The 218,816-nt window shown below is 68.2% G+C and carries 221 protein-coding genes, 1 tRNA gene, 1 other RNA gene, 11 pseudogenes and 1 riboswitch (2 of these 235 only partly in view); of the genes and pseudogenes, 117 read left to right on the plus strand and 117 right to left on the minus strand.

Annotated features, from left to right (window positions below; translation table 11 throughout):
• The 3 genes from ATI37_RS00980 to ATI37_RS00990 all read right to left on the minus strand — a co-directional run.
• On the minus strand, nt 1-578 hold the 5' portion of the coding sequence (locus ATI37_RS00980; protein WP_117236712.1) for a PIN/TRAM domain-containing protein. The gene continues 424 nt to the left of window position 1, outside the view; only the first 578 of its 1,002 coding nucleotides appear in the window; it begins with the start codon at nt 576-578; the stop codon falls past the left edge of the window.
• On the minus strand, nt 575-1,846 hold the full coding sequence (gene radA / locus ATI37_RS00985; protein ID WP_117236713.1) for a DNA repair protein RadA: 1,272 nt from the start codon (nt 1,844-1,846) through the stop codon (nt 575-577). Before radA ends, ATI37_RS00980 begins: the two co-directional genes overlap by 4 nt.
• A 96-nt stretch (nt 1,847-1,942) precedes the next feature.
• On the minus strand, nt 1,943-4,147 hold the full coding sequence (locus ATI37_RS00990) for an ATP-dependent Clp protease ATP-binding subunit (protein ID WP_117236714.1): 2,205 nt from the start codon (nt 4,145-4,147) through the stop codon (nt 1,943-1,945).
• A 117-nt stretch (nt 4,148-4,264) separates the two neighbouring features.
• Between ATI37_RS00990 and ATI37_RS00995 the strand changes: the two genes are divergently transcribed.
• The gene (locus ATI37_RS00995; protein ID WP_117236715.1) at nt 4,265-5,785 is read left to right on the plus strand and encodes a glycine--tRNA ligase; all 1,521 of its coding nucleotides are present in this window, start codon (nt 4,265-4,267) and stop codon (nt 5,783-5,785) included.
• 13 nt (nt 5,786-5,798) lie between these two features.
• Nucleotides 5,799-6,803 carry an aspartate-semialdehyde dehydrogenase gene (locus ATI37_RS01000; RefSeq protein WP_117236716.1) on the plus strand — a complete coding sequence of 335 codons (1,005 nt, stop codon included), beginning with the start codon at nt 5,799-5,801 and terminating at the stop codon, nt 6,801-6,803.
• On the opposite strand, the gene ATI37_RS01005 is transcribed toward ATI37_RS01000, so the two are convergent.
• Nucleotides 6,790-7,497, minus strand: coding sequence for a TlyA family RNA methyltransferase (locus tag ATI37_RS01005; protein WP_117236717.1), 708 nt, complete (start codon nt 7,495-7,497; stop codon nt 6,790-6,792). The genes ATI37_RS01000 and ATI37_RS01005 overlap by 14 nt on opposite strands.
• Before the next feature lie 17 nt (nt 7,498-7,514).
• Here ATI37_RS01005 and ATI37_RS01010 point away from each other — a divergent pair, with 17 nt between their 5' ends.
• Both ATI37_RS01010 and ATI37_RS01015 read left to right on the plus strand, forming a co-directional pair.
• Nucleotides 7,515-7,826, plus strand: coding sequence for a DUF3234 domain-containing protein (locus ATI37_RS01010; protein ID WP_117236718.1), 312 nt, complete (start codon nt 7,515-7,517; stop codon nt 7,824-7,826).
• A 31-nt stretch (nt 7,827-7,857) separates the two neighbouring features.
• Nucleotides 7,858-8,247 (plus strand): hypothetical protein, encoded by a 390-nt coding sequence (locus ATI37_RS01015; RefSeq protein WP_117238461.1) that lies wholly within the window; start codon nt 7,858-7,860, stop codon nt 8,245-8,247.
• Between the two features lie 83 nt (nt 8,248-8,330).
• On the opposite strand, the gene ATI37_RS01020 is transcribed toward ATI37_RS01015, so the two are convergent.
• Together ATI37_RS01020 and ATI37_RS01025 are read right to left on the minus strand one after the other, a co-directional pair.
• Nucleotides 8,331-9,995, minus strand: coding sequence for a glutamine--tRNA ligase/YqeY domain fusion protein (locus ATI37_RS01020; protein WP_117236719.1), 1,665 nt, complete (start codon nt 9,993-9,995; stop codon nt 8,331-8,333).
• Nucleotides 9,996-10,004: 9 nt separating this feature from the next.
• Complete coding sequence (locus tag ATI37_RS01025; RefSeq protein WP_117236720.1) at nt 10,005-10,766, minus strand: enoyl-CoA hydratase/isomerase family protein; 762 nt, start codon at nt 10,764-10,766, stop codon at nt 10,005-10,007.
• A 91-nt stretch (nt 10,767-10,857) separates the two neighbouring features.
• Here ATI37_RS01025 and infC point away from each other — a divergent pair, with 91 nt between their 5' ends.
• The 6 genes from infC (at nt 10,858) to mqnB (ending at nt 14,868) form a co-directional block, all read left to right on the plus strand.
• Nucleotides 10,858-11,373, plus strand: coding sequence for a translation initiation factor IF-3 (gene infC / locus ATI37_RS01030; RefSeq protein WP_117236721.1), 516 nt, complete (start codon nt 10,858-10,860; stop codon nt 11,371-11,373).
• Nucleotides 11,374-11,462: 89 nt separating this feature from the next.
• Complete coding sequence (rpmI, locus tag ATI37_RS01035; RefSeq protein ID WP_117238462.1) at nt 11,463-11,660, plus strand: 50S ribosomal protein L35; 198 nt, start codon at nt 11,463-11,465, stop codon at nt 11,658-11,660.
• 11 nt (nt 11,661-11,671) lie between these two features.
• Nucleotides 11,672-12,028 (plus strand): 50S ribosomal protein L20, encoded by a 357-nt coding sequence (rplT, locus tag ATI37_RS01040; protein ID WP_117236722.1) that lies wholly within the window; start codon nt 11,672-11,674, stop codon nt 12,026-12,028.
• A 52-nt stretch (nt 12,029-12,080) separates the two neighbouring features.
• Nucleotides 12,081-12,545, plus strand: a complete 465-nt coding sequence (locus tag ATI37_RS01045) for a COG2426 family protein (RefSeq protein ID WP_117238463.1) — start codon at nt 12,081-12,083, stop codon at nt 12,543-12,545.
• Nucleotides 12,542-14,203: a glycerol-3-phosphate acyltransferase gene (locus ATI37_RS01050; RefSeq protein WP_117236723.1), complete on the plus strand. Its 1,662-nt coding sequence runs from the start codon at nt 12,542-12,544 to the stop codon at nt 14,201-14,203. Before ATI37_RS01045 ends, ATI37_RS01050 begins: the two co-directional genes overlap by 4 nt.
• On the plus strand, nt 14,203-14,868 hold the full coding sequence (mqnB, locus tag ATI37_RS01055; protein ID WP_117236724.1) for a futalosine hydrolase: 666 nt from the start codon (nt 14,203-14,205) through the stop codon (nt 14,866-14,868). The genes ATI37_RS01050 and mqnB overlap by 1 nt, the downstream gene beginning before the upstream one ends.
• A gap of 24 nt (nt 14,869-14,892) precedes the next feature.
• Here the strand turns inward: mqnB and ATI37_RS01060 are convergent, their stop codons facing one another.
• From ATI37_RS01060 to ATI37_RS01070, 3 genes are all read right to left on the minus strand, one after another.
• Nucleotides 14,893-15,507 (minus strand): superoxide dismutase, encoded by a 615-nt coding sequence (locus ATI37_RS01060; protein ID WP_117236725.1) that lies wholly within the window; start codon nt 15,505-15,507, stop codon nt 14,893-14,895.
• Nucleotides 15,508-15,568: 61 nt separating this feature from the next.
• The gene (fumC, locus tag ATI37_RS01065; RefSeq protein WP_117236726.1) at nt 15,569-16,969 is read right to left on the minus strand and encodes a class II fumarate hydratase; all 1,401 of its coding nucleotides are present in this window, start codon (nt 16,967-16,969) and stop codon (nt 15,569-15,571) included.
• Nucleotides 16,970-16,990: 21 nt separating this feature from the next.
• Complete coding sequence (locus tag ATI37_RS01070; RefSeq protein ID WP_117236727.1) at nt 16,991-17,734, minus strand: TerC family protein; 744 nt, start codon at nt 17,732-17,734, stop codon at nt 16,991-16,993.
• Nucleotides 17,735-17,770: 36 nt separating this feature from the next.
• Here ATI37_RS01070 and ATI37_RS01075 point away from each other — a divergent pair, with 36 nt between their 5' ends.
• The 7 genes and pseudogenes from ATI37_RS01075 (at nt 17,771) to cimA (ending at nt 25,894) form a co-directional block, all read left to right on the plus strand.
• Nucleotides 17,771-18,742 (plus strand): YpdA family putative bacillithiol disulfide reductase, encoded by a 972-nt coding sequence (locus tag ATI37_RS01075; RefSeq protein ID WP_117236728.1) that lies wholly within the window; start codon nt 17,771-17,773, stop codon nt 18,740-18,742.
• 168 nt (nt 18,743-18,910) lie between these two features.
• A pseudogene (ilvB, locus tag ATI37_RS01085) lies at nt 18,911-20,598 on the plus strand (biosynthetic-type acetolactate synthase large subunit).
• Nucleotides 20,595-21,107 (plus strand): acetolactate synthase small subunit, encoded by a 513-nt coding sequence (gene ilvN, locus ATI37_RS01090; protein WP_117236729.1) that lies wholly within the window; start codon nt 20,595-20,597, stop codon nt 21,105-21,107. Before ilvB ends, ilvN begins: the two are co-directional and overlap by 4 nt.
• Nucleotides 21,104-22,117: a ketol-acid reductoisomerase gene (ilvC, locus tag ATI37_RS01095; RefSeq protein ID WP_117236730.1), complete on the plus strand. Its 1,014-nt coding sequence runs from the start codon at nt 21,104-21,106 to the stop codon at nt 22,115-22,117. The genes ilvN and ilvC overlap by 4 nt, the downstream gene beginning before the upstream one ends.
• A gap of 51 nt (nt 22,118-22,168) precedes the next feature.
• Complete coding sequence (locus tag ATI37_RS01100) at nt 22,169-23,731, plus strand: 2-isopropylmalate synthase (RefSeq protein WP_117238465.1); 1,563 nt, start codon at nt 22,169-22,171, stop codon at nt 23,729-23,731.
• A gap of 55 nt (nt 23,732-23,786) precedes the next feature.
• On the plus strand, nt 23,787-24,320 hold the full coding sequence (locus ATI37_RS01105; protein WP_232822408.1) for a GNAT family N-acetyltransferase: 534 nt from the start codon (nt 23,787-23,789) through the stop codon (nt 24,318-24,320).
• Nucleotides 24,314-25,894, plus strand: coding sequence for a citramalate synthase (gene cimA / locus ATI37_RS01110; RefSeq protein ID WP_117236731.1), 1,581 nt, complete (start codon nt 24,314-24,316; stop codon nt 25,892-25,894). Before ATI37_RS01105 ends, cimA begins: the two co-directional genes overlap by 7 nt.
• Here cimA and ATI37_RS01115 read toward each other — a convergent pair.
• From ATI37_RS01115 to ATI37_RS01125, 3 genes are read right to left on the minus strand one after another with little or no spacing between them, the layout of a single operon-like run.
• Nucleotides 25,875-26,399, minus strand: coding sequence for a Uma2 family endonuclease (locus tag ATI37_RS01115; RefSeq protein ID WP_117236732.1), 525 nt, complete (start codon nt 26,397-26,399; stop codon nt 25,875-25,877). The genes cimA and ATI37_RS01115 overlap by 20 nt on opposite strands.
• A 7-nt stretch (nt 26,400-26,406) precedes the next feature.
• A complete protein-coding gene (locus tag ATI37_RS01120; RefSeq protein WP_117236733.1) occupies nt 26,407-27,183 on the minus strand; it encodes an ABC transporter permease in 777 nt (258 codons plus the stop codon).
• Complete coding sequence (locus ATI37_RS01125; RefSeq protein ID WP_117236734.1) at nt 27,180-28,178, minus strand: ABC transporter ATP-binding protein; 999 nt, start codon at nt 28,176-28,178, stop codon at nt 27,180-27,182. The genes ATI37_RS01120 and ATI37_RS01125 overlap by 4 nt, the downstream gene beginning before the upstream one ends.
• A gap of 23 nt (nt 28,179-28,201) precedes the next feature.
• Here ATI37_RS01125 and ATI37_RS01130 point away from each other — a divergent pair, with 23 nt between their 5' ends.
• Nucleotides 28,202-28,975, plus strand: coding sequence for an ABC transporter permease (locus ATI37_RS01130; protein ID WP_117236735.1), 774 nt, complete (start codon nt 28,202-28,204; stop codon nt 28,973-28,975).
• A gap of 68 nt (nt 28,976-29,043) precedes the next feature.
• On the opposite strand, the gene ATI37_RS12665 is transcribed toward ATI37_RS01130, so the two are convergent.
• The 4 genes from ATI37_RS12665 to ATI37_RS01150 are packed head-to-tail and all read right to left on the minus strand — an operon-like array spanning nt 29,044 to nt 32,655.
• Nucleotides 29,044-30,903 (minus strand): pilus assembly PilX family protein, encoded by a 1,860-nt coding sequence (locus ATI37_RS12665; RefSeq protein WP_117236736.1) that lies wholly within the window; start codon nt 30,901-30,903, stop codon nt 29,044-29,046.
• A gap of 13 nt (nt 30,904-30,916) precedes the next feature.
• Complete coding sequence (locus tag ATI37_RS01140) at nt 30,917-31,813, minus strand: PilW family protein (protein ID WP_117236737.1); 897 nt, start codon at nt 31,811-31,813, stop codon at nt 30,917-30,919.
• A gap of 12 nt (nt 31,814-31,825) precedes the next feature.
• Nucleotides 31,826-32,197: a prepilin-type N-terminal cleavage/methylation domain-containing protein gene (locus ATI37_RS01145; protein WP_117236738.1), complete on the minus strand. Its 372-nt coding sequence runs from the start codon at nt 32,195-32,197 to the stop codon at nt 31,826-31,828.
• On the minus strand, nt 32,194-32,655 hold the full coding sequence (locus ATI37_RS01150; RefSeq protein ID WP_117238467.1) for a pilus assembly FimT family protein: 462 nt from the start codon (nt 32,653-32,655) through the stop codon (nt 32,194-32,196). Before ATI37_RS01150 ends, ATI37_RS01145 begins: the two co-directional genes overlap by 4 nt.
• Nucleotides 32,656-32,725: 70 nt before the next feature.
• Between ATI37_RS01150 and plsY the strand changes: the two genes are divergently transcribed.
• From plsY to ATI37_RS01200, 10 genes are all read left to right on the plus strand, one after another.
• Nucleotides 32,726-33,322 carry a glycerol-3-phosphate 1-O-acyltransferase PlsY gene (gene plsY, locus ATI37_RS01155; RefSeq protein WP_117238468.1) on the plus strand — a complete coding sequence of 199 codons (597 nt, stop codon included), beginning with the start codon at nt 32,726-32,728 and terminating at the stop codon, nt 33,320-33,322.
• Nucleotides 33,323-33,561: 239 nt separating this feature from the next.
• Nucleotides 33,562-34,245: a bacillithiol biosynthesis deacetylase BshB1 gene (gene bshB1, locus ATI37_RS01160; protein WP_117236739.1), complete on the plus strand. Its 684-nt coding sequence runs from the start codon at nt 33,562-33,564 to the stop codon at nt 34,243-34,245.
• A 43-nt stretch (nt 34,246-34,288) separates the two neighbouring features.
• Complete coding sequence (argF, locus tag ATI37_RS01165; RefSeq protein WP_117236740.1) at nt 34,289-35,194, plus strand: ornithine carbamoyltransferase; 906 nt, start codon at nt 34,289-34,291, stop codon at nt 35,192-35,194.
• A 4-nt stretch (nt 35,195-35,198) separates the two neighbouring features.
• Nucleotides 35,199-35,717 (plus strand): Uma2 family endonuclease, encoded by a 519-nt coding sequence (locus ATI37_RS01170; protein ID WP_117236741.1) that lies wholly within the window; start codon nt 35,199-35,201, stop codon nt 35,715-35,717.
• Between the two features lie 2 nt (nt 35,718-35,719).
• The gene (gene argC, locus ATI37_RS01175) at nt 35,720-36,757 is read left to right on the plus strand and encodes an N-acetyl-gamma-glutamyl-phosphate reductase (RefSeq protein WP_117238469.1); all 1,038 of its coding nucleotides are present in this window, start codon (nt 35,720-35,722) and stop codon (nt 36,755-36,757) included.
• Entirely contained in the window at nt 36,748-37,893 is a 1,146-nt protein-coding gene (argJ, locus tag ATI37_RS01180) for a bifunctional glutamate N-acetyltransferase/amino-acid acetyltransferase ArgJ (RefSeq protein ID WP_117236742.1), read from the plus strand. Before argC ends, argJ begins: the two co-directional genes overlap by 10 nt.
• A gap of 94 nt (nt 37,894-37,987) precedes the next feature.
• The gene (locus ATI37_RS01185) at nt 37,988-38,632 is read left to right on the plus strand and encodes a hypothetical protein (RefSeq protein ID WP_232822409.1); all 645 of its coding nucleotides are present in this window, start codon (nt 37,988-37,990) and stop codon (nt 38,630-38,632) included.
• A 63-nt stretch (nt 38,633-38,695) separates the two neighbouring features.
• Nucleotides 38,696-39,265 (plus strand): hypothetical protein, encoded by a 570-nt coding sequence (locus ATI37_RS01190; protein WP_117236743.1) that lies wholly within the window; start codon nt 38,696-38,698, stop codon nt 39,263-39,265.
• A gap of 86 nt (nt 39,266-39,351) precedes the next feature.
• Complete coding sequence (locus ATI37_RS01195) at nt 39,352-39,627, plus strand: hypothetical protein (RefSeq protein ID WP_117236744.1); 276 nt, start codon at nt 39,352-39,354, stop codon at nt 39,625-39,627.
• Complete coding sequence (locus tag ATI37_RS01200; protein ID WP_117236745.1) at nt 39,624-40,061, plus strand: DUF420 domain-containing protein; 438 nt, start codon at nt 39,624-39,626, stop codon at nt 40,059-40,061. Before ATI37_RS01195 ends, ATI37_RS01200 begins: the two co-directional genes overlap by 4 nt.
• Here the strand turns inward: ATI37_RS01200 and ATI37_RS01205 are convergent.
• Genes ATI37_RS01205 through deoC form a run of 7 tightly spaced genes read right to left on the minus strand, consistent with a single transcriptional unit; the run spans nt 40,051 to nt 45,876 of the window.
• Nucleotides 40,051-40,578 (minus strand): septum site-determining protein MinC, encoded by a 528-nt coding sequence (locus ATI37_RS01205; protein ID WP_117236746.1) that lies wholly within the window; start codon nt 40,576-40,578, stop codon nt 40,051-40,053. The two genes, ATI37_RS01200 and ATI37_RS01205, sit on opposite strands and share 11 nt — an antisense overlap.
• A 9-nt stretch (nt 40,579-40,587) precedes the next feature.
• The gene (locus tag ATI37_RS01210; protein WP_117236747.1) at nt 40,588-42,318 is read right to left on the minus strand and encodes a penicillin-binding transpeptidase domain-containing protein; all 1,731 of its coding nucleotides are present in this window, start codon (nt 42,316-42,318) and stop codon (nt 40,588-40,590) included.
• Entirely contained in the window at nt 42,315-42,761 is a 447-nt protein-coding gene (gene mreD / locus ATI37_RS01215) for a rod shape-determining protein MreD (protein ID WP_117236748.1), read from the minus strand. Before mreD ends, ATI37_RS01210 begins: the two co-directional genes overlap by 4 nt.
• A complete protein-coding gene (gene mreC / locus ATI37_RS01220; RefSeq protein WP_117236749.1) occupies nt 42,758-43,546 on the minus strand; it encodes a rod shape-determining protein MreC in 789 nt (262 codons plus the stop codon). Before mreC ends, mreD begins: the two co-directional genes overlap by 4 nt.
• The gene (locus ATI37_RS01225) at nt 43,543-44,106 is read right to left on the minus strand and encodes a Maf family protein (protein WP_117236750.1); all 564 of its coding nucleotides are present in this window, start codon (nt 44,104-44,106) and stop codon (nt 43,543-43,545) included. Before ATI37_RS01225 ends, mreC begins: the two co-directional genes overlap by 4 nt.
• Nucleotides 44,082-45,227, minus strand: coding sequence for a phospholipase D-like domain-containing protein (locus ATI37_RS01230; protein ID WP_117236751.1), 1,146 nt, complete (start codon nt 45,225-45,227; stop codon nt 44,082-44,084). The genes ATI37_RS01225 and ATI37_RS01230 overlap by 25 nt, the downstream gene beginning before the upstream one ends.
• Entirely contained in the window at nt 45,217-45,876 is a 660-nt protein-coding gene (gene deoC, locus ATI37_RS01235) for a deoxyribose-phosphate aldolase (protein ID WP_117236752.1), read from the minus strand. The genes ATI37_RS01230 and deoC overlap by 11 nt, the downstream gene beginning before the upstream one ends.
• A 96-nt stretch (nt 45,877-45,972) precedes the next feature.
• Here deoC and ychF point away from each other — a divergent pair, with 96 nt between their 5' ends.
• The 21 genes and pseudogenes from ychF to ATI37_RS01340 all read left to right on the plus strand — a co-directional run bounded on the left by ychF (nt 45,973) and on the right by ATI37_RS01340 (nt 68,645).
• On the plus strand, nt 45,973-47,079 hold the full coding sequence (gene ychF, locus ATI37_RS01240) for a redox-regulated ATPase YchF (protein ID WP_117238471.1): 1,107 nt from the start codon (nt 45,973-45,975) through the stop codon (nt 47,077-47,079).
• Nucleotides 47,080-47,117: 38 nt separating this feature from the next.
• Nucleotides 47,118-47,191 (plus strand) — tRNA-Gln (locus ATI37_RS01245).
• Between the two features lie 44 nt (nt 47,192-47,235).
• Nucleotides 47,236-47,610, plus strand: coding sequence for a response regulator (locus tag ATI37_RS01250; protein WP_117236753.1), 375 nt, complete (start codon nt 47,236-47,238; stop codon nt 47,608-47,610).
• A gap of 27 nt (nt 47,611-47,637) precedes the next feature.
• Nucleotides 47,638-49,802 (plus strand): annotated as a pseudogene (locus ATI37_RS01255) (transglycosylase domain-containing protein).
• An 8-nt stretch (nt 49,803-49,810) separates the two neighbouring features.
• On the plus strand, nt 49,811-50,536 hold the full coding sequence (locus tag ATI37_RS01260) for an RNA methyltransferase (RefSeq protein ID WP_117238472.1): 726 nt from the start codon (nt 49,811-49,813) through the stop codon (nt 50,534-50,536).
• Complete coding sequence (locus tag ATI37_RS01265; protein WP_117236754.1) at nt 50,529-52,076, plus strand: sensor histidine kinase; 1,548 nt, start codon at nt 50,529-50,531, stop codon at nt 52,074-52,076. Before ATI37_RS01260 ends, ATI37_RS01265 begins: the two co-directional genes overlap by 8 nt.
• A 17-nt stretch (nt 52,077-52,093) precedes the next feature.
• Nucleotides 52,094-52,579: a low molecular weight protein-tyrosine-phosphatase gene (locus tag ATI37_RS01270; protein WP_117236755.1), complete on the plus strand. Its 486-nt coding sequence runs from the start codon at nt 52,094-52,096 to the stop codon at nt 52,577-52,579.
• Nucleotides 52,542-53,330: a fructosamine kinase family protein gene (locus tag ATI37_RS01275; RefSeq protein WP_117236756.1), complete on the plus strand. Its 789-nt coding sequence runs from the start codon at nt 52,542-52,544 to the stop codon at nt 53,328-53,330. The genes ATI37_RS01270 and ATI37_RS01275 overlap by 38 nt, the downstream gene beginning before the upstream one ends.
• On the plus strand, nt 53,306-54,049 hold the full coding sequence (locus tag ATI37_RS01280; protein ID WP_117236757.1) for a DUF4388 domain-containing protein: 744 nt from the start codon (nt 53,306-53,308) through the stop codon (nt 54,047-54,049). Before ATI37_RS01275 ends, ATI37_RS01280 begins: the two co-directional genes overlap by 25 nt.
• 118 nt (nt 54,050-54,167) lie before the next feature.
• A complete protein-coding gene (locus ATI37_RS01285) occupies nt 54,168-55,013 on the plus strand; it encodes a pseudouridine-5'-phosphate glycosidase (RefSeq protein ID WP_117236758.1) in 846 nt (281 codons plus the stop codon).
• 4 nt (nt 55,014-55,017) lie between these two features.
• Nucleotides 55,018-55,893 carry a RodZ domain-containing protein gene (locus ATI37_RS01290; RefSeq protein ID WP_117236759.1) on the plus strand — a complete coding sequence of 292 codons (876 nt, stop codon included), beginning with the start codon at nt 55,018-55,020 and terminating at the stop codon, nt 55,891-55,893.
• 44 nt (nt 55,894-55,937) lie between these two features.
• Entirely contained in the window at nt 55,938-57,242 is a 1,305-nt protein-coding gene (gene rimO, locus ATI37_RS01295) for a 30S ribosomal protein S12 methylthiotransferase RimO (protein ID WP_117236760.1), read from the plus strand.
• Nucleotides 57,243-57,254: 12 nt separating this feature from the next.
• Nucleotides 57,255-58,592 (plus strand): Trk system potassium transporter TrkA, encoded by a 1,338-nt coding sequence (gene trkA / locus ATI37_RS01300; protein WP_117236761.1) that lies wholly within the window; start codon nt 57,255-57,257, stop codon nt 58,590-58,592.
• Complete coding sequence (locus tag ATI37_RS01305; RefSeq protein ID WP_117236762.1) at nt 58,564-60,036, plus strand: TrkH family potassium uptake protein; 1,473 nt, start codon at nt 58,564-58,566, stop codon at nt 60,034-60,036. The genes trkA and ATI37_RS01305 overlap by 29 nt, the downstream gene beginning before the upstream one ends.
• 234 nt (nt 60,037-60,270) lie before the next feature.
• A complete protein-coding gene (gene glgP / locus ATI37_RS01310; RefSeq protein WP_117236763.1) occupies nt 60,271-62,727 on the plus strand; it encodes an alpha-glucan family phosphorylase in 2,457 nt (818 codons plus the stop codon).
• Between the two features lie 134 nt (nt 62,728-62,861).
• The gene (locus ATI37_RS01315) at nt 62,862-63,626 is read left to right on the plus strand and encodes an ABC transporter substrate-binding protein (RefSeq protein WP_117236764.1); all 765 of its coding nucleotides are present in this window, start codon (nt 62,862-62,864) and stop codon (nt 63,624-63,626) included.
• A 51-nt stretch (nt 63,627-63,677) separates the two neighbouring features.
• The gene (locus ATI37_RS01320; RefSeq protein ID WP_117238473.1) at nt 63,678-64,466 is read left to right on the plus strand and encodes an amino acid ABC transporter permease; all 789 of its coding nucleotides are present in this window, start codon (nt 63,678-63,680) and stop codon (nt 64,464-64,466) included.
• Between the two features lie 64 nt (nt 64,467-64,530).
• Nucleotides 64,531-65,475 carry a TAXI family TRAP transporter solute-binding subunit gene (locus tag ATI37_RS01325; RefSeq protein ID WP_117238474.1) on the plus strand — a complete coding sequence of 315 codons (945 nt, stop codon included), beginning with the start codon at nt 64,531-64,533 and terminating at the stop codon, nt 65,473-65,475.
• Nucleotides 65,476-65,529: 54 nt separating this feature from the next.
• Nucleotides 65,530-67,503 (plus strand): TRAP transporter permease, encoded by a 1,974-nt coding sequence (locus tag ATI37_RS01330; protein ID WP_117236765.1) that lies wholly within the window; start codon nt 65,530-65,532, stop codon nt 67,501-67,503.
• Nucleotides 67,504-67,509: 6 nt separating this feature from the next.
• Nucleotides 67,510-68,244 (plus strand): amino acid ABC transporter ATP-binding protein, encoded by a 735-nt coding sequence (locus ATI37_RS01335; protein ID WP_117236766.1) that lies wholly within the window; start codon nt 67,510-67,512, stop codon nt 68,242-68,244.
• 2 nt (nt 68,245-68,246) lie between these two features.
• A complete protein-coding gene (locus tag ATI37_RS01340; protein ID WP_117236767.1) occupies nt 68,247-68,645 on the plus strand; it encodes a hypothetical protein in 399 nt (132 codons plus the stop codon).
• A 7-nt stretch (nt 68,646-68,652) separates the two neighbouring features.
• Here the strand turns inward: ATI37_RS01340 and ATI37_RS01345 are convergent, their stop codons facing one another.
• The 3 genes from ATI37_RS01345 to ATI37_RS11895 form a co-directional block, all read right to left on the minus strand.
• Nucleotides 68,653-69,492, minus strand: a complete 840-nt coding sequence (locus ATI37_RS01345; RefSeq protein ID WP_117236768.1) for a patatin-like phospholipase family protein — start codon at nt 69,490-69,492, stop codon at nt 68,653-68,655.
• On the minus strand, nt 69,489-69,902 hold the full coding sequence (locus tag ATI37_RS01350; protein WP_117236769.1) for a helix-turn-helix domain-containing protein: 414 nt from the start codon (nt 69,900-69,902) through the stop codon (nt 69,489-69,491). The genes ATI37_RS01345 and ATI37_RS01350 overlap by 4 nt, the downstream gene beginning before the upstream one ends.
• 77 nt (nt 69,903-69,979) lie before the next feature.
• Nucleotides 69,980-70,378, minus strand: a complete 399-nt coding sequence (locus ATI37_RS11895; RefSeq protein ID WP_232822410.1) for a hypothetical protein — start codon at nt 70,376-70,378, stop codon at nt 69,980-69,982.
• A 242-nt stretch (nt 70,379-70,620) separates the two neighbouring features.
• Here ATI37_RS11895 and trpC point away from each other — a divergent pair, with 242 nt between their 5' ends.
• The 5 genes from trpC to ATI37_RS01380 are packed head-to-tail and all read left to right on the plus strand — an operon-like array spanning nt 70,621 to nt 74,937.
• Entirely contained in the window at nt 70,621-71,385 is a 765-nt protein-coding gene (gene trpC, locus ATI37_RS01360; RefSeq protein WP_117236770.1) for an indole-3-glycerol phosphate synthase TrpC, read from the plus strand.
• Nucleotides 71,386-71,389: 4 nt separating this feature from the next.
• Entirely contained in the window at nt 71,390-72,097 is a 708-nt protein-coding gene (locus ATI37_RS01365; protein WP_117236771.1) for a 1-(5-phosphoribosyl)-5-[(5-phosphoribosylamino)methylideneamino] imidazole-4-carboxamide isomerase, read from the plus strand.
• Nucleotides 72,094-72,408: a lipopolysaccharide assembly protein LapA domain-containing protein gene (locus ATI37_RS01370; RefSeq protein ID WP_117236772.1), complete on the plus strand. Its 315-nt coding sequence runs from the start codon at nt 72,094-72,096 to the stop codon at nt 72,406-72,408. Before ATI37_RS01365 ends, ATI37_RS01370 begins: the two co-directional genes overlap by 4 nt.
• A complete protein-coding gene (locus ATI37_RS01375; protein ID WP_117236773.1) occupies nt 72,405-74,402 on the plus strand; it encodes a single-stranded-DNA-specific exonuclease RecJ in 1,998 nt (665 codons plus the stop codon). Before ATI37_RS01370 ends, ATI37_RS01375 begins: the two co-directional genes overlap by 4 nt.
• A complete protein-coding gene (locus ATI37_RS01380) occupies nt 74,374-74,937 on the plus strand; it encodes a DUF6812 domain-containing protein (protein ID WP_117236774.1) in 564 nt (187 codons plus the stop codon). Before ATI37_RS01375 ends, ATI37_RS01380 begins: the two co-directional genes overlap by 29 nt.
• Here ATI37_RS01380 and ATI37_RS01385 read toward each other — a convergent pair.
• Nucleotides 74,921-77,509 carry a valine--tRNA ligase gene (locus ATI37_RS01385; protein ID WP_117236775.1) on the minus strand — a complete coding sequence of 863 codons (2,589 nt, stop codon included), beginning with the start codon at nt 77,507-77,509 and terminating at the stop codon, nt 74,921-74,923. The genes ATI37_RS01380 and ATI37_RS01385 overlap by 17 nt on opposite strands.
• Before the next feature lie 39 nt (nt 77,510-77,548).
• Between ATI37_RS01385 and ATI37_RS01390 the strand changes: the two genes are divergently transcribed.
• Nucleotides 77,549-78,109 (plus strand): Uma2 family endonuclease, encoded by a 561-nt coding sequence (locus ATI37_RS01390; RefSeq protein WP_117236776.1) that lies wholly within the window; start codon nt 77,549-77,551, stop codon nt 78,107-78,109.
• Here ATI37_RS01390 and ATI37_RS01395 read toward each other — a convergent pair.
• The gene (locus ATI37_RS01395; RefSeq protein WP_117236777.1) at nt 78,079-78,681 is read right to left on the minus strand and encodes a hypothetical protein; all 603 of its coding nucleotides are present in this window, start codon (nt 78,679-78,681) and stop codon (nt 78,079-78,081) included. The genes ATI37_RS01390 and ATI37_RS01395 overlap by 31 nt on opposite strands.
• A gap of 72 nt (nt 78,682-78,753) precedes the next feature.
• On the opposite strand from ATI37_RS01395, the gene ATI37_RS01400 reads away from it, so the two are divergent.
• Genes ATI37_RS01400 through ATI37_RS01420 form a run of 5 tightly spaced genes read left to right on the plus strand, consistent with a single transcriptional unit; the run spans nt 78,754 to nt 82,243 of the window.
• Complete coding sequence (locus tag ATI37_RS01400; protein WP_117236778.1) at nt 78,754-79,806, plus strand: Mrp/NBP35 family ATP-binding protein; 1,053 nt, start codon at nt 78,754-78,756, stop codon at nt 79,804-79,806.
• A 1-nt stretch (nt 79,807) separates the two neighbouring features.
• Complete coding sequence (locus ATI37_RS01405; protein ID WP_117236779.1) at nt 79,808-80,404, plus strand: helix-turn-helix transcriptional regulator; 597 nt, start codon at nt 79,808-79,810, stop codon at nt 80,402-80,404.
• A 4-nt stretch (nt 80,405-80,408) separates the two neighbouring features.
• Nucleotides 80,409-81,167, plus strand: coding sequence for a 50S ribosomal protein L11 methyltransferase (locus ATI37_RS01410; protein WP_117236780.1), 759 nt, complete (start codon nt 80,409-80,411; stop codon nt 81,165-81,167).
• Nucleotides 81,168-81,170: 3 nt separating this feature from the next.
• Nucleotides 81,171-81,857 carry a 16S rRNA (uracil(1498)-N(3))-methyltransferase gene (locus tag ATI37_RS01415; RefSeq protein WP_117236781.1) on the plus strand — a complete coding sequence of 229 codons (687 nt, stop codon included), beginning with the start codon at nt 81,171-81,173 and terminating at the stop codon, nt 81,855-81,857.
• Nucleotides 81,854-82,243 carry a hypothetical protein gene (locus ATI37_RS01420; RefSeq protein WP_117236782.1) on the plus strand — a complete coding sequence of 130 codons (390 nt, stop codon included), beginning with the start codon at nt 81,854-81,856 and terminating at the stop codon, nt 82,241-82,243. Before ATI37_RS01415 ends, ATI37_RS01420 begins: the two co-directional genes overlap by 4 nt.
• On the opposite strand, the gene ATI37_RS01425 is transcribed toward ATI37_RS01420, so the two are convergent.
• On the minus strand, nt 82,202-83,104 hold the full coding sequence (locus ATI37_RS01425; protein ID WP_117236783.1) for an AEC family transporter: 903 nt from the start codon (nt 83,102-83,104) through the stop codon (nt 82,202-82,204). The genes ATI37_RS01420 and ATI37_RS01425 overlap by 42 nt on opposite strands.
• Before the next feature lie 9 nt (nt 83,105-83,113).
• Here ATI37_RS01425 and ATI37_RS01430 point away from each other — a divergent pair, with 9 nt between their 5' ends.
• Complete coding sequence (locus tag ATI37_RS01430) at nt 83,114-83,938, plus strand: Rossmann-fold NAD(P)-binding domain-containing protein (protein WP_117236784.1); 825 nt, start codon at nt 83,114-83,116, stop codon at nt 83,936-83,938.
• Here the strand turns inward: ATI37_RS01430 and ATI37_RS01435 are convergent.
• Nucleotides 83,935-84,843 carry a zinc-binding dehydrogenase gene (locus ATI37_RS01435; protein ID WP_117236785.1) on the minus strand — a complete coding sequence of 303 codons (909 nt, stop codon included), beginning with the start codon at nt 84,841-84,843 and terminating at the stop codon, nt 83,935-83,937. The two genes, ATI37_RS01430 and ATI37_RS01435, sit on opposite strands and share 4 nt — an antisense overlap.
• 74 nt (nt 84,844-84,917) lie before the next feature.
• Nucleotides 84,918-85,076: riboswitch (cobalamin riboswitch) on the plus strand.
• Between the two features lie 133 nt (nt 85,077-85,209).
• Between ATI37_RS01435 and ATI37_RS01440 the strand changes: the two genes are divergently transcribed.
• The 6 genes and pseudogenes from ATI37_RS01440 to ATI37_RS01465 all read left to right on the plus strand — a co-directional run bounded on the left by ATI37_RS01440 (nt 85,210) and on the right by ATI37_RS01465 (nt 89,370).
• Nucleotides 85,210-86,064, plus strand: a complete 855-nt coding sequence (locus ATI37_RS01440) for an ABC transporter substrate-binding protein (RefSeq protein ID WP_117238475.1) — start codon at nt 85,210-85,212, stop codon at nt 86,062-86,064.
• Nucleotides 86,061-87,089 carry a FecCD family ABC transporter permease gene (locus ATI37_RS01445; protein ID WP_117236786.1) on the plus strand — a complete coding sequence of 343 codons (1,029 nt, stop codon included), beginning with the start codon at nt 86,061-86,063 and terminating at the stop codon, nt 87,087-87,089. The genes ATI37_RS01440 and ATI37_RS01445 overlap by 4 nt, the downstream gene beginning before the upstream one ends.
• Nucleotides 87,076-87,828, plus strand: a complete 753-nt coding sequence (locus ATI37_RS01450; RefSeq protein WP_117236787.1) for an ABC transporter ATP-binding protein — start codon at nt 87,076-87,078, stop codon at nt 87,826-87,828. The genes ATI37_RS01445 and ATI37_RS01450 overlap by 14 nt, the downstream gene beginning before the upstream one ends.
• Nucleotides 87,809-88,141, plus strand: coding sequence for a hypothetical protein (locus tag ATI37_RS01455; RefSeq protein ID WP_117236788.1), 333 nt, complete (start codon nt 87,809-87,811; stop codon nt 88,139-88,141). The genes ATI37_RS01450 and ATI37_RS01455 overlap by 20 nt, the downstream gene beginning before the upstream one ends.
• 53 nt (nt 88,142-88,194) lie before the next feature.
• Nucleotides 88,195-88,932 carry an SDR family oxidoreductase gene (locus ATI37_RS01460; RefSeq protein WP_117236789.1) on the plus strand — a complete coding sequence of 246 codons (738 nt, stop codon included), beginning with the start codon at nt 88,195-88,197 and terminating at the stop codon, nt 88,930-88,932.
• Between the two features lie 100 nt (nt 88,933-89,032).
• Nucleotides 89,033-89,370: pseudogene (locus ATI37_RS01465) on the plus strand (hypothetical protein).
• Nucleotides 89,371-89,377: 7 nt separating this feature from the next.
• On the opposite strand, the gene ATI37_RS11555 reads toward ATI37_RS01465, so the two are convergent.
• Nucleotides 89,378-89,515: a hypothetical protein gene (locus ATI37_RS11555; protein ID WP_198665482.1), complete on the minus strand. Its 138-nt coding sequence runs from the start codon at nt 89,513-89,515 to the stop codon at nt 89,378-89,380.
• Between the two features lie 56 nt (nt 89,516-89,571).
• Between ATI37_RS11555 and ATI37_RS01470 the strand changes: the two genes are divergently transcribed.
• A complete protein-coding gene (locus tag ATI37_RS01470) occupies nt 89,572-90,738 on the plus strand; it encodes a serine hydrolase domain-containing protein (RefSeq protein ID WP_117236790.1) in 1,167 nt (388 codons plus the stop codon).
• Here ATI37_RS01470 and ATI37_RS01475 read toward each other — a convergent pair.
• Together ATI37_RS01475 and mntR are read right to left on the minus strand one after the other, a co-directional pair.
• Entirely contained in the window at nt 90,720-91,733 is a 1,014-nt protein-coding gene (locus ATI37_RS01475; RefSeq protein ID WP_117236791.1) for a threonine aldolase family protein, read from the minus strand. The two genes, ATI37_RS01470 and ATI37_RS01475, sit on opposite strands and share 19 nt — an antisense overlap.
• 4 nt (nt 91,734-91,737) lie before the next feature.
• Nucleotides 91,738-92,396, minus strand: a pseudogene (gene mntR / locus ATI37_RS01480) (manganese-dependent transcriptional regulator MntR).
• Between the two features lie 24 nt (nt 92,397-92,420).
• Here mntR and ATI37_RS01485 point away from each other — a divergent pair.
• The gene (locus ATI37_RS01485; RefSeq protein WP_117236792.1) at nt 92,421-93,998 is read left to right on the plus strand and encodes a gamma-glutamyltransferase family protein; all 1,578 of its coding nucleotides are present in this window, start codon (nt 92,421-92,423) and stop codon (nt 93,996-93,998) included.
• Here ATI37_RS01485 and ATI37_RS01490 read toward each other — a convergent pair.
• The 14 genes and pseudogenes from ATI37_RS01490 to ATI37_RS01550 all read right to left on the minus strand — a co-directional run bounded on the left by ATI37_RS01490 (nt 93,995) and on the right by ATI37_RS01550 (nt 108,382).
• Nucleotides 93,995-94,876 (minus strand): DUF72 domain-containing protein, encoded by an 882-nt coding sequence (locus ATI37_RS01490; protein WP_117236793.1) that lies wholly within the window; start codon nt 94,874-94,876, stop codon nt 93,995-93,997. The genes ATI37_RS01485 and ATI37_RS01490 overlap by 4 nt on opposite strands.
• Nucleotides 94,877-94,885: 9 nt before the next feature.
• Nucleotides 94,886-97,303 carry a hypothetical protein gene (locus ATI37_RS01495; RefSeq protein WP_117236794.1) on the minus strand — a complete coding sequence of 806 codons (2,418 nt, stop codon included), beginning with the start codon at nt 97,301-97,303 and terminating at the stop codon, nt 94,886-94,888.
• A gap of 4 nt (nt 97,304-97,307) precedes the next feature.
• On the minus strand, nt 97,308-97,892 hold the full coding sequence (locus tag ATI37_RS01500; protein WP_117236795.1) for a hypothetical protein: 585 nt from the start codon (nt 97,890-97,892) through the stop codon (nt 97,308-97,310).
• On the minus strand, nt 97,877-98,497 hold the full coding sequence (locus ATI37_RS01505) for a hypothetical protein (RefSeq protein WP_232822411.1): 621 nt from the start codon (nt 98,495-98,497) through the stop codon (nt 97,877-97,879). The genes ATI37_RS01500 and ATI37_RS01505 overlap by 16 nt, the downstream gene beginning before the upstream one ends.
• On the minus strand, nt 98,485-98,616 hold the full coding sequence (locus ATI37_RS12390) for a hypothetical protein (protein WP_269801863.1): 132 nt from the start codon (nt 98,614-98,616) through the stop codon (nt 98,485-98,487). The genes ATI37_RS01505 and ATI37_RS12390 overlap by 13 nt, the downstream gene beginning before the upstream one ends.
• A gap of 72 nt (nt 98,617-98,688) precedes the next feature.
• The gene (locus ATI37_RS01510; RefSeq protein ID WP_117236796.1) at nt 98,689-99,303 is read right to left on the minus strand and encodes a hypothetical protein; all 615 of its coding nucleotides are present in this window, start codon (nt 99,301-99,303) and stop codon (nt 98,689-98,691) included.
• Between the two features lie 491 nt (nt 99,304-99,794).
• A pseudogene (gene fni / locus ATI37_RS01515) lies at nt 99,795-100,793 on the minus strand (type 2 isopentenyl-diphosphate Delta-isomerase).
• Entirely contained in the window at nt 100,790-102,358 is a 1,569-nt protein-coding gene (gene crtI, locus ATI37_RS01520; RefSeq protein ID WP_117236797.1) for a phytoene desaturase family protein, read from the minus strand. Before crtI ends, fni begins: the two are co-directional and overlap by 4 nt.
• 173 nt (nt 102,359-102,531) lie before the next feature.
• Nucleotides 102,532-103,554: a glycosyltransferase gene (locus ATI37_RS01525; RefSeq protein ID WP_117236798.1), complete on the minus strand. Its 1,023-nt coding sequence runs from the start codon at nt 103,552-103,554 to the stop codon at nt 102,532-102,534.
• On the minus strand, nt 103,551-104,228 hold the full coding sequence (locus ATI37_RS01530) for a lysophospholipid acyltransferase family protein (protein WP_117236799.1): 678 nt from the start codon (nt 104,226-104,228) through the stop codon (nt 103,551-103,553). The genes ATI37_RS01525 and ATI37_RS01530 overlap by 4 nt, the downstream gene beginning before the upstream one ends.
• Before the next feature lie 5 nt (nt 104,229-104,233).
• Nucleotides 104,234-104,935 carry a lycopene cyclase domain-containing protein gene (locus ATI37_RS01535; protein WP_117236800.1) on the minus strand — a complete coding sequence of 234 codons (702 nt, stop codon included), beginning with the start codon at nt 104,933-104,935 and terminating at the stop codon, nt 104,234-104,236.
• Nucleotides 104,932-106,104: a cytochrome P450 gene (locus ATI37_RS01540; RefSeq protein WP_117236801.1), complete on the minus strand. Its 1,173-nt coding sequence runs from the start codon at nt 106,102-106,104 to the stop codon at nt 104,932-104,934. The genes ATI37_RS01535 and ATI37_RS01540 overlap by 4 nt, the downstream gene beginning before the upstream one ends.
• 200 nt (nt 106,105-106,304) lie before the next feature.
• Nucleotides 106,305-107,558 carry a deoxyribodipyrimidine photo-lyase gene (phr, locus tag ATI37_RS01545; RefSeq protein ID WP_117236802.1) on the minus strand — a complete coding sequence of 418 codons (1,254 nt, stop codon included), beginning with the start codon at nt 107,556-107,558 and terminating at the stop codon, nt 106,305-106,307.
• On the minus strand, nt 107,555-108,382 hold the full coding sequence (locus ATI37_RS01550) for a phytoene/squalene synthase family protein (protein WP_117236803.1): 828 nt from the start codon (nt 108,380-108,382) through the stop codon (nt 107,555-107,557). Before ATI37_RS01550 ends, phr begins: the two co-directional genes overlap by 4 nt.
• Nucleotides 108,383-108,495: 113 nt before the next feature.
• Here ATI37_RS01550 and carH point away from each other — a divergent pair, with 113 nt between their 5' ends.
• From carH to ATI37_RS01565, 3 genes are read left to right on the plus strand one after another with little or no spacing between them, the layout of a single operon-like run.
• Nucleotides 108,496-109,353 carry an HTH-type transcriptional repressor CarH gene (carH, locus tag ATI37_RS01555; protein WP_117236804.1) on the plus strand — a complete coding sequence of 286 codons (858 nt, stop codon included), beginning with the start codon at nt 108,496-108,498 and terminating at the stop codon, nt 109,351-109,353.
• Complete coding sequence (gene ldrP / locus ATI37_RS01560) at nt 109,350-109,937, plus strand: transcriptional regulator LdrP (protein WP_117236805.1); 588 nt, start codon at nt 109,350-109,352, stop codon at nt 109,935-109,937. Before carH ends, ldrP begins: the two co-directional genes overlap by 4 nt.
• 1 nt (nt 109,938) lies before the next feature.
• Entirely contained in the window at nt 109,939-110,802 is an 864-nt protein-coding gene (locus ATI37_RS01565; protein WP_117236806.1) for a complex I NDUFA9 subunit family protein, read from the plus strand.
• On the opposite strand, the gene ATI37_RS01570 is transcribed toward ATI37_RS01565, so the two are convergent.
• Complete coding sequence (locus ATI37_RS01570; protein ID WP_117236807.1) at nt 110,737-111,978, minus strand: YeeE/YedE family protein; 1,242 nt, start codon at nt 111,976-111,978, stop codon at nt 110,737-110,739. The two genes, ATI37_RS01565 and ATI37_RS01570, sit on opposite strands and share 66 nt — an antisense overlap.
• Before the next feature lie 185 nt (nt 111,979-112,163).
• Between ATI37_RS01570 and ATI37_RS01575 the strand changes: the two are divergent.
• A pseudogene (locus ATI37_RS01575) lies at nt 112,164-112,268 on the plus strand (LuxR C-terminal-related transcriptional regulator); the annotation flags it as partial.
• A gap of 20 nt (nt 112,269-112,288) precedes the next feature.
• Here ATI37_RS01575 and ATI37_RS01580 read toward each other — a convergent pair.
• The 17 genes from ATI37_RS01580 to rnpB all read right to left on the minus strand — a co-directional run bounded on the left by ATI37_RS01580 (nt 112,289) and on the right by rnpB (nt 127,387).
• Nucleotides 112,289-112,798: a crossover junction endodeoxyribonuclease RuvC gene (locus ATI37_RS01580; protein ID WP_117236808.1), complete on the minus strand. Its 510-nt coding sequence runs from the start codon at nt 112,796-112,798 to the stop codon at nt 112,289-112,291.
• A 14-nt stretch (nt 112,799-112,812) separates the two neighbouring features.
• Entirely contained in the window at nt 112,813-113,868 is a 1,056-nt protein-coding gene (gene ftsZ, locus ATI37_RS01585; protein WP_117236809.1) for a cell division protein FtsZ, read from the minus strand.
• A gap of 10 nt (nt 113,869-113,878) precedes the next feature.
• Nucleotides 113,879-115,123, minus strand: coding sequence for a cell division protein FtsA (ftsA, locus tag ATI37_RS01590; RefSeq protein ID WP_117236810.1), 1,245 nt, complete (start codon nt 115,121-115,123; stop codon nt 113,879-113,881).
• Nucleotides 115,120-115,707, minus strand: a complete 588-nt coding sequence (locus ATI37_RS01595) for a cell division protein FtsQ/DivIB (protein ID WP_117236811.1) — start codon at nt 115,705-115,707, stop codon at nt 115,120-115,122. Before ATI37_RS01595 ends, ftsA begins: the two co-directional genes overlap by 4 nt.
• A gap of 31 nt (nt 115,708-115,738) precedes the next feature.
• On the minus strand, nt 115,739-116,536 hold the full coding sequence (locus ATI37_RS01600) for a UDP-N-acetylmuramate dehydrogenase (protein ID WP_117236813.1): 798 nt from the start codon (nt 116,534-116,536) through the stop codon (nt 115,739-115,741).
• Entirely contained in the window at nt 116,526-117,866 is a 1,341-nt protein-coding gene (gene murC / locus ATI37_RS01605; protein WP_117236814.1) for a UDP-N-acetylmuramate--L-alanine ligase, read from the minus strand. The genes ATI37_RS01600 and murC overlap by 11 nt, the downstream gene beginning before the upstream one ends.
• A complete protein-coding gene (locus ATI37_RS01610; protein WP_117236815.1) occupies nt 117,863-118,882 on the minus strand; it encodes a UDP-N-acetylglucosamine--N-acetylmuramyl-(pentapeptide) pyrophosphoryl-undecaprenol N-acetylglucosamine transferase in 1,020 nt (339 codons plus the stop codon). The genes murC and ATI37_RS01610 overlap by 4 nt, the downstream gene beginning before the upstream one ends.
• On the minus strand, nt 118,870-119,928 hold the full coding sequence (locus ATI37_RS01615) for an FtsW/RodA/SpoVE family cell cycle protein (RefSeq protein WP_117236816.1): 1,059 nt from the start codon (nt 119,926-119,928) through the stop codon (nt 118,870-118,872). Before ATI37_RS01615 ends, ATI37_RS01610 begins: the two co-directional genes overlap by 13 nt.
• The gene (locus ATI37_RS01620; RefSeq protein WP_117236817.1) at nt 119,907-121,160 is read right to left on the minus strand and encodes a Mur ligase family protein; all 1,254 of its coding nucleotides are present in this window, start codon (nt 121,158-121,160) and stop codon (nt 119,907-119,909) included. The genes ATI37_RS01615 and ATI37_RS01620 overlap by 22 nt, the downstream gene beginning before the upstream one ends.
• Nucleotides 121,157-122,008, minus strand: coding sequence for a phospho-N-acetylmuramoyl-pentapeptide-transferase (locus tag ATI37_RS01625; RefSeq protein WP_117236818.1), 852 nt, complete (start codon nt 122,006-122,008; stop codon nt 121,157-121,159). The genes ATI37_RS01620 and ATI37_RS01625 overlap by 4 nt, the downstream gene beginning before the upstream one ends.
• Nucleotides 121,999-122,700, minus strand: a complete 702-nt coding sequence (locus ATI37_RS01630; protein ID WP_117236819.1) for a hypothetical protein — start codon at nt 122,698-122,700, stop codon at nt 121,999-122,001. The genes ATI37_RS01625 and ATI37_RS01630 overlap by 10 nt, the downstream gene beginning before the upstream one ends.
• Nucleotides 122,688-123,998, minus strand: coding sequence for a UDP-N-acetylmuramoyl-tripeptide--D-alanyl-D-alanine ligase (locus tag ATI37_RS01635; protein ID WP_198665483.1), 1,311 nt, complete (start codon nt 123,996-123,998; stop codon nt 122,688-122,690). The genes ATI37_RS01630 and ATI37_RS01635 overlap by 13 nt, the downstream gene beginning before the upstream one ends.
• On the minus strand, nt 123,982-125,298 hold the full coding sequence (locus ATI37_RS01640; protein WP_117236821.1) for a peptidoglycan D,D-transpeptidase FtsI family protein: 1,317 nt from the start codon (nt 125,296-125,298) through the stop codon (nt 123,982-123,984). The genes ATI37_RS01635 and ATI37_RS01640 overlap by 17 nt, the downstream gene beginning before the upstream one ends.
• Nucleotides 125,295-125,540 carry a hypothetical protein gene (locus tag ATI37_RS01645; protein ID WP_117236822.1) on the minus strand — a complete coding sequence of 82 codons (246 nt, stop codon included), beginning with the start codon at nt 125,538-125,540 and terminating at the stop codon, nt 125,295-125,297. The genes ATI37_RS01640 and ATI37_RS01645 overlap by 4 nt, the downstream gene beginning before the upstream one ends.
• Nucleotides 125,537-126,397: a 16S rRNA (cytosine(1402)-N(4))-methyltransferase RsmH gene (rsmH, locus tag ATI37_RS01650; protein ID WP_117236823.1), complete on the minus strand. Its 861-nt coding sequence runs from the start codon at nt 126,395-126,397 to the stop codon at nt 125,537-125,539. Before rsmH ends, ATI37_RS01645 begins: the two co-directional genes overlap by 4 nt.
• A gap of 6 nt (nt 126,398-126,403) precedes the next feature.
• Nucleotides 126,404-126,838 (minus strand): division/cell wall cluster transcriptional repressor MraZ, encoded by a 435-nt coding sequence (gene mraZ, locus ATI37_RS01655; protein ID WP_117236825.1) that lies wholly within the window; start codon nt 126,836-126,838, stop codon nt 126,404-126,406.
• 183 nt (nt 126,839-127,021) lie between these two features.
• An RNA gene (rnpB, locus tag ATI37_RS01660) (RNase P RNA component class A) lies at nt 127,022-127,387 on the minus strand.
• Between the two features lie 43 nt (nt 127,388-127,430).
• Here rnpB and ATI37_RS01665 point away from each other — a divergent pair.
• The 3 genes from ATI37_RS01665 (at nt 127,431) to ATI37_RS01675 (ending at nt 128,560) form a co-directional block, all read left to right on the plus strand.
• Nucleotides 127,431-127,616 (plus strand): hypothetical protein, encoded by a 186-nt coding sequence (locus ATI37_RS01665; protein WP_117236826.1) that lies wholly within the window; start codon nt 127,431-127,433, stop codon nt 127,614-127,616.
• A gap of 80 nt (nt 127,617-127,696) precedes the next feature.
• A complete protein-coding gene (rpmE, locus tag ATI37_RS01670; RefSeq protein ID WP_117238477.1) occupies nt 127,697-127,912 on the plus strand; it encodes a 50S ribosomal protein L31 in 216 nt (71 codons plus the stop codon).
• Between the two features lie 69 nt (nt 127,913-127,981).
• On the plus strand, nt 127,982-128,560 hold the full coding sequence (locus ATI37_RS01675) for a thymidine kinase (protein ID WP_117236827.1): 579 nt from the start codon (nt 127,982-127,984) through the stop codon (nt 128,558-128,560).
• Here the strand turns inward: ATI37_RS01675 and ATI37_RS01680 are convergent.
• On the minus strand, nt 128,557-128,958 hold the full coding sequence (locus ATI37_RS01680; RefSeq protein ID WP_117236829.1) for an Hsp20/alpha crystallin family protein: 402 nt from the start codon (nt 128,956-128,958) through the stop codon (nt 128,557-128,559). The two genes, ATI37_RS01675 and ATI37_RS01680, sit on opposite strands and share 4 nt — an antisense overlap.
• 18 nt (nt 128,959-128,976) lie before the next feature.
• Between ATI37_RS01680 and miaA the strand changes: the two genes are divergently transcribed.
• From miaA to ATI37_RS01700, 4 genes are read left to right on the plus strand one after another with little or no spacing between them, the layout of a single operon-like run.
• The gene (gene miaA / locus ATI37_RS01685; RefSeq protein WP_117236830.1) at nt 128,977-129,885 is read left to right on the plus strand and encodes a tRNA (adenosine(37)-N6)-dimethylallyltransferase MiaA; all 909 of its coding nucleotides are present in this window, start codon (nt 128,977-128,979) and stop codon (nt 129,883-129,885) included.
• A gap of 7 nt (nt 129,886-129,892) precedes the next feature.
• Entirely contained in the window at nt 129,893-131,308 is a 1,416-nt protein-coding gene (gatA, locus tag ATI37_RS01690) for an Asp-tRNA(Asn)/Glu-tRNA(Gln) amidotransferase subunit GatA (RefSeq protein WP_117236832.1), read from the plus strand.
• Nucleotides 131,309-131,365: 57 nt separating this feature from the next.
• Nucleotides 131,366-132,109, plus strand: a complete 744-nt coding sequence (locus tag ATI37_RS01695) for a 3'-5' exonuclease (protein ID WP_117238478.1) — start codon at nt 131,366-131,368, stop codon at nt 132,107-132,109.
• A gap of 1 nt (nt 132,110) precedes the next feature.
• On the plus strand, nt 132,111-133,172 hold the full coding sequence (locus tag ATI37_RS01700) for a hypothetical protein (protein WP_117236833.1): 1,062 nt from the start codon (nt 132,111-132,113) through the stop codon (nt 133,170-133,172).
• On the opposite strand, the gene csaB is transcribed toward ATI37_RS01700, so the two are convergent.
• The 4 genes from csaB to ATI37_RS01720 all read right to left on the minus strand — a co-directional run bounded on the left by csaB (nt 133,147) and on the right by ATI37_RS01720 (nt 137,424).
• Nucleotides 133,147-134,139 carry a polysaccharide pyruvyl transferase CsaB gene (gene csaB, locus ATI37_RS01705; protein WP_117236835.1) on the minus strand — a complete coding sequence of 331 codons (993 nt, stop codon included), beginning with the start codon at nt 134,137-134,139 and terminating at the stop codon, nt 133,147-133,149. The genes ATI37_RS01700 and csaB overlap by 26 nt on opposite strands.
• Nucleotides 134,124-135,830 (minus strand): DUF5693 family protein, encoded by a 1,707-nt coding sequence (locus ATI37_RS01710; RefSeq protein ID WP_117236836.1) that lies wholly within the window; start codon nt 135,828-135,830, stop codon nt 134,124-134,126. The genes csaB and ATI37_RS01710 overlap by 16 nt, the downstream gene beginning before the upstream one ends.
• Nucleotides 135,827-136,192 carry a hypothetical protein gene (locus ATI37_RS01715; protein ID WP_117236838.1) on the minus strand — a complete coding sequence of 122 codons (366 nt, stop codon included), beginning with the start codon at nt 136,190-136,192 and terminating at the stop codon, nt 135,827-135,829. The genes ATI37_RS01710 and ATI37_RS01715 overlap by 4 nt, the downstream gene beginning before the upstream one ends.
• A 101-nt stretch (nt 136,193-136,293) precedes the next feature.
• Nucleotides 136,294-137,424, minus strand: a complete 1,131-nt coding sequence (locus tag ATI37_RS01720; RefSeq protein WP_117236839.1) for an ABC transporter ATP-binding protein — start codon at nt 137,422-137,424, stop codon at nt 136,294-136,296.
• Nucleotides 137,425-137,574: 150 nt separating this feature from the next.
• Between ATI37_RS01720 and mscL the strand changes: the two genes are divergently transcribed.
• Nucleotides 137,575-137,949 carry a large conductance mechanosensitive channel protein MscL gene (gene mscL, locus ATI37_RS01725; protein WP_117236840.1) on the plus strand — a complete coding sequence of 125 codons (375 nt, stop codon included), beginning with the start codon at nt 137,575-137,577 and terminating at the stop codon, nt 137,947-137,949.
• Here mscL and ATI37_RS01730 read toward each other — a convergent pair.
• Nucleotides 137,903-138,754 (minus strand): hypothetical protein, encoded by an 852-nt coding sequence (locus ATI37_RS01730; RefSeq protein WP_117238479.1) that lies wholly within the window; start codon nt 138,752-138,754, stop codon nt 137,903-137,905. The two genes, mscL and ATI37_RS01730, sit on opposite strands and share 47 nt — an antisense overlap.
• Before the next feature lie 23 nt (nt 138,755-138,777).
• Here ATI37_RS01730 and ATI37_RS01735 point away from each other — a divergent pair, with 23 nt between their 5' ends.
• The gene (locus ATI37_RS01735) at nt 138,778-139,836 is read left to right on the plus strand and encodes a pyridoxal-phosphate-dependent aminotransferase family protein (protein WP_117236841.1); all 1,059 of its coding nucleotides are present in this window, start codon (nt 138,778-138,780) and stop codon (nt 139,834-139,836) included.
• Here the strand turns inward: ATI37_RS01735 and ATI37_RS01740 are convergent.
• The 8 genes from ATI37_RS01740 to ATI37_RS01780 form a co-directional block, all read right to left on the minus strand.
• Nucleotides 139,811-140,356, minus strand: coding sequence for a TIGR01440 family protein (locus tag ATI37_RS01740; protein WP_408646674.1), 546 nt, complete (start codon nt 140,354-140,356; stop codon nt 139,811-139,813). The genes ATI37_RS01735 and ATI37_RS01740 overlap by 26 nt on opposite strands.
• A gap of 48 nt (nt 140,357-140,404) precedes the next feature.
• Entirely contained in the window at nt 140,405-141,253 is an 849-nt protein-coding gene (gene mqnP / locus ATI37_RS01745; protein ID WP_117236843.1) for a menaquinone biosynthesis prenyltransferase MqnP, read from the minus strand.
• Nucleotides 141,250-141,600 (minus strand): aspartate 1-decarboxylase, encoded by a 351-nt coding sequence (panD, locus tag ATI37_RS01750; protein ID WP_117236844.1) that lies wholly within the window; start codon nt 141,598-141,600, stop codon nt 141,250-141,252. The genes mqnP and panD overlap by 4 nt, the downstream gene beginning before the upstream one ends.
• Nucleotides 141,601-141,623: 23 nt before the next feature.
• Nucleotides 141,624-143,174, minus strand: a complete 1,551-nt coding sequence (locus ATI37_RS01755) for an Rqc2 family fibronectin-binding protein (protein ID WP_117236845.1) — start codon at nt 143,172-143,174, stop codon at nt 141,624-141,626.
• Entirely contained in the window at nt 143,159-143,932 is a 774-nt protein-coding gene (locus tag ATI37_RS01760) for a tRNA (adenine-N1)-methyltransferase (RefSeq protein ID WP_117236846.1), read from the minus strand. The genes ATI37_RS01755 and ATI37_RS01760 overlap by 16 nt, the downstream gene beginning before the upstream one ends.
• Before the next feature lie 507 nt (nt 143,933-144,439).
• Nucleotides 144,440-145,738 carry an acetyl ornithine aminotransferase family protein gene (locus ATI37_RS01770; protein ID WP_117236848.1) on the minus strand — a complete coding sequence of 433 codons (1,299 nt, stop codon included), beginning with the start codon at nt 145,736-145,738 and terminating at the stop codon, nt 144,440-144,442.
• 67 nt (nt 145,739-145,805) lie between these two features.
• A complete protein-coding gene (locus tag ATI37_RS01775) occupies nt 145,806-146,354 on the minus strand; it encodes an NUDIX hydrolase (RefSeq protein WP_117236849.1) in 549 nt (182 codons plus the stop codon).
• The gene (locus tag ATI37_RS01780; RefSeq protein ID WP_117236850.1) at nt 146,351-146,737 is read right to left on the minus strand and encodes a GatB/YqeY domain-containing protein; all 387 of its coding nucleotides are present in this window, start codon (nt 146,735-146,737) and stop codon (nt 146,351-146,353) included. Before ATI37_RS01780 ends, ATI37_RS01775 begins: the two co-directional genes overlap by 4 nt.
• Before the next feature lie 31 nt (nt 146,738-146,768).
• Between ATI37_RS01780 and purH the strand changes: the two genes are divergently transcribed.
• Nucleotides 146,769-148,259 carry a bifunctional phosphoribosylaminoimidazolecarboxamide formyltransferase/IMP cyclohydrolase gene (purH, locus tag ATI37_RS01785; RefSeq protein ID WP_117236851.1) on the plus strand — a complete coding sequence of 497 codons (1,491 nt, stop codon included), beginning with the start codon at nt 146,769-146,771 and terminating at the stop codon, nt 148,257-148,259.
• On the opposite strand, the gene ATI37_RS01790 is transcribed toward purH, so the two are convergent.
• From ATI37_RS01790 to ATI37_RS01805, 3 genes and pseudogenes are all read right to left on the minus strand, one after another.
• Nucleotides 148,231-149,280 carry a fatty acid desaturase gene (locus ATI37_RS01790; RefSeq protein WP_117236852.1) on the minus strand — a complete coding sequence of 350 codons (1,050 nt, stop codon included), beginning with the start codon at nt 149,278-149,280 and terminating at the stop codon, nt 148,231-148,233. The genes purH and ATI37_RS01790 overlap by 29 nt on opposite strands.
• 221 nt (nt 149,281-149,501) lie before the next feature.
• Nucleotides 149,502-150,806 (minus strand): annotated as a pseudogene (locus ATI37_RS01800) (IS256 family transposase).
• A 396-nt stretch (nt 150,807-151,202) separates the two neighbouring features.
• The gene (locus ATI37_RS01805) at nt 151,203-151,853 is read right to left on the minus strand and encodes a hypothetical protein (RefSeq protein WP_117236853.1); all 651 of its coding nucleotides are present in this window, start codon (nt 151,851-151,853) and stop codon (nt 151,203-151,205) included.
• Nucleotides 151,854-152,032: 179 nt separating this feature from the next.
• On the opposite strand from ATI37_RS01805, the gene ATI37_RS01810 reads away from it, so the two are divergent.
• From ATI37_RS01810 to dtd, 3 genes are read left to right on the plus strand one after another with little or no spacing between them, the layout of a single operon-like run.
• Nucleotides 152,033-152,875: a DegV family protein gene (locus tag ATI37_RS01810; protein WP_117236854.1), complete on the plus strand. Its 843-nt coding sequence runs from the start codon at nt 152,033-152,035 to the stop codon at nt 152,873-152,875.
• A 7-nt stretch (nt 152,876-152,882) separates the two neighbouring features.
• Entirely contained in the window at nt 152,883-153,047 is a 165-nt protein-coding gene (locus ATI37_RS01815; RefSeq protein WP_198665484.1) for a hypothetical protein, read from the plus strand.
• 3 nt (nt 153,048-153,050) lie between these two features.
• Nucleotides 153,051-153,506, plus strand: a complete 456-nt coding sequence (gene dtd, locus ATI37_RS01820) for a D-aminoacyl-tRNA deacylase (RefSeq protein ID WP_117236855.1) — start codon at nt 153,051-153,053, stop codon at nt 153,504-153,506.
• A gap of 146 nt (nt 153,507-153,652) precedes the next feature.
• Here the strand turns inward: dtd and cas6 are convergent, their stop codons facing one another.
• Nucleotides 153,653-154,117, minus strand: coding sequence for a CRISPR system precrRNA processing endoribonuclease RAMP protein Cas6 (cas6, locus tag ATI37_RS12395; RefSeq protein WP_117236856.1), 465 nt, complete (start codon nt 154,115-154,117; stop codon nt 153,653-153,655).
• Between cas6 and ATI37_RS01830 the strand changes: the two are divergent.
• The 13 genes and pseudogenes from ATI37_RS01830 (at nt 154,100) to ATI37_RS01880 (ending at nt 165,213) form a co-directional block, all read left to right on the plus strand.
• Nucleotides 154,100-155,036 (plus strand): annotated as a pseudogene (locus ATI37_RS01830) (transposase). The gene cas6 and the pseudogene ATI37_RS01830 overlap by 18 nt on opposite strands.
• Before the next feature lie 259 nt (nt 155,037-155,295).
• Nucleotides 155,296-156,318 carry an alcohol dehydrogenase AdhP gene (gene adhP / locus ATI37_RS01835; RefSeq protein WP_117236857.1) on the plus strand — a complete coding sequence of 341 codons (1,023 nt, stop codon included), beginning with the start codon at nt 155,296-155,298 and terminating at the stop codon, nt 156,316-156,318.
• Between the two features lie 370 nt (nt 156,319-156,688).
• A pseudogene (locus ATI37_RS01840) lies at nt 156,689-157,993 on the plus strand (IS256 family transposase).
• A gap of 17 nt (nt 157,994-158,010) precedes the next feature.
• Nucleotides 158,011-158,622, plus strand: coding sequence for a hypothetical protein (locus ATI37_RS12400; RefSeq protein WP_269801864.1), 612 nt, complete (start codon nt 158,011-158,013; stop codon nt 158,620-158,622).
• The gene (locus ATI37_RS12405) at nt 158,579-158,872 is read left to right on the plus strand and encodes an IS4 family transposase (protein WP_332871148.1); all 294 of its coding nucleotides are present in this window, start codon (nt 158,579-158,581) and stop codon (nt 158,870-158,872) included. The genes ATI37_RS12400 and ATI37_RS12405 overlap by 44 nt, the downstream gene beginning before the upstream one ends.
• A 59-nt stretch (nt 158,873-158,931) precedes the next feature.
• Nucleotides 158,932-160,497: a phosphoglycerate dehydrogenase gene (gene serA, locus ATI37_RS01850; RefSeq protein ID WP_117236858.1), complete on the plus strand. Its 1,566-nt coding sequence runs from the start codon at nt 158,932-158,934 to the stop codon at nt 160,495-160,497.
• Nucleotides 160,498-161,003: 506 nt separating this feature from the next.
• A complete protein-coding gene (locus ATI37_RS01860; protein ID WP_117236860.1) occupies nt 161,004-161,447 on the plus strand; it encodes a GbsR/MarR family transcriptional regulator in 444 nt (147 codons plus the stop codon).
• Complete coding sequence (locus ATI37_RS01865; protein WP_117236861.1) at nt 161,444-162,628, plus strand: ABC transporter permease; 1,185 nt, start codon at nt 161,444-161,446, stop codon at nt 162,626-162,628. Before ATI37_RS01860 ends, ATI37_RS01865 begins: the two co-directional genes overlap by 4 nt.
• Before the next feature lie 2 nt (nt 162,629-162,630).
• Entirely contained in the window at nt 162,631-162,954 is a 324-nt protein-coding gene (locus ATI37_RS11905; protein WP_232822414.1) for a LolA-like protein, read from the plus strand.
• A 26-nt stretch (nt 162,955-162,980) separates the two neighbouring features.
• Nucleotides 162,981-163,211, plus strand: coding sequence for a hypothetical protein (locus ATI37_RS11910; protein WP_232822415.1), 231 nt, complete (start codon nt 162,981-162,983; stop codon nt 163,209-163,211).
• 120 nt (nt 163,212-163,331) lie between these two features.
• Nucleotides 163,332-164,036 (plus strand): ABC transporter permease, encoded by a 705-nt coding sequence (locus tag ATI37_RS11915; protein ID WP_232822507.1) that lies wholly within the window; start codon nt 163,332-163,334, stop codon nt 164,034-164,036.
• Between the two features lie 51 nt (nt 164,037-164,087).
• Nucleotides 164,088-164,519: an FtsX-like permease family protein gene (locus ATI37_RS11920; RefSeq protein ID WP_232822416.1), complete on the plus strand. Its 432-nt coding sequence runs from the start codon at nt 164,088-164,090 to the stop codon at nt 164,517-164,519.
• Between the two features lie 10 nt (nt 164,520-164,529).
• The gene (locus tag ATI37_RS01880; RefSeq protein ID WP_117236862.1) at nt 164,530-165,213 is read left to right on the plus strand and encodes an ABC transporter ATP-binding protein; all 684 of its coding nucleotides are present in this window, start codon (nt 164,530-164,532) and stop codon (nt 165,211-165,213) included.
• 357 nt (nt 165,214-165,570) lie between these two features.
• Here the strand turns inward: ATI37_RS01880 and ATI37_RS01885 are convergent, their stop codons facing one another.
• The gene (locus tag ATI37_RS01885; protein WP_117236863.1) at nt 165,571-165,999 is read right to left on the minus strand and encodes a hypothetical protein; all 429 of its coding nucleotides are present in this window, start codon (nt 165,997-165,999) and stop codon (nt 165,571-165,573) included.
• A 76-nt stretch (nt 166,000-166,075) separates the two neighbouring features.
• Here ATI37_RS01885 and ATI37_RS01890 point away from each other — a divergent pair, with 76 nt between their 5' ends.
• The 8 genes from ATI37_RS01890 (at nt 166,076) to bfr (ending at nt 173,841) form a co-directional block, all read left to right on the plus strand.
• Nucleotides 166,076-167,260: an ABC transporter substrate-binding protein gene (locus ATI37_RS01890; protein ID WP_117238480.1), complete on the plus strand. Its 1,185-nt coding sequence runs from the start codon at nt 166,076-166,078 to the stop codon at nt 167,258-167,260.
• A gap of 39 nt (nt 167,261-167,299) precedes the next feature.
• A complete protein-coding gene (locus ATI37_RS01895) occupies nt 167,300-168,175 on the plus strand; it encodes a branched-chain amino acid ABC transporter permease (RefSeq protein ID WP_117236864.1) in 876 nt (291 codons plus the stop codon).
• A complete protein-coding gene (locus ATI37_RS01900) occupies nt 168,175-168,951 on the plus strand; it encodes an ABC transporter ATP-binding protein (protein WP_117236865.1) in 777 nt (258 codons plus the stop codon). Before ATI37_RS01895 ends, ATI37_RS01900 begins: the two co-directional genes overlap by 1 nt.
• Entirely contained in the window at nt 168,948-169,718 is a 771-nt protein-coding gene (locus ATI37_RS01905) for an ABC transporter ATP-binding protein (protein ID WP_117236866.1), read from the plus strand. Before ATI37_RS01900 ends, ATI37_RS01905 begins: the two co-directional genes overlap by 4 nt.
• Nucleotides 169,719-169,724: 6 nt before the next feature.
• A complete protein-coding gene (locus ATI37_RS01910) occupies nt 169,725-171,578 on the plus strand; it encodes an AMP-binding protein (protein WP_117236868.1) in 1,854 nt (617 codons plus the stop codon).
• Between the two features lies 1 nt (nt 171,579).
• Nucleotides 171,580-172,647 (plus strand): branched-chain amino acid ABC transporter permease, encoded by a 1,068-nt coding sequence (locus tag ATI37_RS01915; protein WP_117236870.1) that lies wholly within the window; start codon nt 171,580-171,582, stop codon nt 172,645-172,647.
• An 80-nt stretch (nt 172,648-172,727) separates the two neighbouring features.
• Complete coding sequence (locus ATI37_RS01920) at nt 172,728-173,318, plus strand: TetR/AcrR family transcriptional regulator (protein ID WP_117236871.1); 591 nt, start codon at nt 172,728-172,730, stop codon at nt 173,316-173,318.
• Between the two features lie 46 nt (nt 173,319-173,364).
• Nucleotides 173,365-173,841: a bacterioferritin gene (bfr, locus tag ATI37_RS01925; RefSeq protein WP_117236872.1), complete on the plus strand. Its 477-nt coding sequence runs from the start codon at nt 173,365-173,367 to the stop codon at nt 173,839-173,841.
• Between the two features lie 3 nt (nt 173,842-173,844).
• Here the strand turns inward: bfr and ATI37_RS01930 are convergent, their stop codons facing one another.
• Genes ATI37_RS01930 through ATI37_RS01950 form a run of 5 tightly spaced genes read right to left on the minus strand, consistent with a single transcriptional unit; the run spans nt 173,845 to nt 177,832 of the window.
• Entirely contained in the window at nt 173,845-174,171 is a 327-nt protein-coding gene (locus ATI37_RS01930; protein ID WP_117236873.1) for a winged helix-turn-helix transcriptional regulator, read from the minus strand.
• A gap of 17 nt (nt 174,172-174,188) precedes the next feature.
• Nucleotides 174,189-175,127, minus strand: coding sequence for a tyrosine-type recombinase/integrase (locus ATI37_RS01935; protein WP_117236874.1), 939 nt, complete (start codon nt 175,125-175,127; stop codon nt 174,189-174,191).
• A gap of 50 nt (nt 175,128-175,177) precedes the next feature.
• On the minus strand, nt 175,178-175,927 hold the full coding sequence (locus ATI37_RS01940) for a heme ABC transporter ATP-binding protein (protein WP_117236875.1): 750 nt from the start codon (nt 175,925-175,927) through the stop codon (nt 175,178-175,180).
• Nucleotides 175,920-176,909: a FecCD family ABC transporter permease gene (locus ATI37_RS01945; RefSeq protein ID WP_232822417.1), complete on the minus strand. Its 990-nt coding sequence runs from the start codon at nt 176,907-176,909 to the stop codon at nt 175,920-175,922. The genes ATI37_RS01940 and ATI37_RS01945 overlap by 8 nt, the downstream gene beginning before the upstream one ends.
• Nucleotides 176,906-177,832, minus strand: a complete 927-nt coding sequence (locus ATI37_RS01950) for a heme/hemin ABC transporter substrate-binding protein (protein ID WP_117238482.1) — start codon at nt 177,830-177,832, stop codon at nt 176,906-176,908. Before ATI37_RS01950 ends, ATI37_RS01945 begins: the two co-directional genes overlap by 4 nt.
• A gap of 322 nt (nt 177,833-178,154) precedes the next feature.
• Here ATI37_RS01950 and ATI37_RS01955 point away from each other — a divergent pair, with 322 nt between their 5' ends.
• The 6 genes and pseudogenes from ATI37_RS01955 to paaZ all read left to right on the plus strand — a co-directional run bounded on the left by ATI37_RS01955 (nt 178,155) and on the right by paaZ (nt 183,442).
• Nucleotides 178,155-178,739, plus strand: a complete 585-nt coding sequence (locus ATI37_RS01955) for a TetR/AcrR family transcriptional regulator (RefSeq protein ID WP_117236876.1) — start codon at nt 178,155-178,157, stop codon at nt 178,737-178,739.
• Nucleotides 178,726-179,697, plus strand: a complete 972-nt coding sequence (gene paaA / locus ATI37_RS01960) for a 1,2-phenylacetyl-CoA epoxidase subunit PaaA (protein WP_117236877.1) — start codon at nt 178,726-178,728, stop codon at nt 179,695-179,697. The genes ATI37_RS01955 and paaA overlap by 14 nt, the downstream gene beginning before the upstream one ends.
• 9 nt (nt 179,698-179,706) lie before the next feature.
• On the plus strand, nt 179,707-180,228 hold the full coding sequence (locus ATI37_RS01965; RefSeq protein WP_117236878.1) for a phenylacetic acid degradation protein: 522 nt from the start codon (nt 179,707-179,709) through the stop codon (nt 180,226-180,228).
• On the plus strand, nt 180,221-180,979 hold the full coding sequence (gene paaC / locus ATI37_RS01970; RefSeq protein ID WP_117236879.1) for a 1,2-phenylacetyl-CoA epoxidase subunit PaaC: 759 nt from the start codon (nt 180,221-180,223) through the stop codon (nt 180,977-180,979). The genes ATI37_RS01965 and paaC overlap by 8 nt, the downstream gene beginning before the upstream one ends.
• Nucleotides 180,973-181,428, plus strand: a complete 456-nt coding sequence (paaD, locus tag ATI37_RS01975) for a 1,2-phenylacetyl-CoA epoxidase subunit PaaD (RefSeq protein ID WP_198665485.1) — start codon at nt 180,973-180,975, stop codon at nt 181,426-181,428. Before paaC ends, paaD begins: the two co-directional genes overlap by 7 nt.
• Before the next feature lie 27 nt (nt 181,429-181,455).
• Nucleotides 181,456-183,442: pseudogene (gene paaZ, locus ATI37_RS01980) on the plus strand (phenylacetic acid degradation bifunctional protein PaaZ).
• Between the two features lie 64 nt (nt 183,443-183,506).
• Here paaZ and ATI37_RS01985 read toward each other — a convergent pair.
• From ATI37_RS01985 to hpaI, 14 genes and pseudogenes are all read right to left on the minus strand, one after another.
• Nucleotides 183,507-185,144: a cation:proton antiporter gene (locus tag ATI37_RS01985; RefSeq protein ID WP_117236881.1), complete on the minus strand. Its 1,638-nt coding sequence runs from the start codon at nt 185,142-185,144 to the stop codon at nt 183,507-183,509.
• Nucleotides 185,145-185,516: 372 nt separating this feature from the next.
• Nucleotides 185,517-185,939 (minus strand): thioesterase family protein, encoded by a 423-nt coding sequence (locus ATI37_RS01990; RefSeq protein ID WP_117236882.1) that lies wholly within the window; start codon nt 185,937-185,939, stop codon nt 185,517-185,519.
• A gap of 3 nt (nt 185,940-185,942) precedes the next feature.
• Nucleotides 185,943-187,277 (minus strand): phenylacetate--CoA ligase family protein, encoded by a 1,335-nt coding sequence (locus tag ATI37_RS01995; RefSeq protein WP_198665565.1) that lies wholly within the window; start codon nt 187,275-187,277, stop codon nt 185,943-185,945.
• Nucleotides 187,264-187,572, minus strand: a complete 309-nt coding sequence (locus ATI37_RS02000; RefSeq protein WP_408646635.1) for a hotdog domain-containing protein — start codon at nt 187,570-187,572, stop codon at nt 187,264-187,266. The genes ATI37_RS01995 and ATI37_RS02000 overlap by 14 nt, the downstream gene beginning before the upstream one ends.
• Nucleotides 187,569-188,300, minus strand: a complete 732-nt coding sequence (locus tag ATI37_RS02005) for an ABC transporter ATP-binding protein (protein WP_117236884.1) — start codon at nt 188,298-188,300, stop codon at nt 187,569-187,571. Before ATI37_RS02005 ends, ATI37_RS02000 begins: the two co-directional genes overlap by 4 nt.
• A complete protein-coding gene (locus ATI37_RS02010) occupies nt 188,297-190,057 on the minus strand; it encodes a branched-chain amino acid ABC transporter ATP-binding protein/permease (RefSeq protein ID WP_117236885.1) in 1,761 nt (586 codons plus the stop codon). Before ATI37_RS02010 ends, ATI37_RS02005 begins: the two co-directional genes overlap by 4 nt.
• A pseudogene (locus ATI37_RS02015) lies at nt 190,057-191,033 on the minus strand (branched-chain amino acid ABC transporter permease). The gene ATI37_RS02010 and the pseudogene ATI37_RS02015 overlap by 1 nt, the downstream one beginning before the upstream one ends.
• Before the next feature lie 3 nt (nt 191,034-191,036).
• The gene (locus ATI37_RS02020) at nt 191,037-192,209 is read right to left on the minus strand and encodes an ABC transporter substrate-binding protein (RefSeq protein ID WP_117236886.1); all 1,173 of its coding nucleotides are present in this window, start codon (nt 192,207-192,209) and stop codon (nt 191,037-191,039) included.
• A 93-nt stretch (nt 192,210-192,302) separates the two neighbouring features.
• On the minus strand, nt 192,303-193,259 hold the full coding sequence (gene hpaD / locus ATI37_RS02025) for a 3,4-dihydroxyphenylacetate 2,3-dioxygenase (protein ID WP_117236887.1): 957 nt from the start codon (nt 193,257-193,259) through the stop codon (nt 192,303-192,305).
• Nucleotides 193,247-193,696, minus strand: coding sequence for a 4-hydroxyphenylacetate 3-monooxygenase reductase subunit (gene hpaC / locus ATI37_RS02030; protein ID WP_117236888.1), 450 nt, complete (start codon nt 193,694-193,696; stop codon nt 193,247-193,249). Before hpaC ends, hpaD begins: the two co-directional genes overlap by 13 nt.
• A complete protein-coding gene (hpaB, locus tag ATI37_RS02035) occupies nt 193,693-195,138 on the minus strand; it encodes a 4-hydroxyphenylacetate 3-monooxygenase, oxygenase component (RefSeq protein WP_117236889.1) in 1,446 nt (481 codons plus the stop codon). Before hpaB ends, hpaC begins: the two co-directional genes overlap by 4 nt.
• Before the next feature lies 1 nt (nt 195,139).
• Nucleotides 195,140-196,693 carry a 5-carboxymethyl-2-hydroxymuconate semialdehyde dehydrogenase gene (gene hpaE, locus ATI37_RS02040; protein WP_117236890.1) on the minus strand — a complete coding sequence of 518 codons (1,554 nt, stop codon included), beginning with the start codon at nt 196,691-196,693 and terminating at the stop codon, nt 195,140-195,142.
• Nucleotides 196,690-197,430 carry a fumarylacetoacetate hydrolase family protein gene (locus tag ATI37_RS02045; protein WP_117236891.1) on the minus strand — a complete coding sequence of 247 codons (741 nt, stop codon included), beginning with the start codon at nt 197,428-197,430 and terminating at the stop codon, nt 196,690-196,692. Before ATI37_RS02045 ends, hpaE begins: the two co-directional genes overlap by 4 nt.
• Nucleotides 197,427-198,317 carry a 2,4-dihydroxyhept-2-ene-1,7-dioic acid aldolase gene (gene hpaI, locus ATI37_RS02050; protein WP_117238483.1) on the minus strand — a complete coding sequence of 297 codons (891 nt, stop codon included), beginning with the start codon at nt 198,315-198,317 and terminating at the stop codon, nt 197,427-197,429. The genes ATI37_RS02045 and hpaI overlap by 4 nt, the downstream gene beginning before the upstream one ends.
• A 145-nt stretch (nt 198,318-198,462) precedes the next feature.
• Between hpaI and ATI37_RS02055 the strand changes: the two genes are divergently transcribed.
• The gene (locus ATI37_RS02055) at nt 198,463-199,836 is read left to right on the plus strand and encodes a PucR family transcriptional regulator (protein WP_117236892.1); all 1,374 of its coding nucleotides are present in this window, start codon (nt 198,463-198,465) and stop codon (nt 199,834-199,836) included.
• A 61-nt stretch (nt 199,837-199,897) separates the two neighbouring features.
• Entirely contained in the window at nt 199,898-201,100 is a 1,203-nt protein-coding gene (locus ATI37_RS02060) for a thiolase family protein (protein ID WP_117236893.1), read from the plus strand.
• On the opposite strand, the gene nadB is transcribed toward ATI37_RS02060, so the two are convergent.
• The 5 genes from nadB to nadC are packed head-to-tail and all read right to left on the minus strand — an operon-like array spanning nt 201,097 to nt 205,058.
• Complete coding sequence (gene nadB / locus ATI37_RS02065; RefSeq protein ID WP_117236894.1) at nt 201,097-202,629, minus strand: L-aspartate oxidase; 1,533 nt, start codon at nt 202,627-202,629, stop codon at nt 201,097-201,099. The genes ATI37_RS02060 and nadB overlap by 4 nt on opposite strands.
• On the minus strand, nt 202,629-203,552 hold the full coding sequence (gene nadA, locus ATI37_RS02070; protein WP_117236895.1) for a quinolinate synthase NadA: 924 nt from the start codon (nt 203,550-203,552) through the stop codon (nt 202,629-202,631). Before nadA ends, nadB begins: the two co-directional genes overlap by 1 nt.
• The gene (locus tag ATI37_RS02075; protein ID WP_117236896.1) at nt 203,545-203,964 is read right to left on the minus strand and encodes a type II toxin-antitoxin system VapC family toxin; all 420 of its coding nucleotides are present in this window, start codon (nt 203,962-203,964) and stop codon (nt 203,545-203,547) included. Before ATI37_RS02075 ends, nadA begins: the two co-directional genes overlap by 8 nt.
• On the minus strand, nt 203,939-204,193 hold the full coding sequence (locus tag ATI37_RS02080) for a ribbon-helix-helix domain-containing protein (RefSeq protein WP_117238484.1): 255 nt from the start codon (nt 204,191-204,193) through the stop codon (nt 203,939-203,941). The genes ATI37_RS02075 and ATI37_RS02080 overlap by 26 nt, the downstream gene beginning before the upstream one ends.
• Nucleotides 204,194-204,218: 25 nt before the next feature.
• Complete coding sequence (gene nadC, locus ATI37_RS02085; RefSeq protein WP_198665486.1) at nt 204,219-205,058, minus strand: carboxylating nicotinate-nucleotide diphosphorylase; 840 nt, start codon at nt 205,056-205,058, stop codon at nt 204,219-204,221.
• A 67-nt stretch (nt 205,059-205,125) separates the two neighbouring features.
• Between nadC and ATI37_RS02090 the strand changes: the two genes are divergently transcribed.
• Nucleotides 205,126-207,048 carry a thioredoxin domain-containing protein gene (locus tag ATI37_RS02090; protein WP_117236898.1) on the plus strand — a complete coding sequence of 641 codons (1,923 nt, stop codon included), beginning with the start codon at nt 205,126-205,128 and terminating at the stop codon, nt 207,046-207,048.
• Here the strand turns inward: ATI37_RS02090 and pxpB are convergent.
• Entirely contained in the window at nt 207,035-208,519 is a 1,485-nt protein-coding gene (gene pxpB / locus ATI37_RS02095) for a 5-oxoprolinase subunit PxpB (protein ID WP_117236899.1), read from the minus strand. The genes ATI37_RS02090 and pxpB overlap by 14 nt on opposite strands.
• Nucleotides 208,520-208,590: 71 nt before the next feature.
• Here pxpB and ATI37_RS02100 point away from each other — a divergent pair, with 71 nt between their 5' ends.
• A complete protein-coding gene (locus ATI37_RS02100) occupies nt 208,591-210,135 on the plus strand; it encodes an acyl-CoA dehydrogenase family protein (RefSeq protein WP_117236900.1) in 1,545 nt (514 codons plus the stop codon).
• Here the strand turns inward: ATI37_RS02100 and ATI37_RS02105 are convergent.
• The 8 genes in view from ATI37_RS02105 to ATI37_RS02140 are tightly spaced (at most 59 nt apart) and all read right to left on the minus strand, a layout consistent with a single transcriptional unit that may run on beyond the window.
• A complete protein-coding gene (locus ATI37_RS02105) occupies nt 210,108-211,820 on the minus strand; it encodes an aldehyde ferredoxin oxidoreductase C-terminal domain-containing protein (protein ID WP_117236901.1) in 1,713 nt (570 codons plus the stop codon). The genes ATI37_RS02100 and ATI37_RS02105 overlap by 28 nt on opposite strands.
• The gene (locus ATI37_RS02110; protein WP_117236902.1) at nt 211,798-213,264 is read right to left on the minus strand and encodes an amidohydrolase; all 1,467 of its coding nucleotides are present in this window, start codon (nt 213,262-213,264) and stop codon (nt 211,798-211,800) included. Before ATI37_RS02110 ends, ATI37_RS02105 begins: the two co-directional genes overlap by 23 nt.
• Entirely contained in the window at nt 213,261-213,920 is a 660-nt protein-coding gene (locus tag ATI37_RS02115) for a GNAT family N-acetyltransferase (RefSeq protein WP_117236903.1), read from the minus strand. The genes ATI37_RS02110 and ATI37_RS02115 overlap by 4 nt, the downstream gene beginning before the upstream one ends.
• Entirely contained in the window at nt 213,904-215,247 is a 1,344-nt protein-coding gene (locus ATI37_RS02120; protein WP_117236904.1) for an aspartate aminotransferase family protein, read from the minus strand. Before ATI37_RS02120 ends, ATI37_RS02115 begins: the two co-directional genes overlap by 17 nt.
• 2 nt (nt 215,248-215,249) lie before the next feature.
• Entirely contained in the window at nt 215,250-216,272 is a 1,023-nt protein-coding gene (locus ATI37_RS02125) for a polyamine ABC transporter substrate-binding protein (RefSeq protein ID WP_117236905.1), read from the minus strand.
• Nucleotides 216,269-216,997, minus strand: a complete 729-nt coding sequence (locus ATI37_RS02130; RefSeq protein ID WP_408646675.1) for an ABC transporter permease — start codon at nt 216,995-216,997, stop codon at nt 216,269-216,271. The genes ATI37_RS02125 and ATI37_RS02130 overlap by 4 nt, the downstream gene beginning before the upstream one ends.
• 59 nt (nt 216,998-217,056) lie before the next feature.
• On the minus strand, nt 217,057-217,962 hold the full coding sequence (locus ATI37_RS02135) for an ABC transporter permease (protein WP_117236907.1): 906 nt from the start codon (nt 217,960-217,962) through the stop codon (nt 217,057-217,059).
• Nucleotides 217,955-218,816 carry the 3' portion of an ABC transporter ATP-binding protein gene (locus tag ATI37_RS02140; protein WP_117236908.1) on the minus strand. It continues 173 nt past the right edge of the window, so only the last 862 of its 1,035 coding nucleotides appear in the window; the start codon falls outside the window, past its right edge — the gene reads right to left on this strand; the stop codon is at nt 217,955-217,957. Before ATI37_RS02140 ends, ATI37_RS02135 begins: the two co-directional genes overlap by 8 nt.

Genomic DNA, 218,816 nt, shown 5'->3' on the forward strand with positions numbered 1-218,816 from the left:
CCCTTGGCCCGCTTCAGGGGGTCTTGGCTGTCGGCGAAGTGCTGGAGCTCCTTCAGGACGAAGTGGGGCACATAGAGGGGGCCCTCCAGGAAGCCCGTGGCCGCCACCTCGGGGATCCTGCCGTCCACCAGGACGCTGGTGTCCAGGACCTTGCCCCCGGGCTTCTCCGGTTTGGGGGGAGGAAGGCGCAGGTACTCCCTGTACCCCAGGGCCAGGTAGGCGAAGAGGCCCACGAGGAAAAGGGCCAGAAGGAGACTGTGGTAAGGGGAAAAGCCGGGCACATCCGAGAGGAGGGTGGTGAGCAGGACGGTGAGGAGGAGGCCCAGGGTGGCCCCCAGGGTGAGGGCCACGGGGACCTCTGGGGGGAGTTCCCTAAGCCTCCTAAGCCGCTTTTCCAGGTATGCCTCCAGCCGAGGGGCCAGGAGGACCCCGGTGAGGAAGCCCGCCAAGGTAAGATAGATTCGGTTTAGAGGTAGGAGGCCTGCAGCCTCAGGCAGCAGGCCCAGGCCCTCCAGGGCCACCGCCAGTTGGTAGCCCAAGAAGGCGAAGAGGAGGTAGAAAAAAAGCTTGCCGCTCATCCCAGATAGGCCTCCACCGCCTGGGCTAGCCCCCGGGTGTTCCCGGGGTGGAGGAAGCGCCTAAAGCCAGCCCGCTCCCCCTCCTTGAGCCTTCTTTCCAGGCCCACCACGCTCCGGACCTCGCCCAGGAGGCCCACCTCCCCCACCACCGCCAGGTCCTCGGGCAAGGGGTGGCCCATCACCGCAGAATACACCGCCAGGGCCACCCCCAGGTCCAGCCCCGGGTCCGCCACCCTAAGCCCTCCGGCGAGGTTCACGTAGACGTCCAGGCTGGCGAGGGGCAGGCCAAGCCGCCTCTCCAGCACCGCCAGGACCATGTCCACCCGCCTAGGGTCCAACCCCTGGACCACCCGCCGGGGGGCGGGGAAGGGGGTCTTGGCGGCCAGGGCCTGGACCTCGAGGGCCAGGGCCCGCTCCCCGGCCAGGGCCAGGGCGACGGCGCTCCCCGGCACCCCCAAAGGCCTCTCCAGGAGGAAGGCCTCCGAGGGGTTTTTCACCTCCAAAAGCCCCTCCTCCTCCATGCGGAACACCCCGAGCTCCCCCACGGGGCCGAAGCGGTTCTTGGCGCTCCTCAAGACCCGGTAGACCCCGGCGGTCTCCAGGTAAAGGGTGGCGTCCACGGCGTGCTCTACGCTCTTGGGCCCCGCTACCATCCCCTCCTTGGTCACGTGGCCCACCAGGACCACGGCCGTCCCCTGTTCCTTGGCGAAGCGCACAAAGGCCGAGGTGGCCTCCCGCACCGCCACCAGGCTTCCCGGGCTCCCGCCCGCCGCAATGGTCTGTACGGAGTCCACAAAGAGGGCCTCGGGGGGCGCCCGTTCCAGGAGGGCGAGGAGGGGCTCGAGGCGGGTCTCCCGCACCAGGAGGAGCTCCCTCACCCCAAGCCGCCTCGCCCGGAGCTTGATCTGGGCGGGGGACTCCTCCCCTGCCACGTAGTAGACCCTCTGGGGCATGCGCCGGGCCATCTCGAGGAGGAGGGTGCTCTTGCCCACCCCCGGCTCCCCGCCCAGGAGGACCACCTCCCCCGGGACGAACCCCCCGCCCAAGACCCGGTCCACCTCGCCGAGCCCGGAGGAGAAGCGCCTTTCCCCCGTCTCCTCCACCTGGGAGAGGGGGAGGAGGTCCGCTAAGCGGCCTGGGGCCTCCTTCCCAGGGGGCTTTTGGGCCACCTCCTGGAAGCTGCCCCAGGCCCCGCACCCCGGGCACCGCCCCAGGGGCTTGGGGGTCCTGTGGCCGCACTCCACGCAGGCGTAGCCGGTCCTAGCCATGAAGCTCTGGGCCCTTCAGCTTTGGCATGTGCTGGCCTAGGCGGTGGCCACGCGTCCGCTAGGACCCCCGTCCTGGCCTTCGCCAGAACGGAGCGCTCAGACCAGGAACTCCTCCACCTCGTGGAAGCCCAGGCGCCCATCCTCCACGTTCACGTAGAGGCGGCCCGTGGGCTTCTTCAGCAGGGCGAGGGAGAGGGGGTCTTCAATGCGCTCCCGGATAACCCCGCGGATGGCCCGGGCGCTCCCCGTCTTGGGGGCTTGGTCCACCACGAAGCGGGCCACCTCGGGGGCGAAGGTGACCTCTATGTCCCGGCTCCTGAGTTCCTTGCGGATCTCCTCCAGCATGAGCTCGGCCACCCGCACCAGCTCCTCCTCGGTGAGGGGGCGGAAGCGGATGACCTCGTCCAGGCGGTCCAGGAACTCGGGGGTGAAAAGGGCCTTGAGGGGGGACTCCGTGTCCACCTCCCGCGAGGTGAAGCCGACGGCCGGGCCCACGTTGTAGCCGGTGTTGGAGGTCATGATGAGGATCACCCGGCGGAAGTCCACGGTCCGCCCCATGCCGTCCGTGAGGCGGCCCTCGTCCAAAACCTGGAGGAAGGTGTTGTAGATGTCGGGATGGGCCTTCTCAATCTCGTCCAGGAGGACCACGCTAAAGGGTTGGCGGCGCACGGCCTCGGTGAGGCGGCCCCCCTGCTCGTAGCCCACGTAGCCTGGCGGGGCCCCAATTAGCTTGGAGATGGAGTGGGGCTCCTGGAACTCCGACATGTCAAAGCGGACGAGGGCCCTTTCCGAGCCAAAGAGGACCTCGGCCAGGGCCTTGGCCAGCTGGGTCTTGCCCACGCCGCTTTGCCCCACGAAGAGGAAGCTAGCGGCCACCCGGGTCCTCCCCCCGAGGCCCACCCGGGCCCGCCTTAGGGCGCTCGCCAGGGCCCGGATGGCCTCCTCCTGGCCCACCACCCGCTTCCTGAGCTCCTCCTCCAGGTGCATGAGCTTGGCGTCGTCCTTGTCGTCCGTGTAGATGCCTCCCCAGGAGTCTACCACCGCCTCGAGGTCCTCCCGGGTGACCATGGGGGTGCCGTCCTCTTCCTCGGCCACGGGCAGGCCCAGAGAGGCGTTGAGGCGCACGCGGCTCGCCGCCTCGTCGATGAGGTCGATGGCCTTATCGGGGAAGTTGCGCCCGGGGAGGGAGCGGATGCCGATCTTGACGGAAAGCTCCAGGACCTCATCGGGGATGACGACCCCGTGGTGGGCCTCGTAGCGGGGGCGGAGGCCCTTCAGGATCTCCAGGGTCTCCTCCGGGGAGGGCTCGAGGACGATCACCGGCTGGAAGCGCCTCTCTAGGGCGGCGTCCTTTTCTATGTAGCGGTGGTACTCCCCGGTGGTGGTGGCCCCGATCACCTGGATCTCTCCCCGGGCCAGGGCTGGCTTCATGATGTTGGCCGCGTCCAGGGTGCCCTCGGCCCCCCCGGCCCCGATCAGGGTGTGGAGCTCGTCGATGAAGGCGATGACCCTGGCGTTCTTGAGCTCCTCGATGATCTGGCGGAGGCGCTCCTCAAACTCGCCCCGGTACTTGGTGCCCGCCACCACCCCAGCGAGGTCGATGGCCACCACCCGGGCCCCCCGGAGAATGGGGGGGACCCGGCCCTCCACGATGGCCTGGGCCAGCCCTTCCACGATGGCCGTCTTGCCCACCCCAGGGTCCCCGATGAGCACGGGGTTGTTCTTGGTGCGCCGGGCCAGGATCTGGATCACCCGGTTGATCTCCTCCTGGCGGCCGATCACCGGGTCCAGCTTCCCCTCCCGGGCCTCCTTGGTGAGGTCGCGGCCGTACTCGTCCAGAAAGGGGGTGTTCACGGGCTTCTCCCGCTCGCGGCTATCGGCCATGGCCAGGATGCGCCAGCGGATGGCGTCCACGTCTTTGGCGAAGTGGGAGAGGATGCGGTAGGCGATCCCGTCCCCCTCGCGGATGATGCCCAGGAGGATGTGCTCGGTGCCGATCACCTGGGCCCCCATGTTGCGGGCCTCGGCGCTGGCCAGCTCCATGACCCGCCGGGCCCGGGGCGTGATGGCGGGGGGTTCCCCGGTGCGGCTCCCCTCGCCCCGGCCCACCAGCTCCTCTACCATGCGGCGCATGGCCTCGAGGCTCGCCCCGTACTCCTGGAGGATGCGGGCCGCCGTACCCCCCTCGCGCATCAGGCCCAGGAGGAGGTGCTCCGGGCCGATCATGGAGTGGCCTAAGCGGCTCCCCTCCTCCCTTGCGTAGTGGAAGACCAGCCTGGCGCGATCGTCGTACCGGTTCATGCTCCCCTCTACCCCACATTCTAGCGTAAAGCCTCCCTCCCGTGTGTTTGCGCCCTCGCTTACCTTGGCCTTAAGATGCCTGCTATCGGGCCTTTGGGCCCCTAAGGAGGAGAGGGCATGCCGGCCAGCACCTTGGACGAACTGGTGGCGCTTTGCAAAAGGCGGGGGTTCATCTTCCAGAGCGCGGAGATCTACGGCGGCCTGCAAGGGGTCTACGACTACGGGCCCCTGGGGGTGGAGCTCAAGAACAACCTGAAGCAGGCCTGGTGGCGCAAAAACGTCTATGAGCGGGACGACATGGAGGGCTTGGACGCAAGCCTCCTCACCCACCGCCTGATCCTTCGCTACTCGGGGCATGAGGCCACCTTCGCCGATCCCATGTTGGACAACCGCGAAAGCAAAAAGCGCTACCGCCTGGACCACCTCCTAAAGGAGCAGCCCGAGGAGGTCCTGAAGCGCCTCTACCGGGCCATGGAGGTGGAGGAGGGGAACCTCCACGCCTTGGTCCAGGCCATGATGGCCTTCCCCGAGCGGGCCGGGGGGGCCATGACCGCGGCTGGGGTGGTGGACCCGGCCACGGGGGAGGCTGGGGATTGGACTCCGCCCCGGTACTTCAACATGATGTTCAAGACCTACGTGGGCCCGGTGGAGGAGGAGGCGGGCCTCGCCTACCTGCGCCCGGAGACGGCCCAGGGGATCTTCACCAACTTCAAGAACGTCCTGGACACCACGAGCCGCAAGCTCCCCTTCGGCATCGCCCAGATCGGCAAGGCCTTCCGCAACGAGATCACCCCCAGGAACTTCATCTTCCGGGTGCGGGAGTTTGAGCAGATGGAGATCGAGTACTTCGTGCGCCCGGGGGAGGACGAGGGCTGGCACCGCTACTGGGTGGAGGAGCGGCTTAAGTGGTGGCAGGAGATGGGCCTAAGCCGGGAAAACCTGGTGCCCTACGAGCAGCCTCCTGAGGAACTCGCCCACTACGCCAAGGCCACGGTGGACCTCCTCTACCGCTTCCCCCACGGGCTGGAGGAGCTTGAGGGCATCGCCAACCGCACGGACTTTGACCTGGGAAGCCACACCAAGGACCAGGAGGAGCTTTCCATCACCGCCAAGGTCCTCAGGAACGAGCACGCCACCCAGCGCCTGGCCTACCGCGACCCCGACACGGGGAAGTGGTTCGTCCCCTACGTGATCGAGCCCTCCGCCGGGGTGGACCGGGGGGTTCTGGCCCTCCTCGCCGAGGCCTTCACCCGGGAGGAGCTCTCCGATGGGGAGGAGCGCATCGTCCTGAGGCTAAAGCCCCAGCTTGCCCCCATCAAGGCGGCCGTCATCCCCCTGGCCAAGAACCGTCCGGAGATCACCGGCTACGCCAAGGCCCTGAAGGCCAGGCTCCAGGCCCTGGGCCTGGGGCGCATCCTCTACGAGGACACGGGCAACATCGGCAAGGCCTACCGCCGCCACGACGAGGTGGGCACCCCCTTCGCCATCACCGTGGACTACGACACTATCGGCCAGAGCAAGGACGGCACCACCCGGCTCAAGGACACGGTCACCGTGCGGGACCGGGACACCATGGAGCAGATCCGCCTCCACGTGGACGAGCTGGAGGGCTTCCTTAGGGAAAAGCTCAGGTGGTAGATTGGGAGGAAGCATGAGGGAGCTAAGGGTAGCCGTGGTGGGGGCCACGGGGGCCGTGGGGCGGGAGATCCTGAAGGTCCTCGAGGCCCGCCGCTTCCCCCTGAAGGAGCTTAGGCTCTACGCCTCCCCCCGCTCGGCGGGGGTGCGCCTCCCCTTCATGGGGGAGGAGATCCCCGTGGAGCCCCTTCCCGAGGGGCCTTTAGGGGTGGACCTGGTCCTGGCCAGCGCCGGGGGTGCCCTCTCCAAGGCCAAGGCCCCTATCTGGGCGGAGGGGGGGGCCTTGGTGGTGGACAACTCCAGCGCCTTCCGCTACGAGCCCTGGGTGCCCCTAGTGGTCCCCGAGGTGAACCGGGAAAAGATCTTCACCCACCGGGGCCTCATCGCCAACCCCAACTGCACCACGGCCATCCTGGCCATGGCCCTCTGGCCCCTCCACCGGGCCTTCCGGGCCAGGCGGGTCATTGTGGCCACCTACCAGGCGGCCTCGGGGGCGGGGGCCAAGGGGATGGAGGAGCTCCGCCACGAGGCCCACCGCTTCCTCCACGGGGAGGCCCCGAAGGCTGAGGTCTTCCCCCATCCCCTGCCCTTCAACGTCATCCCCCAGATCGACGCCTTCCAGGAAAACGGCTACACCCGGGAGGAGATGAAGGTGGTGTGGGAGACCCACAAGATCTTCGGGGACAGCTCCATAAGGATCAGCGCCACGGCGGTGCGGGTCCCCACCCTCCGCGCCCACGCCGAGGCGGTGAGCGTGGAGTTCGCCGAGCCCGTGACCCCGGAGGCGGCCCGGGAGGTCCTGAAAAGCGCCCCGGGCGTGGAGCTGGTGGACGAGCCCGAGGAGAGGCGCTACCCCATGCCCCTCACCGCCAGCGGCAAGTGGGAGGTGGAGGTGGGCAGGGTCCGGAAGAGCCTGGCCTTTGAGAACGGCCTGGACTTCTTCGTGGTGGGGGACCAGCTCCTCAAAGGGGCCGCCCTCAACGCCGTCCAGATCGCCGAGGAGTGGCTCAGGGGGCCTTGAGCCAGAGCCAGTACTCCCGGTTCCCCTCCTTGCCCGGGAGGGGGCTTTCCGCCTCCCCCAGGACCCCGAAGCCCAGCGCCTCCGCCTTCCCCCTCACCCGCCTCAGGGCCTCCCGCCGCAAGGCCTCCTCCCGCACGACTCCCCGGTGGGCCCCCGGCCAGAGCTCGTACTGGGGCTTCACCAGGACCAGGGCCTCGCCCCCTTCTTTGAGGAGCTCCAGGGCCTTGGGCAGGACCCGGGTGGCGGAGATGAAGGCCAGGTCCATGACCAGGAGGTCCACCCTCTCTGGGAGCTCCACGGTGCGGGCGTCCTCTTCCTCCAAGGCCACCACCCTGGGGTCCTCCCTTAGGCTAGGGTGGAGCTGGCCTCTCCCCACGTCCACCGCGTAGACCCGCCTGGCCCCTCTCTCTAGGAGGACCTGGGTGAAGCCCCCGGTGCCCGCCCCCAGGTCGGCGGCCACCTTCCCCGCCACCGCCAAGGAGAAGGCCTCCAGGGCCCCCAGGAGCTTGTAGGCTCCCCGGCCCACATAGCGGGGCTCCTCCCAAAGCTCCACCTCCGCCCCCTCGGGCACAGGGTGGGCGGGCTTCCGCACCACCTTGCCGGAGACCTTGACCAGGCCCTCCTCTATGAGGCGCTTGGCCTTCTCCCGGCTTTCCACCAAGCCCTTCTCCACCAGGTAGCGGTCCAGGCGCACGGGGGTATTATCCCCTTGTGGAAGGGGATCTGTCTGGGGTCTGGTACGTGCTGGAAGGGGAGCCTGGGGAGCACCTGGTGGTGGAGGCCTTGGGGAGGCGGCTTTCCGGGGTGTGGACGGATAGGGCCCTGGCGGAGGGGTTTTTGGCCTTCCACCCGGAGCTCTCTATGCGGGTAAGCCCCCTGGAGACCCGGGCCCTAAAGGAGGCCTTTTTAAGGGCTTTGGGTATGCTCCAGGTGGAGGCGGTCCTGGTGGACTACCAGCCCGGGGCCCACCGGGCCCGCCTGGTGGGGTTGGAAGACCTTTTAGAGGAGGTGCGGCGTGCGTAGGACCTGGCTTTTGCTCTTGGCGCTTCTGGGTATGGCCTGGGCCCAGCGGGCCGAGGTGAGCGTGGGAAGCCCCTTTGGCCTCCAGGGGGGCCTTCGCTTTCCCCTGGTTCCCCTCCTTTTGGAGGGGCGGGCCTACGGGGGGGTGGGCCTTCAGGCCCTGGGCGGGGGCGTGGACCTCCTCCTCAAGGTGCCCTTGACCGACCTCTACCTGGGCCTTGGGGGCTTTTACGGCACGGGGAAGGCCTTCTCCCTGCCCCAGGACGAGGCGGGGCAGGGGGGAGTGAGGGGGGTCTTCGGCACCTGGCTCAACCTGCCCTTGCCCTTCGTAGGGGTTTACCTGGAACTCCATCCCATCTACTACCTGGTCCCTAGCCAGGACTTTGGCCTGGGGATAGCTCTGGGGGTGAGCCTGGGGTTTTAAGTGCCCCACCGCGGCTTCCGCCAGGGTAGGGACTCCAGAAAACCCACGGCCCTAGTCTAGGTTCAATCCAGCATGTTGCCCCATCAAGGCGCGGACACCAAGTCGGCCCGGTACCCCTCCTTGAGGGGGACGATGCGGTTCAGGACTAGGGCCTCCGGGCTAGAGTCCAGGGGGTCCTGCCAGAAGTAGCCCAGGCGCTCCAACTGGTAGCGGGTGTCCTTGGGGTCCTTGGCCACGCTGGGCTCTATGAAGCCCCGCCTGACCTCGAGGGCCTTGGGGTTCAGGTTCTTGAGGAAGTCCCCGCCCTCCTCGGGGTCCTCCGTGAGGAAGAGGCGGCCGTAGAGGCGGAACTCCGTGGGGAGGGCGTGGTTGGCGGAGACCCAGTGGATCACCCCTTTGGGCTTCCCCCCGTCCTCGGGGTTGGCCCCCAGGGTCCCGGGGACCACCCGGGCCTTCAAGAGCCTCACCTCCCCCCCCTCCTCCACCACCTCCTCCAGCTCGATGACGTAGGCGTGCCTTAGGCGCACCCTCTGCCCAGGGGCGAAGCGCTTCCAGCCCTTGGGGGGGTTGAGGCTAAAGTCCGAGCGCTCTATGTAAATCCTCCCCGAGAAGGGGAGGGGGCGGCTTCCTTCCTTGGGGATGTCCCGGGGCCAGTAGGGGGCCTCTATCCACTCCTCCCCCTGGTAGTTGGTGAGGACCACCTCCAGGGGGTCCAGGACCCCCAGGACCCTGGGGGCCACGGGGTTCAGGTCGTCCCGGACCACCTCTTCCAGGAGCTCCATCTCAATCCGGGCCTCGTTCCGGGAGATCCCCGTCCGGCGCACGAACTCGAGGATGGCCTCGGGCCTAATCCCGCGCCTTCTCAGGGCCCTCAGGGTGGGGAGGCGGGGGTCATCCCAGCCGGAGACGTACCCCCCTTCCACCAGCCGGATGAGCTTCCGCTTGGAGAGGACGGTGTGGGTGAGGTCCAGCCTGGCGAACTCGTACTGGTAGGGCCTGGGGGCGAGGGGAAAGCCGCACTTCCCCTTCACGTTCTCCATGACCCAGTCGTAGATGGCCCGGTTGTTCTCAAACTCCAGGGTGCAGAGGGAGTGGGTGATGCCCTCTATGAAGTCCTCCAGGGGGTGGGCGTAGTCGTACATGGGGTAGACCACCCAGCGGTCGCCCACGTGGTAGTGGGGGGCGTGGACGATGCGGTAGAGGACGGGGTCCCGGAGCTTGAAGTTGGGGTGGGTGGGGTCAATCTTGGCCCTTAAGACCCGGCTTCCCGTGGGGAACTCCCCTTGGGTCATGCGGAGGAAGAGCTCCAGGTTCTCCTCCACGCTCCTCTCGCGGTAAGGGCTCGGCTTCCCCTCGGCCCTTAGGGCGCTCATCTCCTCCTCGGGCAGGTCGTCCACGTAGGCCTTGCCCTCCTCTATGAGGGCCAGGGCGCAGGCGTACATCCTCTCAAAGTAGTCGGAGGCGTAATAGATCCCGTCCGGCTCAAAGCCTAGCCACTTCACGTCCTCCAGGATGGCCCGGGCGTACTCCTCCTTCTCCGTCTCCGGGTTGGTGTCGTCCATGCGCAGGTAGCACTCCCCGCCGAAGTCCCTGGCCAGGCCGAAGTTGAGGACGATGCTCCGGGCGTGGCCGATGTGGAGGTAGCCGTTGGGCTCAGGGGGGAAGCGGGTCTTGAGCCTCTCGTACTTCCCCTCCCGGAGGTCCCTCTCCACGATCTCGGTGATGAAGCACTCGGGAACGAGGCCCATAGGGAGAGTTTAGAACCTGGGCTTGCGCTTCTCAAAGAAGGCCCTTATCCCCTCCTTGAGGTCCCCTGTCTCCCGCACCCAGGCGTTGGCCAGGGCGGCCAGGCGGAAGCCCTCCTCGAGGCCCATGCCCGGCAGGGCCGAAAGGAGTTCCTTGGTGAGGCGCAAGGAGGTGGGGGCGTTCCCCGCCACCTCCGCCGCCAAGGCTTGGGCCTCCTCCAGAGCGCGCCCCTTGGGGGCGATGCGGTTGACGAGGCCCAGGGCCTTGGCCTCTTCGGCCCCTATGAGCCTTCCCGTGAGGAGGAGGTCCTTGGCCACCTTCTCCCCTGCGGCCCGGGTGAGGAGGACGGAGACCAAAGCAGCCACGAAGCCGATCCTCACCTCGGTGAAGCCCAGCCTGGCCTCCTCGTCCATCACCACCAGGTCGCAGGCCAAGGCGAGCCCCGCCCCTCCGGCCACCGCCGGGCCGCTCACCGCGGCCACCGTGGGCTTGGGGAAGGTGTAGAGGCGGCGGAATAGGCCCATGAGGGAGAGGGAGTGGCGGTAGTTCTCCTCCGCCCCCTGTTCCGTGACCCTCTCCAAAAAGGCCAGGTCCGCCCCGGCGCTGAAGGCCGGGCCCCGGCCGGCGAGGACTAGGGCCCTTACCTCCGGGTCGGCCTCCAGCCCCTCTAGGGCGGTCAGAATCCCTTCCACCATTTCTGGGGACAGGGGGTTGCGCCTTTCGGGGTCGTTCATAAAGAGCGTGGCTACCCGGCCTCCTTCTACCTGGACCATATCCCCATTGTAGCCCGGGGGCTTTTCCTGCTACACTCCCCTTAGCCCGCAAAGCCGGCGAAGGCCCTTTGCGGGCTGGGAGGTGGTGTAGATAAAGGAGTACCTGACCAACGAACGCATCCGCGCGAAGCAGGTGAGGGTGATCGGTGCCGATGGGCAGCAGCTGGGCATCATGGACACCCGGGAGGCCCTGCAACTGGCCTGGGAGCAGGATTTAGACCTGGTTCTGGTAGGCCCCACCGCCGACCCGCCGGTGGCCCGCATCATGAACTACTCCAAGTGGCGCTACGAGCAACAGGTGGCGGAGAAGGAGGCCCGGAAGAAGGCCAAGCGCACCGAGGTCAAGTCCATCAAGTTCCGGGTCAAGATCGACGACCACGACTATCAGACCAAGCTGAACCATATCCGGCGCTTCTTGGATGAGGGCCACAAGGTCAAGGTCACCATCATGTTCCGGGGGCGGGAGGTGAGCCACCCCGAGCTGGGCCAGCGCCTCTTGGAAAGGGTGGCCGAGGACCTCGAGGGGATGGCCGTGGTGGAGATGAAACCCGAGCTCTTGGGCCGGGACATGAACATGCTCCTGGCCCCGGCCAAGGTCTCGGCGTAGATCTCCTCTTGGCCTTTTGGTATAGTGGGAGGGCTTTGGGGAGCACCCAAGACCCCCAGCGGGGGCGCTTCCCAGGGCGGAGGAAAACCATGGGCAAGATGAAGACCCACAAGGGCGCCAAGGGGCGGGTGAAGGTGACCGCTTCGGGCAAGGTGGTGGCCATGAGGACGGGCAAGCGCCACCTGAACTGGCAGAAGTCGGGGAAGGAGATCCGGCAGAAGGGGCGGAAGTTCACCCTGGCGAAGCCGGAGGCGGAGCGCATCAAGCGCCTCATGCCTTACGAGTGAGGGGGTAGGGGATGCCGCGCGCCAAGACCGGGGTTGTCCGCCGCCGCAGGCACAAGAAGATCCTCAAGCTGGCCAAGGGGTACTGGGGCCTCCGCTCCAAGAGCTTCCGCAAGGCCCGGGAGACCCTCTTCGCCGCCGGGAACTACGCCTACCGGGACCGTAAGGCGAGGAAGCGGGAGTTCCGCAAGCTCTGGATCGTGCGCATCAACGCTGCCTGCCGCCAGCACGGCCTCAACTACTCCAGCTTCATGCATGGCCTCAAGAAGGCGGGGATTGAGCTGGACCGCAAGGCCCTGGCCGACCTGGCGGTGCGGGAGCCAAAGGCCTTCGCCGAGCTCGTGGAGAAGGCCAGGGCCGCCCAGGCCTAAGGCCCCCAAGGTGGGCGCCAGGCGCCGGGCCCTGGCGCCCCTTTCCGTGAGGATGGTGGCCGAGATCTACGTTCTCCTGGTGGCGGCCCTGCCCGTGGTGGAGCTCCGGGGGGCGATTCCCCTGGGGGTAGCCCTGGGCCTCTCCCCTTGGGAGGCCTTTCTGTTGGCCCTCTTGGGGAACCTCCTGGTGGCCCCGGTGGCCCTTATCCTCCTCCCCTGGGCCCTTGGGGTGGCCACCCGGGTGCCCCTGCTCCTCCGGATCTGGCGGGCCCTCGAGGCCCGGGTCCGCTTGAGGGGCGAGGAGCGGGTCCAGCGCCTGGGGGCCTTGGGCCTTTTCCTCTTCGTGGCCGTGCCCCTTCCCGGCAGCGGGGCCTGGAGCGGGAGCCTCCTCGCCGTGGTCCTGGGCCTCAGACGCCGCTACGCCCTCCTCGCCATCTCCCTTGGGGTGGTGGCCGCAGGCCTCCTGATCCTCCTCCTCACCGGCGGGGCCGTGGCCGGGCTAAACTACCTGGGATGACCGCCCTCCTCCTTCCCCTGGCCTACCTGGTGGGGGCCCTCCCCTTGGGCTACTGGCTGGCCAGGAGGCGGGGGGTGGACCTGCGCACGGCGAGCCCCTACGCCCTGGGCCTGGAGAGCGCCCTGAAGCGGCTAGGTTTCGGTACCCTTGTCCTTTCCTTCCTCCTGGACCTCCTCAAGGGCTACCTGCCCCTCCTCTTGGGTCGGGCCTTGGGCTTGGGGCTTGGGGAGCTCCTGCTCCTGGGGGTGGCCATCTACCTGGGCCACCTCTACCCCCTCCTCCTCCGGGACCCCTGGCCCCTGAGGGCCAAGGGGGCGGGGGTGCTCCTCGGGGTCCTGGCGGGCCTCCCCCTCGCGCCCGCCTTGGGGATGGTGCCCCTGGCCCTGGCCCTCGTCCTCTACGCCCTCACCGGCTACGCCTCCTTGGCCGCCTTGGCCCTGCCCCTGGGCCTCTTCCTGGTCCTCCTCTTCGGGGGGTTTGCCCTGGGCGAGGCGCTCCTAGGCCTCCTCCTCTTCCTCCTCGCCCTCTGGCGGTACAAGGAGAACCTGGGGCGGATCCTCGAGGGCACCGAGCCCAAGCTGGGGGAGCCTCTGCCCCTCCCCTCGGAGAGGCAGGTGGTCTGCGCCTTCCTTATCCACCCCCTCACCGTGGAGGACTTCTGGCAAAGCCCCCGCTTCCGCTGGCTTAGGCCCCTCGTGCGCCTGGGCCTCCTCAGGCAGGCCACCATGGAGCGCCTGGCCGAGCGCTTCCGCCCCATGAAGGTGGGGGAGGTGCGGGGGGTGAGGACGGCGGACGGCCGGGAGGTCCTCTGCCACCTCATCTCCGCCCCCCTCCTGCCCCACCAGATCAAGGGAAAGCCCGATCTGGCGGTGAAGCGGGCCATCCAGGGGGCGAGGCTCGCCAGGGAGCTTGGGGCCACGGTGGTGGGCCTCGGGGCCTTTTGGAGCGTGGTGGGGGAGAAGGGCCTAAGGGTGCAGGAGGCCGTCCCCGGGATAGAGGTCACCAACGGCGGGGCCTACACCGCGGGCACGGTGAGGGCGGCCATCCCCAGGATCCTCGCCCACTTCGCCCAAAGCGGCAAGGACCCCAAGGCGGCCACGGCGGCGGTGGTGGGGGCGAATGGGGTGGTGGCCTTCGGCATCGCCCGGCAGATCGCCCCCTACGTGGGGCGGCTCATCCTGGTGGGACGGGACCGGGAGAGGCTTTCCCGGGCAGCGGAGACCCTGAAGAAGAACCTGGAAAGGAAGGGGGAGGCCCCGGAGATTCTGGTCACCACCGAGATCGGGGCCATCCGGGAGGCGGACCTGGTCTTCACCGCCACCAGCGACCCCAACCCCGTCATCTACCCGGAGCACGTGAAGCCCGGAGCCTGGATCTACGACGAGGGCGTCCCCCCGGACGTGCACGGGAGCGTGCGGCAGGTGCCGGGGGTCAGGGTCATCCCCGGGGGGGTGGTGCGGCTTCCCGGGGAGGCCCGGGCCACCCTGGACCTCCACTTCGGGGCCCCGGACCAGGTCCCCGCCTGCCTGGCGGAGACCATGATCCTGGCGGCGGAAGGGGCCTTTGAGCGGAAGAGCCTGGGGGGCGAGGTGAAGGCGGAGAACATCCAGTTCTTCGTGGACCGGGCCGAGGCCCTGGGCTTTAAGGTGGTGGAGTAGTGTGGCTCCTCCTTTCCCCCACCCGCCTCGAGGCCCCCTTCCTAAGGGGGGAGCCCTTCGCCTTCCTGGTCTGGAGAGGGCTTAGGGGTGAGGGCTTCGTCTACCTGGAGACCGGGGTGGGCAAGGTGAACGCCGCCATGGCCCTCACCGCCTACGCCCTCAGGCACCCGGTGGAGAGGGCCCTCCTCTTCGGCCTCGCCGGGGCCTACCCGGGCTCGGGCCTCGCCCCGGGCCAGCTGGTCCTCATCGGGGAGGAGGTGGAGGCGGACCTGGGCCTCCGGGAAGGCCTGGAACCCCTGGGCTTTCCCGCCCTCAGGAAGGGAGGGAAGCGCTACTACAACCGCTTTCCCCTAGACTCAGCCCTCACCGCTTCCCTGGCGGAGGCCCTGGGCCTAACGGTGGTCACCGGCCTCACCCGGGACCTGGTCTCGGAGAGCCCGGGGGAGGCCGCCGCCTTGGCCGAGGGGTGGGGGGCCCAGGTGGAGAGCATGGAGGGGGCGGCCTTCGCCCGGGCCTGCCTGGCCCTGGGGCTCAGGGGGGCGGAGCTCAGGGCCATCTCCAATCCCGCCGGGGTGCGGGACAAGGGGGCCTGGCGGGTGGAGAAGGCGGTGAAGAGCCTGGGGGAGGCCCTTCTCCGCATCCTGGAAGGAAGGGGAGGGCCTTAGGCCCTCCCCAAAGGGCACTGCGCCTCAAGCGCTCTTGTAGACCTCCTCGGCCACCTCCCAGTTGAGGACGTTCCAGATGGCCTGGAGGTAATCCGCCCGGCGGTTTTGGTACTTGAGGTAGTAGGCGTGCTCCCAGACGTCAATCCCCACGATGGGGGCCAAGCCCTCCATCAGGGGGTTGTCCTGGTTGGCCGTGGAGAGGACGTGGAGCTTGCCGAAGGGGTCCTTGACCAGCCAGGCCCAGCCGGAGCCGAAGCGGCCCATGGCCGCCTGGGTGAGCTTCTCCTTGAGGGCGGCGAAGCCGCCAAACTGCTCGTCAATGGCCTTCTTAAGCTCCCCCACGGGCTCCTGGGACCCACCCGGGGTGAGGAGGCGCCAGAAGAGGCTATGGTTCAGGTGCCCGCCCCCGTTGTTGCGCACGGCGGTCTGGATGTCGGCGGGGAGGGCGGCGAGGTGCCGAAGGAGGGTCTCCACCTCGGCCCCCTGGAGGTAGGGGTACTTCTCCAGGGCGGCGTTGAGGTTGGTGACATAGGCCCCGTGGTGCTTCTGGTGGTGGATCTCCATGGTCTTGGCGTCGATGTGGGGCTCGAGGGCCTCGTAGGGGTAGCCTAGGTCGGGAAGCTTGAACGGGTAGGGCATAACACACCTCCGCCTTCCACTATAAGGGGCCCTTTTCCTTGGGCCGTGGCGGCCCTCACCTTCAGGCGCCCTCGTGGGGCTTGGCCAGCCTGATGGGCACCACGATCCGGTCAAACTCCTCCGCGGTGAGGTAGCCCAGCTCCAGGGCCGCCTGCTTCAGGGACTTCCTCTCCTTGAGGGCCTTCTTGACGATCTCCGCCGCCTTGTCGTAGCCGATGGCCTGGTTGAGGGCGGTGGCCAGCATGGGGTTCTTCTCCAGGTGCTCCCCGATGCGCTCCAGGTTGGGCGCAATCCCCCGGGCCAGGTGCTCGTCCAAGGAGGCCACGGCCTCCCCCAGGAGCTTGATGGACTCCAGGGCGGCATCCGCCATGACGGGCTTGTAGACGTTGAGCTGGAAGTTCCCCTGGCTCCCCGCGAAGGCCACGGCCAGGTCGTTGCCCAAGACCCGGGCCACGGCCATGGTGAGGGCCTCCACCTGGGTGGGGTTCACCTTGCCGGGCATGATGGAGCTTCCCGGTTCGTTGGCGGGGATGAAGATCTCCCCGATGCCGGCGTAGGGCCCGGAGGCCAGCCAGCGGATGTCGTTGCCCACCTTCATCAAGGCCCCGGCCAGGGCGCGGAGGGCCCCCATGAGGTGGACCAGCTCATCGTGGGCGGCCAGGGCGGCGAAGCGGTTCTCCGCTACCCGGAAGGGGAGGCCGGTCTCCTCGCTTAGGTAATGGGCCACCCGCTCCCCGAAGCGGGGGTGGGCGTTGAGGCCCGTACCCACGGCGGTGCCCCCGATGGCGAGGTTATAGAGGCCCTTTTCCGCCTCCTTGACCATGGCCAGGGTGTTCCTGAGCTGGGCCGCCCAGCTCCCCACCTCCTGGCCCAGGGTGATGGGCACGGCGTCCATGAGGTGGGTGCGGCCCACCTTGACGATGCCGTCAAAGGCCCTGGCCTTCTCCTCCAGGGTGGCGATGAGGCCCTCTACTGCGGGGTAGAGGTGCCGGTGAAGGGCCAAGGCGGTGGCCACGTACATGGCCGTGGGAAAGGTGTCGTTGGAGCTCTGGCCCCGGTTCACGTGGTCGTTGGGGTGGACGTGCTTGCTCCCCAGGGGCTTTCCCAGGAGCTCTGAGGCCCGGTTGGCGATCACCTCGTTGGCGTTCATGTTGGTCTGGGTGCCCGACCCCGTCTGGAAGACCACCAGGGGGAAGTGGTCGTCCAGCTTCCCGGCGATGACCTCCTCCGCCGCCTGGATGATGGCCCGGGCGATCTCCTCCGGGAGCTCCCCCAGCTCCAGGTTGGCTCTGGCGGCGGCCTTCTTCACCATCCCGTAGGCGCGGATGACCTCGAGGGGCATGCGGAAGCGCCAGGCCCCGATCCGGAAGTGCTCCAAAGAGCGCTGGGTCTGGGCCCCCCAGTAGCGGTCCGCCGGAACCCTAACCTCTCCCATGGTGTCCCGTTCCATCCGGTATTCCATAAGCTACCTCCAAGCCCGATTTTACGCCTCCTCCTCGTAGGGGTCGCGGAGCTCCACGGGCCTGCCCCTAAGCCCCGCCCTCAAGTTCAGCCACTCCACGAAGACGGCGAAGCCCATGGCGAAGTAGACGTACCCCTTGGGGATCTTCACCCCCGTGCCCTCGGCCACCAGGGTGAAACCGATGAGGAGGAGAAAGCTTAGAGCCAGCATCTTCACCGTAGGGTGGCGGTTGACGAAGGCGTAGATGCCCTTGGAGGCCAGGAGCATGAGGCTCACGGAGGTCAGGATGGCCGCCACCATCACCGGCACATGGGGGGTGAGGCCCACGGCGGTGATCACGGAGTCAACGGAGAAGACAATGTCCAGGAGGAGCACCTGGGCGATGACGCTCCTGAAGCTTGGGGCCACCCGCTTCACGGCGTGGCCCGGTTCCCCCTCCAGCTTTTCGTGGATCTCCTTGACGGACTTGTAGAGGAGGAAAAGCCCCCCGGCGATGAGGACCAGGTCCTTCCCCGTGACCTCCTGGCCCAGGAGGGCGAAGAGGGGCTTTTTTAGGGCCAGGATCCAGGCGATGGAGAGGAGGAAAAGGATGCGGGTGACGGCCGCCAAGGAAATCCCGATGACCCGGGCCCGCTCCTGCTCCTTCTTGGGGAGCTTGGAGGCCAGGATGCTGATGAAGATCACGTTGTCCACGCCCAGGACCACCTCGAGGGCCGTGAGGGTCAGGAAGGCCAGCCAGATCTCGGGGTTAGTGAGCCACTCCACGGGCAGGAGTCTACCCCTTCGCTGTAGACTTTTCCCATGGTGGACGTCCTGGTGGTGGGGGCGGGGCCGGTGGGGCTTGCGGCGGCCCTTTGGGCCAAGCGCTTGGGGCTTTCTCATCTGGTTCTGGAAAAGGGCACCGTAGCCGAGACCATCCGCCGCTTTCCCCGCGACCTGGTCTTCTTCTCCGAGGCCAAAAACATTGAGATCGGCGGGCACCCTCTGGTGGCCCATGGCCCCAAGCCCACCCGCAAGGAGGCCCTCCTCTACTACCAGAAGGTGGCGGAGCGGGAGGGGCTTCGGCTTGAGACCTACACCGAGGCCCTTTCCGTGGAGGGGAGGGAAGGGGGGTTTCGGGTGCGGGCCAGGGACCTCCTGAAGGGGGAGGAAAGGGTCTACGCCGCCCGGTACGTGGCGGTGGCCACGGGCTACTTTGACCGTCCCAACCGCCTTGGGGTCCCGGGGGAGGAGCACCCCCACGTCCTCCACCGCTACGAGGAGGCGGCCCCCTTTTGGGGCCGGAAGGTGGCCGTGGTGGGGGGGAGCAACTCCGCCGTGGAGGCGGCCTTGGACCTCTACCGGGGTGGGGCCCAGGTGACCCTGGTCCACCGGGGCCCATGGGTGCGGCCCAGCGTGAAGTACTGGCTCCTCCCCGACTTTGAGAACCGGGTCAAGGAGGGGAGTATCCGGGCGGTGATGGAGGCCAGGGTGGAGGCCATCGCCCCCGAGGGCCTTTGGCTCTTGCGCCCTTCGGGGAGGGAGTTTTTGGAGGCGGACTTCGTCCTGGTCCAGATCGGCTACCGGGCCGAGGACCGCCTCCTGAGGGAGGCGGGGGCGGCCTACGAGGGGGAGAGGCCTCTCCTTACCCCAGAAGGGGAGGCCTCCATCCCCGGGCTCTTCGCCATCGGCTCCTGCGCCTACGGGCCCGACACCCGCTCGGTCTTCATTGAAAACGGCCGGGAGGAGGCGGAAAGGGCCCTAAAGACCATAGCCCGGCGGCTCGCCCCTTGACACCTTTCAAGGGCCCGGCTACCATAGGGGCCAAGATGCGCTCCGTCCTCGCCCTATCCCTAGGCCTGGTCCTAATCGTAGGGCCGGCGGGGGGTAGGGCGTAGCCTTTTAGCGGCGCATCCTCAAACCCCCCGGAGAACCCGGGGGGTTTCGGTTTGGGAGGGGGAGATGAAGGGAGCGGAAGCACTCTTAAAGGCGTTGGAGCGGGAAGGGGTGGAGGTGATCTTTGGCCACCCGGGCGGGGCCATCATGCCCACTTACGATGCCCTCTACGATAGCCCCATCCGCCATATCCTGGTGCGCCACGAGCAAGGGGGTATCCATGCGGCCACCGCCTACGCCCGGGCCCTGGGCAGGGTGGGGGTGGTCATGGCCACCTCGGGCCCCGGGGCCTTGAACCTGGTGACGGGCCTAGCGGACGCCATGATGGACTCCACCCCGGTGGTGGCCATCACCGGGAACGTGCCCCGGGCCCTGATCGGTACCGACGCCTTCCAGGAGGCGGATGTGACCGGGGTCACCATGCCCATCACCAAGCACAACTACCTGGTCCAGGACGTGAACGAGATCCCCCGAATCGTCAAGGAGGCCTTTCACATCGCTTCAACCGGCCGCCCTGGCCCCGTGCTCATCGACATCCCCAAGGACGTGCAGCTGGCGGAGTTCACCGGGGAGTTTGACGTAGAGCTGGACCTCCCCGGCTACAAGCCCACCCTGAAGGGCCACCCCAAGCAGATAGAAAGGGCCCTGGATGCCCTGGAGAAGGCGGAGCGCCCCATCCTCATGGTGGGGGGCGGGGCCCAGCACGCCCACGCGGAGCTCCTGGCCTTCGCCGAGAGGACGGGCCTTCCCGTGATCACCACCCTGATGGGCCTCGGGCCTTCCCCGGGAACCATCCCCTTTGGCTCGGCATGCCGGGGATGCACGGCACCGTGACCGCCAACCGGGCCATCCACCACGCAGACGTGATCCTGGCCATCGGCCTCCGCTTTGACGACCGGGTCACGGGGAAGGTCTCCCGCTTCGCCCCCCACGCCCACACCATCGTCCACGTGGACATAGACCCGGCGGAGATCGGCAAGGTGGTGCGCACCCACATCCCCATCGTGGGGGACTCGAGGCTGGTCCTCAAGGAGATGCTCAAGGGGGCCAAGGCCCTTCGCCTTGCCAGCTGGTGGCGGGAACTAGAGGAGTGGCGCACCCGCCACCCCCTCCGCTGGAAGCCCAAGCCCCACCTGCAGAGCCAGGAGGTCATCCGGGCCTTCCACGAGGCCACGGGGGGGAACGCCATCGTCACCACCGGGGTGGGGCAGCACCAGATGTTCGCCGCCCAGTACTTCCCCGTGACCCGTCCCCGGAGCTTCCTCACCTCCGGGGGCCTCGGCACCATGGGCGTGGGCCTGCCCTTCGCCATCGGGGCCCAGATCGCCAGGCCCGAGGAGCTGGTCATAGACTTTGACGGGGATGGCTCCTTCCAGATGACCCTGCAGGAGCTGGCTACGGTGGTGAAGTACCGGCTCCCCGTCAAGGTGGTCGTCCTCAATAACGGCTACCTGGGCATGGTCCGCCAGTGGCAGGACCTCTTCCACGCCAGGCGCTACTCCGAGGTCTACCTGGCCGATTCCAACCCCGACTTCGCCAGGCTCGCCGAGGCCTACGGCATCCGGGGGGTGCGGGTGGAGCGGAAGGAGGACCTGAGGCGGGGCGTGGAGGCGGTCTTAAACGCCGATGGCCCCGTGGTGGCGGAGTTCAAGGTGTACCACGAGGAGGGGGTCTTCCCCATGATCCCCGCCGGGGGGGCGGCGGAGGACATGATCGTGGAAGACCCGCGGGAGAAGGAGGAGGTGGGGGCGTGAGGCACATCATCTCGGTCCTGGTCCAGGACCGTCCCCGGGTGTTGAACCGCATCACGAGCCTGTTTGCCCGGAGGGGCTTCAACCTGGAGAGCTTAGCCGTGGGCACCACCCACCAGCCGGGGCTTTCCCGCATCAGCCTGGTGGTCTCCGGGGACGACCGCACCTTGGAGCAGGTGGAGAAGCAGCTCAACCGGCTCATAGAGGTCCTGAAGGTGACGGACCACACCGAGCCCCACGTGGAGCGGGAGCTTTGCCTGGTCAAGGTCCACGTGGCGGGGTTGGAGGAGCGCCTGGCGGTCAAGGACATCCAGGAGGCCTTCCGGGCCCGGGTGGTGGACGTGGCCCAGAGGAGCCTGATCCTGGAGCTCACCGGCGACTCCGGCAAGGTGGACTCCTTCGTTGAGGCCCTGAGGCCTTACGGGATCCTCGAGGTCATGCGCACCGGCGCCGTGGCCATGAGCCGGGGCGAGAGGGTCCTGAAGGTCAGGGAGAAACGGGAGGCGGTATGAAGATCTACTACGAGCACGACGCGGACCTAGGTTTCCTTTCCGGCAAAAAGGTGGCGGTCCTGGGCTTCGGCTCCCAGGGGCACGCCCACGCCCTGAACCTCAAGGACTCAGGGGTGGACGTCAGGGTGGGCCTCCGCCCAGGCTCCAAGAGCTTTGCCAAGGCGGAAGGGGCGGGGCTTCGGGTCCTCCCCACCCGGGAGGCGGTGGCCGAGGCGGACCTGGTCATGGTCCTCCTCCCCGACGAGGTCCAAGGACGGGTCTACCGGGAGGAGGTGGAACCCCAACTGAGGGAGGGAGCCGCCCTAGCCTTCGCCCACGGCTTCAACATCCACTTCGGCCAGATCAAGCCCCGGCGGGACCTGGACGTCTTCATGGTGGCCCCTAAGGGCCCGGGCCACCTGGTGCGCTCGGAGTACCTGAAGGGAAGCGGGGTGCCCGCCTTGGTGGCGGTGCACCAGGACGCCTCAGGGAGCGCCTTCCCCACCGCCCTCGCCTACGCCAAGGCCATCGGCGCCGCCCGGGCCGGGGTCATCCCCACCACCTTCAAGGACGAGACGGAGACCGACCTCTTCGGGGAACAGGCGGTCTTGTGTGGGGGGCTCACCCGGCTCATCCAGGCGGGGTTTGAGACCCTGGTGGAGGCGGGCTACCCTCCGGAGATGGCCTACTTCGAGACGGTCCACGAGGTGAAGCTCATCGTGGACCTCATCTACGAGGCGGGGCTTTCCGGCATGCGCTACTCCATCTCCAACACCGCCGAGTACGGGGACTACACCCGGGGGGACCTGAGCGTGCCCGTGGAGGAAACCAAAAGGCGCATGCGGGAGATCCTGCGCCAGGTCCAGACCGGGGAGTTTGCCCGGGAGTGGATGCTAGAAAACCAAGCGGGCCAGCCCGTCCTGGAGGCGGGGCGCAAGCGCTGGAAGGCCCACCCCATTGAGGAGGTGGGGGCTAGCCTTCGGGCCATGATGCCCTTCCTGAAGGCCCGGGTCTTGGAGGAGGTAGGCTAAAGGGTGCTTTAGGGGCCCCTTCGGGGGCCCCTTGTGTTTAGGGGAGGGAAGATGGAGAAAGAAAGGCACATCCGGATCTTTGACACCACGCTCAGGGACGGTGAGCAGAGCCCAGGGGTGGCCCTTTCCCTGGACCAGAAGCTGGAGATCGCCCAGGCCCTGGCCCGGCTCAACGTGGACATCATCGAGGCGGGCTTCCCCGTATCGGGGCCCCTGGAGTTTGAGGCGGTAAGGCGCATCGCCGCCGAGGTCAAGGGACCCGTCATCGCCGCCCTCGCCCGCACCCACGCCCTGGACATCGACCAGGCGGCGAGGGCTTTGGAGAAGGCGGAAAAACCCCGGATCCACGTCTTCACCTCCGCCTCCAAGATCCACCTGGAGCACATGCTCAGGAAGACGGAGGAGGAGGTCCTGGAGATGGCGGAGGAGATGGTCCGCTACGCCAGGAGGTACGTGGACGACGTGGAGTTCTCCGCTCAGGACGTGATGCGGGCGGACTGGGACTTCGTCAAGCGGCTCTACGAAGTGGCCATTGAGGCCGGGGCCACCACGGTGAACATCCCCGACACCACGGGCTACGGCACGCCGGAGGAGTATGGGGCCCTCATCCGCCGCATCCGGGACGAGGTGGTCCGGGGCCGGGACGTGGTCATCTCCACCCATACCCACGACGACCTGGGCCTGGCCACGGCCAACGCCCTGGCCGGGGTCCTGAACGGGGCCGGGCAGGTGGAGTGCACGGTGAACGGCATCGGGGAAAGGGCGGGGAACACCTCCTTGGAGGAAGTGGTCATGGCCCTTTACGTGCGCCGCGACTTCTACAGGACCTACACGAGGATCAACACCCGGGAGATCTACCGGGTTTCCCGGCTGGTGGAGCGCTACACCGGGATGCCCGTCCCCCCCAACAAGGCCATCGTGGGGGACAACGCCTTCGCCCACGAGTCCGGCATCCACCAGGACGGGGTCTTGAAGCACCGGGGGACCTACGAGATCATGGACGCCGAGCTCATCGGCAGGAAGCCTGCGGTCATCGTTCTCGGCAAGCACTCGGGCCGGGCCGCCTTCAAGAAGGCCCTCGAGGACCTGGGCTACAAGAACCTTTCCGAGGATCAGCTCAAGCTCCTCTTCAGCCGCTTCAAGGAGATCGCCGAGAAGAAGGGGCCCCTCTCCGCCGAGGAGCTCCAGGCCCTGGCGGAAAGCCAGCTGGAGTCCGCCTCTAGCTTCTTTGAGCTCAGGCACGTCCAGTTCTTCTCCGGCTCTGGCCTCCTGCCCACGGCCACGGTGCGGGTGAAGACCCCAGACGGGGAAAGGGTGGCCACCCACACCGGGGACGGGCCCGTGGACGCGGTCTATAAGGCCATAGAGGAGGCCATCGGCCTCAAGCCCGAGCTTGAGCTCTACCGGGTGGAGGCCGTCACGGGGAGCACCGAGGCCCTGGGCCAGGTGACCGTGCGCCTCCGGCTTGGGGAGCTCCAGGCGGTGGGGGTGGGGGTCTCCCCGGACATCGTGGAGGCCAGCGCCCTGGCCTTCCTGGACGCCGCCGGCAAGCTGGCCAGCGGCCGGGCCACCCGCCACCCGCCCTCCATTGAGGAGGTCCAGCGGGGGATGTGATGCCACCCTACCCTGGCTTGCATCAAGAAGGAGGCCCTGTAAGGTTCCTAGAGGGGTGCACGTGGTGGAGGTGAGGCCAGCCCGCCCCGAGGACCTCCCGGGGGTGGCCCGGGTCCAGGTGGACACGTGGCGGGCCACCTACCGGGGTGTGGTTCCGGAGGCCTTTTTGGAGGCGATGTCCTACGAGGAGCGAGAGACCAGGTGGGCGCGGACGCTTGCCGACCCCGGGTGGCCCGGGCGGCTTCTCGTGGCCGAGGTGGAAGAGGTGGGGGTGGTGGGTTTTGCCGCCCTTGGTCCTGACCGAAACTCGGGCTTTCCTAGCTACACCGGGGAGCTTTGGGCTCTTTACGTACTTCCTGCCTGGCAGGGCCAGGGGGTGGGGCGGGCCCTTTTTGCCGAGACAGTCCGGACGCTGTTGGCGCAGGGCCACGGGCGGATGCTCGTCTGGGTTCTCAAGGAGAACCCCAGGGGACGGGGCTTTTACGAGCGCCTGGGTGGGGTGCTCTTAGGGGAAAGGGAGTTGGAACTCTCCGGGTCCAGGCTCCTGGCAGTGGCCTACGGGTTTGATCTGGGGGAGGGAAGATGGTAGAGATTCTAGACACCACCCTGCGGGACGGCACCCAAGGGGAGGGGGTGAGCCTCTCCGTGGAGGACAAGGTGGCCATCTGTAGGCGCCTCGCCGCCTTCGGCCTCCACCTCATCGAGGGGGGCTGGCCCGGCTCCAACCCCAAGGACGCGGAGTTCTTCGCCCGCATGAGGGGGGTGGACCTGGGGGCGTCTAAGCTCGCCGCCTTTGGGGCCACAAGGCGGAAAGGGCTCCTCCCCGAGGAGGACCCCTCGGTCCTGGCCCTTCTGGAGGCCGGGACCCCGGTGGTGGTCCTCTTCGGGAAGAGCTGGACCCTGCACGTGCTGGAGGCCTTGGAGACCTCCTTGGAGGAGAACCTCCGCATGATCCGGGACACCGTGGCCTTCTTCGCCGGGCGGGGGAGGCGGGTGGTCTACGATGCCGAGCACTTCTTTGACGGGTACAAGGAGGACCCGGGCTACGCCCTGGCCACCCTCGAGGCCGCCCTAGCGGGCGGGGCCGACACCCTGGTGCTTTGCGACACCAACGGGGGCACCCTCCCCGAGGAGGTCTACGCCATCACCAAAGGGGTGGTGGAGCGCTTCCCCGGGGTGAGGGTGGGGATCCACCCCCACAACGACGCCGATCTGGCCGTGGCCAACGCCCTCTCTGCTGTCAGGGCCGGGGCTACCCACGTGCAGGGCACCATCAACGGCTACGGGGAAAGGTGCGGCAACCTGAACCTCACGAGCTTCCTCCCCACCCTGGTTTTCAAGTACAGGATCCCCGCCATCCCCCCGGAAAGGCTAAAGGGCCTCAAGGAGCTTTCCCACTTCGTGGACGAGCGGGCCAACCTCACCCCCAACCGCCGCGCCCCCTATGTGGGGGAGGCGGCCTTCGCCCACAAGGCGGGGGTCCACGTCTCCGCCGTCTTGAAAAACCCCCGCACCTACGAGCACATTCCCCCGGAGTGGGTGGGAAACGGCCGCCGCTTCCTGGTCTCGGACGTCTCCGGCCGCTCCAACCTTCTCGCCAAGCTCCAGGAGCTGGGGGTGGACCTCTCCAAGGAGGAGGTCAAGCGCCTTCTGGACGAGGTGAAGGCCCTGGAGTACGAGGGCTACGCCTTTGAGGGGGCGGAGGCCAGCTTCTACCTCCTGGCCCACCGCCTGAAGGGGGGAGGCCTCCCTTTCCAGGTGGAGGGCTTCTCCGTCTTCGTCCACGGCACCGGCCTCGCCACCGCCTGGGCCGAGGCCACGGTGCGGGTGCGGGTAGGGGAGAGCCTGCAGCACACCGCCGCCGAGAGCCCCCATGGCCCCGTCTCCGCCCTGGACCGGGCCTTCCGCAAGGCGGTCTTGGGGTTTTACCCGGAGCTCGCCGATGTGGAGCTTGTGGACTACAAGGTGCGCATCCTCTCCGGCCAGGAGGCGGGGACCAACAGCGGCGTGCGGGTGATGGTGGAGCTGAGGCGGGGAGGGGAGCGCTTCAGCACCGTGGGGGCCAGCGAGAACATCCTCGAGGCCTCCCTCAAGGCCCTCACCGACGGCTACGCCTACGCCCTCCTCTACCCCGTGCGGGAGGCTACGCCCAGCGCAGGCTGATCTCGGGGAGGAGGGCGGGGCTCACCTCTTCCTCGGGGGAGAGGAGCCGGATCTCCCGGTAGCGGCCCCCCCGCGGGTCCCGGTGGACCTCCAGGAGATTTTCCTGGAGGTTGACCAGCCATACCTCGGGGATCCCCGCCTCGGCGTAGAGGGGAAGCTTGACCTCCCGGTCAAAGGGGAGGGAGGTGTCCGCCACCTCTAGGAGGAGGAGGACGTCCTCGGGGGTGGGGAGCCTTTCGGCGTAGCGGTCCAGAGGGGGCTTCAGCACCATCAGGTCCGGCTCGGGCTCGGAGTCCTCGGAGAGGCGCAAGGGGGACTGGACCAAGACCGCCGCCTCGCCCTTTAGGGCCTCCTGGAGCCTGGCGTCCAACTGGGCCACCTTGTGCACGTGCTTGGGTCCGATGGGGCTCATCTGGTACACCTCCCCCCGGAGGAGCTCCACGTGGGGCACCCCTTGGAAGGCCCGCTCAAACTCCTCTACCCGGAAGCGGTAGCGGGTGGCCATGCCTCCATTATGCCCCGTGGCCCGAGTAGCGCCTAAGGCCGAGCCAAAAGAGGAGGCGGGCAAGGAGGAGGAAGGCCACACCCCAGAAGAGCATGATCCAAAGCCCCGGGAAGAGGGCCACTTCCTGCCCTGCCAATAGGGCCGCAGGTAGGTAGACCAGGTAGGGGAAGGGGGTGAGGAGGGCGAGCTCCCTTAGGGGCTCGGGGAAGACCTCGAGGGGGGCGATGGTCCCGGAGAGGAAGAGGTAGAGGAGGAAGAAGACCTCCTCAACGCTGGTGGCCCGCTCCGTCCAGAAGGTGAGCATGGCCGTGGCGTACTGCATGGTGTAGCGGAGCAGGAAGGCCAGGAGGGTGAGGAGAAGGCCGAGGAGGAAGGGCCCGGGCTCCGGCAGAAAGCGGGCCTCGGGGAAAAGCCCAAAGAAGAGGAGGGTGAGGAGGAGGACGAAGGGAAGCCGGGCCAGCCTTTCGGCCACGTGGGCCGCCAGGTGCTCAAAGAAGGGGTCCAGAGGCCTCAGGAGCCGGAAGGAGAGGCGGCCCTCCACCACGTCCCTTTCAAACTCCCACACCACCCAGACCACCGTGGCCTGGCGCACCAGGAAGACCATGAGGAAGTAGCGGGCGAACTCCCCTGGGGAGAGGGGGAAGTCCCCGCCCCGGGCGGCCTCGGTCCAGACCCCCATGAGGATGAGGGGGAGAAGCCCGGCCAGGGCCCAAAGGAGGAGCTCCGCCCGGTACTCCAGCATGTAGGCCAGGTAGACGGAAAGGAGGGTCTTGGCCTTTCTCACAGGGCCTCCTGGGGGCTTTTGAACACCCGGGCGATGACCTCCTCCAAAGGGGGGTCGCGAACCTCGAGGTCCTCCACGGGAAGCCTTCTCAGGATCTCCGCCACCCTTTCCGTGAGCCTCTCCCGGGGGACCAGAAGCCTCGCCTCCCGCCCCTCTAGCTCCCGCACCTCCCCCAAGGGGAGGAGGGCCTCCCTGGGCAGAGGGGCCTTCAGGACGAGGCCCACCTCCCGGTAGGGGGCGAAGCGGTCCAGGAGGCCTTCTAGGGCCCCGTCGTAGAGGAGCCTCCCCTGGTGAATGACCAAGACCCTCTCGGAGAGGGCAGCGATGTCCGCCATGTAGTGGCTGGTGAGGAGGACCGTGGCCCCATAGCGGCGGTTATATTCCCGGATGAACTCCCGCACGGCTACTTGGGCGTTCACGTCCAGGCCCAGGGTGGGCTCGTCCAGGAAGAGCACCTCTGGGCGGTGGAGGAGGGCGGCTAGGAGCTCCGCCTTCATCCTCTCCCCCAAGGAGAGCTTGCGCACAGGCTGGTGGAGCTTCTTCTCAAGCCCTAGCATCTCTGCGAGCTCCCCCACCCGCCTTTTGAACTCGCCTTCGGGCACCTCGTAGATGGCGGCGTTGAGGCGGAGGGAGTCCATGGCGGGGAGGTCCCAGAGGAGCTGCTGCTTGTTGCCCATGACCAGGGTGATCCTTTTCAGGAAGGCCTTCTCCCGCCTTTTGGGCACGTGCCCCGCCACCAGAGCCTTCCCCCTCGTGGGGTGGACCAGGCCGGTGAGCATCTTCAGGGTGGTGGTCTTGCCCGCCCCGTTGGGCCCCAAGAAGCCCACTACCTCGCCCGGGTAAATCCGGAAGGAAACCCCCTCCACCGCCCGGATGGTCTGGTACTGACGGCGGAAAAAGTGGCGCAAGGTACCGAGGAGGGAGGCCTCCTTCAGGGCCACCCGGTAGTGCCGGGTGAGGTCCTCGGCCAAGACGATGGGACTTGCGTCCTCCATGCCTCCAAGTCTACCTTGGAGGGGTGCGCTACCTGAGGGTCCTCCGCCTCTTCCTCCTCACCAGCCTGGCGGCGGAGATGGAGTACCGGGGGAACTTCCTCCTGGGCCTCCTTTCCTCCCTCCTCACCCTCTTTGGGGCCCTCTTCGGCCTCCTCCTCCTCTACCAGGGGGGGTACCGGCCTGGAGGGTGGGCCCTCGAGGAGGCCCTCTTGGTCCTCGCCGCCTTCACCCTCCTCCAGGGCCTCGCCTCCACCCTCCTAGCCCCCAACCTCAACCGGATCGTGGAGCACGTGCAGCAGGGTACCCTGGACTTCGTTCTCCTCAAGCCCCTGGACCCCCAGTTCTGGCTCTCCTCGCGCACCTTCTCCCCTTGGGGCCTAGGGGACTTCCTCCTGGGGGCGGGCCTTCTCCTCTATGCGGGGGCCCGCCTGGAGCTTTCTCCCGGGGACTACGCCCGCTTCGCCCTCTACTTCGCCTTCGGGGCCCTGACCCTCTATAGCCTGTGGTTCCTCCTGGCCACCACCAGCATCTGGTTCGTGAAGATCTACAACGTCACCGAGGTCCTGAGGGGGCTTCTGGAGGCGGGGCGGTTCCCCGTGGGGGCCTACCCCGCCCTTTACCGGGTCTTCTTCACCTTCGTGGTGCCCGTGGCCTTCCTCACCACCGTGCCCGCGGAGGCCGCCTTGGGAAGGGGAGAGGCCCCCTTCCTGGCCGGGGGGCTCGCCCTCCTCCTCTTCCTCCTGGCGCGGGGCTTCTTCCGCCTGGCCTTGAGGAGCTACACCTCGGCTAGTAGCTAGGCTTCATCCCCTCTCTGAGGGCACCCTGGCCCCCTTAGGACCATCCTCCTCTTAGGGGCTTCCCCAGCCTAGGGACGTTCAAACTCCCTGAGGAAGCGCTCCTGTCTTAGGTAGACGAATCGTGGGGAGAGGGGCGGCAACTGGCCCTGAGAGAAGCGCACCTCGTAGGACCAATTTCTCCGTGGGGCCTCATAGGTCCCGTAGAAGGTGGAATACCTGTTGCAGTTGTCATTCCTGTAGCACCACCTGCCCGCCGCTTTCCTTGAGTTACCTAGGCTGACGAAGGATCCCCTATAGGTGAAGGTGGCGTACTCGCGATTATTTCCACTACTCCATTGCCAGGCTTCGTGGAAACGGGGGTAGTTTTCCAGACCGCCGTTGTACTGGCCCCGGTCCTGGCCTCCACTCCCCTCCTGCCCCCCCGTGGTGTCCGTGCCCCCAAGGAAGGCCGCGTTGACCTCTGTGTCGCTGGCCCGTCTGTTGGTGAGAGGTTGCCGGCTTCGGTTGTCATCGTTCCAGGCGTTGGATAGGATATTTATAGCATCCGTCAGAAAGGCCGCGGGAATCCAGTCGTCGGGTACGTCTGGGTCGTCCCGGTTGAAGTCCCCCTGGATGTAGACAGGCTGGTCGCTAACGATGGTGAGGCCCCGGGGACGGGGAGCTCCTGGTATGGTAGAGGCAATGCGGGCTCCGTTCCGGATGCGCACCCCATAGCCGTTCCCCCGGGTGCCGCTCTCTGGTCCGTGCACGGTCAAGTGGAAGACCAGGCCCCCGTTGGTCTCGTCGTCAAGCCTCACCCCCGCCCCGAGGAGGTTGTGAAGGTGAACACAATCTAAGAGCCCCCGGAGGTCCACCTCCAGCATCTGGATGGGCTTGCCTTCCCGGTTGTCAAAGAAGGTATTGCTGTTGCCTACGGCCCTACCTGTTATGGTCCCAGGGCATAGGTTTAGCGTTTGGCTAGCCAAAGGATCCACGGTCCCATCTGGGCGGACGACCTCCGCGCTTTGGTTGAAGAGGTTGAGCCTGAGCCGGAGCTGGGCCCTGGAGAAGTAGAGCCGGCTGGGATCCGGATCCAGCTCTTCAGGGGAAGGCACGGTCACCCGGTTCACCCCTACCTGGATGCGCCCCTCCCAAGGGGCCACGTCCTCCTGGCGGTACTCCCGCCGCACCCCCCCGGCGCAGTCCAGCGCACGGTAGCTACGGGGATCGTTGGGGTCGTTGTTCGGGGCGTTGGGAAGCTTGACTTTGACGGTGCCGCTGCAATGGTTCTCCTCCTTTCGTCCGCGGTAAAGCCTGCCTGCCGTGCTCACCTGACCCTCTATGGTCAAGGTATTTCCCGCGTTTAGGTACAGATCCCCGTTGGTGTGCACCCGGCCGTTCAGGGTCATGGGTGGCCCGGGGAGGATCTCCAGGTCTTTGTCGTAGAAGGCGGCGAACTGGAACATGGGCACCAGACGGCTCTTGAAGACCAGTTCCAAAACAGCCTCCGTCCGGCCGTCGGGGCCGATGGCTTCGGAGAAAAGGGAGTAGCGGTACTCCTGGGCCTCCAGGTTCTCAAAGAGCTCCCCGGGGGGGATTTGCACGGTCTCAGGGTTACCTGGGGGTTCCACCATGTAGGTGCGCACCGTCCGCCCAGAGATGGAGTAGGTTTTGCAGGCGAAGTCCCCCGAACCCAGGTTGCTCCCCTGGCAGGGGTTGTTGCTTGAGGGGCTGGTTCCCGAAGGCCTCCCGTAGCCCAGAAACTTGGCCCGGACTTCCTCGGCCCTCAGGTTCAGCCCGGCCTCGGCGGCGTAAAACCCCGTGGTCTGCCGCACGCTGGCCTGGGTGGCCCCTAGCTCAATCTGCGTCAGGGTGAAGTAGGCGGTGAGCAGGGACATGAGTACCGCCAGCATGATGAGCACGCTCACCAAGGCGAAACCCTTCCTCATCCCAGCCTCCTCTCTAGCGGGAGAAAACGTTCCGCGGGACCGCCTGGGTGGAAAGCGCCCGCTCCACGTTGCCCAGCCGGCTCCTTATGGCCACCTCCACGTGCTCCAAAGAGGTCCAGCTCAGGCCCGCGGGGGGGAAGTTGGTGTACGTCCGGTTCCCAGCCCGGGCCCTAACCTGGAAGTGGACCACGTCCCCGACCAAGCCCTTGCCCGTTCCCCCGTTCTCGGCCAGCATCAGGACGTTTCCCGAAAGGTAGTAGCGCCTTTCCTCCAGCAGGTAGAGCCTGGACAGGGGGCCGTAGCTGTTCTGCCAGCGGCTTGCGTTATCCTTGTGGATGTGCTCCCCATCTTCATGATCGTAATCAAACCACTCCCCCAAGCCCGTATTCGGGTCGTGTATGTAGGCCCGGACCACCTCCCTGCGGTTACCCGTCTGGCAGGTGGGGTCCCCGTCCGAGCCGCAACGGTAGTTCCTCCAGGCGTCTATTCGGTCGTCAAAACCGTTGTTGTCCTCGTCGCGGAAGCGGCAGGCTTCAATGTAGTCGGTGGGGGCGTTGGGCGGAAAGTTCCTTTGGGCCACCGGGATAATGTCCTGATTACCGCTTATGCCGTTCCTGTCGCAGAGGTTCAACACAACGTCAAAGAGGTTTCTCCGCAAGACCAGTTCCGTTCCGTCATTCCGCACCTCTACGGCTGGGAAGTCCAAGGGAAGCCTCTCCCCTGCCTGGCGCAGGTCGGCCACCAGGATGTCCAGCGAAGCCCGCAAGTTTTGGTTGGCGGCGGTGCGGTTCGTGTCCAGCACATAGAGCTGCCTGTGCCCCAGGGTGGTGCTGAGGACGACCCCCAGCAGGAGGCCCGCGATGCCCAGGGCCACCAGGATCTCCACCAGCGTAAAGCCCCTTCCCCTCATCCCTACACCTCCCTACCGCAACTGGGTGAAGACCGTCTCCACCCGGTAGACCAGCTGGTCCTCGTTGCCCAAAAAGACCTGGACCATGATATGACGGGCCCCCTGGCCGCAAAGCTGGGGATTTGCGCAGTAGCAGGTTTGCACCCTGAAATTGCGGCCAGCTCGCGATATGGTACTTTCGCTACAGCCCCGGGAGGGAAGGCTTTGTGGGTTGAGGAGCCTCAAGCTTTCCAGGGTTTCTTGGGCCAGGGTGACGGCCGCGCCACGGACCTCGGAGCGGGTGTTTACCTGGAGGTAAGTGATGAAGCCCGCCAGAACAGGTCCCAGCAAGGCGAGGACGGCCAAAGCTACCAGAACCTCTACCAGGGTCAGACCCTTCCTCATTGCCGTACCACCCCCCCTCCCAAGAAGAGCCTTAGGGTCCCTTGCCTCCCTTGGGGGTCCGTGAAGCGGTAATAGGGCTCCCCAGAGTAGTTGCCGGCGTTCTGCAGGATTAGAAGACCCCGGCTGTTGAAGCAGGGTACCCCCCCTTGGGGTGTGAAGGTCACGATAACCTCAGCCGGAATTTCCGCCTGAAGAGAGCGATCCTCGGTGAAAGAGGCGCTCCGGCAGGTAGGGGCATAGGCAGCTTTTAGCCGATTCCCCTCGAGGGTGATGCGATATGCCGAGGTGGTGGCCATGGCTTTGGAGCGCACCTGCTTCACGAATCCCTCGGTTCGGGAAAGCGCATCCTGCACGGGGTTATAGAAGGGACGGACATTCAAGGCCATAATGCTGGAGGCAATGGCCAGAACGGCCAAGACCACCACCAGCTCTATCAAGGTTAGGCCCTTGGGTATCATCACCACATAGGCTAGCACGGGGCATGAGACCCAGACATCCCCCAAATGGGGGGTAGAATGGTACCCCGTGATTGGGGCGCTACTTGTTCTCCTGGTGGCCTACCTCTTTGGCTCCATCCCCGCCGGGGTTCTGGTGGCCCGGACCTATGGGGTGGACATCCGCAAGGTGGGCTCCGGCAACATCGGGGCCACCAACGTCCTCAGAACCCTGGGCTGGGGGCCGGCCTTGGTGGTGGCCTTCTTTGATGTGTTCAAGGGAGGCATCGCCGTCCTCGTCGCCCGGGCCTTGGGGCTGGAGGGCTGGCTTTTGGGAGGGGTGGCGGTGGCGGCGGTTTTGGGCCACAACTACTCCCTCTTCCTGGGGTTCAAGGGGGGGAAGGGGGTGGCCACCAGCTTCGGCGCCCTCCTCTTCCTGGACCCGATCCTGGCCCTTTGGACCTTTCCCATCGGGGTCAGCGTGACCCTCCTCACCCGCTACGTGTCCGCGGGGAGCATGACGGGGGGTGTGGCGGCCCTGGTCCTCTCCCTGGCCTTGGGAAGGCCCCTTTGGGAGGTGGCCACGGTCTTCCTCATGGCGGCCCTCATCTTCTTTACCCACTGGGAAAACCTCAAGCGTCTTCGGGAGGGAACGGAGAGGCGGTTTGGGGAGCGGGTGGAGGTGCGCTAGACTGGAAGCGTGCGGAAGGAGGAGGTCCTAGCCCCCCTTCGCTCCTATGGCCCGGGGCGAGGCCACATCTGGGAGCGGCGCGGACCTCTGGACCTGGTGATGAGGGGAGCTTTGAAGCCTTGGGCGGCTCCTGAGGTTTTGAGGTAGGCCGTTGGTGTGGCGTAGCTATCGGCTGGACGTCGTGGTCCACGGGGTACCGTTGCTCTCGGAGGTGCTTCGGCGGATCTTGGAGGAGGAGGATGCTTGACCTTTTGGTGGTAGCCCCCCACCCCGACGACGGGGAGCTGGGGTGCGGCGGCACCCTGGCCCGGGCCAAGGCGGAGGGGCTTTCCACGGGGATTCTGGACCTCACCCGGGGGGAGATGGGCACCAAGGGCACGCCGGAAGAGCGGGAAAGGGAGGTGGCGGAGGCAAGCCGCATCCTGGGCCTGGACTTCCGGGGCAACCTGGGCCTTCCCGATGGGGGTTTGGCCGACGTGGCCGAACAGCGCCTGAAGGTGGCCGAGGCCCTGCGCCGGCTTAGGCCCAGGATTCTCCTCGCTCCCCTAGAGGCCGACCGCCACCCCGACCACACCGCCGCAGGCCGCCTTGCTGTGGCCGCGATCCACTTGGCCGCTCTCCCCAAGGCTCCCCTGGAGGGGAGGCCCCACCGGGTGGAAAGGCTCTTCTTTTACCCGGGGAACTACCCCTTCACCCCGAGCTTCCTGGTGAAGATCTCCGCCTTCATAGACCAGTGGGAAGGGGCGGTTCTGGCCTACCGGAGCCAGTTCTCCGGGGAGGCGGTGAGCGAGACCGTGGGGCCCAAAGGGGTGGAGGCCCGCAAGGCCATGCGGCGCTACTTCGGGAACTACCTGGGGGTGGACTACGCCGAGCCCTTTGTGAGTCCTCTTCCTATCCTCCACGTGCCCTGGGCCCGGTCCTAGGGGGTTGCATAAGTTTACAGGCCCGCGGTATCCTGTAGGCCTCATGGGGGGAGAGGCCCTGACCCTGCCCAAGGATCTTTTGGACTTCTCCGGCTTCGGCAAGGAGGCCCTGAAGCGCCTCCTGGACCTGGCGGAGCGCCTGAAGCGGGAGCGCTACCGGGGGGAGGACCTAAGGGGCAAGACCCTGGCCCTCCTTTTTGAGAAGCCCTCCCTGCGTACCCGGACCACCCTCGAGGTGGCCATGCTCCACCTGGGGGGGCATGCCATTTACCTGGACCAGAAGCAGGTGGGCATCGGGGAAAGGGAGCCCGTCAGGGACATCGCCAAGAACCTGGAGCGCTTCGTGGAGGGGATCGCTGCCCGGGTTTTCCGCCACGGGACCGTGGAGGAGCTTGCCCGCTACGCCTGCGTTCCCGTGATCAACGCCCTCTCCGATCGGGCCCACCCCCTGCAGGCCCTGGCCGACCTCCTCACCCTGAAGGAGGCCTTCGGGGGGCTGGAGGGCCTCGAGGTGGCCTGGGTGGGGGACGGGAACAACGTCCTGGCCTCCCTCCTGGAGGTGGCCCCCCTGGTGGGCCTAAGGGTGCGGGTGGCCACCCCCAGGGGTTACGAGCCCCAGGCCTGGCTTTTGGAAAGAGCCGGGGCCCTCCTCACCCACGACCCCAAGGAGGCCGCCTTCGGGGCCCACGCCCTCTACACCGATGTCTGGACCAGCATGGGCCAGGAGAGGGAGCGGGCAAGGCGCCTTCGGGACTTCCAGGGCTTCCAGGTGAACGGCTCTCTCCTGGACCTCCTCCACCCCGGTGGGGTCTTCCTCCACTGCCTCCCCGCCCACTACGGGGAGGAGACCACGGAGGAAGTGGTCCACGGGGAGAGGAGCCGGGTCTTTGACCAGGCGGAAAACCGCCTCCACACCGCCAAGGCCGTCCTCCTCACCCTGCTAAGCTAGGGGTATGGTCCGGCCCTACCGCTTCCGCTTGGAAGAGTTCCTGAAGCTTCCCCTGCCGGAGAGGGGGGTGGAGCTTCTGAAGGGGGAGATCTACCAGATGGCCCCGATAGGTCCTCGTCACGCTTATACCGTGAACCGCTGGAACCGGGTTTTGCAGGAGGCGTTTCCCCACCTTCTCGTCCAGGTGCAAGGCCCCTTGGTTTTGCCCTCCGAAACCTACCTGGAGCCCGATCTTCTCCTCCTCAGGCCGGGAGATTACAGTCACCGCCTCCCCGAGCCTATGGACGTTCACCTGGTCCTAGAGGTGGCCGAGTCCAGCCTGGACTACGACCTGGGCAAGAAGCTTCCCCTTTACGCCGAAGGGGGTGTGCCGGAGGTCTGGGTCCAGGACCTTTTGGGCGGGCGGCTTCTTCTCTTCCGCACCCCCGAGGGAGACCACTACCGGGAGCAGATCTGGGTCAGGCCCGGGGAGAGGGTGGCCCCCCTGGCCTTTCCCGAGGCCTCCTTGGAGGTGCCGTGGTAAGGGTGGGGATCCTGGGGGCTTCGGGCTACGGGGGGGCGGAGCTCATCCGCCTCCTCAAGGGGCACCCGGAGGTGGAGCTCGTGGGCTTCGCAAGCCGCAAGCACGTGGGAAAGCCCCTAGGGGAGGCCTGGCCCCAGCTTTGGGACGAGGCTCCCTTCGCCTCCCAGGAAGAGGTCCTGGAGAGGGCAGAGGTGGTCTTCCTGGCCCTGCCCAATGGCCTTTCCATGGGGATCGCCCCCCAGGCCCTAAGGGAGGGGAAGCGGGTCATTGACCTCTCCGGGGACTTCCGCCTCCCCCCCGGGGTCTACGAGGCCTGGTACGGCATCCCCCACAAAAGCCCAGAGCTCTACCAGGAGGCGGTCTACGGCCTTCCCGAGCTCCACCGGGAGGAGCTTGGGGGGGCGAGGCTCGTGGCCAACCCGGGGTGCTACGTGACCGGGGCCACCCTGGCCCTCGCCCCTCTGGCGGCGGCGGGGGTCCTGAGGGGGGGCTTTCTGGTGGGCTTAAGCGGGGTTTCTGGGGCGGGGAGGGAAGGGGAGGGCACCTTATTCGCCGAGGTGAACGAGAACCTGAGACCCTACAAGGCGGGGGGCACCCACCGGCACATCCCCGAGATGGAAGAGAACCTGGGAAGGGTCCTGGCCCAGGGGCGCCATCCCCGCACCCATGGGGCTAGGGCGGAGGTCCGCCTGAGCTTCACCCCCCATCTGGTCCCCATGACCCGGGGGATCCTCCTCACAGCGGAGGCGGTGGTGGAGGGGGACTGGAACCAGGCGAGGCTGGATGCCCTCTACCGGGAGTTTTACCAGGGGGAGCCCTTCGTGCGCCTCCTTTCGGACCTTCCCCAGACCAAGGCCACCTACGCCTCCAACCGGGTGGACCTGAGGCCCCTCCTCGAGGCCCGCACCGGGCGGGTCTTGGTCTTCGCCGCCTTGGACAACCTAGTGAAGGGCATGGCAGGCCACGCGGTGCAGAACCTGAACCTCATGCTGGGCCTCCCCGAGGACCTGGCCCTGCCCAAGGAGGGAATATGGCCGTGAGGCTTCCCAGGGGGTTCCGCGCGGGAGCGGTGCGGGCGGGGATCAAGCCCTCGGGCAGGCCCGATCTGGCCCTGCTTGTCTCCGGCCTTCCCGCCCATTGGGCCTATGCGGCCACGCAGAACCGGGCCGCCGCCCCCTCCATCCACCGGGGCAGGGCCCTTTACGCCCAAGGGGGCCCCTTGCGGGCGGTGGTGGTCAATGCGGGCAACGCCAACTGCGCCACAGGGGAGCGGGGCTTTAGGGACGATGCCCGGATGGCGGAACTGGCCGCCCAGAGGCTTGGGATTTCTCCGGAGGAGGTCCTCACCGCCTCCACGGGGGTCATCGGGGTTCCCCTGCCCGTGGAAAGGATAGAGAGGGGCCTGCCCCAGATAGACCTCACCCCCTTCGCCCAGGCCTTCGCCGAGGCCATCCTCACCACGGACCTGGTGGTCAAGGTGGCCGAGGCTGAGGTGGCTGGAGCTAGGATCGTGGGCGTGGCCAAGGGAAGCGGGATGATCCACCCCAACCTGGCCACCATGCTGGCCTTTCTGGTCACGGACGCCTGGGTGCCCCAGGAGGTCCTCAGGGAGGCCTGGAGGGGCATCGTGGACCGCACCTTCAACCAGGTGACCGTGGACGGGGACACCTCCACCAACGACCTGGCCCTCCTCATGGCCAACGGGGCCTACGGCGAGGTGCCCCTGGAGCCCCTCCTCGAGGCCGTGGAGGGGGTGGCCCGGGAGCTTTCCCGGAAGATCGCCCGGGACGGGGAAGGGGCCACCAAGCTCATGACCGTACGGGTCCAAGGGGCGGCCACGGAGGAGGAGGCCCGGCGGGCGGCCAGGGCGGTAGCGGCTAGCCTCCTTTGGAAGAGCGCCCTCTACGGCAATGACCCCAACTGGGGCCGGATCCTGGCCGCCTTGGGCAACTCCGGGGCCCGGTTTGACCCCCTAAGAGTGGAGATCCGCCTCCAGGGGGTTCCCCTCTACCGGGGCGGGGCCCTGCCCTTTGACCGGGAAAGGGCCAGCCAGGCCATGCGGGCCGAGGAGGTGGAGGTCTTCGTGGATCTGGGGGAGGGCCCCTTCAGGGCGGAGGCCTGGGGCTGCGACCTCACCGAAGGGTATGTGCGCATCAATGCGCTTTACACAACTTGATTTTATTCCGCTTGACAGGAAACGCATTGCACGCTAATCTACTGGCGTGAGCCCGTAAAGGCTCGCGAAGGAGGCTAAAATGAAAAGGACGCTTATGGGCATCGTGGCGCTTCTAGGTGCGCTCGCTATGGCGCAGAAGTTCAGCGTGGAGGTTAGTGCTGGCTACATCTACAGTGGCCTTGGCGGCCAGCTGGCGGTGGTGACCGAGGACCTGGCCCCCGGCCTTCCCCTGGCGGTGCGCCTGGGGTTAGGGTTTGCTACCAGTGATGCGCTCGATGACAATTTCATCGATCCGGTATCGGGAATTACTTGGGGACAATTCAAGCAAGCTAACAACCTTACTGAGTGGGGCCAGAACATTACCCTGAGCCTGGACGCTCTCTACAAGCTTCCCGTCCAGGGTCTGCCTGTATCCCTGGCTCCCTACCTAGGGGTTCGCTACAACATGTTTGAGGGCGGTTTCTATGACAACAGCGGCAATTGGGGCAGAGTGTCTTCCAACGCCTTTGGCTTCGGTGGGGGGGTTAGGGCGGCTTACGCCGTGATCCCCAATCTGGATGTGGTGGCCGATCTTGGGGCCGACTACTACCTGCAGTCCTGCATCAGCGGCTCTAACTCTTCGGGTTTTTCCGGTACTACCTGCCCCGGTGACAGCGGTTACACGAACGATAACGCCCTTGTTACCCAGCCTGACGGCTTCGTTTTCAGGGTTCGCCTGGGTGCCGCCTACCGGTTCTAGGGTCTAGCTGATGGGCTGGGAGGGGGTGCCCTCCCAGCCTCGCTTTTGGGTTATCCTCGGGACATGCGATGGATTTGGCCCATAACCCTTCTCCTGACCGCCTGTGCTCGGCCAGACGCTTCGCCGCCCCTGGTGGGCCTGGTGGAGCCCCTGGGGGGTGGGGTGGCCCCGGGGAGGGAGGTGGTGGCCCAGGGCTACGCCTTTGACCCCTCGGGGGTGGTGAGCGTCCAGGTCAACGGACAAGAGGTGCTTCCCGAGGCGGAGCGGGGCAAGCAACTTGTCCACTTTCGCTTCCGCATCCAGGCCCCCACCTCGGGCCAGGTGGAGGTGCGCCTGCAGGCCGAGGACGGGGTGGGCAACCGGGGGGAGAGAAGGGTTTCCTTGACCCTGGACGCCACTCCGCCCCGCATCCGGGTAGACCGCATGGAGCGGGAGGGAAACCTCCTGCGGGTCTATGGGGTGGTGGAGGACAACGTGGGAGTGGAGCGGGTCTCCCTCCGGGTGGGGGATCGGTACACCCCGCTTTCCCTCCCCAAGGGGACCTCGGTGGCCTTCGTGGTAGAGGCCCCCCCTGGGGCCTCCCTGGTGGCGGTGGACGCCGCGGGCAACCGCACCGTCCGCCCCCTGCCCTAGCGGAGGCGGGGACAGAAAACCCTGGCCCGGGGCCATCGTTGCCGGGGCGCCAATGGGCGGCCCCTGGGCGTGGTAAACTCCTCCCCGTGCGGGGTTTAGGGAGTACTTTGGTCGATCTGACCCGTGCCCTGCGGGAGACTCCCCTCGAGGCCCAGGGGGAAGGCCGCCTGCGGGAGATCGCCAAGCTGCTCCACCGCCTGCCCCCAGGCCGGGAACGGGACGGGCTTTTGGCGCTGGTCTACCTGAGGCTTTACCGGCTCACACGGAAGGAAGAGCATTACCTGAGGGGGTATAGCTACGCCCGCACCGCTCGGCTGGAGCCCGTGCGGCTTCTGGCGGAAAGGCTTTCGGAGGAAGGATGAAGGAGCTTCTCAGTAACCTTGCGGTTTGGTCCATCGTGCTATCGGGGGCGGCCCTGTTGGCGGGTTTGGTCCTCATCCGCAGGGGGGACCGGGTGAACCACCCCCGGGCCATGCTGGCGGCCACGGCCCTGGCAGCCCTCTTCCTGGTCTTCTACCTGACCCGCTGGGCCCTCTACGGCACCACCGCCTACGGGGGGCCGGAGGCGTGGAGGGGGGCCTACTACGCCCTCCTCCTCACCCACACCGTCTTGGCGGCGGTGAACGGTCCCCTCGCCCTCTATGTCATCTGGAGGGCCTTCAAGGGGCAGTTCTCCCACCACAGGCGCTGGGCCCGGGTGCTGGTACCCATCTGGCTTTACGTGGCCCTTTCGGGCTGGGCCATCTACCTGGTCCTGAAGCGCCACGGGGTGGAAACGGGGACCTTCACCTTTTAGCCCAAGCCTCCACCACGATCCGCCCCTCCTCTACCCGGGCCAGCTCCGCTCCCCGCCCCCTCTCTCCCTCGGGGGCCTGGGCCAGATGGGGGCCGATGCGCACCTGCTTGGCAGAAAGCTCCAGAGCGAAGATAAAGCGCCCCTCGTCCCCGAGGGCTCCGGCGTGGGCGAGGCCCCGGAGCTTCCCCACCACGATCACATCCCCCCCCGCCGCTACCTCGGCCCCGGGGTTCACGTCCCCTAGGACCACCACGGTTCCCGGATGCTCCACCCGCTCCCCCGCCCGGAGGGTCTTGGGGATCACCAGGGTGCCCGTGGGCCGCTTTCCCCTGGGGGGCAGGAGGGTGAGGGGTCGCCCCAGGGAGAGGAGGGCCCGCAGCACCTCCTCCCCCACGGGGCCCGCCACCTCCACCTCGAGGGGCGGCCCCTCGGGGAGGTTTAGGGCCAGGAGGTCCTCTGGGGTCTCGTTCCCGTCCAGGCGGAGGGCCAAGGCCTTGGGGGTGGCGCGAAGCCGCATGGCCTCATTCTAGGGGGAGGCCACCCCCCAGTAGGCGGCCATGACCCTCTTCACCGCGGGGAGGGCCACCCGGCTCCCCTCACCCCCGTTTTCAAAGAAGGCCACCACTACCAAAGGGGGGTAAGGGGTTCCGGGTTCGGCCGGGCCGTAGCCCATGTACCAGGCGTGCTCCAGACCCCGGCGCTTGCCCGGGGTTTCCGCGGTCCCCGTCTTGCCCCCGGTGGGTACGGGGAAGTTGCCCAGGACGTGCCGGGCCGTGCCCTGGGTCACGGTCTCCCGCATCCCCGCTTTCAGGGTCCGCCAGTGCCGACCGGGCACAGGGTCCAGGCGGGGAGCCGTGGGGGTGTCCCCTATGCGCTTCACCAGGCGGAGCCTAGGCTTTTTTCCCTCGTTGGCGATGGTGGCCAGCATCCGGGCGATCTGGGCCGGGGTGGTGAGGACGGGTCCTTGGCCGATGGCCACGGAGAGGGTCTCCCCCGGGTACCAGGGTTCCCCCAGGGCCTCCCGCTTCCAGGCCCGGGTGGGGAGGAGGCCCCTCCTTTCCGCTACCTCCAGGCCTGTGGCCTCCCCCAGGCCCAGGAGCCTGGCTCTTGCGGCCAAGCGGTCCACGAGGCCCAGGGGGTCCCGGGCCGCCACCTGGTAGTACCAGGTGTTGCAGCTATGGGCGATGGCCTCCCCGGCGGTCATGGGGCCCATGTCCCAGCTGGCCCAGTTCCGGCGCACCTGCCCCCCGTGGACGATGTAAGGGCTGCACCGGTAGGCGGTGGTGGGGTTCACGTACCCCTCCTCCAGGAGGGCGTAGCTCGTGGCCAGCTTGAAGACGGAGCCTGGGGTGTAGGCCTGGAGCGCCCGGTTCAGCAGGGGGAGGTCCGGGTCCCGGAGGAGGTTCTGGACCTCCTGGGGCACGGGCCTTCGGGAGAAGAGGTGGGGATCAAAGGAGGGGGCGGAGGCCATAGCCAGTACCTCCCCCGTGGTGGGGTCCAGGGCTACGATGGCCCCCCGGACCCGGTCCGTAGGGGGAAGCCCATGGCGGCGGCGTCCGGCGTTGATGTCCGAGAGGGCTTCCTCCAGGGCCCTTTCCGCCGCCCTTTGCAGGTCCAGGTCCAGGGTGAGGACCACGTCCCGTCCCGGGGTGGGCTCCTCCAGGACCGTCTCCCTGAGGCGTTCGCTCCGGACGTTCACCTCCACCGCCCTCGCCCCCGCCTTGCCCCTCAGGTGGGGTTCCAGGGCGGCCTCGAGGCCGGCCTGGCCCACCTGCTCCTCGGGGTGGTAGCCCCTTTGCACCTGCTCGGCGTTGGCCAGGAGGACGTAGCCCAGGACGGGGCCGGAGATGGGGTTGGGGTAGGTGCGCTCAATGCGTTCCAAAAGCCTCAGATTTCCCTGGCCCGCCGTGAGCTCGGCCAGGGTGGGGAGCAGGTGCTCGGGAATCCCCGCCTTGAGGACGGCAGGACCCTGGGGCAGCTCCTCTAGACCCAAGAGGGGGAGGAGCCTTTCCCTGAAGGCCACCTCCCCCCCCTCGTAGACCAGGTCCACCACCAGGCGGTCCTGGGCGATGACCCGGCCCTTGCGGTCCAGGATGCGGCCCCGGGGGGCGGGGATCCTCTCCGTCTTCAGGTAGTTTCCCTGGCTCCTCAGGGCGTACTTCTCGTGCTCCAGGATCTGAAGCTGCCAAGCCCTTAGGCCCAGGAGGCCAAGGCTGAGGAGGAAGAAGGCCATGAGGGCGTAGAGGCGGCTCTTCATGGTCTAAGGCGCCAGGCCAGGAAGAAGAAGGGTAGGGTGAAGAGGCCCTCGAGGAGGAGGTCCAGGGGGACGAAGGGAGGGATTTCCAGCCTGAGCCAGTAGGCCACCAGGAAGTAGCCCAGCCACTTGGCGAGGAAGGCCCACGTGAAGACCAAGAGGGCGGGAAGACCTTCCCCAAAGGCCAGCCTCCGGCTCGCCGCGTAGTAGGCGTAGCTCGCCAAGAGGAGACCCACCCCGTGGAGGCCCAGAAGGCCAAAGCCCAGCAGGTCCTGGAAGAGGCCAAAGAGGAAGGCCACGGGAAGGCCCAGGTAGTAGGGCCTTTCCGCAGCGTACCACAAGGCCAGGACCAGGAAGAGGTCCGGGGCCATGACCCCTTGGGGCCAGAGGGCCGAGAGGAGCCCGGAGAGAAAGAGGGTGAGGAGAAGGGCCAGCAGGGCCTTCATAGCGGCCTCAGGACCATAACCTCTTCCAGAAGGGAAAGGTCCACCAGGGGGCGAACCCAGGCTCGTTGCTTGAGGCCCCCCTGGACCCTTTCCACCCGCTCCACCCGGCCCACGGGGATGCCGTCGGGGAAGAGGCCCAAGGGGGCTCCGGTGAGGAGGAGGTCCCCGGGGGAGAGCCTCACCGAGGGGGGGAACTCCGCCAGGAGCCTATCGGGAGGGGCCCCCCGGGCCACCCCCCGCCCCGGGCCCTTTTCCGGCCGCACCCCTACCTGGCTTTCCGGGTCCACCAGGGTGCGCACCAAAGCCCGCCTCTCCTCCACCTCCACGATGAGGCCCACCAGGCCCTCGGGGGCGGTGACGGGCATGCCCACCCTGAGGCCCTCCCGTTCCCCCATCCCGAGGAGGAGGCGGCGGTAGAGGCCAGAGAGGTCCTCCCCGATCACCGGGGCCACGGCGAGGAGGCCGGGCGCCTGGGTCTGGCGCACGGCTAGGGCCCGCTCCAGCCGGGCCACTTCCAGGGCCAGGCGGCGGTTTTCCCCTTCCAAAAGGGCCACCCTGGCCCTCAGGGCCCGGTTTTCCGCGTAGAGGTCCTGGCGGTTACGGAGGGCGTCCCAGGCAGCCCTCAGGTTCTGCCCTAGGCGGAAGCCCAGGGCGGGGAGGGGGGCGGTGAGGGGGGAGAGGGTGAGGGAGAGATGGGGGGCCAGGGGCCGGGTGAGGGCGGCGAGCCCAAACCCCAAGAGGAGCAGCAAGAGGAAGAGCCCCCGGCGGAGGGCCACCTCCCTCACGGGCGGAACCCCCTTTCCCAGAGGAGGGCGAAGACCCGGGAGACGGGGAGGCCCACCACGGTGTAGAAGTCCCCTTCCACCCTCTCTACAAGGGCCATGCCCAGGCCCTGGGCCCCATACCCCCCCGCCTTGTCCAGGCCCTCGCCGCTATGGACGTACCAGAGGATCTCCTCTTCGCTTAGGGGGCGGAAGCGCACCTTGGCGGTGTGTACCTCCTCCACCAGGTCTAAGGGGGTGCGCAGGTAGAGGGCGGTGTGGACCAGGTGGTCCCGCCCCGAGAGGAGGCGCAGGAAATGGCGGTTTTCCTCCCGGTCCTTGGGCTTGCCCAGGACCTTCCCGTCCAGGTCCACCACGGTGTCGGCGGCCAGGACCCACAAGCCCTTTACCCCCTCCCCCTTCCTCCTGGCCAGGGCCTGGGCCAGGGCCTTGGGGGGGAGGTCCAGGCCCTCCTCCCCTACCCCAGGGGGTTGGAGGCGCAAGGGGTAGCCCAGGGCCTCGAGGAGGGCCTTCCGCCTCGGGCTTCCCGAGGCCAGGATCAGAGGGGTTCTCCTTCCTCCCATAGCCTTAGGACCTCCTCCCGGTAGCGCTCGGCCAGGATGGGGCTACGCAGGATCAGGAGGTTTTCGTTGTTGACCTGCCAGGCCCGCAGGGAGAAGTTGTAGCTTCCCGTCACCACCCACTCCCCATCCAAGACCATCACCTTGTGGTGCATGGTAAAGGGGTTCCCGTCTCGGCGCACGGGGATGCCCGCCTGGACCAGGGCCTCCCAGCGGCTATCCCTCAGGTTCCGGGTCTCCAGGAGGACCTTGAGGGAAACCCCCTGACGGTGGGCCTCCTTGAGGGCCTCCACCAGGGCCTGATCCGTGAGGACGAAGGCGGCCACGAGGATCTCCCGCCTTGCCCGGCGCACGGCCTCCAGGAGGGCCCGCCTCCCCTCCCTGCCCCCCCTGGGGCTGAAGTGGGCGGTGCCCTCCAGGGGAGGGTCCTCCAGGCGGAAGGCCACGGGCCTCCCCAGGCCTTCCTTCTCCCCCCGGAACAGGGCCTGGAACTCGGCCCCGAACCCTGCGGCCAGGGTGGGGGAGGCGAGAAGGAGGCCGTTTTCGTTGTTGCGGGCGAAGGCGTTCCAGGTCATGTTGGCGCTCCCCGTCCAGACCACCCTTCCGTCCACCACCAGGAACTTGTGGTGCATGAACCCTTCCCGCTCGTCAAAACAGACGGGGATGCCCACGATCTCCTCGCAGTCTATGGAGGTGGGCCGGACCCTTTCCCGCAAAAGGGCTTGGGCCACCCTGGGGGGCTCCCGGGTCTGGCCGAGGCTAGCGGCCACCAGGTAGCGGCGGAAGTCCTGCCGGAAGTCGCTTTCCCCGTAGATCTCCACCCTCACCCCCCGCTCCCTGGCCCTCAGTAACCCCCGGGCGATCTCCAGGCTGCGAAACTCGTAGAAGGCCCCCTTTAGGCTCTCCTCGGCCTCCTCCATGAGGGAGAGGATCCTGGCCTTGGCCCGCTCCCCGTCTTGGGGCATGAAGTAGACCTCCGCCTGCCCCGCCTCCGCTGGGGCCTGGAGGGGGGAGGGGCCGGGGCGTAGCTCTTGGAAAAGCCAAAGGAGGAGGACGGCGAGGAGGACCACGTACCCCGGGAGTCCGGCGATCCGCCTTGGCCTCCGCCGCCTCCTAGTACCCATGGGCCTCCCCTTGCCCCACCAGGGCCACCCCGCTGGAGGTGCCAAGCCGGGTGGCCCCAGCCCGGAGGAGCCCTAGGGCGGCTTCCCGGTCGCGGATGCCCCCCGCCGCCTTCACCTGGGCCCGGCCCTGGGCCACCTGGACCAGGAGCTCCACATCCTCCAGGCTGGCCCCCCGGGGCCCGAAGCCGGTGGAGGTCTTGAGGAAGTCCGCCCCGCCCCGGATGGCTGCCTCGGCCATGGCCCGAATCTCCTCCGGGGAAAAGAGGCCTGTCTCCAGGATGACCTTGAGGACCGCCCTGGGCACCGCCTGGCGCACGGCGCGGACCTCGGCCTCCAGGTAGGCCAGGTCTCCCGCCTTGGCCCGGCCCAGGTGGGGGACCATGTCCACCTCGTCCGCTCCCCGGGCGAAGGCCAGGGCGGCCTCGAGGGCCTTTACCTCCTTCTCCTGGTAGCCCAGGGGGAACCCCACCACGGTCACCAGGCGGAAGGGGGCATGAGGGTAGGCGCGCCGCACCCACCCCACGTAGGAGGGAGGGATGCAGAGGCCAAAGAAGCCGTGTTCCAGGGTTTCTTCCGCCGCCTTTAGGACCTCTTCCGGGGTGGCGGTGGGCTTCAGGAGGGTGTGGTCAATGTGGGCGGCCAGGTCCATACCCTGACCATCATAGGGGGGTTTTCCTTGAGAAGGTGAGGAGGCCTTGTGCTAGGATGGGGCGAGCCCCCGAACGGGGCTTTTTTTGAGGTCAGGATGCTTGCCGTAGGCATCGTCGGTCTGCCCAATGTGGGCAAGTCTACCCTGTTCAACGCCCTCACCCGGGCGGGGGCCTTGGCCGCCAACTACCCCTTCGCCACCATCGACAAGAACGTGGGGGTGGTGGCCCTGGAGGACCCGCGCCTTTTCGCCCTGCAGAAGGTCTTCGCCAAGGGGGGGCGCCTTCCCCCCGTAGTTCCCACCCACGTGGAGTTCGTGGACATCGCCGGCCTGGTGAAGGGGGCCCACCGGGGGGAGGGGCTTGGCAACCAGTTCCTGGCCCACATCCGCGAGGTGGCGGCCATCGCCCACGTGGTGCGCTGCTTCCCTGACCCCGGGGTGGTCCACGTGATGGGGAGGGTGGATCCCATGGGAGACGTGGAGGTGGTGGAGACGGAGCTCCTCCTGGCGGACTTGGCCTCCTTGGAGCGTCGGGTCGAGCGCCTCAGGAAGGAGGCCCGGGCCAACCGGGAGATGGCCCCCCTTCTGGAGGCCGCCGAGGCCCTCCGCGCCCACCTGGCCGAGGGCAGGCCCGCCCGCACCTTTCCTCTTCCTGAGGAGGGGCGCCGCCTCCTCAAGGAAACCCCCCTCCTCACCGCCAAGCCGGTGATCTATGTGGCCAACGTGGCCGAGGAGGATCTGCCCGAGGGGGCAGCAAACCCCCACGTAGCCGCCCTGAGGGCCAAGGCGGAAGGGGAAGGGGCGGAGGTGGTGGTGGTCTCTGCCAGGCTGGAGGCCGAGCTTTCTGAGATTGCCCAGGAGGAGGCCAGGGAACTTCTTGCCGCGTACGGACTGGAGGAGAGCGGCCTTCAGCGCCTAGCCCGGGCGGGTTACAAGGCCTTAGACCTATTTACCTTCTTCACCGCCGGGGAAAAGGAGGTGCGGGCCTGGACCGTGCGCCGGGGCACGAAGGCCCCGGAGGCTGCTGGGGAGATCCACTCCGACATGGAGCGAGGCTTCATCCGAGCCGAGGTCATCCCCTGGGACAAGCTGGTGGAGGCCGGGGGATGGGCCAAGGCCAAGGAACGGGGCTGGGTGCGCCTCGAGGGCAAGGACTACGGGGTCCAGGACGGGGACGTCCTCCACATCCTTTTTAGCGTTTGACGGGAAAGGCGCTTTGCCCTAAAATCACCCTTGGCCGCTGGGGCGTCGTCTAACGGTAGGACAGCGGACTTTGGATCCGCCGGTCGTGGTTCGAGTCCACGCGCCCCAGCCAAACCCTTTCACACGGCTTTCGCATGGCTTCCGTAAACTTTCCCCGTGGCGGCGGAATATCCGGGCCTCCTCCTATTAAGCCGCAGCGAGGCCCTGAGGGCCTACGTGGAACTCCTCCTTTCCGAACGAGGGGTTCCCGTTCGCTACTTTGATGCCGCCCGGGAGGGACTTTTCTGGCTAGTGGACAACACCCCGAGCTTTATCCTCGTGGACGAGGACTTGGACGTGGATCCCTTTGCTGTGGCCTCCCGCATCCGCCATGTCAAGCGCCTGAAGTTGGTGCCCTTGGCGGTCCTCATCTCCCCCAAGGAAAACCTCCGCACCACCGCCGAGGTGGTGCGGGTGACGCCCATAGAGAAGCCCCTCACGCGGGAAAGGCTATTCCGCTTCTTGGGCGCTGCCCCAGAAGGCTCCCCATGAAGGCCCGCCTCGGGTAAACTGAGGATCGTGCGCTGGCTTCGCCTTCTAGCCCTTGTGCTTCTGGCGTTGCTCTTCGGGGTGGGGCTGGCCTTGGGTTACATCCTCTACGCCTACACCCGGGACCTCCCCGACCTCTCCCAACTGGATCGCCTGCGCCTCACCGCCACCTCCACCCTCTTGGCCCGGGACGGATCCCTTTTGGCCCAGATCGCCAGCGTGGAGGACGGACGGGCCATCCACCGGGGCCTGGTGCGGCTTTCCCAGGTCTCCCCGGCCGCTTTGGCCGCCATCGTCTTTTCCGAGGACCGCCGCTACTACGGGCACTACGGGTTGGACCCCATCCGCCTCTTGGGAGCCCTTTACGCCGTCCTACGGGGGGACCTCCAGGGGGGGAGTACCATTAGCACCCAGGTTATCAAGAACACCCTCCTCAAGGACCTGGCCCAGGAGAGGACCCTGGAGAGGAAGGTGAAGGAATGGGTTTTGGCCCTGGAGCTGGAGCGCCGCTACACCAAGGAGGAAATCCTGGAGATGTACCTCAACGTAATTCCCTGGGGGGGTAACGCGGTGGGCATCGGGGGGGCGGCGGAGGCCTATTTCGGCAAGGACCCCGCTGCCCTGACCTTGGCCGAGGGCCTCTACCTGGCCTCCTTGGTGCCCGCCCCCAACGCCCGCTATGGGGACCTTAGGGGGGTGCGGGAGCGCATGCGCCGCCTCCTTGCGGAGATGGTGGCCGAGGGCTGGGTGAGCCAGGAGGTGGCCGAGGCCGCCTGGCGGGAGCCCCTCTCCCCCAGGGGCTGGCGGGTGCGGTACGACGAGGAGGGCGAACTCCTGGAGGCGGAGCTCGTAGACCCCGAGGCCCGGCTGGTGCGCCCCGTGGACTCCCGCATGGCCCCCCACTTTGTCCTCGAGGTGCGGCGCTTCCTGGAGACCCGCTTTGGCAAGGAGAAGGTCTACGGGAAGGGGGGCTTAAGGGTCTACACCACCCTGGACCCCGCTATGCAGCGGGCAGCGGAGTCCGTGGCCCGGAGGGCGCGGCTACCCGAGGGGGCGGAACTGGCCCTGGTGGCCTTGGACCCGGAGACTGGAGAGGTCTTGGCCCTGGTGGGGGGGATAAGGCGGGAAGGGGACGAGTACAACCGGGCTACCCGGGCCCTCAGGAACCCCGGAAGCGCAGTGAAGCCCTTCGTCTACGCCACAGCCTTTGAGGCGGGCTGGACCCAGGCCACTCTGGTGCCCGACCGCCCCCTGGAGTTCCCCGACCCCAGCCAGCCCGGAGGGATCTGGCGGCCCAGGAATTTCTCCAGAACCTTTCTAAATAAGAGCGTCACCGTCCGCTACGCCTTCAACCTTTCCCTAAACCTGCCCGCCATCTACACCGCCCAGCAGGTGGGGGTGGAGAGGGTGGCGGAGAAGCTTTCCCAGGCGGGGTTTGCCGTACGCTACCCCACCCTGGCCATCGCCATCGGGGGGCCTCCATTACCCCTATAGACCTAGCTGCCGCCTACGCCGCCTTTGTGAACGGGGGGTACCGGGTGGCCCCCATCTTGGTGGAACGGGTAGAGGACGCCCGCGGGGAGGTCCTCTACCGGGCCACCCCGGAGCGCCGCCGCCTCTTTGATCCCTTGGCGGCCTACCAGGGCTGGGATCTCCTCAAGGGGTACGTGTACGACCTGGGGGAGAGGGGGCTGGCCAGGACGGCCCGCATCCCGGGCAGGGTGGTGGGGGGTAAGACGGGCACCACCAACGAGGCCCGGGACCTCTGGTTCGCCGGAGTGACCAGGGGGCTTTCCGCGGTGGTCTGGGTGGGTCGGGACGACAACCGCCCCCTGCGCATGGGGGGGCGGGAGCCCTCCAGCTCGGTGGTCAACCCCCCCATCTGGCGGGACTTCGCCGCCGAGGCCCTAAGGGGCCGGCCCGGGGGGGAGGTGCCCGCACCCCAGGGCCTGGCGCGGGCGCGGGTGGACCTGCTTTCGGGCCAGCCTTCGGGGAGCGGGATAGAGATGCTCTTCCCCACCGACAGGGTGCCCAGACCCCCTCCGCCCGCGCCTGGGCCCCAGGCCGGTGCCCCGCCCTTCCCTGCGGGAGCTGCCCCCGAGCTGGGGTCCTCCGAGCTACTGAGGCTTCCGGATCTCGCTTTGCCCCAGGCCCCCGAGGCCGCACCCGATGGCGGCCAGGAGGAAGCTCCTTGAGGGAGGCCCTGGACTGGGTGCGGATCGTCCTAGTGGGGCCCCAGGAGCCCATGAACCTTGGGGCGGTGGCCCGGGCCATGCGCAACTTCGGCCTTTCCCGCCTCTACGTGGTGAACCCTTCGCCCCGAGTGGGACCGCCTTGGGCCAAGGAGGCCTACTGGCTGGCCGTGCACGCGGAGGAGGTCCTGGACCGGGCGGTGGTGGTGGGAAGCCTAGGGGAAGCCCTTGCGGATGTGCAGCTGGTGGTGGCCACCACGGGGAGGCCAAGGGAGGTCTATCCGGCTCCCGTGGTCCCCGCCTCCGAGGTGCCTGGGCACGTCCTTCGGGCGGAGGGAGAGGCGGCCTTGGTCTTCGGCCGGGAGACCTTTGGCCTCACCAATGAGGAGCTGGAGCTGGCCCACGTGATCGGCACCGTCCTCACCGCCCCGGAGCAGCCTTCCTTGAACCTGGCCCAGGCGGTGGCGATCTTCGCCTACGAGCTTTTCAAGGCCGTCCAGGGGGGTGCTCGGCCCGCCCGGGAGGAGCTTGCGGAGGTGGCGGCCCTCGAGGCCTTCTTCCAGGACCTGGGGCGCTACCTCCTGGAGATCGGCTTCACCGATAGGAACCGCTTTCCCTACGCCATGCGCCGCCTGAGGCGCATCTTCCACAAGGCCCGGCTCACCCCGGGGGAGGTGCAGATGTTAAGGGGCCTCCTTCACCAGAGCCGGTACCAGATGGGGAAGAGGGATGGCTAGCGAGAACCTGGTCCGCTTGGTGCGCTTAGCCCAAGGCCTCCTGCCCCCGGTCATCGCCTTGGTGGTGGTGGTCTACGAGTTGGCCTTCCTGCCCTACCGCCACCAGGACCTCACCCTTTGGTTCCGCCTGGGCTTTTACGGCCTGGTGGGCCCCTTGGTCACCTACGCCGTCCTGGAGTGGATCGCCCAGGAGGTGGTGGAGAGGGCCCGGGCGGAAAAGGCCCTGGAGGAGGCGAACCGGAGGCTCCTTGCGGCGGGTAGGGTCTTCCGCGAGGCCCTGGAGAGCGAGAACCTGGAGGAGGCTGTTCACCGGGTAGCCCGGGTCCTGGAGGAGAGCCTGGGCTTCCCCCTGGCCCTGGAGGTGGAGGGGGTGCGGGCGGGAAGCCCGTGCGAGGGCCTCAGGGTGGATCTTCCCGGGCTTAGGGGCTACCTGGAGGCCTGCGCGCCCCACCCGGACCGGGGCTCCCTGGAGGTGCTGGCCCACGAGGTGGCGGGGGCCCTCCAGGCGGTGGTGGCCCGGAGCCGGGACCTCCTCACCCTCTACGAGGTGGACCAGGCCCTGAAGGCGGAGGCCAACCTGGACCGGCTTTTGGAGGGGCTTTTGGAGCGCATCCGCGCCTGGGCCGAGGCGGAGGGGGTGGGGGTCCTCCTCTTGGACGAGGAGGGCTTCCTGGCGCCTCGGGTGGTGCGGGAGCTTCCCCTTCCCGGCCACCCCTTCTTACCGGAGGGGCCCTGGAAGATTGCCCTTGAGGAACCCATCTTCGTGGCCCCTGAGACCCTGGCCCTGCCCTTGAAGGCCCGCGAGACGGTGGGGGTCTTGGCGGTGAAGGGAGGGGAGCTTTCCCACCGCACCCCCTTTCTCTCCTTCCTGGCCTCCCAGGTGGCCCTGGCGGTGCGGAACGCCCAGGCCTACCTGCGGGCAGAGGAGCTCGCCATCAACGAGGAGCGCACCCGCATCGCCCGGGAGATCCACGACGGGCTGGCCCAGAGCCTGGCCTTCATGGCCCTGAAGCTGGACCTGGTGGAGCGCCTTTTGGACAAGGACCAGGAGACCGCCTTAAGGGCCCTTCGGGAGGTGAAGGACACCCTAAGGTCCCAGATCCGGGAGGTGCGGCGGAGCATCTTTGCCCTGAGGCCCATCGACCTGGAGCGCTACGGCTTCCTGGAGTCCTTGCGCCGCTACACCCAGGCCTTCGCCGAGCAGGCGGGGTTTCGGGTGCATCTGGTCCTGCCCAAGGGGGTGGGCCTTTCCCAGGCCAGCGAGCTCGTTCTCTTCCGGGTCCTTCAGGAGGCCCTCACCAACGCTGCCAAGCACGGCAAGCCCACCCGGGTGGAGGTGGTCTTGGAGCCCATGGGGGAGCGGGGGGCAAGGCTTTCGGTGCGGGATAACGGCCGGGGGTTCGTCCACCCCGAGGCCGGGGGCCTAGGAGGTTTCGGCCTCACCCAGATGCGGGAAAGGGTGGAGGCCCGGGGCGGGCGCTTCCTAGTGCGCTCGGAGCCGGGGAAGGGCACGGAGGTGGTGGCGGAACTGCCCTACTAGGCGGGTATCATGGGGGCATGGAGCGCCCGATGCGCGTGCTTTTCGTCTGCTTGGGCAACATCTGCCGAAGCCCCCTGGCGGAAGGGGCCTTCCGCAAGCTGCTGAGGGAGAGGGGCCTCGAGGCCCACTTTGAGGTGGACTCCGCGGGCACCGGGGCCTGGCACGCCGGGGAGCCCATGGACGGGAGGGCCAGGCGGGTCCTGGAGGAGGAGGGGGCCTATTTCCCCCACGTGGCCCGGTCCATGACCCGGGAGGATGCCCGCCACTACGACCACATCCTGGTCATGGACCGGGAAAACCTTAGGGAGGTCCTCCGCCGCTTCCCCGAGGCCCAGGGGAAGGCCCGCCTCCTCCTGGACTACCTGGGAGGGGGGGAGGTGCCCGACCCCTACTACGGGGACCTCCAGGACTGCCGGGAGGTCTACTGGACCGTGGAGGCCGCCTGTAGGGCCTTCTTGGAAAGGCATGGACCCCCTGTCCCTCTTGAGGAAGGCAGGGCTTGAGGCCAAGGGGTTTCCTGCGCCCCTCCACGGGGGAGATATCTCCCGGGTCTTTCGGGTGGGGCCTTATGTGGTGAAGGTTGCGGACCACCCCCCTCCCGGCCTCTTCCTGGCGGAGGCCAAAGGGCTTAGGGCCCTGGAGGAGAGGGGGGTGCGGGTGCCCCGGGTCCACTGGTGGGGGGAGGAGGGGATCGTCCTGGAATACCTGCCCCCCGGGCGGGAGGACTGGGAGGGCCTGGCCCTGATGCTGGCCTGTCTACACCGGAGGCAGGAGGAGACGTATTGGGCCGAGGCAGGCTTCTTGGGCACCTTTCCCCTGCCGGGGCGGAAAGGGGGGGAGTGGACCGAGTTCTTCTTCTCAAGGTGCGTGGAGCCCCTGCTCAGGGCCACCTGGAGCCAGCTGGGGGAGCTTGGCCCCCGGGTGGAGGCCCTTTACCGGAGGCCCCTCCCGGCAGAAGGCCCCACCCCCCTTCATGGGGACCTGTGGCGCGGGAACGTGCACTTCGCCCAAGGGGGCCCCGCCCTCCTGGACCCCTCCTTCTTTGCAGGGGAGCGGGGGGTGGACCTGGCCATGATGCGCCTCTTTGGGGGCTTCCCCGGGGCCTTCTGGGGGGCCTACCAGGAGCTTTACCCCGTTCCCGAGGAGGTGGAAAGGGCCCTTTCCCGCTACCAGGTCTACTACCTCCTGGCCCATGTACACCTCTTTGGGCAAGGGTATCTGGGAGCCCTATGGAGGGCGATTTCCGCCTCTTAGGACCCATTGACCTCCTGCAGCTTCTGGCCCAGGGGAGGAGGACGGGGGTCTTCCTGGTGGAAGGGGGCGAGGTGTTTCTGGAGGGGGGAAGGCCGGTCCACGCCTCCTACCGGGGAAAGGTGGGCAAGGAAGCCCTCTTAGAGGTGCTGGCGCTCAAGGAAGGGCGTTTTCGCTTCGTCCTGGGGGAAAGGGCGCCCCTCACCTCCCTCCAAGGGGTGTTGGAGGCCTACCTCCTCGAGGCCCTCCGCCTCCTGGACGAGGGGGTGGCGGTGGGGCCCTTTGACCTGGTGCGCCCCGCGCCCAAGGCCAGAGGGGCCACCCTGGAACCCCAGGACCACGCCCTCCTCTTGGCCCTGGGGGAGGGAAGAAGCCCCCTGGACCTCCTGCCGGCCAAAGGCCTTTCCCTAAAGGAGGTCCTGAAGCGGTTGGGGCACCTGGCCCGCCTGCGCTTGGTGGAGGTCCATCCCCGCATTCCCCACGCCGCCCGCCTGCGGGTGGCCTTGGGGGGGCGGGGAGCCCAGGTGGAGGCCCTTCTCCTCTCCGCCTGGCGGGCCCACTACGGGAGGTTCGCCCGGGTAAAGGTCCGGGGGAAGGGGGAGGCCGCCTTGAGCGTGGAGGGGGTGGAGGGGCTAGGGGTGGAGCTTCGCCTGGCCCCGGAGCACCTCCTCTTCCTGGGCCTGAGGGTGGGGGAGGAGGTGCTAGTCTGGCCCGAGGTCTGAATACCCCACCGTGGCGGCAGCCACGGTGGGGGCCCCAGGGAAAACCCCACCTCCCGCTAAGCCGAACCCTTCCGGCCACAAGGTCCTCGTGCGAGGGCGTGGGTGTATACTTGGGCCGATGCCGGAAGCCTCCGTGGCCCTGGAGTCCGCGGTCCTCACCCACGGTCTGCCCTACCCCTTGAGCCTGCGCACCGCCTTGGCCCTGGAGGAGGTGGTGCGGGCCGAGGGGGCCGTGCCCAAGACCATCGCCTTGGTCCGGGGGGAGGTGCGGGTGGGCCTCACCCCGGAGGAGATGGAGGCCCTGGCCCAAGGTGGGGCGGACAAGGCCAGCCTCTGGAACCTGGCGGCCCTCCTGGCCCAGGGGAGGAGCGCCGGGACCACGGTGGCGGCCACCGCCCACCTGGCCCACCTTCATGGGATCAGGGTCTTCGCCACCGGGGGCATCGGCGGGGTCCACCCCGAGCCCTATGACGAGAGCGCCGACCTCCTCGCCCTCGCCCGCACCCCCATCCTGGTGGTCTCCTCGGGCCCCAAGGCCATCCTGGACCTGGGCGCCACCCTGGAAAGGCTGGAGACCCTGGGGGTGGCCCTGGTGGGCTACCGCACGGACCGCCTCCCCGCCTTCTATGCCCCTTCCTCCCCCTACCCCGTGCCCGCCCGGGTGGAGACCCCCCTCGAGGCCGCCCAGGTCCTCCGGAGGGCCCGGGAACTGGGCCTGGGGGCGGTCCTCCTGGTGAACCCCGTCTCCCAGGGCCTTCCCTACGAAGAGGTGGCCCGCATGGTGGAGGAGGCGAACCGCCAGGCGGCCCGGGAGGGCGTCCACGGCAAGGCCCTCACCCCCTATCTCCTCCGGAGGCTTTCGGAGCTCTCAGAGGGGGAGACGGACCGGGTGAACGGGAGGCTCCTCCTGGAAAACGCCCGCCTGGCGGCCCAGGTGGCCTTGGCCCTGGCCGGGCTAGAATAGCCTTGTGTGCGAGCTAGGGGAGAGGCTTAGGCGGGCCAGGGAGGAGAAGGGGCTCTCCCTGAAGGAGGCTGCCTCCCGGCTAGCCCTAAAGGTCGGTATCCTCGAGGCCCTGGAGGCCTGCCGCTTTGAGGACCTCCCCGAGCCCCCCCTGGCCCGGGGCTACCTGCGCCGCTACGCCCTCCTCCTGGGTTTGGACCCCGAGCCCCTCCTGGCCCTTTACCCCGGTGCGCCCACCCCGCCCCCTGTCCCCTCTCCCGAAAGGCCCCGGCGGGGCCGCCTTCCCTTGGGGTTTCTCCTCGCCTTCCTGCTCCTTCCCTTCCTGGGTTATGGGGGCTACCTCCTCTTGAGGCCAAGCCCTGGCCAGGTAGTGGAGGTGGCCCCAGAACCCCCCCCCAAGCCCCCCGAGCGCCACCCCTTGCGGGTGGTCTCCGAGCCGCCGGGAGCCCGGATCTACCTGGACGGCTTCTACCTGGGCCAGACCCCCTTGCAGAGCCCGCCTTTGGAAGGGGGGAGGCGCCTGTTACGCCTGGAACTCTCGGGCTATGAGCCCCTGGAGGAGGAGGTCCTCCTGGACAAACCCCTCGCCCTCACCTACCGGCTGAGGCCCCTTCCCCAGCCCTCCCCCGCGTCCGAGGCCCCTTCTCCCGCTGGGCAGACGGGCAAGCTGGTCCTCAGGCTCGAGGGCCGGAGCTGGCTCAGGGTGATCCAGGGGGAAAGGCGCCTTTACGAGGGGATCCCTGAGGTGGGGGCGGAGCTCGCCTTTGACCTGCCCGTGGAGGTGCGGGCCGGGAACCCCGGGGCGGTGCGGGTCATCCTCGAGGGGAGGGACCAAGGCCTCTTCGGCGAGCCCGGCAGGCCCCTCACCCGAAGCTTCCCCTAAGGGGTATACTCTTTCCCCGTTGGGACTCCGGTCCCGGGAGGCCTATGGCGAAGATCGGCTTTGTCAGCCTGGGATGTCCCAAGGCCCTGGTGGATTCCGAGCAGATCCTCTCCCGCCTCAGGGCCCTGGGCTACGAGACCGTCCCCACTTACGGGGAGGCGGAGCTCGTGATCGTCAACACCTGCGGCTTCATCACCCCGGCGGTGGAGGAGAGCCTAAGCGCCATCGGGGAGGCCTTGAGGGAGAACGGGAAGGTGGTGGTTACCGGGTGCCTGGGGGCCAGGCCCGAGGTCATCAAGGAAAACCATCCCGCCGTGCTGGCGGTGACGGGACCCGGGGAGGTGGAGCGGGTGCTGGAGGCGGTCCAGAGGGTTCTCCCCGCCCCCCGGGACCCCTTCTTGGACCTCGTCCCGCCCCAGGTGAAGCTCACCCCCCGCCACTACGCCTACATAAAGCTCTCGGAGGGGTGCGACCACCGTTGTAGCTTCTGCATCATCCCCAAGCTCCGCGGAGGCTTGCGTTCCCGGGACGCCGCCCAGGTCCTCGCCGAGGCCAGGAGGCTCGTGGCCACGGGCACCCAGGAGCTCCTCCTCATCGCCCAGGACCTCTCCGCCTACGGGGTGGACCTGGGCCACCGGGAGAGCCTCTACGGGGACCGGCGGGTCCGGGCCCACCTCAAGGACCTCCTGGAGAACCTGGCGGAGCTTGGGGTCTGGATCCGCCTCCACTACGTCTACCCCTACCCCCACGTGGCCCAGCTCCTCCCCCTGATGGCCCAGGGGAAGGTCCTCCCCTACCTGGACGTCCCCCTGCAACACGCCTCGGAGAGGATCCTCCGCCTCATGCGCCGCCCCGGAGGGTACGAGAGCCACCTCAAGACCCTGAGGGCCTGGCGGGAGGTGGTGCCGGAGCTCGCCCTCCGTTCCACCTTCATCGTGGGCTTTCCTGGGGAGACGGAGGAGGACTTCCGGCTCCTTCTGGGGTTTTTGGAGGAGGCGCGGCTGGACCGGGTGGGGGCCTTCGCCTACTCCCCGGTGGAGGGGGCGGAGGCCAACCTCCTCCCCGACCCCATCCCCGAGGAGGTCAAGGCGGAGCGCCTGGCGAGGCTGATGGAGGTCCAGTCCAGGGTGAGCCTTGAGAAAAACCGGGGCTTCGTGGGCCGCACCCTCGAGGTCCTGGTGGACGACCTCCCCGAGCCGGGCTTGGCGGTGGGCCGGTCCTACCGGGACTCCCCCGGGATAGACGGGGTGGTCTACGTGAGGACCGACGGCACCGTGCGGGTGGGGGAGAGGATACGGGCGCGCATCACCCGGGCGGACACCCACGACCTCTTCGGAGTCCAGGTTTAGGATAGGGGCGGTATGTACATCGTCATCGCCGGGGGCGGAGAGGTGGGCGGGGAGCTGGCCCGAACCCTGGAAAGAGCCCACGAGGTGGTGGTCATTGACCGCAACCCCCAGGCCCGGGAGCGCTTGGCCTCCTTGGACGTGAAGGTGGTGGTGGGGGGGGCCACGGACCCCGATGCCCTTAGGGAGGCGGGGGTGGACCGGGCGGACCTCTTCATCGCTAGCACCAACTCCGACGAGGTCAACCTCCTGGCCTCCCTTCTGGCCAAGGGCCTGGGGGCCAGGCAGGTCCTCTGCTTTGTGGGCAAGGGGGGGTACGTGGACGTCCTGGCCGACCCCAGGACGGCGGAGATCCTGGGCACCCGCATTGACAAGGTCCTCTGGCCGCAACGGGCCATGGCCCGGGAGATCGTGGAGGTGATCCTGGTGCCCGAAGCCGTGGACGTGGAGATTCTGGCCGAAGGGCGCCTTCGCTTCGCGGAGTACCGGGTGAAGGAAGGGGGGCCTTACGCCCGCCGCCTCCTCGCCGAGCTCACCTGGCCGGAGGGGGTTTTGGTGGTGGGGGTGGTGCGGGACGGGATCTTTTTGGGCTTTGCCCACCCCGATTTCCCCGAGCTGGTCCTGGAGCCTGGGGACAAGCTCCTCTTCACCACCACGGCCAGAGCCTTCGCCGAGTTGGAGGCCTGCTTCACCGTGGGGCGGGGGGTGCGCCGGGTGATGATCCTGGGAGGGGGTAACGTGGGCCTTATGGTGGCCCAGGAGCTCCTTAGGCGGCGGGTGGAAGTGGTGGTCGTTGAGTCCAACCGTGTGCGCTGCGAGTGGCTTTCCCAGGAGCTCCCCCAGGCCCTGGTCATCCATGGGGACGGCACGGACATAGAGCTGTTGGAGGCGGAGGGTGTAAGGGAAACGGACGTGGTGGTGGCCGTCACCGACAACGATGAGAAGAACCTTCTCGCCTCCCTCCTGGCCAAAAGGCTGGGGGTGAGCAAGGTCATCACCCGGGTCTCCCGTTCGGAGACCCGCAGGCTCTTTGAGCAGGTGGGCATAGACCTGGCCCTGGCCCCGAGGCAGGCGGCGGTGCGCTCGGTCTTGGACTTCCTGGGCCCGGAGAACGTGGAGCACGTGTCCACTATGGAAGAGAACATCGAGCTCTTGGAGGTTGAGCTTCCCCAGGAGTTCCGGGCCAGGCCCCTCAAGGCCCTGGCCCTGCCCGAGATCGTGCCCATCGCCTTGGAGCGGGACCACCGGGTCATGCTCTACCGGGAGCCCCTCGAGGCCCTCCCCGGGGACCGGCTCTTCCTGGTGGCGGCCCGGGAGGTGGCGGATGAAGCCCTGGCCAAGGTCCTCGGCTAGACGGGGCTTCCGGGCGAGCCTCCACCTCCTGGGCATCACCTACCAGGGGATAGGCCTCCTTTTGGGCCTCTTCGCCCTACTGGCCCTGGCCCTGGGAGAGGATACCCGGGGCTTCGCGGTGGCCGCCCTCCTGGGGTTAGGAGTGGGGCGGCTTTTCCGGGTCCTTGGCCATCCTGAAACCCAGCCCCGGCGGGCCGAGGTCTTCGCCAGCGTGGCCCTCTTGTGGTTCTCCGTTCCCGCCCTGGGGGCTGTGCCCTACTGGCTTTCCGGGGGGATGAGCTACTTGGACGCCCTCTTTGAGGCCATGTCCGGTTTCACCACCACTGGGGCCACGGTCCTCAAGGACTTCAGCCAGTTTGGGCAGAGCCTCTTCCTCTGGCGAGCCCTCTCCCAGTGGATGGGGGGGATCGGCATCGTGGTCCTCTTTTTGGCCGTCTTTCCCCAGCTCCAGGTGGCGGGCCGCCAGGCCTTCTTCGCCGAGACCACTGGGGTGGAGAAGGAAAAGCTCACCCCCAGGCTCCGGGAAACGGCCCAGGCGGTGCTCCGCGTCTACGCCCTCCTTACGCTGCTGGCCTTTTCGGCTTACGTGGCGGCGGGCGTGCCCCTGTTTGAGGCCCTGGCCAACGCCTTCACCACCACCCCCGCTGGGGGGTTCAGCCCCAACCCCCAAAGCTTCGCCGCCTACGCGCCCCTGGCCCAGTGGGCGGGCGCCTTCTTCATGTTCTGGGCCGGGGTGAACCTCCTCCTGCAGTACCGCCTCATCTTCCAACGGGAGGCCCGGCCCCTCCTCCGGGATGCGGAGTTTCGCGCCTATGTGGGCATCGTCCTTCTGGTGGGGTTGGGCCTCGCCTTTCTCCTGCGCTACCACCACGGGTACGGCCTCGAGGCCAGCCTGCGCCACGCCTTTTTCCAAACCCTGACCATTCTCACCGGAACCGGCTACGCCAGCGCCGACTTTGCGGCGTGGGCCGTGCCTGCCCAGGCCATCCTCGTGGCCCTCATGTTCATCGGGGGGAGCGCGGGTTCCGCGGCCGGAAGCGTAAAGCTCGTGCGTTGGCTCCTGCTTTTTGGGCTTCTGCGCCGGGAGGTCATCCGCACCCTTCACCCCCAGGCGGTCCTGCCCCTTAGGCTCGGGGGGCGGGTGGTGGGGGAGGAGGCCTTGAGGCAGGTTTCCGTCTTCGTCTTCCTCTACACCCTCTTCTTCGCCTTTGGGGCGGTGGTCCTGGGCGTTTTGGAGGGGGACTTCGTGGTGGCCTTTTCCGCCAGCGCCCAGGCCATCGGGAACATCGGCCCTGGGCTCGGAGAGGTGGGGCCCTTTGGGTCATATGGGGACCTTCACCCCCTATCCAAAGCGGTCCTGATCCTGCAGATGTGGGCGGGCCGGATAGAGATCCTCCCCGTGGCCCTCCTTCTCAGCCCCGAGCTCTGGCGCAGGCTGCGGTGAGCCAAGGGGTGGGCGCGGTGCCCCTTTCCCCAGAATCCCTCGCCCTTCCCGACCGAGGAGGGCCTTGTTTAGGGGGCCGGCCGGCTTGGTCGGGGACCCCGGTGTACCTTTCCGGGGTACGCCTTGTGAGTTGGGCGGTGGGCAGGGCTCGAGGAACAGGGTGTGATCCTTGCCTGTGAGGGCGCTAGGGTGGCCTAGGCCCGCATGCCCCCATGTGACGTATAATCCTTACCTGTGAGGACGCTAGGGCACATCACGGCCATGCCCCAGCTACCGGAAACCCTAGAGGGGCTCAGGGTACTGGCCCTCAACCTCTGGTGGAGCTGGAATCCGGAGGCGGCGGGGCTTTTCCAGGAGGTAGACCCTTCGCTTTGGAAGCGCTTCCGGGGGAACCCGGTGAAGCTCCTCCTCGAGGCCGACCCCGACCGGCTGGAGGCCCTGGCCGCCACCAGCTACCCCGCCCGGGTCCAGGCGGTGGTCCAGGCCCTTCGCGACTACCTGAGGGCGCGGCAGACCAAGAGGGGACCCCTCACCGCCTACTTCTCGGCGGAGTACGGCTTCCACAGCTCCTTGCCCATCTACTCCGGGGGGCTTGGCGTCCTGGCGGGGGATCATGTGAAGGCAGCCAGCGATCTGGGGCTGAACCTGGTGGGGGTGGGGATCTTCTACCACGAGGGCTACTTCCACCAGCGCCTTTCCCCCGAGGGGGCTCAGGTGGAGGTCTACGAGGCCCTGCGTCCCGAGGAGTTGCCCCTCATCCCGATGAGGGACAAGGAGGGCAGGCCCCTCACCGTGGCGGTGGAGTTCCCAGGGCGGTCTGTGCGGCTTGCTGCCTACCGGGTGCAGGTGGGGGCGGTGCCCGTTTACCTTCTTACCGCCAACCTTCCCGAGAACGCCCCGGAAGACCAGGCCATCACCGCCAGGCTCTACGCCCCAGGCCTGGAGATGCGCATCCAGCAGGAGCTGGTCCTGGGGATTGGGGGGGTGCGCCTCCTCCGGGCCTTGGGGCTGGCCCCCGAGGTCTTCCACATGAACGAGGGGCACTCGGCCTTTTTGGGCCTGGAGCGGGTGCGGGAGTTGGTGGCCGAGGGGCACCCCTTCCCTGTGGCCCTGGAGATAGCCAAAAGCGGAGCCCTCTTCACCACCCATACCCCCGTACCCGCCGGGCACGACACCTTTCCCCTGGAGATTGTGGACCGCTACCTGGAAGGTTTCTGGGAGAAGTTGGGCACGGACCGGGATGGGCTCCTGGGGCTGGGCCTCGAGGAGAAACCCTGGGGCAAGGTCTTTTCCATGTCCCACCTCGCGCTTAACACCAGTGCCCAGGCGGGCGGGGTGAGCCGCCTGCACGGGGAGGTCTCCCGGGAAATGTTCCGGCACCTTTGGCCTGGGCTCCTCCCCGAGGAGGTGCCCATCGGCCACGTGACCAACGGGGTCCATACCTGGACCTTCCTCCACCCGCGGCTGCGCCAGCATTATGCGGAGGTCTTCGGCCCCGAGTGGCTGAGGCGCCCCGAGGATCCCAGCACCTGGAAGGTGGAGGACCTGGGGGAGGTGTTTTGGCGCATCCACAAGGACCTTAGGGCCGATCTGGTCCGGGAGGTGCGGCGGCGGATCTACGAGCAGCGCCGCCGCAACGGGGAAAGCCCAAGCCGCCTGAGGGCTGCGGAGCGCCTCTTGGACCCCGAGGCCCTGACCATTGGCTTTGCCCGCCGTTTCGCTACCTACAAGCGGGCCATCCTCCTCTTCAAGGACCCGGAGCGCCTCCTGAAGATTCTCCAAGGGCCCCATCCGGTGCAGTTCGTCTTTGCTGGCAAGGCCCACCCCAAGGACGAGCCGGGTAAAGCCTACCTGCAGGAGCTTTTCTCCAAGATCCGGGAGTACGGCCTCGAGGACCGCATGGTCTTCCTGGAGGACTACGACATGTACCTGGCCCGGGTCCTGGTCCAGGGCTCGGACGTCTGGCTCAACACCCCCCGCCGCCCCATGGAGGCCAGCGGCACCAGCGGGATGAAGGCGGCCTTGAACGGCGTCCTGAACCTGAGCGTCCTGGACGGGTGGTGGGCCGAGGCCTTCAACGGTAAGAACGGCTTCGCCATCGGGGACGAGCGGGTTTACGAGAACGAGGAGGCCCAGGACATGGCGGACGCCCAGGCCCTGTACGACGTGCTGGAGGCGGAGGTCCTCCCCCTCTTCTACGCCAAGGGGCCTGAGGGCTACTCCTCGGGGTGGCTTTCCATGGTCCACGAGAGCCTGCGCACCGTGGGCCCCCGCTTTAGCGCCGCCCGGATGGTGGGGGAGTACCTGGCCCTTTACGAAAGGGGGGCGGAGATGGCCAAAAGGGCCCGGGAGGAGAAGGACCTCCTCCTCGCCTTCCACCAAGCCCTTCCTGCCTTCCACGCCCTGAGCCTCCGGGTGGAGGCCCCCGGCCACCTCACCCTGAACGGGGAGGCCCTAAGGGTGCGGGCCTTCCTGGAGGGGGATGTGCCCGAGGCCCTGGGGCCCTTCCTCGAGGTGCAGCTGGTGGCCAGGCGGAGCACCGGGGAGGTGGAGGTGGTGCCCCTTTCCCTGGGGAAGGAGGGGTACGAGGTCGACTACCGGCCTTCCCGCCCGGGAAGCTACAGCTATGGGGTGCGCCTGGCCCTACGGCACCCCGTCACGGGGCGGGTGAACTGGGTGCGCTGGGCCTAGGCCCTCCGCCAAGGCTTTCGCCTCGGCGGGGGGCGGGGGGAAACCTGGGCAAAGCCCTGGAGCCTTCTCTCCCAGGGCTGGGCCCACCCCTCCTCGGGTGTATAATCTTCCCGTGCGCCCTAAGGAGGTGAACCGTGCGCAAGGCCTTGCTTTTCCTCGGCGTGCTGGCCCTTGGCTTGGGCCTGGCCCAGGTGCGGACCCTGGACCAGATCCGGAGGGGTGGGGAGATCCGCATCGGCACTGAGGGGGAGTTTCCCCCGTTCAACTACTTTGACGAGCGGAACCAGCTGGTGGGCTTTGAGATAGACCTGGGCAACGCCATCGCCCGCAAACTCCAGCTAAGGCCCCGCTGGATCGCCCAGCCCTTTGACACCCTCCTCATCCAGCTGGGCCAGGGGCGGTTTGACTTCGTCATCGCCTCCCACGGCATCACCGAAGAGCGGGCCCGGGCGGTGGACTTCGCCAACCCCCATTACTGCACGGGGGGCATCCTGGTGAGCCGGAAAGGGGGTCCGAAGACCCTCGGGGATCTCAGGGGCAGGGTAGTGGGGGTCCAGATCGGCACCACCTACATGGAGGCAGCCCAGAGGATCCCCGGGATTCGGCAGGTGCGCACCTACCAGAGGGACCCCGACGCCCTGCAGGACCTCCTGGCGGGCCGGATAGACACCTGGATCACCGACCGCTTCGTGGCCAAGGAGGCCATTCGGGAAAGGAGGCTGGAGGGAACCTTGGAGGTAGGGGAGTTGGTTTTCCAGGAGAGGGTGGCCATGGCCGTGGCCAAAGGGAATAGGAGCCTCCTGGAGGCCTTGAACAGGGCCCTGGCCGACCTGATGCGGGACGGGACCTACGCCGAGATCTCCAAGAAGTGGTTCGGGGAGGACGTGCGCTGCAAGTAGGCGCTTGGGGCCCGGGGGAGGTCGGCTCCCGGGCCCCCCCTTTGGCCCATGATGAACCCCTGGCATCGCTGGCTTCTCCTTCTCGTCCTGCTGGTTCTCGGCTATTTGGCCTTCTTCGCCCTCCTGGGGCTGGCCCTGGAGCGGTACTTCCTCCTTGTGGGCTTCGGCCCGGAGCGGGCGGCCTCGGCGGGGCAGGCCATGGCCCTGGGGGCGGAGATCACCCTGAAGCTCACCCTGATCTCCGGCCTCGCCGGGCTTTTCATCGGCATCCTCGCCGGGGTTTGCCGGCTTTCCTCCCGGGCCTGGGTAAGGCTTCCCGCCGCCTTCTACATCTGGGTGACCCGGGGCACGCCCCTCCTGGTGCAGATCCTCTTTGCCTACAACGCCCTGCCCCTCCTCCTCCAACCCCTTTGGCCGGGGGCGCAGGAAGCCCTTACCCCCTACTGGGCGGCCTTCATCGCCCTCGCCTTCAACGTGGGGGCCTACAACGCCGAGGTGGTGCGGGCGGGCATCCAGGCCATCCCCAAGGGGCAATGGGAGGCCGCCTGGTCCTTGGGCCTCTCCCCGCTGGACACCCTGCGCTTCGTCATCCTGCCCCAGGCCTTGCGCATCGTGGTGCCCCCCCTGGTCAACAACGTGGTGGCCCTTCTCAAGGACTCCTCTCTGGCCAGCGCCATCGCCCTGACCGAGCTTGCCCTCTCCGGCCAGCGGATCATCTCCGCCACCTTCCGCCCCGTGGAGGTCTACCTGGCCGTGGCCGCCATCTACCTCCTCCTCACCACGGTGCTCACCCAGTTCACCAACCGCCTGGAGCGCCAGCTCAGGGAGGAGGGCCGCTAGAGCTTGAAGGGGGCGGATGCATGGGGTATACTTCTGGCGGCCAGAAGGAGGTGGGTTTATGCGGATGAGGCGCGCGATCTTGGTCGGTTTGGCCTTTCTAGGGCTAGGTTCCGCCCAGGAGTTCCTCACCATCGGCTCCGGGGCGACCACGGGGGTCTACTTTCCCGTGGCCACGGGCATGGCCAGGCTGGTGAACGAGGCGGGCGTGGGTATCCGGGCCAACGCCCGCTCCACGGGGGGGAGCGTGGCCAACATCAACGCCATCGCCGCCGGGGAGTTTGAGATGGCCCTGGCCCAGAACGACATCAGCCACTACGCCTTTCAGGGGTGCTGCATCCCCGCCTTTGACGGCCGGCCGGTGAGGGGCATCCGGGCCCTGGCCGCCCTCTACCCCGAGGTGGTCCACATCGTGGCCCGGGCGGACGCGGGCATCCGCACCGTGGCCGACCTCAGGGGCAAGCGGGTGGTGGTGGGCGATGTGGGCTCGGGCACGGAGCAGAACGCCCGGCAGATCCTCGAGGCCTACGGCCTGCGCTTTGAGGACCTGGGCCAGACGATCCGGGTGGGTCCCGTGCAGGGCATCCAACTGGTGCAGGACCGGCGGGCGGATGCCCTCTTCTACACCGTGGGCCTGGGGGCCTCCGCCCTCCAGCAGCTGGCCCTCACCACCCCCATCGCCCTGGTGGCGGTGGACCTGGACCGCGTCCAGGCCCTTGCCCAGAGGTACCCCTTCTACGTCCGCTTCAACATCCCAGGGGGAACCTACAGGGGTGTGGAGGTCGTCACCCCCACGGTGGCGGTGCAGGCCATGCTCATCGCCTCGGAGAGGCTTGCTCCCGACACGGTGTACCGGTTCATGAGGGCGGTCTTCGGCGACCAGGAGGCCTTCAAGAGGATCCACCCCAACCTGGAGCGCTTCTTCGCCCTGGAAAGGGCAGTGAGGGGCCTGCCCATCCCCTTGCACCCCGGGGCGGAGCGCTTCTACAGGGAACTGGGGGTCTTGAGGTAGGCTCCCCCTGGCCCCCAGGGGCCCCCCTGGGGGCCCCTTTTGCCTGGAGGCGATATGGAAAGGGACGCTTTGCGCTTGGCCGAAAAGGGCGAGCTGGGGGGAAGGAGGCCTAAGGGCGGGACCCGCTTCCTCCTCCTTGCCCTGGGGGTGGCGTGGAGCCTCTTCCAGATCTGGGCCACCCAGGCGGGGACGCTGGACCCCGTGCGCCTCAGGGCCATCCACCTGGCCTTCGCCCTAGCCCTGGCCTTCCTGGCCTACTCCGGCAGGCGGGGTCCTGTGGACCGCATCCCCCTTTTGGACTGGATCCTCGCCCTCCTGGGGGCGGCGGGGGCCCTTTACGTGGTGGCGGACTACTACGGCATCACCCAGCTCCGGGGCGGGATTCCCAGCGAGCGGGACGTCTTCTTCGGCACCCTGACCCTTGCCGTCCTCTTCTTAGCCGCCTGGCGGGTGGTGGGGCCCGCCCTGCCCCTCATCGCCTCGGTCTTCATCCTCTACGCCCTCACGGGGCCTAGGGGCCTCATCCCCTTTACCCTTCCCCCCTGGCTCCAGCTCCACGCCGGCAGCGGGTGGGGCTCGCTCATGGGCCAGCTCTACACCACCGCCGAGGGCATCTTTGGGGTGCCCTTGGGGGTCTCCGCCACCTTCGTCTTCCTCTTCGTCCTCTTCGGGGCCCTCCTGGAGAGGGCAGGGGCGGGCTACTTTTTCATCCAGGCGGCCTACGCCCTCCTGGGCCACTTCCGGGGGGGGCCGGCCAAGGCGGCGGTGGTGGCCAGCGCCCTCACCGGGGTGGTCTCGGGGAGCTCGGTCTCCAACGTGGTCACCACGGGGACCTTCACCATCCCCCTGATGCGGCGGGTGGGCTACCCCCCGGAGAAGGCGGGGGCGGTGGAGGTGGCCAGCTCCTCCAACGGCCAGCTCATGCCCCCGGTCATGGGGGCGGCGGCCTTCATCATGGCGGAGTTCCTGGGCATCCCCTACGCCAACCTGATCCTGATCGCCGTGGTGCCGGCCCTCCTGGCCTACGCCACCCTCTTCATCACCGTGCACCTCGAGGCCCTGCGCCTGGGCCTCAAGGGGGTGCCCCGCTCCGAGCTTCCCCCCCTGGCCCCGGTCCTCCGCTCTGGGCTCCACTACCTCCTGCCCCTGGTCTACCTGATCTACGCCCTGGTGGTCCTCCGCCTGACCCCGGAGCGGGCCGCTCTGAACACGGTCTTCCTCATGGCCCTCCTCATCCTCCTGCAGGAGGCTTGGCGCGCCTGGCGGGGTGGGGCGGGGCTAGGCTTCGGGGTCCTCAGGGGTGTCCGGCTTCTCGTGGAGGGCCTCGAGGCGGGCGCCCGGAGCATGGTGGGCATCGCCCTGGCCACGGGGAGCGCTGGGATCATCGTGGGCATCGTCACTATGACCGGGATCGGCTTCGGCCTCGCGGACATCGTGGAGAGGCTTTCCGGAGGGAACCTGGTCCTGGTCCTCCTCCTGGCCCAGCTCACGAGCCTCCTCCTGGGCATGGGGCTTCCCACCACGGCCAACTACATCGTCATGGCCTCCTTGGTGGTGCCGGTGGTGCTAGGGCTTTCCGAGAAGGCGGGCTACCCCGTCCCCCCTGTGGCCGCGCACATGTTTGTCTTCTACTTTGGCATCATGGCTGACTCCACGCCCCCTGTGGCCCTGGCCGCCTACGCCGCTAGCGCCATCGCCCGCTCCAACTTCTGGAAGACGGCGGTGCAGGGCTTCGTCTACGAGCTGAGGACTGCCCTTTTGGCCTACATGTTCTTCTTCAACCCCAAGCTCCTCCTCCTGGGGGTGGACTCCTGGGGGGAGGGCCTCGGGATCTTCCTCACCGCCCTCCTGGGCTTGACCGCCTTCAGCGCCAGCCTGGTGGGCTTTCTTCACAAGCCCACGAACCTCCTGGATCGGGCCCTCCTCCTCCTTGCGGCCCTCGCCCTGGTGGTGCCGGGGCTGGCCACGGACCTCGTTGGCCTCTCGCTCCTCGGCCTTGTCTACATAGCCCAGCGGGTGCGAAAATAGCGGGAAGTGGAGCCCATCATCCAGATCCGCAACCTCCACAAGTGGTTTGGCCCTTTGCACGTCCTGAAGGGGATCAACCTGGAGGTGGCCCCGGGGGAGAAGTTGGTCATCATCGGCCCTTCGGGTTCGGGGAAGAGCACCCTGATCCGCACCATAAACCGCCTGGAGGACTTCCAGGAGGGGGAGGTGGTCGTGGACGGGCATAACGTGAAGGACGAGCGGGCCCTGCGGGCGGTGCGGCGGGAGGTGGGGATGGTCTTCCAGCAGTTCAACCTCTTCCCCCACATGACGGTCCTGGAGAACATCGCCCTGGCCCCCATGCGGGTTAGGGGCTGGTCCCGGGAGCGGGCGGAGCGGAAGGCCTTGGAGCTTTTGGAGCGGGTGGGGATCCTGGACCAGGCGGGGAAGCGCCCGGGGCAGCTCTCCGGAGGGCAGCAGCAGCGGGTGGCCATCGCCCGGGCCCTGGCCATGGAGCCCAAGGTGATGCTCTTTGACGAGCCCACGAGCGCCTTGGACCCGGAGATGGTGGGGGAGGTGTTGGACGCGATGCGGGACCTGGCCCGGGGCGGGATGACCATGGTGGTGGTGACCCACGAGATGGGCTTCGCCCGGGAGGTGGCGGACCGGGTGGTCTTCATGGACGGGGGGCAGATCGTGGAGGAGGGGAGGCCGGAGGAGATCTTCACTCATCCCAAGGGGGAGCGCACCCGGAGTTTCCTCCAACGGGTGCTCCACCACTAGGCATGGAGGGGCTTTTCCGGGCCCTCCTGAACCCCAAGGCGGACCCCGCCCAAAGGCGGAGGGGTCTTAGGCTTTACGCCCTGGCCCTTTTGGCGATCCAGGGGATGGTCCTCCTTCCCCTGGCCTTCCTCCTTCCCCCCGCACCCCACCCCGCCCTGTTCCTCCTGGCCCTTCTGGGGGCGGCCGGGCTTTACCTCCACGCCCGAGGGGCCTTGGGGGGCAAGGGGGAGGGCCTCCTGGCCCCCCTTGTGGCCGTGGGCCTGGGGGCTGGGGCCTTCCTCTTCCTGGGGGTGATAGGCCTTCTCTTAAGGCCCTGGGGATTGGGGCTCTTCCCCCTGGGCCTGGGGCTCTTCCTCCTCCTCCTCCGCCAAGGGGAGGCCCATCTGGGGAGGGGGTCCTGAGGCGGGCTCAGAGGGCCAGGCGGCGGGGAAGGAGGTCCCTAAGGCGCACCTGGGCCAGAGCCTGGACCTCCCTGAGCCATTCCCGGGCCCGCCTTTGCCCAAGCCCGTAGACCAGGGAAAGCTTCTCCTGGTCAAAGGTGGCTATGGGAAAAGGGGGGTCCAGGGGGATGACCAGGTCCGCCCCCTTGAGGGCCAGGGCCTTGAGGCGGGAGCGGCTGGCCTCCCCCGCCAGGAGAGCGGCCTCGAGGGCCGTCTTGGGCGGCTCCTTGGGCGGGGGGTTGGACACGTCCACGGCCACCACCTTGGGGAAGAGGGCCTTGGCCGCCCGCACGGGCACCTTCTCCGCCACGTCCCCATCCACCAAGAGCCTCCCCTCCCAGAGGACCGGGGGGAAGAGGCCGGGGATGGCCATGCTGGCGAGGACGGCCTTCCAGACCGGGCCTTGCCTTAGGACCACCGCCTCTCCCATGAGGAGGTCGGCGGCCTGGATGGCTAGGGGTATGGGGCTTTCCTTCAGCAGGGCTTCGCCGAAGAGGGTTTTCAAACCCTCTTCCAACCGCCTGGTCTCGGCCAGGTAGGGGCGGCGGAGGGCCCTGAAGAGGCGGGCCAGGGCCCCGAGGCCGCCGCCTTGGGCCAGGCGGGCGATCTCCGGATCAAAGACGGCCTCGTGCACCTTGTAGGGATCCCGGTGGCCGAAGGCAAAACCCGCGGCGGCCAGGGCCCCGGCGGAGCTTCCCGAGAGGCCTTGGATGGGAATCCCGGCCCCTTCCAGGACCTCGAGGACCCCCAGGTGGGCGTACCCCCTGACACCCCCACCCCCCAAGGCCAAGGCCACGCCCCGTTTCAATATCCGAGCCCCAACTCCTGAGCTTCCGCCGTCAGCTGGTTCACGAGGTCCTTACCTTGCCGGCGGGAGCGCTCCAAGTACTCCAAAAGATCCTTGCCCCGAATGCGCCGATGCGTTCCCACCTTGTGGTAGGGGATGGCCCCTTCCTCCAAAAGCCGGACTAGGTAAGGCCGGGACACCCCGAGGATCGCCGCCGCTTCCCCCGTGGTGAGCTCGGCTTCCAAAGGTACCACCCTTACGGGGGTCCCGTGGGCAAGGGACTCCAGGATCTGCCGGAGAAGGTGTTCCAGTTCGGGCGTCACCCTCAGGGAAACTTCTCCCAAGTGAATCCGCTTGCCTGGGGCCAGGTTTTTGAGGAAGAGAAGGATCTCCTCCTTCGCTTCCGGTGGGGCGAAGACCAGGCCTGCCATATCAAGAACAGGGTAGCACGCAAACGAAATAAACGCAACAGGGCCTCCGGATGCCCGGAGGTGAAAGCGGGTGGGGGCTAGAGGAAGTTCTTATAGGCCTGTAGGAGGCTAACAAACCGCTCTAGCCCTATACGGGCAAGTCTATCTAGGAAGGCATCCCTATCCAGGGGAGGGTTCTTGAGCGCCTCCCTTTGCTCCCTCAAGATCCGAAGGAGGGGTTCGGGCAAGCTGCTCCTTCGGATCAAGCTTTCCGCTAGCTCCAAGAGGTACGCATCGGGGTGGAAGGCCACCAGCTCCCAAGGCTCCAGGGCCTCTTCTGGGAAGTCCTGGAGGTTGAAGGTGAGGATGGCCTCGGCCCCACCCCAGAAAGCGGCGGCCACCACGTGGCGGTCTTGCTTATCGGGCAGGTGGACCTCCGGGACTAGGTGTTCGTACCCCTCCACAAGGGGTTCTTGAAAGGCCAGAGCCTGGAGCATGCGGGCTGGGGTCTGCCGCAGGCGGCTCCGCTGGTCCTCGTTTAGATCCGCCCGGTCTTATAGGAGGCGGGAAAGCCACTCCTCTTGCACCCTCTGGCTCCACTTGAGGCGAATCCCCAGTCTTTCGTCCAGGGCCAGGCGCATGAAGAGGTCCCGTGTGGGGGCTGGATACAGGACGCATGCATCTAAAAAGAGTACGCCAGGAAGGGGGAATGGGCCCATTGGGATTTAGAATAACCCTCATGCGGCCGGACCTTTCCCGTGTGCCCGGGGTCTTAGGGGAGATCGCCAGGAGGAGGGCCCTGGAGGTGGTCCCCTACCCCCTTCCCGAGCCTCCCTCCGTTCCCTCCTTCGCCCAGGCCCTGGCCCTTCCCGGGCTTTCCCTCATCGCCGAGGTGAAGCGGCAAAGCCCCTCCGAGGGGCTCATCCGGGAGGTGGACCCCGTGGAGGCCGCCTTGGCCTACGAGCGGGGCGGGGCCCGGGCCATCAGCGTCCTCACCGAACCCCACCGCTTTGGGGGAAGCCTTTTGCACCTGAAGCGGGTGCGCCAGGCGGTGGGCCTCCCCCTTCTGCGCAAGGACTTCGTGGTGGACCCCTTCATGCTGGAGGAGGCCCGGGCCTATGGGGCTAGCGCCATCCTCCTCATCGTGGCCCTTTTGGGAGAGCTGACCGGGGCCTACTTGGAGCGGGCCCGGGCCCTGGGCCTGGATGCCCTAGTGGAGGTGCACACGGCAAGGGAGCTGGAGCTGGCCCTGGAGAGCGGGGCGGAGGTCCTGGGCATCAACAACCGGGACCTGGTGAGCCTAGGGGTGGACCTCGCCACCGCTCCAAGACTGGGCAGGCTGGCCCGGGAGCGGGGCTTTGGGGGTCTCTTGGTGGCGGAGTCCGGGTACGCCAGGAAGGAGGACCTAAAGCCCCTCGAGGGCCTTTTTGATGCGGTGCTGGTGGGCACAAGCCTCATGAGGCGGCCCGATTTGGCCGAGGCCGTGCGGGAGCTTGTAGGATAGGGCCATGCTCCTCATCCCCGCCTTAGACCTGAAAGGAGGCCAGGCGGTGCGCCTCCTGGAGGGGGACCCTGCCCGGGAAACCCCCTACGGGGACCCCCTTTTGGCTGCCCTGCGCTTCCAGGAGGAGGGGGCCCGCTACCTCCACCTGGTGGACCTGGACCGGGCCCTGGGGACTGGGAACAACCGGGAGGCCCTCCTGAGGCTTCGGGAAGTCCTTAGGGTCCCCTTTGAGCTCGCCGGGGGAATCCGGACCCTCGAGGCCCTCCAGGAGGCCCTGGCCCTGGGGGCGGACCGGGCGGTGGTGGGCACGGTGGCGGTCAAGGACCTGGCCCTCCTGGAGAGGATGCTTTCTGTGGCGGGCCCCGGGCGCCTGGCCGTGGCCCTGGACGCCCGGGGGTTAGAGGTGGTGGTCGCGGGCTGGCGGGAGAGGGCCCCGGTTTCCGCCTTGGACCTCCTCAAGACCTGGGCGGCCATGGGGGTGCGTACCCTCATCTACACCGACGTGCGCCGGGACGGGACCCTCTTGGGCCTGGACCTCGAGGCCGTGGCCCGGGTGCGGGAGGCCTGGCCCCACGCCCTCATCGCCGGGGGGGGGATCGCCGGCCTTGGGGACCTCCTCGCCCTAGGGCGCCTGGGGGTGGAGGGGGCCATTTTGGGCAAGGCCCTGTACGAGGGGCGGATCCTCCTCCGGGAAGCCTTGGAGGTGGTATGAAGCTCCTGCAGTGGGTCTTCCTCCTGGCGAGCCTGGGGGCGGCAGGGGCGGGGGTCTACCTCTACTACGCCTACCCCTTTCTGGAGGTGCCCTCCCCCTCGGGGCCTTTGCCCCTCTACTACCTCCTTCCCGGGGCCTACCTCCTGGGCCTCTTGGTGGGGGGGCTTTTCGCCCTGGCCTTCTGGCTTAGGGGGGTGGGGGAGAGGGGGCGGCTCCTGCGGGAGATCCGGCGGCTTCAGGGGGAAGTGGACGCTCTGAAGCGGGAGCGCATAGAGGAGATCCCCAGGATCCCCGACCGGGACGAGGCATGAGCCGCCTCCGCTGGCGCCTCCTTTCCCTGCCCCCCCTCGAGGAGTGGCGGGAGGTGATGGCGGCCTTCGGGGTGGGGCCGGAGGCGGCCTTGGCCCTCTGGCACCGGGGGGTGCGGCGCAGGGAGGACCTGGACCCCCCCCTCCGCCTCTTGCCCCTCAAGGGGTTGGGGGAGGCGGTGGACCTTCTCCAGAGGGCCCTAAGGGAGGGCAAGCGGATCCGCATCCACGGGGACTACGACGCCGACGGCCTCACGGGCACGGCCATCCTGGTCCGGGGCCTTTCCGCCTTGGGGGCAGAGGTCCACCCCTTCATCCCCCACCGCCTCGAGGAGGGCTACGGGGTCCTCATGGAGCGGGTCCCGGAGCACCTCCTGGCCGCCGACGTCTTCCTCACCGTGGACTGCGGCATCGCCAACCACGCTGAGCTTGGGGAACTTTTGGAAAATGGGGTGGAGGTCCTGGTCACCGACCACCACACCCCCAAGGAGGCCCCACCCCCCGGGGTGGTCCTCCACCCCGCCTACACCCCGGGCCTGGGGGAGCGCCCCACGGGGGCCGGGGTGGCCTTCCTCCTCCTTTGGGCCCTCCACGAGCGGCTTGGGCTTCCCCCTCCCCTGGAGTACGCCGATCTGGCCGCGGTGGGCACCATCGCCGACGTGGCCCCCCTCCTGGGCTGGAACCGGGCCCTGGTCAAGGAGGGCCTGGGCCGGATTCCCACCTCCCCCTGGGTGGGCCTTAGGCTCCTGGCCCAGGCCGTGGGCTACACGGGTAGGGCGGACGAGGTGGCCTTCCGCATCGCCCCCCGCATCAACGCCGCAAGCCGGCTGGGAGAGGCGGAGAAGGCCTTGAGGCTCCTCCTTGCGGAAAGCGAAGAGGAGGCTAGGGCCTTGGTGGAGGAGCTAAACCGCCTGAACGCCCACCGCCAGGCCATAGAGGAGAGGATGCTCCAGCGCCTCCTGCCCCGGGTGGACCCGGAGGAGAAGGCCATCGTCCTCCGGGACGAGGAGGGGCACCCCGGGGTCATGGGCATCGTGGCGAGCCGGATCCTGGAGGCCACCCATAGGCCCGTCTTCCTGGTGGCCCAGGGGAAGGGCACGGTGCGGAGCCTTCCCCCCATTAGCGCCCTCGAGGCCCTAAGGAGCGTGGAGGACCTCCTCCAGCGCTTTGGGGGGCATAGGGAGGCCGCGGGCTTCGCCCTGGACGAGGCCCGCTTTCCCGAGCTCAGAAGGAGGCTTCTGGAATACGCCGCCCGCTTCCCCGAGCCCGAGCCCGAGGTCCCCATCCTCGCCCCCTTGCCCTCGCCTGGCCTCCTGCCCCAGGTCCACCGGGAGCTTGGGGCCCTGGAGCCCCACGGGCCGGGCAACCCCGAGCCCCTTTTCCTCCTCCAGGGCTCCCCGGAGGAGGTCCGCACCCTGGGGGAGGGGAGGCACCTGGCCTTCCGCCTCCATGGGGTGCGGGTGGTGGCCTGGCGCAGGGGGGGAGTGGAACTGCCGGGAGAGGTGGAGGTGGCGGGCCTCCTCACGGAGAACGCCTGGAATGGGAGCGTGGGCTACGAGGTCCAGGCGGTCCACCTGCGGAAGCCCGGGGAGCTCTTGGGGGGTGTGGAGCCCTTCGCCCATCCCCTCCCCCTGCCCGAGGCCCTGGCCCGGGCCCGGATGGGGGAGGGGGTCTACATCCCTGAGGACAACCCCGAGGGCCTGGAGTACGCCAGGAGGGCGGGCTTCCGCCTCCTTCCCCCCGAGGAGGCCCCCATCTGGCTGGGCCTGCCTCCGGGGAGGGTGGCCGTGGCCCGGGTGGAGGTGGCCCTGGGCCGGGAGGCCCGGGCCAGGCTTTCCCTGCCCCCCCCTCTTCCCACGCCGGAGGCGAGGCTGAAGGCCCTGATCGCCCGCCGCCTCCTCCTGGCCTACGAGCGGGGGCACGCCCCCCTTTTCAGCGAGGCCCTTGTGGCCTACTGGGAGGTAAGCCGTGTACAAGCAGCCGCGGGAAGCCCATGAGGCCCGGATCCACACCGGGGCCTACCGGGTCTACGGCCTCATCTACCTGGTGCCGGGCTCCGGCACCGCGGACCTCCTCAATGCGGACAAGGTTTACCTGCCCGTGACCGGGGCCCTCGTCTACGTCCCCGGCTTCCGCCACCCCCCCAACGCGAAGGAACTCAAGGCCAGCACGGGGTTCCTGGCCCTGAGGAAGGAAAGGATCCAGTGGGTGGCGGGGGGGAGGCCCGCCGAGCCCCGCACCAGCCCTGGCCTTCTGGAGAGGAAGCGCCTAGCCTTCCTCTTTGGGGACTACCTCTTGGCGGGAGAGCTCCACGTACCCAAGGGGGTGCGCCTTTCCGACTTCCTCTCCCAGGCCAAGCCCTTCCAGACCCTCCTCGAGGCCGGCCTCTACCCCCTTTACCCGGAGAAGCCCGTCGTGGAGCTGGAACCTTTGGAGCGCTTCCCCTTTCTCACCGTGAACCTACGCCTGGCAGAGGGGATCGCCGAGGCTCCAGGTGAGGGGCAGGACCCCCGGCTCACCCTATTTGGCTGAGGGCCTCCCGGATCCTCTCCGCCTGGGCCAGGTTCTCCTTAAGCCTCGCCTCCTCGGCCTCCACCACCTCCTTGGGGGCCTTCTCCCTAAAGCCTGAGGCGGAAAGCTTCCTCTGGCTCCTTTCCGCAAGCTCCAGGAGCTCCTTGAGGCGTTTCTCCTGGCGGCGCTTCCACGCCTCCACGTCCAGAAGCCCCTCCAGGGGCATCCTCACCGTCACCTTGGGCATGGCCTTGACCAAGGCCTTCTCGGGGCGCTCCGGGAGAAGCTCCGCCCGGGCCAGGAAGCGGAAGACGGGGAGGTTTTCCCTGGCTGGGTGGGTATCCCCTTCCAAATGGACCCTGACCTCCTCCCCCTGGGGAAGCCCCGCCTCCGCCTTCAGGGCCCTCACCGCCGTCACCGCCTGCCTCAGGGCCTCAAAATGGGCCTCGGCCTCCGGGTCCTGGGGGCCGGGCTCGGGCCAGGCCTCGAGGGCGAGCTCCTCCTTCCCCGTGAGGGCCCCGTAGAGCTCGCTGGTGAGGAAGGGCATGATGGGGTGGAGGAGCTTGAGGAGGGCCGAAAGGGTTTCCTCCAGGGTCCTTAGGGTGTGGGCGTTTCCGGCCCTTAGAGCGGGTTTGCTGGCTTCCAGGTACCAGTCGCAGAACTCGCTCCAGATGAGCTCGTAGGCCTCTCGGGCCGCCTGGGCCAGGTCCAGGGCCTCGTAGAGGGCGGTGATCTCCTCTATGCCCCGGCTGAGGCGGCTTCTCATGAACCGGTCCGCCAAGGTGGGGGTGTCCTCCCTGGGGGTGAAGCCCTCCCGGGCGAGGAGGACGAAGCGGGCGGCGTTGAAGAGCTTGTTAGCGAAGTTCCTGGCCATCTCCAGCCAGCGGAGGTCCAGCCTCACGTCCTGCCCTCCCGTGGCCAGGTAGGCGAGGGCGAAGCGCAGGGCGTCGGCCCCGTAGCGCTCCACCATCTCCAGGGGGTCTATCACGTTCCCCTTGGACTTGGACATCTTCTGGCCCTTCTCGTCCAGGACCAGGCCGTGGAGGAGGACGGTCTTGAAGGGCCTTTCCCCGAGGAAGTGGTAGCCCGACACTTCCATGCGGGAAACCCAGAGGAAGAGGATGTCGTAGCCCGAGACCAGGACATCGCTGGGGTAGAAGGCCTTCAGGTCCTCGGTCGCCTCGGGCCAGCCCAGGGTGGAAAGGGGCCAAAGGGCCGAGGAGAACCAGGTGTCAAAGACGTCCTCGTCCCGCCTGAGGTTTGGGCTTCCGCAGGCCTCGCAGGCCTGGGGGTCTTCCAGGTAGCTTTCGGGCTTAGGAACGTTCACCGCCCCGCAGTCCCCGCAGTACCAGGCGGGGATCTGGTGCCCCCACCAGAGCTGCCGGGAGATGTTCCAGTCCCGGACGTTCCTCAGCCAGTCTATGTTGACCCTTTTCCACCTTTCGGGGACGAAGGCGATCTCGCCCCGCTCCAGGCCCCTCAAGACCTCCTCCGCCAGGGGCCTCATCCGGAGCCACCACTGGGGGAAGATGGCGTATTCGATGGGGGTGCCGCAACGGGAGCAGGTGGCGAGGGCGATGGTGTAGTCCTCCTCCTTCACCAGGTGGCCCGCCTCCCGGAAGAGCTCCACCGCCTTCCTCCGGGCCGCAAAGCGGTCCAAGCCCCTTAGGGCCTCGGGGACCCTTTCCCCCTCCATCCGGCCCTCGAGGTTGATGACGGAGACGGGCAAAAGGCCGTGCCTTTCCCCGATCTCGTAGTCCAGGGGGTCGTGGGCGGGGGTGACCTTGAGGGCCCCGGTGCCGAACTCCCGCTCCACGGCGGGGTCGGCCAGGATGGGGATCCAGATCTCCGTAAGGGGGATGCGGGCCTTTTTGCCCAGGGACCCCTGGTAGCGCTCGTCCTCGGGGTGGACGGCGAGGGCCTGGTCGGCGAAGACGGTCTCGGGGCGCACCGTGGCGATCTCTATCTGCCCGCCCCCCTCCACCTCGTAGCGCAGGGTGTAGAGCCTGCCCGGGGTGGGCTCGGTCTCCACCTCCAGGTCCGAGAGGGTGGTCTCGCACCGGGGGCACCAGTTGACGAGGCGGGGGGCCCGGTAGGCCAGGCCCTCGTGGTAGTAGCGGCAGAAGGCGTAGCGCACCGCCCGGGAGCGAGCCTCGTCCATGGTGAAGGCCTCCCGGCTCCAGTCGGCGCTGGCCCCCAGGCGCTTGAGCTGCCTCAGGATGGTCCCCCCGGACTCCTCCTTCCACTGCCAGACCCGCTTCAAGAACTCTTCCCGCCCCAGGTCGTGCCGGGTCTTGCCCTCCTTGAGGAGGAGCCTTTCCACCACCACCTGGGTGGCGATCCCGGCGTGGTCGGTGCCGGGGAGCCACACCGCCTCAAACCCCCGCATGCGCTTGTAGCGGATGAGGGCGTCCTGCAAGGTGTTGTCTAGGGCGTGGCCCATGTGCAGACTGCCGGTGACGTTGGGAGGGGGCATGAAGATGACAAACGGGGGCTTGCCCCTTTTGGGGTCCGCCACAAAGGGGTTCTGCGCCCACTTTTCCGCCCACTTGGGTTCCACGGACTTGGGATCGTAGGCCTTGGGCAGGTCCATGCTACCCTCTACTTTACCCGTAGGCGCTAGGATGGAGCCATGGGCGAGGCGGTCCGGGCGTTGCCCTTAAGCCTTGCGGCCTACCTGGAGATGGAGGCCCAAAGCCCCGTGCGCCATGAGCTTGTGGAGGGCGTTCCCTATGCCATGGCCGGGGCCAGCAAGGCCCACAATCTCCTCGTGCAGAACCTGGCTTTCCTCCTCAGGGAGGCGGCCCGGAGAAGGGGGTGCCGCCTCTACACGGAGACCGTGAAGCTAAAGATTTCGGACCGCACCGTCTATTACCCGGACCTCATGGTGGTTTGTGGAAGCCCCTCGCCTCATCCCCTTTACGAGGAGGCCCCTTGTCTGGTGGCGGAGGTGGTTTCCCCCTCCACGGAGCGCCTGGACCGGGGAGAGAAACGCTGGAACTACCTCTCCCTGCCTTCCCTCGAGGTCTACCTCCTGGTGGGCGCGGCTGAGCCAAGGGTAGAGGTGTACCGCAAGGTAGGGGAGGGTGTGGTCCACGAGGTCCGCACCGAGGGGCGAGTGCTACTGCCCTGCGTGGACATCGCCTTGGACCTGGCCGCCCTTTACGAGGGGGTAGAGCTGGAGAGGGCGTAGAGGTAGTACCGCCCCTCCCCCAGGTGGAAGAAGGCCTCCTCGTAGGCTAGGCCCTCAATGGGGGTGTCTGGCGGGATCCGGAGGTGGGCATCCCCCACCCGGATCCCCTCGGGCAGGACCTCCAGGCTCCCCCTGGCCACCTCCTGGCTTTCCCCCTCGGGGTCGTTCAGGGGGGTGTAGAGGAGGCGGACGGGGAGGCCCTTTAGGCTATGGAGGACGTTGCTCCCTTCCCGGAAGGGGGCCTTGTGGAGGAGACGCTCCTCCACCTCGGCCACCTCGCCCAAAAGGGCGTAGCGGTCCAAGGGCAGGAGGGCCTTCCCGCTTTCCAAAAGGGCGAGGAAGCAGGCGCGGTCCTCCTGGGAAAGGAGGATGGGGGCCCTGCCCCGGCCCACCCGGGGGTCCTGGTCCAGCCTCCCTTGGAGGAGGGCCCTAGCCGCCTCCAAGGCCTCCTCCCGGGTTTCGTAGAGGGCGTAGGGGTTCACCTTGAAGAGGAGCTCTAGGCCCCTTGGCCCCTGGACCAGCCAGGCCAGGTGGAGCTCGTAAAGGCGCTGCTTCTGCCACTTGGGGTACACCCACGAGTATAGATGAAAACTGTGAGGACGTTCCTTGCCCAAAGCTTTCCCCTGGTATAGCCTAGCCCAGGTATGGCGCTATCCGAAGAGCGGGTCCTCGAGGCCCTCCGGGGCGTCCTGGACCCCGAGCTGGGGAAGGACCTGGTCTCCCTGGGCATGGTGGGGGAGATCCACCTGGAGGGAGGGAGAGTGGACCTCCTCATCCACCTCACCACCCCGGCCTGCCCCCTGAAGGGGCAGATCGAGGCGGACATCCGGCGGGCCCTCACGCCCTTGGGCCTCGAGGAGGTGCGGGTGCGCTTTGGGGGCGGGGTGCGCCCCCCGGAGCAGTACCCCATCCCCGGGGTCAAGCACGTGGTGGCCGTGGCCTCGGGCAAGGGGGGGGTGGGGAAGAGCACCGTGGCCGCCAACCTGGCCCTGGCCTTAAGCCGGGAAGGGGCCCAGGTGGGCCTCCTGGACGCCGACCTCTACGGCCCCAGCCAGGCCAAGATGTTCGGCCTGGAAGGGGAGCGGCTCAAGGTGGACCAGAGCCGTCGCATCCTGCCCCTCCTGGCCCACGGCATCAAGGTCCTCTCCATGGCCAACATCGTTCCCCCGGGCCAGGCCATGATCTGGCGGGGCCCCATCCTCCACGGGACCATCAAGCAGTTCTTGGAGGACGTGAACTGGGGGGAGCTGGACTACCTGGTGGTGGACCTCCCCCCGGGGACCGGGGACGTGCAGCTCTCCCTGGCCCAGCTCACCCGGGTCTCCGGCGGGGTCATCGTCACCACCCCCCAGGAGGTGGCCCTCCTGGACGCCGAGCGGGCCGCGGACATGTTCAAGAAGGTCCAGGTGCCCGTCCTCGGGGTCTTGGAGAACATGGGCGCCTTCCTCTGCCCCCACTGCGGCAAGCCCACGCTCATCTTCGGGGAGGGGGGTGGGAGGAGGCTTGCCGAGAAGCTAAAGGCCCGCTTCCTGGGCGGAATCCCCCTCACCCTCCCTCTGAGGGAAAGCGGGGACCGGGGGGTCCCCATCGTGGCCGCTGACCCCGAGGGCCCGGAGGCCCAGGCCTTCATGGGGGCGGCCCGGGAACTGGCCGCCGCCCTCAGCGTCCAGACCTTTATCGCCCTGCCCATGGCCTAGCATGGCCCTCCTCTTGGAAGGCACCAAGGAAAAGGTCCTGGAGCTCCTTAGGGCCCGCCCCCTCACGGCCAAGGAGGTGGCCGAGGCCCTGGGGGTGAGCCGGGCCGCCATCGGCAAGCACCTCCAGGACCTGGAGGCCCGGGGCCTGGTGCGCTCCGAGGTGAAGCGGTGCCAAAGCCGGGGGCGCCCCTACCGCCTCTACCGGGCCCAGGACGGGGAAAGCCCCTACGCCCTCCTCTGCGGGGACATGCTTAGGGGCATGGAGGCGGCCCTGGGGCAGGAGGGCGTGGTGGCCTTTCTCCTGGAGCGGAACCGGAGCCGCCTGGCCTCCTTGGGCCTCGAGGCCCTTCCCCTGAGGGAAAGGCTCCACCGCCTGGCCCAGCACCTCAAGGAGGAGGGGTACGAGGCCGAGGTGGTGGAGGAGGGGGGTCGGCTCTACCTCTGCCAGCGGCGCTGCCCCAGGCTCGCCCTCTCCCGGGAGCACGAGGCCCTCTGCCAGAGCGAGCTTCTGGCCTACCAGGAGCTTTTGGGCCTGCCCCTTTCCCGGGAGGAGCGCATCGTTGAGGGGGGAAGCTGCTGCCGCTACCGGGTAGAATAGCGGGGTGTGGGTCTACCGCCTGAAGGGCACCCCCTGGGAGCTGGACTCCCTCATCCCCGAGCTCTTCCACCGGGGGGCCCGGGGCCTCTTGGAGGGGGAGGGGGAGGTCCTGGCCTACTTCCCCGCCCCAAGGGACCTCCCCTATGGGGGCGAGTGGCAGGAGCTTCCCGATGAGGACTGGTTAGAGGCTTGGCGGCGGGATCTGAAGCCCGCCTGGGCCCCTCCTTTCGTGGTCCTGGCCCCCTGGCACCCCTGGGAAGGGGAAGGGATTCCCTTGGTCCTGGAGCCCGGCATGGCCTTCGGCACCGGGCACCACGAGACCACCCGCCTGGCCCTAGAGGCCTTGGCCCGTCACCTCTCCCCTGGGGAGAAGGTCCTGGACGTGGGCACGGGAAGCGGCATCTTGAGCATCGCCGCAGAGAAGCTTGGGGGGAAGGCCCTGGGCGTGGACATAGACCCCGCCGTCCTCCCCCAGGCGGAGGCCAACGCCCGGGCCAACGGGGTTTCCCCCCGGTTTTTGCTGGGAAGCCTCGAGGCCGCCCTCCCCTTCGCCCCCTTCGGCCTCATCGTGGCCAACCTCTTCGCCGAGCTCCACGCCGAGCTTGCCCCCCTCTACAAGGAGGCCTTGGCCCCCGGGGGGAGGCTCCTCCTCACGGGGATCCTCAAGGAGAAGGTCCACCTGGTAAGGGCCGCCCTGGAGGACCTTCCCCTTGTGGAGGAGGAGGCCGAAGGGGAGTGGGTCCTCCTGGTCTACAGGAGGTGAGGGATGCGCCCCCACCGCGCCTATAGCCCGGGTCTCACTGGCCTCCTCCCCCTGGAGGAGGGCCACCACCTGGTGGCGGTCCTCCGGGCCAAGGTGGGCGACCGGTTCACCGTCTTTGATGCCCAAAGGGAAGCCTTGGCCGAGGTGGTGGACCTGGGTCCCCCGGTGCGTTACCGAATCCTGGAGGAAAGGAGGCCCGAGCGGGAGGTAGGGGTGGAGGTGGTCCTCTACGTGGCCCTCCTCAAGGGGGATAAGCTCGCCGAGGTGGTGCGGGCGGCCACGGAGCTAGGGGTTACGCGGGTCCGGCCCCTCGTCACCCGCCACAGCGTCCCCAAGGAGATGGGGGAGGGTAAACGGAGGCGGCTTCAGGCCATCGCCAAGGAGGCGGCCAAGCAGTCGGGGAGGCTTTTTGTCCCCGAGGTCCTCCCCCCCGTCCCCCTGGAGGCGGTGCCGCAGGTGGTCCAGGGCCTCGTGGCCCACGTGGGGGCCAGGGCCTTGGTGCGGGAGGTCCTGGACCTGAACCAGCCCCTGGCCCTGGCCGTAGGGCCCGAGGGGGGGTTTGCCGAGGAGGAGGTGGCCCTCCTCCAGGGGCGGGGGTTCACCCCGGTCACCCTGGGGCCCAGGATCCTCCGGGCGGAAACCGCGGCCCTCGCCCTCCTGGCCCTGGCCACCGCCGGGGAGGGGCGATGAGGGGGGTTCTTCTCTCCCTCTTGCTCCTTCTTTCCGCCTGCCGCTACACCTTTTTGCCCCTGGATCCGGGAAGGCCGGAGGACCCCAAAAGGCCCTTCGTGGTGGCCAGGCTCCACCCGGAAGGGGAGGAAGCCCGGCTGGTCCTTAGGGTGGAAAGGCTTCCCCAGCCGGGCTACCTCCACCTCCTTTGGTACCGGGAGTCGGAGCTCCTCTTGGAAAAGGCCCTCTTCCTGGAGGGCCCAGGGGTCCAGGAGGCCCGCTTTTCCCTCAAGGAGGGGTACCACCGCCTGGTGGGCCTTTGGGAGGAGCGGGTCCTTTTCCAGCTGGACCTGGGCACCCCTCTTCTACCGGACCCCGATGAGGAAGAGGACCAGGGGAACCGTTAGGAAGGCTAGGAAGGTGGAGGCCACCACGCCCCGCGCCATGCGGGGGGCGTCCTTGCCGAACTCCTGGGAGAGCAAAAAGGCGTTGACGGCGATGGGGGTGGCGGACTGGAGGACCAGGACCTGGTGCTCCAGCCTGGGCAGGTTCAGGAGAAGCCCCACCAGGTAAGCCAACAGGGGGGCGAGGAGGAGCCTTAGGCCGCTCGCCGTGAGCTCAAAGGCCCCGAGCCGGAAGGAGGTCTTGGCCATCTGCATCCCCAGGGTGAGGAGGAGGACGGGGATGGCCGCCTGGCCCATGAGGCGCACCCCCTCGTCTAGACGGAAGGGGAAGCTGACCCCCAGGGCCCGGAGGAGGAGGCCCAGGAGGAGGGCGTAGAAGAGGGGAAGGCGCAGGGTGAAGCGGAGGCCCTCGAGGACCCCTCCCCCCCGGATGAAGGCGGGCCCCAGGCCGAATATGAGGAGGCTGGAGAGGATGAAGTAGACCACGGCCAGCCTCAGCCCCGCCTCCCCCAAGGCGAAGTAGGTGAGGGAAAGCCCCATGTTGCCGGAGTTGGGAAAGAGGGCCGAGACGGCAAGGCCCTTCCCCGCCTCCTGGCTCAGGCGGAGGAGGCGGGCGAGGAGGGCCACGAAGAGGTAAAGGCCCCCGTAGGTGAGGAGGAAGCCCAAAGTGAGGCCCAAAAGCCCCTCCCGGGTAAACTCCGCCCGGTACATGGCGTCAAAGATGAGGGCGGGCACCAGGAGGTAGACGGTGAGGCGGGAGAGGGTGGGGAGGTCCATGGCCACCCGCCTGCCCAAGAGGTACCCGGAGAGGACCACCAGGGCCACGGGAAAGACGGTGTTGAGGAGGGCTTCCATGTGGGGCATTCTAGGGGCATGGTGGAGTACCGGGCTTTAGCCGAGGCCATCCGGGGGGTCCTCCTCCGGGGCGGGGTGGCCCCCAGGCGGCAGGTCCTCCCCATCCCCGGGGGGGAGTTCCTGGTCATGCCCGCGGCGGACGGGGAGGTGGCGGTGTGCAAGCTGGTCACGGTGGAGGCCCACCGGGAGCCCAGGGTGCAGGCCGAGGTCTGGGCCAGGCGCCTGGCCACAGGGGAGGTTTTCCACCTCCCCGGGGAGGAGATCACCAGGAGGCGCACCGCTGCCCTCTCCCTCCTCGCTGCCCTGGTCCTCGCGCCGAAGCGGGAGGGAGCCCTCCTCCTCGTGGGCCCCGGGGCCCAGGGGGAGGCCCACCTCGAGGCCTTCCACGAGGCCTTTCCCCTGAGCCGGGTCTACGTGCGGGGAAGGGGGAGGGAAAGGGTGGAGGCCCTCCTGGGAAAGGCCCAAGGGATGGGCCTAGAGGCGGTGGAGTGGACGGGGGAGGAGGTCCCCGAGGACGTGGCCTTCCTCGTCACCGCCACGAATAGCCCCACCCCGGTCCTCCCCGAGAGGGTTCCCCCTGGGGTCTTCCTGGCGGCGGTGGGCTCCTACCTTCCCCATATGCGGGAGGTGCCGGAGGCCCTCTTGGCGCGGGCCGCCCTCTACTGCGACACCGAGGACGCCCTCCTGGAGGCTGGGGAGCTCCAGGGGGTGGGTAGGCCGGTGGTCCCCCTAAAGGAGGCCCTCCTGGGCCGGCGGGCCGAGGGGGAGTTCGTCCTCTTCAAGAGCGTGGGCCACGCCCTCTTTGACCTGGCGGCGGCCCGGGCCTACCTGGGCCTGGGCTAGAGGCGGACCACGATCTTCCCCATGTGGCCCCGGTCCAGGAGGGCCTGGAAGGCGGCCTCGGCCTCGGCGAAGGGGAAGACCGCCCCCACCACGGGCCTTATCCCCTTTCCCACCCGGGGGAGGAGGAAGGCCAGGGCCTCCTCCAGGAGGGGCCTTTCCCGGAGGAGAGGGGCGAGCCAGAAGCCCAGGACGGCCAGGTTCTTGCGCATGAGGCCCAGGGGGTGGATGGGGGCCACCTCCCCCTCCGCGGCCCCGATGTAGACCAGGCGCCCCTTGGGCCTGAGGAAGCCCAGGCTCTCCTCCACCACCTTGCCCCGCACCTCCAAGACGAGGTCCACGCCCCCCACTTCCCGCACCCTTTCCGGAAGGGCCTCGTAGGTGGCTACCCCATCCGCCCCCAGGGCCTGGACCAGGGGGAGCTTTTCCGCCCTCGAGACCGCCCCCAGCACCCGAAGCCCCAGGGCCTTGGCCACCTGGACCGCCGCCGTGCCCAAGGCCCCCGCCGCCGCTTGGACCAAGACCCACTCCCCGGGCCTCGCCCCCGCCCCCTTTAGGGCCAGGTAGGCGGTGAGGTAGGAGACGGGGAAGGCGGCGGCCTCCTCTGGGGAAAGGCCCTCAGGGAGCGGAAGGAGGGCCTCCTCCGGCACGGCCATCCGCTCCGCCAGGGCCCCATGGGGCACGAGGGCGGCGTACCGCCCATCCCCCACCCTCCCCACGGCCTCCATCCCGGGGATGAAGGGGGGGCGGACCCGGGTTAGGTACCCCCCCAGGCGCACCAGGTGGTCGGCGAAGTTGAGCCCCACCGCCTCCACCTCCATTACCGCCTCTCCTGGGCCCGGAACGGGTTCGGGGACCTCCTTCAGGACCATGGCCCCCCCCAAAGCCTCCTGCACCCAAGCGCGCATGGGGCCAGTCTACCCCTTGTCAAGGGGTGGGGGGAGGGCCTAGCCTTAGGGCAAGGCCCGCTAGGGCCCCAAAGCCAGGTCCCGTTTGCCCTGGTGCCTGGGCGCGTAGTCCAGGCTTAAAGTGGGGAAGTCCGGTGCAAGTCCGGCGCTGTCCCGCAACGGTAACCGGTCCCGCTTCGCGCCTCCCACCGTAGACCGGAAGCCCGAATGCCTGCCAGGGCCGCCCGCCCTTCCCCAAGGCGGGCACCTCACGCGGATGGGGGAGAAGTGGGGGTGAAGCGCCTTTTGGCCCTAGCCCCTGCCTCCCGGCAGGGGTTTTGCCCTACCTCCCCCGGGCCTGGCCCTAGCGGCTTTAGGGAGGTGGGCATGAGGCGAATCCTGGCGTTTCTCTCGGTTCTCCTGGCTTTAGCCCTGGCGTTTCCCCTCACGGTCACCGACGACCTGGGGCGCACCGTTACCCTGAAGGCCCCCCCGAAGCGCATCGTCACCATGCTCCCCTCGGTGACGGAGACCGTTTGCGCCCTGGGAGCCTGCGACCGGATCGTGGCCACCGACGACTACTCCGACTGGCCCGAAAGGGTCAAGGGGCTCCCCAAGGCTGGGGGGTTGTACAACCCCAACCCGGAGCTCATCGTCGCCCTGCGTCCAGACCTGGTCTTGGTCTCCAAGTACGGCCGTCTTTACGAAACCCTGGAGCGGGCGGGGCTTACGGTCTATGCCGTGAGGACGGAGACCTACGAGGACATCTTCAGGACGACGCGCACCCTGGGAAGGCTTTTGGGCCTCCCGGGGGAGGCCGAGCGCCTGGTGGCCCAGATCCAGAGGGAGGTTTACGCTGAGGAAGCCCGGGCTGCCCGCGCCAGGAACCGTCCCCGGGTGTACTACGAGATCGACCCCACCCCCTACACCGTGGGTCCGGAGAGCTTCATCGGGGTCCTCATTCAGAAGGCCCGGGGGGTGAACATCATTCCCAGGGAGCTCGGCCTCTTCCCCAAGATCAGCCCGGAGCTGGTCTTGGAGAGGAACCCCGAGGTGATCGTGGCCACCTACCCTGGGGCCTTGGAGAGCATCCGTAGGCGTCCGGGCTGGGACCGGGTCGCCGCCGTGCGCCAGGGGCGGATCTGCGTCTACACAGGGGGGGAGGATAACCTCCTCTCCCGTCCCGGCCCCCGGGTGGCCCAGGGCCTCAGGCTCCTGGTGGACTGCTTCCACAGGCCGTGACCCTAGCCCTGCCCCTGGCCCTTAAGCGGAGCCTGGTCTTCTCCTGGCTCCTCCTCCTCCTCCTCCTGGCCTTGGTCCTAGGGGTGGCCCTGGGGGCGGTGGCCCTCTCCCCGGGGGAGGTGGTCCGGGCCCTTTTGGGACAGGAGGAGAACCCCATTGTCACCGAGCTCCGCCTCCCCCGGGTCCTGGGGGGGATGCTGGTGGGGGCTGCCTTGGGGGTGGCGGGGGCGGCCTTCCAGGGGCTTTTCCGCAACCCCCTGGCCGATCCCTACCTCATGGGCGCGGCTTCCGGGGCTGCCTTCGCCGTCACCCTTTTGGCCGTCCTCCTGGGGGGGCTTTCCCCGGCCTTCGCCCAGCACGCCGTCTTCCAGCATCTGCCCCTTTCCGCTACCTTTTTCGGTTTCGTGGGGGCCCTCTTCGCCACCTTCCTCGCCCTGGTCCTGGCTGGGGGGGTAGCCCGTACCCTGGACTTGGTCCTGGCGGGGGTGGTGGTGGGGAGCGTCTTCACCGGGGCCACCACCTACCTGATGATGCAGGACGCGGACCGGGTGCGGGCGGTCTTCGCCTACACCCTAGGGAACCTGGCCTTTTTGGGCTGGCCTTCCGTGAAGGCCCTCCTCCTCTTCCTCCTCCTCGCCCTGCCCCCCCTCCTCCTCCTGGGTCGGGTGCTGAATGCCCTCCAGCTGGGGGAGGAGACGGCGCGGAGCCTGGGCCTTCCCCTGGGTGCCCTCAAGCTCCTCCTCCTCCTCGCCGCCAGCCTCCTCACCGCCAGCGCCGTGGCCCAGGCGGGGATCATCGGCTTCGTGGGCCTGGTGGCCCCCCACGCCCTGAGGCGGCTTTTGGGGGAGGACTACCGCCTTCTCCTCCCCGCGAGCGCCTTGGGGGGTGCGGTCCTCCTCAGCTTCGCCGACCTCCTGGCCCGCACCCTCACCCGGCCGGCAGAGCTTCCCGTAGGGGTGGTGACCACCCTCCTCGGGGGGCCTTTCTTCCTCTACCTAATGTGGAGGCGGCGTGGCCGGGCTTGAGGCTAGGGGGATCGTGGGGCCCTATGCCCTGAAGGGGGTGGACCTCTCCCTGAGGCCCGGGGAGTGGCTGGCCCTTCTCGGCCCCAACGGCTCGGGGAAGTCTACCCTTCTCAAGGTGATGGCGGGGCTTCTCCGCCCCAAGGGGGGGGAGGTGCTTTTGGAGGGGCGGCCCCTCTTGCGCCACAGCAGCTACGGGCGGGGACGGCTCCTGGCCTACCTGCCCCAGGGGGGCCCCTACCCTGAGGGGCTTTTGGTGGAGGAGGTGGTGCGCCTGGGACGGCTTCCCCACCTGGGGCTTTGGGGAAGGGAAGGAAAAGGGGATTGGGAGGCGGTGGAGTGGGCCCTCGAGGCCGCTGGGGCCTCCGCCTTCCGGGGAAGGCTTCTGGGCACCTTGTCGGGCGGGGAGCGGCAGCGGGTCCTCCTGGCCCGGGCCCTGGCGGCGAGGCCCAGGTACCTCCTCCTGGACGAGCCCACCACCTTTTTGGACCTGGAGCACCAGGGGGGGGTGGTGGCCCTGCTGAGGCGCCTTTCCGGGATGGGCCTAGGGGTGCTCTCCGTCCTCCACGACCCCAACCAGGCGGCCCTGGCCCACCGGGTGGCGGTGCTGCGGGAGGGGAGGATTTTGGCCGAAGGGAGGCCGAGGGATGTGCTCGTAGAGCCCCTTCTGCAAGGCCTCTACGGCCCGGGGGTGCGGGTGGCCTCCTTGGGGGGTAGGCCCCATGTCTACCTGGACGGATAGGGCGAGGCTTTTCGTGAAGGGGCGGGCCCTTCTCCTGGACCTGGGGGGGGAGGTGGCCCTCTACACCGAGCGGGGCCCGAGGCGGGCCCGCTACCTCCTGGTGGGGCGGGTCTCGGCCCTGGAGGCTTTGGGGCTGGGCCTTCCCCAGGCGGGGGTCCTCCACTACCCCCTCCCCGTGGACCCCCTGGACTTCGCCTGGGAGGGGGAGACCCTGGTCCTCCCGGGGCTCAGGGTCTACTTGGGCGGCCCTCCCCCCTTTGTGGAGACCCCCTACTACGTTTGGCGCTTGACAGGGGAGGGAAGGGAGGGGTAGGCTGCTTTTACCGACCGTTCGGTTGTAGCCGCAGTCTTGGGGGGAGGTGGCGGATGCGGCTTGGGGACAAGGTGGTCCTCATCACCGGGGCGGCCCACGGCATCGGCCGGGCCACCCTGGAGCTCTTTGCGGGGGAGGGGGCGAGGCTTTTGGCCTGCGACCTGGACCGGGAGGCCCTCGAGGCCGCCTGCCGGGCTACGGGGGCCCTGCCCGTGGTCATGGATGTGGCCGACCCCCTTTCGGTGGAGCGGGGTTTCCAAGAGGCCCTAAGGGCCTTTGGCCGCCTGGACGGGGTGGTGCACTACGCGGGGATCACCCGGGACAACTTCCACTGGAAGATGCCCCTGGAGGACTGGGAGCTGGTCCTCAAGGTGAACCTCACGGGAAGCTTCCTGGTGGCCAAGGCGGCGAGTGAGGCCATGCGGGAGAGGAACGCGGGGAGCATCGTTCTCACGTCTTCCAGGGTCTACCTGGGCAACCTGGGCCAGGCTAACTACGCCGCTTCCAAGGCGGGGGTGGTGGGCCTTACCCGTACCCTGGCCCTGGAGCTTGGGCGGTACGGGATTCGGGTCAACGCCCTGGCCCCGGGGTTCATTGAGACCCGCATGACGGAGAAGGTGCCGGAGAAGGTGCGGGAGAAGGCCATCGCTGCCACGCCCTTGGGCCGCACGGGGAAGCCCCTGGAGGTGGCCTACGCCGCGCTTTTCCTCGTTTCTGACGAGTCCAGCTTCATCACTGGCCAGGTCCTGTTTGTGGATGGGGGGAGGACCGTGGGGGCGGCTTTGGCCTAGGGAGTAGGCCTGATGCGGTAGGGGTGGCCCGGGGCGGTCCTCACCAAGCCCTTCTCCCAGGGCTTCTGCCGCCCAGGGACCCGGGCCCTTTCCCTGGAGGATGGGCCCCACGTCTATCTGGACGGATAGGGCGAGGCTTTTCGTGAAGGGGCGGGCCCTTCTCCTGGACCTGGGGGGGAGGTGGCCCTCTACACCGAGCGGGGCCCGAGGCGGGCCCGCTACCTCCTGGTGGGGCGGGTCTCGGCCCTGGAGGCTTTGGGGCTGGGCCTTCCCCAGGCAGGGGTCCTCCACTACCCCCTCCCCGTGGATCCCCTGGACTTCGCCTGGGAGGGGGGAACCCTGGCCTTTCCCGGGCTGCGGGTCTACCCGGAGAGCCCGCCCGCGTTCGTGGAGACCCCCTACTGCGCCGGGGTGGTAGGATGGCCCCCGTGGACCTAAAGGGGTTTTACGCCCACCTCCTCTGGTCCAGAGAGGCCCTGTGGCAAAGGCCCTGCTTCTCCACGCGGCGGTGGAGGAGGAGGCCTGGCTCCACGAGGACATCCTCCGGGCCCCGGTGCTCCTCCTCCTGCGCCTCCTTGGCCATGAGCCTCCGGCCCTGGGCCCGCACTTTTCTCTCAAGGGGGCCAAAAGGAGGGGAGAATGGGGTTTTCTAAGCTGGACGCCTACCTGAGGCGGGCGGTGGAGGAGGGGTGGCTCCCTGGGGCCCTGGCCCTGGTGGCCCGGGAGGGGGAGGTGGCCTTCCTGGAGGTGTACGGCCATTTGGACCCTGAGAAGGGCCTTCCCATGCGGGAGGACGCCCTCTTCCGCCTCTACTCCATGACCAAGCCCTGGGTTTCCGCCCTGGCCCTTACCTTCGTGGAGGAGGGGGCGCTTTCCCTCCAGGACCCCCTGGAGAAGTACCTTCCCGCCTTCTCCCGCCTCCAGGTGGGGCGGGAGGTGGGGGAAGAGGTCGTCCGGGAGCCCCTTAGGCGGCCCGTCCTGGTGTACGACCTCCTCCGCCACACCGCGGGCTTCACCTACGGGGTCTTCTTCCCTTCGCCCCTGAAGCGCCTCTACCTGGAGGCGGGGGTGGACCGCTACGACCTGGACCGGGAGGCGTTCCTGGAGCGGCTCTCGGGTCTTCCCCTCCGCTTTGGGCCGGGGGAGGCCTTTGAGTATGGGCTCTCTACCGATGTCCTGGGGCATCTCCTCGAGGCCCTTACCGGGAAGAGCCTGGCCGCCCTCCTGGAGGAGCGGGTCTTCGGGCCCCTAGGGATGCGGGACTCGGGCTTTGTGGCCAAGGACCCCGCCCGCCTGGCCCAGGCCTTCCCCAAGGACCCCGAGACGGGGCGGAGCCTCCGCCTCCTCCCCGTGGAGGAGGAGCCCCCCAGGTATGCGGGAGGCATGGGGGGCGTGGGGACGGCGGGGGACTACCTCCGCTTCCTCGAGGCCCTGCGCACGGGGCGGGGCCTCCTCTCCCCGGCCCTTTCCCGCCTCATGACGGAGGACCACCTGGGCCTCTTGGCCCTCGAGGGGATGCGCCGGGGCCCGGAGTACACGCCGGGGCCGGGGTACGGCTTCGGCCTGGGGGTGGCGGTGAGGCTCTCCGGCATGGGCCTCTCCCCGGGAAACCCGGGGGAGTGGAACTGGGCGGGGTTTGGCGGCACCTACTTCTTCGTGGACCCAAGGCTTGGGCTCACGGCCATCTTCCTCTCCCAGGCCCCAAACCTCCTTTCCGTCCTGGAGCCGGAGAGGGCCCTCCACTCCCGCTACGGGAGCCGCCTCTGGCTCGCCTTCCGCACCCTGGTCTACCAGGGCCTGGGCTGAAGGGCGCGTTCCACGGCCTCCAGGGCCTGGGGGATGTCCTCATCCCGGAGGTCCCGGTGGGTGACGAAGCGCACCCGCCCCCCCACCGCCCCCGCCAGGACCCCCTGGGCCTTGAGCCGCTCCAGGAAGGCCTGGGGTTCCTGGATCTCCGCGTAGACCATGTTGGTCTCCACGGGCCCCACCTCTAGTCCCAGGCGGGCCAGGCCCTCCCCCAGGGCCCGGGCCATCTCGTGGTCCCGCTTCAGGTGCTGGGGGCCCTCGGTGAGGGCCAGGATCCCCGCCGCCGCCAAGACCCCTGCCTGCCTCAGGCCGCCCCCCAGGAGCTTGCGGTAGCGCCGGGCCTCGGGCTCCAGGTCCTTGGGCAGGAGGAGGAGGCTTCCCGCCGGGGCCCCCAGACCCTTGGAGAGGGAGACCATGAGGGTGGTGAAGCCTTGGGCCACCCTCCTGGCCTCCACCCCCAAAAAGGTGGCGGCGTTGAAGAGGCGGGCCCCATCCAGGTGGGTGGGAAGGCCGTGGGCCTGGGCCAGGGCCTGGACCCCCCTTTGCACCTCCAGGGGCACCACCCGTCCCCCCGCCAGGTTGTGGGTGTTCTCCAGGACGATGAGGCCTGTGGGGGCCTGGAAGGGGCCCCGGCGGACTGCTCCTTTCAGGGCCTTTAGGTCCGGAACCCCACCCGGGGCGGGCACGGGCCGGACCAAGGCCCCAGCGAGGAGGGCCGGGGCCGAGAGTTCGTACTCGTAGATGTGGGCCCCCTCGGGAGCCAGGACCTCGCTCCCCCGGGGCAGGTGGAGGAGGAGGGCCACCTGATTGGCCATAGTGCCCGAAGGCAGGAAGAGGGCGCCCTCAAAGCCCAAAAGCTCGGCGGCCAGGGCCTGAAGGCGGTTCACCGTGGGGTCTTCCCCGTAGACGTCATCCCCCACCTCGGCCTCGGCCACGGCCCGGCGCATGGCCGGGGTGGGCCGGGTCACGGTGTCGCTCCTGAGGTCTATGGGCATGCCCCTAGCCTAAGGGCTCCACCGCCACCGCCAGGGCCAGCTCCTGGGGCAGGAGATAGACCTCCCCCCCCACCCGCACCCGCACCCCTCCCTCCCTTCCCAACACCTCCAGGGCTTGCCCCGGCACCAGGCCCAACCGGAAGAGGAGGTTCAGGGTGCCCCGGTCCTGGGCCAGGGCCCGCACCACCCGGCCCCCCCCAGGGGGGCCTCGGCCAGGGGGAGGCCCCGGCCCTGGGGCAGGGCCAGCTCCCGGGTGGGGATGGGGTCCCCGTGGGGGTCAAAGGGGGGGTGGCCCAGGGCCTCGGCGATGCGCTCTTCCAGGTCCTCGCTGATGACGTGTTCCAGCCTCTCCGCCTCCTGGTGGACCTCCTCCCAGCCGTAGCCCAGGGCCTGGTGGAGGTAGGTCTCCAGGAGGCGGTGGTGGCGCAGGACCTCCAGGGCCACCCTCCGCCCCGCCTCCGTGAGCCTCGCTCCCCGGTAGGGGGCGTGGGCCACCAGGCCCAAGGCCGAGAGCTTCTTCAGCATCCCCGTTACCGAGGGGGGTTTTACCCCAAGCCTCTCCGCCAGGGCCTGGGTGGACACCGGGCTTCCCAGGGCTTCTTCCAGGAGCAAAAGCTGTTTGAGGTAGTCCTCCTGGGCCTCGGAGAGGGGGGGACGAGCCATCTCCCCTAAGGGTAGCATGGGGGCGTGGACCTGACCCACTACCCCTACCCCTCCCGCCGCCCCGTGGTCCTGGGGAGGCGGGGGGCGGTGGCCACGAGCCAACCCCTGGCGGCCCTGGCGGGGATGGAGATGCTCCTCAAAGGGGGCACGGCCGTGGACGCCGCCATCGCCATGGCCGCCTGCCTCACCGTGGTGGAGCCCACCTCCAACGGGATGGGCGGCGACCTCTTCGCCCTGGTCTGGGACGGGAGCCTCCACGGCCTGAACGCCTCCGGCAAAAGCCCTCTGGCCCTTTCCCCAGAGAGGCTTCCCGAGGGGCGGATGCCCGAGCGGGGCTGGCTTCCCGTGACCGTGCCCGGGGCGGTTTCCGGCTGGCGGGCCCTGCACGAGCGGTGGGGGCGGCTTCCCTTCCCCGAGGTCCTCGCCCCCGCCATCCGCCACGCCGAGGAGGGCTTTCCCGTGGGCCCGGAGACGGCCCGGGCCTGGCGGCGGGCGGAGGGCGTATACCTCCCTCTCCAGGGCCCCGAGTTCCAGGCCTTCCAGGAGGTCTTCTTCCCCGGGGGCAGGGCCCCGAGGGCGGGGGAGGTGTGGCGGAGCCCCCTCCACGCCAAGACCCTGAGGGAGATCGGGGAGACCTACGGGGAAAGCCTCTACCTCGGCCCCTTGGCCCAGGCCCTGGCCCGCTTCAGCGAGGCCACCGGGGGGCTCCTTGCCCTGGAGGACCTGAAGGCCCACGCCCCGGAGTGGGTGAGGCCCCTTTCCACGGAGTACAAGGGCCTCGCGGTCCACGAGCTCCCCCCCAACGGCCAGGGGGTGGCCGTCCTCCTGGCCCTGAACCTCCTGGAGGGTCTGGACCTCCGCCCTGAGGACCCCGTGGGCTACCACCTGCAGATCGAGGCCATGCGCCTGGCCCTAGCGGACACCTACCGCCACGTGGCCGACCCCCGGTTCATGGAGCTTCCCCCCGAGGCCTTCCTCTCCAAGGCCTACGCCGAGGAGAGGCGGAGGCTCATCGGGGAGAGGGCCCTTCCCATCGCCCTCCCGGGCCTCAAGCCCGAGGGCACCGTCTACCTGGCGGCGGCGGACGGGGAGGTCATGGTCTCCCTCATCCAGTCCAACTACCAGGGGTTTGGCTCCGGGGTCCTGGTGCCGGGGACGGGGATTGCCCTGCAGAACCGGGGCCTGGGCTTCGCCCTGGAGGAGGGGCACCCCAACCGGGTGGGCCCAGGGAAAAGGCCCTTCCACACCATCATCCCCGGTTTCCTCATGCGGGAGGGGAAGCCTTTGGGCCCCTTTGGGGTCATGGGGGGGTTCATGCAGCCCCAGGGGCACGTGCAGGTGGTCCTGGGCCTGGCGGACCTCGGCCTCAACCCCCAGGCCGCCCTGGACCGGCCCCGGTGGCAGGTGCTCCCCGGGGGGGAGGTCCTCCTGGAGCCCGGCATCTCCCAGGCCACGGCGCTTTTCCTCAAGGACCTGGGGCATAGGGTGCGCCTTGAGGCGGAGTACGCCCTCTTCGGGCGGGGCCAGGCGATCCTGAGGCTAGAGGAGGCCCTCTGCGCCGCCTCCGACCCCCGGGCGGAGGGGCTCGCTCTGGCCCTCTAGGGAAGGCCCAGGAGGCGCTTGAGGCCTAAGGCGGCCTCCACCCCCTGGGTGCCGTAGTTGTTGTTGAAGGTGACGAAGACCCTCTCCGCCTGGCCCACCAGGGTGCGGGTAGCCTGGGCCAGGTCCTCTAGCTCCTCCTCGCTGTAGCGCCAGTTGAAGCGCTCGTAGGGTTTGGCGTGGGGGCCCTTCCAGGTTTCGGCGTTGCGGCCGTGGCAGCGGAGGACGGCCACGGGGTGGGTGGCCTCCAGGACCCGGGGCGGGGCCTCAGGGTGGGGAGGTGCGTCCACGCTCACGTGGATGAGGCCCAGCCGGGAAAGCTCCCGCTTCACGAAGCCCCAGGCCACGTACCACCTAGGGTTGCGGAACTCCACCGCCACCCAGTAGCCCTGGGTCCTTGCCGCCAGGTGTTCCAGGTACTGGAAGGTCCTGGGCCTGGGCTCGGTCCAGGGGGGGAGGCCGAAGTGAAGGTAGCCCAGTTTCCCCGAGGCCTTTAGGGGTTCCAGGGCGGCGAAGAAGCGCCTCCAGGCCTCCTCCACCACCTCCCTGGGCACCTCCCGCTGGGCCAGGTGGCCCTCGGGCCTGGGGAGGAGGGCCCGGAGGTCCTTGGGGAGGGCGCCCGCCTCGAGGCCGTGCCCGGTGAAGGCGGAGTAGGCCTTCACGTGGAAGAGGAAGCCTTCCGGGGTCCTCTCCGCCCACTTGGCCGCCACCTCGGGGCGGGGCAGGGCGTAGAAGGTGCTGTCCACCTCTACGGTGTCAAAGAACTGGGCGTAGTGGCGGAGCCGTTTTTCCGGGTCCCGCCTAACCTCGGGCGGGTACCATCCCGATTGGAGGAGGGTCTCGTCCGTCCAGCTGGCCGTGCCCACCCGGACTTCCGCCACGCCCCCAGTTTAGAGCCCGATGAGGAGGCGGAAGGCCCTCCTCACCTCCCTTTCCCCCTGCCAGGCCCGCACCTCCAGCCCCAAGGCCCTCAGGTTTCCCAAGGGCGTGGCCCTAGCGGCCACTTCCTCGGTCACGGGGAGCTTCCCCACAAAGGTCCAAGGAGGCCCCTCGCCTGAGGGGCTCAGGGGGAGAAGCCTTTCCCCTTCCAGGTAGACCCCCGCCCCCTCAGCGGGGAAGCGGGCGAAGAGGCGCACCTCCACCTCGCCCCCCACGGGGGCCCTTGGGGGCGAAACCTCCACCCTGAGGAGGGGCCTGGTGGGGTCCAGGGGGACGAGGCGCCTCGCCTCCTTGCCATCGGCCCTCACCAGGAGGGCCAGGGAACCCTGGGCCTCCCAGGGCACCTGGAACAGGAGGCGGACCCCCTCCTCTCCCTTCTCCCGCCTCAGGAGGGGAAGGCCTTGGAGCTCCGCCTCGGCCACGTCCCGCACCAGGACCTCCCCCACCTCCCCCGGGGCCAGGCCCGGGGGCCAGTCCACCCGGAGGGGCCTCGCCTCCAAAAGCCTCTCCTCGGGGATGGGGGCGAAGGTGAGGGTGAGCTTCTCCTCGGCCAGGGGGGGGAGCTCCAGGGAAACCCCCTCCGCCCGGTACCCCTTCGGGGCCACGGGCTCCACCCGGTAGGTTCCGGGGGGGACCACCGCCCGGTTCCCGCAGGCTAGGAAGAGGCCCACAGGGCCCAGGAGGTAGGCCCCTCGCCCCGGCCCCTCGCAGAGGAGGCGCGCCGCCCCCGCCGGGGTGAGCGCTACCCGGTAGGGGCCTTCGCCGGGGCGGACCCGCACCTCTCCCGGCAGGGCCAGGAGGCCGGGCGGGGGGTCTATCCGCAGGACCTCCCCCTCCCGAGCCACGTGGAGGCGGAAGCGCCCCTCCCCGTCCGTGGTCCCCCAGCCCTCCTTCCCCACCACCCGGGCCCCCGCCACGGGCCTCCCCAGGACCTCCACCCACCCCTCCACGGGAGCGGTTTCGTACCCTCCCAGGGCCAGGGTAACGGGTTCGGGCACGGGGAGGCGGAAGGCGTAGCTCCCGGCCAGGGCCAGGCGAAGGGCCCCGTCGTACCGCCCCTCCAGCCTCAGAGCGTAGGGGGCTTCCCGCCACTCCAGGAGGGCGGAAAGTCTCCCCGGGCCCAGGGAGAGCGCCCCCTGGAAGGGGCCTTCCCGGTACCCGAGGCCCAGGGCGAGGGAGGCCTGGGGCAGGAGGGCCCCCCTCAGGGAGAGGAGGAAGGGGGAGAGGGGGTAGCCCAGGGCGAGGCCCAGCCCGGGCCCGCCCCAGTACCTCCCCTCGAGGGCGTAGGTGAGGCCGTGGAGGGCGCCCGTGTGCCCCAGGCGGAGGGAGGGGCCCTGTGGGCCGTACCCCACCTCCCCCCGCCACCCTCCCCAGGCGAAGCCCCCGTAGAGCCCCCCCTCGTACCGGGCGTGGAGGTAGGGGTCCCCGTAGCGCTCCAGGCGGAGGGAGAGGCCCTCTGGGCGGTTCCAGGGAAGGGTGAGCCCGAGGGCGAGGGTCCCGTCCCCGTACCCCAGGGCGAGGGCCTCGGGCGAGAGGCGGAGGCGGTAGACCTCCCGGGGGGCGTAGGTCCACTCCAGGGCCCAGGGGTAGGCCAGGGAGAGGGCGTGGGGCCCCTCCCTGTAGCCCACCTCCCCCTCGAGGCCCGGGAGGAGGCTTAGCCTCCCCCTCCAGGGCCCCGTCCTCAGGGCGAGGCGCAGGGCGTCCGTCCCCCCCAGGAAGGCCACCCCCACCTCCCGGGAAAGGGGGCCCTCCAGGGAGAGGCGGAGGCCGGGGGCGCCCTCCCCGTAGGTTCCCTCCACCCGCCCCTGGAGGGTGTAGGGGAGGGGTCCCCCCCCTTGGGGAAGGACCCGGACCCGGTAGAGGGCCCTCCCCTTCCCGTGGGAGAGGGCGAGCCTCAGGAGGCCGTAGCCGGAGAGGGGAAGCTCCACCTCCCGCTCCTCCCCCGGGGCCAGGGTGAGGCCCGTGGGGCTCACCCCCACCTCGCTCCCCTCGGCCTGGGCCAGGTGGACCCTCTCGGGGACGTTCCCCCGGTTCCTGAGGAGGAGGCGGAGGCTTCCCCCGTGGACCTCCCGGGGGAGGCGGACCTCGAGGTCCCCCACGGCCTCCACCTCCACCCCCTGGCAGACCTCCTTCCCCCCCTTGGGCCGGAGGCACACCCGGTAGGTCCCGGGCGAGGCTTCCCTTGGGACCTCCACCACCACGAGGAGGGGTCCCTCCCCCGAGGGGCCCGGTGGGAGGAGGAGGGGAAGCTCGGAGGCCACCTCCACCTCCCCGGGGGGAAGCCCCACGAAGGGGAGGACCACCACCTCCCCTGGCCTGGCTGCCAGGGCGAGGGGGAGGAAGGCCACCCCAAGGAAGGCGGGGCGCATAGGGCTAGTTCCTCTCCAGCTCGTAGGTCAGGGTGAGGGTTCCCCCTGCGGGAAGGGCGGGGAAGGTGTCCCCGGGCCAGAGCTCCAGCCAGTAGTAGAGGTGGAGCGTGGCCGTGGCGTTCCGGTCCACGCTGGCCAGCCCCCGCCCGTCCGGCACCGCGTCCAGGAGGGTCGGGGAGGTCACGTGACTGGTGGCCCTTCCCGAGGCCACCTGGACGAGCACGTAGAGCCTTGCCCTCCAGTCCACGGGTAGCGAGCCGGACACCCCCGTCACCCGGAGGCACCAGTCGTCCCTCGCCCCGCAGACCCCGCCCCGCCTCCCCCTTCGGTTGGGCGTGGTGACGGTGCAGGCCAGCCGATGCCCGCTTCCCCCCACCGCCTCGGTGGGCAGGAAGCGCATGGGGCCGTTCCCTCCCAGGAGCAGGAGGTAGGAGGCCAGGTTGGCCACGTAGTAGGGCTGGCCCCCCACGGTGAGGGTAAGGGGAGGCCCCGGGGCGGAGAAGTCGTAGCGGAGGTCCACCGCATCGCAGTTCACGGTCTGCCCCCAGGCCAAGGGGAGGAAAAGGAAAAGGGCTAGGGCACGGCCCATAGGCCCTCCGCCGCATAGCGCCCGTAGGCACTCTCCAAGATCAGGACCACCCGGTACCGGCCCGGGGGAAGGGGCTCTTCCGGTTCCAGGGAGAGCTCCCGGTATCCCCCGGGGAAGACGGGGAGCTCGGCCAGGGGGAGGCGGGCCACCTCCCTCCCCTCCCCGTCAAAGACCCGGGCCTCCCCCGTGAGGCGCTCTAGGACGTTCCCCGGGTTCTCCAGGAGGAGGGGGAGGGCCTTTCCCTCTCCCCCCACCCGGGCCCGGAGGGCGGGGCGCTCCGTTCCCCTTAGGGTGAGGTAGACGGTGAGGCCCAGGGAAGGGCTGGCGCTCAGCCGAAGGCCTCCTAAGGTGGTGGGCCTAGGCCCCGCAGTAAAGACCACCAGGCAGGCCAGGGTGCCCTCGGCCCCCGGCGGGGCCTTCAGGCTGAGGCGCACCTCGGCGGTCCCCCTGGGGGGCAGGGTGAAGGCGGTGGGGACCACGGTGAGGTGGGGGCAGAGGTTCCGCTCAGGGCTTTCCACCACGTCCCCCCTGGGGGTGAGGGTGAAGGACCTTAGGCTCACGCTCAGGGGCTCCTCCCGGTCCAGGCCGTTCGTCACCCGGACCACCTGGGTCGTTTCCCCTCCGGGGGGCAGGCTGAGCTCCAGCCGAGGGGGGAGAGGGCGAGGTCCGCCTGGGCCAGGGCCAGGGCCAGAAGGGGACCTACGAGGGCGAAGGGGCGCTTCATGGTTCCTCCCTTTTCAAGGGTAGGGGCCGCTTCCAACTCTTTTTGGAAGCGGCCTTAGGGGATCCCGGCGATCTAGGGCGAGGTGAGGAGAAGGTTGATGGTGATCCTCTCGTTGATGTCGCTAAGTGGGATGTCGTCGCTGATGTCCATGGTGAAGAGGTAGTAGAGCCTGTAGACGCTCCTGCCCTGGCCGCCAGAGTTGGCGTTGATGAGGGTTATACCGCTGGAGAGGGCGGTGGGCACCCCGGTCCACGAGCCCCCCTTGCCGCTCACCTTCTCGGCGAAGACCAGGACCCGGCTGTTCCCCAGGGTGAGGTTGCCCGTAATGGAGTCGATCTTCACCGTCCATTGGGCCCGGTTGGAGCGGATGGTGAGGGTGCCGTAGTCGGCCCCGCCCGTGCCCTCCACCAAGGTGGGGGCGAAGATTTGGGTGCCGGTTCCAGCGTCCAGGAAGGCGTCGTAGGCGGCCTGGGAAGCCTTGGTGTGGCTAGTGCCATTCACCGTCACCGTTTCGCTTCCCGTGAGGCCGGTGTCGCTGAAGTCAAACTTGTAGTTCCTGGCATCCAGGCTGAGCTGGAGAACGGAAGGGATGATCACGGTGACGGTGTGGTCGTCCGTGGTCTGCGTGGTCTGCGCCAGGCTCAGACCTGCCAAAAGGACTGTGAGGCCAACTAGCTTCCTCTTCATATCTGCACCTCCTGAGGGGCCGGCTTGCCACTCGGCCTGTGGCGCCCATCTTGGGCCCGAGGGTTCCTCGCCTCCCCAAGTGCCCATACTTCCCGGGTCCTGTGAAAGCTGTGTGAAAAGCCCCAAGGAGCGTTGGTCCCCAAGGGGGGCGTTTGCTGCGGAAGGCCTGGACCCTCTGAACGCAGGCCCTTTGGGGCTAGCCTGGCCCAGGCCCTGCCTCAGGGCGAGCGGCGGGCTTCTGAGGAGGGCTTCCTCGGGGCCGCGGGAGGGCCTTACCGCCTGGGCCCATGGCCGATGCCTTACTCTAGGCCTTCGGCCGCTTCAGGGGGGGCCTGGGCGCCCGGGAAAGGGCCCACTCTATGGACCGACCTCCTGCTGGACTTCTGGGAGAAACGGCTTGCTGGTTCTCCTCCACACCTGGGCCTTGCGTTTCGGGGAGGGCTAGAGAGGCTTGGGCCCTCCTGTAGCCTTGCTCCCGGCCAAAAGGTTTCTCAGACGGGCTCAATCCGCCCCCGGGCCTCCTTGGGCGTTCTCGCCCCGATGGCGAAGAGGGCGGTGCGAAGCTCCTGGAGGTAGCCTTTGATCCAGGCCGCAGCCGCTTCCGGGCCCTCGAGGGCAGGCTTCAGGAGGGGCCTGGCCACGGCCACCAGGTCCGCCCCCAGGGCCAGGGCCTTGGCCGCCGCCGTGCCCGTGTACACCCCCCCGGAGGCGATGAGGGGGGTCTCGGGGAGGACCTCCCGCACTTCCAGGATGGCCCGGGCCGCGGGGATGCCGATCTCGCAGAGCTCGGCGTGGCGCACCTCTCCGTAGCGCACCCACTCCTCTACCCGGGCCCAGCTGGTCCCTCCGGCCCCGGCCACGTCCACCGCCGCTAGGGGAAGCCCTTTTAGGGCCAAGGCCGCCTCCCGCCCTAGGCCGTGGCCCACCTCTTTCAGGATCACGGGGAAGGGGAGGGGCAGGAGCCGGGCCAGGCGCTCCAAAAGCCCCCGGAAGTCCGTGTCCCCCTTCTGCACCGCCTCCTGGAGGGGGTTCGTGTGGAGGGCCAGGGCGTCCGCCTCCAACATCTCCACGAGCCTAAGGAGGTCCTCCCGTCCGTAGCGCCTGAGCTGGGCCAGACCCAGTTTGGCGATGAGGAGGACCCTGGGGGCCACCCGGCGCACCTGGAAGCTCCTTAGGGCCTTGGGGCGCTCCAGGACCACCCGGCCTGAGCCCAGCATCATCCCCACCCCCAGGGCCTCCGCCGCCTCGGCCAGGGCCAGGTTGATCCTCTCCCCATTTTCCTCCCCCCCGGTCATGGCCCCGATGAGGAAGGGGGCCTATAGGGTCCTGCCCAGGAAGGGGGTGGTGAGGTCCACCTGGGAGAGGGAAAGCCCTGCCAGAGCCTGGTAGCGGAGGCGGAAGCCCTCCAGGCCTGTGGTGGTCCTCTGGAAGGCCACCTCCCCGTGGAGGCAGGCCTCGAGGTGTTTCCTTTTCCTCTCCAGCGTGCTCAAGCCCTGGCCTCCAGGAGCCCCCTAGGGGCCCTTTCCAGGCCCAGGTCGTGGGCGATGAGCCTGGCCGTCATCTTGCCCGACATCATCACGCTGGGAAGCCCTGCCCCCGGCTGGTAGCTCTGCCCCACCAGGTAGAGGCCCTTCACGTCCTCGGAGCGATTGTGGGGCCTAAAGGAGGCCGTCTGCCAGAGGACGGGCTCGGGGCCGAAGGCGTTCCCCAGGTGGCTGTTCAGGGTCCACTGGAAGTAGTCCGGGGTGACGAAGTGGGTGTAGACCAGCCGGTCCATGAGGCCCGGGAGGAAGCCCGCCTCGTCCAGGTAGCGAAGGGCCTTCTCCAGGTACTCGGGGCCGATCCTCCTCCAGTCCAGACCGCTCCCGTTGTGGGGCACGGGCACCAGGGTGTAGGCGGCGTGGTGGCCTGGGGGGGCCAGGGAGGGGTCGGTGAGGGTGGGGAGGTGGAGGTAGTGGGCGAAGTCCTCGGGGAGGACCTTCCGTCCAAAAATGTCCCTAAGAAGCCCCTCGTAGCGAGGGGAGAGGAGGACGTTGTGGTGCTTAAGCCTCTCCCCCTCGTCCCCCCGGGCCCGGAAGCCGAAGTAGGCCACGAAGAGGCTCATGGAAAGCCGGGTGCGCCTGAGGCGGAGGTCGCTGTGCCAGAAGCGGTCCTCCGGGGAGAGGAGTTCCCCGTAGGTGTGGACGTAGTCCGCGTTGGAGACCACCAGGTCCGCCTCAATCTTTTCCCCGTCCTCAAGAGCTACCCCCACGGCCCGCCTACCCCGGGTGAGGATGCGGCGCACGGGGGCGTTGAAGCGGATCCTCCCCCCAAGCTCCTCTAGCTTCCGCACCAGGCCCCGGATGAGGGCCCCCGTCCCCCCCATGGCGAAGTGGACCCCCCAGTTCCGCTCCACGAAGTGGATCATGGCGTAGAGGGCGGGGACGCTTAGGGGGTTTCCCCCGATCAGAAGGGACTCAAAGGAGAAGACCTGGCGCATCTTGGGGTTTTGGAAGTAGCGGGAGACTACGGAGAAGAGGGGCCTCACGGCGTCCAGGCGGAGGAGGTCCGGGGCCACCTTGAGGAGGTCCAGCAGGCTTCCAAAGTGGGTGAAGCCCAGCTCCAAGAAGCCCTTCTGGAAGAGGGCCTTGGCGTGGGCCTCAAAGCGGTGGTAGCCCTCCACGTCCTCCGGGGCCAGGCGGCGGATCTCGGAGAGGAGGTGGTCCCGATCGTTGTTGTAGTCAAAGTGGGTGCCGTCGGGGAAGTGGATGCGGTAGAAGGGGTCCAGGGGGACGATCCTCACGTACCTTTCCGTATGGCGGAGGCCCTCCTCCTGGGGGAAGTCGGGGTAGAGCCTGGGGTCGCCGGGCCTCGTGGCGAAGAGGTCCTCTATGAAGGGGGGGACGGTGATCACCGTGGGCCCCATGTCAAAGGTGAAGCCCTGGGCCTGGTGGACAAAGGCCCGCCCCCCGGGGCCGGGAAGCTTCTCCAGGACCAGGACCTGGAGGCCCATGGCCGCAAGCCGAATGGCGGCGGAAAGCCCGCCCACCCCGCTGCCGATCACCACCGCGCGCATGGAAGGAGTCTACCAGGCCCCTCGGCCTTGGGAGATAGGCCTGGCCCACACAGGCCTTGGCGCCTCGGGGCCGAGGGGCCCATGGGGAACCCCGCCCGACGCCCGCTTCCCTGGGCCCGCCATGACCTGGACCGTGCCCGAAAAGGCCTCGAGGCCGGCCGCAGGGGCAGGGCCTAGACCCTCCTCCCCTTCCACGTCTTCCCCGGGAGGAGGGCCCTCCCGTAGGCGGGCAGGAGGAGGAGGGGGGCTATGGGGGTGAGGAGGGCGGGCCAAAGGGGGCCCCTCAGGGCCCACTGGACCAGGAGGCGTTCCAGGAGGCCCATGAGGGCCAGGTCCCACCGGCCGAAAAGCCAGGGGAGGGTGTAGAGGGAAAAGTGGTAGAAGGCCGAGCCCAAGAGGACGGCGGGGTTTTTCAGGTGAATCTCCAGAAAGTTCTTGGCGAAGCCGGATATCGCCCCGGCGTAGCTCCGGTACATGCGGACCCGGAAGAGGCCTTGCCCCAACCTGAGGCCGTAGCGCAAGGCCCGCCGCGCCAGGGCCACGTCCTCCAGAACCTCCCCCCGGATGGCCCGGTGCCCCCCCTGGGCGAAGTAGGCCTCCTTCCGGAAGGCCAGGACCTGGCCGTTGGCCACCCTGAGGGCCTCGAGGAGGGGGTGGGGCAGGAAGGAGAAGAGGCCGTTCATCACGAAGGCCACCGCCACCCCCTCCCGCCCCACCTCCTGCCGGGGCAGGGCGGAGACCAGGTCCTTCCCCTCGAGGGCCCTCAGGAGCCCCCCCAAAGCCCCCTCCTCCCAAAGGACGTCGGCGTCGGTGAAGACCAGGACCTCCCCCCGGGCCTCCAGGGCCAGCTGCCAGCAGGCCCAGTTCTTCCCCCGCCAGCCCTCGGGGAGGGGCTTCCCCCGGAGGAGGCGGAAGCCGGGGTGGCCCCCCGCCGCCTCCTGGGCCACCCTCGCGGTTTTGTCCTCGGACAGGTCGTCCAGGACCAGGACCTCGAGGGCCCCCTGCCGCAGGAGGGTGGGGAGGGTCTTTCTCAGGTTCTCCGCCTCGTTCCGGGCGGGGACCAGGATGGAGGCCCTGGGCCTCTCCGGCGTGGAGCCTGGGCCTAGGCTGGGGAAGTAGAGGAGGTTGTAAAGGAGGGCAAGCCACCTCAGGAGGAGGAAGAGGAAGACCCCGAAGAAGAGGTCAAACTCCCTCATGGCCGGAGGAGCCGCACCAGGGGCCGGACCCTTTCCTCTAGGCTTCGCCTGCCCCGGAGGATCTCAAGGAAGCCTTGGGGGACCTCCCGGGGATGGGTCCCCTTTAGCGCCTCGTCCAGTTCCAGAAGAAGCCCCCTCAAAGCCCCCTCCAGGTCCCCTTCCGGAGGAAGGGGCTCGCCCACCAGGAGAAAGGCATCGGGGTGCTGGTAGCCCCGGAGGGCCACCCGGGAGGCCACGGGGAGAAGGGGCACCCCAGCCTTGGCGGCCAACCAGCCTGCTCCCCGCCTCAGAGGGCGGAGAGGTCCGGGGTAGCCCATGGTCCCTTCGGGGAAGAGGGCCACCCACTCGCCCCTTTGGAGGCGCCTTAGGGCCTCCCGCACCCTTCCCGCCTCGAGGGCCCCCGATAGCTTCAGGACGGGGAAGGCCCTCAGGTTCTCCTCCGATACCAGGAGGCTAATGGGCTTCCCCCGGCGCCGCGCCAGAAGCCACACCAGGTGCCCGTCGTAGAAGCTGTGGTGGTTCATGGCCAGGACCAGGGGTCCCTCCGGGGTTTCTCCCTTCAGGTACACCCCTCGGAGGCCTTCCTTGAGGCTCAGGAGGAGGAGGGCCTCCACTACCCCTCGCAGAAGCCTCCCCAGGGGCCTTTCCTTGATGGCATCCCAACGGTCGGCCACGGGGGCTACCTTATGCGCCTCAGGGCCTCGGGGTGCCAGGCCAGGAGGAGGCCTTGGACCACCGCCAGGTTGGTGAAGAGGAAGAAGGTCATCTCCTCCAGGGGGAGCCCGGCCACCCCCAGGCCCAGGGTGTACTCCTCCGAGATCCACCAGATCCCCTCGCGGGTGATGGCCCAGAAGTCCGCGAACCAGAGGTAAAGCGTGGGGAGGGCCACCCCTAGGAGGAAGGGCCGCCACCAGGCCAGGAGAAGGTCCCCCCCGAAGGCCCACTGCAGGACGAAAACGGGGGCGAAGTAGGCCACGATGAGGCCCATGTAGAGGTACTCCCCCCCAAGGGCCAGGAGCATGACTCCTAGGGCGGTGACCAGGAGCCAAAAGGCCCCCCCTACCACCCGGGCTAGACCGGGGCCCCTTGGGGGAGGCGTCCCTGCGATGCGGAGAAGGAAAGCCCCGGTTAAGAGGGGCTGGAGGAGGAAGAAGAGGTACTCCTCCAAGGGCACGTAGCCGATCCTCAGGAGAACCCGGCCCTCTGGGTAGCCCCAGACCTCCCGGTAGACCAGGTAGTTGTCCCAGGGGGTGGTGTAGAGGAGGGCGATGAGGGGCATGAGGAGGTAGGCCCAAAGCCTTGGGGGCTTGGGCCTGGCCCAAAGGAGGAGGAGAAGGAGGGGAGGGAGGATGAAGACCAGGTGGAACTCCAGGTAGGTCATGCCTGCACCTCCAGGGGCCTGGGGACCGCCCAAAGCCCCCCTTCCGGCCGCAGGGTCACCTGGGCCAAGACCCGGGGGAAGGGGAGGGGGTCTAGGTGGAAGCGGCGGAAAAAGGCCCGTAGGACGATGGGCCCCTCCAGGAGGGCGAAGTCTCGGCCCAGGCAGAGCCTCTGCCCCAGGCCGAAGGGGAAGTACCGGCCAGAAGGGGTTCCCTTTTCCGTGAGGAAGCGGTCCGGGAGGAAGGCCTCTCCATCGGGGAAGTAAAGCCTTTGGGTCACGTAGGGAGACAGGACCAGTGTGGTGCCAGGGGGGAGGGTGGTCCCGTCCAGGGGGAAGGGGCCTTCCGCCTTGCGGGTGAGAATCCAGGCCGGGGGAAAGAGCCTCAAGGCCTCCTGGAAGACCTGCAGGGCGGCTTCCTCCTCTTCCGCCACCCGTTCTTGCCACTCCGGGTGGTGGGAGAGGAGGAGGAGGGACCAGGTGAGGGCGCTGGCCACGGTCTCGTGCCCCGCCACCAGGAGGGTCACAGCCTCGGCGAGGGCCCGTTCCCGGGAAAGCTGGGAGAGGGGGGGGTGTTGGATCAGGCCCTCCGCCTCCCGGTAGAGGGCGGCCTTGGCCCTCTGGAAGGTGGCTTCCTGAAAGGGGTTGAGCATGGCGAGGGGGGAGCGGGTGCAGGCGATGATGCGGTCCAGGGCCTCCAGGGAAAGCTCCGCAAGCTTTGGGGAGAGGGGCTCCCCAAAGAGGGCCCGGCCCAGAAGCCTTAGGGAGAGGGCTAGCATCTCGTGGTCCAAATCCCGCCTTTCCCCCCGCCAGGGGGCGAAGAAGGCCTCGGCCTCTGCCTCCATGAGGGGGCGGTATTCCCGAACGGCCTTGGGCAGGAAGGGGTCCTTGAGGGCTTTGCGGGCCTCCTTCCAGCTCCTTCCCCAGTCCGTGAGGAGGCCTTTTCCCGTGAGGCGGGCAAGGCCCTGGTACTGGAAGGTGGCCTTGGTGAGGCCCTCGGCCAGCAGGACCTTTTCCACCCCCTCGGGGTCAAAGACCAGGGCCAGGGGGAGGCCAGGGAGGGGGAGGAGGAGGCGGGGGTGGGCCCGGCCCCACTCCAGGAGGACGGAGAGCGGGTCCTCCTGGAGGCGCTTTAGGTGGGGCAGGGCTTCCTTCAGGGCCAGGCGTTCCATGGGCTGAGGATACCCCATCGGCCCACCGGGGGACAAAACCCTGTGGGGCCATCGCCGGGGCTAGGGCGGCGAGGTCTGGCAGGAGGGAGCAAAGAAGGGGGAGCCCGCCCTGCTGCGGCGGAAGGGGCTCAAGTTCGTTCGGGGATTGCATGCTGCGGGCATGGGCTCGGGCCCCTGGCAGGGTCAAGGGGGGGTTCCCGCTACTTTGGCAGGGCTTTGGCCAGGGCCAGGTAGCGCCTGCGGGCCTCCTCCAGATCCACCACGGGGTCCTGGGGCAGGTAGGAGGGGTACTCCGGGGCGAAGCGCCTGAGCCAGGTTCCCTCTGGGTCGTGGCGCTCGCCCTGGGCCACCAGGTTGAAGACCCGGAAGTAGGGGGCGGCGTCCACCCCCAGGCCCCCCGCCCACTGCCAGCCCTGGAGGTTCACCGCCCGGTCCCCGTCCAGGAGGAGGTGGCGGAAGGCCTCCTCTGCCCTCCTCCAGGGGAGGAGGAGGTGCTTCACGGCGAACTGGGCCACGGCCATGCGGGCCCGGTTGGAGAGGAAGCCGGTGGCGTGGAGCTCCCGCATGGCGGCGTCCACCAGGGGCACGCCGGTCCTCCCCAGGTACCAGGCTTGGAAGAGTTCCTCGTCCTCCTTCCAGGGCAGGGCCTCAAACCGCTCGTCCAGGGCCCTTTCGGCCATATGGGGGAAGTGGTAGAGGAGGTGGTAGGAGAAGTCCCGCCAGAGGAGCTCGGAAACCCACTTCCTCGCCCCCTCGCTGCCCCGCTTCAGGGCCTCCCAGGCGGCCTCCCGGGGAGAGAGGACCCCTAGGGCGAAGTAGGGGGAGAGCCTCGAGCCCCCTTCCCCGTCCAGGCGGTCCCGCTCCAGGTGGTAGCGGGAAAGCCTCTCCTCCAAAAAGGCCCAGAGCCTCCTCCTAGCCGCCTCCTCCCCGGGTTCGGGTAGGGGGAGGCCGGGGTCCTCCCGGGGGATCTCCCCCTCCTCGGGGCCCCTGGGCAGGGCCTCGGGGGCGGGGAGGGGGGGGTCTAGGCCTTGGAAGTTTCGGCTAAAGGGGGTGTAGACCCGGTAGGCCCGGGGGAGGTCCGGGAGGATCAGGTGGGGGGCGGGGAGGAGGTGAAGGGGAACGGGAAGGGCCTCCCGGGTCCGCTCATCCCGGTACTGGCCGTAAGGCGTGTAACTCCTTAGGGCGTAGACCGCCTTGGCCCTAAGCCCCCTTGCCGCCTCCGGTACCTTTTCCCAGGGGAGGCCCTGGAGGACCCAAAGGGCCCCGCCCCGCTCCCGGTAGGCCTCCCGCAGGGCCCGGACGTTCTCCAGGAACCAGGCCCGCCGCCTGGGGGAGGTCTTTAGGTTGTTGGGGTCCAGGACCACCAGGCCCACCAGGGGCCCCTGGGCCAGGGCCTCGAGGAGGGCGGGGTGGTCCCTCAGGCGGAGGTCGCCGCGGTGCCAGACCAGGTTCATGGCCGGGCGGCGAGGAGGGCCCTGGGGAGAAGTTTTATCCTCTCCCAAGCTCTGAGGTGGGCCCGGTGGCGCAGATTGTCGTAGCCCAGGAGGCGGAGCTTGTCCAGGATGCCCTGGTACTGGAGGGCGGCCAGGGCGATGGCTGCCTGGCCCACTTTGAGAAGCCGCAACCCCTCCAGGCCCTCCCGGTAGAAGGCCCGGGCCTTCCCCTCCAGGTAGGCCATGAGGGCCCGGTACCCTGGGGTAACCCGGCCCTCCAGGAGGTCCTCGAGGCGAACCCCGTAGGCCTCCAGGAGGTCTTGGGGGAGGTAGAGCCGGTCCCGCCCCAGATCCTCGCCCACGTCCCTGAGGATGTTGGTGAGCTGCATGGCCTGGCCCAGGAGGATGGCCTTCGCCTCGGCCTCCTTGCCCCCCCCGGCGATGGGGGCCATCATCCGGCCCACGGTGCCCGCCACCTGGTAGCAGTAGGTGAGGAGTTCACCTTCCGTCTTCAGGCGCACAGGACCCAGATCCGTGAGGAACCCCTCCTTCATATGCAAAAAGGCGTCAAAGGGGATGGGCCAGCGCTCCAAGGCCCAGGCGAGGCCCTTTTCCCACGTCTCCTTGGGCCTTCCCCCGTAGGCCCGCTCCACCCCTTCCCACCAGGCCTCCAGGGCCTCCATTCCTCCGCCTTCCCCATCCACGGCCTCGTCTCCCAGGCGGCAGGCGGCGTAGACCGCCCAGGCTCCCTTGCGGGCCTCGGCGGGAAAGAGGAGGCTTCCCAGATAGAAGGTGGTGGAGTGGACCTGGATGGTCCGGGATAGCTCTTTCCAGTCGGGTTCCATAGCTACCTCAAAGTTTAGACTACCTTACTCCTAAGGAAAGGATTTTTGCTTCGCTCACACTGGGCTTCGTACACGAGCTTGACAAAACCTGGACACACCCTTATCCTAGGGGTATGACCCGCCCTGGGGTGTACACCATCGCTGAGGTGGAGGCCATGACCGGCCTCTCCAGCGAGGTCCTAAGGCAGTGGGAGCGCCGCTACGGCTTCCCCCGACCCGAGCGCACCCCCGGGGGGCACCGCCTTTACCGCAAGGAGGAGGTGGAGGCCCTAAGGACCATCCGCCGCTGGCTGGAGGAGGGGGCTACCCCCCAGGCAGCCATCCGCCGCTACCTGGCCCAGCAGGTGGCCCCTGAGGGCCTCGAGGCCGAGCTCTACGGGGCCCTCCTGCGAGCGGAACTAGGGGAGGCCGAGGCCCTCTTCCGCCGGGGCCTGCGGCTTCTGGGGCCGGAAGGGGCCTTGGAGCGCCTCCTGGTGCCGGTGCTGAGGCGGATTGGGGAGGCCTGGCATCGGGGCGAGGTGGGGGTAGGGGAGGAGCACCTGGCCACCACCTTTCTCCGGGCCCGGCTCCAGGAGCTCCTGGACCTGGCGGGCCTCCCCCCCGGACCCCCCATCCTGGTGACCACGCCCCCTGGGGAGCGGCACGAGCTTGGGGCCATGCTGGCCGCCTACACCCTGAGGCGGCGGGGGCTTCCCGCCCTCTACCTGGGCCCGGACACCCCCCTCTCCGACCTGAGGAACCTGGCGGCCCGCCTAGGGGTCCGTGCCGTGGTCCTCTCCGCCCTGCTTTCCGAGAACCTGAGGGCCCTTCCCGAGGGGGCCCTGGCCCACCTCGCCCCTAGGGTCTACCTAGGGGGGCAGGGGGTCTCGCCGGAGGAGGCCAGGCGGCTTGGCGCCCGGTATCTGGACCATCTCGAGGCCCTGGCCGAGGAGCTTTTGAACCTGAGAAACGGGGAGAAGGAGGGAGTATGAAGAAGTTCGCCCGCAAGGAAACCATCTACCTGAGAGGGGAGAGTGCCCACACCCTTTACCGCCTGGAGGAGGGCCTGGTGCGCATCGTGGAGCTCCTGCCCGACGGCCGCCTCATCACCCTGCGCCACGTCCTGCCCGGGGACTACTTCGGGGAGGAGGCCCTGGAGGGCAAGCGCTACCGCTACACCGCCGAGGCCATGACGGATGTTCTGGTCCAGGGCTTTGACCCCAGGGCCATGAACCACGAGGCCCTCCATGCGGTGGCCCGGAACCTAGCCCGGCAGATGCGCCGGGTCCACGCCTACGAGACCCACCTGCAGATGGGGGAGCTCAGGGCCCGCACCGCCCGCTACCTCCTCTTCCTGGCCGATACCCCAGCCTCCTTCCGGGACGAGAAAGGGCTTTACGTGACCGCCTCCCACGAGGAGATCGCCGACGCCACCGCCTCCACCCGGGAGTCCGTCTCCAAGATCCTTTCGGACATGCGCCAACAGGGCCTCATCGCCACCGCCTACCGCAAGGTCTACCTCCTGGACCTGAAGGCCTTAGAGGAGGAGGCGGAAGGCGTTTTGGAGGCCGCCTAGGGTGCGGGTCCTGGTGGTGGGGGGCACGGGGTTCGTGGGCCAGGCCCTGGTGTCCCTCCTCCTAAAGAGGGGCCACACCCCCTTGGTCCTTTCCCGAAGGTCTCGGGAGCTCCCTCCAGGGGCGGTCTGGCTTCAGGGGGACCTTACCCGGGAGATCCCAGACCTTAGGAATGTGGAGGCCGCCATCTACCTGGCGGGCATTATTCGGGAGGGACCCCAGACCTTCCAGGCAGTCCACGTGGAAGGGGTGAGGAACCTCTTGGAGGGGATGCGCAGGGCCGGGGTGCGCCGCCTCCTCCACATGTCGGCCCTGGGGGCAAGAAAGGGGACGGGAAGCCGCTACTATGACACCAAGGCGGAAGGGGAAGAGGTGGTGCGGCATAGCGGCCTCTCCTGGACCATCTTCCGCCCTAGCCTCATCTTCGGCCCTGGGGACGAGTTCTTTGGCAAAGTCCTGAGGGAGCTTGTCTGCAGCCCCTTGCCCTTCGTTCCCCTGATCGGGGACGGGCGCTTCCCCTTTCGCCCGGTCTACGTGGGGGACGTGGCCCTAGCCTTCGTGGAGGCCCTGGAGAAGGGGATCACGGGGTCCCATGACCTGGTGGGGCCCGAGGAGTACACCTTTCGGGAACTCCTGGAAAGGGTGATGGCGGTGGTGGGGCGGAGGAAGCCCTTTTTGCCCATCCCCCTTCTCTTCATGGATCTAGCGGTACCCCTCCTAAGCCCCTTGCCCTTCGCCCCTATCACCAAGGACCAGTACGTGATGCTCAAAGGGGGGAACACCGCTCCCCTACCCGAGGGGCTAGAGGACCTTATCCCGCGCCTCACCCCCCTGGAGGAGGTCCTGCCGGGCTACCTCCGGTGCTAGGCCTTCGTTCTCCAGTCGGCAAACGGGGCGGAGGCGGACCCCCAAGGCGGTGCCCAGGAGGGCGAAGAGGCCCCAAAGGGGCCCGTGGAGGCTGAAGGAGGCCGTTCCCCCCAGGTAGGCCCCGATGTTGCACCCCCCCGCCAGCCGGGCCCCGTAGCCCATGAGCACCCCGCCCAGGAAGACCCCCAGGTGGGTGCTCCAGGGGATTCGCCGCAGATCCCTAAAGCGCAGGGCCCCGCCCAAGGCGGCCCCCAGGAAGGCCCCTAGGAAGAGGCCGAAGTTGGTAACGCTGGTGGCGTCCTTGAGGACGCTCTCCTGAAGCCTTTGGGCGAAGCCAGGGTTGTGGAAAAGGGCCCAGCCCAAAACGGGAACCCCCAAGGCCTCGGCCAGCTTCCCCCCCCAGAGGGCGAAGGCCGCCGTAACCCCCCAGGGCCGGCCCTGGAGGAGGAGAAGGAGAAGGCTCCCCAGGGCCAGGACCGCGGCCCCGCCCACCAGGCTCCAGGGGCCGAAGAGGGGGTGGGTGGCCTCCCGCCTTAGGAGGGGCTCCACCCGCCCCCGGCGCCTCCTTTCCACCCAGCTCACCCCCAGGTAGAGGGCGGCGATGAGGCCAAGCCAGAGGAGAAGGCCCAGGTAGGGGGAGGGGAACCAGTCGAGGGCGCTCCCTGGGGCAAAGGCGGGAAGGCCCTGCCAGAAGGGGAGGTGGTAGACCCCAAGGAGGGAGCCCACCATGAAACCCAGGAGGACGAGAATCCCCCGGGTGTCCCCGCTTCCCGTGTGGTAGAGGGTGCCGGAGGCGCACCCGTCCCCCAGCTGCATCCCTATCCCGAAGAGGAAGGCCCCCAGCAGGAGGGCTATCCCCAGGGGCACCACGAAGCCCTGGACCGCTTGGCCAAAGGCCTCTCCCTCCTTGAGGAAGGGGAAGAAGAGGAGGGCAGCGAGGGCGAAGAGGAGGAAGTGGGCCCTTAAGAGGCGGCTTTCCCCCGTGAGGAGGAAGCGGCGGAACCCGGAGGCGAAGCCAAACTTGGCGTGGAAGAGGGCCAGGCCCAGGAGAACCGCCACCCAGAAGGCCAGGACGAGCCGGGTTCCGGAGGCCTGATAGACCAAAAGGGAAAGCCCCGAGGAGATGGCTACGAAGAGGAGAAGGGGCAGGGGTTGGGACCGCGCCTTTCGCTCCATGCCCCTATGGTACCTATGAGTACATAAAAGTCAAGGGTATTTTCGCAGGTGGCGGCGGCCCCTAGGACTGAGTTCGCACCCCCTTCCCTATCCTCTGGCGCCGGGGCCCCGTTTTCGCTTCCCCTCTTTCCGTCCGTCCTCTCCGCTAGGAAGCCCATGCCAAACCATCCCCTAGGGGCGTTCCCGAGGCCCCTCTTTTCCCCCGGGGGGAGGAAGTCCTTCGCCTTCTGGCCCAGGGGCTCTCCCACGAGGAGGTGGCCGAGAGGCTGGGGATTTCCAAGAAGACCGTGGCCACCCGCAAGGGCTGGATTTAGAAGGATTTACCTGCGCCCAAGCGGGCGTAGAAGGCGTGGGTGAGGGCGATGGCCAAGGCGTCCGCCAGATGGCTGGGCTTGGGGGTTTCCTCGAGGCCCAGGAGGCTTCGCACCATGAGGGCCACCTCCTCTTTGGTCGCGTGGCCGTGCCCCGCCAGGGCCTGCTTGACCTGCATGGGCCCGTAGGCGTAAACGGGCACCCCCAGTTCGTAGGCCGCTACCAGCACTGCCCCTAGGGCCCAACCCACCTTGTAGGCCAGCTCGTTCTGCCGGTAGAAGTACTGCTCCTCCACCGCCAAGGCCTCGGGATGAAAGGCGAGAAGGGCCTCCCTCACCCGGGCGTGGATCCGGCCCACCCGCTCCTGAGGCCTTTCCTTGTGGGAGGTCCTGACTACCTCCCCGCAGAGGAGGCGAGCCTTTAGGGTTCCCCTCCCTTCCGCCCTGTTTACCTCCACCACCCCGAGGCCCAGGTGGGTGATGCCAGGGTCAATCCCCAAGACGATCACCGGTATAGCGGTTTTTAGTTCCCCCTCTTGGGAGGGAAGTCCCCGTCCCCGTAACGGATAAAAGCGGGGATTTCGAAGTTGTAGGCGTCCGCATGGGCGGGGAAGTCCAGGGCCCGGGCCGGCCTGGGCACCACGGTGCTCTCCCCAAACCCGGCGGCGATCAGGATGACCCGAAGCTCGTCCTGGGCGCGGTCGTCGTAGGTGACCCCGTAGAGGATGTCCACGTCCTCGTGGCCTGTGGCCTCCCGCACCCTCTCCACCACCTCGGCCGCCTCCATGAGGGAGAGGTCCTCGGAACCCACCACGTTGAGGAGGAGGCGCTTGGCCCCTTCGATGGAGCGTTCCAGAAGGGGACTCGTGGTGGCGGTCTTGGCCGCCTCCTCCACCCGGTTCTCCCCGCGCCCGGCGCCGATGCCCATGAGCACCTGGCCTGCCCCCTCCAGGAGAGCCTTGACGTCGGCGAAGTCCACGTTGATGAGGCCCGGCAGGTTGATGACGTCGGTGATGCCCTTCACCCCATGGTAGAGGACCCGGTCGGCGATCAGGAAGGCATCCTTGAGGCTCATCTTCTTGTCCACGGCGGAGAGAAGGCGGTCGTTCTGCACCACCACCATGGCGTCCACCCGCTCCTTCAGGCGCCGGATACCCTCCTCCGCCGCCTTGAGGCGCTTGGGACCCTCAAAGCTAAAGGGGCGGGTCACCACGGCCACGGCCAGGGCCCCCAGGCGCTTGGCGATATCGGCCACGATGGGGGCGCTTCCTGTGCCCGTGCCGCCCCCCATCCCGGCGGTGATGAAGACCAGGTCCCCTCCCTCCAGGGCTTCGGCGATGAGGTCCTCGGCCTCGAGGGCCGCTTTTTCCCCGATCTCGGGGTTGGCCCCTGCCCCCAGGCCCCGGGTGAGCCGCTCCCCCAGCTGGATGCGGATGTCCGCCAGGCTTTTCGCCAACACCTGGGCGTCGGTGTTGGCGGCGATGAACTCCACCCCGTTTAGGCCTGCCTCGATCATACGGTTCACTGCGTTGTTCCCTGCGCCACCCAGCCCGACGACCTTGATGACTGCTCCTTCCATGACCCCCTCCTCAAAATAGGTTGTTGATGATTTCCTTGATGCGGGCCCAGATGCCCGTGCCCTGCGCGCCTTCGTCCCGCTTCTCCCTCTTCTCCCGCCTCGGCCGGGGCACTGCGGGCCGGGCAGGTAGGGTGGCCCCGTAGCGCACCAGACCCACGGCGGTGGCGTGGGCGGGGGTGGCCACGACGTCCGTAAGGCCGGAGACCCCGTGGGGCCTGCCCAGGCGCACCGGCAGGCCATACTGCTGCCGGGCCAGGAGGTCAAAGCCCCGAAGGAGGGCCGTCCCCCCGGTGAGGACCACCCGGTTCACCTTGATCTCCAAAGGCCCCAGGGCCTCGTCCACGGACTGGCGGGCCAGGTGGAGGATCTCCCGCAGGCGGGGCCTGATGATGCGGGAAAGCTCCGGAGCGGGCACCTCCCCCAGAGAACCCCCTTCCTGGTTGATCTCCAGGACCAGCTCCGGGTCGGCCAGCTCGGGCAGGGCCGCCCCATACTTCTTCTTCACCCGCTCCGCCTCCTCAAAGGGGATTTTCAGGAGCTGGGCGATGTCCTGGGTCACGTGGTCCCCGCCCAGGGGTAGGACGGCCGAATGGGCCAAACGCCCTTCGCGGAAGACGGCCACGTCCGTGGTTCCCCCGCCCACGTCCAGGAGGAGGAGGACCATGTGTTCCTCCTCTGGGCCTAGGGCCCCTAGGCCGCTGGCCAGGGTTTGGGCCACGAGGGCCTCGATCTCCAGCCCGGCCTCCTCCACCGCCCGGCGCAGGTTGGTGAGGGGCCCCCTCCCCGCGGCCACCAGGTGCACGTCCACCTCGAGGCGGACCCCCGCCATGCCCACGGGGTCCCGGATCCCCTCCTGCCCATCAATCTTGAACTCCAGGGGCAGGCTGTGGAGGAGCTCCAGCTCCCCGTCAAAGGGGTAGGCCTTGGCCTGCTCAATGGCCCTTTCCACGTCCCCCTCGGTGATGCTGTGGCCGCGGCGGATGGCGGCCAGGCCGTGGCTGGTCACGCTCTTGAGGTGGGGCCCTCCCACCCCTACCACCACCCGTTCCACCCTGACCCCGGCCACCCTTTCGGCCTGGTGGACGCTTTGGCGGATGGCCTCTGTGGTGCGCTCCAGGTTGACCACCACCCCCCGCCTGAGGCCTTGGGAGGGTACGGTTCCCTCCCCGATGATGTCCAGAATCCCATCGGGGGCCAGCTCGCCGATCACGGTGGTGACCTTGCTGCTACCTACGTCCAGTCCAGCGATGATCATGGGCCTACGCTCACCCCCCAAGGATACAGGTAAACCCGGCTCCCCAAAACTCGCTCCGCTTGGGCATACTCTAGCAGAAGCCGTGCCTCTGGGGCGAAGAGGGTGCTTTCCCCAAGTTCCACCCAGAAGCCCGCTGGCGTGTAGCGGAGGGCCTTGGCCTCAGGGTAGGCCCAGGCCAGGTCGAGGAGGTCCTTTGTGGGCAAGGGGCCCTTACCCTCCACCCTAGGGCCCTCGGCCAGGGGGGCCCCTCCGGGAAGGAGGGTGCCGTCCTCCGCCAGGGCTGAGCCATCGGGGAGGGGGAGAAAGGGCCTACGCTCCCACAGGAGGAGGCGCACCACCCCCGGCCTTGGCTTTTCCAGGCGGGCCTCGGCGATCCAGGGGTCTTGGTGGAGGGGGGTGAGGCGGCTGGGGAAGACCCAGAGCCAGGCCTCCCCTGGGTGGAGGCGGGCCTTGGCCAGGACCTCCGCCTCCTTGAGGTGGTTGAGCCCCTCCACGGCCACCTCCTCCACGGGGAAGACGACCAGGCTGGCCACGTAGAGGGTGGCGAGGAGGAGGAAGGCCAGGATCGCCCTCATAAAGGCCATTCTATCCCCCGGGCATGAAACGTTCGCGAAATCATGGCCAGACCTCCCACTCCAGTTCCAAGGGAAGCTCCTCTTGAATGTGCCTGAGGAGCTCCAGCACCTCCTTGGCTGTGGCCTGGCCCAGGTTGACGATGAAGTTGCCGTGCTCTAGGGCCACCATGGCGTCTCCTACCCTCAGGCCCTTGAGGCCCCGCTCGTCTATGAGGCGGCCCGCGGACTGGCCTGGGGGGTTCTTGAAGGCGCAGCCGGCGCTCTTACGCTTGGGTTGGCCCTTCCTGGCGGCGTCCACCTCCTCCATCCGCCGCCTGATCTCCTCCAGGGGGCGCTCCCTTAGCCTCAGCCTCACCCGGGTCACGATGCCCCCCGGGGGGAGGCGGCTTTGTCGGTAGCCGAAGCCCAGCTCCCCCGGGGTGTAGAGGTGGAAGGCCCCCTCGTGGAAGATCTCCACCGCCTCCAGGGCGTCCGCCATCTCCCCGAAGCGGGTGCCCGCGTTCATCTTCACCGCGCCCCCCACCTGGGCGGGGATGCCCAGGAGGCCCTCGAGGCCAGAAAGCCCCGCCCTAGCTGCCTCCTGCACCAGGAGGGGGAGGAGAACCCCGGCCCCCACCCAGCCCCTCAGGTCATGCTCCTGGAACTCCCCGGAGAGGCGGATGACCCGCTCCGGGACCCCTTCGTCCAGGACCAGGAGGTTGGAACCGTTGCCCAGGACCCGGTAGGGAGCCTCGGTGGCCCTCATGAGCTCCTCCCGGGTCTCCACGGTCCAAAGCTCCGCTGGGCCCCCTACTCCCAGGGTGGTGTGGTCCTTGAGGAGAACGCGCTCAACCCTCATGGGCAAGCCTCCGGGCAAGCTCCGTCACGTCCCCAGCCCCCAGGGTGAGCCAGAGGTCCTCCGGTCTGGCCGTGGCCCGGGCGTAGGCCAGGGCTTCCTCCCCCTCCAGGAAGCGGGCGGCCACCCCTTTTTCCCTAAGGGCCTCAGCGATCCGGCGGCTTAGGGCCTCGGGGGAGACCTCCCCTTTTTCCCCGGCGGTGTAGACCGGCAGGACCACCACCTCCTGGGCCGGGGCCAGGGCCTCTGCGAACTCCCGCCATAGGGCCTGGGTGCGCAGGAGGCGGTGGGGCTGGAAGAGGACGCGGATCCGGCGGCCCAGGTAGCCCGCGGCCTCCAAGGTGGCCCGCACCTCCGTGGGGTGGTGGGCGTAGTCGTCCACCACCAAGGCTCCCTTCACCTCGCCCACCCTCTGGAAGCGCCGCCCCACCCCAGGGAAGCGGGCGAGGCCCCGCAGGATGGCCTCCGCCTCCAACCCGAAGGCCAGGGCGGCTAGGCCCGCGGCCAGGGCGTTTTGCACGTTGTGGGCCCCGGGTACCTGGAGGCTCGCCTGCCCCAGGGCCCGCCCCTTATGGACCAGGAGGAAGCGGCTTCCCGTGGGGCCAAGCTCCACCCTCTCTGCCCAAACCTCCCCGCCCTTCCCGAAGAGCCTTCGCCTGATTCCTTGGGAGAGTTCCATAAGAAAAGGGTCAAAAGCGGGGACCACCGCCACTCCCGCCCCTTCCAGGAAGCCTCGCATGGCCCATTTTAGCTCTTCCAGACTGCCGTGGTAGTTGGGAGCCCTTTGGCCCGGGGGGGCGATGTGGTCGGCCTCGAGGTTGGTGGCCACGGCCACCGAGACCCGCACCCCCTGGAAGAGGGGGTCCGACTCGTCCACCTCCGCCAGGCGGGGGCCCCCGCCATAGCGCGCGTTTCCGGGGAGGAGGCTGAGCTCTCCGCCCAGGAAGACCCAGGGGTCCAGGCCGGCTTCCAGGAGGATGCTGGCCAGCATCCCCGTGGTGGTGGTCTTGCCGTGGGTCCCCGTGACCCCTATGGAGGGCTTTCCCCCAAGCAGCCCCGCCAGGAGTTCCATCCGCCTGAGCACCCGGATGCCCCGGGCCCTGGCCGCCTCCACCTCCGGGTGGTCTAGGGGTATGGGGGTGGGGACGATGAGGGTATCCTCGTCCCGGAGATGGTCGGGGTCGTGGCCGCGGTAGACGGGGATGCCCAGGGCCTCCGCCCTTCTGCCCGGGGCCAGATCGCACCCGGTGACCGCCACCCCTTCAGCCAGGAGGAGGTGGGCCAGGGCGCTCATCCCCACCCCTTCCACGCCCATCACGTGCACGCGCTTCATAAGAAACCCTCCAGCCAATCCGCGATCCTCCCCGCCGCCCCCTCGGGGGAAAGGCGGGCCATGGCCTCCTGGTAGGGGCCTGGGTTCCGCAGGATCCGCTCGATCTGCTCCGGCAGGGCCTCCCGCCGGGCCAGCTCTGCCCCCCCTGCCCGCTCGTAGGCCAGGGCGTTGGCCAGCTGGGCTCCCCCGTCCAGGCTGGGAGCCAGGGGGAAGAGGAGGGCAGGGAGGCGGTGGAAGGCGGCCTCGGCCAAGGTGCCGGCCCCGGCCCGGGAGAGGAGGAGGTCGGCGGCGCTCATGGCCAGGGGGGTTTCCAGGAAACCCGCCACCCGGTAGCCTTCCCCTTCCAGGTGGCGGAAGCGGCCAAGCCACCTCTCCCCCACCTGGTGGAGGACGGGGAGGCCCAGGGGCTTGAGGAGGGGGGGGAGGGTCTCGTTGAGCTCCAGGCTCCCCTGGCTTCCCCCCAGGACCAGGAGGAGGGGCTTCCCGGGGTCAAAGCCCAGCCTCCCCTTGGCCTCCGCCTTGGGGTAGCCCACCTCCCGCACGGGGTAGCCCAGGACCCGGGCCTTAGGGGAAAGCCTGGGGGAGAGGGCTATGGGCACGGAGAGGGCTAGCCCTTTGGCCAGGGGGGCGAGGAGGCGGAGGGCCAGGCCCAGCCTGGCGTTCTGCTCGTGGAGGAGGAGGGGAACCCCCTCGAGGGCCCCCACCAGGCTCCCCGGGAAGCCCGCGTACCCCCCGGTGGAAAGGATGGCCTTGGGGCGGACCTGCAGGAGGACCTTCCTGGCGGCGGAAAGGCCCCCCATGAGCTTCCAAGCTTGGCCAGGCCGGAAGCCGCTGCGGTCCAGCTTCCCTGCGGGGATGAGGGCGTGAGGCCAGGGGGTCTTGGGGAGGATCTGGGCCTCGAGGCCCCCCTCGGCCCCTAGGTAGAAGACCGGATGCCCCCGCCTGTGGAGCTCCTCGGCCACGGCCAGGGCGGGGAAGAGGTGCCCCCCCGTCCCCCCTCCGGTCAAGAGGACCATCTTCGCACCTCCTTGGCCGCAGCCTCCCGGGAGAGGCGCATGAGGGCCCCCAAGGCCAAGCCCGAGACCAGAAGGGAGCTCCCCCCGTAGGAGACCAGGGGCAGGGGCATCCCGGTCACCGGCAGGAAGCCCACCGTGACCCCGATGTGCAAGGCGGCCTGGAGGGTGAGGTAGAGGGTGAGGCCCATGGCCACCAGGCTTCCGGGGCCTTGAAGCCTCAGGCAGATGGCCAACCCCTTGAGAAGGAGGAGGAGGTAGAGGAAGAGGACGATAAGCCCCCCCAACCAGCCCGTGGCGAAGACCACGCTGGCGAAGACCATGTCGTTGTGGGCCTCGGGTAGGTGGGGGAGGGTGCCTCCGGGCCCCTGGCCCAGGGGTCCGGCCAGGAGGAGGGCCTTTTGGGCCTGGACCACCTGGTAGGCGGCTTCCCTGGGGTTGGCCTCCCCCCGTAGGTAACTGAGGAAGCCGCTGAAGCGCTCGGAGACGTAGGCGAAGCGGCTTAGGTAGACCCCGGAAAAGGGGGCGAGGACCAGGGTTCCCGCCAAGGCGATGGCGAAAAGCCGCCTCCAGGGCACCCCTGCCAGGATGAAGAGCAGGCTTCCCAAGGTGAGGAGGAAGAGGGCGGTGGCGAAGTCGGGCTGGACCAGGACCAGGCCCACGGCGCTCCCCACCAGGAAGGCCGGGCCCAGGATGGGGTTGTCGTTGCCCTTGCGGCCCACGAAGGAGGCCAGGTAGAAGACCAGGCTCAGCTTGGCCAACTCCGAGGGCTGGAAGGCCACGGGCCCCAGGTAGAACCAGCGCCGAACCCCTCCGGGCCCGTCCCCCAAGGCCAGGACCAGGACCAGGAGGAAGAGGGTGAAGAGGTGGAGGCCGAAGGCGTGGCGCAGGAGAAGCCTAGGGGAGAGGAGGACCCCCAGGGCCATGGCCAGGATGGCCGTCCCCACCCTGAGGATGTGGCTTCCCAGCAGTTCCGGCTCCGCCACCCCTACCCCTATGAGGCCGAAGGCCAGGAGGAGGAGGCCGGCTAGGAGGTAGACGGGGTCCAAGGCTCACCTCCCAAGGCGAAGACCGCTTCCCGGAAGGCCTGGGCGCGGTCCCGGTAGTTCCGGAACTGATCGAAGCTGGCGGCCAGGGGAGCCAGGAGGACGCTCCCCTCCTCCAGGCGCTTCAGAGCCTCAACCACCGCCTGCCTCATGGCCTCCCTTCCCTCCCTTTCCGGAATGGCCACCACCTCCACCCCTCCTCCCAGGGCCTCCGCCATCCTGGGCCCGTCCCGGCCGATGGCCAGGACCACCCGGACCCGGGGGAGGAGGGGCCTTAGGGCCTCGAGGTCCGCCCCCTTGTCCTCCCCCCCCAGGATCCAGGCGATGGGGGCGGGGGCGGCCTTAAGGGCCGCGGCCACCGAAGCGGTGCGGGTGGCGATGGAGTCGTCGATGAAGACCACGCTGCCCTTTTTGGCGAAGGCCTGGAACCGGTGGGGGGGCTCGGGGAGGGTCTGGAGGCTCTCCCTTAGGGCGGCCTCGTCCAAGGGCCTTCCCAGGAAGTCCAGGTAGGCCCGGGTGGCCTCCAGGGCCGCCCTGAGGTTCGTCTCCTTGGGGCTTTCCCCCGGGGTGAAGGGGTGGCGCCGGGCAGGGGAGAGGAGGGCGGCCTCCCGCACTTTGGGGTCTTGTTCGTTATAGACCAGGGCGTCCTCGGGGGTGAGGTTTTTGAGGAGGTTCAGCTTGGCGGCGTGGTAGGCCTCTAAACTCCCGTGCCGGTCCAGGTGGTCCACCCCGAGGTTCAGGAGGACGGCCACCCGGGGGCGGAAGGCGTGGATGCGCTCCAGCTGGAAGCTGGAAAGCTCGGCCACCGCCACCTCCGCCTCGTCCACCACGCTCACCAGGGGGGGATCCACGTTGCCCCCCTCCAGGGCCCTTACCCCCTGCCCCCTGAGGAGGTGGGCGGTGAAGAGGGTGGCGGTGGTCTTCCCCGCGGTGCCGGTGATGCCGATGATGGGCGTGGAGGAGAAGCGGAAGGCCAGCTCCGCCTCCCCCAGGACCAACGCCCCCCTTTCCCGCAGGGCCTCCAGGTTAGGGTGAGCCAGAGGCACCCCAGGGGCGGCCACCACCTCCCGGTAGACCCCTTGGAGCTCAAAGTCGGGGGCAAAGCCCAAGGCGGTGGCCTGCACCACCTCCTCTTCCCTGGGCTGGTCGTCGTAGAAGCGGGCGGGAAGCCCCCGCTTCTTCAGGAAGCGGAGGACCCCAAGACCGCTGCGCCCCAGGCCATAGACCAGGATCATAGGCTACCCCCAAAGGCCAAGGCCGTGGCCAAGGCGGTGAGGAGGGCGAAGCGGAAGACGATCTTGCCCTCCTCCCATCCGGATAGCTCCAGGTGGTGGTGCAGGGGGCTCATGCGAAGAAGCCTCCTCCCGGTGCGGCGGAAGTAGAGGACCTGGACCACCACCGAGAGCACCTCGAGGACCGGGACGATGGCCGCCAGGGGCAGAAGCCAAAGCTTGCCCGTGAGGACGAAAAGCCCTGCCACCATGGCCCCCAGGGCCTGGCTCCCCGTGTCCCCCATAAAGACCTTGGCCCTGGGGGCGTTGTGCCAGAGGAAGCCCAGCACCCCCCCGAGGAGGGTCTGGGCGAAGGGGTAGGGGTAGAAGGGGAGGAGGAGAACGGCGACCACCGAGGCCAGCAGCCCGTCCAAGCCGTCGGTGAAGTTGAAGGCGTTGGCTGCCCCCACGAGCGCGAGGAGGATGAGGAGGACGTCCAGGAGGGGCCAGGGGGTGTAGGCCACCTGCTGCACGGCCCAGAGGGCGAAGACCAGGGCCATGAGGGTTTGCAGGGCCAGCTTCTCCCGGGCCCTAAGGGGCTTTCTGAAACTTCCCGAGAGATCGTCCAAAAGGCCCAGGAGGGCGAAGCCGAGGCCAAGAAGCCAAAGCCCCCAAAGGTCGTCCCTTCCCAGGGCCCAGTAGGCCAGGAAGGCGGCGAGGAGGAAGGCCACCCCGCCCATGCTGGGGGTGCCCTCCTTGGCCAGGTGGCTTTGGGGGCCGTCCTGGCGCACCCGCTTGCCCAGCCCCAGACCCTTCATGAAGGCGATCCAGACCGCGGTGAGAAACCAGGAGAGGATCAGGGCTAGGGCCATGCCGCCTCCTTGCAGTTGAGGACCTCCCCCGAGGGGGCTAGGTAGACCTTCTCCCCAAACACGGCGAAGTCCTCGGCCGCGCCCAGGGCCCTAAGCCCCTCGGGGCGCACCAGGTAGAGCCTGTCCAGAAGGGCCACCACCCCGCAAGCCCCCGCCTGGGCCTTGCGCGCCGGGCGGGGCAGGGGGAGGGCCAGGCCTTCGGGGTAGAAGTAGGCCTCCTCGCCCAAGGCCACCACCCCTCCTTCCCAGGCCACCACCTGGCGGAAGGCCCCGGGCCTGAGGCGGCTTCCCTCCCGGTGGAAGCCCCGGGGGTTGACGTAGTAAAGCCCCGTCTCCGAGAGCACCGCGTCCCAGGCGGGGTAGGGGTAGAGGGCGTCCTTTGTCCAGATGCCCCCGTCCAGGCCCACCACGGGCCTGGGGCTTGCCCGGAGGAAGCGGGGCACCCCGGGGAGGGGAAGGCTTTCCGGGAGGCCATCCCGGAAGACCAGGAGCTGGTAGGGATAGGCGGCGTAGAGGGCTCCTTCGTCCGCATCCAGGAAGAGGGGGGTTCCCGGGAGGGCCACCACAAACCGCCCCTCCACCAGCCCCCCCCGGGCGAACCCCCCAGGGTAGGGGAGGAGGGGGGCGGGCCCCAGGAGGGGCGCGCACGAGGCCAGGAGACCTAGAGCGGCGAGGGGGGCTAGGCGTCCCATAGCTCCAGGATCCTTTCCAGGCCCAGGGCCCTCGAGGCCTTGAGGTAGACCAGGTCCCCGGGGCGGACCCGCTCCTTGAGCCAGGCCAGGGCCTCCTCGAGGCTTTCCACCGCCTCCCCTCCGAGGGCGGCCTGGGCCCTGGCGTAGGGCCCCAGGTAGAGGGGCCTTAGGCCCAGGCGGGCCGCCTCCTCGGCCACCCCCAGGTGGAGCTCCAAGGCCTTCTCCGCAAGCTCCCGCATCTCCCCCAGGACCGGCCACTTCCGCCCGGGCTGGGCGGCCAGCCAGAGGAGCCCGGCCTTCACCGATAGGGGGTTGGCGTTGTAGGCATCGTTGAGGAAGACCACTCCCCCGATCTCCCGCCGCTCCATCCGCCCCGGGGGCAGGCGGAGCCAGGCCAGCCTTTCCGCCACCTCCTCGAGGTCTAGGCCCAACATCTCCGCCGCCGCCAAGGCGGCCAGGGCCCCCAAGGCCGGGCCCCACCCGGGATGGGGCACCCGGACCGGCATCCCCTTGTAGCGGAAGCGGCTTTCCCCAGCCAAGAGCTCCAGGTCCTCCCCCCGGAAGGTGGCCTCGCCGAAGCCGTAGGTGGGCCAAGGGCCCCTGCGGCCGAAGGCGGAGAGGACCTCGGCGGCTTGCAGGCTCACCAAGGCCTCAGGGGCCAGGAGGAGCCCCGCTTCCTCCCGCACCACCCCTTCCAGGTCGCGGAAGGCCAGGAGGTGCTCTTCGCCCAAGGCGGTGAGCACGGAAAGGTGGGGCTGGGCCAACCCCATGAGCTCCGCCATCTCTCCCACGCGGTCCACCCCCAGCTCCACCACGGCCCCGGGGACCTCGGGGGAGAGGTTGAGGAAGAAGCGGGCCAGGGGGGGGGCGGTGTTCTGGTTTCCCCCTGGGGCGGGGAAGCCCAAGCCCTGGGCCAGGGCCTCCTTGGCCGTGGTCTTGCCCGAGCTTCCCCCCACGGCCACCACCATGCCGGGGAAGAGGTTCCTGAGGGCCCGCCCCAGGCGCAGGAGAGCCCCGTGGGTGTCCGTCACCTCCACCGTGGCCCTTCCCGGCCGGTCGGAAAGGACGAGGTGGGCCCCCTGGGCCAGGGCCTCCTCGGCGAACGCACGGCCATGGATCCGGCTTCCAGGGAGGGCCACGAAGAGGAAGCCCGGGCCCACCTGGCGGCTATCCCAGTGGAGGTCCTTGATGGGCCTCCCCCCGGGGTGGAGCCTTCCCCCTGCGGCCTCGGCCACCCATTCCGGCGTCACTTCCCTAATATGCGCAAGATGCACCTCTAGCTCACCGCCCCTTAGCATAGGGGGGAATCCCCGCATAGGCCAAGAGCCCCGCGGCCACCTCCCGGAAGATGGGGGCGGCCACCTGGCTCCCGTGGATCTCGCCCTTGGGATGGTGAACGGCCACCACCACGGTGTAAAGGGGCCTGTCCCCAGGGACGAACCCTGCGAACCAGGCGGTGAAGACCTCCCGCGAGTACCGTCCCTCCACCACCACCTGGGCGGTGCCGGTCTTGCCCGAAAGGGGGTAGCCGGGGAGGGTGGCCCTGGGGGCCAGACCCTGAGCGAGGGCCTTCCGGATGGCTTGGGCTGTTTCGGAGGAGAAGACCCGCTCGGCCTTAAGCCCCTGGTCCTGGAAAAGGCGGGGCGAGCGGTAAAAGCCGTCCGTCAGGGTGGCGAAGGCGGCTGCCAGGTGCAAAGGGGTGACGAGGAAGCCCTGGCCGAAGGTGTGGTTGGCGTAGGCTGCCCGGCTCCACGCCCTGGGAGGTCGGACCAAGGGCGGGCTGGTGCGGATCCCGGGCAGGGGTTGGGACTGGGTCAGGCGAAGCTTGTCCAGGTACCGGGCGAAGGTTTCCTTGGATATCCTCTCTCCCAAGAGGCTGATGCCCACGTTGGAGGAGTACTGGAGGACCTCCGCGAGGGTGAGGCTGGGAGGGTGGGGGATGGCGTTCCGGATGGTCCAGCCATCCACCACCCGGTGCATGGGGGCCTCCACCCGGGTGCCGAGGCTAGCCGCCCCTTCTTCCAGGAGGATGGCGGCGGTCAGGGCCTTCATGGTGGAGCCGGGCTCGAGGGCCACCAAGAAGGCGTGGTTGCGCCAGGAGAGGTCCTTTCCCGGATCCCTCCTGGGGGCTAAGGGGTCAAAGGGAGGGCCGTTGGCCACCGCCAGGAGCCGCCCCTCCCGGTCCAGGACCAGGAGGGTGGCGAAGGCGCCCCGGCTCCTCTCCAGGCCCCTCCAAAGGGCCCTCTCCCCTATGGCCTGGACCCAGGGGTCCAGGGTGAGGGTGAAGGAGCGCCCTTCCGCCAGGGCGGCGTTCAGATCCCGTTCCAGGCCCTCGAGGCCCCGGCCCGACCCCCGCTCCAGAAAGCCCAAAAGCTGGCTTGCGCTCTCACCCAAAGGGTAGTGGCGCCCTGCCTTGAGGCTCACGGCCAGAGGGGTGCCGTCCCTGGCGTAGAGGTTGCCCCTCGGGGGTGGGGGGGGCGGGGGAGGGGCGGAGGGCCGCCCGTGGGTTAGAAGGGCGTGGACCCCCAGGGCGAGGAGGACGAGCCAGAGGAAAAGCCCCACCATGACCAAGGAGGCCCGTTGCACCCCTGCGGTCACGGCGCCCACCTCCCCCGGCTCAGGGGTACGAAGCCCTGCCTCTCCGCCCAGTCCAGCACCCGGTGGGGCCTTGCCGCCTGCCATCCCTCCTTCAGGAGGGCCTCCTCGCGGAGGGTGAGGGCCTCGAGGCGGGCCTCCAGCTGGGCCAGTTGGGCCCGTTCCCCCTGGTTGCGGTGGCCTAGGGCCAGGAGGAGGAGGAGGGCCAGGAGGTAGAGGAGGCCGAAGCGCAGGGCGGCCCTCATGCTGCCCCCTTCTCCGCCGCCCTTAGCTTGGCGCTCCGGGAGCGGGGGTTTTGGGCCCTCTCCTCCGGGCTTGGGCGGATGGGCTTCTGGGTGAGGATCCTGAGGCCGCTCTCCTTGAAGAAGCGCTTGACGATGCGGTCCTCCAGGGAGTGGAAGGCGATGACCACCAGGCGCCCCCCAGGGGCCAGGACCTCCCCAGCCTGCTTTAGGAACTCCTCCAGGGCTTCCAGCTCATCGTTCACGTAGATGCGCAGGGCCTGGAAGGTCTTCCGGGCCGGGTGGCCTGCCTTGCGAAAGCCCACCGCCCGCCGCACGATCTCCGCCAGCTCCGTGGTGGTGCGGATGGGCGCTTTGCGCCTGGCCTCCACGATGGCCTTGGCGATGCGGTAGGCCTGCTTCTCCTCCCCCAGGTCGCGCAGGATGCGGTAGAGGTCCTCTAGGGGTAGGCTGTTCACCACTTCTTCCGCCGTGGGGCCCTCCATCCCCAGGCGCATGTCTAGGGGGCCTTCCGCTTGGTAGCTGAACCCCCGTTTGGGGTCTTCCAGATGGAAGCTGGACACCCCCAGGTCCGCCACGATCCCCGCCACCTCCTCCACCCCCGCCTTCCGCAGCACCGCCTTCAGATGGCGGAAGTTGGCCCGGTAAACCCTGAGGCCGGGGTGCCCCAAGGCCCTGGCCCGGGCTGCAGCCTCGGGGTCTTGGTCCAGGCCGATGACCAGCCCTCCCCGCTCCAGGATGCCCTTGGTGTGGCCTGCACCCCCCAGGGTGGCGTCCACGTACACCTGGCCCGGCCGGACGCAGAGGAGGTCCAAAGCCTCCTTGTAGAGGACGGGGACGTGCTGAAGAGCGGTTTCCATAAACGTCTATCCGATAAGCCCCCTCAAGGCCTCTGGGGCCGGAGGGTTTTGCATGATGGCCTCAATGCTCTTCCACCAGCGCTCCTGGCTCCAGATCTCCAGCCTCCCTGGGGCCCCAGCCACCACCACCTCCTCGCCCTCCTTAAGCCCGGCGAACTGGCGTAGGGGCGGGGGAATGAGTACCCGGGAGGCGTTGTCCATGCGGGTCTTATGGGCCCCCGAGTAGAAGAAGCGCACGAAGGCCCGGGCTTCTGCGTCGGTGAGGGGCAGGTTCACGAGTTGCTCCTCGATCTTGCGCCAGCGGTCCGAGGGAAAGACGTAGAGGCAGCCCTCCATGCCCCGGGTGAGGACCAGGCCGTCTTCCAGGAAGTCCCGGAAGGGGGCGGGGATGACCACCCGTCCTTTGTCGTCCAGGCTGTACTGGTACTCACCGAAGGGCATCTCCCACCTGCTCCCACCTCCGCGGGGCCCGGACGGCGTCGATAGGGGGGCGTGGGCCGTACCCAGGCAGAGCTCTTGCCGCGGAGTATAGCACGTAATCCCCACAGATTTCCACTCCCTCCCACCCGCACCCCACCTTAAACCCACCAGGGGCAAAAAATTTCCCCGAGCCAAGGCTCGGGGAGCCCAGGACGGGGCGTAAGCCGGGTTCTGTTTTACGCGGTCATCTCTCTAGGACCGGTGTCGCCACCGGCCTCGAGCGGCCCATCCCGCAGGTTTTGACGGGCCGGGCCAGCCCTTCCTGCCTACTGGGCCTTGCACCGGGTGGGGTTTGCCGTGCCCCAGCCTGTTGCCAGGCCAGGCGGTGGGCTCTTACCCCACCGTTTCACCCTTGCCCGCACCCCTTCAGGGGCCGCTGGCGGTCTCTTCTCTGTGGCACTTTCCGTCGGGTTACCCCGCCCAGCCGTTAGCTGGCACCCTGCCCTATGGTGCCCGGACTTTCCTCACCCAGGGGGAAGGTCCCCTAGGCGCGACCGCACCCCCGTCCTGGGGCGCTCATCATTTTAGCGAAAACCTGGGCTAAGGTGAAGGGGTGCAGCTTCCCTGGTACGCCCCCCTGCTCCTCCTCCTCGTGGCCCTTCTGGGCTTGGCGCTCTTGGGGCTCCTTTGGCTCCTTGGGGTTTTGGGCCTCCTTCTCGGCTTTGGGTACCTGGCCTGGCATAGGCTTCGCAGGAGGCTCTTCGGCCCCCGCTGGCGCCGCCTACCCCCGCCCCGCTAGGGCCCTTGCGCAAGGGGTTTCTCCCCGGTAGACTGGAAGGCGGTTTTCGCACGGCCAAGACCGTGCGGGAGGAGGCGAACGTGAAGGAAGGCATTCACCCCAAACTGGTGCCTGCCCGCATCATCTGCGGTTGCGGCAACGTCATCCACACCTACTCCACCAGGCCCGAGATCCACGTGGAGGTCTGCAGCAACTGCCACCCCTTCTACACCGGCCAGCAGCGGTTCGTGGACACCGAGGGGCGGGTGGAACGCTTTCAGCGGCGCTACGGGGACGCCTACCGCAAGGGGCGCTAGAGGGTCCTCCCACCGGGGGCCTCTGGGCCTCCGGTTTCCCCAGAAGATGACTGGCTGGAGGTCCGAGGCATGCCCCCGGCGTTGCACCCCCAGGGCTGGATTGAGGTGATTGCCGGACCCATGTTCTCTGGCAAGAGCGAGGAGCTGATCCGCAGGGTCAGGCGGGCCCTGATCGCCGGACAACGGATCCTGGTCTTCAAGCCCAAGCAGGATCACCGTTACCACGAGAGCCACGTGGTGAGCCACGACGGCCGGCAGGTGGCCGCCATCCCCGTGGGGAGCGCCGCCGAGATGGAGGCGTACCTGGAACCCCTACCCCAGGTGGTGGCCGTGGACGAGGTCCAGTTCCTGGACCGGGGCCTCTTGCCCCTGGTGGAGAGGCTGGCCGGGAGGGGGGTGCGGGTCATCCTGGCGGGGCTGGACCTGGACTTCCGGGGGGAGCCTTTTGGGATCATGCCGGAGCTTTTGGCCAGGGCGGAGTTCGTGGAGAAGCTTTCTGCCATCTGCCCCCGGTGCGGGGCCCCGGCCACCCGCACCCAGCGCCTGGTGAACGGAAAGCCTGCCCGTTACAGCGACCCCGTGATCCTGGTGGGGGCAAAGGAGCATTACGAGCCCCGGTGCCGAGCCTGCCACCAGGTGCTTCCCTAAAGGGGGAGGGCGCTTCCCTTCTTCTTCTTGAAGCGGACCTCAAGGACCCCCTGGCGCAAGGTGGCCTGGGCCGTGCCCTCCTCTATGGGTCCGGGGAGGTCCAGGGTGCGGCGGAAGGTGCCCATGGGCCTCTCCTCCAGGAGGTAGGTGCCGGGGAGGGGGTAGCGGACCCCGGCCAGGGTGATGCGGCTTCCCTCTTCCAGAAGCTCCAGGTCCTCGGGGCGGACCCCGGGGAGGTCCACCAGCAGGACGTAGTGCCCCTCGTCCTCCAGGAGGTCCACCCGGGGGGCCCAGCTGGCGGGTTCCTCGCCCGCGAGCTGGTAGGCCAGCTCGGCGATGCGCTCCTGTAGCTCCTTCAGCTTTCTCAGGGTCTCCAGGCGGTCTAGGGGCTCCAGCATGCCCTTAGCATAAGGGATGTGGAGGCCGTGCCCGTCCTGGCGGGGCCCACGGGGAGCGGCAAGACCGGCCTCGCCCTCCGCCTGGGGGAGGAGCTTGCCCTAGAGGTCGTCTCCGCCGACGCCACCATGGTCTACCGGGGCTTGGACATCGGTACCGACAAGCCCACCCCTGAGGAGAGGGCCCGGGTGCCCCACCACCTGGTGGACCTCCTGAACCCCAGCGAGGCCATGAGCGTGGCCCGCTTCGTGGCCTTGGCGGAGGCGGCCATCGGGGAGGTTTTGGCGAGGGGCATGGTGCCCCTGGTGGTCGGGGGGACGGGGTACTACATCCGCGCCCTCTCCGAAGGAATCCACGAGCTCCCCCCCCCGGACGAGGCGGTCCAGGCCGCCCTGTGGGAGGAGCTTTCGGCGAGGGGCCTCGAGGCCCTCCTCGGGGAGCTGGCCCAGGCCAGCCTCGAGGACGTGAGGAGGGTGGGGAGAAACCCCAGGAGGCTTGTAAGGGCCCTGGAGGTCCTCCGCCGCACCGGCCTTCCCCCGGCCCGCCACCCCAGGAGGCCCCCCCGCTTCCGCTACGAAAAGCTCGTCCTCTGGCCGGATAGGGCCTGGCTTTTCCCCAGGTTGGAGGAGCGGGCGAGGCGGCAGTTCGCCCAGGGGCTGGTGGAGGAGGTGCGGGGCCTCCTTGCGCGCTACCCCAGGATGCCCACGGCCCTCCAGGCCATCGGCTACAAGGAGGTGGTGGGCTACCTGCAGGGGGCGTACAGCCTGGAGGAGGCCCTCCTTCGGGACATCCGGGCGGTGAAGGCCTACGCCAAGAGGCAGTACACCTGGTTCCGCCGCGAGCCCGGGGCGGTGGTCTACCTGCCCCGGGGCGGGGAGGCGGCCTGGGGGGGCTTTCGGGACTGGCTTCGCCTCCACTTCCGGCTATAGTGGGGGCATGTTGGCCCACGAGATCCGCGCCCGGGTGGCCCGGGGGGAGGTGAGCCCCCTGGAGGTGGCCCAGACCTACCTCAAGCGGGTCTGGGAGCTGGACCATGGGCTTGGGGCCTTCCTCACCTTGAACGAGAACCTCTTGGAGGAGGCCAGGGGGGTGGATCCCGGCCTACCCCTGGCGGGCCTCCTCGTGGCCGTGAAGGACAACATCGTCACCAAAGGCCTCCGCACCACGGCGGGAAGCCGCCTTCTGGAGAACTTCCTTCCCCCCTACGAGGCCACGGCCGTAGCCCGGCTCAAGGCCCAAGGGGCCCTGGTCCTGGGCAAAACCAACCTGGACGAGTTCGGCATGGGCTCCAGCACGGAGCACTCCGCCTTCTTCCCCACCAAAAACCCCTTTGACCCCTCCCGGGTCCCGGGGGGAAGCAGCGGGGGGAGCGCCGCGGCGGTGGCCGCGGACCTGGCCCCCCTAGCCCTGGGCTCGGACACCGGGGGGAGCGTGCGCCAGCCTGCGGGCTTCTGCGGGATCTATGGCCTCAAGCCCACCTACGGCCGGGTGAGCCGCTTTGGCCTCATCGCCTACGCCTCGAGCCTGGACCAGATCGGCCCCATGGCCCGCTCCGCGAGGGACCTGGCCCTCCTCATGGACGCCATGGCCGGCCTGGACCCCCTGGACGCCACCAGCCTGGACCTCCCCCCGAGGTTCCAGGAGGCCCTAGGGGAGCCCCTTCCCCCCTTGCGCCTGGGGGTGGTGCGGGAGGGGCTTTCCGGGAACTCCCCTGGGGTAGAGGAGGCCCTGGAGGAGGCCCTGGCGGTCTTTCGGGGCCTGGGCTTTGACGTGAAGGAGGTTTCCTGGCCCTCCCTACCCCTGGCCCTCCCCGCCTACTACATCCTGGCCCCGGCGGAGGCCAGCTCCAACCTGGCCCGCTACGACGGGACCCTCTTTGGGGTGCGGGGGGAAGGGGAGGAGATCTTTGAGGTGGTGGAGGCCACCCGGGCCCGGTTCGGCCTCGAGGTGAAAAGGCGGATCCTGGTGGGCACCTTCGTCCTCTCCAGCGGCTATTACGAGGCCTACTACGGCCGGGCCCAAGCCTTACGGAGGCGCCTCAGGGCCGAGGCCCGGGCCCTTTTCGGGGAGGTGGACCTCCTCCTCCTCCCCACCACCCCCCACCCCGCCTTCCCCCTGGGGGGCCGCCCCGACCCCTTGGCCATGTACCGGGAGGACCTCTACACCGTGGGGGCCAACCTCGCGGGCCTCCCCGCCCTCTCCTTCCCCGCGGGGTTTGAAGGGCCCCTGCCCCTGGGCCTCCAGCTCCTCGCCCCCTGGGGGAAGGACGAGCTCCTCCTCAGGGCGGCCTTCGCCCATGAGGAGGCCACGGGGGGGGCCTTCGTTCGGACGCCCTTGGGAGAAGCCCTCTGATAGCCCATCCCGGCTAGGGCCAGGATGGGGATCCCGGTAATCCGGACTGGCCTTATGATGGACCCCGCCTTCCGCTACCGCCTGGCCACCCGCCTGGCCCGCCGCCTCCGGGCCGAGGGGAGGCCTTTGCCCCTCCCCGCTTTGGGGGAGGCCTTGGGCCTGAAGGGCCCCGTGGCCCCGGTGGTGGTCCCCCTTCTGGACGGCCGCTTCGTCCCTGGGGAGGAGGTGGGGCTTTGGGAGTGGCGCTACCCCTTCCCCCACCCGGAGGAGGCGGTGGTGGTCTTGGACCTGGAGACCACCGGTCTGGCCCCCGGCCTGGACGAGATCATCGAGGTGGCCCTGGTGCGCCTCGAGGAGGGGCACCGCCAGGCCTTCCAGAGCCTGGTCCGCCCCCACCGCCCCCCAAGCCCCTTCGTCCAGCGCCTGACGGGGATAACCCCGGAGGAGCTGGAGGAGGCCCCGCCTCTGGAGGACGTCCTCCTTCAGGCCTACCCCCTCCTGGAGGGGGCCACCCTGGTCATCCAGAACGCCGCCTTTGACCTGGGCTTTCTCCGGCCCGCGCTGGAGGGCCTGGGCCTAGACCTCAGGAACCCCGTGGTGGACTCCATCCGCGTGGCCAGAAGGGCCATGCGGGGCCTCAAGGGCTACGGCCTGGACGCCCTTTCCCAGGTCCTGGAACTCCCGCCAAGGGAAAAGCACCGGGCCCTTGCGGATGTGGAGCGCACCCTCGCTGTGGTGTACGAGGTGTATTATATGGTCACTTCAGGGAGCCCCCGCCCCCTGGTGGACCTGGGGAGATAGTATGACCACCCGCTATGTCTTGACCAGCACCTGTATCCAGACGGGCACCATGGCCCTCACCGCCTCCTTGCGCCAGCGCCTCCTGGGAAAGGAGCGCGTCCGCTTCGTGGACGAGGACGGGGAGGCCTACGAGGGGGAGGTGGACTGGAAAGCGGGCCTGGTGCGGGGCCTGGCCCCCTACTACGCCAAGCGCCGCCTGGCGGCCAATGAGGCCATCCTCCTCCACTTCCGGGGGGGGGAGGTGGAGCTGAAGGCCCTGCCCCGCGTCCCCCTGCGCCCCCCCCAGCCGGAGAGGCCCCAGGAGAAACCGAAAAAGGAGGAGCACCCGGCGCCGGAGAAGCGGCGGGTGCGGGTCACCCCCTACCCCAAGGAGGTGCTCTTCCCCCACCAGCCCAAGGTCCTGGAACCCCCCGGGATCACCGAGGACCTGAGGCGCCTGGGCTTCTTCCTGGAGGGGGGCCCCCCCTGGACCTACAAGGCCTCCTTGGGGCGGCGGCAGGTGGTCCTGGCCCTCCTGCGCCTGGGGGAGGGGGAGGCGGATCTCCTAAGGCCCTACCGGCAGCAGGGGGCCCATGTGGCCTTCCTGGCCCCGGAGTCGGAGAAGGAGGCCGTGCCCCAGGGGATGGGCCACCTCTCTCCCGAGGCGGTGAGCCGGCTGGTGCGCCTCAAGGCCCGCCTCCCCATCACTCCCTTGGACCTGGAGGACCTCCTGAAGGGGGGCCGGGTAGACCTCGAGGCGGTGGAAGCCCTGGAGGACCGCCTGTTGGCGGAGCTCTCCGAGAGGGGGGCCTTCGCCGCCTTCCTCCTCCTCCTCGCCAAGAAGCGCTTGGGCGAGGTCTTCCTCCTCCCTGACCTCGAGGCCGAGGCCCTGGAGGAAGGCCTCAGCCCCGAGGCGGTGCGCCAGGGGGTGGAGCTCCTCGCCCAGCCCCCCTTCCTCCTCCTCAAGCGGCTTTCCCCTGGGGAGTTTCTCCTCAGGCAGGAGGTGGAGGAGGCCCTCTCCGACCTCCAGGCCTTTTCCGAGGCGGTGAAGGGCCGTCTCAGCCGCGTCCGTGGGGACGCTTGATGGGCGAGGCCTCGCCCAGGGCCAGGTCAAAGCTCCTCTTGGCCCTCTCCTTCAGGGCCGCCACCTTTTCCCAGTCGGGGTAGCGTCCGTACATGGCCGCTTTGGAGAGCTTGATGGGGTCCCCGGGAAGCTCCTGGTAGTAGGCCCCGGCCTCCTTGGCGAAGGCGGCTACCTTGGGGTCGTAGGAGAGGGCGGCGAAGGGGGTGCCCGCCGCCGCTGCCAGGACCAGGCCGTGGAGGCGCATGGAGATTACGTACCCCGCCTGGGCCGCCAGGTAGAGGACCCGCCTGGGGTCGGAGGTCTTTTCCACCCGGTGATGGGGAAGGTTTTCCAGAACCTCGTCGTCGTAGCCCGGTTGCAGGAGGAGGACCAGGACCTGCCTCCCCTCGTGGAAGAGGTGGTTGGCCGTGACGTAGAGGGTACGCACCCCCTCCGGGCCCACCCCCGCCCGGGGGATGATCAGGACCAGCTCCTCCTCCCGCTTCACCGGGGGTGGGGTGAGGAGGAGGGCGGGATCGGCCCCTAGCTCGGCGGGAATCCCGAGCCTTTTGGCGTAGTCTAGGGAGTCCTGGTCCCTGAGGACCACCAGGACCCCTTTGAGGGCCTGCCCCACCTGCCTCTCCCCCCAGGGGGAGAGGGGGCCCAGGGACTGGTTGAAGACCACCACCCGCTTGTGGAAGGCCCGGGCTAGGCGCAAGACGCTGAGGTAGTAGAGGAGGCTTAGGCGGCTGGTGGCGTCCTGCAAGAGCCCCCCCCCACCTAGAAGCCAAAGGTCCGCCCGCAGGAGGGCCAGGGGGTTTAGGCGGTGGGCGGCCCGGATCCCGTGCTCCTCCCGGGTGCGCTTGGGGTCTCCCGAGAGGGCCAGGACCTGATGCCCCCTTGCCTTCAGCTCCCGGGCGATGGCCTCGAGGATGGCCTCGTCCCCGGCGTTTCTGAACCCGTAGTACCCCGCTACCCCGACCACCATGCCCTAAGCCTCCTTACCAGGATAACCCCAGCCAGCCCCAGGAGACCCCCTATGAGGACCCCGTTCACCACCCGGAAGAAGGAGACGGGAAGGGGGGTGTGGAAGTGGCTGAAGGTGTTGAGGATGGAGGCCGTGCCGATGGCGGCCAGGAAGAGGAGGCCGTTTTGCACCCACCGGGGCCAGGGGAGAAGGAGGGCCAGGGGAAAGAGGGCGTGGCCGAAGACCTCCTTGAAACGGGGGCGCACCATGAGGTTCTGGAGGAGGTCCCTTAGCCTCAGCTCAACCTCGGGGACCAAGGCGATGGGGGCCTCATTCCCCCGCCTCAGGAGGGCCAGGGCCACGAGGGCCAGGGCCACGAGGGCCAGGGCCACCTCCCCCAGGCGCAGGGGATGGGCGTAGAGGCGGACCAGCGCCTCTTTGTAGTTCTTTTCCAGAAAGCTCAAGGCCACCAGCAGGGGGGGGAGGAGGAGGGTGAGGGAGACCCCCTTGAAGGGGGCGAGGCCCAGGACCGCCTCCGGGGTGGAGCCCAAGGCGGAGAGGAAGACCGCCCCCGCCAGGGCGTACCCCAGGGTCCTGGCCCACATCCAAAGCCCATTCCTGGGGCCCAGAAACCCCAGGACAGGGAAGACCAAGGCGGCCAGAAGGGCACCCCCCTGGCCCCCTGCGTACCCCAGGGCCAGGAGGAGGAGGAGGAGGGCCAAAAGGGGTCCGAAGACGGGAAGCCCTAGGGCCAAAAGCCCCAACCCCGCAAAGACCCCCAGCCAGGCGAAGAGGCCCAGGGGGTTTGGGGTGAAGTCCCGGGGGCCAGGGTTGCCTATAGGGATGCCGCTCGCCTCTAGGCCCTCGCTGATGCGCTTTAGGAAGCGCCGGGTTTCCTCGGGGTAGGGGTAGGGCCTGAGGTAGAGGAGCTGGTGGCCTCGCTCCCGGGCCGCCAGCAGGTACTTGTCCGCGGCCTCCTCAGGAGCCAGTCTGAGCTGCCACTCGTAGGGCAGGCTGAAGAGCCTGAGGAGGCCGTTTTCCCGGAAGGCGCTCAGGCCGGGCTGGGGGGTGCCCTCGATGAGGGCCACGGGCACCCTGAGAAGGGCTTCGGCTTCCTTCAGACGGTAGGGGTGGCCCAGGGCCTCGAGGCCAGCGAAGACTACGGCCTGGGCCTCCGGGGGCACCAGGGGGAGGGAGGGGTCTAGAACCCGGAAGCGTTGGTTGATGGGCCGCGCGACGACGAAAAACCCCGCCTCCTGAGCCTTCCTTATCTCCTCCAGAGGGTAAAAGGCGGGGAAGACCTGCACGTCCAAGGGGAAGCCCAGCCAGGGGCCGAGTTGCTGCGTGGGCAGGGTGTAGGCCCGCTCCAGGAGGCTGAGGAGCCAAGCCTCCCCCTTGAGGTAGTGCCAGTCCCGTCTGGCGGGAAGCCCCGCCTCCACGAGCTCCCGCCCCTGGCGGTAGAGGAGGACTCCCTCGGCCACCCAGTCCCTGACGAAGCGTTCGGGGAAGGCCACTCCGTTTACCCCCAGGGTCCGGTACTCCAGCAGAACCTCCACGAGGCTCCTACCGGTGGCCTTGGCTTCCTGCCTGAGGGCCTCAGCATCCATGACCAGGGCCACGGGGCCAGGGCCCTCGGCCCTGAGCCTGGGTTCCAGGGCTAGGAGGGAAGGGAAGAGGGCGAGCAGAATGAGGAGGTTGAGGAGGGGCTTCATGCCACCCCCATCCAGGCCGGGTGGGGGAAGCCCTTGGCCGCGGGGTTCCGGCCTCCCCCGATCCAGACCGCGTTCCTGGGGTGCCAAGAGGGTTCCGCAAGGGCCTGGGATGGGGGCTTGACCCGGAGGAGGCCCCGCCCCTCCCCCCTTGGGCGGCGGATGGGGCCCCCGTGGGCCTGGGGTTCCATGAGGGCCCAGACCCCCTCGGGGTAGGGAGCCGGCTCATGGGCTTGGGGACGGTTCCCCTCGGATGAGGTTGGGCAGGGGAGGCCCACCCCCTGCCCCAAGGTCCAGGCCAGGGCGTCCCCCCTGCTGGCTGTCCTCTGGGCAATTCCCGTGGCTAAAGCCTTGGCCGCGTTCACCCCCCCATGATAAGAGGTGGGGAACCACCCTCCCCACCTTTTCCCTTGGACGGTTTGTGTGCCTGGGCCCCTCGTCCCGGTGCCGCCAGGTTGGGGTGGCGCTACCGGACCACCGCCGCCTGCTCCTGGGAGTGGCCGATGGTGGTGTCGTTCTCGGGGTCAAAGGCGTGGATGCGGCCCGTGTGCGCAAGAAGCTCCACCTGGGTCCCGGGCCGCACGGGGGCGTGGCCGTCTACCTTGGCCACCAGCACGGTCCCGTCCAGGTTCACATGGAGCTCGGTCTCTGCGCCCAGGGGCTCCACCACCTCCACCTCGCCCCGGATCACGTTCTCCTCCTCGGGGATCACGGTGTAGCCCTTGAGGCCCAGGTGCTCCGGGCGGATGCCCAGCCACACCTCCTTGCCGGCGTAGCGCCTCACCGACTGGGCTAGGACGGGGTTGGCCCGGATGCGGAAGCCGGGGGCCACCAGGTAGACCCTCTCCCCCTGGACCTCCACCCGGGCCTTGATGAAGTTCATGGAGGGGCTTCCGATGAATCCCGCCACAAAGCGGTTGGCAGGGAAGTCGTAGAGGTTCAAGGGCGTGTCCACCTGCTGGACCTCCCCGTCCTTCATGACCACGATGCGCTGGCCCAGGGTCATGGCCTCCACCTGGTCGTGGGTCACGTAGACCGTGGTGACCCCAAGCCGCCTTTGGAGCTTGGCGATCTCCGCCCGCATCTCCACCCGGAGCTTGGCGTCCAGGTTGGAGAGGGGCTCGTCCATGAGGAAGACCTTGGGCTCCCGCACGATGGCCCGGCCCATGGCCACCCGCTGGCGCTGGCCGCCCGAGAGCTCCCGGGGTTTGCGGTTGAGGAGGTGCTCAATCTTCAGGATGCGGGCCGCCTCCTTGACCCGGCGGTCAATCTCGTCCTTGGGGTAGCGGCGGAGGCGGAGCCCGAAGGCCATGTTCTCGTAGACGTTCATGTGGGGGTAGAGGGCGTAGTTCTGGAAGACCATGGCGATGTCCCGGTCCTTGGGGGGGACGTCGTTCACCAGGCGGTCGCCGATGAAGACCTTCCCCTCGGAGATCTCCTCCAGCCCGGCGATCATGCGCAGGGTGGTGGTCTTGCCGCAGCCTGAGGGGCCCACGAAGACCACGAACTCCCCGTCCTCCGTCTCCAGATTGAAGTCCTTGACCGCCACCACCTTACCGAAGCGCTTCCACACGTGCTCCAGCTTGACTTTGGCCATCCTTGCCTCCTGGCCCCACGCTTTGAGCCTTTTGGCCCATCGGGGGTGCGGGGGCATTTTACAACAAGTGGGGCTTTCACATGTTTTGCACGGGCACCCTTTAACCTTTAGGTGCCCGGAGACGGCGCTCCTTGCTAAGGAGGCGAGGCTATGTTGAAGGGGTTTAGGAACTTCATCCTGCGGGGCAACGTGGTGGACCTGGCGGTGGCGGTCATCATCGGCGGGGCCTTTGGCCAGGTGGTGAACTCCTTTGTGGCCGACGTGCTCACCCCCTTGATCGGGGCCTTGGGCGGGGCCACGGATTTCTCCGCCATCAAGCTAGGGCCCATCGCCCTGGGCAAGTTCATCAACGCCTTGGTGAACTTCCTCGTGGTCGCGGCCGCCATCTACTTCCTAGTGGTGACCCCCATGAACGAGGTGGCCAAGCGGCGGAAGGGGGAGGAGGCTTCCGCACCTCCGCCGGAGCCCCCGGAGGAGGTTAAGCTCCTCCGGGAGATTCTGGCCGAGCTCCGGAAGAGGGCCTAAGGCGGTTCCAGAAAAAAAGCCCCAGGAACCCAAGGCCGAGCTCAGGCCTGGGCTCCAGGGTCGCGGAGAGGGCGAAGGCGTGGAAGAGGGGGACCTCGAGGGCCCGCAAAGGGGCCCTAAAGAAGAGGTCCTTTAGGGCCTTTCCCTGGCCCAGGCCCAGGAGCAGGAGGTAGGGAAGGTAGGGCCAGGGCCCCGTGGGGAAGCCCAAGGCGGAGAGGCCCAAGGCGGCGAAGGCCAGGGCCCGGGCGGGGGGAAGGGGTTTTAGGCCCAGGGGGCGGAGCTCTTCCCACATGGGGACCTCCTCCCCGGGCCAGGGGGCCTTGAGGAGGAGGAGCCTCTTCCCCTCGTGCCCGCCCAGGTAGGCCTCCGGCCTGGGGGCCACCCCCAGGGGGAGGAGGCGGGCGGGGTCCTCCTTGAGGGCTTGGAAGAGCTCCGGGTCCAACGGGAGGCCGTCCACCAGGAACCAGGTGTGGGGCCTGCCCGAGAGGAGGAAGCCCTGGGCCCGTTCCACCCTGTGCCCCCGGTGGGCCAGGATGCCCGGCCAGGCCTCGGGGGGTTCCCGGAGGAGGGCCGCCTTCCAAGGGGGGTCGTGGGCCAGGGGTTCGGGCCTTAGGGCGAAGCGGACCTCCAGGGCCTCCCCCTCCTCCAGGGCAAAGCGGGCCAGGAAGTTGCCGGAGGCCTGGTACATGGCCTCCGCCCGGCGGGAGAGCCAAAGGTCCATAAGCCTTTGGCCGGGGAGGTCTTGGGGAAGGGGTAGGGCGTAGCTGCCTGCTTGCAGGGCCCGAAAGCGCAGGGCGAAGCGCACGGGAAACACGATACACTTTTCCCATGGACTGGCTCCTCACCCCTGGTCCCGTGCGCCTCCACCCTAAGGCCCTGGGGGCCCTCGCCCGCCCCCAGCTCCACCACCGCACCGAGGCCGCCCGGGCCCTTTTCCTGAAGGCGCGCCACCTCCTCAAGGAGGCCTTCCGCACGGAAGGGGAGGTCCTCCTCCTCACGGGAAGCGGCACCCTGGCCATGGAGGCCCTGGTACAAAACCTCTTCGCCCCTGGGGAGAGGGTCCTGGTCCCCGTTTACGGCAAGTTCTCCGAGCGCTTCGCCGAGATCGCCGAAAGCGCAGGGCTCCAGGTGGAGCGGCTGGACTACCCCTACGGGGCCGTTCCCCGCCCCGAGGACGTAGCCCGAAGGGGGTTTGAGGGCCTCCTCCTCGTCCACTCCGAGACCTCCACGGGGGCCCTGGTGGATCTCCCTGCCCTCGCTCAAGCCTTTAGGGGGGCAAACCCCGAGGGCCTGGTGGGGGCGGACATGGTGACGAGCCTCCTCCTAAAGGAGGTGGCCCTCGAGGGCTTTGGCGTGGACGCCGCGGCCTCGGGAAGCCAGAAGGGCCTCATGTGTCCCCCAGGCCTCGGCTTCGTAGCCCTTAGCCCCAGGGCCCTCTCCCTCCTCAGGCCCCGGGGGTACTACCTGGACCTCTCCCGGGAGCTTAGGGCCCAGCGGGAAGGGGAGAGCGCCTGGACCCCGGCCATCAACCTGGTGGGGGCGGTGGCGGCGGTCCTGGAAGAGGTCCTTCCCAACCTGGAGGCCCATCTGGCCCTAAAGGCCTGGCAGAACGGTCTCCTCTACGAGGTGGGGGAGGGCTTGGGGCTTAGGCCTGTGCCCGAGGTCCGAAGCCCCGCCGTGGCCGCCTTTTACCTGCCGGAGGGCGTGCCCTACGGGGCGGTGAAGGAGGCTTTCGCCAAGCGGGGGGCGGTGATCGCTGGGGGACAGGGGCCCCTCAAGGGGAGGATCTTCCGCCTCTCCCTCATGGGCCACTACGACCGCTACGAGGCCTTTGGGGTGGCGGCCCTCTTCCGGGAGGCCTTCAGCGATATTCTTCCAGCCTCTTAAGCATTTCCTCCCGGGTGTAGACGGCCCGGGCCCCACCCACCAGCTTGGGCCGGGTCTTGGCGGCGATGAGGACCGCCTCGCCCAGCTTGCGTACGGAAAGCCTAAGGGGCACGGCCACGGGGCGGAGGTGCATGCCGATCAGAACCCCGCCGATGTCCATCCCTCCATGGGCCCTGGCCCTCAAGGACTCCACCATCACCGGCTCCCGGAAGCGGAGGAAGGCGGCGGTGGCCAAGGCTCCCCCCGCCTTGGGGTGGGGGAAGACGGTGACCTCCTCCAGGCCATAGGCCTCCAGGGCTCCTCTCTCCACCACTAGGGCGCGGTTCAGGTGCTCGCAGGCCTGGACGGCCACGAAGACTCCCCTCTCCAACAGGGGAGGTAGGAGGCCCTCCAGGATGGCCTCCGCTGCAGCCAAGCTGGGCCTCGAGCCCAACCTCTGCCCCAAGACCTCGCTGGTGGAGCCTCCCAGGACGAAGAGGCTCCCCTTGGGCATGGGGAAAAGCTCCAGGTACTCCTCCATGGCCCTTCTGGCCTGCTGGCGAAGCTCCTCCACGCTCCAAGCCTATACCTAAAGGGCCAGGTCTAGTAGGATGAAGAGGAACATTCCCAGGCTCACGCCCACGTTGGCCTGGAAGAAGGCCAGGTCCACCCGGGAGAGGTCCTCGGGGGAGACCAGGCGGTGCTCGTAGAGGAGGAGGGCCCCCACCAGGGCGAGCCCCAGGTAGTAGAAGGCCCCGGCCCCGTAGGTGAGCCCTGCCAGGAGGAGGGAGAGCCAGGCGAGAAGGTGGCTTGCCCGGGCCAACAGGAGGGCCTTGGGGATGCCGAATCGGGCGGGAATGCTCTTCACCCCATAGGTCCGGTCAAAGGCGTAGTCCTGGGTGGCGTAGAGGATGTCAAACCCGGCGATCCACAGGGCCACCCCCGCCCAGAGCCAAAGGGCGGTGGGGGCGAAGCTCCCCGTGACGGCGATCCACCCCCCCACCGCCGCCGCCCCAATGGTGAGGCCCAGGACATAGTGGCAGAGCCAGGTGAAGCGCTTGGTGTAGCTGTAAAAGGCGAGGAAGAAGACGGCCACAGGGAGGAGCCTGGCCGTGAGGGGGTTCAGGGAGAGGCCGGCGTAGACGAGGAGGGCCAGGCCCAAAAGGGCCAGCAGGAGGGTTTCCCAGGGCTTCACCAGGCCCCGGGGGAGGTGGCGGTTCTGGGTCCTAGGGTTCAGGGCGTCTAGGGGCCAGTCTATGAGCCGGTTCAGGGCCATGGCCATGGTCCTGGCCCCCACCATGGCCAGGGTTACCAGGAGGAAGGTATGCCACCCCGGCCACCCCCCCGCCGCCAGGAGCATCCCCCCGTAGGCGAAGGGGAGGGCGAAGAGGGTGTGTTCAAAGCGGATGAGCTCCAGGTAAAGCTTGAGGCGGCTCACCCTCGGCGTACCTCGAGGATCCGGTTCCGCTCGTCCACCAGGACCACGGTGGGCTTGAGGCTCCGGGCCTCCTCCTCGTCAAAGACCCCGTAGGCCACCAGGATAACCAGGTCCCCCGGGCGCACCAGGTGGGCCGCGGCCCCGTTGATCTTGACCTCCCCCGAGCCCCTTTTCCCGGGTAGGGCGTAGGTGGTGAGCCGGGCCCCGTTGGTGATGTCGTAGATGTCCACCTGCTCGTAAGGGAGGATGCCCGCGGCCTCTAGGAGGTCCTGGTCCACGGTCACCGAGCCCACGTAGTGGAGGTCGGCCTCGGTCACCGTGGCCCGGTGGATCTTGGCGTGGAACATCACGCGCCTCACGAAAGGGGAGTTTACCCCGCCTCCTCGGGCTTGGGAAGCGTGCCCTCCACGAAGAGGGTCTTGGCCCCGGTGTAGAGGACCTGGCCCAAAGCCGCCTTTCTGGGCCGCCAGACGTGCTTCTTCCGGGTGTAGTCCACGGGCACCTGGGCCTCGCCCCGGGCCTTGGAGTGGTAGGCAGCGAGCCTAGCGGCGAAGAGGAGGTCCTCTAGGGGAGGGTTTTTCCCCTCGGCCTTTAGGATCACATGGCTTCCCGGCACCCCCTGGGCGTGGAACCACAGATCTTCGGAATGGGCCAGGCGGGTGAGGAGATCGTTCTCCTTGGCGTTGCGGCCCACCAGGACGGCAAAGCCCGAGGGGGAGGTGTAGCGGAGGCCGACCCGGGTCTCCCGAGCCTCCTTGGGCCGTTTGGCAAGGGCCAGGAGCTCCTCCAGGTCAGCCCCCTGGAGCCGGGCCATCTCCTCCTCCAGGGCCTTCACCCTGGCCTCGGTCTTGGGGATGAGGTCCAGAGCCCTTTCCGAAAGTTCCTCCAAGCGCCTTGTCCGCTCGTAGAGCCTCTTCGCGTTCTCCTGCGGGCTCAGGGCGGGGTCTAGCGGGATCTCCACAGGCGCGCCGTCAAACCCGGGGAGGACCACCCGGTCCGCCCCCCTGGGCACCTCCTTGAGGCGGGCCAATAGCAGGTCCGCCATGGCCCTAAGCCTCGCCGCCTCCTCTAGGCGCTCCAGGGCCTTCTGGTAGTCGGCAAGCCTCGCCAGGAGGGTCCTTTTCTCCCTTTCCAGGGCCTCGAGGAGGGGCCTCCTCAGGGCCTCCTTCTCCTCCTCGGCCCACCTCTTCCTAAGCTCCTCGGAGAGAGTCGTGCGCAGGGAGGGATCCTCCACCAGGCCCTTGAGGGCCCTATAGACCCGCCCCACTCCCTCCTCGTCCAGGGGGGTTTCCGGGGTGAGGCCCGCCCGCCGGGCCAGCTCCCGCATGAGCTCGAGGCCCACGCCGTCCACGAAGCGGACGATCTCCTTTAGGGGCTTCCCCAGGAGGACCCTGAGCTCTTCCTCCTTCAGGGTCCTGGGGTCCAGCTTGGCGTAGGGGGGCGGGGGGGTGTAGGGGAGGCCGGGGCGGAGCTCCCGGTAGCGGTTCACCTCCTTGGTGATGACCCGGTCCACCCCTAGGATGGTGCCTCCCTCGTCCAGGAGGAGGAGGTTGGCGTTCCGGCCCGTGGCCTCAAAGGCCAAGACCGAGGGGGGGGTGTCCACGAAGCCCTTCTCCCCAGCGAAGCGCAGGAAGACCACCCGATCCAGCTTGAGCTGCTGGGCTTCCAGCAAAGGGCCCTTCACCCGGGAAAGGAGCTGGCGTTGAAAAGGGGTTTTGGGCTCCCCAAGAAGGGTCCCCTCCTCCAGGACCAGGCTGGGGGAGGGGGGGCGGTAGCGGAGGACCAGGTTGAAGATCCGCCCCCCCCGCCCCTTGAGGAGGAGGGCTGCTGTGCCCTCATCGGGGAAGGCCAGGCCCAGGTTAGGGACGGGGAGCTCAGGCGCGAGCTCCTTAAGGACGGCGTGGATCAGGAGACCTTCCATTTCCTGAAGGCCACCAAAAAGGCCGTGTGCCCCACCTGCTGGAAGCGAGGATGGGCCACGGGCAGGCGCACCTCCCACTCCCGCCAGCCCACCTCCAGGACCCTTTCCAGGGCGAGGGGAAGGCCCTCGGCCTGGGCGATGAGCTCCAGGGCCTGGGTGATGTTGGGGAGGTAGGCCACGAGGAAGCGGTCCCTCTTCAGGGCCTCCACTGCCTGCGGGAGCACCCTCCAGGGCTCCATCAGGTCCAGGGCCACGCCGTCGTAGGCTTCCTTTTCCAAGGGGGCCTCCTCGAGGCCCCCCTCGTGGAAGCGGATGTTCTCCACCCTCCAGAAGGCGCGGATGTTCTCCACCGCCTGCTTTAGGTGCTGGGGACGCCTCTCGTAGGTGTCCACGAGCCCCTCAGGCCCCACCGCCCGGGCCAGGAAGAGGGTGAGCCCCCCGGAGCCCGTCCCTGCCTCCAGGACCCGCATCCCTGGGCTCAGATCCAGGAGGGTGAGGATGGCGCCCGCGTCCTTGGGGTAGGTGGGGGTGGCGCTCCTTTTCATCTGGAGCACGTACTCCTCCAGGGTGGGGCGGTGGACGGAAAGCTCCTCTCCGAGGTGGGTCTTAACCCTCCCCCCGGGGCCGGCCTCGAGGAGGGCCTCGTGGGGGACCATCCCTCGGTGGTGGTGGAAAACCCCACCCTTCCGCGCCTTCACCAGGAAGGCGCGGCCCTTGCTGTCTTTGAGGAGCAAGAGCTCACCCCCCACCCCGCCCACTTTAGCGGGCGGGCTCCAGGTAGTCCAGCACCTGGCCGAGGTCAAGGGTGTCCACCAGGGGCCACACGCCCTTCGTTGGCTGCGGCTCCGGAGAGTAGGAGGACGGGTGGACTAGGCAAAGTGGCCTCCGGACAGATCGTCCACTGGGACATGATCTGCACCGACTTCCTCAAGAAGGCGAGGAAGGGGGTCTACACCCCCAAGGGCCTGGAGAAGGGGGCTGCTTCTCCTCCGGAAGTTGGTGGAGATGGGGGCCGGCAATGGGGTGCCCGTCAACCCAAAGCACGTGCCCCTTTTGAGGAAGGCCCAGATGGTCGTGGGGGGCAAGAAGGGGTTCGTGCCCCGAGGACCGGAGGGAGGTGGTGCCGAAAGGCTAGCCTGGGGGAGCTCCTCGCCACGGAGTGGGCGGCCCCTGGGGGGCGGGAGACCGGCCAGGGGAGCCCAAGCGGGGCTCTCCTTCAGGGCTTGGGCAAAGAGGGGCGGGGAAGACCTTCCCTTCGGTTTGATCTAAAGGCTTCGGAAGACGGCCTCGAGGACTTCCAAACCCATGGCCGCCTCCTCGCGGCTCAGGATGAGGGGCGGGGCCAGGCGCAGGGCGGAAGGCCCGGCGGCGAGGACGAGGAGCCCCTTCTCGAAGGCCAGCCTCTGGGCCTTGTCCCGGAGGTCGGGGCGGGCCTCCTCGGGGCTCCCGAAATCCAGGCCGATCATCAGGCCCCGGCCCCGCACCTCCCCAAGGAAGGGGAAGCGCCTTTGCATCCCCTTGAGCTCGGCGAGGAGGAAGGCTCCCACCTCCTTGGCGTTTTCCATGAGGCCCCCCTCGAGGAGGTCCAAGGTGGCGTGGGCCGCCGCCGCCGCCACCGCCTGGCCGCCGAAGGTGGTGCCGTGGGCCCCAGGCCGCCAGCTGCCTAGCTCCTCTCGGAAGAGGAGGGCGCTTAAGGGATATCCCGAGGCCAGCCCCTTGGCCAAGACGTAGACGTCCGCCTCCAACCCCTCGTGTTCCAGGGCGAGGAAACGCCCCGTGCGCCCGGCCCCGGTCTGGACCTCGTCGGCCACCAGGAGGATGCCGTGCCGCTCCAGGAGGGCCTTAAGCCTGGGAAGGAAGCCCTCTGGAGGCAGGACATACCCCCCCTCGCCCTGGATAGGCTCCAAGAAAAGAGCGGCCACCTCCTCCGGGGGCAAGGCGGTGCGGAAGAGGTGCTCCAGGTGGTTCAAAACCACTTCTCCCACCGCCTCGGGCCGGGCCCCCAGGGGGGGGCGGAAGGGGTCGGGGAAGGGTACGTGGACCACCCCGGGGAGGAGGGGGCCGAAGCCCTTGCGGTAGGCGCTCTTGCTAGCGGTGAGGGAAAGCGCCCCCAGGCTCCTTCCGTGGAAGGCCCCGGTGAAGGCCAGGAGGTAGGGCCTGCCCGTGTGGTACCGCACCAGCTTGATGGCGGCCTCTATGGCCTCGGCGCCCGAGTTGCCGAAGAAGACCCGGTAGCCCCTGCCCACCTTTTCCACCAGGCGCTCCGCCAGGGAGAGGGTGGGCTCGTGGGTGAAGTCGGAGAAGCAGACGTGGGCGAACCGCTCCGCCTGGGCCCTGACCGCCTCCAGGACCTTGGGGTGGGCATAGCCGGTGGTGTTCACGGCGATGCCGGCCATGAAGTCCAAAAAGACGTTTCCGTCCACGTCCTCCAGGAAAACCCCCTCCCCCCGGGCGGGGACGAAGGGATAGGGGCGGACGTAAGATGGGGAGAGGACCCTTTCCCCCCGGGCAAGGAGCTCCTTGGCCTTGGGCCCCGGTAGGGGTGTCCTCACGCTGGGCTTCATACGGGGCCAGTCTACCAAGGCCCAATGGGCTTTCCCAGCTCAAGTTTATGCGCCGTTACCCTTGGGTTTAGAGGAGCCCTTGCCGGGTCAGGTGGGGCTTGGCGTAGAAAAGGGTGAGGGCTGTGGAGGCGTCTTGGATTTCCCCCGCCTCAAGGAGGGCATAGAGTTCTTCCAGGGGAAGCTCCACGGGCTCCAGAAGCTCTCCCTCCTCCAGGGCAGGGGGGCGCACGATCCTGGACTCCAGGGCCAAGAACGGGTGAAAGACCACGGCGGTAAAGGAGGGCTGGGGGTGAAATTGGGGAAGGGCTAGAAGGGTTCCTGCCTCAGCCCCCACCTCCTCCAAAAGTTCCCTCCTCGCTGCCTCCTCGGGGTTTTCCCCCGCGTCTACCTTCCCCGCGGGCACCTCCAGGAGGAACCTTCCCGTGGGGTGGCGGTACTGTCGGACGAGGAGGGCCGTGGCCTCCCCGGTCACGGGCAGGACGAAGCTGGCCGCCACGGGCCCCGGGCGGTAGATGTAGGTGATCTCCTTGCCCGTGTGGGTCCTTAGGCGCTCCCGCACCAAGCGCACGGGCTCGGAAAGGATCTCCTCCAGGGAAAGCCGCTTCCAGGGGCTCATCGCGTCATGCGCTCAATGACCCGGCGCACCTTCTCCCCCGGGGCCCTGGGACCTAAGGCCTTGGTCACGGCCCCGATGGCGGCCAGGGGGGTCTTGAACTGGGAGAAGTCAATGTGCTCCCGGATCCAGGCCTCCAGCTCCTCCTCGGACATCTCCTTGGGGAGGAAGCGGTCCAGAAACTCCACCTCAAAGGCGTTCCCCTGCTCCAGGGCGATCTCCTTGAGGGCCCTTAGGACCTTGACCGCCTCCTCGTCGGGGAGGGGTTTGCCATCCCCCTTGCGGTCCAGCTCCGCCTTGACCACCCGGGCGAAGTCCAGGGTCTTCCCGTCCCGGGCCTTCATGGCCTCCTTGATGGTCTCCTTGATGGCCTCGTAGATGCCCATGCCCTTCAGTCTAGCGGGTAGAATCCTCTCCATGTGGGTGCTCCTTTCCGTTTGGGACAAGCGGGGGCTCCTTCCCTTCGCCGAGGGACTTTTGGGGTTGGGCTACAGGCTCCTCGCCACCGGGGGGACCTATAAGGCCCTGAAGGAGGCGGGGCTTCCCGTTACCCACATCTCCGACTTCACCGGCTTCCCCGAGGTCCTTTCGGGCCGGGTCAAGACCCTCCACCCCAAGGTCCACGCTGCCCTCCTCGCCCGCCCGGACCAGGAGGAGGAGCTGAAGGCCCTGGGGTTTGAGCGGATCGGGGTCCTGGCGGTGAACCTCTACCCCTTCCGGGAGACCGTGGCCCGGGGGGCTTCCTTCTATGAGGCCTTGGAGCAGATAGACATCGGCGGGCCCGCCATGCTCCGGGCCGCCGCCAAGAACCTCGAGGCCGTGCTTCCCGTTTGCGACCCCGAGGACTACGGGAGGGTCCTGGAGGCCCTAAAGGAGGGGCCCACGCCGGAATTCCGCAGGGCCCTTGCCCGCAAGGCCTTCGCCCACACCGCCGCTTATGATGCCGCCATCGCCGAGTGGCTCTCCGGGGAAAAGTTCCCCGAGGAGAAGTTCTTTGTCCTGAAGCGGCTTTCCCCCCTCCGCTACGGGGAAAACCCCCACCAGGAAGCGGCGCTTTACCGGGTGGCGGGGGAGGAGGGGCCCCTCCTCCTGGCCCAGGTCCTCCAGGGCAAGGCCATGAGCTTCAACAACTACCTGGACGCAGAGGCCGTCTGGAACCTGGTATCGGAGTTTGCCGAACCCGCTTGCGCCGCCATCAAGCACCAGAACCCCTGCGGCGTAGCCCTGGGCCGGGACCCCTTGGAGGCCTACCAGAAGGCCTACGAGGCCGACCCCGTCTCCATCTTCGGGGGGATCGTGGCCTTTAACCGTCCCGTGGACGGCCCCACCGCCTCGGCCATGGGGGAGGTCTTTTTGGAGGTGGTCCTGGCCCCGGGCTTCACGGAGGAGGCCCTGACCGTCTTTGCCAAGAAGAAAAACCTGAGGCTCCTCCGGGTGCCCCAACCCGCCCAGGGCCCCTACCTGGACGTGAGGCGGCTTAGGGGCGGGGTGCTCCTCCAGGATGCGGACACTCTGGACCCCGTGGAGCCCAGGGTGGTTACCCAGAAAGCGCCCACAGAGGCGGAGTGGCAAGACCTCTGGTTCGCCTGGAAGGTGGTGAAGCACGTGCGCTCCAACGCTATCGCGGTGGCCAAGGGAGGCCAGACCCTGGGGATCGGGGTGGGGCAGACGAACCGCCTGGCCGCCGCCCAGCAGGCCCTAAGGGCCGCAGGGGAGAAGGCCAGAGGAGCGGTCTTGGCCTCGGACGCCTTCTTTCCCTTTGAGGACGTGGTGCGCCTGGCGGCAGACTTTGGCATCGCCGCTATCGTCCAGCCTGGGGGGAGCGTGCGGGATGAGGACTCCATAAGGGCCGCCGATGAGCTAGGGATGGCCATGGTCTTCACCGGGGTGCGGCACTTCCGCCACTGAGGCGTTTCCTCTCGCGAAGCCTTCGCGCCGCCTCCTTGAAGCCCACAAGCTTCCGGCTTTCCTCGTCGTGGAGGTGCAGGTCAGCGAAGGCGATCTTGAAGGCGTCCTTCAGGGTGACGGTGGGGGCCACCTTCACCAGGTCCACCTCCTCCTGAACCTTGGGCAGGTGGTAGTTGGGGATCTTGGGGGCCAGGTGGTGGATGTGGTGGAAGCCGATGTTGCCCGTGAGCCACTGGAGAACCTTGGGAAGCTTTAAGTAGGTGCTCCCCTCCATGGCCGCCTTCAGGTACTCCCAGCGGGGGTCGTGCTCCCAGTAGGCGTCCTCAAACTGGTGCTGGACGTAGAAGAGGAAGATGCCCACTATCCCGGCAAAGTACTGGATGGGGAGGTAGACCAGGAGGAGGGTCTTGAGGCCGAAGGCCAGGTAGATGCCCAGGAGGAGGAGGACCAGGAAGAGGTTGGTGAGGGCCACGGAGTTCCTCACCGAGGGCTTATCGGAACCGCAGCCTAGGGGCAGGCGGTAGGAGAGCATGAAGACGTAGATGGGCCCCAGGAAGAACATGACGAAGGGGTTGCGGTAGACCCGGTAGGTGAAGCGCTGCCAGGGAGTGGCCCTCAGGTACTCCTCGAGGGTCATGGTGTAGATGTCCCCTACCCCTCGCTTGTCCAGGTTGCCGCTGGTGGCGTGGTGCCGGGCGTGGGAGAGCTGCCAGTGGTGGTAGGGCACCAGGGTGAGGACCCCGGTGAAGAAGCCCAGGAGGTCGTTCATCCACTTCCTGGGGAAGAAGGAGCCGTGCCCGGCGTCGTGCTGCAGGATGAAAAGCCTGACCAGAAAGAGGGCGGCCAGGAAGTTCAGGGCCAGGGTGAGGAGGAGGGAGTAGGAGAGGGAAAGGTGGGCCAGGTAGAAAAGGGCCAGGAGGGGCAAAAGCGTGTTCGCTACCTGGCGGAGGCTTCGCCAGACATTGGGCTTTGCGTAGGGCTTGATGAGGGGCATCCAGTCCTTAGGCTGTATCTTTTCCATTTCTTTCGCTCCACATCCCTAGGGTGTTCCCCCCACTCTAGCAGGGCTTCAAGGGAAAGTCCAGGCCTCCGAAAAGGGAGCTGAGCGAAGTCGGGTTGCTCGAGGCGCCTCAGGCCCTCGTGGCCGATCCGCCAGGTCCGTCCCAAAGCCTCGGGAGGGAGAAAGTAGACCGCCAGGATATCCTCTTCCCGGTCCACCAGGGCCTCGAGCCGCCGGTCGTGTCAAGAGTTTTGTGTAAGGGTCTGTGTACGGGGGGCATACCGCTCCTGAAGCATCTTCTCCAGCGTCTCCCTCGCCTCAAGGTAGCTCCGCTGACCCGAGAACCCCTTGAGCCGCAAGATGTTCGCTTCGCGAAGCAGCCGCTCCGCCCACCTCCCCTCTTGCCTTTCCGACTCCAAGTAAAGAAGCTTGTACACCGCCGCCTCGTTGGGAAACTTGTGGGCAAGATAGGCCTTCGGCCTGACCCCGCACCTTCGTTCCCCGCCGCACCTCCCGGATAAACCGCTCCATCAGATTGGTGCTCCGCAAGTACGGCCAAAGGACCTTGGGGTACCCATAGAAGCGCAAGAACGCCCCCGAGTCCTGCACCCACAGCCCCACCACCCCCGGGTACCGCGAACCCCAGGCTTCCCTCAGCCCCTCAAGAGCCCAGAGCGCCTCCTCCCGGCCCTCCGCCCCGTACACCCGCCTCAGGTCCTCGGCCAACAGGGCCCGGTCCCGCGCCCGCACCTGGGACAGGCTCCATCGCAACCCGTGCACCACGCACCGCTGCCACTCCGCCTGTGGGTAGACCCTCTGGATGGCCTCGGGAAGCCCGGGTAGCCCGTCGGTGACGAAGAGCAGGACTCGCCGCGAGCCCCGCTGCCAGAGCTCCCCCAAGACCCCCTCCCACCCTAAGGCGCTCTCCGCCGGCAACAGCCAGAATCCCAGGACCCGCCTCTCCCCACCAGGGGCGATCCCCAAAGCCACGTAGACGGTTTCCCGTACGATCCCCTCTCCGTCCCTAAGGACCTTGAGGGAAAGCCCGTCCAGGTAGACGAAGGCCATCTCCTCGGGCAAAAGCCGCCTGCGGAAAGCTTCCACCGCTCCCAAGACCTCGTCCGTCAAGGCGCTCAAGGTCTCGTGGGAGTAGCGGTGGCCCAAGAGCAGGCGCATCCCCTCGGCCGCTTTACGCTGGCTGACCCCGGCGGCATAAAGGGCCACGGCCACTGGAACGTAGCCTTCGGCTGACCTCCCACGTCCACGGGGCGGCGGGCGTAGGGTTTGAGGAAGGCGGGGTGGTACCGGCCTTCCCGATCCCTAGGGACCCGCAGGTCCACCTGGCCGAAGGTGGTCTCCAGCCTCCTGGGGTAGTAGCCGTTCCTGCGCCCCCCGTGGGCCTGCAGGAACGCCGTCCGGTCCAACTCCAGGACTGTTTGTAGGACTTCGGCTACCGTTTCCCGCACCGCTTCCCTCAGCAGGCTCCGCAAGGTATCCCGGTCCATGGGGCACCTCCTCCTTCCAAGGTGTGCCCCCCTATTGAACACGGACCCTTACACAGAATTCCTTACACGACCCCCTTACCCGAGCGGAGCCCGCAGCCAAGAGGCCTCGGCTCATCTCCTCCAAACGCCTGAAGAGCCGCTTATCGGGGGAAAAGGTCGGCGAACCGGGCCGTGAACTCGTGGAGCCTGCTCTCTGCAACCTTGAGCGCCTTCATGGCTCAACTTCGGCTCCGAAATCTACCACGCAGGCAGGATGTGGGTAAAGTCCTGGCATTTGTCCCTTACGAGGGGCACCTAATACCGCCCCACGCTGGCTTGCGCCAGCATGGGGGCCCCGGTAGAAGGTTCCCGGGAGGCCCTTCTGAGCTGACAGAGCGAAAAAAAGAGGGAGGGCGCTCCCTCCCCCTCGCCCATCCGGGTCCAGGCCAGCACGGGGGATTAGAGGCTCCGCTTGAAGAGGCTCAGCCAGGTGGGGTTCATGGGGGTGCTGAAGAGCTCCTTGACCGTGCTCTGACGGCCAGGCTCCACCTTTACCTGGAAGACCCGGACCACGCCGGCGTTAGCGTCCACGGTAACGGAGTAGAGGTTCTCTTTCCCCGCCAAGTACTGGGCGATGGCGGGGTCCTCCTGGGCCGCCCTACCCACAAAGCCCGGCACCCAGACCCGGAGGTGGAAGAAGAGAGCCCCCTCGTACCCGGCCTTGGCCAAAGAGGCCAGGGCGTTCTTGGTAAGGGCGTAGTTGACCTCAGGGGTGGCCTGGCCACCGAAAATCAAGGCCACAGCCTCCTCCTTGGGGTTCAGGGGAGGCACCTCCTCGGGGGAGGGGAAGACGGTGACCGCCAGGCTCCGCTTCCCCTCGGCGTCCAGGTACCCAGCGCCCATAGCCCCCACGAGGCCGGCGCAGATGGTGGTGTTGTTGGTGAGCACGTGGAGGCTCTGCGCCTTCAGGACCCCGGCGAAGACTTGGCCAAAAGCCTGCCCCGTGTAGGCGCGAAGCGCGTAGTGCTCGCCCAGGCTTAGGCCTTGGGCACCCCCCTCCGAAGCCGAGAGCATAAGACCCAGAATACCGACCACTACCAACCGCTTCATGCTCACCTCCTGCAAGCTTGGCAGCCTTTAAAGGGCTGCCGGTTTATTTATACCCTGGGAAGGTATAGGACAGCGTGGCCTCGTTCACCTTCTGAACCTCTTCCTGAGGCGGGCCCCCGGCCCGCCAGAGTCTGCCTAGGGCGGGATGTGGTATCCTGGGCCAGAGCAAAAGGAGGGTTATGAGAATCGCTTTGGTAACCGACTCCACCGCCGACCTACCCAGGCCCCTAAGGGAGCGCCTGGGGGTCTGGGTGGTTCCCCTTTACGTGAACCTGGGGGGCAGGGTCTACCGAGACTGGGAGGAGATAACCCCCAAGGAAATCTTTGCCAAGGTGCGCTCAGGGGAAGCCTTCCCCACCACCAGCCAGCCCTCCCCCGAGGACTTCGCCAAGGCCTACGGGGAGGCCCTGAAGGAGGCGGACCACATCCTCTCCATCCACATCTCCTCCAAGCTCTCGGGCACGGTCCAGTCCGCCCTCCTGGCGGCGGAGGGCTTCCCCGGAAAGGTCGCGGTCTTTGACTCCCAGGCCGCCTCCTTGGGCGTTGGCATGATGGTCCTCAGGGCCCAGGAGCTTCTCTCAGAGGGGGTGGGCCTCGAGGCGGTCTTGGAGGAGCTCTCCCGCATCCGGGCCGACCACTTCGTGCGCTTCACCGTGGCCACCCTGGAGTTCCTGAGGCGGGGCGGGCGCATCGGTGGAGCCCAGGCCCTCCTGGGCACCCTCCTCAACATCAAGCCCGTCCTCACCCTGAAGGAAGGGCGGGTGGAGACCGCGGGCCGGGCTCGAGGGGAAAGGAAGGCCCGGGAGGAGATCGTGAGGGACTTCCGCGCCTGGGCTTCCGGGAGGGGGCGTATTCGGGCCTTCTTCCTCTATAGCGGGGAAGAAGAAGCCGTGCGGGAACTGAAGGAGATGGTCCTGGCCTCGGGGACTCCCGTGGAGGAGGCCCTGGTGAGCGAACTGGGGGCGGTGATCGCTAGCCACACCGGCCCCGGCACCTACGGGTTCTATGCCTACGGCCTCTAAAGCTACCTTGGTGGATCTCTTGGGCAAGGACTTCCCCGAGGGAGGCAGGGCCCTGGGGGAGCTTCTCAAGGCCGAGGGGGTGCAGATCCTCTCCACCCCGCAGGTGGGAGCAGCGATGGGCGTGCATACCGGCCCCGGCACCATCGCCCCCCTCTCCGGGCCCAGGAGGTGAGGGGTGCGGGCGGTAGTCCAGCGGGTCTCCGAGGCCTTCGTGGAGGTGGAGGGGGAGGTGGTGGGCCGGATCGGCCTGGGGCTTCTCGTCCTCCTAGGCGTGGGGCAAAAGGACACCCGGGAGGACGCCCACTACCTGGCCCGGAAGATCGCCCAGTTACGCGTCTTCCCCGATGAGGAGGGCAAGATGAACCTCTCCCTAAAGGAGGTGGGCGGGGAGGTGCTCCTGGTGAGCCAGTTCACCCTGTATGCCGACACCCGTAAGGGGAACCGCCCCTCCTTCCTCCAGGCCGCCCCGCCCGAGATGGGCAAGCGCCTCTACGAGGCGGCCATCGAGGCCTTCCTGGCCCAGGGGGTGCACGTGGAGACCGGGGTCTACGGGGCCCACATGCGGGTGCACCTGGTGAACGAGGGCCCCGTGACCCTCGTCCTGGACTCGGAAAGCCTCAGGCCCCGCTAGGCCCACGCGCCAAACCCGCCACACGCCCCCACCCCTCCGCATCCGTACTCGGAGAGGGGGACCTGGGCCTCTACCCACCGGCCCAAAGGGCGGCGCAGGCCAGGAAAGGTGGGGAAGGGCGCGCCGCAAACCCTGCGCACCGGCCCTCAGGGCACGGGTACCGCTAGGCCTAGGCCGTAGGGGGTCTTGGCCCCCACGCCGCTGAAGAAGGCCAGGGCCTCGAGGCGGCCCAGGGCCTCCCCCACCTCTTGGCTTGGGCTGAAGACCCGGATCCCCACGGTCCCGGTGAAACCGGGGAAGAACCCCTTCCCCGCCTGGACCCGGTGGAAGCGGAGGCCGCGGAAGAAGGCGATCTCCGCGTCCAGCTCAAAGATGTTTTCTAGGGCGGCCCGCTCCTTGGGGTTGTAGGGATAAGGGCCCTGTTGCTCTTTTTCCAAAAGGGAGCGGAGGATAAGCCTGGGTTCGGGAAGGGAAGCGTCCCGGGTCCGCCCGCCCAGCTTGGAGGTGGCAAAGACGCAAAACTTGCACTTATGCGCCTTGGGGACAGTGATGCTCGGTGGACTACTTGAAAGGGGCCGCGGGTTTCCCGTCCGATGAGGGGTACCATGCACCCCACGGCCCTGTCCCCCCTCCCGGCCATCCTGGCCCTTTGGCCAACACCTCCGGGAATCCCTCAAAGCCCTGCTCTTCCTGTTTCTCCAGGACGACGGCAAGTGGTACTGGACCGGGAAAAAAGGGCCCAAGCCCCGCCTCCTGGTGGTCCTGGACCTGGTCACCCTGGAGAAGCGAGGCCGCTTCGGGGCCCTGCCCCTCTCCCCCTTTCACGGCAAGGGGGGGCTCCACCCCGTGGTCCTTCCCCTCGTCCACGGGGACCTCCGCTTCCCCTGGGCCTACCGCCTATGGCGGGGTAAGGGGGAGAAGGGCCTCTCCCTCACTGGCCTCCCTGCCCCCCCGGATGCGCCGGGCCTACCGGGTACGGGTGGCCGCGGACGCGGCCTTGGGTACGGCCTCGTTCCCCTTTGGGGTGAAGCGGTTGGGTTTGGGTCAGCCCCGAAGGGGCTACCTTGGAGCGGGGGTGGGGATGCGGCGGGACCGGCGGCTGCGGGAGGGGGGAGGCTTTCGGACCTGAGGCGCCAGAGGGTGAGGGTCCATCTGCGGGGACTTTCCTTCCCGGTCTGGGTGGCCGGGTACCACCTTTCCTACCACGCCCCGGACCATGCTCACCTGGGGGAAGAGGCGGTTCACCGTAGAGCACTTCTTCCGCGTCGCGAAGGGCGGGTTCTCCCTGGGCCGTTCGGGCAGCGGACGGCTTTGGGGGCGCGCCGCTTTTTGGTGCTCTCCCTTCTGGCCCACTGGGTGGGGGTGGGGGGGAAGGGAAGCTGGCGAGAGGTGCGGGCGCGGGCGGCGCGGGTCCTTTTGCCCGACCTCCTGGTTCGGGTCCTCTTCCAGGAGCTCCACGCCCTGGGTCTGGGGCCGCCGGGGGGAAGGGGTGAAGGGTTATGCGGGCTATGCGGGAGGTGCAAGTTTTGAGGGATTGAAACACCCCCAGGTCTCCGACCAGGGTCTGCAGGGCTTCCAGGTTGCAGCAGTCGTTAGCCTCTAGTTCATAGGTAGGCCTCTCAAGGAGAGCCTCTAGAAGTGTAGGGCTATGGCCGTGGCGCTAGGGGGGCCTCGCTTATCCATTGGAGTGGAGCGGGAATGCATACCTGTCATCCTGATCTCTGCGGGGCAAGTGCAGTTGACATGAACCAAGAACTTCGGTACAATATTAAGTAAAAGGGGGGTAACCATGGCGAATACGATGAAGGCTGCGGTCGTTCACGCCTTTGGGCAGCCCTTGTCCATAGAGGAGCTACCGGTCCCAGAGCCCGGGGAGGGCCAGATTCTCGTCAAGGTGGAGGCCTCCGGCGTGTGCCACACCGACCTGCATGCGGCGGAGGGGGACTGGCCAGTGAAGCCCAAGCTGCCCCTGATCCCCGGCCACGAGGCTGCAGGCTATGTTGCGGCGGTAGGGAAGGGGGTCAGAAATGTTAAGGAAGGGGACCGGGTTGGGGTTCCTTGGCTCCATAAGGCCTGCGGCTATTGTGAATACTGCCTGACTGGTCGTGAAACCATCTGTCCAGAGCAGCGCAACACCGGTTACTCCGTGGACGGCGGGTATGCAGAGTACGTCCTAGCTGACCCGAACTACGTGGGTCGCTTGCCAGACAATGTTCCTTTCACTGATATCGCACCCATACTTTGCGCGGGTGTAACTGTCTACAAGGGGATCAAAGCCACCAATGTTCGTCCGGGCCAATGGATAGCCATCTCGGGGATTGGTGGCCTTGGCCATGTGGCTGTTCAGTACGCCAAAGCGATGGGAATGTATGTGGCGGCGGTGGACATCGCCGACGACAAGCTACAACTCGCCCGGGATCTCGGTGCCGACCTGACAATTAACGCTGCGCTGGAAGACCCCGACCAGGTCTTGCAGAAGCAGATTGGCGGTGCGCATGGGGCCTTGGTTACCGCAGTTTCCCTCAAAGCCTTCGAACAGGCTTGTAAAATAGTGCGACGCGGTGGAACCATCTCTTTGATCGGCCTGCCGCCAGGAGAGTTCCCCCTGCCGGTTTTTGATATGGTCCTGAACGAGATTACTGTGCGGGGCTCCATCGTCGGCACCCGTGCCGATCTCAGGGAGGCACTAGATTACGCCGGCGCTGGAAAGGTCAAGGCCAAGGTCCGCCTAGAGCCCCTAGAAAACATCAATCAAGTGTTTTCGGAGATGAAGGCAGGCAAGATAGCAGGCAGGGTGGTGCTGACGCTTTAGCCCTACGCTGTTCACGTAACCTGGCCTTTAGCCCGAGAATCCCGAAACTCAGGGCTTTTCAACGCCTTAGCAAGCGCCTGCTTAGGCTTCGGTCTGGGCGTGCCGAAGCCGTGCGGTGTCTATTAGAAACGCAAGGGAAGCCCTGTCGACGAATGGGGTAGATCGCTACTTCCCTCCAGGTACTCAAACGCGCGCCACAAGTTCGGCCTCGTGATCGAGCCTACGAATTCGGCAGGTGCGAGGACGATTACGACAAAATGACCATCGGCGCAGAGCGCAAGCTTCGCAGGGGATCGAGGCTTTTTGGTCACATAAAGGGGTGATAGACCCCAGGTAGGCAGGTCGTGTAAGGAATTCTGTGTAAGGGTCCGTGTTCAATAGGGGGGCACACCTTGGAAGGAGGAGGTGCCCCATGGACCGGGATACCTTGCGGAGCCTGCTGAGGGAAGCGGTGCGGGAAACGGTAGCCGAAGTCCTACAAACAGTCCTGGAGTTGGACCGGACGGCGTTCCTCCAGGCCCACGGGGGGCGCAGGAACGGCTACTACCCCAGGAGGCTGGAGACCGCCTTCGGCCAGGTGGACCTGCGGGTCCCCAGGGATCGGGAAGGCCGGTACCACCCCGCCTTCCTCAAACCCTACGCCCGCCGCCCCGTGGACGTGGGAGGTCAGCCGAAGGCTACGTTCCAGTGGCCGTGGCCCTTTATGCCGCCGGGGTCAGCCAGCGTAAAGCGGCCGAGGGGATGCGCCTGCTCTTGGGCCACCGCTACTCCCACGAGACCTTGAGCGCCTTGACGGACGAGGTCTTGGGAGCGGTGGAAGCTTTCCGCAGGCGGCTTTTGCCCGAGGAGATGGCCTTCGTCTACCTGGACGGGCTTTCCCTCAAGGTCCTTAGGGACGGAGAGGGGATCGTACGGGAAACCGTCTACGTGGCTTTGGGGATCGCCCCTGGTGGGGAGAGGCGGGTCCTGGGATTCTGGCTGTTGCCGGCGGAGAGCGCCTTAGGGTGGGAGGGGGTCTTGGGGGAGCTCTGGCAGCGGGGCTCGCGGCGAGTCCTGCTCTTCGTCACCGACGGGCTACCCGGGCTTCCCGAGGCCATCCAGAGGGTCTACCCACAGGCGGAGTGGCAGCGGTGCGTGGTGCACGGGTTGCGATGGAGCCTGTCCCAGGTGCGGGCGCGGGACCGGGCCCTGTTGGCCGAGGACCTGAGGCGGGTGTACGGGGCGGAGGGCCGGGAGGAGGCGCTCTGGGCTCTTGAGGGGCTGAGGGAAGCCTGGGGTTCGCGGTACCCGGGGGTGGTGGGGCTGTGGGTGCAGGACTCGGGGGCGTTCTTGCGCTTCTATGGGTACCCCAAGGTCCTTTGGCCGTACTTGCGGAGCACCAATCTGATGGAGCGGTTTATCCGGGAGGTGCGGCGGGGAACGAAGGTGCGGGGTCAGGCCGAAGGCCTATCTTGCCCACAAGTTTCCCAACGAGGCGGCGGTGTACAAGCTTCTTTACTTGGAGTCGGAAAGGCAAGAGGGGAGGTGGGCGGAGCGGCTGCTTCGCGAAGCGAACATCTTGCGGCTCAAGGGGTTCTCGGGTCAGCGGAGCTACCTTGAGGCGAGGGAGACGCTGGAGAAGATGCTTCAGGAGCGGTATGCCCCCCGTACACAGACCCTTACACAAAACTCTTGACACGACCGGTAAGGGAGATGGTGGCTACCCTGCCCTCCCACCTCCAGCGCCCCTTCCACCAGGCCGAAGCCCTCTACCGCTTCCTGGCCAACCCCCGGGTGGGGGCCGAGGCCCTCCTGGAGAGGGTGTGCCGGGAGAGCGTCCTGGCCCTGGAGGGGATAGCCCGGGTGGGGAGGAAGCGGGAGACCGGGTATGAGCTCCTGACCGCGCTGGGGATGGATGTCCAGGGGCGGCTGGCCCTGGGGTACGCCCACCTGGTGGCCTACGGGGAGCGGGGGTTTGCCAGCCTGCCCCGGGAGGTGGAGCGGGCCATTGCGGGGGCGCGGGGGGTTCTTGGGGGGGAGGGGCGGCGGCTGGTGTACGTGGCGGACCGGGGTTTTGACGACCGGAAGGTGTTTGGGCAGGTGCTGGGGTGTGGAGCTTGGGCTGGGATGGAGGGAGGTGGAGGGGCGGAGGCTTCATCTGGTGGTGAGCTGGATACCGGCTTTGGGGAGGCGGGGGGAGTGGTGGCTTTTGACCAGCTTGGAGGTGAGGGGGGAGAGGGAGGCGCTGCGGGTGGTGGAGATGTACCGGAGGCGGTGGGGGGTGGAGGAGTTTTTCCGCCTTCTGAGGGCGGGGTTGGGGCTTGAGAGCTTTCAGGTGCGGGGGCTTAGCCGGATTCGCAAGGTGGTGGCTGTTTTGCTGGGGCTGGCGGTGTTTCTTTGGGAGGTGCGGCGGTCTGGGGGTGTCTTGGAGGGCCTCCTTTTGCGGCTTGGGGGAAAGCTGGGGATAGCCAGTGAGCGGGATGGTCCCTACCTGCTCTTGCGGGGCTTGGTCCGCCTGCTCAACTACGAGGTCACCAAGGAGGCCTTGGAAGAGGAGGAGGGAAGTTTTGGGTAAAGTCCTGTATTACCGACCACCTTGCCTAAGGGGTTTTCCCGTGCTAGGGTCAAGGTCATATGTGGCGGGTGCTGGTTTCCGATGAGATGCGGTTGGGAGGGGCGAGGTACCCCGGGGTCCTCCTGGACTACCGCCCGGGGATTGGCCGCGAGGAGCTTCTGGAGATCATCCCTAGCTACGATGCCCTCATCACCCGGAGCCGCACCCAGGTGGACGCGGAGCTTTTAAAGTGGGGCAAGCGCCTCAAGGTGGTGGGCCGGGGCGGCGTGGGGGTGGACAACGTGGACCTCGAGGCCGCAAGCCGCCTGGGCATCCTGGTGGTCAACGTGCCCGAGGCCAACACCCGCTCGGCGGCGGAGCTGGCCTTCGGCCTCCTCCTTTCGGCCGCCCGGGGCATCGCCCTTTCCGATCGAAAGATCCGTGCTGGGGAGTGGGACCGGAAGTTTTTGGGCCTGGAGCTTAAGGGCAAGACCCTGGGCATCATAGGCCTGGGCCGAATCGGGAGCCAGGTGGCCCGCTTCGCCAAGGGGTTTGAGATGCAGGTCCTGGCCTACGACCCCTACATCCCCAGGACCCGGGCGGAGAGCCTCGGGGTAGAGCTTCTGGAGCACCTGGAGGACCTCCTCCGCCAGAGCCACTTCCTCACCGTCCACACCCCCCTCACCGAGGAGACCCGGGGGATGATCGGCAGGCGGGAGCTCTACCTCCTCCCCCGGGGGGCGGTGGTGGTCAATGCGGCCCGGGGGGGGATCGTGGAGGAGAAGGCCCTCCTGGAAGTCCTGGAGGAGGGGCACCTCTTCGCCGCCGGCCTGGACGTCTTCGCCCAGGAGCCCCCGCCCAAGGACCACCCTCTCCTCCACCACCCCAAGGTGGTCCTCACCGCCCACCTGGGGGCCAACACCCTCGAGGCCCAGGAGCGGGTGGGGGAGGCCATCCTGGAGCGGGTGGTGCGCACCCTGGAGGGGGACCTCTCCTACGCCCTGAACACCGGCTTTGACCCTGAGGCCCTGGAGGCCTTAAGGGGCTTCCTCCCCTTGGGGGAGGCCTTGGGGAAGCTTCTGGCGCAGATTACCCGGGGACGGCCGGAGATCCTGGAGGTGCACTTTTTGGGCCAGTACGAGAAGGACCCCGAGCCGGTGGCTAGCGCCGTGGCCAAGGGCCTCCTCTCCCGGGTCCTGGGCCCTGAGGCGGTGAACCTGGTCTCCGCCCGGCCCCTCCTGAAGGACCGGGGCATAAGGCTCATCACCCTCAGGGAGGAGGAGGCGGGGGAGTACACGCGGCTTTTGGAGGTGCGCCTCACCACGGACCAGGAAACCCGCCGGGCCCGGGGGGTGGTCATGGGGAGCAAGCCCCGGCTGGTGGGTATTGACGACTACACCCTTGAGGTGGTGCCCGAGGGGTACATGCTGGTCTGCGTCAACTACGACCGCCCGGGGGTGGTGGGCCGGGTGGGGACCCTCTTGGGCGAGGCCGGGGTCAACATCGCCGGGATGCAGCTGGGGCGGGACGTGCCTGGGGGGCGGGCCCTTTTCGTCCTCACCGTGGACGAGAAGCCAAGCCCCGAGGTGCTGGAGGCCCTGAGGGCCCTTCCCGTCCTGGAGCGGGTGGACCTGGCGGAGCTTTAGGGAGCCGTGCCTGGCGGCCTCGCCTCCTCTATGTCAACAAACTTTGGGCTTGCCTTGCAAAGATCAGGACGACGGGTGTATATCTCCCGCTTTGGGGCCCCTACCCCAAATGAACCGCCTGATGGGTAAGCAAGGCTTGGCTCGCAGAGAGGCAAGCCCCAAGGAGGTGCTCGCCCACAGCCTAGCCCTGGCCCAAGAGGTGGCTCCACCCACCCCCAAAGGCAAGCCTGGCCCTTCTCCTTTACCGTGCCTTCTTCCGCCTCATGCCACCCCATGCTGGCTTGGGCCAGCATGGGGGCCCCGGCAGAAGGTTCCCGAGAGGCTTTTCTGAGAGGACCTGATGGGGAAGCCTCGGACGGCCATGGCGCGGGCGCTTTTGGAGCTCATCGCCTACGGCCTCATGGTTCTTCTCTCCCTTCTCCCACCCCCTCCGGGGTACAAGGCAATTTACTAGGCAAGCCTGTTTTGTATTGACAAAACCTTCAAAACAAACTACTATGGTTCCTATGGACCCCGCCCTCCAAGCTTGGGTGGAGGAGACCGCCCTCCTCTTTGAGGGGGTGGGCCTTCCCCGGATGGCGGGCCGGGTGCTGGCCTGGCTCCTGGTGGCCGATCCGCCGGAGCAGACCCTCCGGGAGATGGGGGAGGCCCTGGGGGTGAGCAAGGGGGCTCTGAGCCCGGCCCTGCACCTCCTCCTCCGCCTGGGCCTGGTGGAACGGGTCCGCAGGTCCGGGGAGCGCTCCGACCGGTATTTGGTGCGGCACGGGGCTTGGAAAAGGCTCCTCATGGAGAAGGCCAGGGGGATGGGCCTCTACCGGGAGGCGGCGGAAAAGGGGCTTGCCCTTCTCCCTCCGGAAAAGGGGGAGCGGCTTCGGGAGATGCACCGCCTCTATGCCTTTTTTGAGAAGGCCCTTCCCGAGCTTTTGCGGCGCTACGAGGAGGAAGTATGACCCTCTTGCGCCTCGCTTGGCGGAACGTGTTGCGCCAGAGGCGGCGCACGCTTCTCCTTTCCCTGGTGTTGGTCTATGTGACCGTGGCTGTCCTCTTCCTGCTGGGCTTTCTGGACGGCTATGGGGAAAGCCTGGTGGAAAGCTACGCCGCCTACGTGGAGGCCCCGGTGGTGGTGGCCCCCAGGACCTTTTTTGAGGATCCCGACCCGGAGAACGGCCTCGCCACCCCCCTGCGGGTGGACCACCCCAGGGTCCTGGCCCAGACCCCCAGGCTCAGCCTCCCCACCCTCCTCCGTTCCCCCTACCGGGCCCTTGGAGGCATCCTCCTCGGGGTGGACCCGGAAGGGGAAAGGGCCCTTTCTCGGGTGCCTACCAAGGTGGCGGAGGGGAGGTGGCTTAGGGCCCCCGGGGAGATGGTCCTGGGCCACCGCCTGGCGGAGCGGCTGGACGTGCGGGTAGGGGAGAGGCTTTTGGTGGAGACGGGGAAGGGGGCCTTGGGCCTCACCGTGGTGGGCTTCGTGAAGGCAGGGGTTTCCAACGTGGACTTCGCCGGGGCTTACGTCCACCTGGCCGACGCCAGGGCCCTTTCGGGGGTTTGGGCTACCCACCTGGCCCTGAAGGTCAGGCGGGGACAGGAGGAGGGGGTGGCCCAGGAGCTGAACCGGACGCTTCTCGAAGGCCTCGAGGCCCGGGGGGTCTGGGACCTCATGGGTCCCATCCGGGCCGACTACGAGGCGAACCGCCTCTTCTTCTTCCCCCTTTTGGGCCTCTTCCTCCTCCTCGCCGCCCTGGCCGTGGTGAGCACCGCCTACGTGAGCGTGCGGGAGGGGCTTAGGGAGTTTGCCGTGGCCGAGAGCTTGGGCCTCACCCCGGGAAAGCTTGCGCTCCAGGTGGCCCTCGAGGCCGCCATAGCCAGCGGCCTCGGCTTCCTCCTGGGCCTCCTCTTGGGCTACGCCCTCCTCCTTTACACCGCCACCCACGACGTCTTCGGCCCCCTCATGCGCCTTTCCGGGGAGCTCCTCCCCGAGGCGGGCCTAGCGGAGCACCTCTACACCGCCGTGCGGCCCAGCTACGCCCTCTTCGCCTTTTTGGTGGTTCTCTTCTCTGCCCTGCTGGCCCTCCTTTTCCCCGGGCGGCTCCTTCTCAGGACGGAGGCTTCCCGCTACCTAAAGGAGGCGTGACCATGAAAAAAGCCCTTTGGCTCCCTTTTCTCCTGGCCCTGGTCCTGGCCCAAACCCCCCTGGAGAAGCTGAAGGCTGCCTTGGACCGCCTCCGGGGCCCGGCCCACGAGGGGGTGTACCTCATCCGGGTAGAGCGGCCGGGCTCGGAAAAGGTCTACCGCCTCAAGGTCTACACCGACGGGGAGCGGGCCCACCTTCGGGTCCTGGAGCCCAAAGCTGAGGCAGGGCTCACCTACCTCTCCTTGGGGCAGGACCTCTACCTCTACGACCCTCGGCTGGGCCGCACCCTTCGTCTGCCCCCCTCGGGAAGGGGGAGCGCTTCCTAGGCTCCGACCTCACCTACCAAGACCTCATGGGTCGGGACTTGGAAACCCTCTTTGAGGTGGCGGAGGCCCCAGGCTTCCTCCTCCTCACCCCCAGGCCCGGAGCCCCCACCCCCTATGGGAAGGTGGAGGTTCACCTGAAGGAAGGCTTCTTGGAGCGGGTGGTCTACTACGACCAGAGGGGGCAGGCGGTGAGGGAACTTCTCCTTAAGGGGTACCAGGGCCAGGGGGGGCCTTCCTCCCCCGGGAGAAGGAGCTAAAGGACCTCCTCCGCCCCGGCCACCGCACCCTCGTCCAGGTCCTGGAGGTCCGGGTGGGGCCGGTGCCCGAGCGGTGCTTCCAGCCTCTCTACTTGGAAAGGGGGTGTTAGGGTGCTCCGGATGGCCTGGCGGAACCTCTTCCGCGCCCCCGGGCGGAACCTGACCACGGGGGGCGTGGTGGCCCTGGTGGTCTTCCTCTCTTTGGTGTTCCTCTCCCTCTATGGAGGGGCCATGGACGCTTTCTTCCGGCTCCTCCTGGAGCGCACGGGCCACCTGGTGGTGCGGGTCCAGGGTTATGGAGAGAAGGAAAGCCTGGAGGATCTGGCCTTCCTCCCCCCGGCCCTGGAGCTTCCTTCTGGGGCCTGGGCGGAGGGGGTTTTGGAGGGGGCGGCTCTTCTTATCGCCGGGGAGCGGAGCCGCCCGGTCCTCCTCACGGGCCTCGAGGCCCAGGGCTTCGCCCGACATCAGAGGTTCTTGGTGGCTGGAAGGCTTCCTGCGGTCTCGGGGGAGGCCCTTCTCGGGGAGGCCTTGGCCCGGGCCCTGAGGGTGGGCCTGGGGGAGGAGGTGGTGGCCTACGCCCCTGGGGGGATGGGCCTCGGGGTCTACGCCTTCCGGGTGGTGGGGTTGTTGGATCTCCCGGAAACCTCCCTGGAAGTCCGCACCCTTCTGGTGCCTCTGGAGGATGCCCAGGCCCTCCTCCTCCCCGGGCGGGTGACCCGGCTGGAGGTGCGGCTCCCTGGGGTGGGGCTTTACGAGACCGACCCCTTGGAAGCTCTGAAGGAAGAGCTCGCCTCCCGCCTCCCCGGTCTGGCGGTGGAAACCTAGCTGGAGGCCAACCCCGCCTACGCCGCCGTCCTCCCCCTTTACGACCTGGTGATGGCGGTCTACGTGGGCTTCTTCTTCCTCCTCGGGGGCCTGATCCTGCTCAACGCCCTCTACCTCTCTTTGGTGGAGCGGGTGCGGGAGTTTGGCCTTCTCCACGCCCTGGGCCTCACCGGGGGGCGGGTGGTGGGCCTGGTGCTCTGGGAGAGCCTCTTCCTGGTGGGGGCGGCAACCCTGGTGGGCCTGGGCTTGGGCCTTCTCGTCCACCTGGAGATGGCGGACGGCTTCCGCCTGCCCTCGCCGGGCTGGGTTTTGGAGCAGTATCGGGAGTTTGGCCTTCCGGAGGTCCTCTATGGGCGGCTTGGGGCGAAGGAGGTCCTCCTCACCCTGGGGTACGCCTTCGGGGTAGCCCTCTTGGCGGCCCTCTGGCCCGCCTGGGTGGCCTCGAGGCTGGAGGCGGTGGAGGCCATGCGCTACGTGCCCTGAAGGAGGGGGTATGCCTATTCTGGAAGCCAAAGGCGTGCGCAAGGTGTACCGGGGGGACGGGGTGGAGACCGAGGCCCTCCGGGGGGTGGACCTGAAGGTAGAGGCGGGGGAGTTCACCGCCCTGGTGGGCCCCTCAGGGAGCGGCAAGAGCACCCTCTTGCACCTCCTGGCGGGGCTGGACCTGCCCACAGAGGGGGAGGTCTGGGTTGGGGGGGTGGCCCTTTCCCGGCTTTCCTGCGCCCAGAGGGCCCGCTTCCGCCTGAAGAGAATGGGCCTGGTCTTCCAGGCCTACAACCTCTTCCCCGTCCTCACCGCCCTGGAGAACGCCGCCTTCGTCCTGGAGGCTAGGGGGGTGCCCAAGGGGGAGCAGGAGCGACGGGCGCTTGAATTCTTGGAGGTCTTGGGCCTAAAGGAAAAGGCCCACCGCTTTCCCCGCCAGCTTTCCGGAGGGGAGGAGCAGCGGGTGGCTGTGGCCCGGGCCTTGGCGGCGGAGCCCCTCATCGTCTTGGCGGACGAGCCCACCGCCAACCTGGACTCCAAGACCGGCTTGGCCCTGATCGAACACATGAAGGCCTTGAACCGGGAGCGGGGGGTAACCTTCCTCTTCTCCACCCACGACCCCCGCCTCCTGGAGCACGTGGGCCGGGTGGTGCGCTTGGAGGACGGGCGCATCGTGGGGGAGGAGTGGCGCTGAGGGCCTGGGCTTTGGTGGTCCTCCTCCCCCTGGCGGTGGCCTAGGGGTACCAGATTGGGGTCTACGGCCTTGGGGGGGCTGTCCTCCACCTAGGGCTTTGGGGCGGCTTTACCCCCTTGCCCTGGGCCGCCCTTCTCCCGGTCTGGGAGAGGTGGGGGTGGTGGGGGGGAGGGGGGAGCCTCACCTGGTACGGGGAGGCCTTGGTGGAAGGGATAGTCCCCACCGGGACGGCTTCGGCCTGCCTTTTGGGGTTTGGTGAGGGGCCGGTTGGCCTAGGGGCTTATCAACCCGGGGGGTGGTTTGGGGGTTGGTTCTAGCGGAGACTTTTAGCACGAGCGCTTAAAATCGTGAAAATAATCACCTAAGCTTTCCGAAGGCGTAGACTAACTCATCCCCCCTCCGCACCACCAAAAGCAGGGCGGGCCTTCCCAGGCCATCATTGAGAACATACTTGGTGCGCACCTCCCCATCCACCGTGCGCTCCTCCTGCCTCTCCAGGAAATACCCTGCCGCAGCGAAGGCGGTAAGGACCTGTTGGATGAAGGCAGCGTGCAGCTGGCTGGCGAGGCCCCGGGCAGCGTAGACCTCGAGGTTGTACCCCCGCGCCTCGGGGAAGCGGGCCAGGATGGGCTCCGGGCTTCTGGCCCTGTAGCTGCCCTGGGGCAGGCGGACGGCTGGGTCCAGGCTCGAGGCCACCGCCGCCACCGCCGTCACCTCCACCAGGGTCTGGGCCAGTCCACCTCCCAAAAAGGCCAGGAGCGTTAAGGCGACCTTCCATTGGGCCATGTCCCCATGATACCCTTGCGTTCCTTTAGCCCTCGTGTTATATTCCCGGCAAACCAAGCGGAAGGAGGAGCGCATGATGAAGCGTAGGGAGTTTTTGCGGAAGCTGGGCGTGGGGTCCTTGGCGGCGGTGGGCATGCCCTATATCGCCACCGCCCAGGCCAGGCCGGTGAGGGTGGCCCTTCTCCTTCCCCTCACTGGCCCTTTCGCCTTCGCGGGCAACGCAGCGCGGGAAGGGTTTGTGGACGCGGCAGAGTACGTGAACGAAGTCCTAGGAGGCATCGGTGGGCGCAGGCTAGAGCTCATCGTGGAGGACACGGGCTACGACGTGGCCAGGGGCACGGCGGCCTTCAACCGGGTCCTTGCCCGGGAGCGGCCCGAGGAGCTCCTCTTCCTCTATGGGGACTCCACCGGCCTCTCCAAGGCCCTGGCCCCGGAGATCACCCGCCTGGGCCTGCCCTACTCGGCCACGAGCTTTGCCAACGAGCTGGCCGATCCCAAAACCTACCCCACCATCTTCGTCTTCGGCCCCACCTACGATGACATGATGGAGGCCCTCTTGCGCCAGGTACGCCTTCAGAGGGGACGGGCCAGGATCGCCCTGGTCTACTCCAACACCGAGTTCGGGCGCGACCCCATCCCCTACGCCAAGGAGCGGGCCAGGGCCTTGGGCATGGAGGTGGTCCACGAGGAGGTTACTCCCCCGGCCTTCACGGACGCCACCCCCGTGGTCCTGAACCTCCGGCGGGCCAACCCCGACTTCGTGATCCTCCAAGGCTATGCCCTCTCCGTGGAGCCCCTGATCCTCAGGGTTGCCCGGGAGCAGGGCCTTAGGGCCCAGTTCATGGGCACCTACTACTCCGCCGAGCTGGCCCTCATCCAGCGGGCCGGGCCCGCCGCCGAGGGCTTCACCGTCACCTACCACAACCCCTACTGGTACGATACCTTGGCCCCCGTGGTGGAGGAGATGCGTAGGTTCCGCCAAAGGAAGGGCCGGGACGTCTCCTACCGCACCACTTACTACATGGGCAGCCTGGCCGTGATCTTCGGGCTGGCCGAGGCCATGCGCCGTGCCGCCCAGGCGGGCAGGCTTACCCGGGCGGGGGTAGTGGAGCACCTGGACAAGATCGGCGACTACAACGCCATGGGGCTTGTCCGGAGCTACCAGTTCGTGAACCACCGCCTGCCCCACACCAAGCTCTACCGGGCGAGCGTGCGGGAGGGGCGTTTCAACGCCATCACCGACTGGGTCAGCCTGGCCTAGGCCCCCCTTGGAACCATCCGGGGCCCTGCGGAGGCACCTGTGTCCGACCTCCTGCCCTACCTCATCGGCGGCCTGGCCAACGGGGCCCTCTACGGCCTCCTGGCCCTGGGCTTCGTCCTGGTCTACCGGGCCACCAGCGTGGTCAACTTCGCCATCGGGGAGTTCCTCCTCCTGGGGGCCTACCTCACCTATACCTTCGCCCTCCTCCTGCCCCTTCCCGCCGCCCTCCTGGCCGCCCTGCCCCCTGCCTTTCTCTTTGGCCTCTTGGTGGAGCGGGGCTTCGTGCGTCCCCTTTTGGGCCGGAACGTGGTGGCGGTGATCATGGCCACCATCGGCCTGGCAGCAGCCCTAGACGGCGGGGTGCAGCTCGTCTGGGGCCCTGACCTCAAGTACCTCCCGGGAGGCCTCCCTGACCTAGGCTTTGCGGCGGGGGAGGTCTTCGTCTCCTCCCGGGCGGTTTGGAACCTCCTTCTGGCCCTACCCCTAGGCTTGGGCCTCCTCCTGCTTTTGCGGAAGAGCCGTTACGGCATCCTGGTGCGGGCCATCTCTGAGCGGGAGGTGGCCGCTTTAGCCTTTGGCATCCCCACGGCCCGCATCCTGGCCGGGGTCTGGGGGGTTTCCGCCCTTTTCGCCACCCTGGCGGGGGCCCTCCTGGCGGTCGCCAGCGGGGTGGACCACAACCTGGTCTTCTTTGGCCTCAAGGTCTTCCCCGTGGCCATCCTGGGAGGGTTTGACTCCGTGGGCGGAGCCTTGGTGGCCGGGTTCCTGCTGGGGGCCCTCGAGGCCCTCTCCCAGCGCTACCTGGAGCCCTTTCTCCCCGGCTTCACCGAGGCCCTGCCCTTCCTGGTGGTCCTCCTGGTGCTGCTCTTCAGGCCCTACGGCCTTTTCGGCCAGCGGCAGATCGAGAGGGTGTGATGCTTTCCGTGGAGAACCTCAAGGTAGTCTACCGGGGGGTGATCCTGGCCCTGGACGGGGTCTCCCTGGAGGTGCGGGAAGGGGAGGCCGTGGCCCTTCTCGGCCCCAACGGGGCGGGGAAGAGCTCCTTGGTGCGGGCCGTGGCCGGACTCCTCCCCAAGTTCGAGGGCCGGGTCCTGGACGGGCGCATCCGCTTCCAGGGCCAGGAGGCCACCCATCTGGACCCAGGGCGGATCTCCGCCTTGGGGCTCACCACCGTCCTCGAGGGACGCCCCATCTTCCGCTACCTGACCCCCGTGGAAAACCTGGTGGCGGCGGGCTATCGCCTTTCGCCGAGGGAGCTTAAGGAGGGGATGGAGGAGGTCTTCGCCCGCTTCCCCCGCCTCTACGAACGTCGCCACGAGCAGGCGGGCTACCTCTCCGGGGGGGAGCAGCAGATGCTCCTCCTGGGCATGGCCCTCCTCACCCGGCCCAGGCTTCTCGTGGTGGACGAGCCCTCCCTAGGCCTCGCCCCTAGGCTGGTGGCCGAGGTCATGGCCACCCTGGACGCCCTGAGGCGGGAAAAGGGCCTTGCCCTTCTCCTGGTGGAGCAGAACGCCCGGGCAGCCCTCTCCATTGTGGACCGGGTCTACGTGCTGGAGCGGGGCCGGTTGGTCTTCGAGGGGGACGCCCAGGCGGCCAGGGAGGACCAGGACGTGATGGAGTTCTACCTGGGCAAGGAGGAGGTGGGCTTCCGCCAGGCCCGGCGCTACCGGAGGAGGAAGCGGTGGGTATGAGCCTATCCCAAAGGAGGGAAGCGGTGATCCTCGAGGCCAAGAACCTTCACCTCTCCTTCAGGGGGGTGAAGGCCCTCGCCGGGGTGGAGTTTTCCGTAAGCGAGGGGGAGTTCTTCGCTGTCATCGGCCCCAACGGAGCGGGGAAGACCACCCTCCTCAACGTCCTCTCCGGGGTCTACGAGCCGGAACGGGGGGAGGTGGTCTTCCTGGGGGAAAACCTAAGGGGAAAGTCTCCCCAAGAGCGGGCCCGCATGGGCCTTGGGCGCACCTTCCAGGGCCTGGAGATCTTCCGGGGGATGAGCGTCTTGGAAAACGTGAAGCTAGGGGCGGAGCTGGCCTTGGGGAGCTACCCCCTGGCCCTGCCCAAGGCGGAGCGGGAGTGGCGGCTAAGGGCCTGGGCGGAGGAGGTCTTGGACTACCTCCACCTCTCCCCCTTCCGCCACGCGCCCGCGGGGATGCTGCCCTACGGGCTGCAGAAGCGGGTGGAGGTGGCCCGGGCCCTAGCGGGGCGGCCCAAGCTCCTTCTCCTGGACGAGCCCATGGCCGGGCTCGCCTTGGAGGAGAAGCAGGACCTGGCCCGCTTCCTCCTGGACGCCAGGGAGGAGTGGGGGGTGACCCTCCTTTGGGTGGAGCACGACCTCCGCGCGGTGCTGGAGCTTTCCGATAGGGTTCTGGTCCTCTCCTACGGGGAGGTGCTCTACTACGGCTCCCCTACCGGGGTGCGCCAGGACCCCAGAGTGGTGGAGGCCTACCTGGGCCAGGCGTGAGGGAATATGCAGGGAACGCTTCTGGAACACCTGTACCGGCACGCCCAGGAGCAGCCGAATGCCCCGGCCCTCAGGGTGAAGCGCCTGGGTGTCTGGCAGAAGACCTCCTGGCGGGATCTCCTGGAGCGGGTGCTGTGTCTCGCTGGGGGGCTTGCTGCCCTGGGCCTGAGGGATGGGGAGGTCCTCGCCATCCTGGGCCACAACGCCCCGGAGTGGGTGGAGGCCGAGCTCGCCGCCCAGGTCCTGGGGGCCTTTCCCATGGGCATCTACGCCGACGCCATGCCCGAGGAGGTGGGTTACTTCTTGGAGTTCACAGGGGCCAGAGGGATCGTGGTCTCCGACGAGGAGCAACTGGACAAGGTCTACCCCTACCTCCACCTCCTGGACTTCGTCCTGGTCTGGGAGGAGGCGGGGATGAGCCGCCACTTCGGGGGCAAGGTGCGCCGCTTCAGCCAGGCCTTTGGGGACCGCAGGGTGGGGGAGGAGGCCCTAAAGGGGCGGCGGCCCCAGGAGACCGCCCTCCTCGCCCCTACCTCGGGGACCACGGGGCGGAGCAAACTGGCCATGCTCTCCCACGCCAACCTTCTCGCTGGGCACCGGGCCCTCGCCCAAGCCCTGGGCTTCCAGAAGGGGGCCTGGGTCTTCAGCTACCTGCCCCTTCCCTGGATCGGGGAGCAGATGCTCACCGTGGTCCAGAGCCTGGTGGAGGGCTTCACCGTCCACTTCCCCGAGGACCCCACCACCCTCCGGGAGGACCTCAAGGAGGTGCAGCCCGACTTCTTCCTGGCTCCGCCCAGGCTCTGGGAGGACATGGCGAGCCTCATCCAAAGCCGCATGGCCGATGCCGACCCTCTCAAGGGGTTCTTCTACCGCGTAGGGATGGGGGCGCTGTTGGAGGGGGCAAGCCGGGAGTTCCGGGGGGAGGGGGTGGGCCTCTGGCTGGGGCTCAAGCGGGCCCTCTTCTACCCCCTCATCGCCAGGCCCCTCCGGGCCAGGCTCGGCCTCGCTGCCTGCCGCATCGCCGTCACCGGGGGGGCACCTCTGGGCCCCGAGGTCTTCACCTTCTTCCGGGCCCTGGGTCTGGACATCCGCCAGGTCTATGGCCAGTCGGAGACGGCCGCCGCCACCACCGCCCATACCATAGGGGACGCCCCCCCCGAGACCGTGGGGCCCCCTCTCCCCGGTGCGGAAGTGCGCCTGAGCGAGGAGGGGGAGATCCAGGTAAAAGGCCCCCAGGTCTTTCAGGGCTACTTCAAGCAGGAAGCAGCCACCCAGGAGAGCTTCACCGCGGACGGCTTCTTCCGCACCGGGGACGCGGGTTTCTTTGACGAGCGGGGGCACCTGGTCATCCTAGGCCGGGTGAAGGAGGTGGGGGCCCTTCTGGACGGCACCCGCTTCGCCCCCCAGTTCCTGGAGAACCGCCTCAAGTACTCCCCCTACATCCGGGAGGCCGTGGTCCTGGGCCACGGCAAGCCCTTTGTCACCGCCCTCATTGAGCTGGACCCGGAGAACGTGCAGAACTGGGCCAGAAGGCGGGGCCTCCCCTTCACCACCTACCTCTCCCTCACGGAGCGCCCCGAGGTCCGGGCCCTGATCGCCGAGGAGATCCGCATGGTGAACCAGACCCTGCCGGAGAGGCTCAAGGTCCGCCGCTTCGCCATCCTGCCCAAGGAGCTCCACCCCGACGATGAGGAGATCACCCGCACCCGGAAGGTGCGCCGCCAGGTGGTGGAGGCTCGCTACGGCCCGGTGATCCGAGCCCTCTACGGGGGAGGGGGGCAGGTGGAGGTGGTCCTCCCCATCCGCTACCTGGAGGGGGAGGGGAGGCTTCAGGCCACCCTCGAGGTCCAGGAGGTCTAGGGTGTACGCCCTTTCCAAGCGCCTCACCGACGCCTTCAGCCGCCGCTATGCCCGGGCGGTGCGGGAAACCTACCGGGAGGACGAGGCCTACGCCAGCACCCCTCTGGGGAGGCTCGCCCTTTACGCCTTCCTCGCCCTTCTCCTCCTCCTGCCCCTTCTCCTAGGCCCCTATCCCATGTACGTGGCCACCCTGGTGGCCATCGGGGCCCTCTCCGCCCTGGGGCTCCACCTCCTGGTGGGCGGGGCGGGGCAGATCTCCCTGGGCCACGCCGCCTTCATGGGGGTGGGGGCCTACGCGGCCAGCCACCTCACGGGCCCCCTGGCCCCTTTGGGCATCCTCCTGGGCGGGGGCATCGCCGCCCTCCTGGGCTTAGCCCTGGGCCTCCCCTCCCTGCGCATCAAGGGGGTGTACCTGGCCATCGCCACCCTGGCCTTCCAGTTCCTGGCGGACTACGTGTTCAAGAGCTGGGAGGCGGTCACCGGGGGCATCCGGGGCCGCACCCTGCCCCCAGCAGAGTTTTTGGGCTTTACCCTGGACTCCGCGGATAGGCTCTGGTACCTGGTCCTCCTCTTCCTCCTCCCTCTCTTCCTCTACGGCAAGCGCCTCCTCATGACCCGGGCCGGGCGGGCCTTCATGGCGGTGCGGGACAACGACCTATCCGCCCGGGTGGCTGGGGTGGACCTCACCCGGGTGAAGCTCCTGGCCTTCGCCCTTTCCGCCTTCTACGCCGGGGTGGCAGGGGGGCTTTTGGCCCAGCTCTACAGGGCGGTGACCCCAGAGTACTTCCCCCTTGGCGTCAGCATCCAGTACCTGGCCATGGTCATCGTGGGCGGGGCGGGAACGGTCCTGGGGGCGGTCCTTGGGGCCTTCTTCGTCCTCCTCATCCCCGAGGTCCTGAATAGCTACGTGGGAGCCTTAGGGCCCCAGTACGCCGCGGCCCTCGCTGCCTGGCGCAACGTCCTCTTTGGCCTCCTGATCCTGGTCTTCCTGATCCTCGAGCCCCTGGGCCTGGTGGGGCTTTGGGGGCGGGTGAAGAACTACTTCCGCACCTGGCCGCTGCCGTACTGAGGCCCTGTCTGGGCGGGGATGCGGGCTTGACGGGCGCCCCAGGTGGGGGTAGAGTGGGTGTACTTACCGGTCGGTCGTCCATGGTGACCCCCACCCGCACCCGCATCTTGGAGGAGGCTGCCAAACTCTTCACCGAGAAGGGCTACGAGGCCACCAGCGTCCAGGACATCGCCCAGGCCTTGGGCCTTTCCAAGGCTGCCCTTTACCACCACTTCCGCAGCAAGGAGGAGATCCTCTACGAGATCAGCCTCCTGGCCCTCGAGGGCCTGGTGCGGTCAGGGGAGCAGGCTTTGAAAGAGCCGGATCCCAGGAGGGCCCTGCTGCGCTTCATGGAGGCCCACGCCCGCTACTTTGGGGAGAACTACCCCTTCTTTGTGGCCATGCTCCAGGGCCTGCAAAGCCTCTCTCCGGAGAGGCGGGCCCAAACCGTGGCCCTCCGCGACCGCCATGAGGAGAACCTGCGGACCATCCTGCGCTGGGGGATGGAGGCCCGGGCCTTCCGCCAGGTGGACGCGGCCCTGGCCGGGCGGGGGGTGCTCTCCCTCCTCAACTGGATGATCCGCTGGTTCCGGCCGGAAGGCCCCATGCGGGCGGAGGAGGTGGCCCGGGCCTACTTTGACCTCATCTTGAGGGGCCTCGAGGCCAGGGATGGGCCATCTGGGCCCCTCTGACGGGGTAAGCTGCACCCAAGGGGTACAATGGGGAGGGGAGGAAGGTATGAAGGGGCATCCCGAGGTCATCCAGAGCTTGCAGGAAAGACTTTCTGAGGAGCTGGCGGCCATCCTGCAGTACATGGTCCACGCGGAGATGGCGGAGAACTGGGGCTTCAAGGCCCTGGCCCAGCACCTCAAGGCCCATGCCATCACGGAGATGCGCCACGCCGAGAAGCACATTGAGCGCATCCTGTTTCTGGAAGGCTTCCCCGAGGTGAGCCGCATCGGGGAGATCAAGATCGGGAAGAACGTCCAGGAGATCCTCTTCAAGGACTACGAGGGGGAGCTCCAGGCGGTCAGGGGCTACAACGAGACCATGAACCTGGCCCAGGGCCTCGGGGACAACGGCACCCGGGAGATGGTAGCGGAGATCCTCAAGGATGAGGAGGCCCACGTGGACTGGCTGGAGACCCAGCGGGACCTCCTGGAACAGATGGGTCTGAGCAACTACCTGCAGTACCTGGCCGGGGAGATGGAGTAGGGTCTAGGGTACCGGGGCCTTGAGGTGCTTCCTCGCCCAGCCCTCTACCGCCTGGATCACCGCCTCTAGCTCCTCCCCCGAGGGGGTGAGGCGGTAGCGGGTGCGGGGGGGCATGTAGGACTCCACGGTCTTCTCCACCACCCCCAGGCGCACCAGGTGGTCCAGGCGCTGGGACAAGGTGGCTGGGTTCACCCCGCCGATGGCCCGGGAGAGCTCGTTGAACCCCTTGGGCCCCTCGAGGAGAGCGCGGACGATGTGCAGGGTCCACTTCTCCTGCAGGAGGTTGAGGGCGGCGTAAACGGGGCAGAAGGCGCCTTCTCCCTGCGCCATGGCCCCATGGTAGCACGCTAGAGGTCGGGTAGCCTCGAGGCCGCCTCCTTAAGCCTCTCCCGGGAGGCGTGGAGGTAGATCTGGGTGGTGGCGATGGACTCGTGGCCCAGGAGGTCCTTCACTGCATCCAGCTCCACCCCGCTTTCTACCAGGAGGGTGGCGTAGGCGTGGCGGAGCTTGTGGGGGGTAAGGCGCCTGGGGTCAAGCCCCGCCCGGATGGCGGCCTCCCGGAACCTAGCCTCCACGTAGCGGGCGGAGGGTACCCGGCCCCGGCGCTTGCCCTGGGCAAAAGTGAATATATTCACATTTCCCTGAGGCGGTCCCAGCTCCAACAGGACGCCCTGGGCTGTCCGGGAAAGGGGCACCAGCCGCTCCTTATTGCCCTTGCCCACCACCCGCACGGCCACGGGATGCCCGTTTTCCTGCAGGATGTTGCGCCCCTTTAGGAGGAGGGCCTCGGAGATCCTCAGGCCCGTGCCGTAGAGGAATCGGGCCAAGGAGGTGAGCAAGCGGGCCTCCTTTTCCTGGGACAGGGCCTCGAGGAAGCGCCGGAGCTCCTCGGGGCTTGGGTGGAGGGGAAGCCGCCTCCCGGCCTTGGGCCGGCCGATCCCCTCGGTGGGGTCCTCCACGGCCTCGCCCCGCACCTGGGCCAGGTAGCGGTAGTAGCTCCTAAGGGCGGCCAGGAACCCCTGGACCCGCCTGGGGGCCCAGCGCTCCTCGAGGAGGAGGGCCCGCACCGCCTCGGGGCCTGGCGGGAGGCCCTGGGCCTTTAGGAAGCGGAGCCAGAGGGCCAGGTCCTGGAGGTAGCGGCGAACCCCCCGGGGGGAGTACCCCCGCTCCAGGAGGAGGTACTCCGCATAGGGGGCCAGGGGCAGAAGGGCCTCCGTGGGCTTTTTAACGCCGATGGTTTTCCATATAACGGGGATGGCGGGTTCGGTCACGGGGGCATTATACATGCGCGAAATGTACCTTTCGCGAAATATTAGGCCGGAGGGCGCCGACAGGATCACTCCCCTTTGGGAAAGGCCAGGGGCCGCCCCCGGTGCCAAAGCACCTCAAAGGGCACCTCGTAGACCTCCTGCAGGAGCTCGGGGCGCAGGAGCTCCGAAGGGGGCCCATGGGCCAAAAGCCGTCCTCCCTTGAGGAAAACCAGCCAGTCCGCGAAAAGGGCGGCTAGGCTGAGGTCGTGGAGGGCGGAGAGGACCAGGCGCCCTCCCCGGGCCAGGCGGCGGCAGAGGGCCATAACCTCCAACTGCTGCTTGGGGTCCAGGTGGTTGGTGGGTTCGTCCAGGAGGAGAACGGGGGTGTCCTGGGCCAGGACGCGGGCCAGGTCCACCCGGGCCCGCTCGCCCCCAGAGAGGGAGGGGTAGGGCCGGTGCGCCAGGTGCAGGGCCCCGGTCTGGGCCAAGGCCCAGGCCACGCGCTCCGCCTCTTTGGGCCCCCTTCCGTGGGGAAGCCGCCCCAGGGCCACCACCTCCCAAGCGGTGTAGGGAAAGGCCACCCCCCGGTGCTGGGGCAAAAAGGCCCGCATGAGGGCGAGCTCGCGGGGCGTGTAGGCCCGGAGGGACTTCTCCCCCAGCCGGACCTCCCCCTTTGAGGGCGCCCACTCCCCGCCCAGGAGGCGCAGGAGGGTGCTCTTCCCCGCCCCGTTGGGGCCCAGGAGGACCACCAGGGACCCGGCGGGAAGCTTCAGGTCCACCCCCTCCACCAGCCAGCGCCCGTTGCGGGCATGCCCCAAGGCCCGGGCCTCAAGCATGCCTCCCCTCCCCCAGGACCAGATAGAGGAACAGGGGACCCCCTAGGACCGTGGTCAGGAGCCCCACGGGGAGCTCCGCCGGGACGAAGAGGGTCCGCGCCGCCAAGTCCGCCAGCACCGCAAGGCTCGCCCCCCCTAGGAAGGCCCCCGGGAGGAGGAAACGGTGGTCTGACCCGACCCACCGCCGCAAGAACCAGGGCACGAGGAGGCCCACAAAGGCGACGTTGCCCCCCGCGGCCACCGCGGCCCCCACCGCCAGGCTGGACCAGGCCAGCGCCCACCTCCTAAGGGCCCGCACGGGCACCCCCAGGTGAAAGGCCTCCTCCTCCCCCAGGGCCAGGGCGTTCAGGAAGGGGGCCAGGCGGAGGAGGGCAAGCCCGCTCAGGAGGAGCATCCCAGCAGTCAGGGCTGCGCTCTCCCAGCTAGCTCCGGCAAAACTGCCCAGGGTCCAAAAGCTAAGGCTCCGCCCCTGGGGATCCTCGACGAGAAACTGGAGGACCCCCAGGACACCCCCCAGGGTGAGGCCGGCCACCACGCCCACGAGGAGGAGGACCGGGCCCTCCCGGTGGGCCAACCGGGAGAGGAACCCCGCCAGGGCCAGGGCCCCCATGGCGGCGAAGAGGGGGAGGAGCCAGGGGAGGGAGGGCCAGAGGGCCAACCCCAGGAGGGCCCCCAAGGCTGCCGCTCCACCCATCCCCACGAGCCCGGGCTCCACCAAGGGGGTCCGGAATACCCCCTGCAGGGCGGAGGCGGCCATGGCCAAGCCTCCCCCCACCAAGGCCGCCAGGACCACCCGGGGGAAGCGGATGTTCCAGAGGACGGCGGCGCGCTCCCCCCCTTCGCGAAGGGCCTGGGGAAGCTCGGGGAGAGGGATGGGGTAGGCCCCTTGGGAGGCGGCCAGGAGCATGGCCAGGGGGAGGAGGGCGGACAAAAAGGCCAGACCCCTGGCATAGGGCCGCCCGGCCGAGACGGGTTCCCTCACCTCCGGAGGTCTGGGTGCGGGATGAGGACCTGCCCGCCCTTCTCGTAGATGGCCTCGTGGAGGTCCAGGGCCCCCTTACCCACGGTGTAGCCGTACCCGGAGAGGTAGGTGACGTCCATGGCCACAATCCGGCCCGCCCTGCCCGCGGGGGTTTCGGCCACCCCAGGCAGGCGCAGGACCGCCTCAAAGCTGAAGGGCTGGTCGGGGAAGACGGGAACCAGGATGACGTCAGGCCGGGCGGCCACCACGGCCTCGGCGCTCAGGTTCACGCATCCCCGCAACGCCCCGGGAGCCGCCACCCTCCTCACCGCATTCTGGGCCCCCGCCAGGGCAATCAGGCCAGCCCCGCTGGCCTCCTCCCCGCAGACAAAGGTGTTGCGGGGGTCCCGGGGGTAGAGGTAGAGGACCCGGGCCTCCGGGCCCCTGCGCACCAGGAGCTTGGAGCGGAGGGCCAAGAGGTCCCGCTCCAAGGCCCGGACCAGCTCTTCCCCGCGGCCCACCTGGCCCACGGCAGCAGCCACGGTGCGGATCTTCCTCTTGACCCCTTCCACCGTGGGCTCATCGGGCACCAGGACCACGCTGACCCCAGCACGGCGGAGCTGCTCCAAGGCCGGGGGCGGACCCGCCTCCGAGACCGCGAGCACCAGGGTGGGCCGCTGGGCGAGGATGGCCTCTGCGTTGAGGCGGAAGAAGAGGCCCACGTCGGGCTTGCGGAGCACCTGGGAGGGGATGTAGGAACCCGTGTCCCGCGCCACGATGCGGTCGGCCACCCCAAGTCTCCCTAGGATCTCAGAGATGGAACCGCCGATGCTGACGATGCGTTCGCTGCTCCTAACCTCAACCTCCCGGCCAGTGGCGTCGGTAACCCGGACCGGCTGGGCCCAAGCTAGCCCCAATAGGAGTGAAAGGACCAGTAGGCGCATAGCCAGGGTGAAGGCAAGGCCCAAGGCTCCAAAGGGTCAAGGGGCTCGGCTACAGAGGGGGCCTCGAGGGCGGGGGGTCGTCCACTCCCTTCCCTTTGCCGCCAAAACCCAGGCGGTAGGCGACCCCTAACTCCGGAGACCCCTTTTGCCGGGGCTTCGCCGTCTGGGGTTTCCCTACCGGACGAAGAAGGGAAGGATCTGGTCCAAGGGGGGTAAAACCCGTGGTTGGCTTATCCCCCGTGGGGAGGGAGGGGCGCAAACGTGAGTTGGGACACTTGCCCCTTGGTTTTGGCCGTGATAGCCTAACAAGCGACCGTTAGCCATGGACCGCCGCAGCCAAATCCTCCAGATGGCCGGCCACCTCTTCAGCCAGCGGGGCTACCACGCCACTAGCATCCGCGACCTGGCCCAGGCCCTGAACCTCCAGGGGGGAAGCCTCTACGCCCACATCGCCTCCAAGGAGGAGCTCCTTCTGGAGGTGGTGCGCCAGGCGGCGGCCCGCTTCCAGGAGGTGCTAGAGGGCCTCCCCGAGGCCGGTCCCAAGGAGAAGCTGGTGGCCCTGGTGAAGGGGCACCTTAGGGTTATCGCCGAGGAGCTTCCCCGGGCCACGGTCTTCTTCCACGAGTGGAAGCACCTCTCCCCTCCCCTCCTGGAGGAGGCCAAAGCCCTCCGCCGCCGCTACGAGGAGGGGGTGCAAAGGGTGATCGCCGAGGGGGTGGAGAAGGGGGTCTTCCAGGTGGAGAACCTCCGCCTGGCCACCCTCTTCCTCCTCTCGGCCCTCAACTGGACCTACCAGTGGTACCGACCCCAGGGGCCGATGCCCTTGGAGGAGTTTTCGGAAGCCTACGCCGGGATGGCGCTCAGGGCCCTTGGCGCGGGAGAAGGAGGTGAGGATGGTCAAGCTTAGGATCGGCTACCCCGAGGACCCCGACTACAGGGAGCGCCTAGAGGAGTTTGAGGCCCGCATCGCCCGGGGGGAGAAGATCGAGCCCGGGGACTGGATGCCCGCGGAGTACCGCCGCCAGCTCATCCGCATGATCTCCCAGCACGCCCATAGCGAGTGGGTGGGCATGCTCCCCGAAGGGGCCTGGATCACCCGGGCCCCCTCCCTCAGGCGGAAGCTCATCCTCCTGGCCAAGGTCCAGGACGAGGCCGGCCACGGCCAGTACCTCTACCACGCCGCCGAGACCCTGGGGGTGACCCGGGAGGAGATGGTGGAGGCCCTGCTCTCGGGCCGGGCCAAGTACTCCAACATCTTCAACTACCCCACCCTGACCTGGGCGGACATCGGCATCATCGGCTGGCTGGTGGACGGGATGGCCATCAAGAACCAGACCATGCTGGCCCAGTGCTCCTATGGCCCCTACTCCCGGGCCATGGTGCGCATCTGCGCCGAGGAGACCTTCCACCACAAGCAGGGGAAGGAGGCCGTCCTCCTCTACGCCCGAGGGAGCAGGAAGCAGAGGCAAATGGTCCAGGACGCCTTGAACCGCTGGTGGTGGCCCACCCTGATGATGGCGGGGCCCCACGACACGGACTCCCCCCATACCCCCCTCCTCCTCCGCTGGGGCATCAAGACCAAGACCAACGACCAGATCCGCCAGGAGTTCCTAAACGAGCACGTCCCCGAGCTCCTGGAGGCGGAGCTTTCCATCCCTGACCCCGAGCTTCGCTACGACGAGAAGACGGGGAACTGGCTCCACGGCCCCATCCCCTGGGACGAGTTCTGGAAGGTGATCGGCGGCGAGGGCCCCATGAACCGCCACCGCCTCCTGGCCCGCAGGCGGGCCCACGAGGAGGGGCGCTGGGTGCGGGAGGCCCTCGAGGCCCACGCAAGGCGGCACCTGGCCCAGGCCGCCGACTAGGAGGCCTTTATGTGGGGAACGGAGTGGCCCCGGTGGGAGGTCATCAAGCAGGACACGGAGAGGAGCCTCCCCCAGATGGTGGGCTCGGTGCACGCCGCAGACCCCGAGCACGCCCTCCTCACCGCCCGGCACGTCTTTGTGCGCAGGCCCTCGGCCTATGCCCTCTTCGTGGCCCCGGCGGAGGCCTTCTTCCACGTGACCCAGGAGGCCCTGAAGGACCCAAGCGCCCTGGAGGTGCCTGAAGGAGAGGAGGAGGCCTACTGGGTCTTCGCCAAGAGGAGCCACCGCCGGAGCATGATCTACGGGGACCTGGTGGGCCGCTTCCTGGCCAAGAGCCCGGGGGAGGCGGTGAAGGAGGCCCTCCTCCAGGCCCAGGGGGTGGCCTTCTGGGCGGTGCCGGAAAGGGTCATTACCGGCACGGAGCCCAAGGCGGAGGTGGTAGAGAGCTGGTTTGCCCCCGCCAAGGACAAGACCTACCGCCTGCAGTCCCACTACGGCCTCGTCACCGCTAAGGAGGTGGAGGATGCTTGACCCCTACCTGAAGGAGGCCTTGATCCAGAAGCTCACCGCCATGGCCGACGACGAGGTGGTCCTGGCCCAGAGGCTTTCCGAGTGGGTGGCCCACGCCCCCATCCTCGAAGAGGACATCGCCATCGCCAACCTGGCCCAGGACGAGCTGGGGCACGCCAAGCTCTACCTGGACCTGAGGCGGGAGCTAGACGGCTCCGACCCCGACGGGCTCGTCTTCCTCCGGGACCCCCTGGACTACCGGAACGCCGTCCTGGTGGAGCTTCCCAAGGGGGACTGGGCCTTCACCATGGTGCGGCAGTACCTCTTCGACGCCTACGAGAACCTCTGGCTGAAGGAGGCGGCCTCTTCCCAGTACCCCCCCCTGGCGGAGGTGGCAGGCCGCATCCTCAAGGAGGAGCGCTTTCACCTGAAGCACTCCTCCCTCTGGGTGGAGCGGCTCGCCCTGGGGACGGAGGAGTCCCACCGGAGGGCCCAGGAGGCCCTGGACCTCCTCTTCCCCTACGCCCGCCAGCTCTTCCGCCCCTTGGAGGGGGAGGAGGCCCTGGTGGAGGCGGGGATCCTGCCGGACCCCTTGGCCCTCGAGGGCCCCTACCTGGAGGAGGTGGGGGGCTTCCTCAAGGGGGTGGGGCTTAGGGTGCCCGAGGGCGGGTACGTGCCCAAAAGCCGCAAGGAGCATACGGAGTACCTTTGGTCCCTCCTCGCCGAGATGCAGTCCGTGGCCCGCTGGGACCGGGAGGCCAAGGCGTGGTAGCGCGCTACTGGGAAGCCCTAAAAGGGGTCAAGGACCCGGAGATCCCCGTCCTCAACATCGTGGAGATGGGGATGGTCCTGGGCCTGGAGGCGGAGGGGGAGCGGGTCAGGGTCCGCTTCCGCCCCACCTTCTCGGGCTGCCCTGCCCTGGCCCTCATCCGGGAGGAGATCCAAAAGGCCCTGGAGGCGGCGGGGGCAAGGGAGGTGGAGGTGGTGGAGGAAAGGACCCCCTGGAGCACCGAGGCCATGACGGCGGAGGCCAAGGAGAAGCTCCTTTTGTATGGCATCGCCCCGCCCCTTCCCCTCCCCATGGCCCACAGGGACCCCGCCTGCCCCCGGTGCGGAAGCCCCCAGGTGGTCCTCAGGAACCCCTTCGGGGCCACGCTCTGCAAGATGCTCTACCAGTGCCAGGCCTGCGGGGAGGTGTTTGAGGCCTTCAAGGCGGTCTAGGGCCAAGGGTCTAGAGGCAGGGATGGTATGCGCAAGCTGCAGAGCTACCTGATGGGCGCCTGGCGGGAGGGTGCCCGGGAAGGAGGGGTCATCCGGGATGCCGCCACCGGGGAGGCGCTTTTCTGGGTGACCTCGGAGGGGCTTCCCCTAAAGGAGGCCGTGGCCTGGGGGAGGGAGGTGGGGGGAAAGGCCCTTCTTGCCCTTGGCTTCCAGGAAAGGGGAAGGCGTCTTAGGGCCTTGGCCCAGTACCTCTCGGAGCGCAAGGAGGAGCTTTACCGCCTCTACGCCACCACCGGGGGCACGGGGCGGGACGCCTGGTACGACGTGGACGGGGGGATCGGGGTGCTTTTCGTCTACAGCTCCTTAGCCCGCTCCCTCCCCGAGGGGAACCTGCTTCCCGAGGACGAGTACATCCCCCTCTCCAAGGACCTCTCCTTCCAAGGGCGGCACGTTCTGGTACCCAAAGGGGGGATCACGGTCCAGATCAACGCCTTCAACTTCCCGGTCTGGGGGCTTCTGGAGAAGCTGGCCCCGGCCTTCCTAGCCGGGGTGCCCACGCTGGTCAAGCCCGCCACCCCCACGGCCCATGTGGCCGAGGAGCTGGTGCGCCTCGTGGTGGACTCGGGGCTTCTGCCTGAGGGAAGCCTCCAGTTCGTGGCCGGGGGGCTGGGGGAGGCCCTCGAGGCCCTGGACCACCGGGACAGCGTCTACTTCACCGGTTCCAAGGCCACCGCGGACCGCCTAAGGGCCCACCCCGCCTTCCTCAGGGGAGTCCTCTTCAACGGGGAAACGGACTCCCTGAACGCCGCCATCCTGGGGGAGAAGGCGGGGGAGGAGGAGCTAGACCGCCTCGGCCAGGAGATCGCCCAGGAGCTCACCATCAAGACGGGCCAGCGGTGCACGGCCATCCGGCGGGTCCTGGCGCCGGCAGGGCGTCTGGAGGCCCTTCTAGAGGCCACTCGGAAGCACCTGGAGGGGCTTGTCCTGGGGGACCCCCGGGAGGAGGGGGTGGACCTGGGGCCCCTGGCCTCCCTGGCCCAGAAGGAGGAGGTGGAAAGGGCGGTGGAGGGCCTCCTCGAAGCGGGGGCCAGGGTCTACTGGGCCCACCCGGGAAGGCGGGACGGGGCCTTCTTCCCCCCCACCCTCCTCCTGGCCGAGGACCCCTGGGCCGAGGCCCTCCACCGGATTGAGCCCTTCGGCCCCGTGGCCACCTTCTTCCCCTATAGGGACAGGGAGGAGGCCCTGGGGCTCGCCCGCCTGGGCGGGGGGATGCTGGCGGCCACCGTGGCCACGCCGGACCCCGAGGAGGCCCGCCTCTTCCTCCTGGGCCTTGGGGGGGAGGTGGGAAGGGTCCACCTCCTGAACCGGCGGGACGCCAGGACCTCCACGGGCCACGGCTCCCCCTGCCCCGCCTCCTCCACGGGGGGCCGGGCCGGGCCGGGGGGGGATGGAGCTCGGGGGGCTGCTCTCCGTGAAGGCCCACCTGGCCCGCCTCGCCCTCCAGGGGGACCCGGAGACCCTCCAGGCCCTCACCGGGGAGTACGCCAAAGGGACGGAGAAGCCCGCCCAGATCCACCCCTTCCGCAAGTTCTACGAGGAGCTAGAGATCGGGGAAACCCTCACCACCCACCGCCGCACGGTGACCGAGGCGGACATCGCCCTCTTCTCCGCCCTCTCCTGGGACCACTTCTACGCCCACACCGACGAGATCTCGGCGCGGGAGAGCCTCTTTGGTAAGCGGGTGGCCCACGGCTACTTCGTCCTCTCCGCCGCCGCCGGGCTCTTCGTGGACCCCGCCCCGGGGCCGGTGTTGGCCAACTACGGCCTCGAGGGCCTCCGCTTCACCGAGCCCGTGGCCGCCGGGGACACCCTCCAGGCCCGCCTCACCGTGAAGGGGAAGCGCCCCCGGGATGAGAGGACGGGGGTGGTGGAGTGGGCGGTGGAGGTGCACAACCAAGAAGGGAAGGCGGTGGCCGCCTACACCATCCTCACCCTGGTGGCCCGGAAGCCTTGAAGGCACCTCGGCCACTGGCGGGCTTTTAGAGAGCTCTGCCCGGCAACCTCGGCATCCTCCTCTGCTACTCCCGCCGGGTCAACCGCAGAATAGCCTCGCAGGCCAGCTCGAAAGGGTTCACCAGATCGTCCACGCCCATCGCCCTCAGCGCACGGGCATCCGCCTCTGAGCGCGCGACAGCGATGATCCGGCCGTCAAAACTGGTCCCCCTTACCGTGCGGATCAACTCCTGTATATCGTCCAGATGGGGTAGCGTAATCACCAACTGCTTCGCCGCCGAGATGGGTAGTCCGAGAACAAACTCCTGGTCTTCCGCCGTGCCAAACAGCGCAGGAATGCCCTCTGCGTGCATCGCGGCCACCGCTTCCGGATCGTAGTCCACCCCGATTGCGCGGATGCCCTGCGCGTGGTAGTGCTGGAGCACCCTTCGCCCCGTGCGTCCCAACCCGAAGACAATGGCCTCGTAGGGGGCATCGGTCAGCTCCTCTGCTTCAAAGCGCTTCTCTGCAAAGGGCTCCCTGCGCTCAAAGACCTTGAGGAAGCGCTCTAGCCGCTGGTACAAAGGCTGGGAGTAGAGGATCATGTAAGTCGAGAGCGCGATGGTGATCAGTCCGACCATCGTGGTGATGCTCAGCGCGTCCTCCCCCACGTGGCCCAGCGACATCCCCATTGCGATGAAGATGATGGAGAACTCGCTTATCTGGGCGACGGTCAGCCCAGCAAGAAAGCTTGTCTTTCGGCGGTAGCCCATGGCGCCCATGATCACCATCACGATCAGCGGGTTGCCGATCAACACGAAAAGCGCCAGCACGAGGGCGGTGAACCACTCCTGCTGCGCCGTTGCCAGGTCGAACTTCATGCCCAAATAGATGAAAAAGAACAGCAGGAGAAAGTCGCGCAGGGGGGCCAGGCGGGTGCTGATGGCGTCGCGGAAGTGAGAGGCCGAGAGGGCAAACCCTGCCAAAAAGGCCCCCAGCTCTTTGGAGAGGTCCAGCCAATCCCCCAGCGCTGCCAGCCCAACCGCCCACGCCACGGCGAAAATCAGCAGCAGCTCCAGCGAGCGCGCCAGAAAGCGCAGCAGCCACCCCAACAGGAAGCGCATGGCTAGATACATCCCCGCGCCCAGCACCGCCAGCTTGAGGGCGATCTCGCCCAGCACCTGCGCCAGCCCTTGCGTTCCTGTCTGACCCCCGCCCAGGACGCTCATCGCCACGAGGGCCACGACCACCGCAATATCCTGTACGATCAAAAAACCGATTGCGATGCGTCCATGCAACGTATCCAACTCGTGCTTGTCTGTAAGTAACTTCACGATGATAATCGTGCTGGAGAAGGTCAGTGCAACCCCGATGTAGAGCGCGGTCAACCAGTCTTTCCCCAGCAGCAGTATCAGAAGGAAGCCGATGATTATCGTAAAGGTGAGCTGCCCCAGCCCTGTGGCGACAGCAACCGGTCCGATCCGCCGCACATAGCTGGGGTTCAGCTCTAGCCCCACGAGAAACAACAGGATGGCGATGCCGACCTGCGCCAGCAGGGCCACCACATCTTGGGACTGCACCAGGCCGAAGCCCGATGGTCCCAGGACGATGCCCAGCAGGATGTAGGTGATGATCAGGGGCTGGCGCATCAGCAACCCGATGGCACCCAGCACCACCGCGGCGAGCAGAATCAGGCTGACCTCTGTGTAGATACCTACATCCATCCCGTTCCCTCAAGACGGCGGCCATTGCGGACGCGAAGGCCATTTGCCGCAGGGGTTCCCTATCTCAAAAGGTCACCGGCCCAGAGAAGGGAAAGTACCCCAAGGACCAGCATACCCTGCGGGCCTTGGGCCAGGGCGTTGTAAGGCTGCACCCATGGCCTGCACCTTCACCACCCCTAGGCTGTTGTTGTCGGACCAGTTCGCCCCTTCTGGGCCAGGGCCTTCTGGGAAGGGATGGGCTTCAACGATGGCTAGGCCTTTGTTTGTGCTCGGGGAGTTTTGCGGTGTTGCGGCCGGGGCTCGAGGGCCTTTAGTGGAGGGTCTTTAGTGATTACATTCACGATTTAAAACGCTTGCGCTTTTGATCTCCACCTAACCCTCCCGGTAAGCCCGCCACCTCTCTTCCAAACGGGCAAACAAGGCCCCCACCTTGGCCTTGGGCAGAATCACCTGCTCGGTCCGGCCCCGGCCAATGAGGTCGCCGAGCTCGTTATAGACCTCCATGGTGGCGTGGACCCGGTTGGCCTCGGTCCTCTCATGGCGGGCCACCACCCTTACCCGCATCCCCGGGAGGGCCGAGGCCAGGTGCCGCACCTCCACGTAGCTCCCGATGCCCTCCTCCCCCTCCTCCAGGAAGGGTAGGATGATCTTCCGCCCCGCCAGCTCCATGTGCTTGGCCATCCAGTAGGTGGCGTAGACGGGGTGCACCCGACCCAGTTCCTCAAAGTCCACGGTCATCTCCTCGGTGACCACGGTCTCAAAGACCGCCTGATAGCCGATGGGAATGGGGCGCATGGCCTACTTCCTCAGGTCCAGGACCCGTCTAAGTTTCCCGCCCTCGCTCCTGGGGGCCTGGCCCGGGGCCAGGAGCGTAACCCTCATGCCCACCCCGATGGTGTCCTTGATCTTGTGGGCCACCTTCTCCCTGAGGGCGTGCAGGCGGTGGTCCGCCTCTATGACCTCGTCGGAGAGGGCCTTCTCCCCGATCTCCCGGAAGAAGCCCTCCGCCACCTCCACCCTGAGCTCGGCCTCGTCCAGGGTGCCCTCGCGGCGCACCACGATCTGGTAGTAGGGCACCACCTCGGGAACCCCTAGGAGCACCGCCTCCACCTGGGTGGGGTAGACGTTGACCCCGCGGATGATGAGCATGTCGTCGGTGCGGCCCAGGATGGGGCCCATGCGCACGTGGGTGCGGCCGCAGGAGCAGGGCTCGTAGTTGAGGAAGGTGAGGTCCCCGGTCCAGTAGCGGAGGAGGGGCATGGCCTCCTTGGTGAGGGTGGTGAGGACCAGGACCCCCACCTTGCCCTCGGGAAGGGGCTCCCCTGTGTCCGGGTCCACCACCTCGGGGAGGAAGTGATCCTCCCAGATGTGGCTTCCCTGCCTCTCCTCCACGCACTCGTTGGAAACCCCGGGGCCGATGATCTCGGAAAGCCCGTAGATGTTGGTGCTCCTCACCCCAAGGCCCTCGTCCACCTGCTTCCTTATGGCCTCGGTCCAGGGCTCGGCCCCCAGGACGGCGTACTCCAGGGAAAGCTCCTCCGGGGAAACCCCCCGCTTCCTGAACTCCTCAGCCAAGGTCTGGGCGTAGGAGGGGGTGCAGGAGAGTACCTCGGGACGGAGGTCCTGGATGAGCAGGATCTGGCGCTCGGTCATCCCTCCGGAAACGGGCACCACGGCCATCCCCAGGGCCTCGGCGCCTCCGTGGAGGCCAAGGCCGCCGGTGAAGAGGCCGTAGCCGTAGGCGTTGTGGAGCATCATCCCTGGTCTAGCGCCCGCCGCCGCTAAGGAGCGGGCCACCACTTCGGCAAAGACCCTGAGGTCGCCCTTGGTATAGCCCACGACCGTGGGTTTGCCCGTGGTGCCGCTAGACGCGTGGATCCGGGCCACCTCCTCCCGGGGCACGGCGAAGAGGCCAAAGGGGTAGTTCTCCCGCAGGTGGTCCTTTTTGGTGAAGGGGAGCCTGGGGAGGTCCTCGAGGCCCCGCACCCCTTCGCGGTCCACCCCTGCCTCGTCCAAAAGCCTGCGGTAAAAGGGCACCCGTTGGTGGACATAGCCCACGATGTGGCGCAGCCTCTCCTCCTGAAGGACCCTAAGCTTCTCCCGAGGCAGCCTTTCCAGCTCAGGCTGGTACATCATCCTTCTCACCTCCCAAACGGAACACGGTGTCCGTGAAGAGGTCCACCTTCCTGCCTTCGGAAACCACCCCCACCTGGTAGGTGGCCGTGCACCGGGAGAGGTTCGCCTCCTCGGCCCAGGGCTCCCCCTTGGCTCCCGGGAAGAGGGGGCAAAAGTAGCCCATGCGGCAAGAGGGGGCCACGGCCCTGCCCCAGGAGTTGCTGGACAAGGCGAAGGCGCTATCCATCAGGGCATAGGGAAAGCCCCCGTGGACGGTGCCGTGGCCCAGGGTCTCCATAAGGGGACCCCTCACCCCTCCTCCACCTCCCTGGCTGTGCCCAGGTAGGCCTCCACCACCCTGGGGTCCCGGCGCAGGTCGGCCGCCGGACCGGCAAGGGCCATCTCCCCCGCCTCCATCACCAAGCCCCGGTCCGCCAGGGAGAGGGCCACCTTGGCGTTTTGCTCCACCAGAAGAAGCGTGGCCCCCTCGCGCTTCAATTCGCCCAGGGTACGATAGATCTCCCGCACCAGCAAGGGCGCAAGCCCCAAGGAAGGCTCGTCCAAAAGCAGCACCCTCGGCCTGGCCATGAGGGCCCGCCCTATGGCCAGCATCTGCTGCTCCCCGCCGGAAAGCGTGCCCGCAGCCTGCCGCCGCCTCTCCCGAAGCCGGGGGAAAAGGGTGTAGACCCGATCCAGGTCTGGCCCCAGGTCCTGCCCCTTGCGGAAGCGGGTAAACCCCCCAAGGAGCAGGTTGTCCTCCACGGAAAGCCCAGGGAAGAGGGCCCTGCCCTCGGGTACCAGGACCACCCCCTGGGCCAGGAGGCCCTCCGGGCTTCGGGATGCCACCTCCCTTCCCCACAAAAGGACCCGTCCTTCGGCCCGGGCCAGGCCCAAAAGCCCCCGAAGCAGGCTGGTCTTCCCCGCCCCGTTGGGACCGATCACCGCCAAGGCCTCCCCCTCCCCTAGGGCGAAGGAAACGCCGCGCACCGCCTCCAAGGGCCCGTACCGCACTGAGAGGTCTTGCACCTGCAAGAGGCTCATGCCGCCTCCCCCTCCACTTCCCCCAGGTAGGCCGCCCGCACCAGGGGGTCCCGTTGCACCTCCTTGGGCGTGCCCTCGGCGATCTTCTCCCCGTAGTTCATCACCACCACCCGGTCCGCCAGGCCCATGATCAGGTCCATGTCGTGGTCCACGATGAGGATGGTGTACCCCTCGTGGGCCAAGGACCTGAGGAGGTGGGCAAGCTCCCGCTTCTCCCCCGCCCGGAGGCCCGCACCCGGCTCATCCAGGAGGAGCACCTCCGCCCTCGAGGCCAGGACCCGGGCGATCTCCAAGAGCCGCTGCTGGCCCGCGGGAAGCCTCTCCGCCCGCTCCAGGGCTAGGGCCTCCAGCCCTACCCGCCCGAGGGCTTGGTAAGCGGTGGCGAGGGCCCTCTCCTCCTCCTTGCGGTGGAGGCCTAGAAGGACCCGGAGAAACCCCGCCCGGGTACGGGCGTAGGTGCCCAGGGCCACGTTCTCTAACACCGTGAGCTGCGGGAAAAGGTGGGGGTGCTGGAAGGTGCGCCCGAGGCCCAGGGGGTGGATGCGGTAGGGCGGAAGGCCGGTGATCTCCCGCCCGAAGAGGAGGACCCGCCCAGCATCCGGTGGCATGGCCCCGGTGACCAGGTTGAAGACCGTGGTCTTCCCCGCCCCGTTGGGGCCGATGAGGGCCAGGATCTCCCCCCGCCTGAGCTCAAAGGAAACCCCGTTCACGGCCAGAAGCCCACCAAAGGCCTTCTTCAAACCCTCCACCTCCAAGAGCACCTCCCCCCGCCTTCCCGAAGGCGGCCTCAGGGGCAGGGCCTCCCCGCGGGGTAGGCGACCCTCCCTCCTAGGGAGGAACCGCTCCAAGAGAGGCCACAGGCCCCTGGGGGCCAGGATGAGGATGGCGGCCAGGATGAGGCCGTAGGCGATGGTTTCGTAGTTCCCCTGCCGCCCCAGGAAGAGGGGAAGGAGGTCCTTTAGCCAGTCCTCCAAACCGGTGAACAAGGCCGCCCCCAAAAGCACCCCAGGAATGTACCCCACCCCCCCGGCCACGGCCATCACCAGGTACTTGATGGAGGCCTCCAGGGAGAAGGGGGTGGGGTTGACGAACCTGAGGAAGTGGGCGTAGAGGAAGCCCGCAAGCCCCGCCATGAAGCCGGAGAGGAGGAAGGCCTTTAGCCTCAGGCTCGCCGGATCCACCCCGAAGCTGGCCGCGGCCAAGGCGTCCCCCCGTAGGGCCAAAAGGGCCCTTCCCAGGCGGCTTTCGCGCAAGTTGTAAAGGAACAGGACGAAGAGGACGAGGAGGAAAAGCCCCAAAAAGGCGTAGCGGAAGGTGCTGTCCAGGGGGAGGCCGAAGAGCACCAAGGGTGGCAGGCCGCTGAGGCCCGTATGCCCCCCGGTGAGCCCCACCAGGTTCCCAGCCAAGATGAAAAGGGCCACCTGCCAGGCGATGGTGGAAAGGGGGAGGAAGTGCCCCTTGAGCCGCACCGTGAGCCCCCCCAGGATCAGGGCCAGGAGGAGGGAGAGAAGGAGGCCCAGCAAGAGGCCAAGCCAGGGGGAAAACCCTCCCTTCACCGTGAGGAGGGCGGTGGCATAGGCCCCCATGCCCATGAAGGCCGCTTGGGCGAAGCTGGTCATCCCCCCAAGGCCCGTCAGCACATAGAGGGAAAGGGCCACCAGGGCGGAGAGGGCGAAGAAGTTCAGGAGGGTCAGGTAGAAGGGGAAGGGGGAAAGGACCAAGGGCAGAAGGAGGAGTAGAAACCAGAGGTAACGCATCACTCCTCCACCGCGCGAGCCCTGAGGCTCTGGAAGAAGAGGGCCGGCACCAGGAGGAGAAACACCAGAGCCTCCTTGTAGGCGCTGGCATAGAAGCTGGTGAAGCTCTCAAAGAGGCCCACCAAAAGCGCCGCCAGAAAGGCCGCCGGATAGCTCACCAAGCCCCCCAGGATGGCGGCCACGAAGCCCTTCAGGCCCAGCATGAAGCCCATGAAGTAGGCAGCGTTGATGAGGGGGGCAAGGAGGAGCCCCGAGACCGCTGCCAAAAAGCTGGCGATGGCGAAGGCCACCATCCCCGCCTCCTCCGGACGGATCCCGGAAAGCCTAGCCCCAAGCCGGTTCTGCGCCGCTGCCAGGAGGGCCTTGCCGAACAGGGAGAGGCGGAAGAATAGGTAAAGGCCAAGCACCGAGACCCCGGCGAAGAGGAGGACCAGGACCCCCTGCCAGGAAAGCCCCACCAACACCTCCCCCACGAGGAGAGGAGCGGGACGGTACTGCTCGGGCCCAAAGAAGACGAGGCCCAGGCCCTGGTAGGCCACATGGAGCCCCACGGCCATGATCAGGTAGGCCAGAACCGTGGCCTCCCGCATGGGCTGGAAGAAGACCCGGTAGGTGGCCACCCCAAGGTAGACCACCAGCAGGGCGCTGACGGGGTAGGCCAGAAGGGGCACCTGCAGGGCCAAGAGGAAGAGGAAAAGAAGGAGAGCCCCGAGGGAAAGGGGCAGAAGCGCCCCCGCCCCCGGGAAAGCACGGCCCAGAGAAGCCCCAGGGCCAAGGCCAGCCAGAGGGTACCGGGGAGGCTCCCGGACTGGAGCCACACCAGGGAGAGAGGGGCAAACATGAGAAGGTCCCCGATGGGCACCAGGATCACCCGGGTCACCGCGAAGACCAGGACCAGGGCCAGGGCCAGGAGGCCATAGATCACCCCGTTCTGCAGGGCGTCCAGGAGGAGAAAGCCGAGGATGGTGGCGTCCATGGCCTAGCGGAAGGTACGGATAAGCTTCCAGCGGCCGTTCTCCACCTGCACCATTACCGCGCTGTCCTCAAAGCGGAGGCCCAGGTGGTCCTCCCGGCTGAAGGTGAAAATCCCGTGGGTGGCCACCAGGCCCCTGGTGGCCTCGATCTCGTCCCGGAGAACGGCGCGGAAGGCGGCCAAGTCCCTGTCAGGGTCGGCCCTCCTCAAGGCCCGTTCCAGGGCAGGGCGAAGGATGAGCCAGGCGTCCAAGGCGTGGGCCCCGAAGGTGGAGTAGGAGCCGATCCCGAAGCGGGCCTCGTAGCGCTGGATGTAGTCCAGGGCCACCCGCTTGGAGGGGAAGCCTTCGGGGAGCTGCTCAGCCACCAGGATGGGCCCCGCGGGGAGCAGGGTGCCCTCCACGTCCTTGCCCCCCACCCGGAGGAAGTCGGGGTTGGCCACCCCGTGGGTCTGGTAGATGAGCCCCCCGTAGCCCCTTTCCCTCAGGGTGCGTTGGGGAAGCACGGCGGGGGTACCGCTGGCCCCAATGAGAACCGCATCCGGCCTCCGGGCAAGGATGCGCAGCACCTGGCCGGTGACGCTGGTGTCCGTGCGGGCGTAGCGCTCGCTCACCACCACCTGGAGGCCCCTAGCCCTGGCCTCGGCCTCAAAGAAGCGGGCCCAGCCCTCCCCGTAGGCGTCGTTGAAGCCGATGTAGCCCACGGTCCTCACCCCTCTGGCCACCATGTCGGCCACGATGGCCTGGGCCATGAGCTCCTCCGTCTGGGGGGTCTTGAAGACCCAGAGGCGCTGGGCGTCCACGGGGTGGATGATGTCCTTGCTGGCGGCCAGGGAGATCTTGGGCACCCTAGCCTCGGCCACCACAGGGATCATGCCCAAGGAAGCCGGGGTGGTGGTGGTGCCGATGATGGCCACCACGCCCTCCTCCACCAAGCGCCTGGTGTTCCGCACCGCCTGGGTGGTGTCGGAGGCGTCGTCCAGGATAACGAACTGCACCCTCCTCCCCGCCACGCCCCCCGTGCGGTCCAGGATCTCCTGGATGAGGAGCATGGTGTTCCGCTCGGGGATGCCCAAGGAGGCGGCAGGGCCCGTGGCCGAGACCACCACCCCCACCTTGATGGCCCCTTGGGCCAGAGCCGAAAGGGCCAGGAAAAGACCTGCTACCAGCCAACGCTTCATCTCGCACCCCCTTTTTCCCACGGGCGTACGCCCAGTTGGGCCTAACTAACGTTTGCTTACAGCATAGGAGGGGACCTTTGTCCCGTCAAGGGCCTAGATGACGTGCTCGGGGATGCCCTCCAGGCCAGAGGCCCGCGTAGGGATAGGCCTCCCTTCCAGGTCCAGGAAGGGGCTCCCCTCTAGGAACCAGCTCCTCGGGGTGCGGTGCCCCCAGAGGGTCTGGCGCCGGGGGTCGCTGAGGGACCAGCGCAAGGGGGGGTGGTCGGGGTCCACGGTGAGGTAGTCGGAGGTGTAGAGCTCCACGCGGTGGCCGTCCGGGTCCCTTAGGTAGAGGAACATGGCGTTGGAGATCCCGTGCCGCCCGGGGCCCCGCTCAATCTGGTCCGTGCGCATGGCCCCCGCCAGGATGTCCGCTGCCCGGAGGATGGCCATGGCGTCAGGGAGCCAGTAGGCGAAGTGGTGGAGCCTAGGGCCCTCCCCGTTGGTGAAGGCGATGTCGTGGACGTTGCCCTTGCGGTGGAGCCAGCTCGCCCAAAGCCTCCCCTCCTCGTCCTCGGTGTACTCGCTGAGGCGGAAGCCCAGGGCCTCCTGGTAGTAGCGGGTGGCCTTCGCCACCTCCGGGGAGAAGACGTTGAGGTGGTCCAGGCGGAGGAGGCCGGGCCCCCGGTACTCGTGGTAGTTCTGGAGCACCCGGGGAAGCTTCTCCGCCCGGAAGTAGAAGGCCAGGGGGTAGCCGAAGGGGTCCTGGAGGCGGAGGATCTCAGGCCTGCCCCAGTCGGACTCCAGCCGGTGGGGAAGCCCTTCCTGCCGAGCCCAGGCCAGGCCCTGCTCCAAGCCCTCGGAGTCCACCTTGAAGCCCAAGGCGCGCACCGCGGGGAAGGGAGCCTGGGTAAGCTTCAGGCTCCACTCCAGCTCCTCGTAACCCCGGAGGTAGGCCACGTGGCCCTCCCGCCTCTCTAGGCGGAGGCCCAGAAGCCCTTGGTAAAACTCCAAGCTCCGCTCCAAATCCCTCACCCAAAGCTCCAAGAACCCCACCCTCACGATGGCCATACCAACCTCCTGTAGCCCCTGGCGAAGTAGACCAAGGGGGGGCCGGCCTCCCCCAGGGCCACCTCCTCCACCCGGCCCACCACCAGGCGGTGGTCCCCCCCGGGGTGGAGGGCCTGAAGGCGGCAGCGGAGCACCGCCAGGGCCCCGGGCACGGCCCCCTCCACCAGGGAGACCCCCTCCTGGGGCCTGCCGGCGAAGTGCTGGGAAACCGGCTCCTGCCCCTCCCGGAGGAGGCTTACCGTAAAGGCCCCGCTCCTCTCCAGGAGGGGGAGGACCTTGGCCCCCTCCCAGATCCCTAGGGCCACCAAGGGGGGCTCGAGGCTTAAGGACATGAAGGCGGTGGCCGTCATGCCCCGCTCCTCCTCGCCAAAGCGGGCGGAGACCACGGTGACCCCGGCGGCGAAGCGGCTCATGGCCTCCTTGAAGGCCTCCTTCACACCGCCACCTCCTCAAAGGCCCTTAGGGACCCCTTCAGGAACTCCCGGATCCGGGCCTTGTAGGGCTCCTTGTCGTAGACGCTGTAGAGGGTCTGGTACATGCGCACCGGGTCCCCGAAGAAGAAGCGCTCGTAGAGTTCCTGCCTCGCCCCGAAGCCCGAGAGGGTCATGTCCCAGGCCAGGCGGAAGAGGGCCACCCGCTCCTTGGCCTCCAGGGTCGCCCCCTGGAGGTACTTCTCCAGGAGGGGAGCCAAGGGCCCCTTGAAGTCCCTCTCCGAGGGCAGGGTGATGAGGCCACTGGCCCCGATCTGCTCCAGGATCTCCCTTAGGCGGGGATAAAGCCTTGGGTAGAGGTTCCGGGCCCCGTCCAGGGCCGCGCGGTCCGGGACCAAGAGGCCGTAGGCGTTCTCCTTGGCCTCCTCCTCCGCCCGGGTCCAGAAGGCCCGCATGGCCTCCAGGTAGACGATGATCTCGGCGATCTTCTCCTGGACGTGGCCGTAGGCGTCGGCCCCGATCCCTTCGGCCATCAGAGCTGCCACCCCCAGGAAGGCCTCCGTCTTAGCGGTCTTCAGGGCCACCACCTGGTGGGCCATGTGGTTCAGGGCCCCGGTGGCGGCGTAGACGCGGTTGCAGAGCTCCACGTTGCCCAGGATGAAGACCCGCTCCCAGGGGACCAGGACGTCGTCGAAGACCACCAGGCAGTCCATCTCCTCGAGGCGGCTACTGAGGGGGTGGTCAAAGGGGCTATCCCCCCCCACCAGGCCTTCCCGGCAGACGAAGTGGAGGCCCGGGGTGGAGGTGGGCAGGGCGAAAGCCAGGGCGTACCGCTCGCTTCCCGCCTGGAGGAGGGTGGAAGGGAAGATGAGCACCTCGTCCGCCAGGGGAAAGGTGGCCGTCATCCGCGCCCCCCGGACCACGATCCCCTTTTCCGTCTGACGCACCACCCCCACGGGGATGTAGGGGTCGGGCTGGGCCGAGGGGGGCTTGGCCCGGTTCACCTGGGGGTTGGTGAGGGCGTGGGTGGTGGCCAGGTCGCCGTCCCGGAGGTACCGGTAGTAGCTCCGCACGTTGTCGGCGAACTCCCCGAAGTAGTCGGCGCTGGCGGCGTAGGCCATGACCACGGCGTTGAGGTAGTCGGGGCTTCGGCCCATCATCCCCAGGTGCTGGTCGGCCCAGAGCTTGTAGGCCCTGCCCCGCCGCCTCAGGTCCTCCTTGGTCTTGGGGATGAGGAAGCTCATCCCGTGCCGCCGCCCCTCCTCCTCGTAGGTGAGGGCCTCCCGGTGGCGGGGGTCGTGCTGCAGGTCGTAAAGGGCGGCCATGGTGCGCACGATCCCCCGGAAGACCGGGTGGACCGTGGGGTCTTCCACCTTCTCCCCCCGGTACCAGAGGTTGGGGGGGCGCGTCCTTAGGGCCTCTATGTACTCCGCTCCCGTCCTCGCCATACTAACCTCCTTGGCCGAACTTGGGCACGTGGGGGGGCCTCAAGGGGAGGCCCACGCTCTTCAGGTCCGTGTAGAAGTCCAGGGCGTAGTACCCTCCTTCCCGCCGGTCCCCGCTCCCCTTCACCCCGCCGAAGGGGGTGGGGAGGTGGCGCACGTTGTGGCTGTTGAGGTAGACCATCCCCGCCTGAAGCTCCAGGGCCAGGCGGTGGCCCCGCTCCAGGTCCCGGGTGAAGATGTAGGCGGCGAGGCCATAGCGGGTGTCGTTGGCCTTCCTGAGGGCATCCTCCTCGTCCTTGAAGGGGATGGCCACCAGGACGGGGCCAAAGATCTCCTCCTGGGCGATCCTCATGTGGTTCTCCCCCACGAAGAGGGTGGGCAGGAGGTAGTTCCCCCGGGAGAGGTCCTCCCCCCTAAAGGAGGTGAGGGCCCGCTCCCCGCCCACCAAGAGCCTCGCCCCTTCCTCCTTCCCCGCCTCTATGTAGCCCAGGACCCGATGGAGGTGCTCGGGGTGGATCAGGGGCCCCACCTCGGCCTCCGGGTCCAGGGGGTGGCCCACCCGGATGGCCTGGGCCCTCTCCGCCACCCGGGCCACGAACTCCTCAAAGATGGGCTCCTCCACCAGAAGCCTGGAGCTCGCCGTGCACCTTTCCCCGTTGAAGGAGTAGATCTGGAAGACCACGGCGTCCAGGGCCCTCTCCAGATCGGCGTCGGCGAAGACCAAGGCGGGGCTTTTGCCACCCAGTTCCAGGGAAAGCCGCTTCAGGTGGCTGGCGGCGTTGCGCATGACGACCTTTCCCGTCTCCGTCTCCCCGGTGAGGGTGATGAGGGGCACGGAGGGGTGGGCCACCAGAGCGGCCCCCGCCTCCTCGCCCAGGCCCTGGACCAGGTTGAAGACCCCGGGGGGCAGGTCCGCCTCCTGGAGGATCTCCGCAAGCTTCGTGGCGGTGAAGGGGCTCCACTCCGCGGGCTTCAGGACCACGGTGTTCCCGAAGGCCAAGGCGGGGGCGATGCGCCAGGTGGAGAGCATGAGGGGGGCGTTCCAAGGGGTGATGATGCCCACGGGGCCCGCGGGAACCCGGAGGGTGTAGTAGAGCCAGTCCCGGTCCACGGGGTAGGTGCGGTCCTCCATGGCGTGCTCGGCGTACTCGGCGTAGAAGGCGAAGTTCTCCGCCGCCCGGGCCACCTGGGCCCGGACGATCCTTAGGACCTGCCCCGCATCCAGGCACTCCATGACCGCAAGCTCGTCGGCGTGCTCCTCCATGAGCTCGGCGATCCTCTGGAGGTAGCGCTTCCTCTCCTTGGCCCGGGTGCGGCTCCAGCGGGGGAAGGCCTCGAGGGCCGCCCGGGCCGCCCGGTCCACCTCCCCCGCCTGGCCCCTCGCCGCCTCTCCCAGGACCTCGTTCGTGGCCGGGTCCAGGGAGGGGAAGGTCTCCCCGCTCTCCGAGGGGAGGAACTCCCCGGCGACGAAGTGGAGGGCGGGCCGCTCCCCCAGTTTTTTCCGGACTTCCTCTATCTTCTCCCAGGGAATCCCCGCCACCTGGTCCGCGTACCTCATGCCTCCACCTCTATGGGGTTTTCCAGGGCTCCCAGGCCCTCGATCTCCAGGCGCATCACGTCCCCCGGCCGGACCCGGCTCACCCCCTTGGGGGTGCCGGTGAGGAGGACGTCCAAAGGCTCTAGGGTCATGAACTCCGAGATGAAGGCGAGGAGCTCTGAGACGCTAAAGAGCATCCTCGAGGTGTGCCCCTCCTGGCGCAGTTCCCCATTCACGTAGGCCCGAAGCCACAGGTCCTGGGGGTCTTCCACCTCCTCCACCACCAAAAAGGGCCCTAGGGGTAGGAAGGTGTCCCGGCCCTTGGCCCTTATGGGGGGGCGGAAGGTGTCCCTCACAAAGTCCCGGGCCACCAGGTCGTTGGCGATGGTGTAGCCCAGGACATAGTCCAGGGCCTCCTTCTCCCTCACCCGCTTCATGGGGCGGCCCACCACCACCGCAAGCTCCACCTCAGGGTGGACGAACTCCGCCCCCTTGGGGTAGAGGACGGTGCCCTGGTGGGGGAGGAGACTGGTACTGGGCTTCCAGAAGAGGGCGGGCTCCTCGGGGCGGGCGAGGCCCAGCTCCTCGGCGTGGTCGGCGTAGTTCAGGGCCACGCCCAGGACCTTCCCCGGGGTGAAGGGGAGGAGCCAGGTGACGGCCCCGGGATCGTGGGCCTCCCCCGCCTCGTCCAGGAGGAGGCCGTCCCGATAGACCCCCTGGTGGACCCGGCCCTTGTGGAAAAAGCGGCAGATCTTCACGCCTCACCCCCTAGGAGGCCGTAGCGCTCCGCCATGCGCCTTAGCCTCTCCTCCACCTCGGGGGTGGTGGGGGCAAGGGGCAGGCGCCACTCCTTCTCGCAAAGGCCCATCCAGGAGAGGACGGTTTTGAGGGGGATGGGGTTCGTGTCCCAGAAGATGGCCTCGTTGGCCTCGAGGAGGTAAAAGTGCACCTCCCTCGCCCCCCCGTAGTCCCCGGCGAGGGCCCTCTCGCAGAGGAGGGCCACCTCCTTGGGAAGCCAGTTGGCCGTGGCGGCGATGGTACCCACCGCCCCAAGGGCCATCATGGGCAAGGTGAGGCTCTCCAGGCCGCAGAACACGGAAAAGTCCCTCCCCGCCTCCATGAGGAGGTGGGAGACGTACTCCAGGTCCTTGGAGGAGTGCTTGAGGCCCACGATCTGGGAGAAGTCCCGCCGGAGGCGGGCCACGGTCTTGGGGGCGATCTCCACCCCGCTGCGGCCTGGGATGTTGTAGAGGACGAGGGGGAAATCGGGGACCGCCCGGGCCACCTCGGCGAAGTAACGGTAAAGCCCCTCCTGGTTGGGCTTCACGTAGTAGGGGACGATGACCATGGCCCCGTCTGCCCCCACCTCCTTGGCGTAGCGGGTGAGCTCCAAGGTCTCCTCCAGGCGCAAGGACCCCGTGCCCGCCAGGACGGGAACCCGGCCCGCCGCCTCCTCCACGGCGATGCGGATCACCCGCTTCCTCTCCTCCAGGGTCTGGGTACCGGGCTCCCCGGTGGTGCCCCCCACGCTGATCCCATGGGAGCCCCCCTGGATGACCCGCTCCACAAGCCGCCTCAGGGCCCCTTCGTCAACCTGGCCCCGTCGGAAAGGGGTGATGAGGGGTGGGATGGACCCGCGGAACATGAGGCTCCTTTTACCCCCCAGCATGCGGGGGGCCGGGAAGAAGGGCAATTGTTTTTTGCCCTAAATAAGCAAAGAAACTTGTTAGCTCCAATAAAAACAGACCCTTTATAGCCCGCTCGGGGGTGCGATATCGTGTTTTTGTCCTATGTACCCGACTAACTTTGGCGAAAACGCCATTGGCTTCACCCACCTCATGCGGGACCTGGGCCTCAGGGTCCTGGTTCCCTCGGAAAGGCCCGTCCTCTACCTCCTCCCCGAGCCCAAGCCCCTCCTACCCCAGGAGGGGGCCCTCCTCCTCTTCCGCCCGGAAGGCAGTCTCTTCCGCCACCGCACCGCCTCGGGCTTCCTCCTCCCCGAGCCCGATCCCGAGGTCAAGGCCTTCGCCGAGCAGGAGGGCTTAGGCCTCGCCCTCTACCCCCCCTGGCTCAGGCGGGAGGAGCTGGAAAGGGCCCTTACCCTAAGGCTTTTCGCCCTGGGGCCGGGGATGGCCCTTTCGGGGCTTTTGGACCTCCTCCTCAAGCTCCCGGAAAGGCCCCTTCTAGAGGTCCTCCACCAGGCCACGGGCCTGGCCCTGGCCCGGGTGGCCCCCTGGGGGGAGGTGCTGGGCTTCGCCGGGCCTGTGCCTCCAACACACCCCAAGACCCCTGGGGAGGGTAAGGGGTACCTGGCCCTCGAGGCGGGGGAAGGGGTGCTGGTGGTCTACGGGGAGGAGGAAAGGCTCCGCGGAGCCCGGGGGCTACTGGAGGTAGCGGCCCGCCTCCTAAGGGTCAGGGCCCTGGAGAAGAGCCTGGAGAGGATGCAGGAGGAGTCCTTAGGGGAAGCCCTCCTCCTGGCCCTGGTCCTGGGGGAGGCGGAGCCTGAGCGCCTCTTCGCCTTCGGCTTTACCGAGGGGGTGGAGTGGGTCTTAGCCCTGGTGGAGCCCCCTGCGGTGCCGGGGCGGCACCGCCTAGCGGAGGAGAGGCGGCGGGAGGCCACCCTGGAGCTAAGGCGCCTATCCGGGGCCTACCTGGACCGCCTAGGGGTCCCCTACCTCCTCGGGGTGCGGGGGAACCGCCTGGTGGCCATGTGGCAGGTCCATAGCCCCAAGAAGGAGGCGGAAAACCTCCTCGCTGCCCTTCCCCCGGGAAGCCGCCTGGGCTACTCGGCGGTGCACGCCAAAGGCGAGGTGCAGGAGGCCTACCGGGAGGCCCTGATCGCCCTGAAGGCCGCCAGACCCGGGGAGGCCCTTTCCTTTACCGGGCTGGACCCCGTGGCCTTCGTCCTCCTGCAGCAGTCCCCCGAGGACCTGAAGGCCTTGGTGGAGCGCTACCTGCCCCTGCCCCAGAAGCTCTTAAGGACCCTCGAGGCCTACCTGGACTCGGAAAGCCTGGAGGAGGCGGCCAGAAGGCTCCACATCCACCCCAACACCCTGCGTTACCGCCTGAGGCGCATGGAGGCGGTCCTGGGACCCCTCTCCCGTCCCGAGACCCTGGCCCGGGTGCACCTGGCCCTGAGGGCCCGGGAGCTCCTCCTGGGCTAGGGCCTTGACGGGGGCCCTGGGGGGCCCTAGCCTGGTACCGACCGAAGGGTAGGGAAGCAGTATGCCCGAAGCCTGGATCGTGGAAGCGGTGAGAACCCCCATCGGCAAGCACGGCGGGGCCCTCTCCTCCGTGCGCCCCGACGACCTCCTGGCCCACGCCCTTGCGGCCCTCATGGAGCGCTCCGGGGTCCCCAAGGAGGAGGTGGAGGACGTCTACGCCGGCTGCGCCAACCAGGCGGGGGAGGACAACCGCAACGTGGCCCGCATGGCCCTCCTCCTGGCAGGCTTCCCCGTGGAGGTGGCGGGGTGCACGGTGAACCGGCTTTGCGGCTCGGGGTTAGAGGCCATCGCCCAGGCGGCCCGGGCCATCTGGGCCGGGGAGGGGCAGGTCTACGTGGGGAGCGGGGTGGAGTCCATGTCCCGGGCCCCCTACGCCCTCCCCAAGCCGGAGCGGGGCTTCCCCACGGGGAACCTGGTCATGTACGACACCACCCTGGGCTGGCGCTTCATTAACCCCCGGATGCAAGCCCTCTACGGCACGGAGAGCATGGGGGAGACGGCGGAGAACCTGGCGGAGATGTACGGGATCTCCAGGGAGGCGCAGGACCGCTTCGCCCTCCTCTCCCACCGGAAGGCGGTGCGGGCCTGGGAGGAAGGGCGCTTCTTGGACGAGGTGGTCCCCGTGCCCGTGAAGCGGGGCAAGGAGGAGGCCCGGGTGGAGGTGGACGAAGGGCCCAGGCGGGACACCTCCTTGGAAAGGCTCGCCGCCCTAAGGCCGGTGTTCCGGGAGGGGGGGACGGTGACCGCGGGGAACAGCAGCCCCCTCAACGACGGGGCGGCGGCGGTGCTCCTGGTCTCCGACGCCTACGCCAAGGCCCACGGCCTCAGGCCCATGGCCCGGATCCGGAGCATGGCCGTGGCCGGGGTGCCCCCCCGGATCATGGGCATCGGCCCGGTGCCCGCCACCCAGAAGGCCCTAGCAAGGGCGGGGCTAAGCCTAAAGGACCTCGGCCTCATCGAGCTCAACGAGGCCTTCGCCGCACAGGCTCTCGCCGTCCTCCGGGAGTGGGGCCTGGACCCGGAGGATCCCCGCCTAAACCCCAACGGCGGGGCCATCGCCCTGGGCCACCCCCTGGGGACCTCGGGGGCCCGGATCCTCACCACCCTGGTCCACGAGATGCGGCGAAGAGGGGTCCAGTTCGGCCTGGCCGCCATGTGCATCGGGGTGGGGCAGGGGATCGCCCTGGTGGTGGAGGGGCTTTAGCCCAGGCGGGGCACCCGGCGCACCTCCTGGCCCTGGGCCTCGAGGTGATAGGCCTCCTCCCCTTCCCCAGGGAAGTCCTCCCGGAAGTGGGCCCCCCGGCTTTCCCGCCGGAGGAGGGCCATCTGGAGGAGGAAGCGGGCCAGGAGGAGGAGACTTCCTGCCTCCACCTCCTCCCGCCCCACCTCCTTAGGAGGGCGCTCCTCTAGGGGAAGCTCCTCGGCCAGGGCCAGGGCCCGCCCAAGCCCCTCCCCCCGCCGCACCACCCCCGCCTCCTGGCCCATGGCCTCCCTGAGAGAAGGGAGAAGGCCCGGGTCCAGGCTAAGGGCGGGAAGGGGCTCGGCCCCTTTGGGAAGGCCTTTTAGGGGCCCCCACTGCGGCGAAAGCCGCGGTGGGGTACTTAGGTCCTCCAAGGCCGCCAACGCGGCCCGCTCCCCCATGACCAGGCCCTCCAGGAGGCTATTGGAGGCCAGGCGGTTGGCCCCGTGGAAGCCCGTGGAGGCCACCTCCCCGGCGGCGTAGAGCCCCGGCACCCCGGTGAAGCCCAAGAGGTCCGTCTTAACCCCACCCATGGCGTAGTGGGCGGCGGGGGCCACAGGGAGGGGTTCACGGAAGGGGTCCAGCCCCAGGGCCAGGGCGGAGGCCGCCACCGTGGGGAAGCGTTCCCTCAGGTTAGGGATGGGCCTCAGGTCCAGATACACCCCGCCAGTCCGTTCCCTTTCCCGGTGCACCGCCCGGGCCACCACGTCCCGGGGGGCAAGCTCCCCTTGGGGGTCGTACCGGGGCATGAAGCGCTCCCCTCTGGCGTTCAGGAGGACTGCCCCCTCCCCCCGGCAGGCCTCGCTGATGAGGGAACCATCGGGCAGGGCCGTGGGGTGGAACTGGACGAACTCCAGGTCCCTTAAGGTGGCCCCCGCCCGCCACGCCAAGGCCATCCCGTCCCCCGTGGCCCCCCTGGGGTTGGTGGTCACGGGGAAAAGCCGCCCCAAGCCCCCCGTGGCCAGGAGGACCGCCCCGGAGCGCACCAGGAGGGGGCCCTTAGGGGAGAGGACCCAGGCCCCCGCCACCCGTCCCCCGGAAAGGAGGAGGCTCACCGCCTGATAGCCCTCCAGAACCGGGCTTCGCAGGCGGGCGAGGAGGCCCTTTAGGAGGAGGAGGCCCGAGCGGTCCCCGCCCAGGTGGCGGACCCGGGGGCGGCTATGCCCCCCTTCCCGGGTGGGCTCGGCATGGAAGGGAAGGCCCATGGAAAGGAGGCGCTCCAGGTGGCGGGGGGCCTCCTCCAGGATGGAGCGGGCCACCTTCTCTTCCACCAGGCCCCGCCCCGCCCGGAGGGTGTCCTGGAGGTGGGCCTCGAGGTCGGCCTCGTCCAGAGGGAAGGCCACCCCGCCCTGGGCCCAGGGGGTAGCGCCCGAGGGCAGGGAGTCCTTGCTGAGGAGGAGAACCCGGGCTCCTCTGGCCTCCGCCGCCAGGGCCCCGTAAACCCCGGCCACCCCCGCTCCCAGGATGAGGAGGTCGGTCTCCAGGTGCTCCATCAGCCCACGGCCACCATGCCGAGAAGGGCCCGCCTCGCCCGCTTCGCCACCTCCTCGGGCACCTGGACCACGTGCTTCAGGTCCCGGAGGGAGTGGTAGACCTTCTCCAGGGTAATCCGCTTCATGTACTCGCAGACCGCATCGGGCTTCACCGGGAAAAAGGCCTTTCCCGGGGCCTCCTTCCTCAGGCGGTGGAGAATGCCCACCTCGGTGGCCACCACGAAGGCCTCCTTTTCCGAGGCCTTGGCGTGGCGCACCATCCCCTCGGTGGAAAGCATCTTGGCATCGGGCTTCAGGTAGAGGCAGCCCGAGCCGCAACCGCACTCGGGGTGGATGAGGAACTCCGCCTCGGGGTGGGCCTCCAGGAGGGCCAGAAGATGCTCCTCCCGGATCCCCGCGTGCACGTGGCACTCTCCCGGGAACAAGTCCATTTTCCTTCCGGTAACCCGGGCCACGTGGGCCCCCAGGAACATGTCGGGGACAAAGTAGATGGGCCGGTCCTGGGGGAGGCGGGAGACCACTTCCACGGCGTTGGCGCTGGTGACGCACACGTCGGCCAGGGCCTTCACCTCGGCCCTGGTGTTCACGTAGGCCACCACGATCCCGTCGGGGTGGGCCCTTTTCCACTCCAGGATGTCCTCGGGGCGGATGCTGTCCGCCAGGGAGCAGCCCGCCTCGAGGTCCGGGAGGAGGACGGTCTTTTCGGGGTTCAGGATGGCGGCGGTCTCCGCCATGAAGTGGACCCCGCAGAAGACGATGACCTCGGCCTGGGTGCGCTGGGCTTCCCGGGCGAGGCTTAGGGAGTCCCCCACGAAATCCGCCACCTCCTGCACCTCGGGGAGCTGGTAGGAGTGGGCCAGGATGACCGCCTTGCGCTTTTCCTTGAGTTCCAGAACCGCCTGGGTCAGGGTTTCCTTATCCATGGTTTTCTTGGACAGGCTGGAAGCCTTGCTCCCAAAAGTGGGCGTCGTAGGCGAAGGCCCTTTCCATCTCCCTCCGCCGCATGAAGAGGAAGCTGGTCCAGTCCACCAGGCTCACGTCCCGCCTCCCCGAAGCCAGGGTGGCGGTGAGGGCCGCCTGGTGCAACTCCCCGTCCACCGGGGCCACCCGCACCACCCCCAGGAGGTCGTGGACCAGGACCCTGGCCGCCTCCATTCCCAGCCGTCTCTGCACCAAGGCCAGGCTTTCCACCACCACGTAGGCGTGGGTGTGAAGGGGGATTCTACGCCTGAGGAGCTCCGCAAAGGCCTGAGCGGCCTCCTGGTGGTGGGCATCGTCCCGGTCCAGGAGGGCGTAGAGGGCCGAGGTGTCAACGAAGGCTGCGGAAGGCCTCATCTAGGTATTGGTCATGGGCCTCGCTCACGTCCTTGGCCCCTGAGGCGAAGCGGCCCACCGCCTCTAGGGCCCGTCTCGCCCGCTCCTCATAGCCGCCGTTCTCCTCCTCCAATAGGTAGCGCTCCACCGCCCGGCGGACCAGCTCCGCCAAGGAGACCCCCTCCTCCAGGGCCTTGGCCCTCAGACGCACCAACTGGTCCTCCGGGAGTTGGACCTGGGTCCGCACCATGCCATCATGGTAGCACATCATGCCATCATGGTTTGACCACCAGGAGGGAGAGGTCCAAGGCCTTGGCGGAGTGGGTGAGGGCCCCCACGCTCACGTAGTCCACCCCCGCCTCCGCCGCCTCCTTGGCCCTTTCCAGGGTCATGTTGCCGCTGGCCTCCAGAGGCACCCGCCCCCCTACCCGGCGCACCGCCTCGCGGATGGCCTCCAGGGGGAAGTTGTCCAGGAGGATCAGGTCCGCCCCCGCCTCCAGGGCCTCCTCCAGCTCGGCCAGGTCCCTCACCTCCACCTCCACCTTGAGGTGGTGGGGGGCCTCCGCCTTGGCCCGCCGCACCGCCTCCCCTACCCCGCCCGCCGCCCGGATGTGGTTCTCCTTGATGAGAACCCCGTCAAAGAGGCCAAAGCGGTGGTTTCTCCCTCCACCCACCCGCACCGCGTACTTCTCCAGGGCCCTGAGGCCAGGGGTGGTCTTGCGGGTGTCCAGGACCTGGGCCTTGGTGCCCCTTAGCGCCTCCACGTAGCTCCGGGTGAGGGTGGCGATGCCGGAAAGCCGCTGGAGGAGGTTCAGGGCAAGCCGCTCCCCGGTGAGGATGCCCCTTAGGGGCCCCGCCACCCGGGCCACCTCCTGGCCCATGTGCACCCGTCCCCCCTCGGGCAAAAGGGGGGTGAAGGCCACCCCTGGGTCCAGGAGGGCGAAGACCCGCCCGGCCACGGGGAGACCCGCCACCACCCCCTCCTCCTTGGCCAGGATGACCGCCTCACCCCTTAGGGCCTCGGGAACGAGGAGGGCCGTAGTCAGGTCCCCATGCCCCAGGTCCTCCAGAAGCCAGGCCCTCAGGGCCTCGTCCAGGTGGGGAAAACCCTCCACGCTTCCCTTATACCCTATCCCCCCTGTTCTTACAGAAGCCTAGGCCAAGGTGGCGTAGGCTTGGAGGATGAACCGGCTCAAGGACGCCAAGAGCCCCTACCTCCTGGCCCACGCAGAAGACCCCGTGGACTGGCACCCCTTCGGGGAGGAGGCCTTCCGGAAAGCCCAAGAGGAGGGCAAGCCCATCTTCCTCTCCGTGGGCTACCACACCTGCCACTGGTGCCACGTGATGCACCGGGAGTCCTTCCGGGACGAGGGGGTGGCCGCCCTCCTCAACGCCCACTTCGTGCCCGTCAAGGTGGACCGGGAGGAGCTTCCCGATGTGGACGCCGCCTACATGCGGGCCCTGGTGAGCCTCACCGGCCAGGGGGGCTGGCCCATGAGCCTCTTCCTCACCCCGGAGGGGAAGCCCTTCTTTGGGGGGACCTACTTCCCCAAGGAGGACCGGGGTGGCCTCCCCGGGTTCAAGCGGGTCCTCCTGGGCGTGGCCAGGGCCTGGCGGGAGGAGCAGGAGGCCCTCAAGGAGGAGGCGGAAAGGCTCGCAAAGGCCCTTTGGCGAAGCCTGAGCCCACCCCCGGGCCCGGTTCCTCAGGACGTGGAGGATAGGGCCTTGGAAGCCCTTCTCCGCTCCTTTGACCCCGAGTGGGGGGGCTTCCTCCCCGCCCCCAAGTTCCCCCAGGGGCCCCTCCTCCTCTACCTCCTGGCCCGGGCCTGGCAGGGGGAGGAGGCCCCAAAGGCCATGCTCCGGAAGACCTTCACCGCCATGGCCCTGGGCGGGGTCTACGACCAGGTGGGCGGGGGGTTCCACCGCTACGCCACCGACCGCCTCTGGCGCCTCCCCCACTTTGAGAAGATGCTCTACGACAACGCCCTCCTGGCCCGGGTCTACCTGGGGGCCCACCGGGTCCTGAAAGACCCCCTTTTCCTCCGGGTGGCCCGGGAGACCCTGGACTGGCTCCTTTCCATGCAGCATCGGGAAGGGGGGTTCTTCACCGCCCTGGACGCGGAGAGCGAGGGGGAGGAGGGGCTTTACTACACCTGGACGGAGGGGGAGCTCAGAGGGGCCCTGGGGGAGGACTTTCCCCTGGCCCGCCGCTACTTCGCCCTAGGGGAGGACCTCCTGGGCCGCTCCGTCCTCACCGCCTGGGGGGAGGAGGCCCTCCAGAGGGAGCTTGGGGAAGGCTTCGCCCCCTGGCGGGAAGGGGTGCGGAGGAGGCTTCAGGAGGCCAGGCGGAGGCGGATGCCCCCGGCCCTGGACGACAAGGTCCTGGCCGACTGGTCCAGTCTGGCGGTGAGGGCCCTGGCGGAGGCGGGAAGGCTCCTCCAGGAGGGGAGGTACCTGGAGGCGGCCCGAAGGGGGGTCCACTTCCTCCTCCAGAGGATGGGGAAGGGGGGCGTTCTCCGCCACGCCTGGCGGGAGGGCCGCCTGGGAGAGGAGGCCTACCTGGCCGACCAGGCCTTCGCCGCCTTGGCCCTCCTGGAGCTCTACGCCGCCACAGGGGAGTGGCCCTACCTGGAGGAGGCGAGGAGGCTTTTGGAGGCGGGCCTCGCCCTCCTGGAGGAGCCGGGCCTTCCCCTCCCCGCCAGGGCCCTGGAGGAGGGGGCCCTCCCCTCTGGGGAAAGCGCCCTGGCCGAGGCCCTTTGGCGGCTGGGGGGGCTTTTCGGCCCCCGGTACCACGAGAAGGCCAGGGCCCTCCTGGAGGCCCAGGCCCACTTCCTCGCCCGCCACCCGGAGGCCTTTCCCGGCTTCCTCCTGGTCCACCGCCTCCTGAAGGAGGGAACGGAGCTGGCTGTCCCCTTTCCTTCCCCCCACCTCCAGGAGGTCCAGGCCCAGTACCTGCCCCTGACCCAGCTCGTCCTGGGGCCCGCGGGGGCCCTGCCCGCCCTCGAGGGCAAGGAGCCCGGCCTCCTCTACCCCTGCCGCCGGGGGGCCTGCCGCCTGCCCACGGGGAGCCTGGAAGAGGCTCTAGAGGCCCTCAGGTCGCCCTGAAGCGCACCCAGGCCCCGGGCCAGGCCTGGCCCAGGAGCCAGAGGTCCCGGGGGTCCACCCGGGCGGGCTTGGCATAGCCCCCCAGGCTCCCCTTGTCCGCCAGGAGGACCAAAGGCCTTCCCGACGGGGGCACCTGCACCCCGCCCAGGGGGGTGGGCTCGGAAAGCCCCTCCCCCCCGGGGACCTCGGGGCCCAGGAGCTCCAAGCCCATGCGGTCGGCCCGCGCCACCCGGAAAGGCCCCTGGAGAAGGGCCTGGAAGGCCTCCCGGCCGAACTGGGGCCCGGGGAGGAGGCGGAGGGTGAGGACCTGGGGGAGGGGCCTTGGGGCAAAGGCCAGGCCGGGGCGGGCCGGACGCTCCTCCCCTAGGCCCAGGACGTCCCCCGCCCTCAGGGGCCGCCCGATCCGCCCCCTCAGGTCCGGGGAGGCGGAGCCCAGGAAGGGGGTGGCCTCGAGGCCCCCCGCCACCGCCAGGTACCCCCGCACCCCAAGGCCCCCCGGGCGGAAGCGGAGGGCCTTGCCTTTGGGCCAAAGGAAGCTAAGCCCCGGCGGCACCTCCGCCCCGTCTACCTCCACCCAAAGCCCATACCCGGCAAAGGCCGCCACCAGGGGCCTGAGGGCGGTGAGCACGGGGCCCCTTAGGCTCACCTCCAGAAGGGGGGCATCGGGGCGGTTTCCCACCAGGCGGTTGGCCATCTGGGCGGAGTAGGGGTCTAAAGGCCCCGAGCGGGCCAGGCCGAAGCGGCCCATGAGGAACCTCCCCCCGTCCACCAAGAGGTCCAAAAGCCCGGGCTCCTCTACCCGGATGGCGGGAAGCCTGGGCTCCTGGGGAAGGAGTTCCAGGGGAGCGGGCTCCCCCGGCGTGGGCCCCTCGGCCTCCTGGAAGCGGACCCGGTCCCCCGGGCGGAGGAGAAAGGGCTCCGCGCGGTGAGGGTCGTAGACCGCGAGGAGGGCAGTCCCCAAGAGGTTCCACCCCCCTGGGGAGGGCAGGGGGTAGATCCCCGTCTGCACCCCCGCCACGGCCACGCAGTGGGCGGGCACCTTTGGCCTGGGGTGGGGCCTTCTGGGGAGGCGCAGGGGGGGCTCCACCGGGGCCATGAAGGGGAAGCCCGGGGTGAAGCCCAGGGCGTAGACCCGGTAGAGGGGCTTCCCGTGGAGGGCCTTCACCACCTCCGGGGAGAGGCCTGCCCGGGCAGCCACCTCCAGGAGGTCCTCCCCATCGTAGCGCACGGGGATCTCCACCACCCTCCCCTCCTCCACCTCGTCAAGGGACAAGGCTTGGAGGAGGCGAAGAAGCCTCCCCCGGGGAAGCCGCCTGGGGTCGTACTCCAGGTAGAGGGTGCTGTAGGCGGGGACCGCGTCCAGGAGGCCGGGAGGGGGATTCTTCAAGAGGGCCCCAGCCAGGGCCAAGGCCCTCCGGCTCCCCTCTTCGGAAAGCCCCTCCCCGAAGCGCAGGTAGACTCCTTCCAGCACCCCCTCACTCTACCGCCCGGCCTTGACGCCGGGGCCCAGGAGGCTTATGGTGCGGGCAGGAGGAGACCAGGATGCCAGGGATCTTCTACAGCCAGGGCCAGGACCACTACGCCTTGGACCCGGATCTGAAAGTGGTTTTAGACACTTTTGCTCCGGGCCAGCCCCAGGAGGAGCTCTCCGCCTTCGGCAGGCTCGTAGGGGAGGAGGTGCTAGAGGTGGCCCACCACATCGACCAGCTCTCCCCACCCCGCCTCCAGATGCACGACCCCGATGGAAACCGCATAGACCGGGCTTGGATCTCCCCTGCCCAAAGGGCCGTATTGGAAAGGCTCAGGTCCATGGTCCGCCCCGCCTACGAGGGCCGGGGCTGGCCCCTCCATTACGCCATGGGCTACCTCCTGGCGGACGGTGGACTTTACTGCATCCTTACCATCACCCACCAGGTGGCCTACGCCCTCCACAAGTACGCCCCGGAGTGGGAAGGGGTGAAGCGGGACCTCCTCTACGGGAGGGCCTTTGGGGCCACCTGGATGACGGAGATCCAAGGGGGAAGCGACCTGGGGGCGAACCGCACCCTAGCCAGGAGGGAGGGGGAGGCCTACCGGCTTTACCACGGGGACAAGTACTTCGCCTCGGGGGCGGGGCTTGCGGACTGGGCCCTGGTCACCGCCCGGCCGGAAGGCGCCCCGGAGGGCCCCAAGGGGCTCGCCCTTTTCCTCCTCCCCCGGGAGGTGGAGGGAGGGCTCAACTTCCGGGTGCGCCGCTTCAAGGAAAAGCTCGCCACCCGGGCCGTGCCCTCGGGGGAGGTGGAGCTAGAAGGGAGCCTCGCCCACCTTATCGGCAAACCCGAGGAGGGGATCTACTACACCCTGGAAACCCTCACCGTGGCCCGCCTGGCCAACGCCGCAGCCGCCATGGGCCTCGCCAAGAAGGCCCACCTGGAGACCCTCTTCCGGGTGCGCCGCCGCATGGCCTTCGGCAAAAGGCTCCTGGACCACGACCTCGTCCGGCACGACCTCCTAGAGATGCGCCTAAGGCAGGTGGCGGGCACCGCCCTGGCCTTCCTGGCCGTGGCCCAGTTTGACCGGGTCTGGGAGGAAAGGCCCCCCTACTCCCCGGCCTACCACCTGGCCCGCCTCCTCTCCCACCTGGCCAAGGGGCGCACCGCCGAGCACGCCGCCCAGGTCACCGGGCTTGCCATGGAGCTCTTTGGCGGGCTCGGTTTCTTGGAGGAGTACGGGGTGGCCCGCTTCCACCGGGAAGCCCTCATCACCCCCATCTGGGAGGGCCCGGCCAACATCCAAGCCCTGGACATGCTGGAGGCCGTGGCCAAGAAAAGGGCCCACGAGCCCCTTCTGGAGATGCTCCAGGCCACCCCCCTAGCCCTAAAGGCGGCGGAAGGGGCCCTGAGGCGCCTGGAGGAGGAGGGCCCCTGGCACGCCAAGGAGGCCCTAAGGCGCCTTTCGGACGCCCTCAGCGTCCACGCCCTTTCGGCCATGGGGGAGCCCTACGGAGAGATGGCCCGGCTCTACGCCCGCCGCTTCCTGGAGGGGGAAAGCCTCCCCAAGGAGGCGGCAAGGCCCGAGCTTTACGACCCCTGGTGGAGCCTCTCGTAGAGGAGCTCTAGGTCCTCGGGGCGGAAGCGGGCGGTGTACCCCTTGGGGGGGAGGGGCTCTTGGTAGAAGAACTCGGGGAGGCGATCCTCCTCGTGGGTGAAGCCCGCCAGGTGGTTGAAGCGGTGCTCCAGCCTAAGGACCCCCTCTCCCAGCTCCCGCCAGAAGTCCGGGGTGAGGCGGGTACCCAAAGCGGCGTTCACCGCCTCGGCCACGAAGGTCGTCTCCTTGTTGGTGACGCTTCCCCCAAAGACGCAAAGCCCCAGGGAATCGTTGGCGGCGGCGTTCACCTGGGCGGTGTAGCTGGCCTCCAGGATCCCCTCCACCCCCATGGCCCGGGTCTCCAGCCTGGGGGCGTTCCCAGCCGTGTGGTCCGCCCCCTGGGCGGTGACCATCATGGTCACCCCCGTGGCCTCCACCACCCGGGGGTCGTAGGCGGAGATGGCCTGACGCTTGACGACAGGCACGCGCTCAACCCCCAAGGCCTCTCCCAGCCGGGCCGTGCCCTGGGCCAGGAGGCGGGCCTCCTCGCCATCCCCGTAAAGGGACCTGAGCTTGGCCTCCATGAAGGCGTAGTCCCCCCAGTCCGCCAAGCCCTTCTCCATGAAGAGGGCCAGGCTGGCCCCAGCCTCGATGGTGTCTATGCCCAGGTCATTGGCCAGGCGGTTGAGGCAGGCAAGCCGGTCGGGGTCGGTGAGCCCACAATTGGTGCCCAGGAGGCCGATGGTCTCGTACTCCAAAGGGGAGACCACCTCCTCCCCCCTTTCGTCTACAATCACGTTGGAGCACTGGATCACGCATCCCGGCATGCAGGCGTGGGTGTGCTTGCCGCCCCGGCCTTTGTTGAGGGGGGCGATGTACTGTCCCCCCATGCGGAACGCCTCCGGAGGGGCGAGCCTGCCCTGGCGGAAGTTGCGCACGGGCAGGCCCCCGAAGACGTTCTGGAAGTCCGCCATCCCCATGGTGCCGATGGCGTTGTAGAACTTCATGACCAGGGGGTCCTCCCGGAGGAGCCGGGCGTAGCGGCGGACGCCTTCCAGCACCTTGGGCTTGTCGTGAACCTCCGCCTTCCCCAAAACCTCCACCACGATGGCCTTGACCCGCTTCAGGCCCATGACCGCTCCCACGCCCCCCCGGGCCGCCAGGCGGGAGGGGCGGCCGTCTACGTCGGAAAAGGCGATGCCGGATAGGAGGCCCAGGTACTCCCCCACGGGGCCTAAGAGGGCGAAGGCGATCCTTTCCCCGTAGGCGGCGAAGAGCTTCTTTGCGGCGGCGAAGTTGCCGAGGCCCAGGAGGTCCCCTGCGGGGTCAAAGAAGACCTCCCCCGCCTTGGTGAGGCGGAGGACCACCCAGTCGGGGCTTTGGCCCTCGAGGACCAGGTAGGCCAGCTTGAGCTGTCCCAGGGCGTAGCCGAAGGTGCCCCCACCGTTGGCCTCCTTGATGCCTAGGGTAAGGGGGCTTCGGGTGCCCACGCTGGTGCGGTTGGCGTTGGAGAACCCCGTGCCTGCAAGGGGCCCCACGGCGAAGACCAGGGGGTTTTCCGGGGAAAGGGGGTCAAAACGGTGGGCCTCCCGCTCCAAAAGGACCTTCCCCGTGCGGTACCGCCCCCCAAAGGCCACCTCCTCCGGCGACACTTCGTTCCAGTAGGCCTTTCTTCCCTTCAGATCAAGCTGTAAAGACCGCCACACCGTCCACCTCCACGCGCACCACCCGGGTTTCCTCCGGGTGACGGAAGGGATCCCGGTCAAAGGCTACCAGGTCTGCCGCATGCCCCGGCCAGAGCCGAGCAGGGGGCAGGGCGCTGGCCTCAGGCTGAGCGTAGTAGAAAAGGGCCCGCTCCAAAGGGAGGCCCCTTCCTGTTAGGGGGCGGCCTGCAGCCAGGGCCCCTTTGAGGGGGCTCACCTCTAGCACCACCGGGGCATCGGAGGAAAAGGCCAGGGAGAGCCCCGCCCGCTCCATGCGGACAAGCTGATAGCACCAGGGCAGGAACTCGGGGGGAAGGTAGCGGAGGAAGTTTTCCCTGAGCTCGTCCAGAAAGATGGGCTGGGGCACCGCCCAGACCCCCAGGGCCCGGGCCAGGGCCAAGGCCTTGGGGCTGGGCAGGCCGAAGTGCTCCAGGCGATGCCGGGTGGGCAGGGGCCTGGCCCTGTAGAGGCGGCGGTAGGCCTTGAGAACCTCGAGGATGGCCACATCCCCAATGGCGTGGGTGGCGATAAAAAAGCCCTTCTCGTGGGCGGGGAGGGCCAGCTCAAAAAGCTCCTCCGCCCTGAGGCGCAAGACCCCTTGCCCGCTCATCTCCCGGTAAGGACGGCTCACGGCCGCCGAGGCGCCGGAAAGGCCCCCATCGGCGAAGAACTTGACCCCGGCGATGACCAGGCGCTCCGAGCGGTAGGGCTCGGGCAAAGGGTAGGTGGCCTCCTCCCCATCGGGACGCACTACGGCCAGGACGCTCACCCGCATGGGGAGGCGGCCCTCCTGGTCCAGGCGGCGGTAGGCGGCGAGGAGCAGGGGATCGGCCCCGGGCTCTAGGGCCGAGGTGATCCCGTGAGACAAAAGGTGCCTGGCCCCGGCCAGGATGTAGCGCTGGTAGTCATCCACGGTGCGCCTGGGCAAGGCCCTTTCCAGGAGACCATGGGCCCGTTCCAGGAGCAGACCGTCCCAATAGCGGATCTCGCCCCCAGGGGGGCTTGGAGTATCCGGGCCGATACCGGCGGCCTCCAGGGCCCTGGTGTTGGCCGCGTGAATGTGGGCGCAGGTGCGGGTGAGGACCACGGGGCGGCGGGGAAGGACGCTGTCCAAAAAGGCCCGGTTAGGCCAGGCCCCGAGGCGGACCTCGTTCCAGCCCCGCCCTAGGAGCCAGGCTCCAGGAGGAAGAAGGCGGTCCCGCTCCTGCAAGAGTTTCCCCAAGGCCTCGAGGCTTCCCACACCCCTGAGGTCCAGAAGATCGGTGAGGAGCTGTCCCACCTTCCAGATGTGCACGTGGGCATCGTGGAAACCGGGTAGGATGGCCTCCCCCTCCCCGCGCCCCGGCTCCAGGCCCGCCACCCGCCCTTCTCTCACCCAAAGGGCCCGGTGGGGCCGGAACCGTCCCCAGGCATCAGGAACGTACACCCAGCCCACCACCCGCCTCACCAGCCCACCTCCGGGTTCCGCCAGACCACGAAGACCCCGTAGCCCAGGCAGGAGGGGTCCTTGAGGTAGTCGGGGATGATGCCGTAGACCCGGTAGCCCCGCCGAAGCTGCACGGAGAGGACCGGGTCGGTGAGCTCCCCCCGGACCACCCGGTGGACGTACTCCTCAATGGGCATCTCCTTGGCGTAAAGGTGGTAGCCCTTGGGCATGCTCCCCGCCACGTGGCCCTTGAGCCTCAGGCGGCGCACCAGGTCTTGCCGCGCCCGGTAGAGAAGCTTGGAAAGCCCCAGGCCCCGATACTCTGGCAAAACGCCGATGTCCGCCCCGTAAAGCCAGTCCCCTTCCGGGTCGTGGTTGGTGAGCCAGTTGCCCGCCACGGCCTCTATATAGCGGTGCTGGTAGTGGTGGAAGTCCACCCGGGTGCGGAAGTCCGTGGAGCAGGCCACCACCTTGCCCGTGGCCAGTTCCACCACTGCGTGCTGTCCTTCCGGGAAGATCCTCATGTGGGAAAGGTAGTGCTCCCGGGTCATGCGCTCCTCCCGGGAGAGGGTGGGGAAGCTCTTCTCCTGGATTTCCTCCAGGGTCTCCGCCATCCAGGGCTCCGAACTCACCACGACGAAACGCCTATCCCCGAGGAGCTCAGGCGAAGGTAGCATACACCTCCTGGATGTTCTCCCGGACCACATGCAGGGCTTCTTCCAACATGTCCAACGGGATGTCCAAGGGGGGTAGGAAGCGGAGGGCGTTGGAGTAAAGGCCGGCACGAATGGTGATCACCCCCTTCTCGGCGTTCTTACGCACGAGCTCCAGGACAAATTCCGGCCAGGGCTCCTTGGTGTTGGGGTCCTTGACGAACTCCAGGGCCATCATGGCCCCCAGGCCCCGCACGTCCCCCAGGGCGGGGACCTCACCCTTCAGGGGTTCAAAGACCTCCCGCACCTTGGCCTCTATGGCCCGGGCCCGGTCCAGGAAGCCCGGAGACTCCAGGATTCTGAGGGCCTCGAGGGCCGCCACCGCTGCCAGGGGATTCCCCCCATAGGTACTCCCCACCCCACCCACGTGGGGGGCGTCCATAACCTCCGCCCTTCCCGTCACGGCGCTGATAGGCATTCCAGCTCCCAGGCTCTTGGCGGAGATGAGGAGATCCGGCACCACGCCGCTATGCTCAATGGCCCACATCCGCCCGGTGCGCCCCGAGCCCGACTGCACCTCATCCACTACCAAAAGGGCTCCGGTGCGGTCAGCGATCTCCCGGAGTTTGCGCAAAAAGGCAAAGGGAACAGGGATGAACCCCCCCTCCCCCAGAACCGGCTCTATGACGATGGCCGCCAGGGCGCTCCCATCTATGTGGCCGATAAGGGCGTTTTCCAGGTTCCAAAGAGACCACTCCAGGTACTCCTCCTCCGTCATGCCCCTAGGGGTACGGTACAGGTTGGGCACGGGCAGGCGGTAGACCTCGGGAGCGAAGGGTCCAAACCCCTTCTTGAAGAGGGCGTACTTGGAGGTCATGGCCATGGTAAGGTTGGTGCGGCCGTGGTAGGCCCCCTCGAAGACCATGACCGCCGCCCTGCCCGTGTAGGCCCGGGCCAGCTTGACCGCGTTCTCCACTGCCTCGGCTCCGCCGTTGGCCAGGAGGGTCTTGGCGGGACCAGGCCCGGGAAAGAGGCGGTTCAGGGCCTCGGCCAGGGCCACGTAGGGCTCGTAGTTGGCCACGATGGCGCACATGTGGATCAGGCATTCCGCCTGGGCCTTGACGGCCTCCACCACGGCCTCGGGGGTGTGGCCCACGGCCAGGGCCCCGATGCCCCCAGCCAGGTCAATGAGGACATTTCCGTCCACGTCCTCCACCAAGGCCCCGTGAGCCCGGACCACGGCGATGGGGTTGGCCTGGGCCAAGGCGCGAGTAACCGCCCGGGCCCGCCTCTCCTGCAAGGCCCTGCTCTTGGGACCGGGAATAGGGGTTTTGATCCGAATGTGGCCCATGTTCACCTGCTCTTCACCGCGGTCCAAACCTCGTCATAGATGCGGTTGTCCCTGCCCAGGTCCAGGATGTACTCTAGGCGCCGCATGGCCTCGGGCGAAGGGTAGATGGCGGGGTTCCTTCGGTCTTTGGGGTTGATGTAGGGCAAAGCCGCCTTGTTAGGGGTGGCGAAGCGGTTAAAGTTGGAGAGCTGGGCCCCCACCTTGGGGTCTAGGATGAAGTTGATGAAGCGGTGGGCCCCCTCGGGATTCGGGGCCCTGGCGGGAATCATCATGGAGTCGACCCACAAGGTGGCCCCCTCCTGGGGAATGGCGAAGGCCACTCTGCTAGGGTTCTCGTCCGCCGCCTTTATTGCATCCCCGTTGTAGACCACGGCGTAGGTGGCAGCCCCCGCCACCACCCGGTTCTTGCCCCCCACGCCGCCCTCAAACCCCAGGAAGTAGCGGCTTCTCTTGGCCTGGAGGAGCACCTGCCCTGCCCGCTGCACCTCCATGCGGTTTTTGGTGTTCACCGAGTAGCCCAGGTACTTGAGAACGTTGCCCAGCATCTCCCTGGGCGAGTCCATGAGGATGAAGGGGGCTTTGGGCTCCTTGAAGAGAACCGCCCAGCTTCTGGGCTCCGGCACCCGGTCCTTGCGGTAGATGAGCCCAGTAGTGCCCCACTGGTAGGCGGCGGAGTAACGGTTGCCGGGGTCAAAGGGAGGGTTTTTAAACCTATCGTCCAGGTTCTTCAGGTTGGGGATTTTGGCGTGGTCCAGGGGGCGGACCAACTTCAGCTGGATGAGGGAGGGAACGTAGAAGTCCGAGGGAAAAATGAGGTCGTACTGTCCCACCCCGCCCGCCCGAAGCTTGGCGATGAGCTCCTCGTTGGACTCGTAGAGGTCTACCCGCACCCTGAGGCCCGTCTCTTTGCTGAAGGCCTCGAGGATAGCAGGGTCTATGTACTCTGACCAGATGAAAAGCCGAAGCTCCTTCTGGGCCAAGCCCGGGGTTAAGAAAACCGCCAAAATCACCAGAATCCCTCTCATGCCGACCTCCTTGTCAAGCGCTCTGCGCCTAGAACCAAGACCACGGTGAGGAGAAAGACCAGGGTGGAAACCGCATGGATCTCCGGGGTGATGCCCCTGCGGGTGGAGGCGTAAATGATAAGGGGCAGGGTCTGGCTGGTGGGGCCCGCGGTGAAGAAGCTGATAACGAAGTCGTCCAGGGAGAGGGTAAAGGCCAGCATAGCCCCGGCTACGATGCCAGGGGCGAGGAGGGGAAGGAGGACCCGCCGCACATACGTGGGATAGGTGGCGTAGAGGTCCCAAGCGGCCTCATCCAGCTCCCGTGGCAGGCTCCGCAGACGGCTCCCCACCACCAAGGCCACAAAGGCCACCTGAAAGGTCACGTGCCCGATGACCATAGTGAGAAGCCCCGGCTCAAAGAGGCTGAAAACCGCCCTCAGAAAGCCAAAGGCCACCACCAAGGCCGCGGCCAGGATCAGGTCAGGGGTCACCACGGGCAGGTAGAGGAGGTTTTCCAGAAAGCTCCTGAACCCCTGGCCCCAGGGGTGGCGCTCCAACCCTAAGGCGAACAGGGTGCCCAGGAAAGTGGATAGGAGGGTAGAGAGGATGGCCAGGAGAAAAGTGTTGCGGGTGGCCTCGAGGATGGCCTCATTCTGCAGAAGGCGCAGGTACCAGTCCAGGGTAAACCCTTCCCAAGAGAGGCCGTGGCGGGCCTTGTTGAAGGAAAAGATGGCCACGGCCAACATGGGGAGGTATAGAAAGGCCAAGGAACCCAAGGCCACCGCCCGCACCCAGAGGGAAACCCTCACGCGAGGTTCACCTCCTTCCCATAGCGGCGGTAAAGGCGCAGGGCCACCAGGGTGAGCAGGATGAGGACCAGGCTCAAGGCGGCCCCATAGGGCCAGTCCCGCATGGTGTAGAAGGCCTGCTGGATTAGGTTGCCCACCAAAAGGTTCTTAGCCCCCCCCAGGAGGTCGGGCACCACAAACATGCCCATAGCCGGGATAAAGGTGAGGATCACCCCCACGGTAAGGCCGGAGAGAGTTTGGGGCAAAACGCCGTGGAAAAAGGCACGCCAGGGACTGCTGTAGAGGTCCTGGGCCGCCTCCACGAAGCTCATGTCCAGTCGCTCCACGCTAGCGTAAAGGGGCAGGACCATGAAGGGCAAAAAGGCGCTCACCATGCCCACGTAGACGGCGAAAGCACTGGGAAAAAGAGCCATACCGGGCTCCGCCAAGCCAAGGGCGGAGAGGAAGCGGGCCAAGGGCATCTCGGGGGCCAGGAGGAGCTGCCAGGCGTAGGTGCGGATCACCAGATTGGTCCAGAACGGGATAAGGACCAGGGCCAGGAAAAGGTAGCGGCGGCTAGCCGGCTGGGCGCGGATAAAGAAGGCGATGGGATAGGCGAGGAACACGCAGATCAGCGTAGTCCAGAAAGCCATCCAGAGGGTGCGGAGGAGGGCTATGAGGTTGTCTAGGCTGAAGCCCAAAACCCCAAAGCCCAGAAGTCTTTGGTAGTTCTCCAGGCTGAAGGTCCAGACCACCTCGCCAAAGGCCCCCCGCTCGGCGAAGGAAAGGGGGACTAGGAGAAGGCCCGGGAGCACCAAGAAAATCAGGAGCCAGAGGAATCCGGGAAAAAGGAGAAGAAGCCCTCGCCGCGCCAGGCTCGAGGCCGTGGTAAGCTCCCCGTACCAAACGAGAACCCTACCCATCCAGGACCACCAACCCCTCTACGGGCACCCTCACGAAGACCTCCTCCCCAGGGGCCAGCCTCAGGGTAGTCCGCACCCGAAGAACGGGCTCCAGGAAAGCCTCCAGATAGGCCCCCCGGTAGACCACCTCCCGCACCCGAGCCAAGAGGCCGCCTGAAAAGGCCTCTTTGGATACCTGCACCTTCTCTGGACGCACGGCGAGAAGACCCTCAGCCCAGGGCACCCTCAAGGGGAAGAAACCCAAGGGGGTCTCCACCCCCTCCCCCACCCGCCGGGCCGGGATCAGGTTGGCCACCCCCAAAAACTCCGCTGCGAACCGGGTCCGAGGCCGTTCGTATACCTCCTCGGGCGTGCCCACCTGGAGGAGGTTTCCCGCCTCCATGACCCCGATACGGTCGGAGACGGCCATAGCCTCCTCTTGGTCGTGGGTAACCAGGATGAAGGTGGCCCCGAGCCGCCTCTGCAGGTTGCGAAGCTCCACCTGCACCTCGGCGCGGAGTTTCGCGTCCAAGGCGCTCGTGGGCTCGTCCAGAAGGAGCACCTCGGGCTCGTTAACCAGGGCTCGGGCTAGGGCTACCCGCTGCTTCTGTCCCCCGGAGAGCTGGTGGGGGTAGCGATGGACAAAGCTCTCTAGCCTTAGAAGCCCGAGGGCGTACTCCACCCGGGTGCGCACCTCGCTTTCGGGAAAGCGGCGGCTCCGGAGACCAAAGGCCACATTTTCATAAACGGTCAGGTGGGGAAAGAGGGCGTAGTTCTGGAAGACGGTGTTCACGGGCCGCCTATAGGCGGGAAGGGGTGTAATGTCCTGTCCCTGCAAGACCACCCTCCCCTCATCGGGCACCTCAAAGCCTCCC

Origin of the sequence: Thermus sediminis (assembly GCF_003426945.1) — a bacterium.
GTDB classification, from domain to species: domain Bacteria; phylum Deinococcota; class Deinococci; order Deinococcales; family Thermaceae; genus Thermus; species Thermus sediminis.

Coding starts and splice junctions, on each gene's coding strand:
- radA (WP_117236713.1), bottom strand. CDS start 1,846: ATGGCTAGGACCGGCTACGCCTGCGTGGAGTGCGGCCACAGGACCCCC.
- ATI37_RS00990 (WP_117236714.1), bottom strand. CDS start 4,147: ATGAACCGGTACGACGATCGCGCCAGGCTGGTCTTCCACTACGCAAGG.
- ATI37_RS00995 (WP_117236715.1), top strand. CDS start 4,265: ATGCCGGCCAGCACCTTGGACGAACTGGTGGCGCTTTGCAAAAGGCGG.
- ATI37_RS01000 (WP_117236716.1), top strand. CDS start 5,799: ATGAGGGAGCTAAGGGTAGCCGTGGTGGGGGCCACGGGGGCCGTGGGG.
- ATI37_RS01015 (WP_117238461.1), top strand. CDS start 7,858: ATGGCCTGGGCCCAGCGGGCCGAGGTGAGCGTGGGAAGCCCCTTTGGC.
- ATI37_RS01020 (WP_117236719.1), bottom strand. CDS start 9,995: ATGGGCCTCGTTCCCGAGTGCTTCATCACCGAGATCGTGGAGAGGGAC.
- ATI37_RS01025 (WP_117236720.1), bottom strand. CDS start 10,766: ATGGTCCAGGTAGAAGGAGGCCGGGTAGCCACGCTCTTTATGAACGAC.
- rpmI (WP_117238462.1), top strand. CDS start 11,463: ATGGGCAAGATGAAGACCCACAAGGGCGCCAAGGGGCGGGTGAAGGTG.
- rplT (WP_117236722.1), top strand. CDS start 11,672: ATGCCGCGCGCCAAGACCGGGGTTGTCCGCCGCCGCAGGCACAAGAAG.
- ATI37_RS01045 (WP_117238463.1), top strand. CDS start 12,081: ATGGTGGCCGAGATCTACGTTCTCCTGGTGGCGGCCCTGCCCGTGGTG.
- ATI37_RS01050 (WP_117236723.1), top strand. CDS start 12,542: ATGACCGCCCTCCTCCTTCCCCTGGCCTACCTGGTGGGGGCCCTCCCC.
- ATI37_RS01060 (WP_117236725.1), bottom strand. CDS start 15,507: ATGCCCTACCCGTTCAAGCTTCCCGACCTAGGCTACCCCTACGAGGCC.
- fumC (WP_117236726.1), bottom strand. CDS start 16,969: ATGGAATACCGGATGGAACGGGACACCATGGGAGAGGTTAGGGTTCCG.
- ATI37_RS01075 (WP_117236728.1), top strand. CDS start 17,771: ATGGTGGACGTCCTGGTGGTGGGGGCGGGGCCGGTGGGGCTTGCGGCG.
- ilvC (WP_117236730.1), top strand. CDS start 21,104: ATGAAGATCTACTACGAGCACGACGCGGACCTAGGTTTCCTTTCCGGC.
- ATI37_RS01100 (WP_117238465.1), top strand. CDS start 22,169: ATGGAGAAAGAAAGGCACATCCGGATCTTTGACACCACGCTCAGGGAC.
- cimA (WP_117236731.1), top strand. CDS start 24,314: ATGGTAGAGATTCTAGACACCACCCTGCGGGACGGCACCCAAGGGGAG.
- ATI37_RS01115 (WP_117236732.1), bottom strand. CDS start 26,399: ATGGCCACCCGCTACCGCTTCCGGGTAGAGGAGTTTGAGCGGGCCTTC.
- ATI37_RS01125 (WP_117236734.1), bottom strand. CDS start 28,178: ATGGAGGACGCAAGTCCCATCGTCTTGGCCGAGGACCTCACCCGGCAC.
- ATI37_RS12665 (WP_117236736.1), bottom strand. CDS start 30,903: ATGAGGAAGGGTTTCGCCTTGGTGAGCGTGCTCATCATGCTGGCGGTA.
- ATI37_RS01140 (WP_117236737.1), bottom strand. CDS start 31,813: ATGAGGGGAAGGGGCTTTACGCTGGTGGAGATCCTGGTGGCCCTGGGC.
- ATI37_RS01145 (WP_117236738.1), bottom strand. CDS start 32,197: ATGAGGAAGGGTCTGACCCTGGTAGAGGTTCTGGTAGCTTTGGCCGTC.
- ATI37_RS01150 (WP_117238467.1), bottom strand. CDS start 32,655: ATGATACCCAAGGGCCTAACCTTGATAGAGCTGGTGGTGGTCTTGGCC.
- bshB1 (WP_117236739.1), top strand. CDS start 33,562: ATGCTTGACCTTTTGGTGGTAGCCCCCCACCCCGACGACGGGGAGCTG.
- argF (WP_117236740.1), top strand. CDS start 34,289: ATGGGGGGAGAGGCCCTGACCCTGCCCAAGGATCTTTTGGACTTCTCC.
- ATI37_RS01170 (WP_117236741.1), top strand. CDS start 35,199: ATGGTCCGGCCCTACCGCTTCCGCTTGGAAGAGTTCCTGAAGCTTCCC.
- argJ (WP_117236742.1), top strand. CDS start 36,748: ATGGCCGTGAGGCTTCCCAGGGGGTTCCGCGCGGGAGCGGTGCGGGCG.
- ATI37_RS01185 (WP_232822409.1), top strand. CDS start 37,988: ATGGGCATCGTGGCGCTTCTAGGTGCGCTCGCTATGGCGCAGAAGTTC.
- ATI37_RS01190 (WP_117236743.1), top strand. CDS start 38,696: ATGCGATGGATTTGGCCCATAACCCTTCTCCTGACCGCCTGTGCTCGG.
- ATI37_RS01200 (WP_117236745.1), top strand. CDS start 39,624: ATGAAGGAGCTTCTCAGTAACCTTGCGGTTTGGTCCATCGTGCTATCG.
- ATI37_RS01205 (WP_117236746.1), bottom strand. CDS start 40,578: ATGCGGCTTCGCGCCACCCCCAAGGCCTTGGCCCTCCGCCTGGACGGG.
- ATI37_RS01210 (WP_117236747.1), bottom strand. CDS start 42,318: ATGAAGAGCCGCCTCTACGCCCTCATGGCCTTCTTCCTCCTCAGCCTT.
- mreD (WP_117236748.1), bottom strand. CDS start 42,761: ATGAAGGCCCTGCTGGCCCTTCTCCTCACCCTCTTTCTCTCCGGGCTC.
- ATI37_RS01225 (WP_117236750.1), bottom strand. CDS start 44,106: ATGGGAGGAAGGAGAACCCCTCTGATCCTGGCCTCGGGAAGCCCGAGG.
- ATI37_RS01230 (WP_117236751.1), bottom strand. CDS start 45,227: ATGGGTACTAGGAGGCGGCGGAGGCCAAGGCGGATCGCCGGACTCCCG.
- deoC (WP_117236752.1), bottom strand. CDS start 45,876: ATGGACCTGGCCGCCCACATTGACCACACCCTCCTGAAGCCCACCGCC.
- ychF (WP_117238471.1), top strand. CDS start 45,973: ATGCTTGCCGTAGGCATCGTCGGTCTGCCCAATGTGGGCAAGTCTACC.
- ATI37_RS01265 (WP_117236754.1), top strand. CDS start 50,529: ATGGCTAGCGAGAACCTGGTCCGCTTGGTGCGCTTAGCCCAAGGCCTC.
- ATI37_RS01270 (WP_117236755.1), top strand. CDS start 52,094: ATGGAGCGCCCGATGCGCGTGCTTTTCGTCTGCTTGGGCAACATCTGC.
- ATI37_RS01275 (WP_117236756.1), top strand. CDS start 52,542: ATGGACCCCCTGTCCCTCTTGAGGAAGGCAGGGCTTGAGGCCAAGGGG.
- ATI37_RS01280 (WP_117236757.1), top strand. CDS start 53,306: ATGGAGGGCGATTTCCGCCTCTTAGGACCCATTGACCTCCTGCAGCTT.
- ATI37_RS01285 (WP_117236758.1), top strand. CDS start 54,168: ATGCCGGAAGCCTCCGTGGCCCTGGAGTCCGCGGTCCTCACCCACGGT.
- rimO (WP_117236760.1), top strand. CDS start 55,938: ATGGCGAAGATCGGCTTTGTCAGCCTGGGATGTCCCAAGGCCCTGGTG.
- trkA (WP_117236761.1), top strand. CDS start 57,255: ATGTACATCGTCATCGCCGGGGGCGGAGAGGTGGGCGGGGAGCTGGCC.
- ATI37_RS01305 (WP_117236762.1), top strand. CDS start 58,564: ATGAAGCCCTGGCCAAGGTCCTCGGCTAGACGGGGCTTCCGGGCGAGC.
- ATI37_RS01320 (WP_117238473.1), top strand. CDS start 63,678: ATGAACCCCTGGCATCGCTGGCTTCTCCTTCTCGTCCTGCTGGTTCTC.
- ATI37_RS01325 (WP_117238474.1), top strand. CDS start 64,531: ATGAGGCGCGCGATCTTGGTCGGTTTGGCCTTTCTAGGGCTAGGTTCC.
- ATI37_RS01330 (WP_117236765.1), top strand. CDS start 65,530: ATGGAAAGGGACGCTTTGCGCTTGGCCGAAAAGGGCGAGCTGGGGGGA.
- ATI37_RS01340 (WP_117236767.1), top strand. CDS start 68,247: ATGGAGGGGCTTTTCCGGGCCCTCCTGAACCCCAAGGCGGACCCCGCC.
- ATI37_RS01350 (WP_117236769.1), bottom strand. CDS start 69,902: ATGGCAGGCCTGGTCTTCGCCCCACCGGAAGCGAAGGAGGAGATCCTT.
- ATI37_RS11895 (WP_232822410.1), bottom strand. CDS start 70,378: ATGCTCCAGGCTCTGGCCTTTCAAGAACCCCTTGTGGAGGGGTACGAA.
- trpC (WP_117236770.1), top strand. CDS start 70,621: ATGCGGCCGGACCTTTCCCGTGTGCCCGGGGTCTTAGGGGAGATCGCC.
- ATI37_RS01365 (WP_117236771.1), top strand. CDS start 71,390: ATGCTCCTCATCCCCGCCTTAGACCTGAAAGGAGGCCAGGCGGTGCGC.
- ATI37_RS01370 (WP_117236772.1), top strand. CDS start 72,094: ATGAAGCTCCTGCAGTGGGTCTTCCTCCTGGCGAGCCTGGGGGCGGCA.
- ATI37_RS01375 (WP_117236773.1), top strand. CDS start 72,405: ATGAGCCGCCTCCGCTGGCGCCTCCTTTCCCTGCCCCCCCTCGAGGAG.
- ATI37_RS01385 (WP_117236775.1), bottom strand. CDS start 77,509: ATGGACCTGCCCAAGGCCTACGATCCCAAGTCCGTGGAACCCAAGTGG.
- ATI37_RS01390 (WP_117236776.1), top strand. CDS start 77,549: ATGGGCGAGGCGGTCCGGGCGTTGCCCTTAAGCCTTGCGGCCTACCTG.
- ATI37_RS01400 (WP_117236778.1), top strand. CDS start 78,754: ATGGCGCTATCCGAAGAGCGGGTCCTCGAGGCCCTCCGGGGCGTCCTG.
- ATI37_RS01405 (WP_117236779.1), top strand. CDS start 79,808: ATGGCCCTCCTCTTGGAAGGCACCAAGGAAAAGGTCCTGGAGCTCCTT.
- ATI37_RS01415 (WP_117236781.1), top strand. CDS start 81,171: ATGCGCCCCCACCGCGCCTATAGCCCGGGTCTCACTGGCCTCCTCCCC.
- ATI37_RS01420 (WP_117236782.1), top strand. CDS start 81,854: ATGAGGGGGGTTCTTCTCTCCCTCTTGCTCCTTCTTTCCGCCTGCCGC.
- ATI37_RS01425 (WP_117236783.1), bottom strand. CDS start 83,104: ATGCCCCACATGGAAGCCCTCCTCAACACCGTCTTTCCCGTGGCCCTG.
- ATI37_RS01430 (WP_117236784.1), top strand. CDS start 83,114: ATGGTGGAGTACCGGGCTTTAGCCGAGGCCATCCGGGGGGTCCTCCTC.
- ATI37_RS01435 (WP_117236785.1), bottom strand. CDS start 84,843: ATGCGCGCTTGGGTGCAGGAGGCTTTGGGGGGGGCCATGGTCCTGAAG.
- ATI37_RS01440 (WP_117238475.1), top strand. CDS start 85,210: ATGAGGCGAATCCTGGCGTTTCTCTCGGTTCTCCTGGCTTTAGCCCTG.
- ATI37_RS01455 (WP_117236788.1), top strand. CDS start 87,809: ATGTCTACCTGGACGGATAGGGCGAGGCTTTTCGTGAAGGGGCGGGCC.
- ATI37_RS01460 (WP_117236789.1), top strand. CDS start 88,195: ATGCGGCTTGGGGACAAGGTGGTCCTCATCACCGGGGCGGCCCACGGC.
- ATI37_RS11555 (WP_198665482.1), bottom strand. CDS start 89,515: ATGGCCAAGGAGGCGCAGGAGGAGGAGCACCGGGGCCCGGAGGATGTC.
- ATI37_RS01470 (WP_117236790.1), top strand. CDS start 89,572: ATGGGGTTTTCTAAGCTGGACGCCTACCTGAGGCGGGCGGTGGAGGAG.
- ATI37_RS01475 (WP_117236791.1), bottom strand. CDS start 91,733: ATGCCCATAGACCTCAGGAGCGACACCGTGACCCGGCCCACCCCGGCC.
- ATI37_RS01495 (WP_117236794.1), bottom strand. CDS start 97,303: ATGCGCCCCGCCTTCCTTGGGGTGGCCTTCCTCCCCCTCGCCCTGGCA.
- ATI37_RS01500 (WP_117236795.1), bottom strand. CDS start 97,892: ATGGGCCGTGCCCTAGCCCTTTTCCTTTTCCTCCCCTTGGCCTGGGGG.
- ATI37_RS12390 (WP_269801863.1), bottom strand. CDS start 98,616: ATGAAGCGCCCCTTCGCCCTCGTAGGTCCCCTTCTGGCCCTGGCCCTG.
- ATI37_RS01510 (WP_117236796.1), bottom strand. CDS start 99,303: ATGAAGAGGAAGCTAGTTGGCCTCACAGTCCTTTTGGCAGGTCTGAGC.
- crtI (WP_117236797.1), bottom strand. CDS start 102,358: ATGCGCGCGGTGGTGATCGGCAGCGGGGTGGGCGGGCTTTCCGCCGCC.
- ATI37_RS01525 (WP_117236798.1), bottom strand. CDS start 103,554: ATGAGGGAGTTTGACCTCTTCTTCGGGGTCTTCCTCTTCCTCCTCCTG.
- ATI37_RS01535 (WP_117236800.1), bottom strand. CDS start 104,935: ATGACCTACCTGGAGTTCCACCTGGTCTTCATCCTCCCTCCCCTCCTT.
- ATI37_RS01540 (WP_117236801.1), bottom strand. CDS start 106,104: ATGGAACGCCTGGCCCTGAAGGAAGCCCTGCCCCACCTAAAGCGCCTC.
- phr (WP_117236802.1), bottom strand. CDS start 107,558: ATGAACCTGGTCTGGCACCGCGGCGACCTCCGCCTGAGGGACCACCCC.
- ATI37_RS01550 (WP_117236803.1), bottom strand. CDS start 108,382: ATGGAACCCGACTGGAAAGAGCTATCCCGGACCATCCAGGTCCACTCC.
- carH (WP_117236804.1), top strand. CDS start 108,496: ATGACCCGCCCTGGGGTGTACACCATCGCTGAGGTGGAGGCCATGACC.
- ldrP (WP_117236805.1), top strand. CDS start 109,350: ATGAAGAAGTTCGCCCGCAAGGAAACCATCTACCTGAGAGGGGAGAGT.
- ATI37_RS01570 (WP_117236807.1), bottom strand. CDS start 111,978: ATGGAGCGAAAGGCGCGGTCCCAACCCCTGCCCCTTCTCCTCTTCGTA.
- ftsZ (WP_117236809.1), bottom strand. CDS start 113,868: ATGGAAGGAGCAGTCATCAAGGTCGTCGGGCTGGGTGGCGCAGGGAAC.
- ftsA (WP_117236810.1), bottom strand. CDS start 115,123: ATGATCATCGCTGGACTGGACGTAGGTAGCAGCAAGGTCACCACCGTG.
- ATI37_RS01595 (WP_117236811.1), bottom strand. CDS start 115,707: ATGGCCTTTATGAGGGCGATCCTGGCCTTCCTCCTCCTCGCCACCCTC.
- ATI37_RS01600 (WP_117236813.1), bottom strand. CDS start 116,536: ATGAGGGTTGAGCGCGTTCTCCTCAAGGACCACACCACCCTGGGAGTA.
- murC (WP_117236814.1), bottom strand. CDS start 117,866: ATGAAGCGCGTGCACGTGATGGGCGTGGAAGGGGTGGGGATGAGCGCC.
- ATI37_RS01610 (WP_117236815.1), bottom strand. CDS start 118,882: ATGGTCCTCTTGACCGGAGGGGGGACGGGGGGGCACCTCTTCCCCGCC.
- ATI37_RS01620 (WP_117236817.1), bottom strand. CDS start 121,160: ATGATCCTGGTCTATGGCCTGGGGCGCAGCGGTCTTGGGGTCCTCCGC.
- ATI37_RS01625 (WP_117236818.1), bottom strand. CDS start 122,008: ATGGCCCTAGCCCTGATCCTCTCCTGGTTTCTCACCGCGGTCTGGATC.
- ATI37_RS01630 (WP_117236819.1), bottom strand. CDS start 122,700: ATGGGACGCCTAGCCCCCCTCGCCGCTCTAGGTCTCCTGGCCTCGTGC.
- ATI37_RS01635 (WP_198665483.1), bottom strand. CDS start 123,998: ATGCTAAGGGGCGGTGAGCTAGAGGTGCATCTTGCGCATATTAGGGAA.
- ATI37_RS01645 (WP_117236822.1), bottom strand. CDS start 125,540: ATGAGGGCCGCCCTGCGCTTCGGCCTCCTCTACCTCCTGGCCCTCCTC.
- rsmH (WP_117236823.1), bottom strand. CDS start 126,397: ATGGAAACCGCTCTTCAGCACGTCCCCGTCCTCTACAAGGAGGCTTTG.
- mraZ (WP_117236825.1), bottom strand. CDS start 126,838: ATGCCCTTCGGTGAGTACCAGTACAGCCTGGACGACAAAGGACGGGTG.
- ATI37_RS01675 (WP_117236827.1), top strand. CDS start 127,982: ATGCCCCCGGCGTTGCACCCCCAGGGCTGGATTGAGGTGATTGCCGGA.
- ATI37_RS01680 (WP_117236829.1), bottom strand. CDS start 128,958: ATGCTGGAGCCCCTAGACCGCCTGGAGACCCTGAGAAAGCTGAAGGAG.
- gatA (WP_117236832.1), top strand. CDS start 129,893: ATGTTGGCCCACGAGATCCGCGCCCGGGTGGCCCGGGGGGAGGTGAGC.
- ATI37_RS01695 (WP_117238478.1), top strand. CDS start 131,366: ATGGACCCCGCCTTCCGCTACCGCCTGGCCACCCGCCTGGCCCGCCGC.
- ATI37_RS01700 (WP_117236833.1), top strand. CDS start 132,111: ATGACCACCCGCTATGTCTTGACCAGCACCTGTATCCAGACGGGCACC.
- csaB (WP_117236835.1), bottom strand. CDS start 134,139: ATGGTGGTCGGGGTAGCGGGGTACTACGGGTTCAGAAACGCCGGGGAC.
- ATI37_RS01710 (WP_117236836.1), bottom strand. CDS start 135,830: ATGAAGCCCCTCCTCAACCTCCTCATTCTGCTCGCCCTCTTCCCTTCC.
- ATI37_RS01720 (WP_117236839.1), bottom strand. CDS start 137,424: ATGGCCAAAGTCAAGCTGGAGCACGTGTGGAAGCGCTTCGGTAAGGTG.
- mscL (WP_117236840.1), top strand. CDS start 137,575: ATGTTGAAGGGGTTTAGGAACTTCATCCTGCGGGGCAACGTGGTGGAC.
- ATI37_RS01735 (WP_117236841.1), top strand. CDS start 138,778: ATGGACTGGCTCCTCACCCCTGGTCCCGTGCGCCTCCACCCTAAGGCC.
- ATI37_RS01740 (WP_408646674.1), bottom strand. CDS start 140,356: ATGGAGGAGTACCTGGAGCTTTTCCCCATGCCCAAGGGGAGCCTCTTC.
- panD (WP_117236844.1), bottom strand. CDS start 141,600: ATGTTCCACGCCAAGATCCACCGGGCCACGGTGACCGAGGCCGACCTC.
- ATI37_RS01755 (WP_117236845.1), bottom strand. CDS start 143,174: ATGGAAGGTCTCCTGATCCACGCCGTCCTTAAGGAGCTCGCGCCTGAG.
- ATI37_RS01770 (WP_117236848.1), bottom strand. CDS start 145,738: ATGAAGCCCAGCGTGAGGACACCCCTACCGGGGCCCAAGGCCAAGGAG.
- ATI37_RS01775 (WP_117236849.1), bottom strand. CDS start 146,354: ATGAGCCCCTGGAAGCGGCTTTCCCTGGAGGAGATCCTTTCCGAGCCC.
- ATI37_RS01780 (WP_117236850.1), bottom strand. CDS start 146,737: ATGGGCATCTACGAGGCCATCAAGGAGACCATCAAGGAGGCCATGAAG.
- purH (WP_117236851.1), top strand. CDS start 146,769: ATGTGGGTGCTCCTTTCCGTTTGGGACAAGCGGGGGCTCCTTCCCTTC.
- ATI37_RS01790 (WP_117236852.1), bottom strand. CDS start 149,280: ATGGAAAAGATACAGCCTAAGGACTGGATGCCCCTCATCAAGCCCTAC.
- ATI37_RS01805 (WP_117236853.1), bottom strand. CDS start 151,853: ATGAAGCGGTTGGTAGTGGTCGGTATTCTGGGTCTTATGCTCTCGGCT.
- ATI37_RS01810 (WP_117236854.1), top strand. CDS start 152,033: ATGAGAATCGCTTTGGTAACCGACTCCACCGCCGACCTACCCAGGCCC.
- adhP (WP_117236857.1), top strand. CDS start 155,296: ATGGCGAATACGATGAAGGCTGCGGTCGTTCACGCCTTTGGGCAGCCC.
- ATI37_RS12400 (WP_269801864.1), top strand. CDS start 158,011: ATGGTGGCTACCCTGCCCTCCCACCTCCAGCGCCCCTTCCACCAGGCC.
- serA (WP_117236858.1), top strand. CDS start 158,932: ATGTGGCGGGTGCTGGTTTCCGATGAGATGCGGTTGGGAGGGGCGAGG.
- ATI37_RS01860 (WP_117236860.1), top strand. CDS start 161,004: ATGGACCCCGCCCTCCAAGCTTGGGTGGAGGAGACCGCCCTCCTCTTT.
- ATI37_RS01865 (WP_117236861.1), top strand. CDS start 161,444: ATGACCCTCTTGCGCCTCGCTTGGCGGAACGTGTTGCGCCAGAGGCGG.
- ATI37_RS11905 (WP_232822414.1), top strand. CDS start 162,631: ATGAAAAAAGCCCTTTGGCTCCCTTTTCTCCTGGCCCTGGTCCTGGCC.
- ATI37_RS11910 (WP_232822415.1), top strand. CDS start 162,981: ATGGGTCGGGACTTGGAAACCCTCTTTGAGGTGGCGGAGGCCCCAGGC.
- ATI37_RS11915 (WP_232822507.1), top strand. CDS start 163,332: ATGGCCTGGCGGAACCTCTTCCGCGCCCCCGGGCGGAACCTGACCACG.
- ATI37_RS11920 (WP_232822416.1), top strand. CDS start 164,088: ATGGCGGTCTACGTGGGCTTCTTCTTCCTCCTCGGGGGCCTGATCCTG.
- ATI37_RS01880 (WP_117236862.1), top strand. CDS start 164,530: ATGCCTATTCTGGAAGCCAAAGGCGTGCGCAAGGTGTACCGGGGGGAC.
- ATI37_RS01885 (WP_117236863.1), bottom strand. CDS start 165,999: ATGGCCCAATGGAAGGTCGCCTTAACGCTCCTGGCCTTTTTGGGAGGT.
- ATI37_RS01890 (WP_117238480.1), top strand. CDS start 166,076: ATGAAGCGTAGGGAGTTTTTGCGGAAGCTGGGCGTGGGGTCCTTGGCG.
- ATI37_RS01900 (WP_117236865.1), top strand. CDS start 168,175: ATGCTTTCCGTGGAGAACCTCAAGGTAGTCTACCGGGGGGTGATCCTG.
- ATI37_RS01905 (WP_117236866.1), top strand. CDS start 168,948: ATGAGCCTATCCCAAAGGAGGGAAGCGGTGATCCTCGAGGCCAAGAAC.
- ATI37_RS01910 (WP_117236868.1), top strand. CDS start 169,725: ATGCAGGGAACGCTTCTGGAACACCTGTACCGGCACGCCCAGGAGCAG.
- ATI37_RS01920 (WP_117236871.1), top strand. CDS start 172,728: ATGGTGACCCCCACCCGCACCCGCATCTTGGAGGAGGCTGCCAAACTC.
- bfr (WP_117236872.1), top strand. CDS start 173,365: ATGAAGGGGCATCCCGAGGTCATCCAGAGCTTGCAGGAAAGACTTTCT.
- ATI37_RS01930 (WP_117236873.1), bottom strand. CDS start 174,171: ATGGCGCAGGGAGAAGGCGCCTTCTGCCCCGTTTACGCCGCCCTCAAC.
- ATI37_RS01935 (WP_117236874.1), bottom strand. CDS start 175,127: ATGTATAATGCCCCCGTGACCGAACCCGCCATCCCCGTTATATGGAAA.
- ATI37_RS01940 (WP_117236875.1), bottom strand. CDS start 175,927: ATGCTTGAGGCCCGGGCCTTGGGGCATGCCCGCAACGGGCGCTGGCTG.
- ATI37_RS01950 (WP_117238482.1), bottom strand. CDS start 177,832: ATGCGCCTACTGGTCCTTTCACTCCTATTGGGGCTAGCTTGGGCCCAG.
- ATI37_RS01955 (WP_117236876.1), top strand. CDS start 178,155: ATGGACCGCCGCAGCCAAATCCTCCAGATGGCCGGCCACCTCTTCAGC.
- paaA (WP_117236877.1), top strand. CDS start 178,726: ATGGTCAAGCTTAGGATCGGCTACCCCGAGGACCCCGACTACAGGGAG.
- ATI37_RS01965 (WP_117236878.1), top strand. CDS start 179,707: ATGTGGGGAACGGAGTGGCCCCGGTGGGAGGTCATCAAGCAGGACACG.
- paaC (WP_117236879.1), top strand. CDS start 180,221: ATGCTTGACCCCTACCTGAAGGAGGCCTTGATCCAGAAGCTCACCGCC.
- ATI37_RS01985 (WP_117236881.1), bottom strand. CDS start 185,144: ATGGATGTAGGTATCTACACAGAGGTCAGCCTGATTCTGCTCGCCGCG.
- ATI37_RS01990 (WP_117236882.1), bottom strand. CDS start 185,939: ATGCGCCCCATTCCCATCGGCTATCAGGCGGTCTTTGAGACCGTGGTC.
- ATI37_RS01995 (WP_198665565.1), bottom strand. CDS start 187,277: ATGTACCAGCCTGAGCTGGAAAGGCTGCCTCGGGAGAAGCTTAGGGTC.
- ATI37_RS02005 (WP_117236884.1), bottom strand. CDS start 188,300: ATGAGCCTCTTGCAGGTGCAAGACCTCTCAGTGCGGTACGGGCCCTTG.
- ATI37_RS02010 (WP_117236885.1), bottom strand. CDS start 190,057: ATGCGTTACCTCTGGTTTCTACTCCTCCTTCTGCCCTTGGTCCTTTCC.
- ATI37_RS02020 (WP_117236886.1), bottom strand. CDS start 192,209: ATGAAGCGTTGGCTGGTAGCAGGTCTTTTCCTGGCCCTTTCGGCTCTG.
- hpaD (WP_117236887.1), bottom strand. CDS start 193,259: ATGGCCATCGTGAGGGTGGGGTTCTTGGAGCTTTGGGTGAGGGATTTG.
- hpaB (WP_117236889.1), bottom strand. CDS start 195,138: ATGGCGAGGACGGGAGCGGAGTACATAGAGGCCCTAAGGACGCGCCCC.
- hpaE (WP_117236890.1), bottom strand. CDS start 196,693: ATGAGGTACGCGGACCAGGTGGCGGGGATTCCCTGGGAGAAGATAGAG.
- hpaI (WP_117238483.1), bottom strand. CDS start 198,317: ATGTTCCGCGGGTCCATCCCACCCCTCATCACCCCTTTCCGACGGGGC.
- ATI37_RS02055 (WP_117236892.1), top strand. CDS start 198,463: ATGTACCCGACTAACTTTGGCGAAAACGCCATTGGCTTCACCCACCTC.
- ATI37_RS02060 (WP_117236893.1), top strand. CDS start 199,898: ATGCCCGAAGCCTGGATCGTGGAAGCGGTGAGAACCCCCATCGGCAAG.
- nadB (WP_117236894.1), bottom strand. CDS start 202,629: ATGGAGCACCTGGAGACCGACCTCCTCATCCTGGGAGCGGGGGTGGCC.
- nadA (WP_117236895.1), bottom strand. CDS start 203,552: ATGGATAAGGAAACCCTGACCCAGGCGGTTCTGGAACTCAAGGAAAAG.
- ATI37_RS02075 (WP_117236896.1), bottom strand. CDS start 203,964: ATGAGGCCTTCCGCAGCCTTCGTTGACACCTCGGCCCTCTACGCCCTC.
- ATI37_RS02080 (WP_117238484.1), bottom strand. CDS start 204,193: ATGGTGCGGACCCAGGTCCAACTCCCGGAGGACCAGTTGGTGCGTCTG.
- ATI37_RS02090 (WP_117236898.1), top strand. CDS start 205,126: ATGAACCGGCTCAAGGACGCCAAGAGCCCCTACCTCCTGGCCCACGCA.
- ATI37_RS02100 (WP_117236900.1), top strand. CDS start 208,591: ATGCCAGGGATCTTCTACAGCCAGGGCCAGGACCACTACGCCTTGGAC.
- ATI37_RS02115 (WP_117236903.1), bottom strand. CDS start 213,920: ATGCTACCTTCGCCTGAGCTCCTCGGGGATAGGCGTTTCGTCGTGGTG.
- ATI37_RS02120 (WP_117236904.1), bottom strand. CDS start 215,247: ATGGGCCACATTCGGATCAAAACCCCTATTCCCGGTCCCAAGAGCAGG.
- ATI37_RS02125 (WP_117236905.1), bottom strand. CDS start 216,272: ATGAGAGGGATTCTGGTGATTTTGGCGGTTTTCTTAACCCCGGGCTTG.
- ATI37_RS02130 (WP_408646675.1), bottom strand. CDS start 216,997: ATGTTGGCCGTGGCCATCTTTTCCTTCAACAAGGCCCGCCACGGCCTC.
- ATI37_RS02135 (WP_117236907.1), bottom strand. CDS start 217,962: ATGGGTAGGGTTCTCGTTTGGTACGGGGAGCTTACCACGGCCTCGAGC.